The organism is Candidatus Accumulibacter sp. ACC003, assembly GCF_907163085.1.
Lineage (GTDB): Bacteria > Pseudomonadota > Gammaproteobacteria > Burkholderiales > Rhodocyclaceae > Accumulibacter.
In genome coordinates this window covers 226,289-391,598 of record NZ_CAJQTX010000011.1, presented here as the reverse complement: position 1 = coordinate 391,598, position 165,310 = coordinate 226,289, and the positions used below count along the sequence as shown (strand labels likewise).

The window sequence follows — 165,310 nt, the reverse complement described above, 5'->3', positions numbered from 1 at the left end:
AGCAGCCTGGCGTGGCTCCTATTTGATGCCGACGACGCCACTCGACTTTTCTCGCTCGCCACGCGTGCCGGCGCAGCCGGCGCCGCTGCTCGGCGAGCACACCGACCAGATACTGCTCGACGTTCTCGGCATGAGTGAAGCCGAAGTCGGCCGTCTGCACGACGCCGGCGTGGTCGCCGGACCAGCCTGAACCCTTCGTCAACGACGGCTTTGCCGCCTTTCGCTATCAGACACTTCTTTCACCAGGAAAAATGCCATGAAGCTACCCGTTCATTTCTACAAGCCGCTCGCCATTGGCGCACCACAACCGCTGCGCGAACTGCCGGTGCGACCCGAGAGAATGATCCATTTCTTTCCTCCGCACATCGAGAAGATCCGCAGCAAGGCACCCGAAACGGCGACCAAATGCGACGTCATGTGCGGCAACCTCGAGGACGCCATTCCCATCGACGCCAAGGACGCCGCGCGCGCCGGCTTCATCGAGCTGCTGAGCGGACACGACTTCGGCGACACCGGCATGTGGGTGCGGATCAACGCTCTGAACAGCCCGTGGGTACTCGACGACATCACCGAGATCATCAAGCACGTCGGCAACAAAGTTGACGTGATCATGATTCCCAAAGTCGAGGGCCGTGGGACATCCACTTCGTCGATCAATACGTCGCGCTGCTCGAAGCCAGGTATGGCGTCCGCAAGCCGATCCTCCTGCACGCTCTGCTCGAGACCGCGCAGGGGGGTGACCAACGTCGAGGCGATCTGCGGCGCCAGTCCGCGGATGCACGGTCTGAGCCTCGGCCCGGCCGATCTGGCGGCCTCACGTGGCATGAAGACGACACGGGTAGGCGGCGGGCAATCCCGGCTACGGCGTCCTTGCCGACCCCGAAGAAGGACGCGAGCAGCGCGCTTTCTTTCAGCAGGACCTCTGGCATTACACCGTCGCGCGAATGGTCGACGCAGCCGTCGCGCACGGCCTGCGCTCGTTCTACGGACCGTTCGGCGATCTCAAGGACGAAGCCGCTTGCGAAGCGCAGTTCCGCAACGCCTTCCTGATGGGCTGCTCGGGTGCCTGGTCGCTGGCGCCCAACCAGATCGCCATCGCCAAACGCGTCTTCAGCCCCGACGTCAAGGAAGTACTGTTTGCCAAGCGCATTCTGGAAGCGATGCCGGATGGCAGCGGCGTGGCGACAATCGACGGCAAAATGCAGGACGATGCGACCTGGAAGCAGGCCCGGGTGATCGTCGATCTGGCGCAACTGGTTGCCCGGCGCGATCCGGACCTGGCGGCGGCGTATGGACTGTAGAGCGGCCACGCGAAGTGGCGAGGACAATCGACAATGAGTGAAAAAACCAGATGGGGCAATTTCTTTGAGGATTTCCACGTCGGTCAGACGATCGTGCATGCGACGCCGCGGACGATTACCGAAGGTGACGTGGCGCTGTACACCGCGCTGACCGGCTCGCGTTTTGCCCTGACGTCGGCCGACACCTTCGCCCACAGCTTGTCCTTCCCGCGTTCACCGGTGGACAGTTTCTTGGCCTTCAACGTGGTATTTGGCAAGACCGTTCCCGATATCTCGCTCAACGCTATTGCCAACCTCGGCTACTCGACCGGGCGCTTCGGCCACCGCGTCTATCCCGGAGACACACTCACCGCGGATTCGACGGTGATCGGGCTCAAGGAAAATCGCGACGGCAAAACCGGCATCGTCTACGTGCGCTCGTGTGGCGTCAATCAGCGTGGCCAGATCGCGCTCGATTACTGCCGCTGGGTGATGGTTCGTAAGCGCGATCCGGCGTCGCCGGCGCCCGAAACGGTGATTCCCGAGCTTCACGACGCCGTTGCGGCGAGCGACCTGGTGATTCCCGCCGGCATCCGGGTGGACGGCTACGACACCACCCTCTCGGGTAGCACCGACCTATGGGACGACTATCGCGTCGGCGAAAGAATCGATCACGTCGACGGCATGACCATCGAAGAAAGCGAGCACATGATGGCCACCCGCCTGTACCAGAACACGGCGCGGGTGCACTTCAACCAGCACGCGGAAAAGAGCGGGCGTTTCGGACGCCGGATCGTCTACGGTGGTTACATCATCAGCCTGGCGCGCTCGCTGTCGTTCAACGGCCTGGCCAATGCCTTCAGCGTCGCGGCGATCAACGCCGGCCGGCATGTCGCGCCGGCTTTCGCCGGCGACACGGTGTACGCCTGGTCAGAAATCGTCGAACAGATGTCCTTGCCTGGCCGCCATGACCTTGGCGCGCTGCGCGTGCGGACGGTGGCGACCAAGGACCGCAGCTGTGCCGACTTCCCGTACAAGCAGGCAGACGGCAGCTACGATCCAAGCGTGCTCCTTGACTTCGACTATACGGTCCTGATGCCGAAGAGACCGGGGGCGTAGGCGATTGCCGGCGAGGACTGCGGCGTCAGCACGCAGGCAAGCGAGTGGCAGCGCGCGGCGCATCGGCAACACCTGGGACGCCTTCGGCCGCAGGCCGCCGTTCCCTGGACGACGCGCAGAACTGACGCCGTCTGCCGGCGGCAGAGGTTACCGCGCTTGCCAACGGTCGTCGTGTGTCGAGCCCCTCATAATGGCCGTCATGACCTTCTCCTGCCACTTGCCGTGCGCATTCCGGCTTGTACGCCGGGATCGTTCGGCGGGCGACAAGAAGGAAGATTGATGAGTCGCGGACGCAACTTTCATTGTCACCAAACGCGAGTCTGCTGATAACGCACCGTATCGTTGTTTTCAATGAACTCGAACTGAGCTATGCTGGCGACCAAAAAAACGACAGCGATGTACAACCGCAGTTCAACACTGGAGGAAACATGTTCCAAGTCCGAATACACGGTCGCGGTGGCCAAGGCGTGGTCACCGCTGCCGAGATGTTGTCGATTGCCGCATTCGAGGAAGGTCGCCATGCGCAGGCCTTCCCGAGTTTTGGATCGGAGCGCACCGGCGCTCCGGTAGTCGCTTTCTGTCGGATCGCCGACCAGGAGATCAGGCTGCGTGAGCCCATCATGGAGCCCGACGCGCTGATCATTCAGGATCCGACGCTGCTGTTCCAGGTCGATGTCTTCTCCGGCCTCAAAAAAGGCGGTTTCATCCTGATCAACACCAGCCGCAGCTTCACCGAGCTCGGCCTCGGCGACTTCGTCCGTGATTGGCCGAAAGAGCGGCTCTGTACGGTCCCCGCGACCGATATCAGTCGCAAGCACGTCGGCCGGCCAATGCCCAACGTCCCCTTGCTGGCGGGCTTTGCCGCCGCGTCGGGAATCATCCGCCTGGAGTCCGTGATCAAGGCGATCAACGCCAAGTTCTCGGAGAAGATAGCCAGCAACAATATCGCTGCCGCCAAAGAGGCTTATCAGTTCGTCACCGACGAGATCGCCGGGGCAAGTCAGCAGGAGGCCGCACATGCTTAAACAGACTGAAGGTTCACACGCCGTTGCCGAGGCCGTCGGCCTTTGCCGGCCCGAGGTCATTTGCGCCTACCCGATTTCGCCGCAAACGCACATCGTCGAAGGCCTGGGCGAGATGGTCAAGTCAGGAGAGGTCGCCGACTGCGAGTTCATCAACGTCGAGTCCGAGTTTGCCGCGATGAGCGTCGCCATCGGCTCGTCGGCAACCGGTGCCCGCACCTATACCGCAACGGCTTCGCAGGGCATTCTGTTCATGTGCGAGGCGGTCTACAACGCTTCCGGCCTCGGCCTGCCGATCGTCATGACCGTCGCCAACCGTGCCATCGGCGCGCCGATCAACATCTGGAACGACCACACCGACGCGCTCTCGCAGCGCGACAGCGGCTGGATCCAGCTCTTCGCCGAGACCAACCAGGAAGCGCTCGATCTGCACATTCTGGCCTTCAAGCTGGCCGAAGAAGTGAGCCTGCCGGTGATGGTCTGCATGGACGGCTTCATTCTTACGCACGCTTACGAGCGCGTCGATGTACCCACCCAGGAACAGGTCGACGAGTTCCTGCCACCTTACGAACCACGCCAGGTACTCGACCCCAGGGATCCGGTATCGATCGGCGCGATGGTTGGCCCGGAAGCTTTCTCCGAAGTCCGCTACCTCGCGCACGCCAAGCAGATGCAGGCTCTCGAACTGATCCCGAAGTTGGCCGCCGAGTTCAAGGCGATATTTGGTCGCGATTCGGGCGGTCTGACGCACTCCTATCTGACCGACGACGCGGAAACCATCGTCGTCGCGATGGGTTCGATTCTCGGAACGATCAAGGACGTCGTCGACGAAATGCGCCAGGCGGGCGTGAAAATCGGCGTTCTGGGAATCGGTTCATACCGTCCTTTCCCACTCGAGAACGTCCGCGCGGCACTGCAGAACGCCAAGCGCGTGGTGGTCCTCGAGAAGAGTCTGGCGGTCGGCATCGGCGGCGTCGTGTCGACCGACGTGCGCATGGCGATGTCCGGGCTGCAGCTCGAAGGCTATACCGTGGTTGCTGGACTCGGCGGGCGAGCGATCACCATGAAGTCACTGCACGCGCTGTTTGGCAAAGCCGTCCGCGACGAACTCGAACGCCTGACCTTTCTCGATCTCGACTGGGACGTGGTCAACAAGCAACTCGAACGCGAGCGCACGACGCGCCGTTCGGGTCCGGCAGCTGAAAGCATGCTGCGCGACGTCGGCGTCATCGCCGCCCGGATGGGCTGAGGAGAACCACCATGAGCTTCCAACCCGTTCACTTCTATCAGACCGGCACCTTCACCGTCGGCAATCGCCTGCTCGAACCGGCAGAACGCAGCGTCCAGGCCAATATCGAGCGCACCAACTCACTGAACTCCGGACACCGCGCGTGTCAGGGCTGCGGTGAAGCACTCGGCGCACGCTACGCCATCGATGCGGCGATGAAAGCCGCCAGTGGTCGCCTGATTGCCGCCAACGCCACCGGCTGCCTCGAGGTCTTCTCGACGCCCTACCCGGAAACGTCTTGGCAGATCCCGTGGATTCACTCGCTGTTCGGCAACACCGCCGCGGTGGCCACCGGCATCGCCGCAGCGATCAAGGTGAAAAGACACAAAGGCCAGATGGACGACGTCCGCGTCGTCGCCCAGGGCGGCGACGGCGGCACCACCGACATCGGTTTCGGCTGCCTCTCGGGGATGTTCGAGCGCAATGACGACGTCCTCTACATCTGTTACGACAACGGTGGCTACATGAACACCGGTGTGCAACGCAGTTCTGCGACGCCACCCGCCGCGCGCACGGCAACGACCATGCCGGTCGGTCCCGAACCCGGAAACGCCTTCGGCCAGGGCAAGTTCGTCCCGGCAATCGCCATGGCGCACGAGATTCCCTACGTTGCCACGGCCACCGTTGCCGACCTTCGCGATCTCGAATACAAGGTCACCAAGGCCATGGGCATGCGTGGTGCACGCTACATCCACATTCTGGTGCCCTGCCCTCTGGGCTGGGGAGCGGCTTCCGAAAACACCATCCTACTGGCACGCCTGGCCAAGGAAACCGGTATCTTCCCGGTCTTCGAGGCAGAGAACGGCGAGGTCACCGACGTACTGAAGATTCGCCGTAAGCAACCCGTCGAGGAATATCTGCGGCTGCAGAAGCGCTACGCGCACCTCTTCGGAAAGAACCCGGCGGTAGCAACGATCGCCCGCCTGCAAGCGGCGGCAGACAAGAATATTCGGAAATACGGACTGCTCGACCAGGAGGCGAACTGATGGAAAAACCCTTTGCCATTACCCTAGACCCCGGCTCTTCGCTGGCCAACCACACCGGTTCGTGGCGGACTTCGCGGCCGGTCTATGTCGACCGCTTGCCGCCCTGCAACAAGCAGTGCCCGGCGGGTGAAGACATTCAAGGCTGGCTGTTTCACGCCGAATCGGGCGACTACGAAAGTGCCTGGCGGCACTTGACCCGCGACAACCCCTTCCCGGCGATCATGGGCCGCGTCTGTTACCACAGCTGCGAGGGTGCCTGCAACCGCGGCCAGATCGACGCGCCAGTCGGCATCAATTCGGTCGAGCACTTCCTCGGCGACGAGGCACTCAAGCGCGGCTGGAAGCTGACGCCACCGAGCAGCGAATCCGGCAAGCATGTCCTGGTTGTCGGCGCCGGACCTTCCGGCATGTCGGCCGCCTACCACCTGCGCCGGCAGGGTCACCAGGTCACGGTGTACGAGGCCGGACCGCTGCTCGGCGGCATGATGCGCTTCGGCATCCCCAAGTACCGCCTGCCACGCGACGTGCTCGAGGCAGAAATGCAGCGCGTCGTCGAACTGGGCGTCACGGTCAAGCTGAACAGCAAGGTCGACAACATCCTGACCACCATGCAGGAAGGCAAGTTCGACGCGGCTTTCCTGGCCGTCGGCGCGCACATCGGCAAACGGGCGCGCATCCCGGCTGGTGACGCCGCGAAGATCGTCGACGCCATCTCGATGCTGCGCAGCATGGAGGGCGAAGAAAAGCCGATGCTCGGTCGCCGCGTCGTCGTCTATGGCGGCGGCAATACGGCCATCGACGTCGCCCGTACCGCCAAACGGATGGGTGCCGAACCGCTGATCGTCTATCGCCGTACCCGCGACAAGATGCCGGCGCACGACTTCGAGATGGAAGAAGCGATCCAGGAAGGGATCATGGTCAAGTGGCTGTCGACCATCACCCAGGCGGATGAATCGTCATTGACCATTGAAAAAATGGCCCTTGATGAAAAGGGCTTCCCACAGCCCACCGGCGAATTCGAGACCATCGAAGCCGACTCGCTGGTGCTGGCTCTCGGCCAGGACGTCGATCTCGGACTACTCCAGGGAGTTCCCGGCCTGGAATTGAGCGACGGCGTGGTCCAGGTCGGGCCGAACATGATGACCGGTCATCCGGGCATTTTCGCCGGTGGCGACATGGTTCCCGCCGAGCGCAACGTCACCGTCGGCATCGGTCATGGCAAGCAAGCGGCACGGCACATCGACGCCTGGTTGCGTGGCGAGAAGCACGTCCCCGCACCGCAGCATGAAGTCGCGGTGTTCGAGAAGCTCAATACCTGGTATTACGCCGACGCACCGAAAACGATGCGGCCGATGCTCGACATCATTCGTCGTCAATCGACCTTCGACGAGGTCCAGGGTGGGCTCGACGAAAGCACCGCACTGTTCGAAGCGCGCCGCTGCCTGTCTTGCGGCAACTGCTTCGAATGCGACAACTGCTACGGCGTCTGCCCGGACAATGCGGTGATCAAGCTCGGCCCCGGCAAGCGTTTTGCCTTCAACTATGACTACTGCAAGGGCTGCGGCATGTGCGTCGCCGAATGTCCCTGCGGTGCGATCAAGATGGAGGCAGAAGAGATCTGATCGCTGCGGCGCCAGCGCCGCAAGCTCCTCGCTCCTGACCCGATTAGCGGTCGGGAGCGCGTAAACTCCGTGACCCGGTGCAGCTGCCCGGGTCACCCACTCCAGGGATCCTTCGAGCGTGCCGCTCGCAGGGCTTTTTCCTTTTCCTGTTCAATCTCCCACGAGGTATTTATGTCAACACAAACCAAGAACGTCTACGTATTTGGTGCCAGCCGAACCGACGGCGACGCCACCATGAAGAATTTGCTGGGAGGCAAGGGTGCCAACCTGGCCGAGATGTGCCGCCTGGGAATCGCCGTACCACCCGGTCTGACGATCGGCACCGAAGTCTGCACCGTCTACACCAAGGAAGGCCAGGACGCCGTGCTCAAGCTGATCGAGGCCGAAGTCCGCGACAGCGTTGCCTTCATTGAACAGGAGATGGGCAAGAAATTCGGCGACTCCGACGATCCGCTGCTGCTCTCCGTGCGCTCGGGTTCGCGGGCGTCAATGCCGGGGATGATGGACACCATCCTGAACCTCGGTCTCAACGACGCAGCTGTCGCCGGCCTGGCTCGCAAGACCGGCAACGAACGCTTTGCCTGGGACTCGTACCGTCGTTTCGTGCAGATGTACGGCGACGTGGTGATGGGCCTCAAGCCGTCATCCAAGCTGGAGCATGACCCCTTCGAAGTGGTCATCGACATGCTCAAGGAGAAGAAGGGCGTCGAGCTCGATACCCAGCTCGACACCGAAGACCTGAAAGAACTGGTGCAGCGCTTCAAGGGGCTGATTCGTGCCCGCGTTGGCCGCGAGTTCCCGACCGATCCGTGGGAGCAACTCTGGGGTTCGGTGATGGCCGTCTTCCAGAGCTGGAACAACGACCGTGCGCAGGTGTACCGCGAATTGAACGACATCCCCGACGAATGGGGAACAGCGGTCAACGTCCAGGCCATGGTCTTCGGCAACCTCGGTGACAACAGCGCCACCGGTGTCGCCTTCACGCGCGACGCCGGTACCGGTGAAGACCTCTTCAACGGCGAATTCCTGGTCAATGCCCAGGGCGAAGACGTCGTCGCCGGCACCCGTACGCCGCAACAGATCACCGTCGAAGGTTCGCGCCGCTGGGCGCAACTGGCGCTGGTCAGTGAAGACGACCGGCGCACGCGCTTCCCGTCGCTCGAAGAGCTGATGCCCGACATCTACGCGCAGCTGCTGCACGCCGAGACCAAACTCGAGGATCACTACAAGGACATGCAGGACGTCGAGTTCACGATCCAGGAAGGCCGCCTGTGGATGCTCCAGACGCGCAGCGGCAAACGTACCGGCGCAGCGATGGTGCGCATCTCGATGGAAATGCTGCGCCAGGGCATGATCGATGAAAAAGAAGCCCTGCGGCGTGTCGGTCCGGATCGCCTCAACGAACTGCTGCACCCGGTGTTCGACCCGGCAGCGATCAAGAAGGCGCGTTCGATCGCCCACGGCCTGCCGGCTTCGCCAGGCGCCGCAACCGGCCAGATCGTCTTCTTTGCCGACGAAGCTGAAGAATGGGTCAGAAAAGGCAAGGCCGTGATCCTCGTCCGCCAGGAAACCTCACCCGAGGACCTACGCGGGATGAGTGTCGCCACTGGTATCCTGACCGCCCGTGGCGGTATGACCTCGCACGCTGCCGTCGTCGCGCGCGGCATGGGCAAGTGCTGCATTTCCGGCGCTGGCGCAGTCCGTGTCGACTACCACGCGCGCACCATGACGGTCGGCGACAAGGTTTACCAGGAAGGCGAGTGGATTTCGCTCGACGGCTCGACCGGCGAGGTCTACGAAGGCCAGGTGCCGACCAAGGAAGCCGAACTCACCGGCGACTTCGGCGCACTGATGGATCTCACCGACAAATACAAGCGCCTGGGAATCCGCGCCAACGCCGACACTCCCGACGACGCCAAGGTCGCGCGCAACTTCGGCGCCAAAGGCATCGGACTGTGCCGTACCGAGCACATGTTCTTCGAAGGCGACCGCATCAAGGCCGTTCGCGAAATGATCCTGGCCGAAGACGAAGCCGGCCGCCGCAAGGCACTGGCCAAGCTGTTGCCGATGCAACGTGGCGACTTCGAAGGCCTGTTCCGCGAGATGAGCGGCTTGTCGGTGACGATTCGCCTGCTTGACCCGCCGCTGCACGAATTCGTCCCGCACGACGAAGCCAACCAGAAGATCATGGCACACGAAATGGGCGTGCCGCTGGGGGTCATCAAGATGCGTGTCGACGACCTGCACGAGTTCAACCCGATGATGGGCCATCGCGGCTGCCGCCTGGGTATCACCTACCCGGAAATCACCGAGATGCAAACCCGCGCAATCATCGAGGCCGGCCTCAACATGAAGGCCAAGGGGATCGACGTCAAAGCCGAAATCATGGTCCCGCTGGTCGGCACGGTTCGTGAATTCAACGCGCAGGCGCGCGTCATCCGCAAGACCGCTGACGCCGTTTTCGCCGAACGCGGTGAAAAACTGGACTACCTGCTCGGCACGATGATCGAAACGCCGCGCGCCGCCTTAATCGCCGACAGCATCGGCCAGCAGGCCGAGTTCTTCTCGTTCGGTACCAACGACCTGACGCAGATGGCGATGGGCTTCTCGCGCGACGACGCCGGCAAGTTCCTGCCCAGCTATCTGAAAGACGGCATGTACGACAATGATCCGTTCCAGTCGATCGACCAGAAGGGCGTTGGCCTGCTGGTCCAGATGGCCGTCGAGAAAGGCCGTTCAGCACGTCCCGGAATCAAGCTGGGCGTCTGCGGTGAGCATGGTGGCGACCCCGCTTCGATCGAATTCTTCCATCGTACCGGCCTCAACTACGTCAGCTGCTCGCCGTTCCGGGTGCCGATTGCCCGTCTCGCGGCAGCACAAGCGGCTCTCGATAGCTGATTCATCGAGCAAGCAAACGCCAAAGCCTCGGCCTGGCGTTTGCCGATCGACCAAGACCCACACCGCCGGGCTTCCCGGCGGTGTTTTTCTGCCTACCAGGCAGGCGCGACGGCCAGCAAACCAGAGCAGCGGCGCACACCGCTTGTTCAGGCGCTGCCTGAAGCACCCCGAGCGGCGCACTTGTCGCCGTCTGGCGGTCGATGGCGACCGCTACCGCCCACTTTTCCCCCTGATGTCAATCGACCCATGAACTTTGAACTTCTCGCCAGCGACGGCGCCGCCCGTCGCGGCCGCATCGAGCTCGCCCATGGTGTCGTCGAGACACCCAGCTTCATGCCCGTCGGCACCTACGGAACGGTCAAGGCGATGAGCCCGCGCGACCTCACCGAAAGCGGTGCGCAAATCTGTCTCGGTAACACCTTCCACCTGTGGCTGCGACCGGGTCTCGAGGTCATCGCCGCGCATCGTGGACTGCACCGCTTCATGGGCTGGAACGGCCCGATCCTCACCGACTCGGGTGGCTTCCAGGTGTTTTCTCTGGGCGCCTTGCGCAAGATCAGCGAAGCCGGCGTCGCCTTCCGCTCGCCGATCAACGGCGACCGCCTGTTCCTGACACCCGAGGAGTCGATACGCATCCAGCAGGTACTCGACTCGGACATCGTCATGATCTTTGACGAATGCACACCCTACCCTGCCAGCCATACCGACGCCGCAATATCGATGCGCATGTCGCTACGCTGGGCACAGCGCTCGCGCACGACCCACGACCAACTCGGCAACGGCAACGCCCTGTTCGGCATCGTCCAGGGCGGCATGTACGAGGATTTGCGCGATGAGTCGCTGGCCGCGCTGGTCGACATCGGTTTCGATGGCTTCGCGATCGGCGGCTTGTCGGTCGGCGAACCCAAGGAAGATATGGCGAGAATCCTCGCCCACACCGCGCCGCGACTGCCGCCCGACAAGCCGCGCTATCTGATGGGCGTCGGTACACCCGAAGACCTGGTGAACGCGGTCGGCGCCGGCATCGACATGTTCGACTGCGTGCTGCCGACACGCAACGCCCGCAACGGTCACTACTTCACGCGGCACGGCGACGTCCGGATCAGGAACGCGAAACACAAGACCGACCCGCAGCCACTCGACGAGAGCTGCGCCTGCTATACCTGCCGCCACTTCTCGCGCGCCTATCTGCACCACCTGAACCGCGTTGGCGAGATTCTCGGCGCCCAACTCGGCACGCTGCATAACCTGCACTACTACCAGCAGCTGATGGGCGAACTGCGCGCCGCGATCGCCGCCGGCACGCTGTCGGCTACCGTGAGAGCCTTCCACAAGGCACGGCAAGCGTCGTCAGCGGCCAGGATAGTGCTATAATCCCCTGTTTAATTTAACCCTTTCGAATGAGGAGACTGATGTGTTGATCAGCACTGCCCACGCCCAAACGGCTGCCACCACCGACCCAACTGGTGGTTTGATGCAGCTACTGCCGATCATTCTGATGTTCGTCGTCCTCTATTTCCTGATGATTCGGCCGCAGATGAAGCGCACCAAGGAACACAAGGCGCTGATCGAAGCGCTGGCCAAGGGTGATGAAATCGTCACCGGCGGCGGCATCGCCGGCCGCATTACCAAGGTCAGCGAGAACTTCATTGGCCTCGAGATCGCCAACGCGGTCGAAATCCAGGTTCAAAAGCAGGCCGTTACGCTACTCTTGCCAAAAGGCACGCTGAAGGCACTCTAATCACCTGCCGGCCGCCGACCTTCAACCGGCGGCCGCGTCCTCTGGCTGCAAGCATCCATGAATCGCTATCCGCTCTGGAAATACGTCCTCGTCGCCGTCGCCCTGCTGTTCGGCCTGGTCTACACGCTGCCGAATTTCTTCGGTGAATCGCCTGCGGTGCAGGTTTCCAGCGCCAAGGCGACGCTGAAGGTCGATGCTCAGACGCGCGAACGCGTCGCCAGCACCCTGCAAGCCGCAGCGATCGACAACAGCGGCATCTTTCTCGACACGAACGGCGTCAAGGTGCGCTTGCTGAACACCGATAGTCAGCTGCACGCCAAGGAAGTCCTCGAGAAACAGTTCAACCCCGACGCCAGCAACCCGCAGTACGTGATCGCACTGAACCTGCTGTCGAGCTCGCCGCAGTGGCTGACCAATCTGCATGCCCTGCCGATGTACCTCGGACTCGACCTGCGCGGTGGCGTGCACTTCCTGCTGCAGGTGGACATGCCTGGCGCTCTGACCAAGCGCCTGGACTCGATCGGCGCCGACCTCCGAAGCCTGCTACGCGACAAAAACGTTCGCCACTCCGGCATCAGCCGCGAGGGCGAGCGCGTGCTGATTCGCTTCCGCGATAACGAGGCACGCCTCAAGGGACGACAAGTCCTTGAGGACAACGTCCCCGACCTGCTCCTGGCCGATCAGGGCGAAGGCGACGACCTCAAACTGGTGGCGACGCTGCAACCGGCAGCGATCAAGCGAATCCAGGAATTCGCCATCAAGCAGAACATCACGACGCTCAATAATCGGATCAACGAACTCGGCGTCGCCGAACCCGTCATCGCCCAGCAGGGTGCCGATCGCATCGTCGTGCAGTTGCCGGGCGTGCAGGACACGGCCAAAGCCAAGGACATCCTCGGCCGTACCGCAACGCTGGAAATCCGGATGGTCGACGAGACTCCCGGCGCCGTCGAAGCGGCACTGGCCGGCCAGGTACCCTTCTCGAGCGAGCTCTACGTCGAACGCGGCGGCAGACCGCTGCTGGTCAAGAAGCAAGTGGTCCTGACTGGCGACCGCCTGACCGACGCGCAGCCGGGCTTCGACAACCAGACCAACGAAGCCGCCGTGCATCTGACTCTCGACTCAGCCGGCGCGCGCATCTTCAAGGACATCACGCGCGACAACGTCGGCAAGCGGATGGCCATCGTGCTGATCGAAAAAGGCAAGGGCGAGGTCGTCACCGCACCGGTGATCCGTGCCGAGATCGGCGGCGGCCGGGTACAGATCACCGGCAGCATGAGCACCATGGAAGCCAACGACACGGCGCTGCTGTTGCGCGCCGGCTCGCTCGCGGCCCCGATGGAAATCATCGAGGAGCGGACCATTGGCCCGAGCCTTGGCGCCGAAAACATCACCAAGGGTTTTCAGTCGACAATGTGGGGTTTCGCCGCCATTGCCGTGTTCATGATCGCCTACTACGTGCTCTTTGGTCTGGTGTCGGTGATCGCCCTGGCGTCCAACCTGCTGTTTCTGGTTGCCCTGCTGTCCTTGTTGCAGGCGACGCTGACCCTGCCCGGGATCGCCGCCATCGCCCTGACGCTGGGCATGGCGATCGACGCCAACGTCCTGATCAACGAACGCATCCGTGAGGAGCTACGCAATGGCTCGACGCCGCAGGCGGCAATCCACACCGGTTACGAGCGCGCCTTCGGAACGATTCTCGACTCCAACATCACCACCCTGATTGCCGGTGTCTCGCTGCTGATCTTCGGCTCCGGCCCGATACGCGGCTTTGCCGTCGTCCATTGCCTGGGGATCATGACTTCATTGTTCTCGGCGGTGGTCGTCTCACGGGCACTGATCAACCTGATCTACGGCCGTCGCCGCAAGGTCGAATCGCTGGCCATCGGGCAGGTCTGGAAGCCGACTGCCAGTACCCGTACAGCAGCAGTCAAATAGGGAAGCGTCACGATGGAATTCTTCCGCATCAGAAAAGATATCCCGTTCATGCGCCATGCCCTGGTGTTCAACGTGATTTCCTTGCTTACCTTCCTGCTGGCGGTGCTGTTCCTGTTCAGCCGCGGACTGCATCTGTCGGTCGAATTTACCGGCGGGACGCTGATCGAACTGCACTACGAGCAAGCCACCGACATCGAGAAAGTCCGCACCGGCCTCGACCAGGCGGGCTTCACCGACGTCTCGGTACAGCGTTTCGGATCGAGCCAGGACGTACTCATCCGCCTGCCGCTCAAGGCCGATCAGAACACCGCCAGCATCGGCGAATCGGTGCTCAAAGCGCTGACCGTAGAAGCTCCCGGAGCGACCCTGCGCCGGGTCGAGTTCGTCGGCCCGCAGGTCGGCAAGGAACTGGCAGAAAACGGTGCCCTGGCACTGTTGGTGGTGATCATCGGTATCGTCGTCTACCTGGCCTTCCGTTTCGAGTGGCGCTTTTCGGTGTCGGCGATCATCGCCAACCTGCACGACGTGGTCATCATTCTCGGCTTCTTCGCATTTTTCCAGTGGGAGTTCTCGCTGTCGGTGCTGGCGGCAGTACTCGCCGTGCTTGGCTACTCGGTCAATGAGTCGGTGGTCGTTTTCGACCGCGTGCGCGAAACCTTCAAGAAGACGCGCGGCCTGAGCACTTCCGAAGTCCTCGACCACGCAATCACCAGCACCATCTCGCGGACCATCATCACGCACGGGTCGACGCAGATCATGGTCCTGTCGATGCTGGTCTTCGGCGGCGAGACGCTGTACTACTTCGCCCTGGCGCTGACCATCGGCATCTGCTTCGGCATCTACTCGTCGGTGCTGGTCGCCAGTCCGCTGGTGATGTGGCTCGGCGTCTCACGCGAGCAGTTCGTCAGGCCGAAAAAGCAGATCCCGGGCGCCAACGAGGACGGCGCTGTCGTCTAGTTTTTACGTCGCACGCGCCCGCACGTGTCGCAGCAGACCGCCAAACCGAGCAGCCGAGAAAAGCCCACCCGGGCGCCGCCCCCCGTTCAGACGGCGAAAACGTGCTTGGTGCGCAGCGTCTGGCGCTCTTCAATCAGCCGCAGCAAGCGATCGATATTGGCGTGTTTGCCGGGATTGGCACGCGCGTCGTCGGTGTGCTCGGCAAACATCTCCAGGCCTTTCCTCGCCGCCTCGGGGGTGATCGCGCCGTAGGTCTGCGCCAGATGGTTGTAGACCGCCAGCGATCCCTGGCTCCCGGCCTTGTTTTCTATCGTCGCCAGCACATCGCCGGCGGCGTCGAGCAAGTTGATCGCCGCGACGTGCGATACCCCTGGCAATTTCTTCAGATTCTCGGCAAAACGTGCCATTTTCAGCCCTTTCGACTCGAGATCACGCCGAGCACCGCGCCGGTCGTCAGGCAAGCCGCGACGATCGTCAGCACTGAACTCCAGGTGGTCTGCTCGACGCCGACCAGCGAAGACCAGACGGCGCTGATCAAACCGCCGGCCAACAGGCCAAACAAACCGCCGAGAAAAATACCTCGTCCGGTCGCGCCACGGCGGCCGTCTTCGCCGCAGCACGATGGGCAGTAGAGCGAGCCAGCCGGCAGCGCCCGTTCGCAGCTTCTGCAGACGAGCATCTTGGCCAGCTCTTCGGAGTCGGTCGGCTGCGTCGGCAGCGCCGCTGGAGCGTTCTCCCGGGCCATCAGATCCGCCGTGCCAGTTCGGCCGCCATACCGGTATAGGTCCATGGCGTCAGTTCGAGCAGTTCGGCGCGAGCGGCCGCCGGAATTTCGAGTGACTCGACGAAGTCGCGCATCGCCTGCCGGGAAATCCGCTTGCCACGAGTCAGCTCCTTGAGCTTTTCATAAGGATTGGCGACGCCATGGCGGCGCATCACCGTCTGCACGGGCTCGGCAAGCAGTTCCCAGTTGGCGTCGAGGTCGGCGTGCAGGCGCTCCGCGTCGGCTTCAAGCTTGCCCAGGCCGCGCAGCAGCGAATCGTAAGCGAGCAGCGTGTAACCAAGCGCCACGCCCATGTTGCGCAGCACCGTCGAATCGGTCAGGTCGCGCTGCCAGCGCGAGATCGGCAGCTTCTCGGCAAGATGGCGCAACAGCGCGTTGGCCAGCCCGAGGTTGCCCTCCGAGTTCTCGAAATCGATCGGATTGACTTTGTGCGGCATCGTCGAAGAACCGATCTCGCCGTCCTTGAGCTTCTGCCTGAAAAAGCCCAGCGAAATATAGCCCCAGACGTCGCGGTTCAGGTCGACCAGGATCAGGTTGGCACGCGCGAAGGCATCGAAGAGTTCGCTCATCGCGTCGTGCGGCTCGATCTGGATGGTATATGGATTGAACTGCAGGCCAAGCGACTCGACAAAACGACGCGCGAAACCCTCCCAGTCAAAACCCGGGTAGGCGGCCAGATGCGCGTTGTAGTTGCCGACGGCGCCATTGATCTTGCCGAGCAACTCAACGCGGGCGATCGCCGAGTGAGCGCGCTGCAGGCGATACGCGACGTTGGCCATTTCCTTGCCGAGCGTCGTCGGCGTCGCCGGCTGACCATGTGTACGCGACATCATCGGCAGCTCGGCAAACTCGTGCGCCAACGCCTTCAGGCGATCAACAATGCGCTCCAGCGTCGGCAACATCGTCTCGTCGCGGGCGGTCTGCAGCATCAGCGCGTGTGCCAGATTATTGATGTCCTCCGAGGTGCACGCGAAGTGAATGAACTCGGCGACGCGCATCACTTCAGCATTGCTCGCCAGGCGCTTCTTGATCCAGTACTCGAGCGCCTTGACGTCGTGATTGGTCACCGCCTCGATCTCCTTCACCTCGGCCGCGTCTTGCGGGTCGAAATCGGCGACCAGAGCGTCGAGAGCAAGCCGCGTCGACGGCGAAAACGGCGGGATTTCGGCGAAATGCGGCTCGGCGGCAAGCGCCTTCAGCCACTCGATCTCAACCTGCAGGCGACGCCTGATCAGTCCATATTCGGAAAACTGCGGTCGCAGCGCGTCGAGTTTGCCGGCGTAGCGACCATCCAGCGGTGAGAGCGCAAGCAGCGCCGAATTTTGCGAAGGAAGCGACGAAAAAGCAGGCGAAGAAGCTGACGACGAAGCAGATGACGAAGCAGAAGAAGATGCGGGCATGACGATGATCCTTGCGGCTGGTACAGGGTAGCCCGCTATTTTACCCGTCTGCGCGACGCGCCCGTAAGCGAGATGCGTCGCAATGATATAATTGTGCGCAAATATTTAAGGTAGAAGTCGCTTGCGCGACCGACGAATTTCCCTTCTCGCCACGGCGTCAGAAGGGCCGGCGATGAAAGAAACGGTCATGACTTTCATCATCGGGGCTATCTCAAGTTGTCATGACCCTTTGTCTCGGAAAAGCAATGAAGCTCATCGGATCACTGACCAGTCCCTACGTCCGCAAGGTGCGCGTCGTTCTGGCCGAAAAGAAAATCGACTACGAGTTTGCAGTCGACTCGCCATGGACACCGGAAACGCAGGTTGGCAACGTCAATCCGCTGGGCAAGATCCCGGTGCTGGTGCTTGACGACAACACCGTCCTGTTCGACTCGCGAGTGATCGTCGAATACCTCGACAACGTCGCCCCGAACAACAAGCTGATGCCCGGCGCCAATCGCGAGCGCACTGAAGTCAAGCGCTGGGAGGCGCTGGCCGACGGCGTTTGCGACGCCGCGGCGCTGACCTTCCTCGAAAGAAAACGCCCGGTCGCGCAACAGAGTGCCGACTGGATCCTGCGCCAGGAAGAGAAGATCGCCCGCAGCCTGGAGTTCATGTCCGAGGAACTCGGTCAAACCGCCTGGTGCATGGGAATGCATTTTTCGCTCGCCGATGTCACTGTCGGCTGCGCGCTTGGCTATCTCGTTTTGCGATTTCCCGAGATCATCTGGCAGGAAAAGCACCCCAACCTGGCACGCCTGTACGACAAGCTGATGGCCCGCGCGGCTTTCGCCGACAGCATCCCGCAGGGCTGAGCGACTACAGCCGACGCGCGATGCCGGTGGCGAGCTAAGGCTTGCCGCCGGCCTTGCCCGTAGGCGGCGCCGTGATCGAATTCGCGTCGAGTCCCTCGGAACCGACTTCGACCGTGCCGGCCTTGCTGTCTTCCAGCAGCAAGGACTCCTCGGCTCGCTTGTTGAGAACGACGATGCTGATCCGCCGATTGATCGAGCTCAGCGGATCGTTCTTGTCGAACAACACCGTAGACGCCAGCCCGACGACGCGCAACACCTTGTACTCGTCCATACCGCCGGCGACCAGCTCGCGCCGCGAAGCGTTCGCCCGGTTGGCCGACAACTCCCAGTTCGAGAAGCCCCTGTCGCCACCGCTGAACTGCGCCGCGTCGGTATGGCCAGACAGGCTGACCTTGTTCGGGACGGCGTTCAAGGCCTTGCCGATCTCGTGCAGAATGACGCGCGTATACGCCTTAAGATCGGCGCTGCTGGTGTCGAACATCGGACGGTTCTGCTCGTCGACGATCTGGATCCGCAAACCCTCGCTGGTAATGTCGATCAACAGCTGACTCTTGAATTGTTTGAGCGCCGGATTGCTTTCAATCAGCTTTTCGATGCTCTGCTTGAGCTCGCCGAGCACCAGCTTCTCGCGTTCTTCAAAGACCTTGCGCGCCGCCTCGGCGTTGGTCTCCTTGAGGTTCACGGTCTTGCTCTTGGCGTCGATGTCACCGCCCTTGACCTGCCCGGCGGCGCGTGTCAGGTCCTTGCCGCCGCCCTTCAGCACACTCGAACTGTCGCCCGTCCCCGAGCCGCCTTGCGAGGCGATCTTCAACGGGTTCTGGAAATAATCGGCGATTCCCTGCAGATCACCGCTGGCCGTCGAACCGAGCAGCCACATCAGCAGGAAGAAGGCCATCATCGCCGTGACGAAGTCGGCGTAGGCGATCTTCCACGCCCCGCCGTGATGACCGCCGGCGACCTTCTTGATGCGCTTGATGACTATCGGGCGTACGTCGTCGCTCATTCAGCCACTCCCGTCGACGGCATGGCCTACTTGCCCTTGCGATTCTTGAGCTCTTCCTCAAGCTCGGTAAAACTCGGACGAACTCCCGCGACCAGCGTCTTGCGACCAAACTCGACCGCCACCTGCGGCGCATAACCCGACATCGACGCCAGCAAGACGACCTTGATCACCTGGTAGATTTTCGACCCGTCGTGCGCCTTCTGTTCAAGCAGGTTAGCGACCGGAGAGACGAAGCCATAAGCAATCAGAATACCGAGGAAGGTCCCGACCAGCGCGCCGCCGATCATCTTGCCGAGCACCGCCGGCGGCTCGCCGACCGAGCCCATGACATTGACCACGCCCATCACGGCGACGATGATACCGAATGCCGGGACCGCGTCGGCGACCTTGGAAACCACGTGGCCCGGGCTTTCTACCTCGTGATGATGGGTCTCGATTTCGATATCCATCAGGTTCTCGATCTCGATCGCATTGAGGTTGCCGCCGACCATCATGCGCAGGTAATCGGTAATAAATTCCATGACGTGGTGATCACTCGCGAGCGCTGGATACTTGCCGAAGATCGGGCTGTCGTGTGGATTTTCGACGTCGTTCTCGATCGACATCAGGCCTTCCTTGCGGACCTTCGCCAGCACCTCGAAAAGCATCGCCAGCAGATCGACATAGAGCACCTTGGTGAACTTCGAGCCCTTGAAGATCCCCGGCAAGGCGGCGATGGTCGCCTTGATCGTCTTCACGTCGTTGCTGGCGACAAAGCCACCGATCGTCAAGCCGATGATGGCGATGTATTCCAATGGCACCCACAGCGCCGCCAGGCTACCGTGGACCGCGTAGGTCCCGAGCGCCGACACCAAAATGACTACATACCCAACAATCAGAAACATCCGGCTCCCCTGTTTATTGCGCGCTCCGCGAACGTCGCTGGCTGAACATCGTGATTGTCGCGCATTGTAGCGGGTGTAGGCAGATTGCGCGCGTCCTGCACGGCCGCCGGGCAAGACCGGGAAGGCCGCGTCGAGGCGCTGCGCGATCACTTCTTCGGCGTCGGCAACGATGCCATTCCGGTGCTGTCGATGGCCCCTCGAAGCGACGGCAATCTCGTCGCCAAGCAGGCAGGCCGCTTCTGCCAGCCGCCTTCGGGCGATCGCTCAGGCTGCGTCGGCGTTTCGCTCTACACCGTACCTTCTCCCGCAGCCACGGACAAGAGAGATTCGCGAGTCGCCAACGACGGCGTCGACGCCCGCCAGCGCCGCTTGCGTGGACGCCTGGTGAACCCGGCGACGCCGGCCCGATCAAATTCTCACAAACCGGTTTCTACCTGAATTTTTTGCCTGATACAGAGCGTCATCAGCCCTTTTCAGCAGCGTATCGGGGGAGTCATCAGCAAGCAGGGCTGAAATTCCCAGGCTGATGGTGACCTTGATGATCTTGTCGTCGAAGCGGTTCTCCATCTCCGCAATATGTACTCTGAGACTTTCGGCCACGCTTTCGGCGGCCTCGGCGCCCGTTTCCGGCAGCAGGCAGCAGAATTCCTCGCCGCCGTAGCGGGCGAAAAAGTCGGTCTTCCGGATTACAGATGCCGCTCTTGCGGCAACGGCTTGCAGAATAAAATCCCCACCCTGGTGGCCATAGCTGTCGTTAACTTTCTTGAAGAAATCGATGTCGATCATGATCAGGCTCAAGGGACGCTGATACCTCTGCTGCCTGGCGCACTCATCCTTCAGGCGCGACTCCAGAAATCGTCGATTGTATATCCCGGTTAGCGCATCCTTGGTATTCATCTCGACCAATTTATGCTCGTAATTGGCAAGCTCGGTGACGTCCTGAACAATCAGGAAGATGCCGGATATGGAATTGTCTTCGGAGCGGAGCGGCCCCATGCTGCAGCTCTGCTGCATCATGTCGAAGCGCGAACCGAACGAACTATCCGGCTTGAATGGAAAAAGAAAACCGTGCAGTTTTTGGGAAAAGAATGCGAAATTGCCAAAGGCCAGAACCGATTTGCAGTTTTTCTTGAAACTGGCTGTATTCAATTGCGGAAAAAAATCGAAAGCGGCTTCGCCGACAATCTGTGTTGCGGATATTCCACTATGCATCGCCATCCAGCGGTTCCAGTGCTGAACGGTCAGATCCCTGTCGAAAACGACCAAACCGAAGTTGATCGTATCGAAGATCTGGGCAAACTTACTGAGGGTCACTCGTATTGCTTCATGAAGGTCGCGAGCGATTTCTTCAGCCACATAAGCGACTCATTGCTGGTGACCAGAAACATGAAACCGTCGACGTTGGGCGTTGGCGCAGTATAATGGCATGCGCCCCAGAGTCGGGGCTCAGCGGCGATAGAGGAGAGCTCGGATGGCAGCGAGGGTCAGGCCAGACACTGGCGAGGCGACGTCGAAGCAGCGGTATCGGGTGACGAACTGGTCGGAGTACGACCGTTCGCTGGTCAACCGGGGCAACCTGACGATCTGGCTGGACGTCGCCAGTATCAAAGACAACTGGACACCGCCACCGCCGGTCGGTCGGGGCAAGCCCGGGCTGTACTCGGAGACGGCCATCCAGACCTGTCTGACGATCAAGGCGCTGTTCCAGTTGCCGTACCGCGCCACGGAAGGACTGGTGAAGTCGCTGATGCGCTTGAGTCAACTGGACCTTCCCGTACCGGACCACACCCACATGTCCCGGCGCGCGGGTGAGATCTCGGTGAAAATTCCGCGTCGGCCGCGCAAAGGGCCAACGCATGTGGTGGTGGACTCGACCGGCCTGAAGATCTTCGGCGAAGGCGAATGGAAAGTCCGTCAGCACGGAGTCGGTAAGCGCCGCACCTGGCGGAAGATCCACTTGGCCGTCGACGAGACCACCAAGGACATCATCGGCATTGAAGTGACGACGGCCGATTGGGGCGACAGCGAAGTGTTCTCCGGGTTGCTTGACCAGGTCGAAGGCGAAGTCTCTCAAGTGTCCGCCGATGGCGCCTACGACACCAAAGGCTGCCATGCCGCCATTGCCGACCGCGACGCCCGTGCCACCATTCCCCCGCGGGACGGCGCGGTTCCCTGGGGCGACGATCATCCCCGTGACGGCATTCTCGAAGAGATCGCCGCCAAGGGCAGCGCCGGCTGGAAGAACGATAGCGACTATCACCGGCGCAGCATTGCCGAAAACATGATGTACCGGCTGAAGCAGTTGGGCGACAGCCTGTACTCTCGAACCTTCGAGCGGCAAGTGACCGAAGCGCACGTCCGCGCCGCCATCATCAACACCTTCACCTATCTGGGCATGCCGCAATCCGTCGGGGTTGGGCAAATTGCGCCTGCCGCATGAAGTAGCACGGGGATAGGGGGAGTTCGCGCCCAAAATGGCTGGATTAGTCATATCGTATATTAGTAGTTGCTAATAGTGCACCAACGCCTCGACGTTGCGCTCGTTGAAACAGAAGGTCGTTTTCAGCACGATCGCCGAGGAGTGGCTTTCAAAAATACGGCTCGGGATAGCGCCATCGGCCTTGTTTTCAGTGACCACACGGGGGGGGCGAATAGGTTACCGAGTCACCGAGAAGCTCGGACAGTTTGCCGACGCAGGCGCCGATGAGAATATTACCGACCTCCATCAGGGTTTCCTTTTCCAATCCGTCAATTGACTCCGATCCGAGGCTTTCTGAATCATCGCCGAAAAGCGAGATCAACTCCCTGCCGGCATTGGCTTGAAAAGCAAGAAAAGCACTGCCTTTGAAGTCTCCCCAGAAATTCTGTTCAATAATAGTGAGGTGATCGTGCGCGCCGACCTGTTTCTGAAGATAGTTGGGAAGGTCCTGCGCCTTGAGTATCTGGATGTCGGGTATGCTCAGGACGACGAAAATATTGATCACCTCGGCAAGGTCTGCAGCGGCTTTACCGAAGGCGATGTTCATTATTTCCTGAAGAATATCCTTTTCTTCATTCGATATAACATCGAGAGAGTGCTCACTCACAGGCCTGCCCTATCTTCTCTTCGGCTTTTGCCAGCGCGTCTTCAATAGAGGCCTTTGACGAGGGTTTTCTTACAACCAACAAAGCCCCCAAGGCCAGCATCCTGGAAATCGACTTGACCTGGATGTCTGCGGTACAGGCAATGACGATGGCTCGCGGCGCCACCTCGATGATCTTTGCGGTGGCTTCATTGCCATCCATGACCGGCATGGTCAGGTCCATGAAGGTTACATCGGGCCGGATCTCTTTATAGGCCTCGAACCCGGCCAAGCCATCGCCGGCTTCGAACAATTCGTAGCCACGGTCTTTCGGAATGCAGCTTTTCAACATTTTTCTGGAGATCGGCGAATCATCAACGAGAAGTATTTTTTTTATCATGACAGGTTGTCAATATTTCCAATAAGGAGTACATATAATCGACAAGTGGGTCACCAATTCAATCGCTTCGCACTCGCACGGTATGATTCGGAGATGCCAACGCACCCGGAGTAGCGAGACCAAGAAGATCAGTTTTTCCAAAGCAGAAGTCGAGCGCAACAAGCGAACGACGCGGCTGCAGTTCCGGCAACTGCTGGAGAAACATGGGTTGACGAAGAAGGTGTTGGCGGCAATCAACGGCCAAGTTTCGCCCCGATCAACGAAAAGTGCTCGGAAACAGGCGGAAAACGGCGCTTATCCATGTTGGATTGACCCAATTCATGCCCCATTCACAGCCAGGAATGTCGGGCTCCGCCGAACGCTGGATGCCGGGCATTGGGTGGGCTGCAAAAGTGCGCAAATCAGCGCTTCCATAGGGGGAACCGAATCGTCGGGAGTATATGCACCGCCATCAAGCACTGTCAATCTTGGAGCTGACCCAGGCCGGCCAGGAACGGTGACCGGACCCCGGCGTCGCAGGCGAACGGGACGAACTGCGCCAGACCGGGAAGGCGGCGACCGCCGTCGCGCGGGCCAAGCTCTCTGGCGTCAGACTTCCTCCGAGGTCGGATTTCAGGCCGCGCCGCCAACGGCCGCCAACAGCGCGCCAACGACGGCGCTGCCGAGCACCACCAGCCACGGCGGCAGCTTCCAGAACATCAGAGCGATCAAGGCAAACAGCGCCAGGCCAAAATCGGCCGGCCGGTGGATGGCGCTGGTCCATACCGGCTGATAGAGCGCGGCCAGCAAGAGGCCGACGACGGCGGCGTTGACGCCGGCCAGCGCCGCTTGCGTGTGGTGGCTGCGGCGCAGTTGTTCCCAGAACGGCAAGGCGCCGAAGACCAACAGGAACGACGGGACGAAGACCGCGACCAGGCAGATCAAACCACCCAGCCAGCCGCTTGGTGCGTCGTTCATCGACGCGCCGAGGAAAGCGGCAAAGGTGAACAGCGGCCCGGGGACCGCCTGCGCGGCGCCGTAGCCGGCCAGGAAGGACTCGTTGCTCACCCAGCCACTCGGCACCACCGCCGCTTGCAGCAGCGGCAGGACGACGTGACCGCCGCCGAAGACCAGCGAGCCGGCGCGGTAGAAGGCGTCGATCAGCGCCAGCGTACCGTCGGGCTGCGCTTGCGCGACGATCGGCAGGACGCCCAGCAGGAGCAGAAAAAGAAGCAGCCAGAGAGCGCCGGCACGGCGACTGATGACCATTGGCAGCGGCTCGTGCGTCGCCTCGGGAGCAAGCTTGAAGAGCAGCAGTCCAAGCGCGGCGGCGGCGACGATCACTCCGACCTGGCCGCCGGCACTCGGCCAGGCGAGGACGATACACGTCGCCGCGGCCATGATCGTGACCCGCGCCGTTCCGCCACACAGACTGCGCGCCATCCCCCAGACGGCTTGCGCGACAACCGCCACGGCGACCACCTTGAGGCTCTCGACGACGCCAGCCGGCAGCGCGTCGCCGGCGCTCGAAATACCGAGGGCAAAGACGATCAGGGCGAGCGCCGACGGCAGGGTAAAGCCCGTCCACGCCGCCAGCGCACCGCCGTAACCGGCGCGCGACAAACCAATGGCGATTCCCACCTGACTGCTCGCCGGACCGGGCAGGAACTGGCACAGCGCGACCAGGTCGGCGTAGGCGCGATCGCTGAGCCAACGACGACGTTTGACGAACTCTTCCCGGAAATAGCCCAGGTGGGCGACGGGGCCACCGAAGGACGTCAATCCCAAACGCAGGAAGATCAGGAACACCGTCCATGGCCTGCTGGCTTCGACAGCGCTGCTGTCGCTTGCGGGTGCTGTCATCTGCGGCTTACCTCGTGCTCGTTCTCGGCGCATGGTAAGCGACAAACGCCAGCGACGTCGACGAAGCAGCGGCGGCTTGCCCAGCGATCGCGCCAGTGGTCGTACCATCGGCAGCCGGCTTTGCCCGCGCCACGCAATGCGCTAACATGATTCCCCGCTTGCTGGAGTACGGTGTACCCTGTCAAACGTGCAACCACCTGTGGATCTTCCCGGTAGCCGGTCACCAAGTGATGGAGTGAGAAAGATGGACAAGCTTGCCGAGCAAGTTGGCACCGAGACCGAGGAGACGGTACGCGCCGCCTCGCAGGACGAGTACATGTCTCCCGGACAACTGGCGTTCTTTCGTCGGCGCTTGCTCGACGAGGAAAAAGCGCTGCTTTCGGCCGTCAAGGAGACCGCCGGCCACCTGCAGGAGAGCGAAGTCAGTTCCGACTGGAACGACCGCGCCAGCGCCGAAGAAGAGCACACCCTGGAGCTGCGGGTTCGCGACCGCGAACGCAAGCTGCTGCAGAAGATCCGTGAAGCGCTGCGCCGCATCGACGACGGCGAGTACGGCTGGTGCGAAGAATCCGGCGAGCCGATCGGCATCGCGCGCTTGCTGGCGCGGCCGACGGCAGCGCTGTGCCTGGAAGCGCAGGAGCGTCGCGAGCAGGCCAAACGCCGCTTCGGCGGCTGAACCGCGGTAGATTCGCCGGCCCGCGTCGGCCCGACGCGGTGTCAGGCCGGCGCCGCCTTGAGGATTTGCCGCGTCACGGCCTCGGCCACACGAATCCCGTCGACGCCGGCCGAGAGAATTCCGCCAGCGTAGCCAGCGCCCTCGCCGGCCGGATACAAACCCCTGACATTGACACTCTGAAAATCGGCCGTGCGCGTCATCCGCAGCGGTGACGAGGTGCGCGTCTCGACGCCGGTGAGCACCGCGTCGGCCATCGCGAAACCCCTGAGCTGGCGGTCGAAAGCGGGCAATGCTTCGCGAATCGCGGCGATCGCGTAGTCCGGCAAGGCGCTGGCCAGGTTGGTCAGACGGACGCCCGGCTGATACGAGGGAAGCACCGCGCCGAGAACCGTAGACGGTCGATTGGCGAGGAAGTCGCCGAGCAGCTGCGCCGGCGCCTCGTAAGTGCCGCCGCCGAGCTCAAAGGCGTGACTTTCCAACTGCCGCTGCAGTTCGATGCCGGCCAGCGGCCCGCCCGGATAGTCGCTCGGCGTGATGCCGACGACGATGCCGGCGTTGGCGTTGCGTTCATTGCGCGAATACTGGCTCATGCCGTTGGTCACCACCCGCCCCTCTTCCGACGTCGCCGCGACGACCGTGCCACCTGGGCACATACAAAAACTGTACACCGAACGCCGGTTGCGGCAGTGATGCACCAGCTTGTAGTCGGCGGCGCCGAGCAGCGGATTGCCGGCGTGCTTGCCGAAGCGCGCCTGGTCGATCAGCGCTTGCGGATGTTCGATGCGAAAACCGATCGAAAACGGCTTGGCTTCCATGAACACGCCCGCCTGCGCGAGCATCGCGAAGGTATCGCGGGCGCTGTGGCCGAGCGCCAGGATGACGTGCTCGGCGCCCAGCTCCTCGCCGGAAGCCAGCGTCACGCCGCGCAGCTGGCCGTCCTCGATCTGCAGGCCGCTAAGCCGCTGCTGGAAACGGACCTCGCCGCCGAGGCGCTCGATCTCGCGCCGCATCTGCTCGACCATGCCGACCAGCCGGAAAGTGCCGATGTGCGGTTTGCCGACGTAGAGAATTTCCTCGGGCGCACCGGCCTTGACGAATTCCTCGAGCACCTTGCGGCCGTGCTGCTGCGGATCCTTGATCTGGCTGTACAGCTTGCCGTCGGAAAAGGTCCCGGCACCGCCTTCGCCGAACTGCACGTTCGACTCGGGGTCGAGTACCTTCTTGCGCCACAGCCCCCAGGTATCCTGCGTGCGCTCGCGAACGGCCTTGCCGCGCTCGAGGACGATCGGCCGAAAACCGCTCTGCGCCAGGATCAGCGCGGCGAAAATACCGGCCGGGCCGAAGCCGACGACGATCGGCCGCGAAGCCAGCCGCGCCGGTGCGTGCCCGACGAAGTGGTAGTGCTGATCGGGCGCCTGCTGCACGCGCTGGTCGCCGGCAAACTTGCCGAGCAGCAGCGCTTCGTCGGCAACCGCGACGTCGACGCTATAGCTGAAGATCAGCACGCTCGCCCGGCGCGCGTCGCAACTGCGCCGAAAGACGCTGATCTCGCCGACCTCGCTCAGCGCGACTCCCAGCCGCGCGGCAACCGCCGCCGGCAACTCTTCGGGCCGATGATCGATCGGCAGACGAATTTCGCTGAGACGCAACATGATCGCTTGCCCTACTCCTGAAAATGCGGCGCCGGCACGCCCACCTGCTGCCCGTAGCCAGCGAACTTGTCGAGCACGCGGCGCATCTCGGTGGCGTCGAGCAAAACTGGCTCGCCGAGCTGGCAAGCGCGCCAGTACTGTTCGCAGAGCGCTTCGAGTTCGACGGCAAGATCCAGCGCTTGCCGGAGATCGTCGCCGCACACCAGCATGCCGTGGTTGGCCAGCAGGCAAGCCCGCCGGTCGACCATTGCCGCGACAACCGCGTCGGACAACGCCTGCGTGCCGAAGGTCGCGTATGCCGCACAGCGCAGGCTGTCGCCGCCAAAGCGCGCGATCATGTAGTGGAACGGCGGCACGTCGCGGCGCAGGCACGCCAGACTGGTGGCGAACGGCGAGTGCGCGTGCACGATCGCGCCGGCGTCGGCGCGATGGCGGTAGAGATCGCGGTGGAAGCGCCATTCCGACGAGGGCTGGCGCCGCCCTTCGGAGGTCCCGTCGAGACGCATGAAAACGACGTCGTCGACGTGCAGTGATTCGCAGGCCATGCCGGTCGGCGTGATCAGGAAGCCATCGCTGCCGCCGAGCTGCGCGCGCACGCTGACGTTGCCGGCGCTACCGCGGTTGAGGCCGGCGCCAGCCATGCCCATCGCGCTGTCGATCAGCTGCTGGCGAAGCTCAAGCATGCGCTTCTTCGGGGTACAGCGCGAGCAGCCCGGCGCGGCTCGCCGGCGACGATCCGCGCTCGCTGATCAGCGCGCTGATCAACGCCGCCGGCGTCACGTCGAAAGCCGGGTTGGCGACCGCCGCGTCGGCCGGTAACTGCCGCAAATGCGTCGCCAGGCCGTGCGCGTCGCGACCATGCACCAGCCGCAACTCGTCGGCGGCGCGTTCCTCGATCGGAATCGCCGCGCCGTCGGGGCAGGCAAAGTCGATCGTCGAACGCGGCGCGGCGACGAAAAAAGGGACGCCGCTGGCAGCGGCCGCCAGCGCCTTGAGGTAGGTGCCGATCTTGTTGGCGACGTCGCCATTGCCGGCGATGCGGTCGGCGCCGACGATCACCGCGTCGATGCGACCGGCCGCCAGCAGCGCGCCGGCCGCGTTGTCGGCGATCAGCGTATGCGGCACGCCATGCTGCGCAAGCTCCCAGGCCGTTAGCAAGCCCTGGTTGCGCGGCCTGGTCTCGGAAACCCAGACATGCACCGCCAGCCCCTCGTCGAAAGCGGCGTAGACCGGCGCCAGCGCGGTACCAAAATCGACGGCCGCCAGCCAGCCGGCGTTGCAGTGCGTCATCACCTCGAGCCGGCCGCGCTCGCCGGCGCAGGCACGCAACAGCGGCAGCCCGTGCTCGCCGATCCGACGACACTGTTCGACGTCCTCTTCGGCGATCGTCGCGGCCTCGCGCCACGCCGCTGCGGCGCGCGCCGCGGCGGCCAGCGGCCGCAGACACGTTGCGACGCGCGTCAGCGCCCAACGCAGATTGACCGCCGTCGGCCGTGTCGCCGCCAGCCTTGCGACGGCGGCGTCCAGGCTGGCGTCGTCGGCGCTGCCGTGCGCCATCGCCAGAGCGACGCCGTAGGCGGCGGTGACGCCGATCAGCGGCGCGCCACGCACCTGCATGCTGCGGATCGCGTGCGCCGCGTCGGCGAGACTGGCCAGCCGCAAGCAACGATAGTCGTGCGGCAGCGCCGTCTGGTCGATGATCTCGACGGACTGGCCGTCGGCCAGCGGCCGGATCGTTCGGGTGGGGGTGCCATTGACTCGCATGGCCGCCATTCTACCAGCGGCCAGCGCCGCCGCCGGACTGGCGACGAGGCAAACCGAGCGCCGTGCACGACTGCGACGGCGGCCGGCAGCTGCAGCAGCCGCCGCCACGCGTTTCCGATCGCGTGGCATTCGGGTTTAATATCGCGCGCCTGCCTGTAGCTCGCACTCCCTCCTCATCAACCTGGAAGCCCACATGAAAGAAACGACCGCCCGGCCCGCCACCCTTGGCAAGCCTTCGCTGCTGCTTCTCGTCGCACTACTGGCGAGCAGCTTCGCCGCGCCTCTGAGCGCCACCGAGCTACCGAAACGCAAACCCGGCTTGTGGGAACTCAAGACGAAAATGGAAGGGATGCCGTCGATCGGCGCGATTCAGCAATGCATAGACCGCAACAGCGACGACCTGCTGATGCAGCAGGCCGAAAAGGAAAACCACAAGTGCAGCGTCCTCGACGTGAAAATCAACGGCAACAAGGCGAGCGTGCACGCGGTGTGCCAGGTCGACGGCAGCACGGCGACGACCGACGCGAGCTTCGTCGGCAGCTTTGACACGGCCTACAAGGGAACGGTGTTGACCCGCTTCAGTCCGCCGATGGAAGGCATCAGCGAATCCAGAATGACACTCGACGCACGCTGGACCGGTCCCTGCAAGCCCGGCCAGAAAGCCGGCGACGTCGTCCTGCCGGGAATGGGCGGCATGAACGTCAACGAGATGATGAAAGACCCGCGCGTTAAGGAAATGCTCAACGACCCGCGGCTGCAGGAGATGATGAAGCAGAAGCAGTAGGCCGCGCTCGCGCAGGACAGCGGCGCGACGATCGAGGCCGCGTCGCGGACAGTTACTTGACCTTCGGCGGCGCGACCTTCGCGCCGGGCGTCGCGCCACCAAAACGCCCCGGTGTTCCCGCGCCGATCTCGCTCAGCGGTTCTCCAGGCGGTTGTAGTCGAGCAAACCGGCGCTGATCGGCGCCAGCTGCAGGTGCGCGTCCTGCAACTCGTCGCTGGCCTGCCAGAATGCTGGATTGCTGCGGCGAATGACAAAGCGGTCGGCGAGCGCGCGGTAATCGGCCTCCGCCGACAAGCCGCCAATGGCCTTGGCGAGGGCCGGCAGTTCCGAGCGTTGCACGCGGTAGATGGCACTCGGGTAGGCGCCGATGAAGCCCGGCACGACGGTCATCGTGTTCTCTGCCGGAATCAGCTCGCGTCCTGCACGCAGCAGGCTGGAGACGCTGAGGTGGCCGGTGTTGCGCAACAGCGTGAAGTAGCGCGGTGGCCGCGGCGGGTCTTCGAGGCGCACGAAGACCATCTCGGGAAACCACGACAGCGGCGCCCCACGCAAGGCGCCCAGCGCCGCCAGATCCTTGCGCAGCGCCGGATCGCTGACCTGCGCGAGATCGTAACGATGATCGACAACGCGCGCCAGGCGGCGCTCGAGCAGGCCGTAGAACTCGCCTTGCGGGTCCTTGCTGCGAAAGCGGATGCCGGACGCGACGTCGAAGCTGGCGAGCGTCCCATAGACATGGTTCTTGACCTCCTGGCTGGCGCCGCGATACCAGTAGTTGCGCACCTTCCGGCGATCGTCGAGCGGCAGGAAGGCGATGAAGTTGAACTCGCCTTCCATGCGCAGGAAATCCATGTACAGCCGCGACAGCAGCTGGTGGCCGACGTTGCCATAGACGTCGTAACCGGCGACCAGCAGATAATGAATGCGTTCGAGCAGGCCGTAGCCGATCACCCAGGCGGTTTTTGGCGGCCCGCCGACCAAGCCCTTGACCACCGACGCATTGTCGAAATGGCGGAAGATCGTCAGACCGGCGTTGGCGTTGTTGCCGTCACCGTCCCAGATCATGTCGAGCTTGAGCCCGCCGGCGCTTTCGGCGTAGCGCGTGACGAACTTCGACTTGGCGCGCAGATACTCGGCCTGCCGCTTCGCGTACTGGCGCCACGGGCCGATGATATCGGCGTCGCTGCCCTGCGCCGCCGGCAAGGCGAGCAGGCTCGACTCGCGGTCGAGAAACTCGCCGCCCTGCTGCTGCAGGTCGGCATCGTTGGCATTGTCGAGAAAGAAGACCCAGAAGCGATCCTCGATGACGCTCAGCGCCACCTGGCCGCGACAGACGGGCCCCTTGATGAAGCCCATGATCGTGAACTCGGCCTCGTCGCGCATGAAGCGATAGCGCGCCGTCGTCGGTAGCGCCCGGAAGGTCACGAAGGGATTGGAAGCCGCTTCCAGCGCGTACGACGGTAGTTCGTCGACCGTGTAGTCGGGCTCGATGAAGAGCTGCCGCCAGCGCGCCATGCGCTTCGGCCCGAGCGCGTACGGCATGTGCGTCTTGTCGACGATGCTTTCTTCCTCGCGCTGCAGGCGGTAATAAACGCGCTCGACGCCCGGGTCGTCGTAAGGCCGACGGCTGGCGATCAAGTCGATCGGCTGCCCCGGCGGCGTCCGCGAGCGGACCATCCGGAAGTAATGATGTTCGGCGTCGCTGTCGAAATACAGGTGGCCCAGGAAGAGATGTTCGTAGATGTAGCGGCTGACCAGCTGTTGCTTCAGCGAGTCGCCATTCAGGAAAACTTCCCAGTCGCTGACCTGCGCGAGCAGCGGCGCCGGCAGCGGTGGCCGCCCCTCAAACGGCGCACCGAGTTCGAGCCAGCGGCGCATTGTGGCCATTTCGGCGTCGTTCAGGCCCGGCAGGCCGAAGGGCATCCCCCACAAGGGATTTTTGCGCTCCAGGGCGTCGTACTCGTCGAGGCGCGGACACTGCTCGGCGCGGTCCAGCGAAAAGTCAAAGGTCTTCGGCAGGATCGGGCCAGCCGGCAAGGGATGGTCCTGCTTGAGCTTGAGCGCGCGATAGAGAACGCTCGCCGCGAGATTGGCCGTCGGCGTCTGCTGGCGCTCGTTGAGGACCGCCGCGAAGCCCTTGGCGCGCCACTGCGAAGCGCTCTGCGCGTCGGTGAACAAACGCGTCAACGGCGCTTCGAGCAAGCGCCCGCTGTCGTAGACCTGCTCCTTGCTGGTACCGCGGGCAACGCCCTCCCAGGCGGTGAATTTGAGCTGGCACGGCGCGTCGTAACACGCATGGCAGACGACGCAGCGCCGCTCGACGATCGGCTGCACGTCGTCGCGGTACGAGAATCCTGCCGGTGGCGCGAGCGGCGTATCGAAGCGCGCCGGGTCGGCCGCACCGTACTCCTCGTTCAGCGTGTGCCGGGTCAGCGCCGCACAGCCGCTGAGCACGACGATAAACAGGAGTAGTGACTTCCAGTTGCTGCGCATGACCAAATCTCCTCCGCAAATGCGCCGAACGCCACAGCCGACACACGGCACGCACCCACACCGTCACCGTCACCGTCACCGTCACCGTCATTGCGAGGAGGCAAAGCCGACGCGGCAATCCAGCGCCACCGTCTGATATCTACACGGCCGACGCATCGCCGGCGTCAAGAGAACAATCTCTGGATTGCCACGTCGGCTGCGCCTCCTCGCAATGACGGGCGCGGGCGGTCCACGCCAGCAAAAGTCGCAGGATACCGATTCTCGGCGTCGCTGTCGCGTCGTCGCGCCCGACACGCCGGCGCTCGACTTGCGCTACCATCTTCGTCAGCTGACGCCGCTGGCCGACCGCCCTGCCGCAGGCGCCCAGCCCCCCAGCCCCCCAGCCCCCCAGCCCCCCAGCCCCCCACTCCATACTCGAAACACTGCCGCCGATGCCCAACATCTCGTCCGATCTACCGCTGCCCAACGCCGCCAGCGAACAATTCTGCCAACTGCTGGCGCGGCCCGGCCTGCGCATCGAACGTATCGTGTCGACCGGCCAGTGCAGCCCGCCGGATTTCTGGTACGAACAGGAGTTGGGCGAATGGGTCTTGCTGCTGCAGGGCGAAGCGCGCCTGCGCTTCGCCGACGAGGCGCAGGCGCGGCACCTCAAGCCCGGCGATTACCTCGACATCGCCGCGCTGCGGCGGCACCGCGTCGACTGGACGCCGGCGCAAGAGATCACCATCTGGCTGGCCGTGCACTACGGCCTGGCAGCGGACCCGGGCTGAGGCAGCACCCGCCGGCCAGACGACGAGGCGAAACCGACGACTGGCGCAACGCCGCCGGAGTCAGCGCGGGCGACCCCGCGTCGCTGCCGGCGCAGCACGCGCCGGGCCACGCAACGGCGGACGCGCGGCTGCGGCTTTCGCTGCGACTTTCGGTGCACCTCCCGGCGCGACTTTCGCTGCCGCTCTCGCGTCGCGCGCACCGCCAACCCGCAGCGTACCCGTCCCCGGCGGCTGGAAACTCGGGATCAACTGCTGCAGGCCGTTGCCGATCAGGTCGGCGCGCCCCATCTGCTTCAGCGCTTCGCGCAGCAGCGGCCAGTTGTTGGCGTCGTGATAGCGCAGGAAAGCCTTGTGCAGGCGCCGCTGCCGGCTGGCGCGAACGGTGTCGACCAGCGCGCCGTCGCGGCTGACCTTCTGCAGCGGACTGCGCTGGCTGTGGTACATCGCCGTGGCGATGGCCATCGGCGTCGGCAGGAAAGTCTGCACCTGATCGAGCCGGAACTTGTTGCGCTTGAGCCACAGCGCCAGGTTGAGCATGTCGCGGTCGGTCGTTCCCGGATGCGCGGCGATGAAGTACGGGATCAGGTACTGCTCCTTGCCCGCCTCTTTCGAGAACTTCTCGAACATCGCCTTGAACTGCTCGTAGGAACTCATGCCGGGCTTCATCATGTGCGCCAGCGGCCCTTCCTCGGTGTGCTCGGGGGCGATCTTGAGATAGCCGCCGACGTGATGGCTGACCAGTTCCTTGACGTAGGCCGGATCGCGCACCGCGAGGTCGTAGCGCAGACCCGAACTGATCAGCACCTTCTTGACGCCCGGCACCGCGCGCGCCTTGCGGTAGAGATTGATCAGCGGCGTGTGGTCGGTGCCCAGGTTCTCGCAGATGCCGGGAAAGACGCAGGACAGGCGCCGGCATGACGACTCGATCTTCGGGTCCTTGCACGCCAGCCGATACATATTGGCCGTCGGACCGCCGAGATCGGAGATGACGCCGGTAAAGCCCGGCGTCTTGTCGCGAATCTCCTCGATCTCGTGCACGATCGACTCCTCGGAACGGCTCTGAATGATCCGTCCCTCGTGCTCGGTGATCGAGCAAAAAGTACAGCCGCCGAAGCAGCCACGCATGATGTTGATCGAGAAACGGATCATCTCGAAGGCCGGAATCCTGGCGTCGCCGTACGAGGGATGCGGCCGGCGCTGGAAAGGCGACGCGAAGACGCCGTCCATTTCCGGCGTGCTCAACGGCAGCGGCGGCGGGTTGAGCCAGACGTCGCGTTCGCCGTGCGCCTGGATCAGCGCGCGCGCGTTGCCCGGGTTCGACTCGATATGGAAGGTGCGCGACGCGTGCGCGTAGAGCACCGGGTCGGCGACCACCTGCTCGTACGACGGCAGGCGCACCGCGGTCCGCGCCCGGTCGAGCTTCGGCATCCGCTGGTGCAGCTGGAATTGCACCTTGATCACCTGCGCCCGCGGCTGCCCGGCGGCGTTCGCGGCCTTGCCGCCATTGCCGCTATTGCCACCAGTGCCACCAGTGCCACCACTCGACGCGCACGCCGGCTCGTCGCCGTCGGCATCACTCACCCCGGTCATCGCATAGGGGTCGGGATGGCGAACCAGCGTCCCCGGCGTATCGACCTCGCTGGAATCGATCTCGGCCCAGTCGCTGCCCGGCAACTGGCCGCGCGGCACCATGAACGCCGTGCCGCGCAGATCGCGGATGGTGGCGATCGCTTCGCCGGCCGCCAGCCGGTGCGCGAGTTCGACGATCGCCCGCTCGGCGCTGCCGAAGATCAGCAGGTCGGCCTTCGAATCGGGCAGCACCGAGCGCCGCACCTTGTCCGACCAGTAGTCATAGTGCGCGATGCGCCGCAGACTGGCCTCGATCGAGCCGATCACGACGTTGGCGCCGGCAAAAGCCTCGCGGCAGCGTTGCGCATAAACGACCACCGCGTGATCGGGGCGCCGGTGCGGCTCGGCGTTCGGCGTGTAGGCGTCGTCGGAACGTGGCTTGCGATCGGCGGTATAGCGATTGACCATCGAATCCATATTGCCGGCGGTGACGCCGAAGAACAGATTCGGCTTGCCGAGCTCGCGGAAAGCGTTCGCCGACAGCCAGTCGGGCTGGCTGATGATGCCGACGCGAAAACCCTGCGCCTCGAGCAGCCGGCCGATCAGCGCCATCCCGAAGCTCGGGTGGTCGATGTAGGCGTCGCCGGTAACCAGGATGATGTCGCACGAATCCCAGCCGAGCTCGTCCATCTCGGCGCGAGACATCGGCAGGAAAGGCGCCGTGCCGAAACGGCTGGCCCAGAATTTGCGGTAAGAAAAAAGAGGACGGGCAGCGCCGCTCGGCGCCTCGATGCGGGCAGTAGTCATGGGTCGAGGATTCTACAGGAAGAGGCCGGAGCTCGTCGGTGCCTGCGCCCACCGCCGCCGTCCTTGGTAGTCGCCGAGACGCGGCGCGGCGTCCGGGGCTGTCGATTTTCGCGCCTGAGCCGCCGCTACCCGGCGCCAGGCATCGCCGCACCACCTGCTCAGCGACGCCGGCAGCCACGGTCCCGATCAGGATCTATTCCAGATCGAAGCGATCGGCGTTCATCACCTTGGTCCATGCCGCGACGAAGTCATGGACAAACTTCTCCTGGTTATCATCCTGCGCATAGACTTCGGCGTAGGCGCGAAGGATAGCGTTGGAGCCAAACACCAGATCGACGCGCGTCGCCGTCCACTTGACCTGGCCTGTCTGACGCTCGCGGATTTCGTACAGCTTGTTGCCTAGCGGCTTCCAGACCTTGGACATGTCGGTCAGGTTGACGAAGAAGTCGTTGCTCAAAACGCCTTCGCGGTCGGTGAGCACGCCATGCTTGCTGCCACCGAAGTTCGTGCCGAGAACGCGCATGCCGCCCAGCAGCACCGTCATCTCGGGCGCGGTCAGGCCCATCAGTTGGCTGCGATCGAGCATCAACTCTTCAGCACTGACCACGTAGTCTTTCTTCAGCCAGTTGCGGAAAGCGTCGGCGACGGGTTCGAGCACGTCAAAGGACGCCGCGTCGGTCATCGCATCGCTGGCATCGCCGCGGCCCGGCGCAAAGGGAACGGTGATCGCGAAGCCGGCGGCCCTGGCCGCCAGCTCAATGCCCACATTCCCCGCCAGAACCAAAATATCGGCGACGCTGGCGCCCGCTTTGGCCGCGATTCCTTCCAGAACGAACAACACTCTGGCCAGACGCGCCGGCTCGTTTCCTGGCCAGTCTTTCTGCGGTGCCAGACGGATGCGCGCGCCATTGGCGCCACCCCGCTTGTCGGAGCCACGGAAAGTGCGCGCGCTGTCCCAGGCCGTCGCCACCATGTCGCTGATCGTCAGACCGCTGGCGGCGATCATCGCCTTGACGGTCGCGATCTCATAGTCCTTGCGGCCGATCGGTACGGCGTCCTGCCAGATCAGGTCTTCGTTCGGAACATCCGGGCCGATGTAGCGTGCCTTTGGCCCCATGTCGCGGTGCGTCAGCTTGAACCAGGCGCGCGCAAACACCGCCGAGAAATAGTCGGGATCCTTGTAGAAACGCTCGGCGATCTGTCGATAAGCCGGGTCCATCTTCATCGCCATGTCGGCATCGGTCATGATCGGGTTGTGGCGGATCGAGGCATCCTCGACATCAACGGGCCGGTCGGCTTCCCGGATGTCGATCGGCTCCCACTGCCAGGCGCCGGCGGGACTCTTCTTCAGTTCCCACTCATAGCCAAGAAGCAGATGGAAGTAACCGTTGTCCCACCGCGTCGGGTGCGTCGTCCAGGCGCCTTCAAGGCCGCTCGAGACGGTGTGGCGACCGATGCCGCGCTCGCTTTGGTTGATCCAGCCCAGGCCCTGCTCTTCGACATCCGCGCCCTCGGGGCTCGCGCCAAGGTCCGAGGCACTGCCATTGCCGTGGCACTTGCCGACGGTGTGGCCGCCCGCCGTCAGCGCCACCGTCTCTTCGTCGTTCATCGCCATGCGCGCGAAAGTCACCCTGACGTCCTTGGCCGTCCTGAGCGGGTCAGGCTGGCCGTTCACGCCTTCGGGGTTGACGTAGATCAGCCCCATCTGCACCGCCGCCAAGGGGTTTTCCAGCGTCTCGCGGCCCTCGCCGTCATAGCGACCGGCGGCCAGCCATTCCTTCTCGGATCCCCAGTAGACGTCCTTTTCGGGATGCCAGATATCCTCGCGGCCGAAGCCGAAGCCGAAGGTCTTCAAACCCATCGACTCGTAGGCCATGGTGCCGGCCAGGAGGATCAGGTCGGCCCAACTGATCTGGCTACCGTACTTCTTCTTGATCGGCCAAAGCAGGCGACGCGCCTTGTCCAGGTTTACATTGTCCGGCCACGAGTTGACCGGCGCGAAGCGCTGGTTCCCCGTTCCACCACCGCCGCGACCGTCGGCGGTGCGGTAAGTGCCGGCCGAGTGCCACGCCATGCGGATCATCAGACCGCCGTAGTGACCCCAGTCGGCAGGCCACCAATCCTGGCTATCGGTCATGAACGCTTTGAGCTCGCCTTTCAGCGCCTCGACGTCGAGCTTTTTGACCGCTTCCCGATAGTTGAAATCGTTTCCCAGTGGGTTGGTCTTGCTGTCGTGCTGGTGCAGGATGTCGAGGTTCAAGGCCTTTGGCCACCATTCCGTGTTCGACATACTCGTCGTCGTTGCCCCGCCATGCATCACCGGGCATTTTCCGCTTGATTTCAGATTATTCTCATCCATGGCAATCTCCTCAATGGGCGGTACAGCTGCCCTTGTTGAATACAGTCGATGTATTTGCAGAACGCCCTGGTATCACGAGGGCGTCACGGCTGCCGGAGCACTCAAATCTGGCGGGATACATCGAAGCGCAATTCAGACTAGCACTGGACGTGCTTCAACACCCAATGACTTTTGGCAATGGGCTGGATAGTCGATGGCTATTTGTTCAGTCATAGCGATCGCGCAAAGAGGACGATACTGGAGTTTTTTGCTTGTCGAGCGAAGTTCTCAAAGATGCGGATTTCACCCCGGAGATCGTGGCGCGGCAGGAATGCGCGGCAGAGCGGAACGTCAAAACTGCCCGAGATGATGATGGCGTCGCCGAGGTGCAATCGCCGTATCATGCGATCCAGATGACCGCTTCCAGCCGTGAACACACGCAGCGCCCAGCAAAAATGGCCGAGCGTGAATGGCAGATCACTGATCCGCAACCGGACGCCTAGATACCGGTCGTGGCACACCTTTAGAATATCTTCCTGGATGGAGAACGTAGACTTGAATACCAAGACTCATCGTATCGTGCTCATCGCGCTTGCATGTGTTTGTGCGTCTTCTTTTGCTACTGCAGCGTCCGCACTCGACACCGCAAAGCTGACCGAAGCGGTGCAGGCTGAAGAGAAACTCTTGCAAGCCAGAGTAGGCATGGCCGTGTTCGACGCCAATACCGGCGAGACCTGGCAATACCGGGGCAACGAGCGCTTTCCGCTGAATAGCACCCACAAGGCATTCAGTTGCGCCGCATTTCTGGCGAAGGTGGATCGAGAGTCTATCGCACTCGATCAAACCGTATCGATTCGCAAGCAGATGCTGGTCACGTATTCGCCAATCACCGAGAAATCGCTGGCCCCCAAAACCATGACATTGCGCGAGCTTTGCCATGCTGCGGTAAGTTATAGCGACAACACCGCAGCCAACGTCGTCCTGGATGCCATTGGTGGGACGAGCGGATTCACCGCCTACATGCGATCGATCGGCGATAAAAAAACCCGGATTGATCACCACGAGCCCGACTTGAACGAAGCAAGGCCGGGCGACGAACACGACACCACCACGCCCGACGCTATCGTCGAAAGCTTACGAAAAATTCTTCTTGGCGACGCCTTGTCGGCTCGCTCCAGAGCTGAACTGAAACAATGGATGCTCGACGACCAAGTCGCCGACGCCTTGTTGCGCGCCGCACTGCCAGCCGACTGGAAAATTGCCGACAAAACAGGCGCTGGTGGCTACGGCTCTCGCTCGATAGTCGCCGTGATCTGGCCGCCATCAAAGCAAGCGCTGGTTGTTGGCATCTACGTCACGCAAACCAGCGCGTCCATGCAAGCGAGCAATCAGGCCATCGCGAGAATTGGTGCCGCGTTGAGAGATGCGGTGCGCCCGTGATATGGTGACAAGAAGCGGTGACAAAACGCGCTTTCGGTACTAATATTCGCAACGTAGTCTGCCACCTGTATGTTCACTCCATCACGCCAGAAATGCGCACCAGCGTCGTCTTTCTTCGCCCACCACAGCGGAAAATAACTCAGCGCTACAAAGCGTGTTTTTCAAGAGCGGCAATTATCCGAACACTGTCCAATCCGAGAATGACAATGATCTCATTACATCGCCTACTTACCGCACCATTAATGCTCTACAGCTTCTCCACTTACGCTGCTACCCTCTACGAATGCCGCGCCTACGACGGGAGCAATTTCCTCTCCAACAACTACTGTTCTCAGAGCAAGGGGGTCAGTGTCCGGAATTGGACCGTGCCGGATAGAATGACTTTCGACCAGCAGGTCGAGAACGTCGAAGCGGAAAAATCTCAAGAACGCGCTCGACTACACGCAGAAATCGCCAGCAAAAACCAGAGCCAAGCACACGCGAGAATGGCGAGTCAAACCAAGGCGAATCAATGCGAATGGATTGACGCCACGATCGCCACCAAGGACTCGGAGTTACGACAGCCTCATTCAGCCCAGCTGGGCGACTATCTAACCGAGGAACGAAGGAAGCTAATGGATCAGCGGTTTGCGCTGGGGTGCTGATTGCGGCGGCTTTCTTGCTTTGCCGAAATTTCCTCCGAAGACTTTTCCGGGGGAAAGATGGACAGACAACGGTTTCGGTACAAATATTCTGAAACGTGGTCTGCCTATTATGCTCATACTTATTGTTCTTAGCTGCCGTTGATGCCCATTGACGTCAGCGGCCGGCATGAGTCCATAACCGAATATCGAGCTAAAATTCGCGGCGAAGGGCCGATTTGGCAATCGCCTTACTGTAAGATCCGTCCCATATGAACCATCCGCATTTCACGTTATGCAAGCCACCTATCTGATGTGGCGCCACCCATTGCACGTAGGGTGAGTACTTCTAGCGATAGCATTCATTCAACATTTTAAATAGCCACCCACGAAACATGGAGGTAAAGGCCCTGCTCAAGGGTAAGTGAGCTCGGGTGTGGAATCATGCTCTGTTTCATCCGGCTGCCCAGCCATTCTCCGTTCATAGTGCCGTATTGTCCTACTAATCTCTGGGTCGCCAATCTCGGCCTCTGACGCCTTCAGAAGCTTCATGGCGTCGTCGTAGATGCTGTATTTACTAGTAAGTCGGTGCATCTCGATCCCTATCTCACAATAGGCGGCAAGTAGGTGCCTGTGGTTCTGGTTCTGGATTCGCGATATACTCTGAAGGGCGGCATCCTTGGCTTGGTTGAGTATGGCGACACGATCCTCAAGCAGGATACCAGGTGTGTAGATCGCTCGGCACATTAGGAGCTTTATCCTGTAGCGCGCAATCGTGTGGTCGCGGCGGAAGTCCTTTTCGTAGATGCGGATTTCCGCGTCCGATTTCTCAAACTCACCCATTTCGATCATATTGCGGATCAGGCGATGACGAGGAACGCGCTCGCCGGGTGCAATTGAGATCATCTTGCGTAGCAGCCGATTCTGCATTCCCTTGTCCTGAATTCGCGATAGACCGGTCTCGAGGTTACACATTTCCCGAATAGTTCGCACTTCTATGTCGTAGGTTGGCGATATCGAGTCGATAACCTTATCAAAAAGCTCGATGATCTGACCAGTGTCGTGGAACTTGTAGCGCGTCAGGATCCCGACGATGACGTTGTGGCGGCCGCGCCAACCATAAATTCCCTCTCGCGGGTCGATAGGATACTCACTGACAATATCGGTAAGGTTATCGAGTATCGCGGCAATACTCATCACAGGTATGCCAAGCAGGCGGATCACGAGTTGGCGGTGTACACGGATGCCAGAACTCTCCATGGCGGCCACGAAGCGATATATCTCTTGAAGCTCGGGACGGAGTGCAGCATACTCGCGCAATATGATGTCATCAAATTTTTCGGTTGAAAATATATTTTTCATGCATACGAAAGTCTCGGACTCGCAGCGCACTGTTAGTCGCCTGCGTTTCTCGAAGCGCGAGAAGCCACTGAAATCGTCGCCGACTAGCGCCCGCACACACGGGTTAGACTCAACGAGGTTGAGCAACCCATCGATCTCCGCCGGTCGCAGGCGTCCCATGCCGAATTCGCGACCGGCTCTATGAACAACAACTGACTTGACACGTGGGTTCCAATGGTTACGGCTAGTGGCAAGAACGAGCCTCAGCGTGCCGAGCCGCTCGGCGTAAAGAGCGTCGAGTAACTGACTGATCTCATGGAGGTGAGAATGCGCATCGTCGATGAATAACACGCCCTTGGCATCCTGGGAGCGCATCGCTTGGGCAACTGAGATCCAGTCATTTACCTGCAGCTGGAAATCGTTCTTGTGCTCCCAGCCGAAATGACCCCGCTCTCTCAAGCTCAGTAGTGCCTGGCGAGCAGCAGTAGTCTTCCCCATACCACCTGCGCCGAGGATAACGACGCATAGCTGTCCACCATCAAGAAATTTTACGATTTCTGGAACGACGTTCCGGCTGAACGTTAGCCCCGCGTGAATGTCGGCGTAAGTCGCTGGCCAGCCATTAAACATCCTTGCCGAATTGCTCTCACAACAGACGGCGTGGGCCACATCGATGGTTACTGGCCACAATCCCGGGCGATGATCGAACAGATGCCCTGTTGCGCTATACACAGGAAACGTTGCCGGCAGCTTGCTTGCGATGGCTGCGAAGAACTCGTCGAGGCCGCCGAAGCAAACACGAATACCCCGCTTTTCCCAGAGCGTTGCGCGATTGGCATCGTGCGTATACATGAGGAGTGTAATTCGGCTGATACCACCTGCCTTGCCGGCAATTTCTGCTGCACGATTGGCGATTTCGCGAATATGCTCATCCGCTAGAGAATGCCCGATGACTACTAGGTTAGCGCTGCTTACGTCGGCACGTAAACGGTCATAAAGAGTTTCTCGAAACGTTTGAGTATGATCATAGTCGTTATCTGTAAGAACAATGCGAGCAGCATTCCCGTCGCAAACGTCCTTATTGATTGAGCCGTGCAACTTGAAAAGCTTGACGGCATCAGGATGTCCGTGGACAGTAAAGTCAAAATTCGACTCATAAACCTCCAACGGGGCCTCGGACTTTTTGTAGCATTGCTCAATCAGCGTTTCGTAGTTCGTCGTGTAAATCGCCTTCCACTTGTATAAAGGAAGGTTAAGTAGGCTCCCTGTGGGCCGGAGGGACCCAAATGGTTTGCGCAAGGCTTCAATGAGTTGCCTCCGCGAGTATTTGTCTTCTAGAATTCCAGTAAATTCACGAAGCGTGTAGCCATCACATTGCTCGCCTAGTAAGGCCTCAAGCACGCTGATAAGTTTTTCGACGGACGGCGCGCCAGACGGAATGCTCGCACCTGCACCGAAGAACAGGACGGTTTGAGCTGGGTCGATCTCGGAAGCGAGACGGGATAACTCGATAGGCATAGCGGACTTTCATAGATGATGTTCGATTGTACCGTTTCTCGCAATCCGGTGTGCGCAAGCGGGAACGCCACGCAACCAGGAGAAAACCAGGGTTGTCGGCGCTGTTATTATGGTCTGAGCCCTATTCTTTTCGCGTCGTGTTTAACCAACCATATCGATGCGGATCTTCGGCCAGCAAAAAGCGCTTCATGGCCTCGCGGCCATCCGCATCCAGCCGGTGATAGATGCTTCGCAGTTCTGAATCGATGCTCTTTTCGGTTGCGCCGCGCTCTCGCGCTTTTTCATACCATGCGTGACCACGTTCAAAGTCGCCTTGCTCCATGTGCACGGCGCCAAGCAAAGTGCACGGGCGATAATCGCGAGGCATCAGGGAGTGCGCCGTCTCACCCATCTGAATCGCTTCGGGCCGTCGATTGAGGTCGCGCATCACCCCACCGTGAGTGGTGAGCACGGCGGAGCGAAGCTTTGGCTGCTTTAGGCGATCAAGTGCAAGGCTCTCAAGCAGTTCGAGCGCGGTCTCTGGGCGCTTGCACTTCCGGTAGTGCCCGCTGGCGTTGACGACCTGCCAGGGATCGCCGCTACGGCGATACTGGTCGGCATGGAATTCTGCTTCGAGAAGATGGTAAGCGTCCCGAATTGGCTTCGTGAAGAGATCTTTGGCTTCGGTGCCGAGCCAGACAAGCTCGTCTTGGGGCAGGCGCTTACCGCCATCGATCTGTTGGAGCAGCTTGGTCATTCGTGGCATCAATGACTTATCGGTCAGCGCTACCCCATATTTTCTGTACAAGCTTTGCTCCTGCATCATCGCGATGTACTCGGGGTCGCTTTCGCGAGCGATGCGGGCGGCCTCGGCGGCCTCCTCTTTGTGCTTGCGCGCGGCCAACTCGGCCGCGGCGGTTTTTGCTGGCCCGATGTATGCGTCGAAGCTCAGTTGACCAAACGCGAGCCGGTAAAGCTCGTCGGGTGCCTTGTTCTTGAGCTCGCTGAGTTGATCATCGCTTAGCGGTCGGCCCTCGAAGAGAGCGTCCAGAATGTCGCTCATGGGTGGACAAAGCACACCGGAAATGTGGCTCAGCTGGAAGTGACGAGCGATCTCGTCGGCAGTCGGCGCGGCGTAATCGGCAGTCATCGCACGCGCCTGGTAAGCGGCGGCGGCCAGTCTGGAATTGCATTCACGCTGTGCTTTCCATTCGGCCTGGCGAGCCCTTTGCGCCTTAAGAACGGCTTCACTGGCCTCCCGCTCGCGCTGGCGCCGGAGCGGGCGCGAAGCTTCCCACTCCGCTTCTGAGGCCACCTTGGCGGCCAGATACTTGCTCCTGCGAGCCAGGTAGTCGGTCCTGCGGGGAAGGTAGTGGGCTTCACGTGCCTGCGCCTCGGCTTCCCTGGCTTGATGCGCCGCCTTCGCGGCCTGGTTTTCTTTCAAACAGTCGGCGTCGAGCTCAGCGAGGTAAGCCTCGTGGGTGATCTCGCCGCAGGCCAGTCGCAAAAGGCCGGGAAGACCCTGCTCCCGCAGGAAGTCCAGCGCGAATTTCGTTAGTGGGTGCCCCTGATGCATGCGCGCGAGGATAGTGCTCAGGCGCGAGCCGGGAATCGTTGCCGCGGAAATATGGCTGACGCAGTAGTGATCTGCGACGAGAGAAGTCGAAGTGCCCATACCAGTCCGATAGTAGTTTGGTGATTCCTGGCAATCGATTATAGCGAAATCAGCCAGCCGGCTCGCTGCCCGGTGAATGATTCCGGCGTGCAAGCCGAAAGGCGCGGCACCAGTGAAGGGGACGGTGACGACTTGCAAGATTCGCGATCTCTCGACACGTAATGACGGCTAGACGGCTGCACGAGGCTCGCCGACTCAAGTTCGAAGCTCTGAGCCTTGACTTCGAAGCTCAGAGCTTTGACTTCGAAGCTCAGAGCCTTGACTTCGAAGCTCAGAGCCTTGACTTCGAAGCTCAGAGCCTTGACTTCGAAGCTCAGAGCCTTGACTTCGAAGCTCAGAGCTTTGACTTCGAAGCTCAGAGCTTTGACTTCGAAGCTCAGAGCCTTGACTTCGAAGCTCTGAGCCTTGACTTCGAAGCTCAGAGCCTTGACTTCGAAGCTCTGAGCTTTGAATTCGAAGCTCAGAGCCTTGACTTCGAAGCTCAGAGCCTTGACTTCGAAGCTCTGAGCCTTGACTTCGAAGCTCTGAACCTCAAGCTCATAGCTCTGCACCTCAACCGTGCCTTGCAAAGAGTCAGGTTCGTGACTCCGATAGTCAGCGGCTAGTCTCAAAGACCGAGTTTCATTCCTCCGGCAATCAGCTGTCAGTGATCTTGACTTAAAGTCATCGCTTCGCGAGTCAAGGCGGCGTGTCGGACGGTCACCGTAAGGGCTTCGACGCTCGCGCGCCGGCTTGCTGCGGCCGGCGCGCGCGTTTACAGAGCCACACGCCGTTCAGATGGCGGCTGGCTTGCTGGCCTTGCGGCGGTGGCCATAGCGCGCGCTCATTGATTCGCGCATCACGTCGAGCGCCGCGCCCTTGCCGGCTGCCTTGGCTATGGCATAGCCCTCGAGCGCCGAGCTCAGGATATCGCTGCCCAATGCCATCTCGGTGTCGGCGACCCGCTCAGCCAGCTGCTTGATGCGCACGGCAAGCGGTCGCAGTTGATCGAACGCGGCGAGATCGCGTTCGGCTTCGGCGAAATCAAAACTCGGCGGCAGAATCTGCCGATTCTGGGCGAGAACGATCAGCGTCTGGCGGCACGCCGCTTCGGTCTTGTCGCCCATCTTGTTGAGGCCGCGCCGCTCATCGACCGAGAGTTCAATAAGCCCGGCCAATTTCTCTTCCAGCGTCCCGACCGCCGCGTGAATGGTGGCGAGATCATCGGCGCTAAACGATATCGAGATCATATTCTGAGTCATGAGAGCTTCTCCTTCGCAGTTGGGGACCAGGGAAAACGCGTCGCGAGTATCTACCCGCACCGTTGTGAATGTCAATTAACTCCGAGCGCCACTACAAAAAGCGGCCCCGGCTGTGGCAACGTGGGCGAACTCACGGCAGAGTCGGCCGACCTGGCGAATGGCCTTGCGCACGCGCTTTTTCTTGGCTGCCGACTCGCTGCTGTTCCGATAATCGCTGCTGCAGCAAGGCCGACGGTCTGGCAAGCCAAATTCTCATATCGCCCTCGATAGCCAGCAGGCATGTGACGGCGCCGATCGCCTCGACGGCCGGCAGCGCTTGCGGCAATGCCAGCAGATTGTAATCACTCGTCGACCAACAGAGAGGCCCGCCGTCGCCGCGCGCGATGCGCGCTTCGTTTTCCTCGATAAGCCGCCGCACTTTGTCGAGAACGAACCGGGGATTGTGCCGACGAGAGCGTCCAGGCGAAAGCCGGCTTCGCTAGCTTGTCGGTGCATCGCGCCGTTCCTGGGCGAGAGCAAGCCAAGGGGCTTTGCTCGCCACCAGTCCAGCAAACTTCAATGCGGAAGGCGGCGCCTGTCAGCAGCGGAGTCGACATAGCTTGAAGGTCGCAACGCGGCATTCGAGCTAACGCGCTTAGGGCACTCAGACGGCCGACAATGGGCATCAGATGACGCGTCGAAAAACAGCAAAAACAGACTGGCACTTTCCCCCTGGTGATCCTAGAATGTCTGCAGGGGACAAGGGACAATAGGCGACGCGCTTATCGGCAGCTCGCCAACAACACTCAATCAATGTGATCGCTTTTTCGACGCCAGCCCATGGAGAGCAACTCCTACGCCCCTGGCGGCGGGTCAGCGCGAGTATCAATGACAAGACGGTAAGCTCTAAGCTTGCTGCGCAATTCACGCGATCGCCGAATCATGCGGTGAACAGCCTAATGACCTTGATCTGCGTTTCGTTTAGGGCTTGTTGAATGAGTGCGTACCTACAGTTTGACAGCGCCAGAAATCGGCTAAGGCGCTGAGTCTGGATACTTTTCGTGTATCTCCATGAGCGGACTCCGAGACGAAAAATGCTGTAACGAGGTTCGTGCAGTGGTAAATGCTTTCCGATATTCTGTCGACCTCAGTTGGAGATAGAAATGAACTGCTTCACAAACGATTGCATCAAGAAATTGCTCCTGGAAGACGACGCCCCCCTGTTGTTGACGCGAGAGTACAAGCTGGAAAGACAATTGCATGCGCTAAAGGCACTTGCCCAAAGGTGCATCGCGCTGGAAACCAATGCCTCGGCGCACTTCCACCTCCCGACACACGCGCTCCAAGTTGAGGCAACGAGAGAAGAGCTTATCGACGAAGTCCAAGATATCTCTGCGACTTTCAAGGATGTCTTTCACGATGGCTCTATGGGAAAAGACATTGAGGACGAGATCCCGTATTTGCGCTCAGCCTTGGCACTTGAGAGCAAAGGCAATGTTGCCAAGCCTCTGTCGCCAGAGGCAGCTAAAGCATTCTTTTTTCACCACTTGGCGAATGTACTAAAAATACTAACACTTGCCGAGAATCACACATATGAAAAGCTCGCGCGAGAAAGGGCCAAACTACCTCCACAGCACCGATTTTGCTGCCGGATAAGCGTCTTGGGTCTTGTTGCCTTTGCCATTTTTACCGCTGCGTTTATTATTTACCTTTTGTTCTCTATAAGCGACGTAACTAAAAGCAAAATCAATGCGGATGCGCCTACATCAGCCAGTGCCGCGGATGCCCCCGCCAATAGCAATGGTTCAAGCGACGCACACAACATGCCAAAGGCCGAGTTCTCGGCGCCGATAGTCGTCGTCATCCCGCAAAACCTTGAAATAGGTGGGACAGAGTCCAAACCAAAAAATCAGTTAGCTACCGACAAAGAGCAAAAAAGCCCCCTTCAGACACCTCTGGAGCCGGCCAAGGCAATAACTCAACCGACAAGCACAAGTTGCCAAGCTTGACCGCTCCGGCTCTGATAGTCGTTGGCATTTGTGCCTTACTGGCGATTATATGGGCGATACAATCGTATTGGCGCCTCGTAATTATCGATGAACGTGACAAGCGTTGGCACCCACCTGAGACCGACAGTGACTGGTCGGGTCCCTACGCTTTCCACTCACTCGCGCAATCACACAAAGAATGGGCTCAACTTTGGTTCAGCTGGTGCGTCGCGATATTCCTCAGTGGCGTGACCTATGCGATTTACAACAGCGCGCATGGCGTCGAGGACGGCACTAAGGACTTCTCAGTCATGTTAGTGACGATGCTCAACAACTATCTCCACCATGGTCTGGTCTACGCTTTGTTTGCTTTTGCCTGGTATTGGGCCTCAAAGCACTACCGCTCACACTGGCATAATTACGTAGCCAATGCGTATCGGCACCGATCGCTGTACCGCTTCGAAATGCTACGCCGCGAGATACCCAGGAGGATGATCGGCGAAGCTGAGTCCTACAAGGAAGAAGCGAACAAGACGATCCTCGAACTCTTCAGACTTTCCGGGATCCTGCTGCTTATTCCCGGCGAGTCTTCCTATCTCGACAAGCCCGCCGGCGAGGATGTCTCCAAGGCGATACTGCGGATGGAAGAGGTGGCGAACGCGTTTGGGCACAGAGCTGAGGGCAGCGGCAAACACTGAAACCGCTGCAACGCCGGCGAACAAGCCGTCGCCCGGTCTTGCCGCTGGGCGGGCAACGCCAGCATTCACGATGCCGCCAAGGACCGCGGCATCGACCGGCGACGGCTCGCCGTGGCTATGCTAGCGGTCTGGCGTGTTCGCCGACCCGGAGCTGCCGGCTCTCGGCGCCGGACAATCGGGCCAGGTGCCGTTGCCGGTGGCTTCGCCGTCACCGACCGCATCCCGCGCTCCGCCGTGAATGCCGGCGCTGGCGCCATCACGCCACTCACGCTGGCGCTTGCCCATTCGCCGTGCGCGAAGGCGAGGCACGACCGGCGCCAGTGACGGGGCGCGAAGACGATGAGCGCCGCTTCGGGCAGTTTGTCACAGCCACATCATCCCTGACAGGCCAGAATAGAACGAGATGAGGCGCGCCGAGGTCTACCAGAGCGCATCGCAGCTCAGCCATCTGGCAGGATGTAGTTGAGCGCGATCGTCGGGTCCGATTTCGGGTCGGCGGCGCCACTGAGCGAACAAGACCGGGAGCACCTCTTGCACATTCCGTTTACGGCTGCACCGCGTCGCCTGTTTGGCCGCCTCTGCGTTCGCCTGCTGAGCCTGACGCTGGCGCTGCTGCCCGCGACGGCCTGCTTTGCCGGTGAGCAGGCCGAGCGCGCCATTGCGGCTGTCAAGCAATTGCTCGCATCGGGCGAGGTCAAGCCCGGCACGGTCATCCGGCTCAATCTCAAGCAGGGGAACATCGCCGCCTTTCTTGGCCGCGACAATGAACTCAAGAACGATTGGGAAAAAGCAACGGGAATCCTGCTCGACGCCGTCGTGATGCCGCAACTTGCTTCGCGCGAAGCGATCCGCAAGACCCCGGGTATTGATATCACGATAGCCCGCAACCACGAGTATCCCGACCTGCTCAATGAAGATCTGATCGAGGATTTGACGCCGTTCCTCAAGCGCTTCGGGTTCACGCTGGCGGAGGATACCCACAGCGGCTACATGCTGCTCCGTGAGCAGGCGTATCTGGGAGATCGCGTCGTCGCCATCCCGGCTGACCTCGATGTGCAACTGATCTATCTACGCAAGGATTTGCTCGAAGACCCCGAAGAAAGAAGGCGTTTCCGCAAGACGCACGGTCGAGATCCGGCCGTTCCGAAGACGTGGCAGGAGTACACGGAACTTGTGCGCTTCTTCAACCGCCCGCAGGAAGGCTTTTATGGCGCCCTCGAGCCACGTGAGAAACTGACCGCCTGGATGTACTGGCTGCCACGCTATGCCGCGTTCGCCGCACCAGGACAATACCTTTTCGATTCCCGGATGAAGCCCTTGATCGACTCAGCCGCCGGCATCGCGGCGACCGAAAGCTGGCTGGCGACGATTCCGTTCTCGCCACCGGAAATAAACAGTGACGGCAAGGACTACAGCTACACCCTGCCCTATTTTCTGCGCGGCAAGGGCTTCTCGACGCTGATCACGCCGGCCGGTGCCAAGCTCGCCAACCTCGACAAGTCGGCGATCAAAGGCAAGTTCATCGCCGCGCCGCTGCCCGGCCGCCTCGACGGCGATCGCCTGCTGCGCCGGTCGACGATCATGTACGGCAATAACCTCGTCCTGCCGCGATCGGGCAAGAACAAGGAACTCGCCTTCCTTTACGCCATGTGGCAGACCGACCCTGACAACTCGATCCGCTCGGTGATGGTCAGCGGTGGATTTGCCGACCCCTACCGATACAACCATCTGGCCAACGAAGAGATCCGCAAGGTCTACTCGCCGCAAGCGCTCGAGGCCTTGCGCGCCGCACTGCCGGACACCCTGCCGGCCGGCACCGGACTGCCGGGCGACGCCGACTATCTGGCGGCTCTCGGCCAGCAGCTTTCTCTAGCCGCGACGGGCAAGCAGAATGCCGCCGAGGCCATGGCAAAAACCGCCCGTGCATGGGAGGCGATCACCGAAGGTCTGGGGCGTGCGCAACAGATAGCGTACTGGCAGCACTTCCGGAAGAGCTTCCCGCGCGCTGTCAGTGCTCAGCGTCTCGCTGATTGAACGCCGAGATGACCCGAAGCCCACGGCTGACCATCGCGCGCCAGCTGACGCTTGGCTTCGGCGCTGTCGGCCTGCTGGTCCTGACTTTGCTAGGGGTGGGCGAACTGGTCGTTCGCGACGCCGCAAAACGTCTGGAAACGACGCTGACTCAACAGGTCAGACCGCTCGCCAAGCTCAATCGATTGCAGACCCGGATCAACCGCATTCGGGTCATTGAAATTGAGATATCGAAACTGACAGACTACTTCGCCGTATCGTCTCACGTCGCCCAGTTGCAAGCCGAAATGGCCGAGTTTTCTGCCGAGCTCGATGCCCGCAGCGCCCATCTCGTGGCCGAGGACGAGCTCGTCGCCAGACAACTGCACGAATCCTGGACACGCTATCGCGCCGACCTGATCCAGGTCATCGACCGTGCCGAGGCGATGCAAATGATCGACGCCGAGCGGATTTCCATTTTCGAGTCGGCGACTCGCTTTCGTTGGCTCTCCGACACGCTGCGGCAACTCGCCGAAGACACCGAAACCCACGCCGGCATAGGCTTCGAACGTGCGCTCAGCGAACACCAGAGCCAGCGCCGCATTTTCCTGGCCATTTCCAGCGTCGGCTTGCTGATCATCGCGCTGCTCGGTGTTCTGCAAGCCCGCTCACTCTCCAGCCGGATTTCGCGACTCGGCCTGGCAGCCCGGGAAATGGCTGAAAACCGCACCGACCAGCCACTGTTTTCGACCGGCAGCGACGAACTCACCGACCTCGCAGACGCCTTCAACGCCATGCAGGAGAAGGTCCATGCCCGCGAAAGCAGCCTGCGCGAAGCCAACTCCCGAATGGAGGATCGTATCGACGAGCGAACGCGCGAGCTGCACGAATCGAACCTTCTGCTGCGCCGCGAAATCGACGAACGCCACGTCGCCGAAAGCCGACTGCGACTGGTATCGGAGGCCATCCAGCACAGCCCGGCAGGGGTGATGATCATTGCCGTCGACGGCGACATCGAATACGCCAATGCCACCCTGCACGAGATGGCCGGGCTCGACGGCAACGCCTTCCCGCAAAATCTCGCCGAGATCGTCTGTGGTCAGTCATGTGGCCCCCGCGAGCTCGAGGAAGCATTGGCTGCGGTTCGCCAGTCCGGCGAGTGGCAAGCGACTGTCGAGGGACGGCGAAACGACCGCGCCTACTGCCAGCACGTTCGCATCTCGCCGGTGGTCGGCGATCATGAAAGCATCACGCACTTCCTGGTGGTGTACGAAGACATCACCCTGCGTCGTCAGCACGAGCAACAGATCATCCATCAGGCGCAGTACGATGGCCTGACGCACTTGCCCAATCGCCTGCTGGCGATGGACCGGCTGGGCCAGGCGATCGCCGTGGCCACCCGCGATGGCGGCCAGGTGATCGTCATGTTCATCGATCTCGACGATTTCAAGAAGGTGAACGACTCACTCGGACACGACGTCGGAGATTCCCTGCTCGTCGAAGCCGCCAGCCGGCTCGGCGCGAGTATCCGCGCCGAAGATACCGTAGCTCGCCAGGGCGGTGACGAGTTCCTGGTGATTCTCGGCAATCTGCACGCGACCAGCGATGCTCAGATGCTGGCGATGAAGATCATCAGCGCCTTTGCGCCACCCTTCCTGATCGATCAGCACGAACTGTTCGTCTCGCCGAGCATTGGCATCGCGGTCTACCCGAACGACGGCGATTCACCGAGCACGCTGTTGCGCAACGCCGACCTCGCGATGTACGACGCCAAGGACTCCGGCCGCAACACTTATCGCTTCTTCAATCAGGACGTACACGATCATTCGGTCCGGCGTCTGGCCATCGAGCACCGGCTTCGTAGCGCGCTGAGCAACAAGGAGCTGCGCCTGGTCTACCAACCACTGGTCGACGTGCTCACGCATCGCGTGATCGGAGCCGAGGCGCTACTGCGCTGGGCCAGCCCGGATTTCGGATTGCTGACACCCGATTCGTTCATTCACATCGCCGAGCAAACCGGAATGATTGTCGACATCGGCGACTGGGTCGTGGAGACCGCCTGCGGCGAACTGCGTACGTGGCTCACGATGCACGACAAGCCCTTACAAATGGCGGTGAACGTTTCGCCACGGCAGTTTCGCGACAGTCGAATAACGGAAACGATACGCGCTTGCCTGCAACGGCACCGGCTGCCGCAGGGCAGTCTGCAGATCGAGGTAACCGAAGGTCTGCTGATTCGCAATCGCAGCGAGGTGCTGAAAATCCTGCAGGAAATCGAGACCTTGGGGGTGCGCATTGCCATGGACGATTTCGGCACCGGCTATTCCTCGCTCAGCTACCTCAAGCGTTTCCCCTTCCACACTTTGAAGATCGACCGCGAGTTCATCCGCGACCTCGCCGACAACAGCGACGACCGCGCGCTGGTCGCTGCCGCCATACGCATGGGCAAGAGCCTCGGCTTGCGCGTGGTCGCCGAAGGCGTCGAAAGCGAGGAACAGTTGCGCATCCTCGCTGAGCTTGGATGCGATTCCATTCAGGGTTACCTGATCAGCAAGCCCGTCCCCGCCGAAGACTTCCGGGCTTTGCTCGATCGTTCCGATTGGCTGTCAGAGGCCAGCGACGCACGCCGCGAGCCGGTGGCCTAGTCGGCCTGCCAATCCCGCGCTCGCTGCCGGCGCTCGCCAGGAGACCATCGACTTGCGCGCTTGCTTCCTGGATGGCTGGCAGTGGATTGCCGCGTCGGCTACGCCTCCTGGCAATGACGGCGAGTGCCGGCGGGGTCGCTGGCGCAGGGGTTTGGCGCGGCTTTCAGGCGTGCTCTGTTGAAGGTCGGGGCAAGAATGCCGCAGCGCCACACCCGCCCACGCGTCATTGCGAGGAGGTGCAGCCGACGCGGCAATCCAGAGCCTGGGCCGTGGTCGACGCGGTGGAATGCGAGTGTTCCCGAAGCCCGCCCAGCCTGCGACAACTACGCGTGCTTGCTACCATTTGTCGAAGAAAAGGACTACTTCTTCCTCAAGACCGTCATCCCGAGTCGCCAGGCGACCCGAGACTATCCAAGTCAAGGTGAAGCAGATGCCGAAAGTTGATGACTACGAGCTCGAAGTCCTGACCGCCTTTGAGGAAGGGCAGTTGAAGTCTGTCGCCACCAAGGCCGAACTTGCCAGGTTCAAGGCGGCAGCGCACGCGACCGCCACCAAGGACCGTCGAGTGAACATTCGCCTGTCCGCCGGCGATCTGAGCGACATTCAGGTCAAGGCCTTGGAGGAAGGGGTGCCGTACCAAACGCTCATGGCGAGCATCCTTCATAAGTACGTTACCGGTCGCCTCGCCGAGCAGCCAGCTCCAGCCGCCAGGTCAGCTCGGAAGCCAGCAGCGAAACGTCGCGCTACTTCGAGCAGCTAATCGTTCCCCCTGGTGCCGAGGTCCGGGCCGGCGCGTACCATTTCGGAATCACGCCGAGAGTCAGCACCGTCGACGACACCATGCCGCCGACCAGCGCGAAAGGCACCGAGAGCATGACGATCAGCGACGCCGGCATGTAGAACAGCGAGCCTTCGTTGAGCGTCGGTATGAATTCCGAAGTGATGCGGTTGGCCGGCACGATGGTGGCTGCCATGACGGCGCCGGCCGGTGCCAGCGTGATGCGACGAATGCCTTGGCCAATCAGGCCAAGGTCCGAGTCTCGCGGTCAAGCGCCAGCCCTTCCCTCTGCCAGCGGCGTCTCTTTCGAACGATTCTGGCGGCCCTTGCTCCGGGTAGGCCACTGAACTACACTGCGCTGATGAACCTTGAATGGGATGAGAGCAAGAGCGACGCCTGTTTTCGTGAGCGGGGGTTCGATTTTGCTTACGCTGCGCGAGCGTTCTTCGATCCAGGCCGCTTGGTACGGGCCGACACTCGCTATAGCTATGGTGAGGAGCGCTTCGAGTTGCTGGGGAAGATCGAATCGCGCCTCTTCGTCGTCATCTACACCTTTCGCGACGAGGCGATTCGCATCATTTCCGCCCGCAAGGCGAACCAACGTGAGAACCAACCTTATGAAGACAGTACGACTGACGATTGACCCCGCGGTGCCCAACTCGCTAAAGGTGGGGCGTATCGACGCCGCTCGTGTGGACGACACGACGGAGGACGAAATTGCTGCGCAACGCGTGGCCGACAAAGCCCTTGCCCTTCAGGATGCCGGCAAATTCGCCCGTCGTGTGCGCAAACGTCTCGGGCTCAGCCAAGCCGAGTTCTCCGAGAAGATCGATGTTTCTCTCGAAACGATCCGCAACTGGGAACAGGGGAAGCGCTGCCCAACAGGCGCCGCGAAAGCCTTGCTGACGGTGCTGGACCGGGCGCCCGAGGCGGCGCTCGCTGCACTCAGCTGAGCAAAAGACGAGGTGATTGCCTGTCGATTCATCGCACCGTCGGGCGTACGCGATCGCATGCTCCCCAAACACGATGACGCTGATGTGTGTTTACTGCTGCCTTACTACTGTTCTGCCGTTGTCCGGGCCGGACCAATTCAGGCTGCTGCCGTTTGACACCGTAGCCGATAAGGAACTCGCCGGGAATGGCGTAGGCATCGCTGATCCTGCAGGCTTCAACAGATTGCTGACACGCCGCGCGCACGGCAGCTCGCGTTAATGTGAAAGTCGCGTACGCGACTCACGAAACTCCCGTCTCCCCTTGCGGGAGAAGGGCCGGGGTGAGGCGGGGAATTCAGGGAGCCTGCTCCCTGCCCGGCGAACGATTCCGGCGTGCAAGCCGGTATGCGCACTGCAAGTGAGAGGGGAACGGTCATGACTTTCATAATTTGAGGTGATATCACGTGTCATGACCGTTAGGGAAGCCTTAGCGTACTCCATTTTCCGTTTCGTGAGTTGCCTCCTACTGACGCACCAGCCTTAGACCATTAGCCACCACCAGCAGACTCGCTCCCATATCAGCGAATACCGCCATCCACATGGTGCCCATGCCGAGCAGCGTGAGTACCAGAAAAACGGCCTTGATGCCCAATGCCAAAGTGATGTTCTGTACCAGGACCGTTCGGGTGGTGCGCGACAGGCGGACGAAACGCGCGATCTTGTTCAGGTCGTCATCCATCAGTGCCACGTCAGCAGTCTCGATAGCCGTATCGGTACCCGCCGCACCCATGGCAAAGCCGATGTCAGCTCGCGCCAGCGCTGGTGCATCGTTGATGCCGTCGCCGACCATGCCAACCTTGCCGCGTTGTGCGTAGCGTTCGATAGCGCGCAACTTGTCTTCTGGCAGTTGATCGCCCAAAGCTTCATCAATTTGAACCTGGGCGGCGATGGCTCGCGCAGTGTGTTCGTTGTCGCCGGTGAGCATGACTGTCTTGATGCCCAACTCGTGCAGTGCCCGGATCGCGGCGCGGCTACCGTCCTTGACCGTATCGGCCACGGCAAACAGGACCAGCACGCGCTCGCCATCGGTGAGCAGAATGACCGTCTTGCCTTGCTCTTCCAACTCGCCAAGGCGAACCTCCAGGAGCGGCGTACAGACGCCAAGCTCGTGGATCAAGCGATGGTTGCCAAGCTGATAAGGCACGCCGCCAACGGTTCCGAGCACACCTCGCCCAGGAATGGCAGCGAAGTCGGCGACATCAAGCAGGATGGTGCCGTTCCCTTGTCCGCTTGTGGCTATGGCGTGAGAAACCGGGTGATCGGAGCGCGCGGCAAGGCTGGTGGCCACTCGGACGGCATCCACTCCGGCCGGCTGATCGAGCAAGACCGTATCGGTCAATACCGGTTTGCCGTGCGTGATGGTGCCGGTCTTGTCGAATGCCAGCCACGCGAGCTTGTGACCTTCCTCAAGATAAACACCTCCCTTGATCAGAATGCCGTGGCGGGCTGCTGCTGCCAGGCCGCTGACGATGGTGATGGGAGTGGAAATGACCAGGGCGCAGGGACAGGCTATGACCAGCAGAACCAGCGCCTGATACACCCAATCGTGCCAGCCGCCACCAAGTAGCAGCGGCGGCACAAGAGCTACCGCGATGGCGAAGACGAACACCGCCGGCGTGTAGATCCTGGCAAACCGATCGACGAAGCGCTGCGTTGGCGCACGTGCGCCTTGCGCCTCTTCGACCGCGTGAATGATGCGTGCCAAGGTCGAATGCGTGGATTCGGCAGTGACCCGGAATTCGACGGAGCCAGACTGGTTGATGGTTCCAGCGAATACACTGTCGCCAGCCGACTTGTCGACCGGCAAGCTCTCGCCGGTAATAGGCGCCTGGTTGATGCTTGATCGCCCCGCCGTCACCACACCATCGAGGGCGACGCGCTCGCCTGGTTTGACGCGCACGATTTGGCCAATGGTGACATCCTTGGCTGGCAGTTCGGCCCACGCACCGTTCGCTTGCCGTACTGTTGCCATTTCCGGCGTCAACTGCACCAGGCTGCGAATGGCATTGCGTGCCCGATCCAGGGACTTCGCCTCGATCAACTCGGCAACAGTAAACAAGACCATGACCATGGCCGCCTCTGGCCACTGGCGCAGCAATACCGCACCCGTCACGGCAATGCTCATCAGGGCGTTGATATTGAGATTGCCGTGGCGCAGCGCAATCCAGCCCTTCTTGAAAGTGCCGATACCGCTGATTGTGATGGCGACGAGAGCCAGCAATCCGGACAACCATTCCGGCAAGCCAAGCCAATGGACAATTTCCGCGCCCAGAGCGGCAAGCCCGGCCAGCGCCAACGGCCACCAGGGCTTGCCGACTGCCTCGGCGGGCGCGCTGCCCTGGCTGCCTGCCTGCATTGGCTCGGTACTCATGCCCAGGTCGCGAATCGCCGTCTCAACGGCAGCTAGCGCGTTGTTTTGATGGACAACGGTCAGGACTCGCTGCATGAGGTTGAATTCCACCCCGCGCACCGCGGCTATGCCACCCAGCTTATTGCGGATCAAAGCCTCCTCGGTCGGGCAATCCATCTGGGCAACGCGTAGACGAGTGAGTGTGTAGCCGGCCGGAATTTTTGCGGAGACTGGACTGGCGTTGCCTGATGGCGATGTTGCTAACGGATCGGCAGCGCAACACGCCTGGCCATGGTCCAGCGAATGCCCATGATCGTGATGCGCGGGCAAGGCGTCGTGAGCATGCGCATGATCGTCGCCGCATGTGTGGTGAGCATGCGTGATTTTCACGGGGCGAGAGGCCATGGCGTTGTCCAATTGTTGGTATGCTGCGCATTGCACACCCTGAAGTTCCTATAGGGTCAACTGTTTTGGAGACTACCCGTGAAGATCGGTGAACTCGCCCAAGTGGCACAATGCACGGTGGAAACCGTGCGTTACTACGAAAAGGAAGGGCTGCTATCCGCGCCGGCACGGACGATGGCCAACTACCGCAGCTATGACGAGTTCCACGTCGAGCGGCTTCGCTTTATACGGAATTGTCGTGCCCTGGATATGACGCATGCGGAAATCCACACGCTGCTGGGTCTGATGGATCAACCCGCCGGTGATTGCGGTGGCGTCAATCAACTAGTCGACGAACACATTGCCCACGTCGACGTGCGTATGGCCGAGCTCTCCCAGCTCAAGCAACAGCTCAGTGAGCTGCGTCAGCGCTGCCAGAGCGAGCAGGCCATGGACGCCTGTGGAATCTTGCAGGGGCTGGCGTCGATGGCAACCGAAGCTCGGCATGAACGGCACACACACCTCGGCTAAGTGGCCTTGGCGTGCCTTGCTCTTCGTTTTCTGAGGCGACCAAATGTGAAAGTCGCGCAAGCGACTCACGAAGCTCCCTTCTCCCCTCGCGGGAGAAGGGTTGGGAAAGAGGGAATCGGTCATGACTTTCATGATCTGGGGAATCTCAACAGGTCATGATCGTTAGCGGTCAGTCCGCGCTCAGCACCTGCGCCGCCGGCCTTGCCAAACTCCGCCGCAACTGCCACTGCTTGACCAACGCGTACAGCGCCGGAATCACGCATAGCGTCAACACCGTCGACGACACCATGCCGCCGACCATCGCTGCGGCGATGCGGCTCATCACTTTTGAACCGCTGCCGCTCGAGCACACGATCGCCAGCAAAGTGAGGTTTGGGGAGAGAACTGACCCTCCTCGCTGCGCTGCCCAAGACTTGCTCAACGCTCAAAGCGCCGCGTGGCTTGCCCAGAAGTTCGCAGGAGTCACAATTGGGTAACGGTCGGCCAAGGCGAGCAAGTCTTTATCGCCTGTGATGAGATAATCGGCTCCCGATATCTTCAGCGCCGCAAGCAGGGTAGCAAGCACCGGTTGATCATCGGCATCGCGTAATGCCGGTTCAACACTGGCGAGCGGTTCAATGATTTCGGCCTGTATGGAAAGGGCATCGACCAGATCGTCGACTTCCGCCAAGGTCAATCCGTGGCGGTTAACCAGGCGGGGCAATACGCGCCGCAACTCCTCCACGATGTACGAAGAGAGGAGTACGTCGACCGAACCGTGACGCCAGGCCGCCAATATTTTTCCAGGCACGCTGGCTGGATAAGCAATCCCCGAGAGCAGCACATTTGTATCAAGCACCACTCGCAGAGTGGCCACGGCAAATCAGCGGGTTTTCGCCGGCATGGGCGCCGCTGCCCTATCAGCCGCGATGGCGGCATTTATTTCAGCCAGCCCCTCTGGCTCAGGCACTTCAGAAAATCCGGCCTCCAGGCGTTGGCACAGAGCGTCAAAACGGCTCTGCATGCGGCGGATGCGCTCAAATAATCTGGCGTCAACAAGCACTGCAACCGGCTTCCCGTCCTTGTTGATTACCACGCTATCGTGCCGGTACTGCACTTGCTCGAGCATCTCGCCCAGGTTCTTCTGCAAGCTGACCGCGCTGGTTTCGGTGATCATGATGCCTCCATCGATATGACCAGACGGGTCAATATGATCGAACGACATTGGCTGGTCAAGCTGTTTTCAAGGAGTGATTATCAAAGCGGGAGTAGCCGGCCAAGCAGCCACTTCTCGTGTCGCCCGCGCGCGCAAAGGGCGTGGCCTGCCGAGAGCACGCTCTCGCCAGTCAAGCCTCGCTCAACGGCAGCACCGGCGCTTTCGCCAGCTCGCGCCGCAACTGCCACTGCTTGACCAACGCATACAGCGCCGGAATCACGCACAGCGTCAACACCGTCGACGACACCATGCCGCCGACCATCGGTGCGGCGATGCGGCTCATCACTTCCGAGCCCGTGCCGCTCGACCACATGATCGGCAGCAGGCCGGCCATGATCGCCACCACGGTCATCATCTTCGGGCGCACGCGTTCGACGGCGCCTTCCATGATCGCCAAGTAGAGGTCGGCGGCGCTCGGATCGACGCCTTCGGCGCGGCGCTTGGCGGTGACCTCCTGCCACGACTGGTCGAGGTAAATCAGCATCACGACGCCGGTCTCGGCGGCGACGCCGGCCAGCGCGATGAAGCCGACGGCCACCGCCACGCTCATGTTGTAACCCAGCCACCACATCAGCCAGATACCGCCGACGAGCGCGAACGGGACTGACAACATGACGATCAGCGTCTCGGTGAGGCGGCGGAAGTTGAGGTAGAGCAGCACGAAGATGATCGCCAGCGTCAGCGGCACGACCACCGCCAGCTTGGCCTTGGCGCGCTCCATGTACTCGAACTGGCCCGACCAGGTGGCGTAGTAGCCGGGCGGGAAAGTGACCTTGTCGGCGACGGCTTTCTGCGCGTCCCTGACGTAGGAACCGACGTCGCGATCGCGGATGTCGACGAAGACGTAGGCGGCGAGCAGCGCATTCTCGGTCTTGATTGCCGACGGGCCGTTGCGCAATTCGATGCTCGCCAGTTGGCCAAGCGGGATCATCCCCGACTGGCTCGGAACGAAGACCTCGTTGGCGATGCGCTGCGGATCGTCACGCAGCGCGCGCGGATAGCGCACGGTGACGCCGTAGCGCTCGAGACCTTCGACGGCGGTGGTCACCAGCGCGCCGCCGAGGGCGCTGCTGATCACCTGCTGGAAGTCGCCGACGGTGATCCCGTAGCGCGCCAGCTGCTCGCGTTTCGGCGTGATGTCCAGGTAATAACCGCCGGTGACGCGTTCGGCGTAGGCGCTCGAGGTGCCGGGAACGTCCTTCACCGCCTGTTCGATCTCGCGCGCGACCTTCTCGATCACCGCCAGCTCCTTGCCGAAGACCTTGACGCCGACCGGCGTGCGAATGCCGGTGGACAGCATGTCGATGCGCGCCTTGATCGGCATCGTCCAGGAATTGGCCAGGCCGGGGAACTTGAGCGCGGCGTCCATCTCGGCGATCAGCTTGTCGACGTTCATTCCCGCCCGCCATTCCTTCTCGGGCTTGAGGTTGATCACCGTCTCGAACATCTCGATCGGCGCCGGGTCGGTGGCGCTGGCGGCACGACCGGCCTTGCCGTACACCGACTCGACTTCGGGGAAGGTCTTGATCACCCGGTTGGTCGTTTGCAGCAGGCGCGCGGCTTCGGTCACCGACATGCCGGGCAGCGACGCCGGCATATAGAACAGCGAGCCTTCGTTGAGCGTCGGCATGAACTCCGAACCGATGCGGCTGGCCGGCACGACGGTGATCGCCATGACGACGCCAGCCAGTAGCAGCGTGACGATCTTGTTGCGCATCACCGACTTGATGATCGGCCGATAGACCCAGATCAGGAAGCGGTTCACCGGGTTCTTCTGCTCGGGCATGATCCGGCCGCGAATGAAGAACATCATCAGCACCGGCACCAGCGTCACCGACAGCACCGCCGCGCCGGCCATGGCAAAGGTCTTGGTGAAGGCCAGTGGGCTGAACAAGCGCCCTTCCTGGCCCTCGAGCGTGAACACCGGCAGGAAGGAGACGGTGATGATCAGCAGCGAATAGAAGAGCGCCGGCCCGACCTCCTTGCAGGCGCGAATCATCGTCGCCGCGCGGTCGTGTCTGGTCGCATTCGGCGGCAGGTGTTCGAGCCGCTTGTGGGCGTTCTCGATCATCACGATGGCGGCGTCGACCATCGCGCCGATGGCAATCGCGATCCCGCCGAGGCTCATGATGTTCGAACCCATGTTCATGCTGCGCATGGCGATGAAGGCGATCAGGATGCCGATCGGCAGCGTCAGGATGGCGACCAGCGCGCTCCGGACGTGCATCAGGAAGATCACGCAGACGGCGCCGACGATCAGGCTTTCTTCGAACAGCGTCCATTTGAGATTGTCGATGGCGCGCTCGATCAGCTGCGAACGGTCGTAGACGGGAACGATCTCTGTCCCTGCCGGCAGACCCGGCAGCAGCTCTTCAATCTTGGTCTTGACGTTGGCGATGACGTCGAGCGCGTTCTGGCCGAAGCGCGCCATGACGATCCCGGACACCACCTCGCCCTCGCCGTTGAGTTCGGTAATGCCGCGGCGGCCGGCCGGGACGATTTCGACGCGCGCGACGTCGCGCACCAGCACCGGCGTGCCGCCGTCGCTCTTCAGGACCAGCGTCTCGATATCGGCGACGCCCTTGAGGTAGCCGAGGCCGCGGACCATGTACTCCTTCTCGGCGAGCTCGACGACGCGGCCGCCGACGTCGCGGTTCGATTCACGGATCACCTGCGACAGGCGCGCCAGCGGGATGCCGTAGCTGGCCAGCCGGTGCGGGTCGACGGTGACCTGGTACTCCTTGACGAAGCCACCGACGCTGGCGACTTCGGCGACGCCGCCGGCCTTGCTCAGCTGGTAACGGACGTACCAGTCCTGGACGCTGCGCAGGTCGGCCAGCGTCTGATCCTTGCCGGTCAGCGCGTACTGGAAGACCCAGCCAACGCCGGTCGCGTCGGGTCCCATCTGCGGCGAGACGCCTTGTGGCAGGCTGCCCTGCACCGAGCTGAGGTACTCGAGAACGCGCGAACGCGCCCAGTAGATGTCGGTGCCGTCCTCGAAAATCACATAGACGTAGGACGCGCCGAACATCGAGAAACCGCGCACCACCTTGGCTTTCGGCACCGCCAGCATGGCGGTCGTCAGCGGATACGTCACCTGATCCTCGACGACCCGTGGCGCCTGCCCAGCGTAGGGCGTGAACACGATCACCTGCACGTCGGAAAGATCCGGCAAGGCGTCGAGCGGTGTTTTCTTGACCGCGTAGATGCCGCCGGCGACGACCGCCAGCGTCGCCAGCAGCACCAGGAAGACGTTGCGCGCCGACCATTCAATCAGCCGATCGAGCATCTCAGTGAGCCTCGTGCTGGGCTTTAGGCGCCTGGTGGATGCGGGTGATGACGAATTCGCCGTCGCCGCGATCCTCGAAGTCGAAACGAATCGGCGCGCCGGGGGCAATTCCCTTCGCCACTTCGGGGCTTGCCAGCCCGAACTCCATGGTCATCGCCGGCCACTTCAAGGCCGGGATCGGTTCGTGCGTCACCGAGACGGTGTTGGCCGCGACGTCCAGCGAATCAAGCGAACCCGTGGTCTGATACGCCTTGGCGGCCTTGGCGCCCTTCACCGCGGCCGCCTTGGCCTCGGGCGCGGTAAAGGTCGCCAGCGCCGCTTTCAGGTTGCTTTCGGCGTCGATCAGGAAATTTGCCGCGACGACGACTTGGTCGTCGACCTGCACGCCGTCGAGGATCTCGACGGCGTCGCGGCCGCGCAAGCCGAGCTGCACGGCCTGCGGTTTGTACTTGCCCTCGCCGAGCACCAGCAGGACCACCTGCCGGTCACCGCTATCGATCACGGCCGATTTGGGAACGGTCAGGCGGGCGGCCTTGCCGGCGGTGGCAATCTCGACGTGCGCGAACATCCCCGGCCGCAGCAGGCCGTCGTGGTTCTTCAGCTCGAGACGAACCGGCGTCGTTCGCGTCGCGGCGTTGAGCGTCGGATAGAGATAGGTGACCCTGGCGTCGAAGTGCTGCCCGGGGAAGGCGTCGATCACCACCCGCGCGGCTTCGCCGAGCTTGACGCGCGCCAGATCCTTCTCGTACACGTCGGCGATCACCCAGACGCTGGCCAGGTCGGCGATGCGGTAAATGACCGCGCCGGCCATGAAGCGCATTCCCTCGACGGCCTTCTTTTCGAGCACCACGCCGCTGGCCGGCGACGCGAAGACGACGGTGTCGCCCTGCTTGCCGGCGGCGGCGCCGACCTTCCAGTTGCGCAAGCGCTCGCGCGCCGCTTCGGCGAGGCGCCGGGCACCCGCACGTGCCGCCGGATCGGCGTCGCCGGCGCCGCGCTCGAGCTCCTCGGCGATGCGCAGTTCCTTCTGCGCCGAAACGAGTTCCGGGCTGTACACCGAGAACAGCGGCTGCCCCTGCCGCACCGGGTCGCCGGTGGCGTTGACGTACAGGCGCTCGATCCAGCCCTCAAAGCGTGGCGCGACGTCGTGCGTCCGGCGCTCGTCGACCTCGACGCGGCCGACCGCGCGCAGCGCCGCGTCGAGCATCGTCATTTCGGCACGCGCGGTCTTGACGCCGAGCGTTTGCAGGCGCGCCGGACTGACCTTGACGACGCCGCTGTCGTCAGGCCCGTCACCGCCCTCGTCCGCGTAAACGGCGATGTAGTCCATCCCCATCGAGTCTTTTTTGGGCTCGGGCGAGGTGTCGGGCAGGCCCATCGGGTTGCGGTAGTAGAGCAGCTTGCGCGGGGCTTTGCCGTCAGTCGTTCCTGGCGCAGCGCCGGACTCGTCCAGGCGCGCGCCGGCCGTGCCGTCGGCGACGGCGGGCGGTGCAGCGTGGCGACTGCCAAACCAGTAGCCCGCGCCCGATCCGGCGGCGATGGCGATGGCGACGATCGCCAGCGAGAGATGGCGGTTCACAGCGGTGCTCCAGCAAGAAATTCGAGTTCGGCCAGGCGAACCGCGCTCTCGACGTCGGCGTCGAGCAGCGCCAGGCGGGCACGCAGAACCTGCCGCTCGGCGTCAAGCAGCGTATTGAAGTTGACGCGGCCGCTTTCATAGCCCGACTGCGCCGCCTTGAAGGTGGCCGTGGCCTGCGGCAGCAGCGTGCCCTTGAGCAGGCGCGCCTTGTCGCGGCTGGCCTCGAAGGCGGCGAGCGTCTCGCCGAGGCGGCCGGCGAGGCGCGTCTCGGCGGCGAGCACGCGGGTTTGCGCCGCGTCCAGCTTGCGTTCCGCTTCGCGCTCCTGAGCGCGCCGCGACGATTGTTGCAGCGGAATCGTCACGCCGACCATCAACTCCCAATTGTCGGCCGCGTTGTACGGGCGGTTGTTGGTCAGGCCGACGGCGAAATCGGGATAACGGTTCAACCAGGTGAGATCGCGATTCTTTTCTGCGGCGACGACGCCGAAACGCTCGCGCGATACTTCTGGCGAACGCGTGCGAATCTGTTCGAGCAGGCTTTGGTAGGACACTTCGCTGGGAGCGCTTGGCAAGTAGCCGGGATCGGAGAGCGGCGCATTGCCGTCGCGCGCCAGCAGGGCGTTGAGTTTGGCGGCGTTGTCGCGCTGCCGACGCTGCGCTTCGACGAGGTCGATCTTCACCGAGGTCAGTTCGCTCTGCGCGCGCAAGGCGTCCTGCTGCGGCACCAGGCCGACACCGTAGCGGGTGAGCACCAGTTGCTCGATGGCGTCGAACAAGGACAGCGTCTCGCGGAGAATGGCAATTTGACCCGACGCCTGGAACTGCCTGGCGTAGGCGGTCTTGATGCGGTTTTCGACCTCGAGCGCGGTGCCTTGCTGCAGCGTTTCGACCTGCTCGGCCTGCGCCTCGGCGACCTCACCACGCAGTCCGCGTTTGCCCCAGAACGGCAAGGGCTGGACGACCCGGTAGCGCGTATTGCCGACCTGCCCTGGCAGCAGCGAAGGCGAACGCCCGGAATTCACGGTATTGGTGAAGTCCATCAGTTCGAGTTCGAAACGCGGGTCGGGCAGCGCCGCGGCCGGCTCGACGCGTTCGCGTGCCGCCTCGGTCTCGTATTTGCGGACGCCGAGTTCGGGGTTGTGCTCGCGGGCATAGCTCAGCAAGCCGCTGAGCGTCGCGCCCAGCGGGGCGGCCGGCGGGCCTTGCGCGGACAGCGGCGCGACGTGCAGGGCGAACGCGAAAAACACCAGGGCAGACACACCGGCAGGCACGCAGGAACTCGCCAGGCGCCCGCTGCTGGCCTTGCTAATCGGGGGCATCATCGATCTCGAAATCCGGTAGCAGAAGAGACCGGGTCCGGCAGTAGCGGACGCGGCGAGGCGGTGCGGGAAACTACCTGGCCGCTTCGATCGTGGTGATGGTCAGCGCGTCGCCGACCTTGTCGGCGGTGAAGCTCACCTTCTCGCCGGCCTTGACCTGCTCGAGCATCGCCGGGTCACCGACAACGAAGGCCATGGTCATCGGCGGCATCCCGAGATTGGCCAGCGGGCCATGCTTGATGGTGATCTTGCCGGCGGCTTTATCGATTTTCTTGACGGTGCCTTCGGAAGAAGGCGCCGCCTTGACGCTACTGGCGCTGCTGCCCGCCTGATGATGGGAGTCGTGCTCGGTGGCGGCAATCGCCGGGCCGGCAAGGACCAGGGCAAGCACGGAAACAGCGGGGAACAAGGATTTCATGACGGCTCCTGTTGATCAATGAGGGGGGTCGTTTGGCGCTGACTTGCTGTCGCACGACGACGGTTTCTGCTTACACCCGCCGCTGCCACAAGCTCGGACTCAAGGTCGCCAAAGCCGCGAATGATGCCTACCTCAGCAAGTCAGCAAGCTGACTTCGTGATTACATTTCTGTAATGCCGCGCCAACAAATGCCGAAGGAGCAGTCCCTGCGCCGGCGCGCTCGTCACTCGCCACGATGCAGCGCGCGCTGGTAGAGGTCGACGACCAGCGCCGCCAGCTGCGCCGGCGAAGCGTGGGCGCCCTGGGCACTCAACACGGCTTTCAGGATGCCTTCGAGGACCGCGCCATCGACCGCCGGCGGCTCGCCAGTGGCCGCACCTGGCGCGCTCGCCGTGTAGCTGGCCCGGACCTGTGCGGCGGTGCGCGCGCCCTGCCCGGTCGCCAGCCAGTCGACGCTGACGCCGGCGGCGGCGGCGATGGCGAAAGCCTTGTCGAGCGGCGGCATGCGGCCGTCCCTGAGATAGGTCCGCAGAACCGATTCGGCCATCGCGCACTTGCGGGCGAAAGACGCGATCGACTCATTGCCGATAAGTGCTTTCAGGCGCGCCGCCAGCGCGCCGGCTTCGACGTCGAGGACGCGCTGCTGCTCGTAACTCAGCCGGCCCGCTGCGGGACCGTCGTTGGGCGTTTCACTCATCGATAGTCTGTCGAATGGAGGCTGGAAAAGAGACGCAAGAAGTTGTTGACACGCCGCAAGTTCTTGCTGACAATTAAGTCTCACAGGATAGCAGGAAAGATCAGATACAGCGCTCACCGCTTGTCTTTGCCGCACCCGACGACACCAGAACACGCGGACCCCGGCTTGCGTTGGCCAAACGAAAAGCTGACTTAAAGGCTCCGGCAAGTCAGTGCAAAATTTACTAAGCTGTAGGCTCCCGACTGCAGCGGCAGCAAGCGAGGAGGCAGAACCCACCAAGCCGCGTCGTCACCCCCCGTCTCTGTCGTACCGCTCGTATCCGCCGTATCGAGACGCCGTAGCCAAGCGCCGTAGCCAAACGCCGTGGCCAAGCGCCGTAGCCAAACACCGTGGCCAACGCCTTGCTCAGACACTCGCAGCAAATCCTGCGGCCCCCGCTGGCCGCGCAGCAACCCTGGTTTTGTCCGTTGGCATTGAGCATCACGATGCAAGGGAGAATGGCCATGCGCAAGTCTGCCGCTCATCAGGATCATCCCGATCACAGCCGCAAGCCACCGCGGCAAGCAAGCCCGCAAGCGCCTTTGCAACCGCTTTTGCTGGCCTTGCGCTCGGCGTTCAGCCGCCCCGCCGAGAGCTTGAGCCAGCGCCAGGCAGCGCGCACCCGACGTGCCGTGCCGCAGGCGCGGCTACATTTCGAAGCACTCGAGCCACGAGTCCTGCTCGACGGCGATGCCGGCGCCGCGATTCTGAACATCGCCGGCCGCCTTGACGTAGCCGGTGAACAGAAGGACTACCAGTTCACCGTCGACCAACCCAGCCGCGTCGTCTTCGACAGTCTGAGCAATCGCAGCGACCTCAACTGGCGACTCGACGGTCCCGCGGGTCTCGAGCTCACGCGCGCCTTCAACGCCACCGACTACTCTGACAGCGCTTCGCCAGTCCGCGAACTCGCGCCGGGTAGCTACCGGCTTCGCGTCGACGGCAAGAACGACGCGCTCGGCGACTACGCGCTGCGCGTCATCGATACCGCGACAGCCGCCGCAATCGTCCCGGGCGACACGGTCGGCGGCGTCCTCGAGCACGGCAACGACAGCGTGCTGTACCGCTTCCGGGCGAGCGCCGGCGACGCCTTCTGGTTCAACGCCGAAAGCGCCACGGCGGCGCTCCGCTGGCGCCTGATCGACTCTTTCGGCCGCCAGGAAGGCAGCACTTCCGACGCCGCAAGCGATCGCGCACGCTTCAGCGTCCAGCGCAGCGGCGAGTACCTGCTGCTGCTCGAAGGCGCGGTCGGCAACGCCGCGCCGCTCGGCTACCAGTTCACCCTGCAGCCGATCACCGACAGCAGCTCGCCCTTGCTGCTCGGCGAAGCCGCGAGCGCGCTTATCGAGCAGCCTGGCCAGGTCGCGAATTTCACTTTCGACGTCGCCGCGGCGACGCCGGTGTTTTTCGACGGCTTGAGCGGCGCGCCCTTCTACTGGTCGCTGCGTGGTCCGGGCGGGCAACACGTCTACCGCCGTCTGGCGAGCAGCAGCGAGCTCTTCAATGGCTCCGACCGCTTGCTTTTGCCGCCCGGCCACTACACGCTCGCGGTCGATAGCGATGCCGCAAGCACCGGTAGCTTCCCTTTCCGCCTGCTCACCGCCGACTCGGCGACGGCGCTGACCATCAATACCGTCAACAGCGGCCAACTCGATTCGGCGCGCGGGTCCAGGCTGTACACGGTCGCTCTCGCCGCCGGCGACAAGCTGTTCTTCGACGCGCCGCCGATCGCTGGCGGATCGCTCAGCTGGCGACTGTTCGACCCCTACGGCGTCCGCGTCGCCCTTGGCACCCTCGATGTCGGCGGCAAATCGCCGCCGGCGCCGATGACGGTGACGACGACTGGCGAGTACTGGCTGTTGCTCGACGGCGCCGACAGCAATGCCGCCGACGCCGCGATCGCCTATCAGTTTTCACTCAACGCCGTTGCCGATCTGGAGCGCACCCTAAGCGTCGGCGAGGTGGTCGCCGAGCGCGTCGCGATGGCCGGGCAAACGACGATCTACAGCTTCACGCTGGCCAGCGACGCGCAACTGGCTTTTGACTCGCAAAGCAGTCGTGCCGACCTCGTCTGGTCGCTGGCCGGGCCACGCGGCGCCGAAGTCAAGCAGCGGCGCTTCGACCAAAGCGACGGCGCCGCTGGCTTCAGCGCTTTGACGCTGCCGGCTGGCGACTATCAACTGAGCGTGCAGGGAAGCGCAGGCGCCACCGGCGACTACGCCTTCCGCGTCCTCGACCTGGCCGCAGCACCGGAACTGTCGCTGGCCACCGCGCGCAGCGGCCGCCTCGCCCCGGGCAACAGCACGCACGCCTACCGCTTCAGCGCCGCTTCCGGCGACAAGGTCGCCCTGCAGAACAAGGGCCTCGCCAGCAGCGACGTCACCTGGCGACTGCTCGATCGATTCGGCCGCGAGCTTGCCGGCGGCGGCGCCACGGCCCTGCCGGCGCCGGGCGATACGTCGCAGGTCAAGCAGCTGGACAGCAGTGGTCCCTACACGCTGCTGCTCGAAGGACGCGCCGACGCGGCGGCGCCGATCGACTACGACGTGCAAGTCGACGCCGTTGGCCACGTGACACCCGCCGACCTGCCCGCCGGCGAAGCACTCGCCATCGGCTCGCTGGTCGCCGGCCTGCTGGCCAGCGCCGACGCCAGCCGGACGTATCGCTTTACCTTGCCTGCCGATAGCCAGCTGGTATTCGACACACAGGGCGGCGCCAGCAGCACGGTGTGGTCGCTGCGCGGAGCACGCGGCAGCGAAGTCGTGCAGCGAACGCTGTACAAAAGCGACGCCGCCGCCGAGAACCCGCTGCTCAGCCTGCCAGCCGGCGACTACGCCCTGACGGTCAGCGGCGCACCACCGACGAGCAAGATCTCCGGCAACGGCGCCTACGCTTTCCGCCTGCTCGACGCCACAAGCTTCCCGGAAATCACGCTCGGGCAGCGGCTCACGACGACACGTTCGCCGGCCGCTTCGAGCATCGGCTATCGCCTGACCGCCAGCGCTGGCAGCACGCTCAACCTGCAGGCCAGCGATTCGTCGGGCGGCGTCTGGCGCCTGCTCGATCGCTTTGGACAGCAGCTTGGCGTGGCTTCGGTGGCTGCCGGGCAGGTCCTGACGAAGCGCTTCGAGATCCCGAGCAGCGGTCGCTACACCTTGCTCAACGACGGTCTCTACGGCGCCAACGGCAGTTCGAACGTCAGCTTCCTGCTCAGTGAGCCGGCGCGGATCAGCAGCGCCCTCGCCTTCAACCGGCCGCTCACCGCCCGCGCGGCCGGCCCGGGCAGCGTTGCCGAGTATCGCTTCACGCTCGACCAGAGCAGCACCATCGTTTTCGATGCTTTGAGCGGCCCCGAGTCGCACTGGAAACTCAGCGGTCCACCGGCAATCAGCGTCGAGGGCAGCTTCCTGCGTGACAACGGCAAGATCTTCAGCTTGCCGGCGGGACAGTACCTGCTGACGCTGGAAACCGCGAGTGTGCAAGGCGCCGAGTACCGCTTCCGCGTCGTCAACGCCCAGGCCCCGGATGCAACGGCCACGTTTATCGACCTGCTGCCCGGCACGACCGTCCAGGAAACGATCCCGACCGGCGAAACGCGTCTCTACCGCTTCCACGCCAACGCTGGCGAGATTGCCACGATCGCCAAACGCAACCTCACCGACGGCGACAACCAGCGCGTCTCGTGGCAGTTGTGGGACGCCGCCGGCCACTGGCTTTCGTCGCCTGATGGCGGCCTGACAACGATCACGCTGCCGGCCAGCGGCGAGTACCTGCTGGCGGTCTTCCCCGATTTCAGCGTCTACCCGCCCGACAGCGATCCTCGCCCGATCGCCTTCACTTTCGCGCTGTCGAGCGCGCGAACGCTGCCACTGACGCTGGGCGACGATGTCGTCGGCGAGGTCGAAAAAGCCGGCGAGAGCGTCCACTACGGCTTCACGCTGACGGCGCCGACGTCCTTGCTGATCGACAGCGGCGCCATCGGTGGCAGCGCCAGTGCATTTGCGTGGACCCTCGACGGCCCCGGCGGTCGGCAGGCGTCGGCGAGCTTCGCCGACAAGCTGTCGCGGGTGCTGGCGCTGCCGGTAGGCAACTACGACTTCAGCGTCGCCAGCGAGACGCTGGCCAGCGGCGCCTTCGCTTTTCGCGTGCTCGACGTCGCGACGCTGCCGGCGCTCGCCTTCGAGACCTTCGTCGCGCTGACGCTCAGCCCGGCAAGCCGGGCGCAAGCGCTGGCGCTGACCCTCGACGAAGACAGTGAATTGCTGTTCGTTCCCACCGCCGTGCCGACACGCGATGGCGACTGGCGAATTCTCGATTCCTTCGGCAGAACGCTGGCCAGCGGCGCCATGTCGCAAGGCAGCGAGGCGTTTGCGCTGCAAGCCGGCCGCTATACCTTCGTCGTCGACGGCCGCACGCTCGATACGACAAGCGACGACTACGAATTCGTCGTGCGGCGCCTGCTGCTTCGCCCGCAGACGCTGACGCTGGCCAGCGACACGCTGACCAGCGCCGACGTCGGCGGCCGCATCGATCGTCCCGGCGAAGTTCGCGAGTACCGCTTCGCGATCGACACGCCAACGACCGTCGTCTTCGACGCGCTGTCCGAAAACGACGACTTGAGCTGGCAGCTGTTCGGGCCGACCGGGTTGCTCGGCGCGCAGCACGGCCTCGGCGGCCTGGCAATCGTCGAACCGATCCGACTCGACGCCGCCGGCAACTATCGCTTGCGCGTCACGCCCGACTTCGCAGCGACCGGCGACTTCCGTTTCCGCCTGCTCGACGCCAGCCACGCCGAAGCCTTGCCGCTGGATTCGGCGCAGTCGCTAGTCCTCGACCCCGGCAACAGCATCCACGTCTTCGACATCGACGGCAAAGCCGGCGACCGTCTGGTCTTCACCGCGGGCCATCTCGACGGCAGCGCGGCATGGCTGCAGATAATTGCCGCCGACGATCTTCGCCTCGTTAGCAGCGCGCTCCTCGCCGCCGACTCGCCGGTCGCGATGACACTGCAAAGCGACGGCCGCCAACTGCTGATGGTCGTCGGCAGCGGCGACGGCGACGCCACGTTGACGCTCGACTACTCGGCGACGCTGGTGACGCCGCTGGTCTCGAGCTTGACGCTTGGCAGCGAAGCGCACGGCAGCACCCGTTTCAGCGGCGTACCCGATCAATGGCAGTTCGCGCTGCACGGCCCCACTCGCCTGCTCTTCGACGCGCTCACCGCGGCCACTGCGCGCTGGACGCTGCGCGCCGCCGACGGCCGCTGGGTCGCCGACGGCTGTGCTGACGCCAACGCGCTCCTGAACCTTGACGCCGGCGCCTATACGCTGGCCGTGCAGGCCGACAGCGACGAAAGCCTCGGCGCCTACGCCTTCCGTCTGCTCGACTTCGCGAGCGCCGAAGCGCTGCCGCTGCAACAGGGAATCCAGGGCGCGCTGCAGCAGCGCAGCGCGGCGCGCGTCTTCCGGGTGTTGGCAGACGGCAACGGCAGACCTCTGAACATCAGCGCCGTCGCCAACAACGGTGAGCAAGGCGAGCTTGCCGTCTACGATTCGAACGGCAGCTTTCTCGGCCGTTATCAGCTGCCGACGAGTGAGTCGAACGCGCCCCTGGCCGTTTTCGCCGGCAGCTCGGGCAGCGCTGGCAGCGAGTTTCTGCTGGTCATCGACGGCCAGACCACAGCCAAGGAGCCGCTACACTATTCGCTGGCCGCCTGGCCGGCCGCAGCCCTGCGGGCACTGCCGGGGCAAACGCTGAGCGGCACGCTGGCGCACGGCGGCGAGCGTCGCAGCTACCAGATCACCGTGCCTTTCAGCCAGTCGCTGCCGGCGCGCGCCTGGGTGCACGACGCCGGCTCGAGCGCGGTTCGCTGGCGTCTGCTGCCGGCCGGCGCCAACGTCGAAGCCGTCGCTGCCGCGCGCTGGTGGGCAGACGCGCAGCCGTCCGAAGACGCGGAGGCCGACGATTGGCTGGTCGCCGCCGGCGACTACGAGCTGACGATCGAAGCGACCGACGACAACGCCGCTTTCACGCTGCAATTGCTCGCTGGCGATTCGGCGACCACGACTCCTTCGAGCGTCCAGCATCGCGAGCTGGCGAACGGTCGCGACGCGCTGCTCTACAGTTATACGGTCGACCACGCTGGCGGCTATCGACTAGAGCTGGCGACCGCACCCGAGTCGCCCGTGCACTGGGCGCTGTTCGACGCTTCCGGCCGACAGCTGGCGAACACGGCGGGCAACAATGGCGGCGCTGTGAACGGCATCTTCGAGTTGAGCGAACTGGCTGTCGGTCGCTACCTTCTGATGCTTGCCGGTCAAGCCGAGCCGAGCGACAACATGGCCTTCGACTTCGCCTGGTCGCCGACGAGCATACGCCCCGGCGATCTCGTGTCGGGTCGCTTGAGCGAGGCCGATCCGATCCGCCGCTACGCGCTGGAGCTTCCCTTTGCCGGCTATCTCCAGGTCCATGACCAAGGCTCGGACGCTGGCGTCAAGTGGCGAATCCGCCCGCTCGGCGACGCCGCCAACGGCGACGACTGGGTCAGCCTTGACGACGCGCTCGATGACGACAGCGACAGCGACCGCGAAGCCGCATATCCCTACATCGACTTTTTCGACAGCGGCAGCTATATCTTCGAGGTCGCGTCTGACAGCGACGCCACTTTCGGTTTTGCGCTACTCGACCTTGATCATGCACCCGAGCTCGCTGCCGGCGAGAACGTGCTTACTTTTGCGCCTGGCGAACAAGTCAAGGTCTTCCGCCTCGACGCGCTGCTCGCCGACACCGTGATGCGCCTCGCTATCGACAACGACGGCAGCGAAGAAATCAGCTGGCTGTTGTTTGACGCCGAGCAATGGCTGGTCCAGGAGGGAAACAGCGCCAAAGCGTCAAGCTCGCTCAGTCTCGGCGATGGTCCCTACACGCTCGAACTCAAGCGCCCACTCGCGCCTGACGCGGAGCGAGCGCTGGGCTTGCGCGTCACACTAGCCGGCACAGAAAAGCAAACGGCGCCAACGCTGTACCTGGACGAAACGATCGCCGTCAGCCTAAGCGCGTCCGCAGGCTACGAAAGCCACTTCACCTTGGCCATCCGCGAACACAGCCAGCTGGCGTTCGAGGCGCTCTCGGAGCTTTGGGGCGTTGATTACGACCTGCTCGACAGCAGCGGCCAGCGGCTGGCGAATTCTTACCTGGGAAACAGATCGGTCGCCCTGGTCGAGCTGGCGCCGGGCAATTATGACCTGCGGCTTTACTCTTCAGCCGCTCCAGACGACGTCGATTCGTCGGTCGACTTCAGTTTCCGCATGCTCAACGCCGCCACGGCCGACCACCCGTCCCTGACGCCCGGCGCGCCGCTCGATGGCCGCTTGCTGCCCGGCGGCCGCATGACGCACGTCTATCGCTTGCCGGCGCGTGCCGGCGACAGCCTCTCCATCGAGGTCGGGCCGGCAGGCGGCGGCCAGGCGTCCGCGCTGTACTACGCGGGCTTGTACCTGTTCGACCCTTTCGGTAGCGCTGTCGGCGGCGGCTTGGTCGGCCACGGCCCCCTGCATCAGACACTGAGCGAGTCAGGCACCTACACCGTGCTCGTCTTCGGCGATCTGTCGCGTAACGAAGCGCTGGACTATTCGATTGCGGCGACGCTGCTGGCGGGAAACAGCGCGCCGCCAATCCCCAGCACACCACTGCCCCTTGCCGTCGACGTCAACGACACGCTGTTCGCGATCAGCAAGGCCTATCGGCTGACGATCACCGAGGCCAGTCTGGTGCTAATCAGCGGTCGCACCATCACCGACGCCGAACCTTGGTGGGCGCATTGGCAGCTGCGCGACAGCGCCGGCTTGCTGACCGGCGCCCACGGCTACTGGAACGACTACACCAACACGGTAGATACGCGCTTGCTGGCAGCCGGCGAGTACACGCTCGAAGTCTCCGTACACTATGGGCTGGGCGGCGATCTGGTTGTTCGGGTAGACGACAGCAGCACCGCCACGCCGGTCACTGCCGGCGCCAGCTTTGGCGACTCTGGCGCGGCGGTGTACCAGGTCGACCTGGACGTCGGCGACAACTATCTGCTGCAAGCCACCAACGACAGCCGGTGGTCGATTTATCGTCCCGACTTTTCGTTTGCGCGGGAGCTTGGCGGCGAGCAGGCCGCGCACTTTGCCCCGTCGCAAAGTGGTCGCTGGTACTTCGTGCGTAGCGATGACTACTTTGGCGATTCGACGGTGTCCGTCGAGCCGACGCTCAAGCCGATCGCCGTCGGCGCCCGCATCGACGGCGTACTGGCGGCGAACAGCTCCGGCGACAGCTACCAGCTGAGCCTGACCGAACGAAAGCGCCTCTACCTGGACCTGCTACAACTCGATTGGCCGGCAGAGATTTTCTTCTTCCAGGGGCACCAACTGATCAACTCGATAGTCGCGCAACCGGCACAATCGATTAGCAGCCACCCCTTCGAACTCGCCGCCGGCGAGTACCGTGTAGAGGTCCGCCCGGACGGCGCGCCCGACAGCGACACGCCGTACGCGCTGCGCTTGCTGGACTTCGCCGCCGCGCCAAGGCTGCTGTTGAACGCCGAAGTGACGGCAAGCCTGCGACCGGGCGAAGCCGTCGTCTACCGCCTGGACGTCACCGCCGGCAGCCGCCTCGACTACCAGGCATTGGATCTCGGCGAAATCGAGGGTGATTGGCAACTCTTCGATCGCGACTACAGCCCGGTCGACTCCGGAGCGCTGAGCACTCGCAGCGGTGTGTCGGCACCGACGACGACCGGCAGCCATTTTCTGGTGCTCGACAGCGTGCCAACAGAGGACGACGTCGAGCCATCGACGATCACTTTCACCATGCAGACGCCCCAGGCGATCAGCGTCGGTGAACACGTCGACGGCTCGGCCTTTGCCGGCAGCAGGCACGCGTCGTACCTCTTCAACCTGGCGGCGGCGACGCGCGTCCTGATCGACCCCGGCAGTCTTGCCAACAGCGGCAAGCTCGCCTGGGCGATCACGCGTGCCGAGCAGTCGATTGAGCACGGCACGCTAGCGCACCCCGAGACGCCTGACGACCATCTGGCGATCGTCGAACTGCCAGCCGGCAGCTATCTGCTCGAGCTCGAGGCGGCCTATCGCGTCGAGCAAGCCGACGACTTCGCTTTCCGGCTGCTCGATCTGGCGCAAGCGCAGCCACTGCCGATGGCAAGCGCGACGACGGGGGAGCGTAGCGGCGGTCAGGCCGCGATCTTCGCTTTCACCGCCGACGCCGGCGACGAATTGACGCTCGAACAACTCGCCGACGACGGCGATCTCTGGTGGCTACTCGACGAATTCGGCCGCGAAGTCGCGCGCGGCGACGCACCAACAAACACGTCGACGAACATTGCCGCGCTGCCGCGCAGCGGCGTCTACACCCTGCTCCGCGACGACCCGGCCGACGCTGTCGGCGGCACGGCAATGACGAGCTACAACTTCCGCGTGTCGACCGGGCTGACTGCGGCGCCGACCTTGCCCCTGGACGGCGTCGTCGACGGCACGCTCGATGCGCATGGCCGCCTCGAGTACCACCTGGCGACAGCGACGCCACGGACGCTGTGGCTGACGCCGCTGAGCGCGTACTTTGATGCCGACGTCGAAGTACGCGACGCCGGCGGCTGGCGCGTGCACGCCACCGACCACCTCGGTGACGGTCGCCAGCTGATCCACTTGCCGGCTTCGGGCAGCTACACGCTAGAACTGCACGACACCTGGGGCAATCAGAGTCCGCGGTCGCTGCGCTTTGCGCTGACCGATCTGAGCGCGCCGACGAATCTGACACCAGCCAGCGCCGTCAACGGCATTCTCGACAGTGGCAGCAGCGTCAAGGCGTATCGCTTCAGCGCGAGCGACGGCGCGACCTTCACTTTCGACGGCAACCCGACGGCGGCGAGTGGTCTGCGCTGGACGCTGCTCTCGCCTTACGGCGTCGCGCTGGCCGACGGTCAGGTGCGTAGCGACAGCGCGCCGCTGGCGCTCGCCGCCGGCGACCAGCTGCTACTGATCGACGGCGGTGCCGCGCAGAATAGCGGCGCTTACAGCTTCGTGGTGAACGTCGCAGCCAACGGTAGCACGCCGCAGTTGCCGCGCAACACCGAGGTCAGCGAGACCTTGGCGGCAGGTCGCCAGGCCAGCTACGCGCTGCACCTCGCTCACGCCGATCTGCTGGCTTTCGATAGCCTGGCGAGCAGTGCCAATCTGCGCTGGACGCTGCTGGCAGCGGGCGGCGTCAAGGTCTTTTCGCAGGCGATGCGGCAAACCGCGGTCAGCGGCGATTTCGCAGGTCGCCTGCAAGCCGGCGACTACACGCTGCTGATCGACAACGTCGGCAACCAGACCGAGACCAGCGCGTTCAACGTTCGCGACCTGGCAGCAGCGGCGCCTCTGAGCGCCGGAAGTAGCGTCAGTACCCGCCTGACGCCGGCCAACAGCATGCAGCTTTTCCGCTTCGAGGCGCTCGCCGACGAGCGCTATTTCATCAACACGCTGAGCAGCAGCGAGACGTCGACCGCCGCGCTGGCCCGCGCCGTGCCGCAATGGCGGCTGCTCGACCCGCTCGGACGCAGCGTGTTCGAGCCAATCGCGATTGGTTCGGCGAGCGTCGCCTTCGACCACTATCTTGCGCAGACCAGCCAGGCGGTCTACCGGCACAATTTCCAGGGCAGCGATCAGGAGACGCCGCCGCTGCTGCTCAGCGGCACTTATACGCTGGTCCTCGACGGTCTCGGCGCCGCCAACGCCGATCCGGCGGCGCTTTCCTTCGAGTTAATCAAAGTGCCACCAACGCCGCCGGTCGTTTTCGACGCTTTCCCGAGCAAGTCGGCAGCCGACCTCGTCGTCAGCGCGCTGACGGTGACGCCCGACGGTGTCGTGCACACCGGCCAAACGCTGCGCATCGACTGGCAGCTCGACAATCATGGCCAGCAGCCAACGGCCGGCAACTGGCACGACCGGATCATCGTCCGCAATCTCGATAGCGGCCGCGTCGTCGCCGACGTCGCCGTCGCGTACGACGCCAGCGACCCGGCCAATGGCGACATCGCCGCCGGCGAGTCGCGCAGCCGCAGTCATTTCCTCGCCCTGCCAGCCGACGCCGGTGCCGCCGGCCGCTGGCGTGTCATCGTCATCACCGACGCCGACAACACCATCCGCGAGAGCGACGTCGACGGCGCCAACGAGCGTAACAACGCGCGCTCGATCGCTATCGAGACGCTGCCTGCGCCATCCAGCGAGCTGCAAATCGAGGCTCTCGGCTTCGACCCGACGAGCACTTTCGAGGCCGGCGCCGACGTCAGAATTACCTGGGAAACCGTCAATCGCGGCAAGCTCGACGCCGCTCCCGGCTGGACCGAGCGGCTGGAACTGCGCAACTTGTCGACGCGGACGCTGGTCGCCAGCGTCGCCTTTCACGACCTGCCCGGCGATGGTCCGCTGGCGGCAGATGGCCAACGCACGCGCAGCGCGCTCGTCAGCTGGCCGAGCGGAGTCGAAGCGAGCGGGCGCTTCTCGCTGCGCGTCACGGCCGACCAACAACCAGGCGGCAGCGATGAAGGACTGGCGGGGCGCCACTCCGCCGAACTGATTCGCCTCGTCGGCCCTGACCTGCAGGTCAGGAATCTCGCCCTCGACAGCGGCGACGTCGCCGCCGGTGCGCTACTGAGCATCCGCTGGGATGACTGGAATAGTGGTGATAGCGCAACGCCAGGCGCTTTCGACGACCGAATTGTCGTCAGGAATCTCGACCTCGCACTGACGCTACTCGACACCAGCGTCCGCTATGATCCACTGGCCAGCGTCGATGCCGAGCTCGACGGCCAGTTTGATACCCAGCTCAATGGCGCAATTCAGCCCGGCGAGCAAGGCCAGCGCCGCTTCAGCTTTCGCCTGCCCGACGGCGTTCGCGGCACTGGCCGTATCGCGATCAGCGTCAGCACCGACCAGGACGGCAGCGGTTTTGGAACGTTCTTCGAGAGCAACGCCGACGGCGACGCCGAGAGCAACAACAGCGCCAGCATCGAAGCCTGGTCGGCGAGCGCCGCCTACGCCGACCTGCGCGTCGCCTCAGGCGCCGTCCCGGCAGCCGCCTTCGCCGGCGACGAGCTGACCGTCGACTGGCTGGTCGCCAACGACGGACAGGCCGACAGCGACGCCGATTGGGACGACCAGATCGTCATCAGCAGCGACGCCGTCATCGGTAACGCCGACGACCAGATCGTTGGCCGCTTCCGCCACAGCGGCGGCCTCGCCGTCGGCGACAGCTACACGCATAGCGCCACCGTAACGCTGCCGCTGCTGGCAGCCGGCCGCTATTACCTTGGTGTGCGTGCCGACGCCGACCAGGCGGTTCGCGAACCCGATAGCCGTGGCGACAATGACGCGACGACGGCCTTCGACTTGCGCCGAGCCGCTGCCGACCTGCGCGTCACCGAGCTGACGAGTCCAGCCAGCGCGCTCGGCGGCGCGACCATCGCCGTCAGCTGGCGGGTCGGCAACGACGGCGAAGCCGCCACCGACCTGGCGCTGTGGACCGATCGCCTCGTTCTCTCGGCCGATGAGATCCTCGATTCCCAGGACATCGTCGTCGCCAGCGCCGTCGCGCATGCCGGTGTCCTGGCTCTCGGCGCGAGCTATCTGGCGACCAGCCAAGTGACGTTGCCGGCGCTGCTCAGCGGCGACTACTTCGTGATCGTCAAGGCCGACGCCGATGGCCGGCTGGCCGAGAACGGTCGCAGCGCCAACAACAGCGCGGCCAGCGCGACGCGCCTGCACATCGACCAGGCGCCGATCGCCGATCTGGCCGTCGGCGACGTCGTCGGGCCAACGGCGCTGCAACCCGGCGAAGCCGGCGTCGTCAGCTACAGCACGCGCAATGTCGGGACGCTGAACGTCGTCACGCCCTGGCGTGAGCGGATCTACCTCGACCGGGGCGCTGGCGGATTGCTCGAAGTCGCGAGCGTAGTCGCTTCAGAGCCGCTGGCGGTCGCCTCGACGGTAGCGCGGCACGTCGCATTTACCCTGCCCGTCGGCGTCGCCGAAGGGCAGTTCAGCTGGTTGGTGATCGTCGACGCCGACGACGCCATTGCCGAGTCGACAGCCGCCAACAACCATGCTGCATCCGCGGCGCCAGTCGTTGTTGGCCGCAGCGACCTCGGCGTCAGCAGCCTCGACTTTGCCAACAGCGTCGAATCGGGCTCGACGCTGCACGTCGAATGGAGCGTGCGCAATGGCGGCGTCGTGGAAGCGCACAGCTGGCTGGACCGCGTCTTTGTGATCCGCGATGGCGTCGAGCGGCAGTTGGCCGAGGTCTCGCGCAGCGGTCCGCTGGCCGCTGGCGCAAGCTATGGTGCGAGCGCCGACGTGCTGATTCCGCTCGACTTCGTCGGCGCCTACGAACTGCTCGTCGTCACCGACGCCGACGCCGTCCTCGCCGACCGCAGCCGCGGCAACAATAGCCTGGCCGCGCCATTGAGCGTTTCGCTGGCGCCCTACGTCGACCTGCAGATCGACGCGCTGACGCTGACTCCCGACGGTCCCTTGCAGCCCGGCCAGCGCGTTACCGCCAGCTGGCTAACGCGCAACGCCGGTACCCGGCCGCTCGAAGACGCGTGGCGCGAACGCCTCGAACTGCAGCAACTCGACACCGGCAAGCTCGTCGCCAGCGTCGAGCTCAGCCGCAGCGCACCGCTCGCTGCTGGCGCCAGCCGTGCCGGCAGTGCAGAGTTTTTCTGGCCGCGGGGACTTGACGCCGCCGGCCGCTTCGCACTGCGGCTCGTCGTCGACGCCGACGCGCAGGTCGCCGAAGCCAACCCGGCGGGCACCGCCGAAAACAACAACAGCGCCGAAGTCTTGCGCGTCACCGGTCCCGACCTGCGCGTGCGAAACCTGCACGCCGAAGCGTCTGATTTGGCGGACTTGCACGCTGGCGGCGCGTTGAACATTTTCTGGGAGACCCTGAACGACGGCGGCAGTGCCACCGACGCGCTGTTCATCGAGCGGATCCGCGTCCGCAACGTCGATACCGACCAGATCCTGCTCGATAGCGACCTGGCGTTCGACCCGCTGCTGGCCATTGGCGACGTCCCGGGCGGCGCCTTGCAGCCCGGCGAGCAACGCCAGCGCCGCTTCAGCCTGACGCTGCCCGAGGGCAACAAGGGTAGCGGCCGGATCGAGATTCGCGTCAGCACCGACCAGAACCGCGCTGGCGTCGGCACCGTTTTCGAGACCAACGCCGACAACGACGCCGAGAGCAACAACAGCGCCAGCGTCGAAGTCGACTCGGCGAGCAAGGCGTATCCCGACCTGCGCGTCGAGGCCGCGAACACGTCGCCGACCGCCGTCGGCGGCGAGTGGACGACGATCAGCTGGCGCGTCGCCAACCGCGGCGCGGTAGACGCCAGCGGCGCCTGGAGCGATCAGCTGCTGTTCAGCAAGGACGCGGTTCTCGGCAATTCCGACGACGTCGTGATCGGTAGCTTCCGCCACCTCGGCGGCCTGGCCGTCAACGAAAGCTACACGCAAGAGCTGTCGGTCAAGATGCCGCTGCGTGGCGCCGGGCCTTACACGCTCGGCGTGCGCACCGACAGCGGCGCCGAAGCCGAGCCCGACCCCGGCAGCGACAATTTCAGCAGCGCCTTGCCGGTCGAGCTATTGGCGCCGATCGTCGATCTGGCGGTGACCGCCGTCAACGCACCCGCCAGCGCGCGCAGCGGCGACGAGGTATCGATCAGCTGGGAGGTGCGCGACGTCGGCAACGCGACGACCATGCAGGCGCAGTGGAACGACCGTGTCGTGCTCTCGTCGGACGCCACCGTGAGCGCCGACGATCTGCTCCTCGCCGGCTCGCTGGCGCACGCCGGCGCGCTGGCGCCCGGCCAGGCGTACGACCGCGAAGCGACGCTGACGCTGCCGCGCGACATCGCCGGCGACTACTACGTCCTCGTCGAGACCAACAGCAATCGCCGCGTCAACGAGGGCGCGCTGACGACCAACAACAGCGGCGCCAGCGCGGCGCCGCTGCACATCGAATTGACGCCAACTCCCGACCTGCGCGTCAGCGACGTTCTCGGAGCCAGCGCGCTGCGCCCGGGCGATGCGACCAGCGTCAGCTACACGCTGCACAATAGCGGTGCGGCGCCGACCGCCGGCGCCTGGTACGACCGCATCTATCTCGAGGACGACGCAGGCGTGCGCCGCGAAGTCGCCAGCGTCTTCAACACCGCGCCGCTCGCCGCCGGCAGCAGCGTCAGCCGTAGCGCCAGCTTCAATCTGCCGGCGTCGCTGCCCGAGGGCCAATGGCGCTGGCTGGTCAAGGCCGATGCCGACGACAAGCTCTACGAGCGCAAGGGCGAAGACAACAACCAGGCGTACGCTGCCGACGCGCTGAGCGTCGCGCGCATCGACCTGACGCTGGCGACGCTCAATGCGGCGGCGAGCAGCTTGTCGGGAACGACGCTGCAGATCGAATGGCAGGTGCGCAACGACGGCGGCGTCGCGCTCGGCAGCTGGACCGACCAGGTATTCCTGGCGCGTGCCGGCGTCTCGCAAAAGTTCGCCGAGGTCGCGCACATGGGTCCGCTGCCGACCGGCGCCAGCTACGCCGCCAGCGCCGAGGTGGCGATCCCGCTCGACTACGCCGGCGACTACCAACTGATCGTCGTCAGCGACGGCGGCAACGCGCTCGATGACCGCCAGCGCAGCAACAATCGCGCGCTCGCGCCGCTGGCGATAGCCCTCGCGCCCTACGCCGACCTGGCGGTCAGCGAGCTCAGCGCGCCGTCGCTGCTGATCGCCGACCCGGCGACGCTGGCCGTCGCCTGGACCGTCAGCAACCAGGGCAACGGCGCTGGCCAGTTCTCCAGCTGGGTCGATCGCGTCGTGCTCTCGCGCGACGACGTCATCGGCAACGCCGACGACCGCATCGTCGGCGAGTACCGGCACGACGGCGCGCTGGCGGCCGGCGAGTCGTACAGCCGCGCCGAGCAGATCGTTCTCGCCGCGCGCAGCAGCGAGCGCTGGCAGCTGTTCGTCGTCAGCGACGCGCGCGGCGAAGTTTTCGAGAACCACTCGGAGCTCAACAACGTCGCGCGCCTGCCGCACAGCGTCGACGTCATGCCCGTCGCCTACGCCGACCTGCAGGTCGCGGCGCTGACCGTCGACGGCGAGCCGGCGAGTGGTCGGCCCTTGACGCTGAGCTGGGAAGTCGTCAATCAGGGGATCGGCAGCACCAACACCAGCGAGTGGTCGGACGAAGTCTGGCTGAGCCGCAACGCCGACGGCAGCGGCGTCGTCGCGCAGTTCGCCGCGGCGCGTCACCTCGGCCAGCTGGCCGTCGGCGACCGCTACGCTCGCCGCATCGAGGTGACACTGCCGGCGGGAATCAGCGGCACGCACTATCTCAACGTGCGCACCGGTGGCCCCTTCGAGTTCGTCTATACCACCAACAACAGTGGCCACTCGCTGGCGCTGCCGGTAGCGCTCTCGCGCTCGCCCGACCTGCTGGTCGAGGCCATAGCCGCGCCGGCCAGCGCCCAAGAAGGCGCGCTGATCGACGTCTCGTGGACTGTCGTCAACCAGGGCGACGCCGACGCCGTCGGCGTGTGGGTCGACAGCGTCTGGCTGCAAGCCGCCAGCGGCAACGCCAGCGCCATCGCCCTCGGTAGCTTCAGCAACGATCGCAGCCTGGCCGCCGGCACGCGCTACACGCGCACCGAGCAGTTGCGTCTGCCGCCGAAAATCGAAGGCCTCTACCGGCTCAAGGTGATCAGCAACGCCATGCTCGGCAACGGCGGCGAGCAGATCTACGAGCACGGCGCGGCGCGGACCAACAACACGCTGCTCGCCGCGACGACGACCGCCATCGCCCTCAACGATCGCCCCGACCTGCGCGTCACCAGCGCCACCGTCGCCGAGCACGTCGGCGCCGGCACCGCCACCGCCATCCGCTACACCATCAGCAACCTCGGCGCGGCCATCGCCAGCGGCCGCTGGACCGACCAGGTCTACCTGTCGCTGGACGCCACGCTCAGCGCCGACGACCGCCTGCTCGGCGAGATCGCCAACGCCAGCGCGCTGGCGCCCGGCGAAAGCTACGCCGGCGAGAGCGCGCCCTTCGACATCCCGCTGCGCATGCGCGGCGACGCCTACCTGATCGTCGTCGCCGACGGCCAGCAGCGCGTCGACGAGTATCCGAACGAAGCGAACAACGCGCGCGCGACGCGTTTCACCGTAGACCCGCTGCCCTTTGCCGACCTCGTCGTCAGCGACGTCGTCGCCCCCGACCAGGGCGTGCACGGCGCCCGCATCGACGTCCGCTATCGCGTCGCCAACAACGGCAGCCAGACGACGCGCGGCGAGTCGGCAGCGCTCAACAGCTGGACCGATACCATCTGGCTGGCGCGCGACCGGCGGCGACCCGGCGCCTACAAGGGCGATATCGTTCTCGGCTCCTTCACCCACGTCGGCCACCTCGCCGTCGGCGACAGCTACCTCGGCGACGCCCGCGTCGTCCTCCCCGACACGCTGCGTTCGGGCGAGTACTTCGTCACCGTCTGGAGCGACACCTACGACCTCATCCTCGAAGACACGCTGGCGACGCAGGTCAATCCTGACGACCCGAACCAGGTCGACAACAACAACTACCGGGCGCGGCCGATCAGCGTCCTCGGCGTCACGCCGCCCGACCTGCTGGTCAGCGAGCTCGTCCCGCAGGCGAGCGCCGATGCTGGCGACGGCGGCGGCTACAGCTTCAGCTACAGCGTTGAGAACCGCGGCGACGCCTTCACCGGCAGCTGGACCGATTCGGTCTATCTCGCCGACAGCGCCGACTGGAACAGCGCCCACACGCTCTGGCACATCGCCGACTTCGGCCAGACCCGAACGCTCGGTTTCGGCGAGCGCTACTCGGTCAGCCAGACGCTGCAACTCGCGCCGTCGGTCAGCGGCAATTACCTGATCGTCCGCAGCGACGCGCAGGCACGCGTCAGCGAAAGCAACGAAAGCAACAACGCGCGCAGCAGCGCGTCGCTGGTGAGCGCGTCCGCCGCCGACCTGCAGGTCACCGCAATCAGCACCGAGGCCAATAATTTCTCGGGCGAGGAAACGACTCTCAGCTGGACCGTCAAAAATTTCGGCGCCGCCGTCTGGGCCGGTACGCGCAGTTGGGTCGACAGCATCTACCTCAGCCGCGACGCGGCCTTCATCGCCGAACGCGCGATCGCGCTCGGCAGCGTCACGCACGCCAACGTCGGCGGTCTCGCCGCCAACGCCAGCTACACGACTTCGACCAGGCTGCGCTTACCGGTTGGCGCCGACGGTCCGTATTACGTCTACGTGATCACCGACGCCGAACGCGACAGCGGCGACCCGCAAATGCGCCGCGCTCGCCAGGAACTGTGGCCGGGCGGCGACCAGAACGGTGCCACCGCCTGGTACGCCGGCAGCAACGGCCAGCCGGGAAGCGTCTTCGAAGGCGCCCGCAACGACAACAACATCAGCCGCGCAGCGCTCAGCGTCAGCTACCGTGAGCCCGATCTGCAGATCGACGAAGTCGTCATTTCCGAAGCCGCGGCGTGGTCCGGACAGTCGCTGACGGTCAGCTGGCGCGTCAGCAATCGTGGCAGCCGGGAAACGCGCAACAGCCAGTGGACCGACGGCATCTACCTCTCGCGCGACGCGTCGCTCGACTACGGCGATTACCTGCTGAAGACGCATGCCATCCAGATTCAGCAAGACGGCCAGCGGCAATCGCTCAAGCCAGGCGAGTCGTATAGCGCGTCGGCGACCATCACGCTGCCCGAATCGATCAGCGGCGACTTCCATATTCTGGTCAAGACCGACACCGTCGTCTTCGCCAATCCGGCGACCAATGAACGCAGCGGCATCCGTGACGGCCTGCCGACGCTGGCGCGCTATGGCGACCTCGCCGGCTCGGTTCTCGAATTCGCCGACGAAGGCAACAATCTCGCCGCGGCGCCGCTGGCGATCAGCCTGGCGACGCCGCCCGACCTGCAGGTCGCCGAGGTGATCGCCCCCGACTCGGCGCTTGCCGGGCAGCCGTTCACCGTCAGCTACCGCGTGGTCAACGCCGGCGGCGACACGCCCGGTGATCAGGGTCGCTGGCAAGACCTGCTCTACCTGTCGCGCGACCGCTTCCTGGACCTCAAGCAGGACATCTATCTGGGCTACGTCGAACATCGTGGCGGCCTGCTCGCCGGCGGCAGCTACGACGCCAGCCTCAGCGTCAGCGCGCCAGCACAGCTCGCCGGCGCGTACTACGTCTTCGTCGTCAGCGACCCGGCGTACGCCTGGGGCAGCGGCGAATACGGCCAGGTGCGTGAATTCGGCCGCGAGCAGAACAACGCCAGCGCCGCGCCGCAACCGCTGCTGATCGAGATTCCGCCGCCCGCCGACCTGGTCGTCAGCCAGGTCTTGCTGCCCGCCAGCGCCAGCGTCGGCGACGCCATCCGCATCGACTACACGATCAGCAATGTCTCGAGCAACCCGGCGCAGGGCCGCTGGACCGACGCGCTCTATCTCTCCGCTGACAACCAGTGGGACCTCGGCGACGTCCTGCTCGGCAAGGTCGATCACCTCGCTGGCGTCGGCGGCCTCGGCGCCAACGCCAGCTACGACGGCCACTTGAACGCTTCGCTGCCGCCGCTGCACGAGGGCAGCTGGCGGGTCATCGTCCGGCCCGACCTGTACAACGAAGTCTTCGAAGGCACCATCACCTACACCAGCAACGGCCTCATCGTCGCCCCTGGCGAGGCCAACAACCGCAGCGCCTCGGGCGCGACGCTGCAGGTCAGCGTCCCGACCATGGCCATCGGTGCGCCGCTGCACACTACCCTCAGCCCGGGGCAAGAGCGGCTCTACAAGATCGCCGTCGCCGCTGGCGAGACGCTGCGCGTCAGCCTGACGCACGACGGCGCTGGCGATGATGGCAGCAACGGCAGTAACGCCGCCAATGAACTCTATCTGCGCTACGGCGACGTCGCCAGCGGCTACGCTTTCGACGCCGCCTACGACCGGCCGCTGTCGGCCGACCAGGAAGTGTGGTTGCCGAACACGCAGGCCGGCGACTACTACCTTCTCGTTCGCTCGCGCCAAGGCGCGACCCATTCGCCGGTGACGCTGCGCGCCGACCTGCTGCCCCTGTCGATCACGCGTATCAGCCCCGACCAGGGCGGTCGCGGTGACGATCAACACCGTTGGCTGAGCATCGACATCGACGGCGCACACTTCAAGCCCGGCGCGCTGGTCAAGCTGAGCAAGCCCGGCGTCGCCGAAGCCGAACCCGAACGCTGGCAAGTGCTCGACGCGACGCGCATCCGCGCGGTCTTCGACCTGCGCAACTTGCCACTCGGTCTCTACGACCTGAGCGTGATCAATCCCGACGGCCAGCGCGTCACCGAAGCGCAGCGTTTTCTCGTCGAGCGCGGCGTCGAGGCCGACGTGACGATCGGCATCGGCGGCCCGCGCAGCCTGATCCCTGGCGAGAATGGCCTGTACAGCGTCTCGCTGCAGAGTCTGAGCAACGTCGACACGCCCTACGTGCGTTTCGACCTCGGCGTCCCCGAACTCGGTTACAGCGCTGAGCTGCTCAACGGACTCGCGCTACCGTATCTGGTCGTCGGCGGCAACGTCGCCGGCCAGCCCGACGGCGCGACGCTCGACAGCGCCGGCAACACGCAGACCTACGGCCCAACGCCGACCAGCGGCACGGCCCGCGCCGACGTCCCCTGGGCGAGCCTCGACGCGGCACTGAACACCGCCGGCGTGACGCTGTTGCCGGGCTACGCGCTCGACCTGGCGGCTGGCGGCTACGTCGGCATGAGCTTCACGGTCCAGACCTACCCGGGACTGGCCGAATGGCAGGCCTGGGATTTCGACGGCTTGCGCGGCAAGCTCTACGCGCTGCACCCCGAATGGCAGGAACTGGGGCTGCTCGACGGCGGCCCCGAGGATCTCGACCGGATCGCCAACGGACTGGCGAAGAAGTTCATGTCGCGCGTGCCGCAAGAACATCTGCTCGACATCGAAGCTCTGGCGATGCCTTTCCGCTTCAACCTGGCCGGCGCGGCGACGCCGCTGACGCGCGACGAATTCATCGCCGAACAGATCGCGCACGCCGCCCGGTTGCGCACCGCCATCCTCGCCGACACGACGGCGCCGGCGAGCCTGGCGGCGCTCGCCGCCGACCTCGGGCAGTGGCTCGCCGGCTGGCTGGCGGCGCTCGAATCGGCCGGCTATCTGCGGCCGCTCGACGAAGCGCCACCGATCCGCGCCAACGCCAAAATGATCAGCCTGAGCAGCACGCTGGCCAGCGGCATCCTGCTCGCGCATGGCGGCGAGACTTATCGCAGCCAGGGCGACCTGCTCGGTTTCTTCGCCACCGTCCAGAAGTGGTACGGCGATAGCGCTGCGCGCGCCGGCGACCCACTGGCGACGACCGCGCCGATCGACTATCTCGAAATCAGGCAGGCGCTCGCCGGCTACGTCGAAATCCCGGTGCCGGTGCTCGCCAACCCGGCCGATTACGACCAGCACGCGACGCAGGCGACGCACTTCATCAACTTCAACGTCTTTGCTGGCGGCATCAGCGAACTCGAATACCTGCGCCACATCGGCGTCCTCGACGCCGACTTCAAACCTCTTCCCGGCCAGGCGCTGGACCTGACGCGCTATCTGCAGCAGGCGGCCAGCGAGTCAACAACGGCGGCGACCGGCAGCGCCGCGCTGCTCAGCGTCCAGGGCCCGCAAGCGGCGCTCGGCGAAGACGGCCAGGCGACCGTTCCAGCGGCGACGCCACTGCCCTACACGATCAACTTCAGCAACCCCGGCGAGACGCCGGTGGGACAGCTGCGGCTGCTCGGCCAGCTCGACGCCGGCCTCGACGCGCGCTCGTTCCGCCTCGGCGACCTGCAGATCGGCGACATCAAAGTCCATCTGCCGGCGGCTCGCGGCAGCTTCCAGGGCGATTTCGATTTCACCGCCAGCAAGGGCTTCGTCCTGCGCGTCAGCGCCGGCGTCGACGTGTCGACGCGGATCGCCACCTGGCTGCTGCAAGCGATCGACCCACAGACCGGCGAGCTGCTGCGCGACGCGACGCGCGGCCTGCTCACCGGCAGCGCCGGCCAGGCCAGCGCCGAGTTGCGGCGTGGCTTCGTCAGCTACACCGTCATCGCCGCCGACGACGCGCTCTCGGGCGTCGACATTGCGGCCAGCGCGCGCTTGATCCTTGACCAGGCGCCGCCGATCGACAGCGACAGCACGCTCGTCAGGCTCGACGCCAGCGCACCGCGAACGACGCTGGCGGTCACCGCGCTCGGCGACAACACCGACGGCGCGCCGACTTTCGACCTGCGCTGGCAAGCCGACGATCGCGACAGCCTTGGCGGCGTCGGCAGCGGCGTCAAATCGGTGACGCTCTACGTCGCCGAAGACGGCGGCGACTTCCGCATCTGGCAGCGCCAGGTCGACCCGACGGTGGCGCAGGCGATTTTCGTCGGCGATGCTGGCAGCAACAAGCACTACGAGTTCCTCGCCGTCGCCATCGATCGCGCCGGCAATCGCGAGGCCGCTTCGCTGGCCAGGGCCGTGCTGCCCGACGACGGCGCACGCCAGGAAATTCTCGACACCCTCGGCGTCAATCAGTCCCTGCTGCCGACTACGGAAACGCCGCAGGCACCCGCCGACCGCGTTTATCCGGCCAACGCACTGTTCGCCGACGCGTCGCGACAGCTGCCGGGGCTGGTCGCCAGCGTGCAGGCCAGCGATTTCCGCTCGGTACTTGCGCCCTTCTCGCTGCGCGGTTTCGCCGCCGGCTACGCCGCCAGCGACGCCGACATCGGCGCGCAAGCGCTGCTCGAGATGCCTGACCACAGCTTCATGTTCAGCGCCGGCAGCGAGCGCAAGCAGGTCTTTCACGTTGGCCACGATGGTGGCCAAGTCGGCGGCCAAGGCGGTAGCGGCGTCGGTAACGGATTCGCCAGCGCCACACCGCTGTTCACCCTTGCTGCGCCGATCACCGACATGGCGCTTGATCGTCTGGGGCAGCTGTGGGTTCTCAGCGGCGCCGAACTGCTGCAGGTGGACGCCGCCAGCGGCACAATCATCGCAGCTCATCAGGGCCCCGGCGGCGAGCCGCTGACGCACGCACTGGCGATCGACCCGGGTAACGGCGAAATCTACGTTTCGTCGGGCCAGGGAATCGACGTCTTCGACCCGACGGCCGAGCTTGCCAGCCGCGCCTGGCGACACTTCAGTAATCAGCGCGTCGGTGACCTGGCGTTCGCCCCCGACGGCCGCCTGTGGGGCGTCAAGTGGACCGGCAGCGAAATCGTCGGCGCACAACTGCACGCCAGCAGCGAGATCATCAGCTTCGCGCTCGAAGGCCGTTACGCCGGCCGCGCCGAGCTCGAATTCAAGCTCGCCGGCGAAATCGACAGCATTGCCTTTGGTGCCAACGCGACGCCGCTCGCCGGCCTGCTGTTCGCCTCGAGCACGCTCCGCCAGCGCGCGCGCACCAGCGACATAGAAGCGACGCCGCAGCAGTCACCGCTGTGGATGATCGAACTCGCCAGCCGCCAAACGCTGCAGCTGGCCGAAGGCGGCACGCGTGGCGAGAGCGTCGTCGCCACCGCCGACGGCCGCATCCTGGTCGCCCAGACAACGCGCATCGACGAGATCGCGCGCTACCGTGCGCCGCAGGTCAAAGCCGTCACCATCGCCGATGGCGCGCTGCTGGCGCTGCCGATCAACCAGATTGGCGTCGTTTTCGACCAGCCGATGTGGCTTGGCGCACAGGCCAGCGCCGCCGCTGGCGAGCGGCACGACGCGCTCGACGCGCACAGTGTTCTCAACCCGGTCAACTTCACACTGACCGCGCTCGGCGACAACGCCGGCGCACAGCTCGCCCCGCAGGCCATCCGCTGGGATGCGGCGACCTACACCGCCTGGCTGGCCGTCGACGGTCTCGCCGCCGGCGAGTACCAGCTGACGATTGCCAACACTCTGCAGAGCAGCAGCGAAATACCTCTGCCGGCGAGCTACTCGAGCCGCTTTACGGCGCTGCTCGACATGAGCAGCGAGCTGCAGCTCGAGTTCACCAACACGCGTGCCAACCGCGCCACCGGTGAGATCACCTACGACGTCAGCGTCACCAACGTCGGCAGCGACGAAATCCGCGGCCCGTTGCTCCTGCTGCTCGACCCCGGCCAGTACTTCGCCGATCTGATCGCCGACGCGCAACGCGGCGACGCCGCGCAAGCCGAGCTGTGGACCATCGACCTCAGCGCCGCACTGCAGGCGCTCGGCGGCAAGCTGGCCGGTGGCGCGACGATCGCCGGCCAGACCGTGCGGCTGACGCCTGGCAGCGAACTGGCACGGCGCGCCGGCCTCGCCGAGCTGGTGAAAGGCAACGTCGGCCACGGCGTCTACGCCTTGCCGCAGGAAAACGCGCCGCCGATCCTGCGCATTGCCGAGGTGTTTGGCGACGCGTTTGTCGATGCGTTCGACAAACCCTTCGACGATGCCGAGCTGCCGCTGGCGACCGTCGGCGAGGTATGGACCGCCACCGTCGAAGCCGTCGACAGCGACGGTGAACGCTTCTGGTGGCAACTCGTCGAAGCCCCCGTCGGAGTGACGCTGACGCCAGCGGCGACGATCGAATCGGCCGAAGACGGCCAGCACGCGCAGGCGACGCTGGCCTGGACGCCGACCGCCAGCGCCGACGCCGACAGCCGCGTCGTCGTGCGCGTTCAGGACAGCCGCGGCGGCGCCGCGCTGCGCCGCTTCCGCTTGCTGGTGATCGGCGGCCAGCACGCGCCGGTCATCGACCCGATTGCCGACCACACGCTCGCCGAAGGTGAAACGCTATCGCTACCCTTGCTCGCCGCCGACGCCGACGGCGACGCGCTGACGCTGAGCATCCGCAAGCTGCCGCCCGGCGCCAGCTTCGACGCCGCCAGCGGCGTCCTGAGCTGGACGCCAGGCTTCGATCAGGCCGGCATCTGGGACGGCATCACGGTCATCGCCAGCGACGGCACGCACACTGCCAGCGAGTCGTTCACGATCACCGTCGACCAGGGCTACGCGCCGCCGACACTCGCCGCGCTGGCTGTGCAGCAGCTGCGCGAAGGCGATTCCTGGTCGCTGCAACTCGTCGCCGGCGTAGCGGGGAGCGCCGCCGGTAGCATGCAGCCCGACGGCACGACGCTCAGCATCGAATACGGTGCGCGCTGGCTGCCCGGCGGCGCGACGCTCGATGCGGAGACCGGCTGGTTCGCCTGGACACCCGCTTTTGACCAGCACGGCAGCTACCGTGTGCCGGTCATCGTCGTTGCCAAGTGGACGACGCTCGGCGGTGAAACGAAGCGCACATCGCTCAGCCGCGACATCGTCCTCGAGGTGGCCAACGCCAACGGCGCGCCGTTCTTCCACACCGCCGAGACCTGGCATGTACTCGAAGGCCAGCCGCTGCGCATCAACGTCTTCGCCTTCGACCCCGACCACCCCGAGTTCGCCGCAAGCATCCGGCCGCGCGCCGATGCCGAGGCGATCGGCGCCGAAGGCCGTGCGCCGACTCTCGACTACCAGCTCGACGGCCTGCCGGCGGGCGCCAGCTTCGACGCCGAAACGCTGGAAATCCTGTGGACGCCGGGCTACACGCAGGCCGGTAGCTATCGCCTCGAGCTTACCGCCAGCGACGACGGCGACGGCAGCGCAACGCCGGCGACCAGCCAGCTGCCGCTGAGCATCGTCGTCAGCAACGCCAACCGCGCGCCGCAGATTGCCTCCCTCGGCAAGGCTTTGGTCGATGCCGGCGAGATCGTCGAAATTCCCTTCAGCGTCAGCGACGACGATGGCAATCCGCTGGCGGTCACGATCAGCGGCCTGCCGCGTTTCGCGACCTGGACGCAGACCACTGACTCAGACTCGCTGGCCGGCCGGGTCGACGGCCGCATCCACTTCGCGCCGGGCGCCGGCGATCGCGGCGACTACACGATCACCGTCAGCGCCAGCGACGACGGCGACGGCGACGCCACGCAGGTGCTCGGCACCGCCCGATCGTTCATCGTCGGCGTGCGCAGCGTCAGTGAAGCGCCGCAGATCACCGCGCCGCGCCAGGTCGTCGCGCTGGTCGGCGAACCGCTGTCGGTCGCACTCGTCGCCAGGGACCTCGATCAGGATCCCTTGACCTGGAGAGCCGGTGCGCTGGGCGGAGTTGCTGCCCCGGCCGTACGGGCACGCGATGTAGGGCCGGCGGGCGTCGGCCGCGCGCACCGCATGTCACATACCAGACACCCTAGCCAACCCCCCAGCGTACAATTAGAAAGAAACAGAACACAAACGCCCGACCCACACCACCAGGGCTTAACGACTGGCTCGCCCTTACTCCCGCGCAGCCGCCCTGGCAATCCGTCACGCAGCCCTGCCGTGGCCTCATCTCGTCCGCCCCGCAGCACCTCCGCTTGCTTGGCATCTGTAAGGATCCCGGTCGCTTGTGGCAACGGTCAGCCGCTAGCGGATACCCGCGGACGCCGACACCACCGGGTCACGCCTGCCTCGAAGAAGAGAATTTAGATCTAGGTAATACGCTACCCCCTGACAACAGACCCCACACCGCACTCCTCACCGGAGCACACGTCTGCCCTCCTCAATTTTCTAATCGTATCACGCGCTTTGATCGACAATAGCCGTCGAGACAGTTATCTTCCGACGAGAACCCACCTCTCAAGCCCCAGACCCCGCACCATCCTCACTTTGGGGTTTGTATCTTGATTTTTTTGGTGAGTGCCCGACGGTATAAAATCCGCCACCCGCCGCAGGCATGACTGTTTCGCCCGGCCGACGGACGAAATCGCGCCAGACTGTATGTATAGTGCCTTCTTAACGTGCCGAGTTGAGTGTCCGATCTGATGAAGGAGTATGATATCGCGCAAGGACGGCAACGACCCGTACCGAAGCCGGGCTATGGCGCTTGACGCTGACAGCCAGCGACGGCGCCGCGGTCCGGTTCAGTCGTGCTTCTCGGAGTTCGCCGTCCGCCACGTCCAAGGGCGCGGCGCATCGCCCCCCTGCCTCTGCCCGTCGTCGCAGGCGCCCCCGCTGGCTTCCCCGTGTCGCCCCGACCCCGCGGCGCCGCCTCAGTTGCGCCTGGTGCTCTCGGCCCCCCTCCCGGGGCGTTTTTTACCCAGACAGCCACCTCCGGCCTTCGCCTTGGCTCCGACATTCCCGTCTCGCACGCGGCTGTTTTTATCACCCCACGGAACCCCCCCCAGCTCGCCTCCGACTCGCCCTGCCGGTGCAAAACCCTACCCTTTCCCCATTTCCCTGTTGTTTTTACCCCCGTAGGAACCTCCCAGCCCCCGTTCCGTCTTGCACCGCCCCCCAGGCACACGCACCCCTATGACAGTGAGCCTCTCGCATAATCCCATATCAGTATGCCCTATGACGCCCGTTGAACACCCCGCTGTCCAGAGAGAAGACCCAACACCCCACCCCACACACCATAAGTAATAGGCACCGCGTGCGCCCGTATAGATGGGTCTCCCGCGGTGTTTTTGCCTCTTCGCTCTCAACAAGCGCAAAACACTCGCATCTCGGCCTCCCACAAGATAGCAGAGAACGGCACTCCAAGGCATCACCGTTGTCGACGCCGACGGCGCCAGCCAGAGCGAAGCGCTCGCCGTCAGCTTCAGCGGCCTGCCGGCGGGCGCCCGTTACGACGCCGACAGCCGGCGCCTGACCTGGACCCCCGGCCCGGGGCAGATCGGCGACTTCACGCTGACCGCTTGGGTCAGCGACGGCCGCGCCGAAAATGGCACGGCGTCGGCGACCTTCACCTTGCGCGTCGTCGCCGACGCCGCCGCCAACGCCCCGAAAATCGTCGTGTCGACGACGCCGAGCACGCCGCTGCTGCCCGGCCAGAGCGTCCTGGCGAGCGTTCGCGCCGACGCCTGGAGCGGCATCGCGCGCATCGCCGTCGAGCTGCGCGATGGCCAGGACGGCGACTGGCAAAGCCTGGCGCTCGACGCCGCCGGCCGTGTCAAGCTGCTGGCGACGCGTCCCGGCCTGCTCGAGTTGCGCGTCACCGCCACCGACCGCGACGGCTTCGTCGCCACCCGCCTCCATACGCTGCGCGTCAAGGACTCAACAGACAACAGCGCGCCACAACTGGCGTGGAGCGGCGCGCTCGCCGGCAGCAACGCCGCCAGCCAGCCGCGAACGCTACGCGCCAGCACGGCCATCGCCGCGCAGCTGTACGAAGCGCAATTACTGGGCTGGCAGCTGCAGATCAGCGCCGCCGGCAGCGACGCCTGGCAGACGCTGGCCGAGGCCGACGTGCCGGCCAGCGCGGTCGCGCAAACGCTGGCGCTGGCCGACGTCGATCCGCGTCGCTTCGACAACGGCACCTACCAGTTGCGTCTGAGCGCCTGGGACCTCGCCGGACGCCGCAGCGAAATTGCCAGTACGATCATCATCGACAGCGCCGACAAGACCTTTGCCAGCGCGCTGCAGATCGACGCCACGCTGACGCTCGCCGGCCACACGCTGGCGCTGGCCCGCCAGTGGCACGACACGGGTAGTGGTCAGCAAAACGGCAGCACCGTCGCCGACTTTGGCAACTGGACGCTGCCGCTGCTCGCCAGCCACCTCGCCAGCGACCAGCCGGCGACGCTGGACAATGGCGCGACGGCGCCGTGGTCCGACGGCGCCCGCGTCTGGTTGAGCGTCGCCGCCGACATCGGCGACGCCAGCGCCGGTCTGAAGTACCTGTCGTTCACGCTGCACGCCGCCAGCGAACGACTTGGCCAGGAAGCGGCCGCACCGCTGCTCTGGCATCCGCAGTTCGCTGCCGACCAGGGCTGGACGCTGCAGGCCTACGCCGACGCCGATCGCGCCAGCCTGAGCAACGACCCTGCACCAGCGGCGGCCGACAATCTCCAGCGCCAGGGCGATCGCCTTTACGAACAGCTCAGCGGCCTGCCGTGGGTGCCAACGGCTTACACCTTGACCTCTCCCGACGGCAGCCGCTACACGCTCGACGCACAGGGAACGATAAACAGCGTGCGTTTCGCCGACGGCCGGATGTGCGTGGTGTCGGACGCCGGCATTGCCGCAGTCGGCGGCGACGTCAGCGAACGCATCGACTTCCAGCGCGACAGCGCCGGCCGCATCCTGCGGATCACTTTCCCAATTGGGCCCGGCGGCAACGACGCCAGCACGCTGTCGTACCGCTACGACAGCGCCGGCCGGCTGATCGTGGTCCGCCGACTCGACGACGCCGATCTCGGAACACCGATCGCCTACGACGCCGCCGGCCAGCCGCTAAGCGACGCGCTGACCGCCAATCTCGGCGCGATCGCGAGCTGGAACGAGGGTAGCGACGGTGGCGGTGGTGGCGGCGCGACATGGAGCGGCACGCTGAGCGCCGACGCGTCGGTCAATATCGCCTTTACTGTCCGCGCCAGCGAGCTGGCGTCTACCGCCCACACGCCGGGATCGCCAGGCGCCGTAATCATCGCTCTCGAAACGACGCTGCCGCTCGACGGCGAGCTCGAAGTCGTCGGCGCGCAGCTGATCGGCACGGCGAGTGTCCATGGCCGCGTGACGCGCCTGCTGCGCGTCGGCGAAGCGGGCGTCAAACTCATTCGCCTGCGCGGCGTCGGCGATGCCGAACTGCGCCTCAGCGTCGCCGGCGACGTCAATCACGACGGCGTCGTCGACGGCATCGACAGCCAGGCGTGGCAGGAAGCCGAGGCCGCGCACGATGCGAACAACACTCTCGCCGACCTTGACGGTGACGGTGCGATCGACAGCCACGACCGCCAACTGCTCTACGCCAATAGCGGCTTCCGCGCCAACCAGGCGCCCGTCGCGACCGACAGCCGCGCGCCGATCACGACGCACGCCGGACTCGCCAGCCGCCGCGCGCTGAGCGGCATCGCCGAAGACCGCGAAGGCGACCCGATTTTTTGGCGCATCCTCGGCAGCACGCACGGCGACGCCCGCCTGGCCGCCGACGGCCAGACGCTGCTCTTCAGGCCGGCTGACGGCTACAGCGGCGAAGCGAACGTTACGCTGCAGGCCGACGACGGCTTCACCGCCGGCGCCGCGATCGAACTGACGATACGCGTCAGCGCTGCCAGCTTGCTGCAACTGCAGCTCGCGCTACTGCCAACGCTGGCCAGTGGCCAATTCACGAAGCTGCACGCCACCGCCGACTTCGCCGACGAGCTGGGCGTCGTCATCACCGACGACGCGTATCTGACGCTCAGCGCCGCCGACCTCGGCACGCTCGGCGCGACGGCGCCAATGCCGCTGCGCATCGACGATTCGCGCGACCTCGTCCACGCCACCGGCAGCGGTCCGGCGCTACTCATCGTCCAGCGCGTGCACGCCGACGGTCGCCTGATCCAGGCCGTCGCGGCAACGAACGTCCGCGCCGCGCCCCTGCCATTCGACGTCGCCGCCGATGACGAAAGCGACTACTCAAACTATGCCGACGAAGAAGCCGCGACCATCGAGCCCGACGTCTACCCCGGGACGCTAACGCTGACTCCCGGCGACTCGCGACAGTTAAAGGTGCACGTCCTCGACGCCTACAGCGATCAGCCGATCGACATCCACAACGCGCGCCAGACGGTCTTCGCCGGCACTCCGGAGGCGCTCGAAACCTACACCGACCCGGACACCGGCGAGGACTTCGAAGTGCTGATCCCGGCCGCGCCGGCGGTCTACAGCGGCACGCGTTATTTCGTCTCCGACGCCAGCGTCGCGACGGTCAGCGCCGACGGCCTGATCAGCGCCCTGCGCGCCGGCGAGGTGACACTGTCGATCGTCCATCTGGCGAGCGTCGTCGACGACTACGGCGAGCTCAGCCAACAAGCGATCGGCCAGACCAACATCCGGCTCAGCGTCCAGGCCGCGCAGTTCACCGACGACGACCCGTTGACCGCGACGCCCGCCGGGATCCAGATCGCCGCCGACCAGGGTGGCGTCGTCCAGGCGGCTTCCGGCGAAACGGTGATGATTGGTGCCGGCGCCTTGCCTGCGGACGCGCTAGTCAGCATCCGGCGGATCGAGCTGGCGAACATCGAAGCGGCGACCGGCCTCGCCGCACCAGCTCCGGCAATCGTGCAAGCTCTCGCCGCCTTCCACCTCGAGATCGGCGAAGAGAACAGCACCCTGCCCGTCCAGCTGGCGATCACGCTGCAGGACGACGCCGGCGTTCAGGTCGGCGACGAAGTCCTTTTCCTGCGGCGCGGTACGGCGCCCGACGTCAACGGCCAGCTGCACGACATCTGGTGGCTGGTCGACAACGGCTTCGTCGGCACCAACGCCGACGGCCAACTCGTCGCCCGCACCGCCAGCCCGCCGTATAGCGGCATCAGCGCCTCCGGCGATCTGCTGTGCGTCAAGAGCGCCATCAACAGCCAGACCGGCGCCGTCACTGTGCGCGGCTCGGCGATCAATGTTTTTGCGCTGATGATGGATTCGCTGGCCATATCGATGTCCGGCGGCCTGGCGGGCAACGGGCTGTCGGGAGCCAGCGCGGCCAGCGGGCTCATAGGCAGCCTCGCCGGGCTGTCCGATGTATTCGCCATTTGCGTAGACTCTGGCGGCGTGTACCAGGTCGTTCCGGTGCAGAAGACTATCGCCGACGGCGACCTGACGCTGACCATCGAATCAGCCAATGGCGCCTCGCCGAACGCCGACGATGCGTCGTCACCCCGGATCAGCGCGGTCCAGGTGCTCAGCTCGGGCAAGCTGCGGCTAACGCTCGAGCAGTTGCAGCCCAACACGGCCGCAGGAATGCCGGCGCAGCCGGTGGCACTCAGGGTGTGGATCTCACCAGATCGGCTGACCGTCGACCCGCTCGGCAAAGCCAGCTCTGAGAGCTGGAAAGACGAACAGGGCGCGCGGCACGACGGCCTGCGCGTGTGGCAGAAGCTGCTCGATCTCGAAGCAGTTGCCGCCGGCGCGAGCAGCGCAACGCTCGACCTCGACCTTCCCAAGAACATCGCGCTGGGCGTGCATACGCTGACCGTCCAGCGCCTGCTGCAAACGCTGGATCCGGCCGTTCCCGGAGCGATGCGTTGGCTGGCCGACGGCGACGCCGCCCGCGTCACGATCGAAGGCCAAAGCGTCTTCAGCGTCGTCACGCAAGACCACGTCATCCGGATCTTCAGAGGCGGCGCGGTCGTCAAGGAAATCGAATACCCGAGTCGCGACGGCCGTGCCGGGGTCGTCAACGGCAGCAAGACCGACCAGATTGCCTTCAGCCTCGATAACCGCTTAATGTACGTCGCCGGAATGGGCGGCGACATTCACGTCATCGATACCGCGACGATGCAGCTCGCGGCGACCTTCAGCGTCGGCACCGCCAACGTCAGCAGCCTCGCCGTCTCCGGGCAATCGCTGTACGTCGCCGAAGGCGGCTATTACGACGCGCGTGGCGCTTATCGCCTGTTGCGCGTGAACATTGACGAAACCGCCAGCAACTTCCTGGCCATCGAGCAAATCGACCTGCCGGCGGCGGTCAGTGGGCAAAACGCGCCCTACGGCTATATCGACCTGGCGGTCAGCCACGGCGTCCACTCCTACCTGGCGGTCACCGCCAGCCAGAGGGATCTCGGCGTTTCGGCGGAACGTGCTCAACCCGACGGCGGCAAGGTCTTCATCGTCGACCTCGACCGACTCCTTGAAAAGCACGGACGTCTCGCTGTCAGCGGCGCCGATGCTTTCGTGTTGGTAGACATCCCGACGCCGCAGGGTCAGGGGCCGCAGTTCATTTCTTCTGCCGGCATCAAGGGCAACGCGCTGCGCCTGCTGCTGAGCAACGCCCTCGACCGTAACGCGGGACTGGCGACGGTGAGCGTCGGGCTGAGCGATAGCGGCGCGCTCGATGGAACGACAACGTTCCGACAGCTCGTGCTGTCGGCTATGCTGCCCGGCCTGAGCCACCTCGACGCCAGCTACCAGTTGAACATCCAGCGCGCGCAATCGCCGGCGTTGGTCGTTTCCCGAAACGGCATCGACTACGCGCTGGTCGCCGACTACTTTTTCGACTTCGTCGATCCACTCTACGCCCTCGACGACCCGCAGAACGGCGTCCGACAAATGGGCGGCAAGATCGGCGTCGTCAAGGACCCCTTCGGCGCCAGTCCCGAATACCTCGGTGCGACGTCGCCAATCATCGACGCCAACATCTCTCGTCTGCAGGTCAGCGACGCCGGCCAGACGCTGTGGGCCGACATCCGCTACTGGCCGACGATTGGCGAACCACCGTCGGCGAGCGGCCTACTGGTCTGGGATCTGGAACAGCTGCTTGCCGCCGCCGAAAGAAATTCGCTCGCCAGGCACGCGTCGCCACGGCCGCTGCCGATCGATCGCGAACGCATCGACGGCGTCACGACGCAAGTCGTCACGCCGAGTAAATTCGACCTCGCCAGTAGCCAGAAACTGACTTCCGGCTGGATATTCGGGATCGCCGCCAGCGCATTGCTGAAACCCGATGCCGTCGAGTTCACGGCGCCGGTCGACGGCGGCCTCTTCCTCAAGACCGGCATCGAGCCCGACGCAGACCACAAAGTCCCCGAATTGAACTACGGCGACATCGCCCGCGTGGACCTCTTCAAGCTCATCCGCGACCAATACGCCAGCACCCTCGCCAACGTCAAGGACGCCGACCTCGGCGTCACCTGGGACAACATCGAGGTCAGCGGCGCGGCGCAAGTCGTCAAGGACGCCACTGGATTCCTGCTGACCGCCGAACGCCAGGACGGCTTCGCTTCGGTCGCCGCGGCGACCGAGAAAACGTACAAGGGCCTGCAGGCGGTCAACACCGACCAGGGCAAGAAGACGCTGCGCAACAGCGGCGTCATCTTTCTGGCGCCGATCGTCGATGTTGATCAGCTGCGCATGGGCAAGAACCTGCCCTCGGGCGATATCACGATTACGCTCAAGGGCTTCGACCAGGACGACCCGGAAAAGCGCCTGCTGCTGAAACTGCGCGTCGTCGACTACCAGAAAGCGCCCGAGACGGTCTTGTTTGGCGATCGGCCGCTGAACAACCCGGGGTATCACGCGTTCGAGCCCGCTGGCCCCGTCAATGCAGCGAAAGACGGCCAGAACAGCCTGCTCGACGTGTGGCGGACAGAGCAAAGGTTGAAGTACCTTGGCTTCGGCCTATCCCCGATCAACCAGAAGGGCGAAATCACGGTCAACGGCAGCATCGACGACGCGGAACGCATCGCCTTGCGACAATTTGCCCAGATCGTCGAAGGCGAGACCGACTACAAGGACACCGTGACCAAAGAGGTCAAGGTCAAAGGTAAAATGAAGCCCGTCACCGAGCGACTTCCGCCTGTCATCCTGTCACCCGACGACCTGGCCTGGCTGAGCGCCTACAACGCGCCGCATTGGCTGAACTTCTTCCCATCAGGGAGGCAGCAACTCGTCGGCTGGGTGGACAAAACCGATCAGAAAAAGCCAACCGAGGCCATGGGTACCAGTTGGGTGTTTGACCTGATGCTCGCCGCTCAAGCCACCGCGACCGCGCAAGCCAGGCCGCATTCGCTGTGGTTCAACGGAACTGGCTCCCTCGGAGCCATGCTAAACCTGGGAATCAACGAGGAGTACGTATCCAAGCCCAACCGAACTCGTGTTGACGACCGAGACATCGTCACCGGCCTTACGACAAACATCCCTCCGTCCGTAATCGCAAGCGCTGGGAAAAGCGCTTATCAAAACAAGATTTGGGATTATAACAACGCCTTAGCCTTGTCCAACCTACTGCGAAATCCAAACTTGAATAATTACAACGCTGTCACAAAGACTGCTGGAACAGTCTTAGCGAACGCTCGCGGCGATAACCGCCAAGACCAGGCCCTCCGTGACTTTTTTGCCGTTTATTCATCAACACTGGCAGATGATGTCGCAGCAAACGGCTCTTGGGAAGAGATTGGAACGAGCGTACAATCAGGAACAAGCGCCGCCGAGAAGAAGCGCATTCAATACGCCCTATTCGGAAATGGCACACAAGACAAAGGTCTTATAGCCGCTGCCGATGTGAGACTAGGTGGTCTGGGCCTGAATATTGGCGCAAAACTCGACCAAGCCGCGTTGGGCAAAGGCACTATTAGTGGCATAGCCCCAGCGTTGATAGAGTACGCCTGGAACGAATTCAGTATCAACACGCCGCAGCGCATTGCAGCCTTCCTGGCACAGTCAAAACAGGAAACCAGCTTTACCACTTTGCGCGAGGACCTAAGGCATAGAAATGCTACAAGGGTGAGCCGATTATTTACTGCGTCATTCACATACAGCGCAGCCGAGGGTGCCGTTAATGATAAGTATCGCGAAAAAGGGCGGAACGCTGACGAAAATGCCAAGGCCTACATCGACGACAACCTCCCCGCGGCAGGAAGCAGCCAGGATGCGTGGATCAACTACGAGAAGGCCTTTGCCAATCGCGTCTACTCTACGGACTACGGAAATGGTGCTTCAGGGTATACTAGGGATAGTAAAAAAATATGGGACTACATCGGGCGAGGACTCATCCAACTGACCGGATCTGATGTCTATGATGGCTTCATCGAGTTTTTGGAAAACAAACCCAAGATTGATTTACCGTCAAGCACGTCCGTGGCCAAAAACCATGAATTGATTGCTAGCAACATTGGCGTTGCAGCTTATTCAGCCGGGTGGTATTGGAATAAAAGAAATATAAATAACAAAGCAGATTCAGTAGGATTGTTCGGCGCCTATAGCGAAGCAAAATATCTCGAAGTCACCAAAGCCGTTAACGGAGCAGGCCAAGCGGGTGCGAAGGACAGATGGAAATACTTCAACGAGTTTAGCAACAAGGCATATGCGGAAGGTAATCCTTATGAAAGCATGCGTTCGGCGCTCGACAGATTAGGACTCGTAGCCAGCAATGCACGTGGCTACGAGGACTACATCGGCATTATTCTGAACAAACGCACGCTGACGCAAATTGAAAATGGAAGCGCCCGACGCCTTGTGGCACCTGACGATTTGAAATCGAACTTGCCGTCCGAGCCCATCATCAATAGAACAAGGTTTTTCGAGCAATCGACGACCACACTCTCGGATCACGAAGGGGGGAGCAAAATGATCTACCTGCCGCCTGTCGACCTAGCATTTAGTATCTACGCTGACGCGCAGGCCGTACAACAAAGGCATGCTGGCTCCACGAATTTTCAAGGGGACGACGAGGCCGATATTCGTGCCACTTATGGTCTATGTAGATTTATGCCATCAACCCGAGCTGCATGGGATCACGCGCGACACGGCAGCGTATTCTACGAACTCGATATTAGCACAGCAGCAAGTGACATTGGTCTTTTCGACCACCCGAGCCGACCCGACCTGAATATCTATAAAAATGCATTTGCCGTTGTTAAGTCACCCAAGCACGGCAAGCTGGTTGAGTATAAGGCCCACAAGACCATCAACGACTTGCGATACGAACCTGACAGAAACTATGTCGGCGTAGACGAGGTTACTGTTGTTGTTACGGGGGTTGACCAGCGAACCAAGGACTCAGTTGAATTAGAACTACGGTATCACCTGAAGGTCACGAGAGAGAGCTACGAGGACTACCTTACTCTGGGCGAAAAAATCGGCCGTAAGTACTGCCCCAAGCTGTACTGGCCAATTTCTGTTGTCGAATCCTCGGCTGCATCGCAAAGGAATAGCGCTGAGACCATCGTCCGCTTTACGGACCTCCCTTCTGCGGCAGTGGGCTACACCGCCGTTGAGTCCCAAAACGCCACCATCACCCTCTCCCCCACCGCCGCGGGTTACGGTTGGTTCATCGACCTCACGCCGACCGACAACGCCGAATTCCTCCCCACCAGCGACCCGCTGGAGTGGATCGCCAGGCCCGGGTCGGAAGCCGACGGCCGGATGGACATGCTTACCGTCCTGTTGCACGAATACGGCCATGTCGTTGGTCTGGAGCACAGCGCCAACAGTCACGACCTGATGGCGTCGACGCTGCTTCCCGGCGTCCGTCGTCTGCCGTCTGCCGGCGAAGCCGCTGCTCTGGGTGGCCTGCTCCTCGGCACCGGATCGGTGCCGCTCCCTTACGACCCGTCGACGCCGCCCGGCGCGCCGCTGCCGCTGAGCCGTTCTCTGGCTAGCGTGCGCAGCAGCCGCCTCCGCCAATCGGATCCGACGCCCTGGAGGAGCGACGACGAGCGTTCGGGCGTCGCTCAATTCGACATCGCCGCCAATCTCACACTGGAGAACGCAAGCTTCAGCGACGGCAGCGGCTGGTCGACCACCGGCGACGTGCGCTTTGCCCAGGGCAGCGCGACGCTCAAGGAAAGTGCAGCGACGCAGACCCGCCTCAACCAGGCTTTCGTCGTCGGCGCCCACGACCGCTTGCTGTCCTTCACCTTGAGCGGCATCGCCCTCGACGACACCAACGCCGCCCCCGACGACGCTTTCGAGGTCGCGCTGATCGATGCCAATAGCGGCCTGTCGCTATTCGCCTCGACCGGCCTGGCCGGCAGCGACGCGATCCTCAATATGCAGGCCGATGGCCGCGCCTACCTCGCCGACGACGTGACGATGACCAGCCACCCGGATGGCAGCCGCTCGATCGTCGTCGACCTCGCCGGGATCGCCGCCGGCACGGTCGTCAACCTCGTTTTCGACCTGATCGGCTTTGGCCGCGGCGCCGCGGCGAGCAGCAGCCAGGTCACGATCACTCAGCTGCAGCTCGCCAGCACCGTGCTCGAAGCGCACGACGACAACGCCAGCACCGCTGAAGATACGGCGCTGACGCTCGATGTCGTGAGCAACGACGTCGGCGCCGATCGGCCCGGCGTTTGGCCCGTGGTGGTCGATGGCCCGGCGCACGGCGAGCTGACGGTCGACGCCGACGGCCGCTTCAGCTACCGTCCGCACGCCAACTGGTATGGCGACGATCGCTTCACGTATCGCTTGCGCGGCGACGGCGTCGAGTCCGCCGTCGCCACCGTCAGCGTGACCGTCACGCCGGTCAACGACGCGCCGACCATCGTCGCGCGCAGTGTCGCGCTCGACGAAGACAGCGAGGTCGTGCTCGACCTTCTCGCCGACGCCAGCGACGTCGACGGCGACGCCTTGCAGTTTGTCACCGAGAGCCCCCAGCACGGCACACTGAGCGGCTGGGCCGACGGCACGATCAGCTACCGCCCGGCGCCAGACTTCAATGGCCAGGACAGCTTTGTCTGGCGTGTCAGTGACGGCGAGCTGAGCACCGAGAGCGTGCTGCGGATCACGGTCAAGGCGGTGAACGATGCCCCGGTCGCTGCCGACGATGACGCGACGCTGGCCGAAGACGACCGCATCGTCCTTGATCTGCTCGCCAACGATGACGACGTCGACGGCGACGCGCTGAGCGTTCTCGTCGTCAGCCCGGCGGCGCACGGCACACTGACGCGAGACGACGAGCAGCGCTTGATCTACACGCCGGACGCCAACTGGAGCGGCGAAGACACCTTCACTTACCTCGCCGACGATGGCCAGGCACGCTCGGCGGTGGCCACCGTACGGCTCGTCGTCACGCCGCTGGCCGACGCGCCGAAGCTGTCGGTCGCCGAGGCCGCGGCACGCGAGGTCTTTCGCACCGGCTGGGAGAGCATCGGCAACGCCTGGCCGGGTGCGACATTCGTCAAGGCGGGCGAACTCGAGGGCTGGCGGCTGCTCGGCGAGCCGAGTGCCAGTGCCGCCAGCGGCATCAAGGCCTGGCACACCGGCAACCTTATTGCCGATGCCACTGGCCGGCCGCGAGCGATCGCCGCGGCGCCTGGCAATGGTTTCTACTGGTTGCAACTGACCTACGCCGGCGGTAGCCGCTACCCGACGCAGGCCATCGAGCGCAAGCTCGAAACCGTCGCTGGCGCGCGCTACACGCTGTCTTTCGACCTGGCTGGCGTGCCCGGCTACGGCGCCGAGCAGGCGCGCGTCGGGATCATGGTCGATGGGCAGCCGATCGCTTCCGTCGCCAGCCCCAGCCCGATCGAGGGGCTTGCCTGGCAGACCTATAGCGTTCAGTTCATCGCTAGCGGCGGCACGCAGACGCTGCGCATCGCCGCCGAGGCGACGCCCAGGCCGATCAGGGACAGCGGCCTGATGATCGACGACATCGCGCTCAGCGAAACGCTGCCGACCGCCAGCGGCGACGAAGACACCGCTATCCGCCTGCCGGCGATCGACGCCGCGCTGCTCGATACCGACGGCTCGGAGACGCTGGCGATTGTCATCAGCGGTCTGCCGGCGGGTGCCACGCTGAGCGATGGAAGCAAGCGCTTCACCGCCACCGGCGACGCCGCCGATGAGCACCATGGGGAGGGCAGCGGCCGCGTCGATATCAGCGGCTGGAATCTCGAGCAACTGTACTTCACGCCGCCCCCCGACGCGCACGGCCGCTTCGTGCTGACGGTGCTCGCCACGACGACCGAGCAGGCCAATCAGGCGCACGCCAGCCGCCGCGCCGAGCAAACGGTCACCGTCTGGCCGGTCAACGACGCGCCACTGGCGCGCGATGCGCACTTGACGCTGCCGCAGGGGAGCCGCGTTGACATCGATCTGGCGGCACTGGTCGGCGACGTCGACGGCGACACGCTAAGCTGGCGGCTCGGCGCGGCCGCGCACGGAAGCGTCGCGCGCAACTCCGAAGGGACCTGGACCTACGTCCCGCAGGCGCGCTTCAGCGGCAGCGACCGCTTCACTTTCACGGTCTCCGACGGCACGCTGACGGCGACGGCAAGCGTCTATCTGACGATCACGCCGGCCAAGCACCCGCCGCAGTGGCAGACGACGCCGCCGACTTCGTTCGATGTGCACGACGGCCTGCCAGCGAGCGTTTTCACGGTCGCCGGCACGGCCGGTACGGCCACCACGCTTTCCTTCAGCTGGACGATTCGCCGCGCCGCGTACGCCAACGAAATCGGCGTGTACCGGGTCGACGACGCCGACGGCCGCATCGGCAATCGGCTTCCGGGCGATGCCGGCTATGCCGCCGCGGCGCTCGCCGATAGCCGCGCCACGCTCGTCTTCGCCAGCGACGCCAGGCCGGGCGAGCAGGCCGCGCTGGTTCTTCCCAGCGGGCAGTACGTCGCTTTCTACCTCGTCCAGGACGCCAGCCGGACGCAATGGCAAAACCACAATGCGGCCAACGCGATCGGCCGGGGTCCGCTGGCCTTCTTCTCGATCCAGGCTGCTAATCCCGATCGCTCCGACCACCTGCGCGTCAGGCTGCAGCCAGACGGCAGCCTGACTCTGGCCTGGGAAGACCTGCTCTTTGGCGGTGCAGGCGATTTCGACGACGCGCTGATCAAGGGCCGGGGCTTGACGCTGGCGTCACGGCCCTTCGTCTACCGGGCGCGCGCCGGCGATGAAGACGGTGATGCGCTGACTTACCGCCTGCTCGACGCTCCAGCCGGCGCGCGCGTCGATGCGGCCAGCGGCGTGCTCGCCTGGGCTGCGCCCCAGGCCGGCAGCCATACCTTCCGACTCGAGGCCGACGACGGCCACGGTGGCCGCGTCGAGCAGCGTTTTACGGTGCGCTTCGCGCCCGCCAGCGGCATCTGCCAGGTCGCCAGCGGCGCAGGTGCCGCCGCTGCACTCGCCGCTCGCCAGGCGAGCGACTTACGCCACATCGAGAACAAGCACGGCGGGCAGAGCGCACCGCCGGCGAAGATCGACTGGAGCGGTGCCAAACCGGCATGTTTCAGCGGCCCTGTCGTCTCGCCAAGCAAGTGGCTGGCCGAGTTCCTCGGCGGCCACAGCAAGAACAGGAAGCCCGCCGAACTGCCCAGCTGGCAGATCAGGATCGACCGCTGATGCAATGCGCGAGGCGAGTGCTCGCGGCATGCTCCAGCGCTCGTGACCTTGATGACCGTCGCTGGCGCTGTGTATCGGCACGTCATGAGCGTTCCCTAGCGCTGGCGTTACGTCATCCATGCCAACCGCCGGCGCCTGGCCAGTCGTAGCACAAGCGTACCCGAGCAGCTGTGCGTCGAACTCCTGCGCCTGGCCGCGCGCAGCAACCGGTCGGAGAGCATGCTTCACGGCCGAAAGCGGATCGCGCCGTTTGACGATGCTTGCTCGACCAGCTATGGTCGACGGCTTCAAGTTCTGTCACGGTGGCGATCTGTCAAGCTGCGCTGACTCGGTTACTACCTGCACGTGCGAGCAGCACGTCCTGCAGGCCGCCGCCCTGGGGCGCCGGCTCAAACTCATCGGCCCGACGCGCGTGGTCGAAATGCGGCCTGCTACAGGCGAAAATCGATTGCTTGCGGGACGTACCGGCGGCGGCGAGCGGGGTGTCGGCAAACGTCGCCGCCAGACGACCGCCCGCTGCCGTAAGCAGCCGTATCGCTTGCTGTGGCAGCTTCTCGTTGGCCTCGCCGACGAGCACCGCGACGCCGCTGCAACCAGCGTAACAATCTGTGCGGCGGCAGGAAACCGCCAATGCCACCGCGACCGCCGCTGGCCAAACGCCGAGCGCAGGTGCCGCAGATTGGTCAAGCGCAGCGACGAACAGCTGACTGCACGCGGCTGCCGACAGCTCACCACAATCCCCCTACCCAGGTCGACCAAGCAGCGTGCGTATTCGACCGCAGCAAGGAATCCCGTAAATGAACGAAGCCTTTATCTGTGATGCCATCAGAACGCCGATCGGTCGCTATGGCGGCGTGCTGTCCGGTGTGCGGGCCGATGACCTCGCAGCGCTGCCGATTCGCGCCCTGATCGAACGTAATCCTGGCGTCGACTGGTCGCTGGTCGACGACGTGATCTACGGCTGCGCCAATCAGGCCGGCGAAGACAACCGCAACGTCGCCCGCATGGCTGGCCTGCTGGCCGGGCTACCGACCGAGGTTCCCGGAACGACGGTCAACCGCCTGTGCGCTTCGGGAATGGACGCCATCGGTCTGGCGGCGCGCTCGATCAAGGCTGGCGAAGCCGATTTGATGATCGCTGGCGGCGTCGAGAGCATGTCGCGTTCACCCTTCGTCATTCCCAAGGCCGACGGCGCTTTTTCGCGCGCGACGGCGATCCACGACACGACGCTGGGCTGGCGCTTCGTCAACCCCTTGCTAAAGAAGCTGCACGACACGCACTCGATGGCGCAAACAGCCGACAACGTCGCCGCCAAGTTCAACATTTCACGTGCCGACCAGGACGCTTTCGCCTTGCGATCGCAACAACGCTGGGGCGTGGCACACGCCGCCGAGCGCTTTGCCGACGAGATCATGCCGGTCCGAATTGCCCCGAAGAAGGGTAGCGCGGTGCTCATCGATACCGACGAACACCCGCGCCCCGAGATGAGCATGGGCCGACTGGCCAAGCGCGAAGGAATCAACGGCTCGGCACTGAGCGTCACCGCCGGTAACTCGGCGGGTATCAACGACGGCTCTTGCGCACTGCTCATCGCCAGCGAGCAAGCCGCGGCAAAGCACGGCCTGACGCCGCGCGCCCGTATCGTGGCGATGGCCGCCGCCGGCGTCGCACCGCGCATCATGGGCTTCGGCCCGGTGCCTGCCACGCGCAAGCTGCTGGCCAGGACAGGGCTCAGCCTGGACCAGATGGACGTCATCGAAATCAACGAAGCGTTTGCCGCACAGTGCCTGGCGGTGATGCGCGAATTATCGCTTCCCGACAAGGCCGAGCACGTCAATCCGAACGGCGGCGCGATCGCTGTCGGCCACCCTCTTGGCATGACCGGAGCGCGGCTGGCGACGACGGCGACCTGGGAACTACGTCGCCGTGGTGGCCGCTATGCGCTATGTACCTTGTGCGTCGGCGTCGGCCAAGGCGTGGCGATGATCATTGAACGCGTCTAACGAGCGGCCCCCCGTTCACGGGACGAAACGGACGAGCCAGGCGCTGGTTTGGGCGACAGCGCCGGCCCACTGCTCGGGGCGCATGCAATGCGCTGCGCCCGGGATGACGCGGTAAGCAAGACGCTCCGGCTGCGACGCGTACGCGTGCAGCAGCTGCTGGTGCAGCGCCTGCGCCGCCGCCGGCGGTACGACCTGGTCATCGTCGGCGGTAATCGACAGCAAGGCGGTTGGGAAAAAGCGCGCAGGCGCTTGCTCGGCGCCGTCCGAGCAGCTGCATGCCGGCGACCCGAGCAGGGCGACTGCCGCACGGACGCGCCGATCGGCGGCGATTGCGCCATAGACGATGCAGCCACCCATCGACACGCCGGCGACGCCGATGTGCTGCGGATCGCTCAGACCACGATCGACCAGCGCGTCGATCAGCACCGGCAACTCGCTGATCGTTTGCCCGACCAGCGTCTTGAACAACGCGCCACTGGCGTCAGCCACCCCTGAAAACAAGCGCTGAAAGTCGGGCAGCGGCCGCTGACCATGGCCGGCGGCATCGACACCGATCGCCAACAGACCGGCGTCGGCAAAAAGCTGCAGCTCGGGCAGGTGCACTTCCTTGTCGGCGCCCAGACCATGGAACCACAGAACGGTTGGCAAAGCACGCCGCTTACTCGGCGCGCCAGCATCGGCGCCGCGAGGGCGAACGATCAGCGCCGGCAGTTCGCCCAGGAGGCAACGTTCGACCGGCGCCGGCATCGTCAAAAGCGCTGCGGCCAGCGCCCGTGCTGCGGCCGAGAGCCGATTCTCACGTGACCATCAGTGCCGTTTCAGCGGCCATTTTTTCGTAGTACAACCGGACGCCGATCTGATAGCGCTGGCCGCTGCGCAAAGACATCTCGATCCTGGCATTTCTGTCGCTGCCGCTGTCGTCGTCAGCGGCGATCCGAACGTTGCCGTTGGACCGCGCTTCGAAGAGCACCAGCAAGGTGTCAGCGCTGCCGGCGGTGGCGATACTATAGCTTCGCGTTTGTGGCGGCGTGAAATCGAAGACCCGCGTCTCGCCGGCCTTGATCGCCAGCTTCAGCGACCGCCCGACTTCAAGCGCCGGAATCGCCGCCAGCGGACTGCCTGGCGGATACGACGCGACGATCCATGCCTTGTCCGCCGGCGAAAGGCCGCCCTTGGGTTGCAGGCCGCCCCGGTAGGCGGCGGGCTCGACGATCAGACCCGCGCCGAAGGCGTATTCCATGATCGAGTCGGGGTCCCAGTTCGACCCCTTGACTTCAGCCGGGCTGATCTTGCGCAGAATGTTCCAGTCGATCTTCTGCGCGTCCCAGTTGTTGGGCGGCCCCTGGAAGTAACGGCGGACGGCGTCGTTATCCCAGGCAATTCCCGCGAAGGGGTTCTGATGTTCGTGCTCCAGGCCCAGGGCGTGACCGATTTCGTGCATCGCGGTGTCGCGCCCATACGGCGTATCGAGCGGCCAGCCAAAATTCATCGTGCGCTGCAAGGGGTCGCGGACATTGAGATTGTCACGCCCGACGTAGGACCACGACCCGCCGGCCGGGTCGAAGGCGATCCGTATCGTCGCCTCGTCGGGACGCGACACTTGCCTGAAGCTGATACCGATGCCCAGCTGGAACCACGACTCGAAGGCCTTGCGTACCTCGTCAATAGCCACTGCCCCGCCCTTCCAGGCATCGGCAACGGCGTCGCCGCCCTGATAACAGCAATAGCGCAGCTGCGTGCCATTGACCCACTTCTTGCCGCCGGCCAGTATGGCGCGCGTGCGTGCGGCATCGACTGCCGGGTCGAACTGCCGCGCAGGCTGAACCGGCTGACAGCAATAGCGCAATACCGGTGCTTCGCTGGCAGCGGTAGAAAAACTTGTCGCTTCGGGTGACGTGGGCATCTGCTTCTCCTGTCTTGATCGATTGAGGAAGCCGCTACTGGCAGCGACCCTGCCGCGCAGAACTCGCTGCTGCGCTGCCAGCATGCCCGCTGCTTGAGCCATGGTCAAGCCAGCAGTGCCGCGGGGCCGGGAATCATGCGCTAACGGCCATGACATGTTGAGATAGCCCAGATCATGAAAGTCATGACCGTTTCCCTCTCACTTGCAGTGCGCATTCCGGCTTGCACGCCGGAATCGTTCGCCGGGCAGGGAGCATGCTCCCTGAATTCCCCGCCTCACCCCGGCCCTTCTCCCGCAGTGGGGAGAAGGGAAATTCGTGAGTCGCGTACGCGACTTTCACATTAAGCGCATGGCCGACGAAGACCGACGCGCAACGCGCGGCCGCCGGCCGACCTTTGCACCGCTCTGCTATACTGCGCGCTCTTCGCAGCCCCTCGCCAGGCGAACCTTGCCCATGAAATATCAGATCATCCCGGTGACACCCTTCGCGCAGAACTGCAGCCTCCTGTGGTGCGAAAAAAGCATGCACGGCGCGATCGTCGATCCGGGCGGCGACGTCGCTCGTATCCTGCGCGCGGTCGACACCAGGGGCGTCGTCGTCGAGAAGATCCTCGTCACCCATGGGCATATCGATCATGCCGGCGCAGTCGCCGAGCTGGCGGCGCGCCTGTCCTTGCCGATCGAGGGGCCGCAACGCGACGACCAGTTCTGGATCGACGACATGCCGGGTCAGAGCCGGATGTTCGGACTCGCCAACGCGCTCGCCTTCACGCCCGACCGCTGGCTCGAACACGGTGATTCGGTGCGCTTCGGCGAGGTCGAGTTGGACGTCCTGCATTGCCCGGGGCATACGCCAGGACACGTCGTTTTCTTCAGCAAGGCGGACCGTCTGGCGATCGTCGGCGACGTCCTCTTCGAGGGTTCGATCGGGCGGACGGATTTTCCAAAAGGCAATTTCGAGACGCTGATCGCTTCGATCCGCGAGCGGCTCTGGCCGCTCGGCGACGATGTCGCTTTCCTGCCGGGACACGGACCGATGTCGACCTTTGGTGCCGAGCGGCGCAGCAACCCCTTCTGCGGCGACTAGTAGCGGCGATCGCCGGCGCTGATCGTTCTTGCGGCGAAGCGCCAAGCCCGATCCGGGCTTTGCCAGACGCAGCGCCAAACGCCATCGGCGAGCGCCACGACGGGCATCGGGAGGAAAAAGCCAAGGGCAAGGAAAGTGCTCGTCGCCCTCGGCTACACCACTCGCCTAGAAGTGCAGCGGCCTCTTGTCGCAGGCCAGCGCAGCTTCATGAACCACTTCCGACAGCGTCGGGTGCGCATGGCAGATACGCGCCAGGTCCTCGGAAGCGGCGCCGAACTCCATCGCCACAACGCCCTCGGAGATCAACTCGGAGGCGTTCGCGCCAATGATGTGTACGCCGAGGATGCGATCGCTCTCGGCACAAGTCAGCATCTTGACGAAACCGCTGGCGTCACCCATCCCCAAGGCACGGCCGTTCGCCGCAAACGGGATCTTGCCGACCTTGAAGGCCACGCCATCGGCCTTCAGCTGCTGCTCGGTCTTGCCGACCCAGGCAATTTCCGGGCTGGTGTAGATTACCCAGGGAATCGTCTCGAAATTGCAGTGCCCAGCCTGGCCGGCGATGATTTCGGCGACCATCACGCCCTCTTCCATCGCCTTGTGCGCGAGCATCGGGCCGGCCACCACGTCGCCGACCGACCAAACTCCCGGGAGATTGGTACGACAATGCGAATCGACTTCGATCTGGCCGCGCTCGTTGAGTTTCAGGCCGACTTTTTCGGCGTCCAGACCATCGGTATTGGCGATCCGGCCAATCGAGACGATCAGCCGGTCGGCGTCGAGCTTCTGCTCCTGACCATCCTTGTCGGTATAGTCGATCGAAACGCCCTTCTGGGAAACCTTGACGTCGCCGATCTCGATACCGGTGACGATCTGCAAACCTTGCTTGGCAAACAGCTTGGCGGCTTCCCGGGCGACGTCGATGTCGGCCAGCGAGAGAAACTCGGGCAGCGCTTCGAGCAGCGTCACCTCGGCACCGAGACGACGCCAGACGCTGCCCATTTCGAGGCCGATCACGCCAGCGCCGATAACCGCCAGCTTCTTCGGGACGGCGTTGATGTCAAGCGCGCCGACGTTGTCGCAAACGATCTCGTTATCGACCGGAACACCGGGCAGGTGACGCGCCTTCGAGCCGGTAGCAACGATCACCTGTTTCGCCTCGACGACGCTTTCGCCGACCTTGATCGTCCACAGTTCGCTCCCTTCCGAACCGCTACGGCCGACGAAGGCACCGTGGCCGTTGAGCAGGGTGACCTTGTTTTTCTTGAACAAGGCCTTGATACCGCTGGTGAGCTGCTTGACGATGCCGTCCTTGCGACCAACCATCTTGGTTACGTCAATCGTCGGCGTACCGACGCCGATACCCTGAGCGGCAAAGCCGTGCGCGGCTTCCTCGAAAAGATGCGAGGTATGGAGCAGCGCCTTGGACGGAATACAACCGACGTTCAGGCAAGTACCGCCAAGACGCGGTTCGCCTTTCGGGTCGGCATAGGCGTTGGATTCACAGCAGGCGACACTGAAACCGAGCTGAGCGGCGCGAATAGCGGCAATGTAACCACCGGGACCACCGCCGATCACGAGAACGTCGAATTGCTTGGACATGATAGATTCCCTTTCCAGCCGCAAAGACAACAGGGCACGGAGTTAACACAGAGCAAAGCTCTGCGTCTCCGTGCCCTGGTTTAGTGGTTAAACACCCAGGAGCAGGCGGGCCGGGTCTTCCAGCGCCTCCTTCATGGTCACCAGACCGAGTACCGCTTCGCGACCGTCGATGATGCGGTGGTCGTAGGACATCGCCAGATAGTTGATCGGACGAATGACGACCTGACCGTTTTCGACGACTGGACGATCCTTGGTGGCATGAATCCCGAGGATCGCCGACTGCGGCGGGTTGATGATCGGCGTCGACAGCATCGACCCGAAAATACCACCGTTCGAGATCGAGAAGGTGCCGCCGGTGAGGTCTTCCATGGTCAACTTGCCGTCCCTGGCCTTGCCGCCGAACTCGCCAATCTTCTTCTCGATGTCGGCGATCGACATCTGGTCGGCGTCGCGCAGGATCGGCACGACCAGGCCGCGCGGACTACCGACGGCGATCCCGATATCAATGTAGCCGTGATAGACGATGTCGCTGCCATCGACCGAGGAATTGATGATCGGGAACTTCTGCAGCGCGGCGACGGCGGCCTTGACGAAGAAACCCATGAAGCCCAGGCGGACGCCGTGCGCTTTTTCGAAGCGCTCACCATACTGCTTGCGCAGCGCCATCACCGGAGCCATGTTGACTTCGTTGAAGGTAGTCAGGATGGCATTGCTGGCCTGCGACTGCAGCAAGCGCTCGGCGACGCGCGCGCGCAGGCGCGACATCGGCACGCGCTGTTCCGGGCGATCACCGAGCGCCACGCTCACCGTCGGCGCGGCGGCTAGTGCCGGCGCTGCACTCTTGCTGGCGGCAGCGGCGACCGCCGGCGCGGCCGTGACGAAGGGGCTGGGCGGCGGCGTCGGCTGTGCGGCCAGCGCATCGGCCTTGGTCACGCGACCACCACGGCCGCTACCGGCCACGTCGCCAGCGGCGACGCCCTTCTCCTCCAGGATCTTGCGCGCGGCGGGCATGGCCACGCCTGCCGCAGGTGCTGCCGCCGGAGTGGTCGCTACCGGTGCGGCCGCTTTCGCCGCTGCGGCGGTTTTCGCCGCGGGTGCAGCCACCGCCCCTGCCTGGGCGGCGGTATCGATGCGCGCGATGATCTCGCCGGCAACAACGGTTTCGCCGTCACCCTTGACAATTTCAACGAGCACGCCGCCATCGGGAGCCGGCAGCTCGAGAACCACCTTATCGGTCTCGATGTCGATCAGGTTCTCATCCCGGGCGACGGCCTCGCCGGCCTTTTTATGCCACGAAACCAGTGTCGCTTCAGCGACCGATTCCGAAAGCTGTGGAACTTTGACGTCGATGATCATGTTCTCTCCGTTCTAGGCCAATTTGTAGTATTCGATCTCACCGAGCGCGGAGTCGATCAGAGCCTTTTGTTGGGCATTGTGCTTGCTGGCGTAGCCAACTGCCGGGGAAGCTGCCGCTGGGCGCGAGACCAGCAGCAGGTGCTGCTTGTCGTTGAGCTGGCGCGACAGGTGCTGGCGCGACGCGATCCAGTACCAGGGCCCCTGGTTGCGCGGCTCGTCCTGACACCAGACGATCTCGGTGGCCTTGGGATACTTCGCCATCTCTTCGTTGAACGAGTCTTGCGGAAAAGGATAGAGCTGCTCGAGACGGGCGATGGCGATGTGGGCGACCTTTTTCTCGTGCCGTGCGGCGACCAGATCGTAGTAGATCTTGCCGGAACAGAAGATCACCCGGGTAACCTTCTTGGCGTTGATCGGCTCCACTTCACCAATCACCCGCTGGAACTCGCCGTCGCTCAGTTGTTCCAGGCTCGACGTGGCGTCCTTGTGGCGCAGCAAGGACTTTGGCGAAAAGACGATCAGCGGCTTGCGCTGGTTACGCACCGCTTGCCGACGTAGGAGGTGGAAAATCTGCGCCGGCGTCGTCGGCTGACAGACCTCCATGTTCATCTCGGCACAGAGTTGCATGTAGCGCTCGATGCGCGCCGATGAATGCTCAGGCCCCTGCCCTTCGTAGCCGTGCGGCAGCAGCAGCACCAGACCACTGGCGCGACCCCACTTGGCCTCTCCGGCGGCGAGGAACTGGTCTATTACCACCTGCGCGCCGTTGGCAAAGTCGCCGAATTGCGCCTCCCAGACGACCAACTCAAAGGGATTGGCCGTCGAGTAACCGTATTCGAAGGCGAGGACCGCTTCCTCGGAGAGCACCGAGTCAAAGCACTGGAAGCTGGCCTGCCGCTCCTGCAGGAAAGCCAGCGGGTAATACGTGCCCCGCTCCCAGCTCTCGCGGTTCTGGTCGTGCAGGGCCGCGTGCCGATGGAAGAAGGTGCTGCGGCCAACGTCTTCGCCGGAAATCCGAACCCCGTAGCTGGAAACCAGCAAGGACGCGTAGGCAAGATTCTCAGCCATCCCCCAGTCGACCCGGACCTTGCCCTCGCCCATCAGGCGGCGATCGTCGATGATTTTCTTGACGCGGCTGTGCAGGGTGAAATTTTCCGGCAGTGTCGTCAGCCGCTCGGCCAGGCGCCGCAGTTCGGCGATCGGCACCCGGGTATCGCAGGTCTCGATGTAGCTCGGCGCGATGAAAGGCGACCAGTCGATGGTCATCGGATGCTTGTAGCCGGCGAGCACCGGATTGTACAACAACTCGCCGCGGTCGAGATGAGCGCGGTAGTCGGCGATGAACTCGTCCGGAGCCTCCGGGCCAATGACGCCTTCGGCAACCAGCTTGTCGGCGTACAGCTTGCGCGTGCCGGGATGCTGGTGGATCGTCTTGTACATCAGCGGCTGCGTGACCATCGGCTCATCCTGCTCGTTGTGACCGAGCTTGCGATAGCAGACGATGTCGACGACGACGTCCTTCTTGAACGTCCGGCGGTAGTCCATGGCGATACCGGTAACCAGGGCCACCGCTTCGGGATCGTCGCCATTGACGTGGAAAATCGGCGCTTCGGCCATCTTGAAGATGTCCGTGCAGTACAGCGACGAACGGTAGTCGCGGGGGTCCGAGGTGGTAAAACCAATCTGGTTGTTGACCACGATATGCATCGTGCCGCCAACGCCGTAGCCGCGCGTTTGCGCAAAGTTGACCATTTCCTGGTTGACGCCCTGCCCGGCAACGGCCGCATCGCCATGAATGAGCACCGCCAGGACCTTGTCCTTGCCGTCCGCGCCACGTCGGCGCTGCCGCGAGTACACCGAACCGACGACCACCGGATTGACGATTTCAAGATGCGAGGGGTTGAATGACAAGGTCAGATGGCACGGTCCGCCCGGCGTAGACACGTCGGACGAGTAGCCCATGTGATACTTGACGTCACCGGCGGTCAAGTCCTGCGCTTTCCGGCCCTCGAACTCGTCGAAGAGCATCGCCGGTACCTTGCCGAGGGTATTGACCAGAACGTTGAGGCGGCCACGGTGCGCCATGCCGACAACGATCTCGTCAACGCCGCCGGTGCCGGCGACGCGGATCAGCTCGTCGAGCGAGACGATCAGCGACTCGCCACCTTCGAGCGAGAAACGCTTCTGGCCGACGTAGCGGGTATGCAGGTAGCGCTCGAGCGTCTCGGCGGCGGTCAGGCGCTCGAGCTTGCGCGTCTTCTCCTCGACCGTGTAGTTCGGCTTGGAATGAATACGTTCGAGGCGATCCTGGACCCAGCGCTTCTCGGCCAGGTTGCTGAGGTACATGTACTCGACGCCAATCGACCCGCAATAGGTCGCTTTCAAGGCATCGAGAATCTGCCCGAAGGTCGCACGCTCGGGAACGCCCCTGAACGAACCAACGGCAAAAACGGTGTTCAGGTCAGCGTCGGAAAGGCCGTAGTACGCCGGGTCGAGCTGTGGCAAATCAGGGCGCGGCGTGCGCTTGAGTGGGTCCAGATTGGCCCAGCGATCGCCGGCAAAACGATAGGCGGTGATCATCTGCAGAATGGCCACCTGCTTCTTGTCGTCCACCGGCGCCACCGCAGCAGCGCGATAGCCGCCCTTCTTCGCCTGTTCGGCGAAAGCGTTGATTACCGGCAGATGCGGCACGTCGCGCGCGACGGCACCTGGCAACTGCGCCAGCTTGTCGAAGTAGTCGCGCCACTGCTCGGAGACGGAACCGGGATTGTCGAGATAGTTTTCGTACAACTCCTCGACGAAGGGCGCGTTGCCGCCAAAGAGGAGGGAGTTACCAAAAAGCTCATTCATCATGGCAGTTACCTGTCGTCACGGTCTTGGTTCAGATTGCGAAACCCTGTGGTCTACGGCCACAGCATGAAAAAAGGGCGGCTACCGTCTGCCGCCCTTCGGAGTCCGCTGGTCTAGCGCTGGTCCGCCGGAACCACCTTACGCCGTGCCGCCCCCATGTACAGCTGCCGCGGGCGCCCGATCTTGTACTCCGGATCATTGATCATCTCTTCCCATTGCGTCATCCAGCCAACGGTGCGGGCCAGTGCAAAGATGCAGGTGAACATGGTGGTCGGAATACCGAGCGCCTTCTGAACGATCCCTGAGTAGAAATCAACGTTCGGATAAAGTTTCTTCTCGATGAAGTAATCGTCCTCAAGGGCGATTCTTTCGAGCTCCATCGCCAGCTTGAACAAGCGATCGTTTTCCAGACCGAGTTCCTGAAGGACGTCGTTGCAGACCGTCCTCATCAGCTTGGCGCGCGGGTCGAAGTTCTTGTACACGCGGTGACCGAAGCCCATCAGCTTGAAGCTGTCGTTCTTGTCTTTGGCCCGCGCGATGTATTCGCCAACGCGCGAAACGTCGTGAATCTCTTCGAGCATCTGCAGGCAGGCCTCGTTGGCACCACCGTGCGCAGGCCCCCAGAGACAGGCGATGCCCGCCGAGATGCAGGCGTACGGATTGGCCCCCGATGAACCCGAAAGGCGAACCGTCGAGGTTGACGCGTTCTGCTCGTGATCGGCGTGCAGGGTGAAGATCATGTCGAGCGCGTGCACCAGGACCGGGTTCGGCTTGTACTCCTCGCACGGCGTGCCGAACATCATGTGCATGAAGTTCGCGGTGTAATCAAGGTCGTTGCGCGGATACATGAACGGCTCGCCGACGTGGTACTTGTAGGCCATGGCGACGATCGTCGGCAGCTTGGCGATGATGCGGTTGAAGCTGATGTTCTGGTGCTCGAGATCCGAAAAATCCTCCGCCTCGTGGTAGAACGCCGACAGCGCGCCGACGACACCGACCAGAATCGCCATCGGGTGCGCGTCACGACGGAAGCCCTGGTAGAACTTCACCAGTTGCTCGTGCACCATCGTGTGCTGCTTGATGTTCTTCTCGAAGGCCACTTTCTGCACCGGCGTCGGCAACTCGCCGTTCCACAACAGGTAGGCCACCTCCAGGAAGTTGCAGCTCTCGGCCAGTTGCTCGATCGGATAGCCGCGATAGAGCAGTTCGCCCTTGTCGCCGTCGATGAAGGTGATCTTCGAGCGGCAGCTGGCCGTCGACAGGTACCCGGAGTCGTAGGTGAATAACCCGGTCTTGGCGCCCAGGGTGCGGATGTCGATGCAATCATTGCCGTGCGTAGGCGTCATGATCGGGAACTCGACAGGATCCCGCCCCTCGATAGTGAGAATTGCTTTACGTTCGGTCGTCATTGGTTAATCCCCGTTCAGGTGTTGATGGCACAGCGGCAAATTTGAAACTGCCAGATTAGGGCAGATCCCTTACTTGACTCTTACGTTGCGCAACAGCGCAAGAACTTCTCCCTGCACGGCATCGGTGCACTCCTGGCTGCCATTGATCAGCGGCCACAGTTCCAGATCTTCCATGTCGGCGAGAACCACAAACGCATCGGCCTGTTGCTCGGTCAGGGTCGGGAACTGCTGCTCGAGAAATTCTCCGAGCAACAGGTCCATCTCGAGCATGGCGCGGCGCGTACAACGCCAGCGCAGGCGGTTGATCCTTTCTCGTTGGTCCATCAAATTGCGCGACGGACCATCAGTTCCTTGATCTTGCCGATTGCCTGCGTCGGGTTCAGATTCTTCGGGCAGACGTCGACGCAGTTCATGATCGAGTGACAACGGAACAGACGATAGGGATCCTCGAGGTCATCGAGGCGCTCGTTGGTTGCCTGGTCGCGGGTGTCGGCGATGAAGCGGTAGGCGTTCAACAGCCCGGCCGGACCGACGAACTTGTCCGGATTCCACCAGAACGACGGGCACGACGTCGAACAGCAGGCGCAGAGAATACACTCATAGAGGCCGTTGAGTTCATCGCGCTCTTCGGGCGACTGCAGACGCTCGCGTTCGGGGCGTGGTCCTTCATTGATCAGGTAGGGCTTGATCGAATGGTACTGCTTGAAGAACTGGGTCATATCGACGATCAGGTCGCGAATCACCGGCAGGCCCGGCAAGGGTCGCAGAACGACCGGCTGCTTGAGCTCGCTGATGTCGGTAAGACACGCCAGACCGTTCTTGCCATTGATGTTCATGGCATCGGATCCACAAATACCCTCGCGGCACGAGCGACGATAGGACAGCGTATCGTCGATGGCCTTCAGGCGGGTGAGGATGTCGAGCAACTTGCGGTCGAGGGCGAAATCAACTTCGACCGACATATCCTGCATGTAGGGCGCTTCGTCCTTGTCGGGATCGTAGCGGTAGATCTTGAACAGCATGGTACTGGTGGCCATAATCATTGACTCCTTGGCGTACGCGATCAGTAGGAGCGCGTCTTCAGCGCGATGGTTTCGACAGACAGTGGCGTCATGGTCACCGGCTTGTAACTCAGGCGACTCCCCTCGCGATGCCACAGGGTGTGTTTGTGCCAGAGGACGTCGTCACGCCCGTTTGGATTTTCCGGCGTATCGGGCGCATCGTCACGGACGTGCGCACCACGCGACTCTTTACGTGCCTCGGCCGAAACCAGCGTCGCTTTGGCCACTTCAATCAGGTTGTCGAGTTCCAGCGCTTCAACGCGCGCCGTATTCCAGACTTGCGACTTGTCCTTGATTTCCGTCTTCGCCACCGCCTTCTCGATCTCGGTAATCTTGGCGACGCCTTCGAGCAGCATGTCCTTGAAGCGGAAGACGCCGCAGTGCTTCTGCATCGTGCGTTGCAGATCGAGTCGGGTCTCGTTGACATTGCTGCCGCCGGTCTGCGTGTTGAGGCGGTCCAGACGCGCCATCGTGCGCTCGGCGTAGCCCGCCGGCAAATCCTTGAGCGCGATCGCGCCCGACTTGACGTCGTCGATCACCGAATCGCCTGACGACTTGCCGAAGACCAGCAGGTCGAGCAGCGAGTTGGTGCCCAGCCGGTTGGCACCATGCACCGAAGCACAGGCGACCTCACCGGCGGCGTAGAAGCCCTTGACCGGCGTGCCGTCCGGACTGACGACCTGACCTTTGTAATTGGTAGGAATACCGCCCATCTGATAGTGACACGTCGGCACCACCGGAATCGGCGCCTTGATCGGGTCGATGCCGGCAAACTGGATCGAAATCTCGCGAATTCCCGGCAGCCGTTTCATGATCGTCGCCGGATCGAGGTGGGTAATGTCGAGCAGGACGAAGTCCTTGTTCGGCCCGCAGCCACGACCCTCGTTGATTTCGGTGACCATGGCGCGCGAAACGACGTCGCGTGAAGCCAGATCCTTGGCGTTCGGCGCGTAACGCTCCATGAAACGTTCGTTGTCCGAGTTGCGCAGGATGCCACCTTCACCGCGCACCCCCTCGGTGATCAACACACCAGCGCCGGCGACGCCGGTCGGGTGGAACTGCCAGAACTCCATGTCCTCGAGCGGAATACCGGCGCGCGCTGCCATCCCCAGACCGTCGCCGGTATTGATGAAAGCATTGGTCGACGAGTAGTAGATGCGGCCGGCACCGCCGGTTGCGAAGACAGTGGCCTTGGCGTGAAAAGCAACGACTTCGCCGGTTTCCATTTCCAGGGCGAGGACGCCGAGCACCTGGCCCGCTTCGTCACGGATCAGATCGAGCGCCATCCATTCGACAAAGAACTGCGTATTGGCGCGCACGTTCCGCTGGTACAGCGCGTGCAGCATCGCGTGCCCGGTGCGGTCGGCGGCAGCACAGGCCCGACGAACCGGCTTCTCACCGAAGTTCGACATGTGGCCGCCAAAAGGCCGCTGGTAGATCTTGCCTTCGTCGGTGCGGTCAAACGGCATGCCGAAGTGCTCGAGCTCGACGACCACCTCGGGCGCCATGCGACACATGTACTCGATTGCGTCCTGGTCGCCGAGCCAGTCGGAACCCTTGACCGTATCGTACATGTGCCAATGCCAGTGATCCTCCTCCGAGTTACCCAGGGAAGCTGAGACCCCGCCCTGCGCGGCGACGGTGTGCGAACGCGTCGGAAAGACCTTCGACAGCACCGCCGTCTTCAGGCCACCTTCGGAAAGCTGAATCGCCGCCCGCAGCCCGGAACCGCCTGCGCCAACGATTACTGCATCGAATTTACGTACCGGTATGCTTTGCTTGCTCACTTACATTCTCCACAGAATCTGAACCGCCCAGCCGGCGTAACCGACCAGCACCGCAGCTGTCGCCATCATCATCAGCAAACGCAGACCATCTGGCTTGACGTAGTCCATCCAGATATCGCGAACGCCTATCCAGGCGTGATAGAAAAGGCTGACAAAGAACAGGAAGGTGGCGAACTTCATGAAACCGTTGGCGAAGACGCCGCGCCAGGTTTCGAAGGAATTCGGTCCGACAGCACCGATGACGACCAGGAAGATGACGGTGTAGACAGCCATCACGATGGCTGTACCGCGCTGGATGACCCAGTCCTTGAGGCCGTAGTGCGCCCCGACGAGTATGCGATTTACCATAGCACTCTAACTCCCACGATCAGGGTCAGAACGATGCTGACGCCAAATACGATCTTGCTCGAAAGACGCGCCGACTCGAGGTCTATGCCCTTGTGCATGTCGAGCAGCAGGTAGCGAATACCGGCGCAGAAGTGATGCATGTAGAAGTAGATCAGTCCCAGCAGGACAATCTTGACCAGCGGATGACCGACCACCGCGCTGAAGCTGGCAAAGCTTTCCGGAGAGCTCAGGCTGCTCTGAAACAGCCATAACAGGAAGGGCAGCAGCAAAAAGAGCGCTGCGCCGCTGACCCGGTGAAGAATTGAAAGGACACCTGGAAGCGGTAGCCTGATGGTGGGCAAGTCCAGATTCTTTGGACGCTTTTTCTTGATTGCCAGTTCTGCCATGAACGTCATCCCTCATGTGTAATACAGCCGCATCTGCGGCGTTTGACCCCCGAATACCACGCCGGATTATAAACTATCCAGGCGTACCTGACCTACCCGAAACGCTTGCCATAGGCGTTCATCCCAGTTCGTTGCGATAATGATGATTGCGTGTCGAATAGAATCCGCGACGCCATTCGACCGGCTTGTTGCCGTAGGTGAAGGTGACGCGCTCGACCAGCAGCAGCGGACTTCCCTCGGCAAGTTGCAGCAACTCGGAACTGACCCGGTCGGCGGCTACCGCACGCAGCCGTTCGTCGGCACGGACCATGCAAATGCCATAGCGGCTTTCAAACAGGCCATACAGCGATTCGCCCAGGCCGAGCACTTCAAGCGACAGGTCCGGGAACAGCTCGCTGGGCAGATAGATCTCGTCGAAGACCACCGGTTGGTCGTCCAGCTTCAACAGGCGCCTGACGATGGTAATCGGCGCACCGGACTCGATGGCCAGCGTACGAGCGACATCGGGGCCAGCTTTGGCCCGCCAGCATTCGAGCGGTACGCTTCGGGAAACCTGCAGCGCCCCATCATTGGGGAGCAGGCGCAAAAAACGAAAAGCCGACCCCGGATCCTTGTGCGTCGCGACGAAGGTCCCCTTGCCCTGTTGCCGCAGCAACAGGTTCTCGGCTGCCATTTCGTCGATCGCCTTGCGGACGGTTCCCTGACTGACGCCGAAGCGCCCAGCGAGTTCCGACTCACTTGGGATGGGGTCACCGGGACCCCACTCGCCCGATTCCAGATTGCGCAGGATCAATTCCTTGATCTGCCGGTAGAGCGGGCTGAACGTCGGCGAATGCAATGACGGAGGGCGATTCATGGAGCGTCATTTCAGCATAATTTGCGCCGCCCGTCCATCCTGTTCCCTTGAAAAACATCATATATAAGACATAATATAGATTTGACACTTCGCGCTTTTGGGTTTTATCATTCCCCCGGTTTGGCGCACCCCGCAGAGAACGGGCTGTGGGGGAAAACGATCATCTTCTGCTTTCTTCTGCGCACGGTCCCCGTTCGCTTTTCTCGTCCCTCTGCCTTTTTCTCGTTCTCGACCTCTTTCCACTCACTCCCACACAACAGGAGCCGCATCATGTCCAAAGCCCCCATGCGCGTCGCGGTCACCGGCGCTGCCGGTCAAATCGGTTACAGCCTGCTTTTCCGGATCGCCTCCGGCGAAATGCTCGGCAAAGATCAACCGGTCATTCTCCAGCTGCTCGACCTGCCACAAGCCCAGAAAGCTTGCCAGGGCGTGATCATGGAGCTTGAGGATTGCGCCTTCCCGATGCTCGCCGGCATGTTCGCCAGCGACGACCCCAACGTCGCCTTCAAGGACGCCGACGTCTGCCTGCTGGTCGGCGCACGGCCGCGCGGCCCGGGGATGGAACGTGCCGACCTACTGACCGCCAACGGCGCCATCTTCACCGTGCAGGGCAAAGCGATTGCCGAAAACGCCAAGGAAGACGTACGCGTTCTGGTCGTCGGCAACCCCTGCAACACCAACGCCCTGATCGCTGGCTCGGCGGCAAAGAAAGTCGGCCGCACCAATCCCGCCAACTACCATGGCATGCTGCGCCTCGACCACAACCGCGCCCTCTCGCAACTGGCCGCCAAGGCCGATCGGCCGGTAGCCAGCTTCAAGCAACTCGTCGTCTGGGGCAACCATTCGCCGACGATGTATGCCGATTACCGCAATTGCACGTCGAACGGCGACAAGGTGCAGGCGCTGATCAACGATCCGGTGTGGAACAACGACGTCTTCCTGCCAACGGTCGGCAAGCGCGGCGCCGCGATCATCGACGCCCGCGGCCTCTCTTCGGCGGCTTCGGCGGCCAATGCGGCGATCGACCACATGCGTGACTGGGTACTCGGTTCCGATGAGTGGGTGACCATGGGCGTTCCCTCCGACGGCTCGTATGACATCCCCGCCGGCATCGTTTTCGGCTTCCCGTGTGAGTGCAAGGGCGGTTCGTTCAAGATCATCCAGGGTCTCGAGATCGACGGCTACTCGCGCGAGAAGATCAACAAGACGCTCAAGGAGTTGACCGACGAAGCTGAAGCCGTCAAGGCGATGCTGTAAGTCAGACACGCTTCCGAAAGCCGCGGCCGGTCCGCGGCTTTTTTTCGCCTGCCGCGCGGTAGAATAGTGCCTTCCCGAGAACCAGACGCGTCGAAAACACCATGCGCCATCCCAGCCAAGTCCTCTTCGCCGGCGAAAAGCCGTTCCCCATGATCCCCGCCGTCGACCACTATGCGGGCTCCGAGAAGTTGATCAACAAGGCTTTGCAGCTGCAGAACGAGCTCGGCCCGATCTTCGACATCACCTGTGACTGTGAGGACGGCGCGCCGGCCGGCGCCGACCGCGAGCACGCCGAGATGGTCGCCGAGCTGATCATGAGTTCAGGCAATCGACACCACCGCCTTGGCGTCCGCGTGCACGATATCGCGCACCATGGCTGGCAACAGGATATCGAGATCATCGTCGCTGGCGCAGGCCAACGCCTGGCCTTCGTGACGCTGCCAAAGGTCAATGGCGGCGAAGACGTGCGCCATCAGCTGCGCGTCCTGACCGACGCCGCAGCGGCCGCCGGCGTCGACCGCCAGATCCCCGTACATGTGTTGATCGAGACCTACGGCGCCTTGCGCGACGTGTGGGAGATCGCCGCGCTACCGCAAGTCGAATCGCTCGATTTCGGGCTGATGGACTTTGTCAGCGGCCACCACGGCGCCATCCCGGCGTCGGCGATGCGTAGCCCGGGACAATTCGAGCACCCGCTGATCGTCCGTGCCAAGTGCGAAATCGCCGCTGCTGCGCTGGCCAACGGCGCCGTACCGTCGCACAACGTCACCACCGAACTCCGTGACCTCGAAGTCATTCGCGACGATGCGCGGCGCGCACGCAATGAATTCGGCTACCTGCGGATGTGGAGCATTCACCCCAATCAGATCGTGCCAATCGTCGAAGCGATGCGTCCCGACTTCTCGGAAGTCGAAGACGCCGTCGCCATCCTGATCGCCGCGCAGGACGGCGACTGGGGACCGATCCGGCATCACGGACGACTGCACGACCGCGCTTCGTACCGCTACTACTGGGAGTTGCTGGCCCGCGCTCACGCAACCGGCATGCCACTCCCCGACGACGCGCAGCAGCGTTTTTTCGCTTGAAACGATGAACCTGCCGGCGCTGACCGCCAAGGTTCTCGAGTTTCGCGACCAGCGCAACTGGGCGCAGTTCCACAGCTTGCGCAATCTGATCGTTTCGCTCAATCTCGAAGCCAGCGAACTCCTCGAACTGACGCAGTGGAAGAGCGATGCCGAGATGGCGGCGCTAAGCGCAGACGGCGAAGCGCAGGAAGCGCTGCGCGACGAATGTGCCGACGTGCTGATCTACCTGCTGCTGATCGCCGAGAACGCCGGCATCGACCTCGAGGACGCGGCCAGCGCCAAGCTGCTCAAGAATGCCCGCAAGTACCCTGTCGAAGTCAGCTACGGATCGAGCCGGAAGTACTCGCACAGCCGGCCCGACGACCAAGGCTGATCAGCCCCGCCGCAGGCAGCAGCACGCCGCGGCGCAACTTCTGCAGTGACCGACTCAGGATTCCTGGCTGTCGAGCGTGAACCCCGCGCCGCTGTCGATTGCCAGCACCTCGACCAGCCACGGCATGACTTCCCGCAGCGTCGCCTGCAGCGTCCATGGCGGATTGATCACGAAAAGACCGCTGCCGTGCATCCCGAAACCGTCGGCAGCCGGCGTTCTGACGCGCAGCGTGACGTGCAGCCAGTCGCGCGCCGGCAAACGCTTGAGCCGCTGCGGCAAATCATGCGCTTCAAGGCGTGTCAGTTGCGGGTACCACAACAGGTAGCTGCCACCGGGAAAGCGTTGCAGGCAATCCTTCAACGCATGCACGACGCGCTCGTAGTCTTGCTTCTCTTCGTAGGCCGGGTCGATCAGGACCAGCGCGCGCCGTGTCGGTGGCGGTAACAAGGCCTTCAAGCCCGCAAAACCGTCGCTGTGATCGACCAGCACGCGCGTGCCAAAGCGCTCGAAATGCTCGCGCAGGCGCAGCACGTCGCGACTGTGCAGCTCGAACAGGCGCAAGCGATCTTGCTCGCGCATCGTCGCCAGCGCGAAATCGGGCGACCCCGGGTAAGCCTCCAGGCCGCCGCGCGGGTTGATTGCGCGCACCAACTCGAAATAGTCGGCGACCGCTGGCGGCAGATCCTTGCGCCCCCACAGCCGGCCGATGCCCTGCCGGTGCTCGGCGAGCTTCGTCGCCTGCACCGAATCGAGCGCATACGAGCCCGCTCCGGCGTGCGTATCGACGTACCAGAAGGCTTTGTCCTTGCGACCCAGATAACGTGTCAGCTGCACCAACACCAGATGTTTGAGGACATCGGCGTGGTTGCCGGCATGAAAGGCGTGACGATAGCTGAGCATCGGCTAATGCCCTTTCGCTCTGACAACAAGCAGCAAGCGCGACGGCGCGCAATGTCCGGAAAGCCCGGACTGTTGGCGGCCTACTCGGCGGCCAGGATGCGGCCGTCGGTGCTGAATTGGTAATCGCGGAAAATGTGCTCGGCGCTCAGCAGCTGATAGCTGCCGTCGGGCAAGCGGCGAGACGTATCCTTGAGGCGATACGTGTAATGACCACAGGTCCAGCAATCAAAATTGCGCATCTGTGTGCACAGGCAGGTCTTGTCCTTGACCGAGATGCGTTTGACACCCGGATTGGCCTCGACCTCGCGGTTGTAAGCGTTGATGTACGAGCAATTGCCGCTACTGTCGAGCAGATAACCGTAGGCTTCACAGTTCGGTCGAATCCCATCGCCGATCGCCGGGCTGTTACTCAGCATGCGCATCGGGTAGCCGGTCGGCGAGATCTGGTTGACCTCGATCTGATCCTCGGTCGCTGCAAAATACTCCTGCTTGACGTCCTCGGGCAGACCGCACTCGCGCGACACGGTGAACCGCGTCGCCACCTGCACCGCCGCCGCACCCTGTTCGAGAAAAGCCACCGCGTCGCTGCCGGTAAAAATGCCACCGGCCGGAATCACCGGAATATCGAGTTGCTCGGCCTGCAGGTGACGATGAATCTCGGCGAAGATCGTCGCCAGATCGTATTGCGCCCAATCCATGCCAAATCCGAGGTGGCCGCCAGCCAGCGGCCCTTCGACCACCACGTAGTCAGGCAAGCGCTGGCAGCGCGCCGTCTTGCGCAGAAATAGCTGTAGGGCGCGCAGCGACGAGACGATGATCCCCAGCTTGGCATCACGAAAACGCGGATGGTCTTCGATCAGGGCGAACGAGCCGAGGTGCAATCCAGCAGCCAGCGTAATGCCATCGGCGCCAGCGTCGAGTGCCCCCTGCATGCGCACGCGCAGCGTCTCGCGGGGCGAGTTCATGGTCAGCTTTTCCATGCAGTTCACGAAGATCAGGCCTTCGCCGCGCTTCGCCTCCATGGTCCTGCCGACGTGCATCCGGGTCGCCTCGGCGAGCTGCCCGAGGTCGAAGCGAACGACCGACTTGTCGGAATTGGCGACGTTGAATTTGTACTGTTTGAGCTTGTCCTTGACAAACTTGGCGTTGAATCGCCGATCGGCGACGGTATTGACCATCGCATCGGAAATGTGTCCAACGCCACCCAGTCGTGCCGCTTCGAGCGCCAGTTCGGCCGTCGAAATATCGACGCCCATGCCGCCAATCATGATCGGCACCAGTTCCTTGTCGCCGAACTGCAAGCGGAAATCATCAACGCTCTTCATCCATATCCTTCCCAACCCGGGCCAGCGTCCTCAGCGTGCTGGCCAGGGGATCACCGCAATCCCCACGAGCTCGCCATTATCGCTCATCCCGGGCCGCTATGGCTCTCTGCAAGCAATGAAATCACCATCGTCAGTGGCTTTCTGCGCACTTTACCGACGCTGCGACAGCAAGCGGCGCGCCAGCACGGGTGATTGGCCGAGGCGTGTATCATGCGCTGTAGACTTCAACCGGAAGACCGCCATGTCCGACTGTAGCAGCCACGACCAGCCACCCGGCGACGCCCGCGAGATCGGTATCGCGCGCCAGACAGCGTTTGACGCCGCGGCCTTCGAGCGCGCGATCGATGACCTGCTCAAGGCCTGCGGCGTCGCCGCCGATGGCGCACACATGGGGCGCACCGCGCAACGCGTACGCCAACTCTGGCAAGAGCGCTTGCTCGGCGGCTACGACCTCGACCCCGCCGCAGCGCTCGGTGAAGGCTTTGCCGATCACCGCGGCGATCTGGTAGTGATCCGTGGCATCGCCGTGCACGGCGTCTGCCCGCACCACCTGGTCCCCTTTCGCGGCCTGGCGCACGTCGCCTATCTGCCGGGCGGCCGCCTGCACGGCTTTGGCCGCATCGCGCGGCTGGTCGACGCCATCGGCCATCGCTTCACGTACCAGGAATGGATGACGCGCGATATCGCCGAAGCGCTGATGCAGCACGGCAAGGCACGCGGCGCCGCCTGCGTCGTCGAAGCCGAGCAGTTGTGCCTGCTCCTTGGCGAGGACCGGCGCGGCGACGAACGCGTCATCACCCAGTCATTCGTCGGCGAATTCGAGAACTCGCCGCAGGCACGCAACGAGTTCCTGCGCGCCATCGCCGGTGGCCGCCGGAGCGACTGAGTGAACGAGCGCGCCGGATCAGCCGCCAGTCATCAGCCGGTCAAGGTCATCAGCAGCGGCGTGCTCAGTGCCGCCAGCGCGGTCGACAACACCAGGCTGCTGGCGACCGGCCCCTCAAGGGTCTTGAACTGCCGCGACATCAAATAGACATTGGCGCCGACGGCCAGCGACGCCAGCAGGACGACGACGCGGGTTTCCATCGCCGGCAGGCCGATCAGCACGGCCAGCAGCCAGACCACCAGCGGCTGCACGATGAGCTTCAGGAAACAGATGGCGACGCTGATCCGCCAGCCGCTGCGCACGCCGTATTCGGCCAGCCCCATGCCCAGAGCGATCAGCGCCAGGGGCGCGGCCGCCTGCGCCAGCAAGCCCAGCGGCTGCGCGATCAACGACGGCAAAGGCCAGCCGCTCAGCCCGAAAAGCGCGCCCGAGAGGATGCCAACAACGATCGGATTGGTCAGCACGCCACGCGCCGTCGCGGCAAAACCCTGCACCGAGAAGCTGCCGTGGCGCGCCCACTCGATCGACACGCTGACCAGCGTCCACAGGATCAGCGCGTTGAACACCAGCACCAGGGCGACCGACGCGACGGCCGCTTCACCGAGGGCGAGCTTGGCCAGCGGCAAACCGAGCAGGACGTTGTTCGAGAACACGCCGCCCATCGCAAACACCGACTGGCCGGTGCCGTCGAGCTGAAACAGCCGCAAGGCGAGCAGCCGACCCATCGCGAAGACGATCAGACAGCCGCCGAAGAAGGCGATCAGCAAGCGCGCGTCTACCGCCGGCAACTTCGAGAAGTCGCTCATCAGCCGGAACAGCATCGCCGGCAGCGCCACCGAGAAAACGAAGCGCGTCAGGTTTTCCGACATCGACGGCGGCCAGCCACAACCGCGCATCAAGACGTAGCCAACGAGCACCAGAACGAATAGCGGCGCCGCCAGCGCGACGTGGTGAACAAAGGTATCCATGGCCGATCAGCCAGCGCCGCTCAGTCGCCGAAGCGTGGCGGCCGCTTTTCGTGCAGCGCTGCCATCGCCTCGTCGAGATCGGCCGAAATCAGCATCGCCGCGTTCCAGGTAGCAACGTGGTTGAGGCCGTCGGCCACCGAGTGGTCGCGCCCGTAGTTGAGCATTTCCTTGGTCCCGCGAATCGCCAGCGGCGACTTGGCGGCGATCGTTCGAGCAATCGCCCGAACGCCTTCGAGCAGAATCTCGGGCGTCTCGAAGAGCTGGTTGACCAGCCCGATCAGCTTGGCCTCGAAGGCGTCGACGTTGCGGCCGGTATAAGCCATCTCGCGCGCGATGCCGTCGGCTACGAGCCGCGGCAGTCGCTGCAGCGTGCCGACGTCGGCGGTCATCCCGACGTCGATTTCACGCACCGAAAACTGCACGTCGGCGGCCGCGTAACGCATGTCGCAACAACTCACCAGATCGATCGCGCCGCCGATGCACGCGCCCTGAATCGCCGCCAACACCGGCTTACGGCAACGCTCGATGCTCGCCAGGCAATCCTGCAGGTCGAGAATCACCCGTCGCAGCGCCTCGTGGCTGCGCGCCGGGTCGGCGTGCGCGACCGCCCTGCCGACGCTGGCGAGCATCGACAGATCGATCCCGGCGCAGAAATTGCCACCAGCGCCAGCGAGCACGACGACGCGCACCTCGGGCGCCGCATCGGCCCAGCTGAAAGCGTTGCGCAAGTCCTGCCACATCGCTTCGTTGATCGCGTTCGAGCGCTCCGGCCGATTGAGCCGCACTTCGGCCAGCCCGTCTTGCAGCTCGATGGCGATGGTCGTCAAGCGGGGAATGACGGTGGCGGTAATCAAGTCGTTCTCCTGAAGAATCGGGTCGTTGGACGGCAAGACCTTAGCACCCGGGCTGCCGCTCGCGCGACCTCGCAGGCAGCGCTGAAGCATGACTGCGCCAGCCCAGTACTGGCAAGGCGTTGCGGTGGGCAGGCAAAAAAGGTTTCGCACAAGGGAGCTAGACAGCCGGGGGGACTTCTGGCAGGATAGGTGGAGGGTCATTGGTCCACGTTTCAGCCGGAGGTATCGTGGTGGTTGCAACGAGCGAAGGGGAGTGGGTGCACTGCGGTCGCGTATTCAGCGCCGCGGAGATCGCCGAGGTGTGCGGGACGGTGGCGTGGCTGCCGGGATTGGCGCGCAAGGAGTTGGCGGCGACGGTCTGCGAGCACCTGGGGTGGACCACTCTGACAGGGACGGCGAAGATCAGCGCCTGCCTGGAGTTTCTGGAGCGTTTGCAGGCGGCCGGGCTGCTGACACTGCCGGCGATAAGGCCGTCGTCAGCACGCCGTTGCGCGCCGCCCGCGGCACCCGTAGATACGGTCACCGGGGAGCTTCCCGTGCACTGCGCCCTGTCGGCACTCGCACCGGTCTGCCTGGAAGTCGTTCGCGACGCGGCGTTGGTGGCGCAGTGGGATGCGCTGGTGGCGCGCTGGCACCCACTGGGTTTCCAGGGGGCCTTCGGCTACCGCCTGCGCTACTTCATCACGGCGGGCGACCGGCGGCTCGGCAGCGTCCTGCTGGCCGGCGCTGCCCGCGCGGTCGCCGTGCGCGACCGCTGGATCGGCTGGACGGCCCAGGCCCGCCGCGAGAACCTGGCGCGGGTGGTGAACAACAGCCGCTTCCTGATCTTTCCCCACGTCCGGGTGCCGCATCTGGCCAGTCATGTGCTCGGACAACTCGCGCGCCGCGCACGCGCGGACTGGCTCGATCACTGGGGCTTCGAGCCCCTGTTGCTGGAGACTTTCGTCGATCCTCGTCACTATACCGGCACCTGTTACCGCGCGGCCGGTTGGCAGTTGCTCGGGGCAACCAGCGGGCGCGGGCTGGCCCGCCCCGGCCAGTCGTATCGCAGCACGCCCCGCCAGGTGTGGCTCAAACCGCTGAGCGCCGATTGTCGCGACCGGCTGTGTGCCGCCCCTGGGAGCTCCCGGCCATGAGCAAACCCTGCCGTCGCCCGACACGCGCTGCCCTCAAGGAGCTGCGCTCAGAGAAGAAACGGCAGGAAAAGGCACTGAACGCGAAACGGCGCGCGAGTGGACAAGTCCTCCACTCCCCCACTTCTCTGCCCAACCGATGCTCAGCCTTCGCGACCGTCGGCGAGGAAAGGGAGGCCCGCGAGGACGCCGTGAGCAAAAAGACGCGTCTCCTGCGCAAAGAGCTACCCGCCTTGCTCGAGCAACTGGAACAAATTCCCGACCCGAGAGACCCCAGGAAGCGCCGCCACAAGCTGACCGCGCTGCTGCTTTACGGTCTGCTGATGTTCGTCTTTCAGTTCTCCTCTCGGCGCGAGACCAACCGCGAAATATCCCGTCCCCAGTTCATGGCCAACCTCCACCTGCTGTTCCCGGAGATCGAGACCCTACCACACGCCGACACCCTGTTTCGGCTGCTGCGCGACATCGACCTTGACCACCTTGAGCAGGCCCACGTCGATCTGGTGAAGCGGCTGATCCGCGGCAAGAGCTTCCGCCGCTATCTGATCAACCACTGCTACCCCATCGCCATCGACGGCTCGCAGAAGGTCGCCGGCGACACCCTCTGGGCGGAGGAACTCCTCCAGCGCACCGTCGGCAAAGAGGAAACCCGCCACACCCAGTACTTCGTCTACGTCCTCGAGGCCAGCCTGGCTTTCCACAACGGCCTGGTCGTCCCACTGCTCAGCGAGTTCCTCGAACACGCGCTGGGCGATACCGAAGCACAAAAGCAGGACTGCGAGCTGCGCGGCTTTGTGCGCTTGAGCGACCGGCTCAAGACGCTGTTCCCCCGCCTGCCGATCCTGCTCCTGCTCGACGGCCTTTACGCCAACGGGCCGGTGATGCAGCGCTGCTTGCGCGCCCACTGGCAGTTCATGATCGTGCTTAAGGACAAGGATTTGTCCACGGTCTGGCAGGAGTTCCGCGCACTCCACGCCCTGAAGCCACAAGCCGTGCAGCGCGCTTGGGGAAGGCGCCGACAACACTTCAGCTGGGTCAACGACATCGACTACGCCTTCGCGGCCAACGGGCGTCAGCGTCTCAAGCTGAACCTGGTGGTCTGTGAGGAAAGCTGGGAAAAGATCGATGAACAGGCCAGGACCGTCACCGAAACATCGCGCCACGCCTGGCTCTCCAGCCAACCGCTCAGACAAGACAATGTCCATGAGCGCTGCAACCTCGGTGCCCGCCACCGTTGGGGCATCGAAGCGGGCTTCCTCGTCGAAAAACATCAGGGCTACCACTACGAGCATGCCTTTGCCCTCGACTGGAATGCCATGAAAGGCTATCACCTCCTCATGCGCCTGGCGCATGTGTTCAATACCCTGGCACGTTTCACCCGGCAGTTACGCAACCTCTATCAAGAACTCGGTGTGCGCGGCGCCATCGCCTTCATCCGTAATTCCTGTGCTGCGCCCTGGCTTGACCCAGCACGCCTGCGTCTGCTTCTCGCCGAACCGTTCCTGCTGCAACTCGAATAACCTTGCCCAGGCCTGCCCAACACATCTTCCCAAGCGCGGCGCACCCCGCGCCGGGAAAGGCTCGCCTGGCGATCGTAACGGAGCTCCCTCGACCTCTCCTGTCCCACTGACAACACCAAACCCCCGCGCCGCAAGCGCTCCCTTGCCGCTAGCCAACCCCCATCTGGCCGCCTCGGCGGCGAAAGTGGGCGTAACCGGCAAGTGCTGTCGATTCGGGGAGGTCATGCGTCAGGGCTGCCTCGCAGGGATTCTAATTGACTTGCCGCTGCGAGTTCAGTATTTTGCCTAAAGCAATCTGCTGTCCGATAATCGGCCAGCGCACCCCAAGCAAACGGCGACCACTCGCCGCCCAAGGCGACATCCATAACCATTCAGCACCCCCGGGATCATGAACGACTTCATTCTCGAGACGGACAATCTGGTCAAGGAATTCAAGGGGTTTGTCGCCGTTGATCGCGTCAATCTGCGAGTCAGGCGCGGTCACATCCACGCCATGATCGGTCCCAACGGCGCTGGCAAGACCACCTGTTTCAACCTGCTCACAAAGTTTCTCCAGCCAACCCGCGGCGCCATCCGTTTCAACGATATCGACATAACTGGCGACCAGCCGGCCACTATCGCCCGGCGCGGGATAGTCCGTTCATTCCAGATTTCGGCGGTATTCCCACACCTGACAGTCCTGGAGAACGTCCGCATCGCTCTGCAGCGAAAGCTTGGCGCGTCGTTTCAATTCTGGCGTTCGGATAAGACCTTGACGCGCCTGGACGGACGTGCCACCGAACTGCTGGCCGCAGTCGGCCTTGATTCTTACCTCCGGATGATGGCGGTCGAGCTGCCCTATGGTCACAAGCGCGCGCTGGAGATTGCCACGACGCTAGCTCTTGAACCCGAACTAATACTGCTTGACGAACCGACCCAGGGCATGGGTCACGAAGACGTTGAACGGGTGATGCAACTGATCAAGAAAGTATCGGCCGATCGCACGGTCCTCATGGTCGAACATAACATGAAGGTCGTTGCCGGCATCTCCGATACGATAACGGTGCTGGCCCGCGGTGCCGTGCTGGCTGAAGGGTCATACGCCGAGGTGGCAAGCGATCCGCAGGTCATCGAGGCCTACATGGGCACCGCCGAACGCGAACCTTCGGGGAGCAGCGCGTGAACGCGTCCGTCGAATACCTGCGAATTCGCGACCTGCACGCCTTCTATGGCGAATCGCATATCCTGCACGGCGTCGATCTACGGGTGAACCGCGGTGAATGTGTGTCGTTGCTGGGTCGGAACGGCGCCGGTCGCACCAGCACGCTACGGGCCATCCTTGGCCTCACCGGCAAGAGGACGGGGTCGATCATGCTCAATGGCCGCGAGACCATCGACATGGCGACGCATCGCATAGCGCAGCTCGGCGTAGGCTATTGTCCGGAGGAGCGTGGCATCTATGCCAGTCTGAGTTGCGAGGAAAACCTCCTGCTACCGCCGCAGGTCGGCAGCCGGGGTATGCGCCTGGAAGAAATCTATGAGATGTTTCCGAACCTTGCCGAGCGCCGCCATAGTCAGGGCACCCGCCTGTCCGGGGGCGAACAGCAGATGCTGGCCATGGCACGCATCCTCTGGAGCGGTGCACACCTGTTGCTGCTCGACGAGATATCGGAAGGACTCGCTCCGGTGATTGTGCAGCAACTCGGTCAGGTCATCGGCGATCTCAAGAGCAAGGGTTTCACGATCATTCTGGTCGAACAGAATTTCCATTTTGCGGCCCCCCTGGCGGATCGCATGTACATTGTCGAACATGGCCAGATCGCTGCCGAGATTGCACAAAACGAAATCGATGCGAAGCAGGAATTGTTGCAGGACTATCTTGGAGTCTGAAGAGTTTCAACTGTCGGATTCACTATCCGGCGCGGTATCACTACATAACTACAACTACAGGAGACAATGTCATGAGATCAAAACTGCTTAAGGTCGCGCTCGCCGCACTGCTGATCCCGGCCACCAACCTCGTATCGGCGGAGACCAAGCCCGCCGCCATGAAACTGTCGAACAACGTGGTCAAGATCGGCGTGCTGACCGACATGTCCGGCGTCTACTCCGACCTTGGGGGTCAGGGCGCGGTCACTGCGGTGCAGATGGCGATCGATGACTTCAAGGCGGAATACAAACCGAAGTTCAATATCGAGATGGTTTATGCCGACCACCAGAACAAGGCCGATGTCGGTTCCAACAAGGTGCGCGAATGGTACGACACTGAGGGCGTGGACATGGTCACCGACTTGCTCAACTCCGGCGTCTCACTGGCCGTCGGCAAGGTGACGCAAGAAAAGAAGCGCATCGCGATATTCGTCGGCTCGGGTTCGACGCGTCTGACCGACCAGGACTGTACGCCGAATACGATACATTACGCCTATGACACCTATGCACTAGCCAACGTCGCCGGCAAGGCCATCGTCAAGAACGGCGGCGACTCCTGGTTCTTCCTCACCGCCGATTATGCCTTCGGCCACTCGCTGGAAAAGGACACCGCGGACGTCGTCAAGGCCAATGGCGGCAAGGTTCTGGGCTCGGTACGGCACCCGCTCAATGCCTCGGACTTCTCGTCCTACCTGCTGCAAGCACAGGCATCGAAGTCCAAGATCATCGGCCTGGCCAACGCCGGCGGCGATACCATCAACGCGATCAAGGCAGCCAGCGAATTCGGTATCACCAAGAATCAGCAACTCGCCGGACTCCTGATGTTCATCACCGACATTCATGCCCTTGGCCTGCAAACCACCCAGGGAATGCTTCTGACATCGGGTTTCTACTGGGACAAGGATGACGAAACGCGCAAGTTCAGCAAGCGCTTCTTCGACAAGACCAAGCGCAATCCGACAATGGTGCAGGCGGGAGATTACTCGGCGGTCACCACCTATCTGAAGGCGGTCATGGCCGCCGGAACGGATGAAGCGGCAGCGGTCATGGCAAAAATGAAGTCGACCCCGATCAATGACTTCTTCGCCAGGAACGGCAAGATCCGTGAGAATGGCCGCATGATCCACGACATGTATCTGATGCAGGTGAAGAAGCCATCCGAATCGAAGTACCCCTGGGATTATTACGAAATCAAGTCTGTAGTTTCTGGCGAAGATGCGTTCCAGCCACTGTCGGCGTCACAATGCCCGCTGGTCAAAAAATAGCAGGCCTGGCGGCACGGTGTATGCCACCGTGGTGACACGTCATGACTTCATTCTTCGACATTCCGATCCAGGCCTTGATGGGCCAGCTGATGCTGGGCCTGGTCAACGGCTCGTTCTACGCCATCCTCAGCCTCGGTTTGGCGGTGATCTTCGGCATGCTCAACATCATCAACTTTGCCCACGGCGCCCTCTACATGATGGGCGCATTCCTGGCCTGGATGGCTCTCGACTACCTGGGGATCGGTTATTGGCCTGCCCTGATACTGGTCCCTCTGGCCATTGGCGTGTTCGGCGTCCTCATCGAACGCACTATGCTGCGCTGGCTCTACAAGCTCGATCACCTCTACGGACTGCTGCTGACCTTTGGCCTGGCGCTGGTCATCGAGGGCCTGTTCATCAATGCCTATGGCGTCTCGGGACAACCGTACCAGATCCCCGCTGAACTCGCGGGCGGCTTCAATCTGGGTTTCATGTTTCTGCCCTACTATCGCGGCTGGGTGATTTTCGCCTCGCTGTTGGTTTGCTTCGCCACCTGGTACGGCATCGAGAAGACGCGCCTCGGCGCCTACCTGCGCGCCGCAACCGAAAATCCCAAGCTGACCCAGGCCTTCGGCATTAACGTTCCGATAATGGTGATGCTGACCTACGGTTTCGGCGCGGCTCTGGCCGGCTTTGCCGGTGTCCTGGCTGCACCAGTGATCCAGGTCAGCCCCTTGATGGGCTCGCATCTGATCATCACGGTCTTCGCCGTGGTGGTCATCGGCGGCATGGGCTCGATCATGGGCTCCATCGTCACCGGTCTGGGCCTCGGCGTGGTCGAAGGCATCACCAATCTGGTCTACCCGGCGGCGTCCAACACGGTGGTCTTCGTCATCATGGCGATCGTGCTGATGATGCGCCCGGCCGGACTATTCGGCAAAGAGCAATGAACAGAACGGCAATCGCTTACCTCGCTTTGCTGGCCGTGGGCGTGGTCCTGCCATTCTTTGTCTACCCGATCCTGGTCATGAAGGTGCTTTGTTTTGCCCTGTTTGCCTGCGCCTTCAACCTGCTGCTCGGCTATACCGGACTGCTTTCGTTCGGTCATGCTGCCTTCTTCGGAACGGCTGCCTACGTCGCCGGTTACGCGATCAAGGGTTGGGGCTTCCCACCCGAACTGGGCATTCTCGCTGGCACTGTCGCTTCGGCACTGCTGGGCTGGGTGGTCGGCAGCCTGGCGATCCGCCGCACCGGCATCTATTTCGCCATGGTCACGCTGGCGCTGGCGCAGATGGTGTATTTCATTTTCCTGCAAGCACCCTTTACCGGCGGCGAGGACGGCCTCCAGGGCGTTCCCCGAGGCAAGCTCCTCGGGCTGATCAATCTGTCCAATGACCTGAATCTTTACTATTTTGTGCTGGCGATATTCGTCTTCGGCTTCTGCCTGATCTACCGCACCATTCATTCTCCTTTCGGCCAGATTCTGAAGGCGATACGGGAGAACGAACCACGCGCGATTTCTCTCGGCTACGACGTGGCCAAGTACAAACTGCTCGCCTTCGTCCTCTCCGCGGGACTATCGGGCCTGGCGGGCGCCACCAAGATGCTGGTGTTCAAATTTGCGACGCTCACCGATGCCCACTGGCACAGCTCCGGCGAGGTGGTTCTGATGACCATACTCGGTGGCATGGGTACCGTGCTGGGCCCGGTGGTCGGCTCGAGTACGATCGTCACCCTGCAAAACGAACTGGCCGACAAGGTCGGCTCGCTGGTCACCGTCATCATGGGGCTGATCTTCGTCGTCTGTGTACTCGCGTTCCGAAGGGGTATCGTTGGCGAGATTTCGGCGCTCTACAAGCGAATGTTTGGCGGATAAAGAGTAAGGGCAGGAAGCTTCATTTCTTCATGCGGGTGGATCTGTCCCCGCAGCTTTTCTCGGCAACGGGGTTGCTCGGCTTGCAGAGTCGTGCAGATCTGGAGCGCCCCCGCCGCGTTCGAGAAACGCCAACCAGTGGGTGCACTCTTGCGGCAATTCACGGAGAGAAACGATCTCCGTGGTCAGCGTCGCCAACAGCGCAGTAAACGGTGCCACGGGCCGGCCACTTGTCGCCGATTCTCCGCTGATGAGGTTCGCTCCCGTACTCATGCACCGCATCGTGCCGGATTTTGGCGGCGCTGTTCAGTTCTTCGGTTCACCCGCGAGTCGCTGACTGAAGCATGCCGACGAAACGGGGCTACGGGTTCACCGAATATTTACGAGAATTCGCTGACCATTCGCTGAAACACAATTGATCAGATACGGATTTCTATTTTTCTGTTGGCCCGAAAAAAGCATTGGGTGCGACAGTGCCGTAACGCGAAAAGGCGCGACAATTGTCGGAACTGCCCTCCTGCCCTCGCCCACCCGGTTCAACCCATAGCCTTATACACAACTTACCCAGGATCTGCCTGACGCATGAACTGGAGCCCGATAGCGCAGTCCATGACACGCTGCAATCCGATCCAGATAGTCTTGACGCCGGGCTCCCCGTCGCCTTTGCGAGCGAGAAAACCGCCGAGCATGGCCACCAGGCGCAGGACCTGGTTGAGGGTCGGCAGGTCAGCCGGCGGTTTCTTCTTGTTGAGAAGATAGGCGGCACGCCATTCATCTTCGTGGAAGAACAAGTCGGCGGGCAATTCGGGGCAGGTTCGGCCGAATCGCATCAGCACAGCAATCCGCCAGGAGACCATGAGGTACAGCGCGATGGCACGTTGCAGACCTTCGATCGTTCCCAGTTGCAGGGCCTCGATGCGGCAGGCGTTCTTGAGGATGTGGAAGAGGATCTCGATCTCCCAGCGGGCGCGATACCAATCGATCAGTTCCGCGACTTCTTCGAGCGTCTCGGCGGTACGATTGGTCAGCAGGCGCCACTCGACCGGGCGACTGCCTGTCGGTGGGTTGATTTCCTTGGCCACTACGCAGGTGGCCCGGATCGTTTGCTTCTTGCCATGCGGAAGATCGACGACACGCACCCAAAGCTGCTGGCGTACCACGCGCGATTTTTGACCATGCCTCGCGGGCAGGGTGAAGGTGATTTCCCCAAGAGCTTCACCCGACGTCACCGTCGGCCACAGCTTCTGGCCGTCAGGCAGTGCTCGATCGTGCTGAGCACGCAACAGCCAGTCCGCTGGCTGGCCCAGTTCGCGGGCCCGGTCCATCAACTCGATCATGTCAGACTCGCGGTCGGCCACGTAGACCAGCCGGGTCTCCGGCAACTCCGTCGCCAGTTCGGCCACCCGTTCATAGCCCTCGATCCAGCGGGTGCTCTCTTCAGGGCCTCCGCACTCGGATAGCATAGTGCTTGTTGTCATACTCGATCAGCGGAAAATCGTTAACATTCATGGGCTTATGACAACCACTTGTAAACCCTGTTGAAATCAGGTCTACTCTCGTCTTTTGGACGAACGAAATGACTGTGACGACGGGAGTGAGCCTGATGTGCTGCTTGAGGGAAGTGGACGACCCGCGCAGACCCAGCAACGGGACGCTGCATGACTTCCAGGAGATTTTGGTGATTGCCATGGCAGGGGTACTCTCGGATTGTGACACCATCGAAGACATCGCCTACTGGGGGCGCCGGAAAGAAAAATGGCTGCGTGAATTCCTGGTGCTCAAGAACGGGGTTCCCTCCACGGAGACGTTTCTGCGGGTGTTCCGAGCGCTTGACCCGAAGCAATTTGAGGTCGCGTTTCGCCGCTGGGTGGCCGGGGTGGTCGGCGCCTTGCGAGGCAGCGTCGCGTTCGATGGCAAGACGGTGCGAGGTTCCGGCAGTGGTGGCGAAACCGCGATTCACATGGTCAGCGCCTTCGCTACGGAATTGGGTATTGTCCTCGGCCAGGAAAAGGTCGCCAGCAAGAGTAATGAGATCACCGCCATCCCGGAACTCCTCAAGGCACTGTATATCAATGGGTTGCTGGTCACCATCGACGCCATGGGCTGCCAGAAAACTATTGCTCGGCAGATCACGGATCAAGGCGGTGACTACCTGCTGGCGGTCAAAGGCAACCAGCCGACGTTGCTGGAAGCCATCGAGACCGAGTTCATCGACCAGTATCAATCCGAGGCCGTTGATCGCCACCGTCAGGCCCGCAAGTCCCATGGTCGAATCGTCGGACAGATCGCCTCGGTCTTGCCTGCGCAAGGACTCGTTGATCTGGCCGATTGGCCGAAGTGCCAGACGATCGGCCTGGTCGACTCCCTGCGCAAGGTTGGCGACAAGGAATCGAACTTCGAGCGACGCTACTACATCAGTTCTCGTGCCTTGACCGCCGAAGAGCTGGCGGCCGCGGTGCGAGGCCATTGGGGCGTAGAAAACCGCCTTCACTGGGTGCTCGACGTCAGCTTTCGTGAAGATGCCAGCACTGTACGCAAGGACAACGCCCCACAGAACCTCTCCCTCTTGAAGAAAATCGTTCTCAACCTGATTCGTCTGGATACGACCGACAAGACTAAAGCCAGCTTACGCTTGAAGCGCAAAGGAGCTGCTTGGGATGACGATGTCCGGATGACGATGCTGGGCCTCACACCGCTATGACAGCCGAGTGCGGAGGCCCTGGTGCTCTCTTTGATCCCCGGGCGCCGGCCGTTGGCGTCCTTCGGCTCGCGCGCCCACATCCAAGCGTCCAGAACGCCCAAGGGCTCGCGATCGACGCTGACCGCATACGTCGGATGCACGTAAAGGCCTCGCTGCGCTTCGTAGCTCAGCGGCCCCAAGCCAGAGATGCTCTGCCCGTTGAAGTCCAGTTCGGTGGTGTCTTGCAGCATCAGCACGACTTTGTGCTGCGCGATTCGCGTCCGGCAGCAAGACCAATGGGGCCGGAGGATAGCCTCCCACGTAATGTCATCGTTGCCGAAGAAGCGGTAAGCCGCCATCGTCTCCGACCAGTCCGAACACGCCCCCGGGATACTCGCCGTCGGTCTCGCAGAAAGCGTATCCAGCAACCTGATTGCTCGTTTGTCCCGACGGCCGTCACCCAGGTTGATTCCCTTCAACTCCTCCTCAGCCCACCTCGCCATGATGCCTTCTCAAGGAAAAACGATAGCTTATAGAGGAAACCTAAAGTTGTGTATAAGGCTATGGGTTCAACCCGCCATGCCGCACATCATCCCGAGCGCGACCGCCACCAACTTCGCCAAGCCGCAGGATGCGGCCATCGAGATCGTCCATGTCGATACCGCCGTACTGGTGGCCAGCAAACCGGCCGGCCTGCTCTCGGTCCCGGGTCGCGGCGAAGACAAGCAGGACTGCCTCAGCCGCCGCGTGCAGGCCGAATTCGCCGACGCGCTGACGGTGCATCGCCTCGACATGCACACCTCCGGCCTGCTGCTCATGGCCCGCGGTCCGGAGATGCAGCGGCGCTTGAGCAGACAGTTCGCCGAGCGGCAGGTCGACAAGCGCTATCTGGCGGTCGTCGCCGGACGATTGACGCTGGCGAGTGGCGAAATCGACCTGCCGCTGCTCGCCGACTGGCCCAACAGACCGCGCCAGAAAGTCGACCTGGTCGCTGGCAAACGCGCGCTGACCCGCTACCAGGTGCTCGGCTACGATTCGACGACCGACACCTCACGGCTGGCTCTGATCCCCGAGACGGGTCGCACGCACCAGTTGCGCGTACACTTGCTGGCGCTGGGCCACCCGATCGTCGGCGACGCGCTCTACGGCGGCGCCGCCAGCACGGCGCACGCCAGGCGCTTGCTGCTGCACGCCGAAGAGCTGGCATTCGCGCACCCCGCGAGCGACGAACGACTATTCTTTCGGTCGCCGGCGCCGTTCTAGATCAAAGCCAGAGACGCCGCCGTGCGCGACAATCCAATCGCTGGTCAATGCTGGACGCAGCGACAAGTGGACACAGCGGCCTCACCAAACATCACCGCTGCTCGACCGACAAACTCACTCAGGCCCGTGAACATGCCATTCTCGACGCACCCCCTTTGGCTGGTCGGTTTCAGACCGTTCTTTGCCCTCGCCTGCCTATCGGGACTGAGCCTGCCAGTCATCTGGGCGCTGTATTTCTCGGGCACGCTGACGCCGCCGCCGGCGCCGTTCTCGCCGACGCAGTGGCATGCGCACGAAATGTTCTTCGGCTTTGGCTGGGCGGTGATGGGCGGCTTCCTGCTGACCTCGACCAAGAACTGGGTGAAGATTCGTGGTTACCACGGCGTCTCGCTGATCATGCTGGTCGGCGCCTGGCTGCTCGAACGCGCCGGCATGGTCTTCGCCGGCGCGCTGCCGCCGCTGCTTTTTCGCATCTCGAACAATCTCTTCCTGGCGTCGCTGGTCGGCATGCTGCTGTGGTCGCTGGTCCGCCACCGGCAGAACGATTCCTTCCGCGACAACTACTTCTTCCTGATCATTCTGCCGCTGTTCCTGGTGGCCAAGAACCTGCTGCTCAGCGACGACCATTTCCACGCCGGCGCGACGATGACCATGGCGCTTTTCCGGGTCGCCTTTCTGGTGATGATCGAACGGACGCTGACGCAGTTCATGAAGAACGCCATGCAGGCCAACATCCTGCGCAACGCGCTGCTCGACACCAGCATTAAGTTGCTGGCACTGCTGCTGGTTTTTGCCAGTCTGCTGCCGGCGCCGGTATCGGCATGGATCGGCCTGTTGCTGGCGCTGCTGCTGATCGGCCGCTTCGTCTACTGGCAACCGCAACTGGCGATGCGCCGGCTGGACATCGGCATCATGTACCTCGGCTACCTGGCGATCGTCGCGCAGCTACTGCTGCAATTTGTCGATTATCGGGTTCAACCCGCGTGGATCGGCACGGTCGCGATGCACGTGTTCACCTTCGGCGCCATGGGGCTGATCATCCCGGCGATGTTGATCCGCATCGTGAACGGCCACACCGGCCGAAAAGTCGTCTTCGATCGCCTCGACAAGGCCGTGCTGTGGATAATGATTGCCGGTTTCGTCATCCGCATCGTCGTCCCGCAGCTCGACCCGGCCGGCTACCTGCGCTGGATCGAGCTCGCTGCGGCGTGCTGGTTCGCTTGTTTTGCGATCCTCGCCTGGCGCTATATCCCCTACCTCGTGCAGCCACGGGTTGATGGCAAGGAGCACTGAGCGAGGCCGACCCGCTGCTTCTCCACGCTACGCGGAGCGCGGCCGCCGCAGCAACAGCGCGACCACGCACCACAAGCCCACCGGCAACCAGTCGACCAGGACGACACCGGCAGCAGCCGTAGCACCCGAGGCGACGAGGCCGAAGCGCGAAAACGTCGCCACCGCCAGCACCGCCAGCAAGGCGCCGGTATTGCGGCCGCTCTGCAGCGGATAGCCGCGCTCGGCCGCCAGGCCGATCGACGCGCAGAGAATAAGCGCCCAGAAAACACCAGCGACCAACTGGCTGGCGACCAGCGCCGCCAACGAGACGGAAAGCGCTGCACCGGCCAGCGCCAAAGCGCCAAGCGCGCTGGCCATTTTCAACACCGGCAAGGTGCCGCGCTCCCTGACCAGGCGACCAACGGCCAGCAGGCCGAAACTGAAACCGACCCAGAAGATCGGCATCAGCCAGGGCAGCGACGCTGCATCCGCCAGGCGCTTGAACTGCGGCGCTGAATTGATCGCGGTATGGATCTGTTGCCCGAAGGCGAGCAGCAAGGCCAGCAGCATCAAGAAAGCCCACGACGCCGGCAGCGCCCCGGCGGGCGGCTTCGCCGGCACGCGAGCGCTCGGCAGCGGCGGTTCGGCAGCCGGCAAGCCACGTTCGACATGGACCAGCGCCAGCGCCGAAACGCCAACCGCCAGCGCACTGAGTGCAAAGGGCAGCGCCGGATCGACGCCCTTGAGGACCGTCGCCAGATACGGCGCCAATGCCGAGGCCACCGCCAGGCCGAGCAACTGGATTCCCGCCAGGCGCGGTAGCGCCGCGCGACCGGCGTAGCGCGACAGCAACACGTAGGGCGGCGCGCGCAGGGCCGCCGAGGTCGCCACCCAGACGGCGATCGCCAGCAGGAACAGCAACGGCGTCGCTGCCAGCCAGGGCAGCAGCAGCATGGCGACAGCGGAGACCGCCGAGAGCAGTACCAGTATCGGCCCGATCCGGCGCAGCGCCGCGCGTGCCCGGTCGACCGCGACGCCGACCGACCAGTCGGCGAGCGCAAAGATCAGCTGGTCGGCGGCCAGAAGCCACGGCAGATAGCGCTTGTCGATACCGCCGCGCGCCAGCAGCTCGGGCAGGAAAATGACGTACACCACCCAGCTCAGCGAAAAGAAGAACTCCACGCCGGCCAGCAGCCAGGCCGAGTGGGTGGCACGAAGAGAGGGTGCTGTCGTCATCGGCGTAATCGTGGCATGAAAAACCCGACCGAGGAAAGAGCGATGCGGCGTCGCGCGATCGGCATGGACTTGCGGTGCCGTTTTCGCTGACGTTCGGAAGCACTATAGTTCGCCCTCGAGGCGCGGACGAGCCGCCGCGCGCTGGCCGCAGCAGCCGCCAGCAAACCGAGAGCACAGCCGATGTCAGCGATCACCAGCGATCTCGCCCATATCCTGCCAACGATCCGCCGCTCCGGCGATTTCCATACTACGGGTCGCAGCGACATTTTTTTGCGCGGCAGCTCGAAGTGACGGGAGTCGGCCAGACCTGAGCGCCATTCCTTTCGACGACGACGAACTCTGCCCACCCGGGGCGATGGCAGACGAGGAGCCCGATGAACAGCTCTTTGTCGAAGCGACGGGTAACGAAGGCGCCAGCTTCGAGCGCCGCTATCGCCGTGCCGCTCTGGTCATCTGGCCGCAAACGCGCAAACTGAATGTCATCGCCGGCGCCGGCCGCAATGTCGCGCTGCCCTACCTGCAGGTGCTGGCCCAGCGCTGGGTCGACCGCGGCGAGGACGGCGGCTCGCCGCTGTGGAACGACGCGCACCGGCTCGCCGGCCTGCTCATCGACCGAGCTGACGACTGGCCCACAGCGCTCTGGTTGCAGAGCACTGCACCGACGCGGGCGGCGACCATGCTCGGCTGCTTGTGCGAGTTGCACGACAGCGAAAACATCGCCTCTTTTCTCGCCCGGATTTCCGCCAAGGGCCACTACAGCAGCGCCGACAACGAGGCACTGGGCGACGCCACCAGCGTGCTGCCGCTAGAGCAAGCGGCCGACCTGCTCGAACGCATCGTCACCCGCAACACCGGCCAACAAGCTGGCGCCTGCGCCGAACTACTCGATCGCTTCTCTGCCCGCTGCGTCACCGACCAGACGGCTTCGTCTGCCAGCGCGTCCAGCGCGCTGTTGCGGCCGCTTGCGGCAGCGCTACTCGGCGACCCGGCGCAGGCAGCCCAGCAGGAAAGCTGGCGAGGTCAACAAGCGGTGACGCCGGCGCTGCTCGTCGATCTCCTGACGGCGCTGTACTGACTCGGCGATCCGGCGCTCGGCGAGCGCGCCGTGGACCATCTGCTGGTGTGGTCCGAGACCTTCGCCGCCGACGCCATCGTCGTTCCCGCCGCCTTGCAGCTGAGCGAAGGCGCCGACGAGCTTCGCCGCTGGGGCCCGGCCCGCCGTCTCTGTGCCGTCGCATTCGACCATCTCGAGCAGCGCATCGCCGAAGCGCTCACGCCACCATCGGATTTCGCTCGTGCCAGCGCGCTAGCCTGCAGCTGCCCGCATTGCCGCGACCTCGCCGCCTTCCTCGCCGACCCGGTGCGCAAGGTCTGGACCTTCAAAGCCGCGGAAGCACACTGCAGCCACGTCGAGAGCCTTGCCATCCCCTGGATTGCTTCGCTGCGCTCGCAATGACGGCTTACGCGGCTTACCGCCCCACGCCGCCAGCCCCACGCTACCTGCCCCACACCGCGCCTGCCCCACGCCGTCACTGCGAGGAGCGCAGCGACGCGGCAGTCCAGCACGGCCTGGCCAAAAACTCTCGCTTCAAGGCCCGCCAGGAGCCGCTGAAAATCAGCCGTTCGCCAACTGCAACACGAAGGTCTTGATACCGCGCAGCATCATCTCGATCGACATGGCGACCAGCACCAGGCCCATCAGGCGTTCGAGGGCGACGACGAAGCGGTCGCCGGCGACGCGCTGAATGCGCTCGGCAAGGACCAGCACGACGGCGCTGACGGCCATCGTGATGCACAGCGCAGCGACCCACTCCATGCGCCGGTCGGGCGCCTGCGAGACCAGCAGCAGCACGGTCGCCAGTGCCGAAGGCCCGGCGATCGCCGGAATCGCCAACGGTACGATCAGCGGTTCGCCAACGGTTTCGGGAGTGTCGACTCCGGGCTGCGGGAAAATCATCCGCAGCGCAATCAGGAAGAGGATCACACCACCGCCGATCTGCAGCGACAACTCGCTCAAATTCATCAGCCGCAGAAAGCCGTCGCCGATGAACATAAAGAGCAGGAGCAGGAAAAAGGCGATCAGCACCTCGCGCAGGATCACCCACGATCGCCGTTCGGGGGCGACGTGGCGCAGCGCATTGGCGAAGATCGGGATATTGCCGATCGGGTCGGTAATCAGAATCAGCAGGATCGTCGCCGAAGCAAAGGTGTAGTTCATCACTCAGATCTCCGCATGCTCGGCGCCGGGGCCGCGCCACGCTCCGCCCCGCTCACAGCGCCGGCCTGCCGCGAGACCGCCAAGCGGGCAAGGGAATGAGTTGGGCTGTGCATCTGCGCAGGATAACAGGCCTGACCGTCGTCAGCCGGCAGCGACATGCCCGCAGGCAAGCGCCGACGCCGTGAAGCGCTCCGCATGCGCCAGCGTGCTTCCCGCTTGAGCTCGTAAGGGGCCTGACTCCGGCCCTGTTGAGCGACATGGCCCGAGCTGCGGAGCACGGTGAGCGGTCGTCTTAACGGGCCTTGCTTCGGCCCTATCTACCGACATATTCGGCATTATGAAGCAGCTCCCCCGCGCTTCTGCCGCCAAGCTCGACCCGCTTCGTGCCGACCACGTCGCCTACTGGCGGCGGCTCGACGCCGGCGTTCTCGCGTGCCGTCGCAATTGGCCGATCGACATCACCGAGCACTGTCTGGCGCTGCCGCCACTCAGCGGCCGCGCCGAGCTTTGCCAGCCCTGCGCGCCGGAGCAACACCACGCCGTCATGGCGAACGGAGTGAAGCAATCCAGGGGTTCACAGCGGCGGCGCCAGCGCGGTGATCGGAGGGCGCTACTGGACGGCCGCGTCGCTACGCTCCTCGCAGTGACGGTGCTCAAGGGTGGGTGCGGGGGCGTTGGCCAGGCAGGCATGGCGAAAGTGCTCAAGCACTCGACGGCGCCCGGTCGTCGTGGCCAACGGAGTAGAGCAATCCAGGCCGGAGCAGCAGCACGCCGTCAATGCGAACGAAGTGAAGCAAGCCAGGGGTTTACAGCGGCGGCGCCGGCGCGGTGATCGGAGGCCATACTGGACTGCCGCGTCGCTACGCTCCTCGCAGTGACGGTGCTCACAGCTGTGTGCGGGGGCGTTGGCCAGGCGGGTATTGGGAAGGCTCAACCTTGGCGGTGGAAACTTCCATCCGGGGCATGGAAGCTTCCATCGCCGAGATCGATCGTTCCATCTTTTTCATGGAACGATCGATCGTCGGCACGGAGGCTCGTATCTCCGGCATCGATCGATCCGTCCACCGTCAGTCGATCTGCGCGATTTCTGCCCGACCGAAGTCGAAACCCTGCTCGGCGACACGCGCTAGCCGAGGTCGCTGGCTAAAGTTGTGCGAGAGCTACACGCCCCCGGAGGGGCGCGACTAGCGCTCGCTGCTGCCGACCAATCTTTACGGGCCGAACGACAACTTTCAAGCCGACAACAGCCAGGTCATTCTGGCGATGATGCGCCGCTTGCATGCGGCCGTGCAATGAAACGCCGCAGAAGTGATGATCTGGGGCCGCGAACACGTCTTCGTGACGGATCTGGCCGCTGCCGTCTGTCGTTCGAAGATGCAAGTGGATGGAGGTGTCGCGGCTCAAGCGGCTCGGATGGCAGGCGCGCAGCGCGACGCCTGTCGCGGCTTCCTTGACCATCAGTGGCTGGTTCGCGGCTGAAGCATAGCGGCGACTGCGCGGCGTGATGCGTTTTCGAGCAAGATCCCGCCGCCAAAGCCGACCGTGACCAGACCCCAGCGCTCTAGGCTACACCTGTCGACAGCGGTGACGGCGACGCTCCCAAACGACGCCGCACGGTCTCGAAGAGGCAGATCGCGGCGGCGGCGGCGACGTTCAGTGATTCGCTGTCGCCGGGCATCGGGATGCGCACTTGCCGCTGCGTCGCGGCGCTTACCAGCGGCCTGACGCCCAGTCCTTCGCTGCCAAAAACCCAGGCCAGCGGTTGCCCAAGATCGGCGGCGTAGAGGCCGGTCGACGCGGCTGGAACGGCCGCCACCGACTGGCCGCGATAGGCGGCGAGAAAGGCCGCCAGGTCGCAGCGTTCATGGACGGCCAGCTGGAAATGCGCGCCCATCGCCGCGCGCAACGTTTTCGGCGACCAGGCCTGCGCACAATCGACCGACAACAGAACCTGGCTGAAGCCGGCGGCAGCGGCGCTGCGCAGGATCGAACCGACGTTGCCGGGATCCTGAACGCCGTCGAGCAGCACCGTATCGACGTCGTCAGCGACGCCACGTGCCGCTGCTGGCTGGCCAACGAGGGCCATGATGCCGCTTGGCGCATCGACCACCGCCAGATCGCCAAACAGGGCGTCGGCAAGGCAGGTCACCGAGCTCACCGCCGTCGTCGCCCTGCCCTGCAGATAGCTGGCGATCTCCGGCCGAGCGGCGCCGCTTTCGCTGACCAGTATTTCGTCCGGGTTGCCGTAATGCGCGCCGTAGGCCTCGATCAGATGCATGCCGTCGAGCAGCACGCGGCCGCTCTTGCGACGCTCGCGGCCACTGTGGCAGAGCTTGTGCAGCGCCTTGTAATACGGGTTTTCGCGCGAGCTGATACGTCTCATGCGCCGCGTGTCTGGCTGAGTCGGGCGACCGGCGCAAAGCTGCGGCGATGCAAGGGACACGCGCCGTGCTCGCGCAAGGCCTGTAGATGAAACGCTGTCGGATAGCCCATGTGTCGATCAAAACCGTACTGCGGATAACTGGCGTGCGCGACGAGCATGCCGGCGTCGCGCACCGTCTTGGCGAGAATCGACGCGGCAGCGATCCCCGCAACCTTGCCATCGCCGCCGACGATCGCTTCGCCGGAGCACGGCAGCAGTAGCGGACAACGATTGCCATCGATCAGGGCATGGCTGGGAAGCACCGGCCCCTGCGCACCGCGCAGTGCGGCGACGGCACGCTGCATGGCGAGCAAGCTGGCTTGCAGGATGTTGATGCGGTCGATCTCCTCGACGCTCGCTTCGGCGACCGCCCAGGCCAGCGCCGTGGCGCGTATTTCGGCGGCGAGCAGGAGCCGTTTCCTGGCCGACAGCTTCTTCGAATCGTTGAGTCCGGCGATCGTTCTGGCCGGGTCGAGAATCACCGCGGCAGCCACCACCGGCCCGGCGAGCGGACCGCGACCGGCCTCGTCGACACCACAGACCAGACCTTCAGGCGGCCGCAGGAAGGGCAACATGATCACGCCTGGCCGGCGGCAGGTAGCTAATGATTGCCGCCGCGGCCTGCTCGGCGGCGTTCTGCCGCAGGCCTAGGTGCATCTCCCGGAACAGCGCCTTGATCCGCTGCCGCAGCGCGTCATCGGCGTAGAGGTTGAGGACCGCCTGCGCGAGGTTTTCGGGGCTTGCTTCGTCCTGGATGAACTCGGGGACGACGAAGCGACCGGCAAGAACATTCGGCAGGCCGACGTACGGCAGATACGCCATCCGCCGCATCATTCGGTACGACAGCGGCGCCATTTTGTAGGCGATGGCCATCGGTCGCTTGAGCAGTGCGGCCTCGAGAGTCGCCGTGCCGCTGGCGACCAGGACAACGTCGGCGGCGGCCATCGCCTGGTGGGCATGGCCGAACAGCAGGCGAATCGGCAGCTGCGTTGCGTGACAACGGTGCAGCGCGGCCTGGAACAAGACGCGCGTTTCGCGCGTCGCCAGCGGCGCGAGAAAGAGCGCCTCGGGAAGCTGTTGCTGGATGCAGCGCGCGGTCTCGATGAAGGTGTCGGCCATGTACTGCAGTTCGGACTGGCGACTACCCGGCATGAGCGCAAAGACCGGCGCCTGCGACGACAGGCCGAGCAGCGTCCGCGCCGCGTTGCGACCGTCCTCGAGCGGCAGCATGTCGGCCAGCGGATGGCCGACGTAGCTGACCGGGATTCCCTGTTTCTCGTAAATCGCCTGCTCGAACGGAAACAGCGCCAGCACCCGCGAAACGGCCGCGCCAATCTTGTGGATGCGCTTGCCACGCCACGCCCAGATCGACGGGCTGACGTAATGAATGCTCGGGATGCCGCGCCGCTTGAGCGCCTTTTCGAGTGCCAGATTGAAATCCGGCGCATCGATGGCGATGAAAACGTCAGGTGGGTCGGCGAGCAGGCGGCGTTTGACATCACGGCGAATACCGGCAATTTCGCGATAGTGGCGAAGCACCTCGACATAGCCGCGGACCGCCAGCTTTTCCAGCGGATGCCAGGCCTCGAACCCGAGAGCGATCATCCGCGGACCGCCGATACCGAAGAACACCGCACCGGGAAGCCGGGCCTGCAGCGCTTCGATCAATTGCCCGGCGAGCAGGTCGCCGGAAGCTTCTCCGGCAACCATGGCGATCCGCAGCGGCGCCGCCAGGTTCATCGAATGATGCCGCGCTTCGATACCGTCAGGAAGTCGATCAGCGGCTGAATTTCGGGATGATCGACGACTTCCTCGTCGAGTTTGGCGCGGGCCTCTTCCAGCATCAGGCCCGATTTGTAGAGCGTCCGGTAGGCGCGTTTCAGCGCCAGCAGCGCCTCCGGCGAGAAGCCCCGGCGCTTCAGTCCTTCGGCGTTGATGCCAAAGGGGCTGGCGGTGTTGCCGGCGGCCATCACAAAAGGTGGAATATCCTGCAGGACCACCGTCCCGACGGCGGTCATGGTGTGCGCGCCGACGCGACAGAATTGATGCACACCGGTGTAACCACCCAGAATCGCCCAGTCGTCGATGTGTACGTGCCCGGCCAACTGCGCATTATTGGCAAACACGGTGTGGTTGCCGACCTGGCAGTCGTGCGCGATGTGCACATAGGCCATGATCCAGTTGTCGTCGCCGACGCGGGTAATGCCGACGTCCTGGGCTGTGCCGATGTTGAGAGTGCAGAACTCGCGAATGGTGTTGCGGTCGCCGATTTCCAGGCACGTCGGCTCGCCGTCGTACTTCTTGTCCTGCGGAGCTTCACCCAGAGAACAGAACTGGAAGATGCGATTGTCACGGCCGATGCGAGTCCGCCCGGAAATCACCACGTGCGGACCGATCACCGTGTTGTCGGCGATCTGCACGTGTTCGCCAATGATCGAATAGGCACCGATTGCAACCTTGCTGCCAAGCTGCGCGCCAGGATCGATGATTGCGCTGGGATGGATCATGGGTCCTGTCACCCGGTCGCTCCAACGACGTCGCGCTTGGCGCACATCAACTCGGCTTCGGCAACGACTTCGCCGTCAACCCGCGCTTCAGCCTTGTATTTCCAGATGCCGCGCATCTGCCGCAGGATGTGCACGTGCAGGTGCAACTGGTCGCCGGCGGTCACCGGCTTCTTGAAGCGCGCGTCGTCGATACCGACAAAGTAGAAAACCGAATTCGCATCGGGCTTGGCGCCCATCGTCTTGAACGACAGGATGCCGGCGGCCTGCGCCAGCGCTTCCATGATCAATACGCCCGGCATCACCGGGTGATGGGGGAAGTGGCCAACGAAGAACGGCTCGTTGACGGTCACGTTCTTGTAGGCATGGATGGACTTGCCCAGTTCGTAGTCGACGACGCGGTCGACCAGGAGAAAGGGGTAGCGATGCGGCAGGTGCTCCAGAATCTCGTGAATATCCATTGCATTCAAGACGTTTTCTCCATTGTTTCTAGTTTCTTCTCAAGTTCGGCGACGCGCTCGGCGAGTCTTGCCAGACGCTTGATCTGAGCCGCCGTGTGCAACCATTGCGCGTGCGCGGCGAGCGGGAAAATGCTCGTATACTGGCCCGCGGTGGGCAGGTTCCTGGTGACCATGCTGCCCGCCGAAATGTGCACGTCGTCGCTCAATTGCAGGTGGCCGATGATCATTCCGGCGCCGCCGACGGTGCACCGCCGACCAATTCTGGTGCTGCCAGCGACGCCAACGCAGCCGGCCATCGCCGTGTCGTCGCCGATGATGACGTTGTGCCCAATCTGGATCTGGTTATCGAGTTTGACGCCGTTGCCGATCACCGTGTCGTCGAGCGCGCCGCGATCGATCGAGGTATTGGCGCCGATCTCGACGTCATCGCCAATCAGGACGCGACCGATCTGCGGGATCTTGACCCAGCGCTCGCCGTCCTTGGCAAAGCCGAAGCCGTCGCCACCGATCACCGCACCGGCGTGGATGATCGCCCGCTTGCCGATCACGCAGTCACCATAAACCACGACGTTCGGGTAGAGCAGCGAATCGTCGCCAATCGCCACGCGATCGCCAATCACACATCCGGGATGGACGATGACGTTCTCGCCGATGCGTACGCCTTCGCCGATAACGACGTTTTCACCAATACTCGCCGACGCCGGCAACTCCGACTTGACCACCGCTCCGGCACGCACTCCTGGACAAGCCTGCAGCGGCGGGTTGAGGAGCGCCGCGACGCGTGCGTAATAAGCGTAAGCATTGGGGTGAACGATGCGCGGCAGCGACGTCTCGGAGGCAAACTGTGGCGGCACGATCACCGCCGCAGCCTGCGTCTTTTGTAGTTGCTGCCGATATTTTGGATTGGCAAGGAAGGCGATGCGGCGCTCCCCTGCCGACAGGAGGCTGCCGACCTGCGCGACAACCACCGAGCCATCGCCCGCCAACACGCCACCGAGACGAGCGACGATCTCGTCTAGCCGCAAACCTCCTGACACCGGCATTCCATTACTTGACCGGGTGGCGCTTACTTCGCTTCCTTGGCGTCTGACAGGGCTTTGATCACCTTGTCGGTGATGTCGAGCTTCGGGCTGACCCAGACCACGTCTTGAACGATCAGGTCATATTTCTCGCTGTCGGCGAGTTGCTTGATCGCCTTGTTGGCCTTTTCGATGATCGCCGCGTTCTCCTCGTTCTGACGCAGGTTCAGATCTTCCCGGAACTCGCGCTGCTTGCGCTGAAACTCTCGCGACAACTCCCCCAGATCCTTCTCTTTGGCGCGGCGATCGGCTTCGGCCATGGTCAGGCCATTTTTCTCGAGGCCCTCCTGAAGTCCCTGAACCTGCTTGGCCAGGCGCTGCAGATCCTGATCGCGCTTGGAGAATTCCTGCTCGATTTTCTTGGCCGCTCTGACGGCTGCAGGTGCGTCACGAAACAGGCGTTGGGTATTGACGTAGCCAACCTTCAAGGAATCTGTTGCCGACGCGTAAGACACCGGCAGCGAGGCGATCAACGCAACCAGCAGTCTGGCAATCGTTTTCTTCAAGCTATTTCTCCTGGGCTAAAAAGTGGTCCCAAACTGAAACTGGAACTTTTGGAGTTTATCATTACTTTCTTCGTTGATCGGTTGACCGAAACTGAATTTCAACGGTCCCAGGGGCGAAAGCCAGGTCGCCGTAAGTCCGACCGACATCCGCAGCCCCTGATCGGCATAGGTGTACTTGTCGGTGAACACGTTGCCGGCGTCGAAGAACGGGCCGAAACGGAATGCCTTGTCGAGACCCGGGAAGGGCATCAGGATTTCCGAGTTGAAGACGGCCTTGCGGGTACCACCGAGACGCGTGTCGGGATACAGCGGATCGACAGGTCCGAGACTCGCCGTGTCGTAGCCGCGGACCGAGCCGACACCGCCGGCATAGAAGTTTTTGTAGAACGGTAGCGTTTGTCCCTGCAAGCCGTTGGCATAGCCAAGCTCGCCACCGAGCATCAGAATCAGTTCCTTGGTGAGCCCGAAGTACTGCTGAATCTGATACGTCGTTCGATAGAAAGTCAGGTCGGCGCCCGGGATGGCGACCTCCAGGCCGGCCTTCTGGATGCCACCAGTGGTCGCCAGAATGGCGCTATCGCGGCTGTCGCGGGTCCACGACACGGTCGCCGGCACGGTGACATTGGAGTCACCGTGCTGCGCCTGAAACTGGATGTACTGGATCGGCGTTGCCACGGTGATTGGCGTGATGTCGATGGTCGTCTGATCGACCGCCAGCCCGAAGTTGAGCATTTGCTTTTCGCCAATCGGATAGCCGAAACGGATGCCGCCACCGTATGACGTGGACTGGAACGCGTAGCCGAGAGACGTCGGGTTGAGTGTGCGGTAGTAGGCGTCAAAACCCTGGCTGATGCCGTCAACGGTGAAGTAGGGATTGGTATAGTTGATACCCAGAGTCCGGTTCAACTTGCCGGTGTTCACCTGCAAGGCCAGGAACTTGCCGCTGCCAAAGATGTTGGACTGCGAGATCGAGCCCGAGAGGACGACTTTTTCCGAACTCGAATAGCCCGCCCCGATCGAGATGTTGCCGGTCGACTTCTCGGTGACGTTGACGTTGACATCGACCTGATCAATCGTCCCGGGAACCGGTGGCGTTTCGACGTTGACCTCGGAAAAGTAGTCGGTCTTGTCGATTCGCGCACGCGACGCGACGACGCGCTCGGCGTCGTACCAGCCCGCTTCCATCTGGCGCATTTCCTGGCGAATGACTTCGTCACGCGTCTTGGTGTTGCCGGTGATGTTGATCCGCCGCACGTAAGCCCGCTTGCCGGGGTCGACGAAGATGGTAAACGCGACCTGGCGCTTCTCCTTGTCGATTTCCGGCGCCGCGTTGACGTTGGCGAACGCGTAGCCCTGCGCGCCGAGCTTGTCGGCGATGTCCTTGGTACTCTCGTTGAGTTTGGCGCGCGAGAAAACGTCGCCCGCTTTGATCTTGACCGCCTTCCGGAACACTTCTTCGGGCAGCGTCAGGTCGCCGGCGAGCTTCACCGATGAAACCTGGTAGCGCTCGCCCTCAATGATGCTGATCGTGATGTAGATGTCCTTCTTGTCGGGGCTGATCGACACCTGCGTGGACTCGACGTTGAATTCCAGGAAACCCCGATCGAGATAGTACGAGCGCAGCGTTTCGAGGTCGGCAGACAGCTTCTGCTTGGAATACTGGTCGCTCTTGGTGTACCAACTGATCCAGTTGGGTGTCCGCAATTCCATGACGCCAAGCAGATCTTTTTCCTTCAGGGCGGCTGCGCCGACGATGTTGATCTGCTTGATCTTGGCGGTATCACCCTCGTCGACATTGAAGTTTACCGCCACTCGGTTGCGATCCAGCGGCGTGATGGTGGTGGTGATGGTCACCGCGTAGCGGCCGCGGGACAGATACTGGCGTTTCAGTTCCTGTTCGGCTTTTTCCAGCGTCGCCCGGTCGAAGGTGCGCGATACCGCAATGCCGACCTCCTTCAGCCCCTTGAGCAACTGCTCCTTGTCGAACTCCTTCAGGCCGACGAAGTCGATCTGGGCGATCGCTGGCCGCTCCTCGACGACGATGATGAGTACGGCACCATCGGTTTCGATCCGGACGTCCTTGAAAAAGCCGGTGGCAAACAAGGTCTTGATGACCTGCGCGGCCTTTTCGTCGTTCATCGTGTCGCCGACCTTGACCGGCAGGTAGCTGAAAACAGTTCCTGCTTCAACACGTTGAATGCCTTCGACCCGCACGTCCTGAACCGTGAACGGTTGCATGGCTGCGGCGCCGGAGGAAAAAAGTACGGCAAGCAGCCCTGCGAGCAGGTTTTTCTTCATGAGTTCAGCCGGAAATCAGTCGATTGATGTCGTTGTAGAAGGCGAAAGCCATCAGCGTGAGCAGGAGCGCCAGACCGATCTGCTGACCGATTTCCATGCTGCGCTCGGAGACTGGCCCACGCTTGATGATTTCGACGAGATAATACATCAAATGCCCACCATCCAAGATCGGGATCGGTAGTAGATTCAAGACGCCGAGACTGATGCTGACCAGCGCCATGAATTTGATGTAATAGTCGAAGCCCAGTCTGGCCGAGCGGCCGGCGTAGTCGGCGATGGTTACCGGCCCGCTGATATTTCGCCACGAGACTTCGCCGGTAATCATCTTGCCCATCATCAGCAGGGTGAAGGCCGACTTGTCCCAGGTCTCGACGACCGCCTTGCTCAGTGCCGACAATGGTCCATAGCTGACGGTGACCATCGACTCGGCGCGCGCCCGGTCGCCATCGCTGACCGTGACGCCGACGCGGCCGATCTCCTCGCCCTGCTCGTCGATGCTTGCCGGTGTCAGTGCGATTTCGATCGGCTGCCCGTCGCGCCGCACGGCGAGCACCAGCCGCAGCCCCGGTGACTGGCGAACGATATGCACGAAATCCGCCCAGCTGGCGATCGCGTGGCCATCGACGGAGAGCACTTCGTCAGCCGGGCGCAGGCCGGCTGCAGCCGCCGCACCGCCACCTTGGACCTCGCCCAGCACAGGCGGCAGGCTGGGACGGTAGAGCGCGAGCCCCAGCCTTTCCAGCGCGTCGCCCTCCCAGCCCGAACGGCGAACAGCCGAGACGTCGAGGTGGCGAATGGCGATCTCCTGGTGTCGATTGATCACTTCGAGGGCAACTCTATCGTGATCGACCGCTCGTTGCAGCACCAGCCAACGCATCTCCTGCCACGTTTGCACGCCCTCGCCGTCGACCTTGCGCACCAGCTCACCGTTTGCCAGTCCGGCCGCTGCGGCAGCGCTGACGGCTGGCGGCGTCGCGAGCAAGGGTTTGAACTCCTCCGTGCCATGCCAGAAAAGTCCCCAGTAGAGGACGATCGCCAACAGGAAGTTGGCCAGCGGGCCGGCGACAACGATCGCCATCCGCGACAGCACCGGCTGGCGGTTGAAGCTCCGGTGCAGTTCCGCCACAGGCACTTCGCCTTCGCGCTCGTCGAGCATCTTGACGTAGCCGCCCAGCGGGAACGCGGCAATCGCCCACTCGGTGTCGTCGCGGCCAAACTTCCTTGACCACAACGGCCGGCCGAAGCCGACCGAAAAACGCAGGACCTTGACGCCGAGCCAGCGAGCGGTCTGATAGTGTCCGAACTCGTGGACCACCACCAGGACGCCCAGAACCACGGCAAAAGCGGCCAGGTAATAGAGGAAAGCACTCATCGGCGCGGCTCCATGGCGATGTAGTTCTCGGCCGCTAGCCGTGCCATCCGGTCGGCGGTCAGAACCTCCGCCAGCGAGCCCAGCGCCGGCCCGGCCGGCAACTGCTGCATGGTGTCGGCAATAACCCTGGCGATCGCTGTAAAGCCGATCCGTCCATCGAGGAAAGCCTGCACCGCCACTTCGTTCGCCGCGTTGAGCGTCGTCGGCGCGCAGCCCCCATCGGCGAGCGCCCGATAGGCCAGCGCCAGGCACGGAAAACGCTCGAAGTCGGGCCGCTCGAAGTGCAGCGACGCGACCTTGAAGAGGTCCAGTGGCTCGACGCCGGCGGCGATCCGCCGCGGATACGCCAGTGCATGTGCGATCGGCGTACGCATGTCGGGATTGCCGAGTTCGGCAATTACCGAGCCATCGGTATATTGCACCAGAGAATGGACGATGCTTTCCGGATGGATCACGACCTCGATTCGTTCGGCCGGGACGTTGAACAACCAATGCGCCTCGATGATTTCCAGGCCCTTGTTCATCATCGTCGCCGAATCGACCGATATCTTTCGTCCCATGACCCAGTTCGGATGCGCGCAGGCTTGCTCGGGACCGACCGACTCGAGGTCGGCCAGAGCCGTCGTTCGAAACGGTCCACCCGACGCGGTGAGGTACAGGCCACTGACGCCGCTGTCGCTGAGGTCACCCGAATAATCACTGGGCAGCGACTGAAAAATGGCGTTGTGTTCGCTATCGATCGGCAGCAGAACGGCACCGCTCTGGCGAACGGCACGCATGAAAACCGCGCCGGCCATGACCAGCGCCTCCTTGTTCGCCAACAGGATCTTCTTGCCCGCTTCGACAGCGGCCAAGGTCGGCGGCAAGCCGGCCGCGCCGACGATGGCCGCCATCACCGCGTCGACTTCCGGCAAGCGCGCCATCCGCAGCAAGGCCTCAGGGCCGTACGCGACATCGGTCGGGCAGCCTGCTTGAGCCAGCCGCGCCGCGAGATCGGCCGCCAGAGCGGCATCGCCGATGACCGCATGACGCGGCCGAAACTCGAGGCATTGCGCGAACAGCAGGTCGACCTGGCGATGCGCGCACAGCGCCAGTAGCCGATAGCTCTGCGGGTGGCGACGCACGACGTCGAGCGTACTAACGCCGATCGAGCCGGTCGATCCCAGAATGGTCAAATTTTGCACAGATCTCTCGCCAGCGCTCAAGGCAGCGTCGCCAGCCAAAGCAGCGCGACCAGCGGCAAGGTCGACGTGAGACTGTCGATACGGTCCAGGACACCACCGTGACCCGGCAGCACCTGGCTGCTGTCCTTCAGGCCGGCCTGACGCTTGAGCAGCGATTCGAACAGATCACCCATGACGCTGATCACCGTGAGCAAGATCAGGACCAGCAGCAGCAACAAATAATTGTCGGCCAGCACGGCCGGCAGCCGCGACGACAGCAGGAATCCATAGGCGACGACCGCAACGCCACCGCCGATCGCCCCCTCCCAGGTCTTGCCCGGGCTAATGTTGGGTGCCAGCTTGTGTTGGCCGAAGCGTCGTCCGGCGAAATACGCGCCGATATCCGCCAGCCAGACGACGGTCATGATCGCCAGCAAGGATAGCGGGCCGGCTTGCCGCAGTTGGACCAGCGCCAGCCACGTCGGCAGAATCAGCAGCAGCCCGATGAGCAAGCCGAGTGGCGCATTTGACAAGGGCCAGCGCCGTCGCAGCCAGAGCGGTACGGCGAACAGCCACCAGGCCGCGGCAGGCAGGTAGAAATACGCCCCCAGACGCCGTGCCGTATTGGCAGGATCCGCATCCAGACCAACGGCCGCCGGCTCGAGAACGCTGATCGCCGCGCACAGCAGCGCCAGGATAAGAGCCAGCAGAATCCGTAGCGAGCCACCGAGGCGCATCAGCGCGCCCCACTCCCAGGCAGCGACGGCAGCCACCGCCGTGGCGAACAACAACCAACCCAGCGGCGGCAGGTAGAAGAGTGCGAAAAAGAAAGCGGCAAACAGAAAGACCGCGGTGATTACCCGCGTCCTAAGCATCTACCCGCGGACCTGTCGGAGATGCCGGTGACGGCGTGTTGCCGAGCAGCTGTTCGCTGGTTCGCCCGAATCGCCGCTCGCGCTGCCGATAAGAGGCCAGCGCCGCGTCGAAAGCTGTCGTGTCGAACTCGGGCCACAGCACGTCGGTGAAATACAACTCGGTATAGGCGAGCTGCCAGAGCAGGAAGTTGCTGATTCGCTGCTCGCCGCCGGTGCGGATAAAGAGATCGGGCTCGGGTGCGTAGCTCATCGCCAGGTGCTGAGTCAGATCGCTCTCGGTCCACTCGCCATTCCTGTCCGGCTCGCAGCGCAGTAGCCGCTTGACCGCCTGGACGACATCCCAACGGCCACCGTAGTTCGCCGCAATGGTCAGCACCAGCTGATCGTTGGCAGCCGTTCGTTGCTCGGAGACCCGGATCAACCTCTGCAGCTCGGGCTCGAATCGTGACAGGTCGCCAATCACGCGCAGGCGGACACCATTGCGATGGAGCTTGCTGACCTCGTCCTTCAAGACGCGAACGAAGAGCTGCATCAACAGCGACACCTCCTCTTCAGGACGACGCCAGTTCTCGGAGCTGAAGGCAAAAAGTGTCAGGTACTCAATGCCCCGATCAAGACACGCCTTGACCGTCGCGCGCACCGTCTCGACACCGCGATGATGGCCAGCGAAACGTGGCAGCAGGCGCTTCTTGGCCCACCTTCCGTTGCCGTCCATGATGATCGCCACATGCCGCGGGACCGCCGACGTTGCCGGGAGATTGCGTGTGGAACTACCGAAGAGAGCCATTGCGATTACTCGACCGACCGCTTCTAGATCGCCATCAACTCGGCTTCCTTGTGGTCAAGCTGCTTGTCGACGTCGGCAACGTGGCGGTCGGTGAGCTTCTGGATTTCGTCCTGCGCACGGTGCTCCTCATCCTCTGAACACTCTTTGTTCTTGAGCATCTCCTTCAGCGTGGCGATGGCGTCACGTCGCAAATTACGCAGGGCCACTTTGGACCCTTCGGCCTCGCCCTTCACAACCTTGATCAATTCCCGGCGCCGATCCTCGGTCAGCGCCGGCATCGGCACGCGAATCAGATCACCTTGCGACGACGGATTGAGACCGAGATCGCAGTCGCGGATGGCCTTCTCGACCTTCGCCGCCATACCCTTTTCCCAGGTCTGTACGCCGAGCGCACGAGCGTCGATCACGGTCACGTTGGCGACCGTGTTGATCGGCACCTGCGAACCGTAATACTCGACCTGCACATGGTCGAGCAAGCCGGTGTGAACGCGGCCGGTGCGCACTTTCGCGAGGTCGGTCTTGAGCGCCTCGAGCGACTTCCTCATCTTTACTTCGGTGGTCTTCTTGACATCTTCTATGGACATTGTTCTGTGTCTCCGTCAGCAATACACCAGGGTGCCTTCGTTCTCGCCCATCGTCACCCGCCGCAAAGCCTCGTGCTTGAAAATCGAGAAGACGTTGATCGGCAACTTCTGGTCTCGGCAAAGGGCAAAAGCGGTGGCATCCATTACCGCCAGATTCTGCGAGATGGCATCGTCGAAACTGATCCGGTCGTAGCGTACGGCCAAGGGGTCCTTCTTGGGGTCTGCCGAGTAGATACCGTCCACCTTGGTCGCCTTGAGGACGATTTCAGCACCGATTTCGGCACCACGCAAGGCGGCCGCCGTGTCGGTCGTGAAAAACGGGTTGCCGGTACCGCCGGCAAAGATCACCGTCCGGCCCTGTTCCAGGTAACGAATGGCCTTGGCACGAATGTAAGGCTCGACCACCTGCTCGATGTTCAGCGCCGACTGGACGCGTGAAACCATTCCGGCCGAGCGCATGGCATCGTGCAGGGCAAGCCCGTTCATGACCGTCGCCAGCATTCCCATATAGTCCGCCTGCGCGCGGTCCATGCCTGAAGCAGCTGGGGCAACACCACGAAAGATGTTGCCACCGCCGATCACCACGCCGACCTGAACGCCCATCTCGACAATCGCCTTTATTTCGGCAACGATTCCCGAAATGGTCTGCCGGTTGATGCCGTAAGCATCGGAGCCCATCAGGGCCTCACCGGAGAGTTTGAGTAGGATACGTTTATATTTCGGCGCGTTCTCGGACATGGCAATCGTGCTCCTTGAGTCAGGCCTGGTCAGCCACGGGAAATCAACTACTCGACTATTTCTGGGCGGCAGCGGCCTGCGCAGCAACTTCGGCCGCGAAGTCGTTGCTCTTCTTGGCAATTCCTTCACCGACCACGAACAGCGTGAAGCCAGCCACCGAAGCACCCTTGGCCTTGAGCAGCTGGGCGATCGTTTGCTTGCCATCTTCGGCCTTGACGAAGACCTGACCGAGCAGCGTCACTTCGTTCAGGAATTTCTGCACCGAGCCTTCGGCGATCTTCTCGAGCATCGCTTCCGGCTTACCGGCTTCCTTTGCTTTCTCGATCGCGATACGACGCTCGCTGTCGATCAGATCGGCGGCGACACCGCTCGCGTCGAGTGCCTTCGGCTTGCCCGCTGCGATCTGCATCGCCAGATCCCTGGCCAACTGGTCGTCGCCCCCCAGGCAATCGAGCAGGACGCCGATCTTGGCGCCGCCATGAACGTAGCAAGCGAGCTTCCCCTTGGCCTGCGTGCGAACGAAGCGGCGAATCGACAGGTTCTCGCCGATCTTGCCGACCAGCGCGGTGCGCGTCGATTCGACGCTGCCGTCACCCATCGGCAAGGCCGACAGGGCGGCGACATCGGCCGGGTCATTGGCGGCAACCAGCGCTGCACAATCGCCGGCCAACTTCAGAAAGTCGTCATTCTTGGCGACAAAGTCGGTTTCGCAGTTGACTTCGACCAGCGCACCCAGCGTCCTGTCGTCCGACAGGTAGATGGCGACGATGCCTTCAGCGGTGATCCGACTTGCTGCCTTGCTGGCCTTCGAGCCCAGCTTGACGCGCAGAATTTCTTCGGCCTTGCTTATGTCGCCAGCGGCCTCGGTCAGCGCTCTCTTGCACTCCATCATCGGCGCGTCGGTTCTTTCGCGCAGCTCTTTCACCATACTTGCGGTAATTTCCGCCATTTCATTCTCCACTTGCAAACACTGCCGGAAAGGCCGGCAGCGCCTCACTGAACATTACTGAACACAGTCATGACAAACAACTGGCCGGCGGCGGGTCCCCCGCACAGCCGGCCAGAGCAGCAGGTACTCAGTCGTCGCTGGCTTCTTCGATGAACTCATCACCCGAAACGGCTTCGATGATTTCCTCGACGAACTGGCTGCGTCCTTCAAGAACGGCGTCGGCGACGCCACGCGCGTACAGCCGGATGGCCCGCGAGGAGTCATCGTTGCCGGGAATGACGTAATCGATACCCTCCGGCGAATGGTTGGTATCGACCACCGCGACGATCGGGATTCCCAGCTTGTTGGCTTCGGTGATCGCAATCTTGTGATAACCGACGTCGATCACGAATAGCGCGTCGGGAAGCGTCACCATATCCTTGATGCCACCGATCGACTTGAGCATCTTCTCGAGTTCGCGCGTGGTCATCAGCGCCTCTTTCTTGCCGAGTCGCTCCAGAGAGCCATCTTCGACCATCGCCTCCATCTCCTTGAGGCGCTTGATCGATTGTTTGATGGTCTTGAAGTTGGTCAGCATGCCGCCCAGCCAGCGCTGGTCGACATACGGAGAAACGCAACGCGACGCTTCCTCGGCGATGATTTCACGAGCCTGCCGCTTGGTTCCAACAAACAGGATGTTGCCCTTGTTGGCCGATAGCTTGCGAACGAAGTTCATCGCTTCGTTGTATTTGGCAAGCGTGCTCTCGAGGTTGACAATGTGGATCTTGTTACGGGCGCCGAAGATGTACGGCGCCATCTTCGGATTCCAGAATCGTGTCTGATGACCGAAGTGAACGCCGGCCTCCAGCATCTGACGCATCGTTGTAGACATATGTTTTTACTCTCAAATCAGGGTTAGACCACCATCCGCCCAGCTACAGCCTGTCGTGTTGTTCTGGCAGGCACCCTTGAACAGGCGAATGTGCGTAATAGGGCTTGCCACATCGGCCAGCCCGGCGCACCACGAAGGCACGCTTTCCGGTTTCGCTGACACAGGCCAGCAAAACCGGCCGATAGTACCACCAAGCGAGGCATAAATTCAAATCGCGCGCGCCCTCCTCAGCCCTGACGCATGACCTCCCCGAATCGACAGCACTTGCCGGTTACGCCCACTTTCGCCGCCGAGGCGGCCAGATGGGGGTTGGCTAGCGGCAAGGGAGCGCTTGCGGCGCGGGGGTTTGGTGTTCAGTCAGTGGGACAGGAGAGGTCGAGGGAGCTCCGTTACGATCGCCAGGCGAGCCTTTCCCGGCGCGGGGTGCGCCGCGCTTGGGAAGATGTGTTGGGCAGGCCTGGGCAAGGTTATTCGAGTTGCAGCAGGAACGGTTCGGCGAGAAGCAGACGCAGGCGTGCTGGG

General features: G+C 63.4%; 114 protein-coding genes and 4 pseudogenes (1 of these 118 only partly in view). 50 read left to right on the top strand and 68 right to left on the bottom strand.

All coding sequences use genetic code 11. The features are described from left to right. From QZ656_RS23500 to secF, 13 genes and pseudogenes are all read left to right on the top strand, one after another. Positions 1 to 190: pseudogene (locus QZ656_RS23500) on the top strand (2-methylfumaryl-CoA isomerase); the annotation flags it as partial. A gap of 66 nt (positions 191 to 256) precedes the next feature. Next, positions 257 to 778 (top strand): annotated as a pseudogene (locus QZ656_RS24230) (aldolase/citrate lyase family protein); the annotation flags it as partial. 166 nt (positions 779 to 944) lie between these two features. Next, entirely contained in the window at positions 945 to 1,301 is a 357-nt protein-coding gene (locus QZ656_RS24225) for a hypothetical protein (RefSeq protein WP_366522226.1), read from the top strand. 33 nt (positions 1,302 to 1,334) lie between these two features. Further along, complete coding sequence (locus QZ656_RS23490; protein ID WP_291995662.1) at positions 1,335 to 2,399, top strand: MaoC family dehydratase; 1,065 nt, start codon at positions 1,335 to 1,337, stop codon at positions 2,397 to 2,399. A gap of 428 nt (positions 2,400 to 2,827) precedes the next feature. Beyond that, complete coding sequence (locus tag QZ656_RS23485; RefSeq protein ID WP_291995661.1) at positions 2,828 to 3,424, top strand: 2-oxoacid:acceptor oxidoreductase family protein; 597 nt, start codon at positions 2,828 to 2,830, stop codon at positions 3,422 to 3,424. Then, positions 3,417 to 4,670, top strand: coding sequence for a transketolase C-terminal domain-containing protein (locus tag QZ656_RS23480; RefSeq protein WP_291995660.1), 1,254 nt, complete (start codon positions 3,417 to 3,419; stop codon positions 4,668 to 4,670). Before QZ656_RS23485 ends, QZ656_RS23480 begins: the two co-directional genes overlap by 8 nt. Positions 4,671 to 4,681: 11 nt before the next feature. Then, on the top strand, positions 4,682 to 5,695 hold the full coding sequence (locus QZ656_RS23475; RefSeq protein WP_291995659.1) for a thiamine pyrophosphate-dependent enzyme: 1,014 nt from the start codon (positions 4,682 to 4,684) through the stop codon (positions 5,693 to 5,695). Then, the gene (locus tag QZ656_RS23470) at positions 5,695 to 7,317 is read left to right on the top strand and encodes an NAD(P)-binding protein (protein ID WP_291995658.1); all 1,623 of its coding nucleotides are present in this window, start codon (positions 5,695 to 5,697) and stop codon (positions 7,315 to 7,317) included. The genes QZ656_RS23475 and QZ656_RS23470 overlap by 1 nt, the downstream gene beginning before the upstream one ends. A 171-nt stretch (positions 7,318 to 7,488) precedes the next feature. Next, positions 7,489 to 10,215 carry a pyruvate, phosphate dikinase gene (ppdK, locus tag QZ656_RS23465; RefSeq protein ID WP_291995657.1) on the top strand — a complete coding sequence of 909 codons (2,727 nt, stop codon included), beginning with the start codon at positions 7,489 to 7,491 and terminating at the stop codon, positions 10,213 to 10,215. A 246-nt stretch (positions 10,216 to 10,461) separates the two neighbouring features. Further along, positions 10,462 to 11,589 (top strand): tRNA guanosine(34) transglycosylase Tgt, encoded by a 1,128-nt coding sequence (gene tgt / locus QZ656_RS23460; protein WP_291995656.1) that lies wholly within the window; start codon positions 10,462 to 10,464, stop codon positions 11,587 to 11,589. A 40-nt stretch (positions 11,590 to 11,629) separates the two neighbouring features. Then, a complete protein-coding gene (gene yajC / locus QZ656_RS23455; RefSeq protein ID WP_291995655.1) occupies positions 11,630 to 11,956 on the top strand; it encodes a preprotein translocase subunit YajC in 327 nt (108 codons plus the stop codon). 57 nt (positions 11,957 to 12,013) lie between these two features. Continuing rightward, a complete protein-coding gene (gene secD / locus QZ656_RS23450; protein ID WP_291995654.1) occupies positions 12,014 to 13,894 on the top strand; it encodes a protein translocase subunit SecD in 1,881 nt (626 codons plus the stop codon). A gap of 12 nt (positions 13,895 to 13,906) precedes the next feature. Next, the gene (gene secF, locus QZ656_RS23445) at positions 13,907 to 14,851 is read left to right on the top strand and encodes a protein translocase subunit SecF (RefSeq protein ID WP_291995653.1); all 945 of its coding nucleotides are present in this window, start codon (positions 13,907 to 13,909) and stop codon (positions 14,849 to 14,851) included. Positions 14,852 to 14,937: 86 nt separating this feature from the next. Here secF and QZ656_RS23440 read toward each other — a convergent pair whose 3' ends face one another. Genes QZ656_RS23440 through purB form a run of 3 tightly spaced genes read right to left on the bottom strand, consistent with a single transcriptional unit; the run spans position 14,938 to position 17,035 of the window. Next, a complete protein-coding gene (locus tag QZ656_RS23440; protein ID WP_291995652.1) occupies positions 14,938 to 15,258 on the bottom strand; it encodes a DUF2322 family protein in 321 nt (106 codons plus the stop codon). Between the two features lie 2 nt (positions 15,259 to 15,260). Beyond that, positions 15,261 to 15,596 carry a hypothetical protein gene (locus tag QZ656_RS23435; RefSeq protein WP_291995651.1) on the bottom strand — a complete coding sequence of 112 codons (336 nt, stop codon included), beginning with the start codon at positions 15,594 to 15,596 and terminating at the stop codon, positions 15,261 to 15,263. Then, entirely contained in the window at positions 15,596 to 17,035 is a 1,440-nt protein-coding gene (purB, locus tag QZ656_RS23430; RefSeq protein ID WP_291995650.1) for an adenylosuccinate lyase, read from the bottom strand. The genes QZ656_RS23435 and purB overlap by 1 nt, the downstream gene beginning before the upstream one ends. A gap of 245 nt (positions 17,036 to 17,280) precedes the next feature. Between purB and QZ656_RS23425 the strand changes: the two genes are divergently transcribed. Then, on the top strand, positions 17,281 to 17,889 hold the full coding sequence (locus QZ656_RS23425; RefSeq protein ID WP_291995649.1) for a glutathione S-transferase: 609 nt from the start codon (positions 17,281 to 17,283) through the stop codon (positions 17,887 to 17,889). 34 nt (positions 17,890 to 17,923) lie between these two features. Here the strand turns inward: QZ656_RS23425 and motB are convergent, their stop codons facing one another. Together motB and motA are read right to left on the bottom strand one after the other, a co-directional pair. Next, positions 17,924 to 18,892, bottom strand: coding sequence for a flagellar motor protein MotB (motB, locus tag QZ656_RS23420; protein WP_291995648.1), 969 nt, complete (start codon positions 18,890 to 18,892; stop codon positions 17,924 to 17,926). A gap of 26 nt (positions 18,893 to 18,918) precedes the next feature. Next, a complete protein-coding gene (gene motA / locus QZ656_RS23415) occupies positions 18,919 to 19,776 on the bottom strand; it encodes a flagellar motor stator protein MotA (protein WP_291995647.1) in 858 nt (285 codons plus the stop codon). Positions 19,777 to 19,860: 84 nt separating this feature from the next. Here motA and QZ656_RS23410 point away from each other — a divergent pair, with 84 nt between their 5' ends. Continuing rightward, entirely contained in the window at positions 19,861 to 20,214 is a 354-nt protein-coding gene (locus QZ656_RS23410) for a hypothetical protein (protein WP_291995646.1), read from the top strand. Here QZ656_RS23410 and QZ656_RS23405 read toward each other — a convergent pair. Beyond that, the gene (locus QZ656_RS23405; RefSeq protein WP_291995645.1) at positions 20,185 to 21,132 is read right to left on the bottom strand and encodes a sensor domain-containing diguanylate cyclase; all 948 of its coding nucleotides are present in this window, start codon (positions 21,130 to 21,132) and stop codon (positions 20,185 to 20,187) included. The genes QZ656_RS23410 and QZ656_RS23405 overlap by 30 nt on opposite strands. A gap of 115 nt (positions 21,133 to 21,247) precedes the next feature. Between QZ656_RS23405 and QZ656_RS23400 the strand changes: the two genes are divergently transcribed. Further along, a complete protein-coding gene (locus QZ656_RS23400; RefSeq protein ID WP_291995644.1) occupies positions 21,248 to 22,216 on the top strand; it encodes an IS5 family transposase in 969 nt (322 codons plus the stop codon). A 187-nt stretch (positions 22,217 to 22,403) separates the two neighbouring features. On the opposite strand, the gene QZ656_RS23395 is transcribed toward QZ656_RS23400, so the two are convergent. From QZ656_RS23395 to chrA, 3 genes are all read right to left on the bottom strand, one after another. Then, the gene (locus tag QZ656_RS23395; protein WP_291995643.1) at positions 22,404 to 22,802 is read right to left on the bottom strand and encodes a chemotaxis protein CheC; all 399 of its coding nucleotides are present in this window, start codon (positions 22,800 to 22,802) and stop codon (positions 22,404 to 22,406) included. Between the two features lie 52 nt (positions 22,803 to 22,854). Beyond that, positions 22,855 to 23,238, bottom strand: coding sequence for a response regulator (locus QZ656_RS23390; protein ID WP_291995642.1), 384 nt, complete (start codon positions 23,236 to 23,238; stop codon positions 22,855 to 22,857). 612 nt (positions 23,239 to 23,850) lie between these two features. Beyond that, positions 23,851 to 25,080 carry a chromate efflux transporter gene (gene chrA / locus QZ656_RS23385; protein ID WP_291995641.1) on the bottom strand — a complete coding sequence of 410 codons (1,230 nt, stop codon included), beginning with the start codon at positions 25,078 to 25,080 and terminating at the stop codon, positions 23,851 to 23,853. Positions 25,081 to 25,324: 244 nt separating this feature from the next. On the opposite strand from chrA, the gene dksA reads away from it, so the two are divergent. Continuing rightward, positions 25,325 to 25,756 (top strand): RNA polymerase-binding protein DksA, encoded by a 432-nt coding sequence (gene dksA / locus QZ656_RS23380; RefSeq protein WP_291995640.1) that lies wholly within the window; start codon positions 25,325 to 25,327, stop codon positions 25,754 to 25,756. 41 nt (positions 25,757 to 25,797) lie between these two features. Here the strand turns inward: dksA and QZ656_RS23375 are convergent, their stop codons facing one another. From QZ656_RS23375 to mtnA, 3 genes are read right to left on the bottom strand one after another with little or no spacing between them, the layout of a single operon-like run. Continuing rightward, positions 25,798 to 27,408, bottom strand: a complete 1,611-nt coding sequence (locus QZ656_RS23375; protein ID WP_291995639.1) for an NAD(P)/FAD-dependent oxidoreductase — start codon at positions 27,406 to 27,408, stop codon at positions 25,798 to 25,800. Between the two features lie 11 nt (positions 27,409 to 27,419). After that, positions 27,420 to 28,091, bottom strand: coding sequence for a class II aldolase/adducin family protein (locus tag QZ656_RS23370; protein ID WP_291995638.1), 672 nt, complete (start codon positions 28,089 to 28,091; stop codon positions 27,420 to 27,422). Then, on the bottom strand, positions 28,084 to 29,172 hold the full coding sequence (gene mtnA / locus QZ656_RS23365) for an S-methyl-5-thioribose-1-phosphate isomerase (RefSeq protein WP_291995637.1): 1,089 nt from the start codon (positions 29,170 to 29,172) through the stop codon (positions 28,084 to 28,086). Before mtnA ends, QZ656_RS23370 begins: the two co-directional genes overlap by 8 nt. 193 nt (positions 29,173 to 29,365) lie before the next feature. Here mtnA and QZ656_RS23360 point away from each other — a divergent pair, with 193 nt between their 5' ends. Continuing rightward, on the top strand, positions 29,366 to 29,956 hold the full coding sequence (locus tag QZ656_RS23360; RefSeq protein WP_291995636.1) for a DUF3617 family protein: 591 nt from the start codon (positions 29,366 to 29,368) through the stop codon (positions 29,954 to 29,956). Positions 29,957 to 30,088: 132 nt separating this feature from the next. Here QZ656_RS23360 and QZ656_RS23355 read toward each other — a convergent pair whose 3' ends face one another. Next, positions 30,089 to 32,446 carry a fatty acid cis/trans isomerase gene (locus tag QZ656_RS23355; protein WP_291995635.1) on the bottom strand — a complete coding sequence of 786 codons (2,358 nt, stop codon included), beginning with the start codon at positions 32,444 to 32,446 and terminating at the stop codon, positions 30,089 to 30,091. 431 nt (positions 32,447 to 32,877) lie between these two features. Between QZ656_RS23355 and QZ656_RS23350 the strand changes: the two genes are divergently transcribed. Continuing rightward, complete coding sequence (locus tag QZ656_RS23350; protein WP_291995634.1) at positions 32,878 to 33,216, top strand: cupin; 339 nt, start codon at positions 32,878 to 32,880, stop codon at positions 33,214 to 33,216. A gap of 60 nt (positions 33,217 to 33,276) precedes the next feature. Here the strand turns inward: QZ656_RS23350 and QZ656_RS23345 are convergent, their stop codons facing one another. Together QZ656_RS23345 and katG are read right to left on the bottom strand one after the other, a co-directional pair. Continuing rightward, entirely contained in the window at positions 33,277 to 35,592 is a 2,316-nt protein-coding gene (locus QZ656_RS23345) for a YgiQ family radical SAM protein (protein ID WP_291995633.1), read from the bottom strand. 193 nt (positions 35,593 to 35,785) lie between these two features. Beyond that, a complete protein-coding gene (gene katG, locus QZ656_RS23340) occupies positions 35,786 to 37,951 on the bottom strand; it encodes a catalase/peroxidase HPI (RefSeq protein ID WP_291995632.1) in 2,166 nt (721 codons plus the stop codon). A gap of 251 nt (positions 37,952 to 38,202) precedes the next feature. Here katG and QZ656_RS23335 point away from each other — a divergent pair, with 251 nt between their 5' ends. From QZ656_RS23335 to QZ656_RS23325, 3 genes are all read left to right on the top strand, one after another. Next, positions 38,203 to 38,433, top strand: coding sequence for a hypothetical protein (locus QZ656_RS23335; protein ID WP_291995631.1), 231 nt, complete (start codon positions 38,203 to 38,205; stop codon positions 38,431 to 38,433). Between the two features lie 73 nt (positions 38,434 to 38,506). Next, positions 38,507 to 39,370: a class A beta-lactamase gene (gene bla, locus QZ656_RS23330; RefSeq protein WP_291995670.1), complete on the top strand. Its 864-nt coding sequence runs from the start codon at positions 38,507 to 38,509 to the stop codon at positions 39,368 to 39,370. A 17-nt stretch (positions 39,371 to 39,387) separates the two neighbouring features. Then, positions 39,388 to 40,014: a hypothetical protein gene (locus QZ656_RS23325; RefSeq protein ID WP_291995630.1), complete on the top strand. Its 627-nt coding sequence runs from the start codon at positions 39,388 to 39,390 to the stop codon at positions 40,012 to 40,014. A 390-nt stretch (positions 40,015 to 40,404) separates the two neighbouring features. Here the strand turns inward: QZ656_RS23325 and QZ656_RS23320 are convergent, their stop codons facing one another. The 4 genes from QZ656_RS23320 to QZ656_RS23305 form a co-directional block, all read right to left on the bottom strand. After that, positions 40,405 to 42,849, bottom strand: coding sequence for an SIR2 family protein (locus tag QZ656_RS23320; protein WP_291995629.1), 2,445 nt, complete (start codon positions 42,847 to 42,849; stop codon positions 40,405 to 40,407). Between the two features lie 121 nt (positions 42,850 to 42,970). After that, positions 42,971 to 44,503 carry a hypothetical protein gene (locus tag QZ656_RS23315; protein WP_291995628.1) on the bottom strand — a complete coding sequence of 511 codons (1,533 nt, stop codon included), beginning with the start codon at positions 44,501 to 44,503 and terminating at the stop codon, positions 42,971 to 42,973. 38 nt (positions 44,504 to 44,541) lie between these two features. Beyond that, positions 44,542 to 45,054 carry a hypothetical protein gene (locus tag QZ656_RS23310; RefSeq protein WP_291995627.1) on the bottom strand — a complete coding sequence of 171 codons (513 nt, stop codon included), beginning with the start codon at positions 45,052 to 45,054 and terminating at the stop codon, positions 44,542 to 44,544. A gap of 222 nt (positions 45,055 to 45,276) precedes the next feature. After that, the gene (locus QZ656_RS23305; protein ID WP_291995626.1) at positions 45,277 to 45,744 is read right to left on the bottom strand and encodes a hypothetical protein; all 468 of its coding nucleotides are present in this window, start codon (positions 45,742 to 45,744) and stop codon (positions 45,277 to 45,279) included. Between the two features lie 1,142 nt (positions 45,745 to 46,886). Here QZ656_RS23305 and QZ656_RS23300 point away from each other — a divergent pair. The 5 genes from QZ656_RS23300 (at position 46,887) to QZ656_RS23280 (ending at position 53,824) form a co-directional block, all read left to right on the top strand. Then, the gene (locus QZ656_RS23300) at positions 46,887 to 47,732 is read left to right on the top strand and encodes a hypothetical protein (RefSeq protein WP_291995625.1); all 846 of its coding nucleotides are present in this window, start codon (positions 46,887 to 46,889) and stop codon (positions 47,730 to 47,732) included. 227 nt (positions 47,733 to 47,959) lie between these two features. After that, positions 47,960 to 48,409: a hypothetical protein gene (locus QZ656_RS23295; protein WP_291995624.1), complete on the top strand. Its 450-nt coding sequence runs from the start codon at positions 47,960 to 47,962 to the stop codon at positions 48,407 to 48,409. Positions 48,410 to 48,871: 462 nt separating this feature from the next. Next, a complete protein-coding gene (locus QZ656_RS23290) occupies positions 48,872 to 50,443 on the top strand; it encodes an extracellular solute-binding protein (protein WP_291995623.1) in 1,572 nt (523 codons plus the stop codon). A gap of 8 nt (positions 50,444 to 50,451) precedes the next feature. Next, positions 50,452 to 53,064 carry an EAL domain-containing protein gene (locus QZ656_RS23285; protein WP_291995622.1) on the top strand — a complete coding sequence of 871 codons (2,613 nt, stop codon included), beginning with the start codon at positions 50,452 to 50,454 and terminating at the stop codon, positions 53,062 to 53,064. Positions 53,065 to 53,494: 430 nt separating this feature from the next. After that, a complete protein-coding gene (locus tag QZ656_RS23280) occupies positions 53,495 to 53,824 on the top strand; it encodes a hypothetical protein (RefSeq protein ID WP_291995621.1) in 330 nt (109 codons plus the stop codon). On the opposite strand, the gene QZ656_RS23275 is transcribed toward QZ656_RS23280, so the two are convergent. Continuing rightward, positions 53,808 to 54,038: a hypothetical protein gene (locus QZ656_RS23275; RefSeq protein ID WP_291995620.1), complete on the bottom strand. Its 231-nt coding sequence runs from the start codon at positions 54,036 to 54,038 to the stop codon at positions 53,808 to 53,810. The two genes, QZ656_RS23280 and QZ656_RS23275, sit on opposite strands and share 17 nt — an antisense overlap. 39 nt (positions 54,039 to 54,077) lie before the next feature. Here QZ656_RS23275 and QZ656_RS23270 point away from each other — a divergent pair, with 39 nt between their 5' ends. Together QZ656_RS23270 and QZ656_RS23265 are read left to right on the top strand one after the other, a co-directional pair. Continuing rightward, a complete protein-coding gene (locus tag QZ656_RS23270) occupies positions 54,078 to 54,485 on the top strand; it encodes a BrnT family toxin (RefSeq protein WP_366522225.1) in 408 nt (135 codons plus the stop codon). Next, positions 54,460 to 54,795 carry a helix-turn-helix domain-containing protein gene (locus QZ656_RS23265; RefSeq protein ID WP_291995669.1) on the top strand — a complete coding sequence of 112 codons (336 nt, stop codon included), beginning with the start codon at positions 54,460 to 54,462 and terminating at the stop codon, positions 54,793 to 54,795. Before QZ656_RS23270 ends, QZ656_RS23265 begins: the two co-directional genes overlap by 26 nt. 502 nt (positions 54,796 to 55,297) lie before the next feature. Here QZ656_RS23265 and QZ656_RS23260 read toward each other — a convergent pair. Next, on the bottom strand, positions 55,298 to 57,361 hold the full coding sequence (locus QZ656_RS23260; RefSeq protein ID WP_291995618.1) for a heavy metal translocating P-type ATPase: 2,064 nt from the start codon (positions 57,359 to 57,361) through the stop codon (positions 55,298 to 55,300). A gap of 306 nt (positions 57,362 to 57,667) precedes the next feature. Here QZ656_RS23260 and cadR point away from each other — a divergent pair, with 306 nt between their 5' ends. Continuing rightward, positions 57,668 to 58,099, top strand: coding sequence for a Cd(II)/Pb(II)-responsive transcriptional regulator (gene cadR, locus QZ656_RS23255; protein ID WP_291995617.1), 432 nt, complete (start codon positions 57,668 to 57,670; stop codon positions 58,097 to 58,099). Between the two features lie 169 nt (positions 58,100 to 58,268). Here cadR and QZ656_RS23250 read toward each other — a convergent pair whose 3' ends face one another. The 8 genes from QZ656_RS23250 to QZ656_RS23215 all read right to left on the bottom strand — a co-directional run bounded on the left by QZ656_RS23250 (position 58,269) and on the right by QZ656_RS23215 (position 66,596). Next, positions 58,269 to 58,463, bottom strand: coding sequence for an efflux RND transporter permease subunit (locus QZ656_RS23250; RefSeq protein WP_291995616.1), 195 nt, complete (start codon positions 58,461 to 58,463; stop codon positions 58,269 to 58,271). 60 nt (positions 58,464 to 58,523) lie between these two features. Continuing rightward, entirely contained in the window at positions 58,524 to 58,955 is a 432-nt protein-coding gene (locus tag QZ656_RS23245; protein WP_291995615.1) for a putative toxin-antitoxin system toxin component, PIN family, read from the bottom strand. Between the two features lie 6 nt (positions 58,956 to 58,961). Then, positions 58,962 to 59,255: a type II toxin-antitoxin system Phd/YefM family antitoxin gene (locus tag QZ656_RS23240; RefSeq protein WP_291995614.1), complete on the bottom strand. Its 294-nt coding sequence runs from the start codon at positions 59,253 to 59,255 to the stop codon at positions 58,962 to 58,964. Positions 59,256 to 59,424: 169 nt separating this feature from the next. Beyond that, the gene (locus QZ656_RS23235; RefSeq protein ID WP_291995613.1) at positions 59,425 to 62,583 is read right to left on the bottom strand and encodes an efflux RND transporter permease subunit; all 3,159 of its coding nucleotides are present in this window, start codon (positions 62,581 to 62,583) and stop codon (positions 59,425 to 59,427) included. Position 62,584: 1 nt separating this feature from the next. After that, positions 62,585 to 64,162 carry an efflux RND transporter periplasmic adaptor subunit gene (locus tag QZ656_RS23230; RefSeq protein ID WP_291995612.1) on the bottom strand — a complete coding sequence of 526 codons (1,578 nt, stop codon included), beginning with the start codon at positions 64,160 to 64,162 and terminating at the stop codon, positions 62,585 to 62,587. Continuing rightward, complete coding sequence (locus QZ656_RS23225; protein WP_291995611.1) at positions 64,159 to 65,484, bottom strand: TolC family protein; 1,326 nt, start codon at positions 65,482 to 65,484, stop codon at positions 64,159 to 64,161. Before QZ656_RS23225 ends, QZ656_RS23230 begins: the two co-directional genes overlap by 4 nt. A 70-nt stretch (positions 65,485 to 65,554) precedes the next feature. Further along, positions 65,555 to 65,899, bottom strand: a complete 345-nt coding sequence (locus QZ656_RS23220) for a copper-binding protein (RefSeq protein ID WP_291995610.1) — start codon at positions 65,897 to 65,899, stop codon at positions 65,555 to 65,557. Between the two features lie 223 nt (positions 65,900 to 66,122). Continuing rightward, positions 66,123 to 66,596 carry a helix-turn-helix domain-containing protein gene (locus QZ656_RS23215; RefSeq protein ID WP_291995609.1) on the bottom strand — a complete coding sequence of 158 codons (474 nt, stop codon included), beginning with the start codon at positions 66,594 to 66,596 and terminating at the stop codon, positions 66,123 to 66,125. A gap of 503 nt (positions 66,597 to 67,099) precedes the next feature. Between QZ656_RS23215 and QZ656_RS23210 the strand changes: the two genes are divergently transcribed. Together QZ656_RS23210 and QZ656_RS23205 are read left to right on the top strand one after the other, a co-directional pair. Continuing rightward, positions 67,100 to 93,250, top strand: a complete 26,151-nt coding sequence (locus tag QZ656_RS23210; RefSeq protein WP_291995608.1) for a CARDB domain-containing protein — start codon at positions 67,100 to 67,102, stop codon at positions 93,248 to 93,250. A gap of 1,263 nt (positions 93,251 to 94,513) precedes the next feature. Beyond that, entirely contained in the window at positions 94,514 to 107,536 is a 13,023-nt protein-coding gene (locus QZ656_RS23205) for a tandem-95 repeat protein (protein ID WP_291995607.1), read from the top strand. Positions 107,537 to 107,849: 313 nt separating this feature from the next. On the opposite strand, the gene QZ656_RS23200 is transcribed toward QZ656_RS23205, so the two are convergent. Then, positions 107,850 to 108,113 (bottom strand): hypothetical protein, encoded by a 264-nt coding sequence (locus QZ656_RS23200; protein ID WP_291995606.1) that lies wholly within the window; start codon positions 108,111 to 108,113, stop codon positions 107,850 to 107,852. A gap of 220 nt (positions 108,114 to 108,333) precedes the next feature. Here QZ656_RS23200 and pcaF point away from each other — a divergent pair, with 220 nt between their 5' ends. Continuing rightward, on the top strand, positions 108,334 to 109,539 hold the full coding sequence (gene pcaF, locus QZ656_RS23195; RefSeq protein WP_291995605.1) for a 3-oxoadipyl-CoA thiolase: 1,206 nt from the start codon (positions 108,334 to 108,336) through the stop codon (positions 109,537 to 109,539). Between the two features lie 15 nt (positions 109,540 to 109,554). On the opposite strand, the gene QZ656_RS23190 is transcribed toward pcaF, so the two are convergent. Continuing rightward, positions 109,555 to 110,187: a dienelactone hydrolase family protein gene (locus tag QZ656_RS23190; protein ID WP_291995604.1), complete on the bottom strand. Its 633-nt coding sequence runs from the start codon at positions 110,185 to 110,187 to the stop codon at positions 109,555 to 109,557. A 148-nt stretch (positions 110,188 to 110,335) separates the two neighbouring features. Beyond that, complete coding sequence (locus QZ656_RS23185) at positions 110,336 to 111,442, bottom strand: M12 family metallopeptidase (RefSeq protein WP_291995603.1); 1,107 nt, start codon at positions 111,440 to 111,442, stop codon at positions 110,336 to 110,338. A gap of 454 nt (positions 111,443 to 111,896) precedes the next feature. Here QZ656_RS23185 and QZ656_RS23180 point away from each other — a divergent pair, with 454 nt between their 5' ends. Then, complete coding sequence (locus QZ656_RS23180) at positions 111,897 to 112,529, top strand: MBL fold metallo-hydrolase (protein WP_291995602.1); 633 nt, start codon at positions 111,897 to 111,899, stop codon at positions 112,527 to 112,529. Between the two features lie 165 nt (positions 112,530 to 112,694). Here the strand turns inward: QZ656_RS23180 and lpdA are convergent, their stop codons facing one another. The 10 genes from lpdA to QZ656_RS23130 form a co-directional block, all read right to left on the bottom strand. Continuing rightward, positions 112,695 to 114,131: a dihydrolipoyl dehydrogenase gene (gene lpdA / locus QZ656_RS23175; RefSeq protein WP_291995601.1), complete on the bottom strand. Its 1,437-nt coding sequence runs from the start codon at positions 114,129 to 114,131 to the stop codon at positions 112,695 to 112,697. Between the two features lie 87 nt (positions 114,132 to 114,218). After that, the gene (gene odhB, locus QZ656_RS23170; RefSeq protein ID WP_291995600.1) at positions 114,219 to 115,487 is read right to left on the bottom strand and encodes a 2-oxoglutarate dehydrogenase complex dihydrolipoyllysine-residue succinyltransferase; all 1,269 of its coding nucleotides are present in this window, start codon (positions 115,485 to 115,487) and stop codon (positions 114,219 to 114,221) included. A 12-nt stretch (positions 115,488 to 115,499) separates the two neighbouring features. Beyond that, the gene (locus QZ656_RS23165; RefSeq protein WP_291995599.1) at positions 115,500 to 118,340 is read right to left on the bottom strand and encodes a 2-oxoglutarate dehydrogenase E1 component; all 2,841 of its coding nucleotides are present in this window, start codon (positions 118,338 to 118,340) and stop codon (positions 115,500 to 115,502) included. A 110-nt stretch (positions 118,341 to 118,450) separates the two neighbouring features. Beyond that, positions 118,451 to 119,746 carry a citrate synthase gene (gene gltA, locus QZ656_RS23160; protein ID WP_291995598.1) on the bottom strand — a complete coding sequence of 432 codons (1,296 nt, stop codon included), beginning with the start codon at positions 119,744 to 119,746 and terminating at the stop codon, positions 118,451 to 118,453. A gap of 69 nt (positions 119,747 to 119,815) precedes the next feature. Next, positions 119,816 to 120,070 carry a succinate dehydrogenase assembly factor 2 gene (locus tag QZ656_RS23155; protein ID WP_291995597.1) on the bottom strand — a complete coding sequence of 85 codons (255 nt, stop codon included), beginning with the start codon at positions 120,068 to 120,070 and terminating at the stop codon, positions 119,816 to 119,818. After that, a complete protein-coding gene (locus tag QZ656_RS23150) occupies positions 120,070 to 120,783 on the bottom strand; it encodes a succinate dehydrogenase iron-sulfur subunit (RefSeq protein ID WP_291995596.1) in 714 nt (237 codons plus the stop codon). Before QZ656_RS23150 ends, QZ656_RS23155 begins: the two co-directional genes overlap by 1 nt. A gap of 26 nt (positions 120,784 to 120,809) precedes the next feature. Next, on the bottom strand, positions 120,810 to 122,594 hold the full coding sequence (sdhA, locus tag QZ656_RS23145) for a succinate dehydrogenase flavoprotein subunit (protein ID WP_291995595.1): 1,785 nt from the start codon (positions 122,592 to 122,594) through the stop codon (positions 120,810 to 120,812). Next, the gene (sdhD, locus tag QZ656_RS23140) at positions 122,595 to 122,942 is read right to left on the bottom strand and encodes a succinate dehydrogenase, hydrophobic membrane anchor protein (protein WP_291995594.1); all 348 of its coding nucleotides are present in this window, start codon (positions 122,940 to 122,942) and stop codon (positions 122,595 to 122,597) included. After that, a complete protein-coding gene (gene sdhC / locus QZ656_RS23135; protein ID WP_291995593.1) occupies positions 122,936 to 123,328 on the bottom strand; it encodes a succinate dehydrogenase, cytochrome b556 subunit in 393 nt (130 codons plus the stop codon). The genes sdhD and sdhC overlap by 7 nt, the downstream gene beginning before the upstream one ends. Before the next feature lie 118 nt (positions 123,329 to 123,446). After that, a complete protein-coding gene (locus QZ656_RS23130; RefSeq protein ID WP_291995592.1) occupies positions 123,447 to 124,184 on the bottom strand; it encodes a GntR family transcriptional regulator in 738 nt (245 codons plus the stop codon). A 270-nt stretch (positions 124,185 to 124,454) separates the two neighbouring features. Between QZ656_RS23130 and QZ656_RS23125 the strand changes: the two genes are divergently transcribed. From QZ656_RS23125 to QZ656_RS23115, 3 genes are all read left to right on the top strand, one after another. Then, positions 124,455 to 125,441 carry a malate dehydrogenase gene (locus QZ656_RS23125; protein ID WP_291995591.1) on the top strand — a complete coding sequence of 329 codons (987 nt, stop codon included), beginning with the start codon at positions 124,455 to 124,457 and terminating at the stop codon, positions 125,439 to 125,441. A gap of 101 nt (positions 125,442 to 125,542) precedes the next feature. Then, positions 125,543 to 126,526: an aldolase/citrate lyase family protein gene (locus tag QZ656_RS23120; protein WP_291995590.1), complete on the top strand. Its 984-nt coding sequence runs from the start codon at positions 125,543 to 125,545 to the stop codon at positions 126,524 to 126,526. 4 nt (positions 126,527 to 126,530) lie between these two features. Further along, positions 126,531 to 126,899: a nucleotide pyrophosphohydrolase gene (locus QZ656_RS23115; protein WP_291995589.1), complete on the top strand. Its 369-nt coding sequence runs from the start codon at positions 126,531 to 126,533 to the stop codon at positions 126,897 to 126,899. Positions 126,900 to 126,953: 54 nt separating this feature from the next. On the opposite strand, the gene rlmJ is transcribed toward QZ656_RS23115, so the two are convergent. Continuing rightward, positions 126,954 to 127,799 (bottom strand): 23S rRNA (adenine(2030)-N(6))-methyltransferase RlmJ, encoded by an 846-nt coding sequence (gene rlmJ, locus QZ656_RS23110; protein WP_291995588.1) that lies wholly within the window; start codon positions 127,797 to 127,799, stop codon positions 126,954 to 126,956. Between the two features lie 80 nt (positions 127,800 to 127,879). Then, positions 127,880 to 129,124, bottom strand: coding sequence for a nitronate monooxygenase (locus QZ656_RS23105; protein ID WP_291995587.1), 1,245 nt, complete (start codon positions 129,122 to 129,124; stop codon positions 127,880 to 127,882). A 241-nt stretch (positions 129,125 to 129,365) separates the two neighbouring features. Here QZ656_RS23105 and folE point away from each other — a divergent pair, with 241 nt between their 5' ends. Further along, entirely contained in the window at positions 129,366 to 130,010 is a 645-nt protein-coding gene (gene folE, locus QZ656_RS23100; RefSeq protein ID WP_291995586.1) for a GTP cyclohydrolase I FolE, read from the top strand. Positions 130,011 to 130,042: 32 nt separating this feature from the next. Here folE and QZ656_RS23095 read toward each other — a convergent pair whose 3' ends face one another. Next, positions 130,043 to 130,978 (bottom strand): AEC family transporter, encoded by a 936-nt coding sequence (locus QZ656_RS23095; protein ID WP_291995585.1) that lies wholly within the window; start codon positions 130,976 to 130,978, stop codon positions 130,043 to 130,045. Between the two features lie 20 nt (positions 130,979 to 130,998). Continuing rightward, positions 130,999 to 131,832: a crotonase/enoyl-CoA hydratase family protein gene (locus tag QZ656_RS23090; RefSeq protein WP_291995584.1), complete on the bottom strand. Its 834-nt coding sequence runs from the start codon at positions 131,830 to 131,832 to the stop codon at positions 130,999 to 131,001. A 227-nt stretch (positions 131,833 to 132,059) separates the two neighbouring features. Here QZ656_RS23090 and QZ656_RS23085 point away from each other — a divergent pair, with 227 nt between their 5' ends. Beyond that, on the top strand, positions 132,060 to 132,968 hold the full coding sequence (locus QZ656_RS23085) for a DUF4338 domain-containing protein (RefSeq protein ID WP_291991618.1): 909 nt from the start codon (positions 132,060 to 132,062) through the stop codon (positions 132,966 to 132,968). Then, positions 132,965 to 134,485 carry a transposase family protein gene (locus tag QZ656_RS23080; protein WP_291991619.1) on the top strand — a complete coding sequence of 507 codons (1,521 nt, stop codon included), beginning with the start codon at positions 132,965 to 132,967 and terminating at the stop codon, positions 134,483 to 134,485. Before QZ656_RS23085 ends, QZ656_RS23080 begins: the two co-directional genes overlap by 4 nt. Positions 134,486 to 134,735: 250 nt before the next feature. Here the strand turns inward: QZ656_RS23080 and QZ656_RS23075 are convergent, their stop codons facing one another. Next, positions 134,736 to 134,975: a hypothetical protein gene (locus tag QZ656_RS23075; protein ID WP_291995671.1), complete on the bottom strand. Its 240-nt coding sequence runs from the start codon at positions 134,973 to 134,975 to the stop codon at positions 134,736 to 134,738. Here QZ656_RS23075 and QZ656_RS23070 point away from each other — a divergent pair. The 5 genes from QZ656_RS23070 (at position 134,874) to QZ656_RS23050 (ending at position 139,513) form a co-directional block, all read left to right on the top strand. Further along, a complete protein-coding gene (locus QZ656_RS23070) occupies positions 134,874 to 135,647 on the top strand; it encodes an ABC transporter ATP-binding protein (RefSeq protein ID WP_291995583.1) in 774 nt (257 codons plus the stop codon). The genes QZ656_RS23075 and QZ656_RS23070 overlap by 102 nt on opposite strands. Beyond that, positions 135,644 to 136,354: an ABC transporter ATP-binding protein gene (locus QZ656_RS23065; RefSeq protein WP_291995582.1), complete on the top strand. Its 711-nt coding sequence runs from the start codon at positions 135,644 to 135,646 to the stop codon at positions 136,352 to 136,354. Before QZ656_RS23070 ends, QZ656_RS23065 begins: the two co-directional genes overlap by 4 nt. Before the next feature lie 71 nt (positions 136,355 to 136,425). Beyond that, positions 136,426 to 137,658 carry an ABC transporter substrate-binding protein gene (locus tag QZ656_RS23060; protein WP_291995581.1) on the top strand — a complete coding sequence of 411 codons (1,233 nt, stop codon included), beginning with the start codon at positions 136,426 to 136,428 and terminating at the stop codon, positions 137,656 to 137,658. Positions 137,659 to 137,699: 41 nt separating this feature from the next. Then, positions 137,700 to 138,587: a branched-chain amino acid ABC transporter permease gene (locus QZ656_RS23055; RefSeq protein ID WP_291995580.1), complete on the top strand. Its 888-nt coding sequence runs from the start codon at positions 137,700 to 137,702 to the stop codon at positions 138,585 to 138,587. After that, the gene (locus QZ656_RS23050; RefSeq protein WP_291995579.1) at positions 138,584 to 139,513 is read left to right on the top strand and encodes a branched-chain amino acid ABC transporter permease; all 930 of its coding nucleotides are present in this window, start codon (positions 138,584 to 138,586) and stop codon (positions 139,511 to 139,513) included. Before QZ656_RS23055 ends, QZ656_RS23050 begins: the two co-directional genes overlap by 4 nt. Before the next feature lie 557 nt (positions 139,514 to 140,070). Here QZ656_RS23050 and QZ656_RS23045 read toward each other — a convergent pair. After that, positions 140,071 to 140,949: pseudogene (locus QZ656_RS23045) on the bottom strand (IS4 family transposase); the annotation flags it as partial. A 164-nt stretch (positions 140,950 to 141,113) separates the two neighbouring features. On the opposite strand from QZ656_RS23045, the gene QZ656_RS23040 reads away from it, so the two are divergent. After that, positions 141,114 to 142,211 carry an ISAs1 family transposase gene (locus QZ656_RS23040; RefSeq protein ID WP_291991628.1) on the top strand — a complete coding sequence of 366 codons (1,098 nt, stop codon included), beginning with the start codon at positions 141,114 to 141,116 and terminating at the stop codon, positions 142,209 to 142,211. Between the two features lie 65 nt (positions 142,212 to 142,276). On the opposite strand, the pseudogene QZ656_RS23035 reads toward QZ656_RS23040, so the two are convergent. Next, positions 142,277 to 142,693, bottom strand: a pseudogene (locus tag QZ656_RS23035) (transposase DNA-binding-containing protein); the annotation flags it as partial. A 76-nt stretch (positions 142,694 to 142,769) separates the two neighbouring features. On the opposite strand from QZ656_RS23035, the gene QZ656_RS23030 reads away from it, so the two are divergent. Then, a complete protein-coding gene (locus QZ656_RS23030) occupies positions 142,770 to 143,453 on the top strand; it encodes a pseudouridine synthase (RefSeq protein WP_291995668.1) in 684 nt (227 codons plus the stop codon). A 132-nt stretch (positions 143,454 to 143,585) separates the two neighbouring features. After that, positions 143,586 to 144,746: an NnrS family protein gene (locus QZ656_RS23025; protein ID WP_291995578.1), complete on the top strand. Its 1,161-nt coding sequence runs from the start codon at positions 143,586 to 143,588 to the stop codon at positions 144,744 to 144,746. Positions 144,747 to 144,773: 27 nt separating this feature from the next. Here QZ656_RS23025 and QZ656_RS23020 read toward each other — a convergent pair whose 3' ends face one another. After that, the gene (locus tag QZ656_RS23020; protein WP_291995577.1) at positions 144,774 to 145,961 is read right to left on the bottom strand and encodes an MFS transporter; all 1,188 of its coding nucleotides are present in this window, start codon (positions 145,959 to 145,961) and stop codon (positions 144,774 to 144,776) included. Between the two features lie 355 nt (positions 145,962 to 146,316). On the opposite strand from QZ656_RS23020, the gene QZ656_RS23015 reads away from it, so the two are divergent. Together QZ656_RS23015 and QZ656_RS23010 are read left to right on the top strand one after the other, a co-directional pair. Further along, positions 146,317 to 147,036, top strand: a complete 720-nt coding sequence (locus QZ656_RS23015) for a hypothetical protein (protein ID WP_291995576.1) — start codon at positions 146,317 to 146,319, stop codon at positions 147,034 to 147,036. 30 nt (positions 147,037 to 147,066) lie between these two features. Then, on the top strand, positions 147,067 to 147,417 hold the full coding sequence (locus tag QZ656_RS23010; RefSeq protein WP_291995575.1) for a hypothetical protein: 351 nt from the start codon (positions 147,067 to 147,069) through the stop codon (positions 147,415 to 147,417). 159 nt (positions 147,418 to 147,576) lie between these two features. On the opposite strand, the gene QZ656_RS23005 is transcribed toward QZ656_RS23010, so the two are convergent. The 18 genes from QZ656_RS23005 to QZ656_RS22920 form a co-directional block, all read right to left on the bottom strand. After that, positions 147,577 to 148,179 carry a MarC family protein gene (locus QZ656_RS23005; protein WP_291995574.1) on the bottom strand — a complete coding sequence of 201 codons (603 nt, stop codon included), beginning with the start codon at positions 148,177 to 148,179 and terminating at the stop codon, positions 147,577 to 147,579. Positions 148,180 to 149,740: 1,561 nt separating this feature from the next. Next, entirely contained in the window at positions 149,741 to 150,562 is an 822-nt protein-coding gene (locus QZ656_RS23000) for an RNA methyltransferase (protein WP_291995573.1), read from the bottom strand. Continuing rightward, positions 150,559 to 151,176, bottom strand: coding sequence for a ribonuclease HII (gene rnhB, locus QZ656_RS22995; protein ID WP_291995572.1), 618 nt, complete (start codon positions 151,174 to 151,176; stop codon positions 150,559 to 150,561). Before rnhB ends, QZ656_RS23000 begins: the two co-directional genes overlap by 4 nt. Then, positions 151,151 to 152,341 (bottom strand): lipid-A-disaccharide synthase, encoded by a 1,191-nt coding sequence (gene lpxB, locus QZ656_RS22990; protein WP_291995571.1) that lies wholly within the window; start codon positions 152,339 to 152,341, stop codon positions 151,151 to 151,153. Before lpxB ends, rnhB begins: the two co-directional genes overlap by 26 nt. Beyond that, the gene (lpxA, locus tag QZ656_RS22985) at positions 152,338 to 153,108 is read right to left on the bottom strand and encodes an acyl-ACP--UDP-N-acetylglucosamine O-acyltransferase (RefSeq protein WP_291995570.1); all 771 of its coding nucleotides are present in this window, start codon (positions 153,106 to 153,108) and stop codon (positions 152,338 to 152,340) included. Before lpxA ends, lpxB begins: the two co-directional genes overlap by 4 nt. A gap of 8 nt (positions 153,109 to 153,116) precedes the next feature. Then, positions 153,117 to 153,566 (bottom strand): 3-hydroxyacyl-ACP dehydratase FabZ, encoded by a 450-nt coding sequence (gene fabZ / locus QZ656_RS22980; RefSeq protein WP_291995667.1) that lies wholly within the window; start codon positions 153,564 to 153,566, stop codon positions 153,117 to 153,119. Between the two features lie 5 nt (positions 153,567 to 153,571). Further along, positions 153,572 to 154,609 (bottom strand): UDP-3-O-(3-hydroxymyristoyl)glucosamine N-acyltransferase, encoded by a 1,038-nt coding sequence (gene lpxD / locus QZ656_RS22975; protein WP_291995569.1) that lies wholly within the window; start codon positions 154,607 to 154,609, stop codon positions 153,572 to 153,574. A 23-nt stretch (positions 154,610 to 154,632) separates the two neighbouring features. Beyond that, positions 154,633 to 155,151 carry an OmpH family outer membrane protein gene (locus QZ656_RS22970; protein ID WP_291995568.1) on the bottom strand — a complete coding sequence of 173 codons (519 nt, stop codon included), beginning with the start codon at positions 155,149 to 155,151 and terminating at the stop codon, positions 154,633 to 154,635. Positions 155,152 to 155,166: 15 nt separating this feature from the next. After that, the gene (gene bamA / locus QZ656_RS22965; RefSeq protein WP_291995567.1) at positions 155,167 to 157,449 is read right to left on the bottom strand and encodes an outer membrane protein assembly factor BamA; all 2,283 of its coding nucleotides are present in this window, start codon (positions 157,447 to 157,449) and stop codon (positions 155,167 to 155,169) included. A gap of 4 nt (positions 157,450 to 157,453) precedes the next feature. Then, positions 157,454 to 158,821, bottom strand: a complete 1,368-nt coding sequence (rseP, locus tag QZ656_RS22960) for an RIP metalloprotease RseP (RefSeq protein ID WP_291995566.1) — start codon at positions 158,819 to 158,821, stop codon at positions 157,454 to 157,456. Next, positions 158,818 to 160,005 (bottom strand): 1-deoxy-D-xylulose-5-phosphate reductoisomerase, encoded by a 1,188-nt coding sequence (gene ispC, locus QZ656_RS22955; protein ID WP_291995565.1) that lies wholly within the window; start codon positions 160,003 to 160,005, stop codon positions 158,818 to 158,820. The genes rseP and ispC overlap by 4 nt, the downstream gene beginning before the upstream one ends. Positions 160,006 to 160,022: 17 nt before the next feature. After that, positions 160,023 to 160,859 carry a phosphatidate cytidylyltransferase gene (locus tag QZ656_RS22950; protein WP_291995564.1) on the bottom strand — a complete coding sequence of 279 codons (837 nt, stop codon included), beginning with the start codon at positions 160,857 to 160,859 and terminating at the stop codon, positions 160,023 to 160,025. Next, positions 160,852 to 161,646, bottom strand: a complete 795-nt coding sequence (gene uppS / locus QZ656_RS22945) for a polyprenyl diphosphate synthase (protein ID WP_291995563.1) — start codon at positions 161,644 to 161,646, stop codon at positions 160,852 to 160,854. The genes QZ656_RS22950 and uppS overlap by 8 nt, the downstream gene beginning before the upstream one ends. A gap of 23 nt (positions 161,647 to 161,669) precedes the next feature. Next, on the bottom strand, positions 161,670 to 162,230 hold the full coding sequence (gene frr, locus QZ656_RS22940; protein ID WP_291995562.1) for a ribosome recycling factor: 561 nt from the start codon (positions 162,228 to 162,230) through the stop codon (positions 161,670 to 161,672). Between the two features lie 15 nt (positions 162,231 to 162,245). Next, positions 162,246 to 162,968 (bottom strand): UMP kinase, encoded by a 723-nt coding sequence (gene pyrH, locus QZ656_RS22935; protein WP_291995561.1) that lies wholly within the window; start codon positions 162,966 to 162,968, stop codon positions 162,246 to 162,248. Between the two features lie 55 nt (positions 162,969 to 163,023). Then, positions 163,024 to 163,917 (bottom strand): translation elongation factor Ts, encoded by an 894-nt coding sequence (gene tsf / locus QZ656_RS22930; protein ID WP_291995560.1) that lies wholly within the window; start codon positions 163,915 to 163,917, stop codon positions 163,024 to 163,026. A gap of 127 nt (positions 163,918 to 164,044) precedes the next feature. After that, complete coding sequence (rpsB, locus tag QZ656_RS22925) at positions 164,045 to 164,788, bottom strand: 30S ribosomal protein S2 (RefSeq protein ID WP_291995559.1); 744 nt, start codon at positions 164,786 to 164,788, stop codon at positions 164,045 to 164,047. Between the two features lie 467 nt (positions 164,789 to 165,255). Next, positions 165,256 to 165,310: the final stretch of a transposase family protein gene (locus QZ656_RS22920; RefSeq protein WP_291992703.1), read on the bottom strand. 1,466 nt of this gene lie beyond the right edge of the window; only the last 55 of its 1,521 coding nucleotides appear in the window; its start codon lies beyond the right edge, outside the window; its stop codon occupies positions 165,256 to 165,258.

Excerpts from the sequence above, each read along its gene's own strand:
- QZ656_RS24225 (WP_366522226.1), top strand. The coding sequence starts at position 945 with ATGGTCGACGCAGCCGTCGCGCACGGCCTGCGCTCGTTCTACGGACCG.
- QZ656_RS23490 (WP_291995662.1), top strand. The coding sequence starts at position 1,335 with ATGAGTGAAAAAACCAGATGGGGCAATTTCTTTGAGGATTTCCACGTC.
- QZ656_RS23485 (WP_291995661.1), top strand. The coding sequence starts at position 2,828 with ATGTTCCAAGTCCGAATACACGGTCGCGGTGGCCAAGGCGTGGTCACC.
- QZ656_RS23480 (WP_291995660.1), top strand. The coding sequence starts at position 3,417 with ATGCTTAAACAGACTGAAGGTTCACACGCCGTTGCCGAGGCCGTCGGC.
- QZ656_RS23475 (WP_291995659.1), top strand. The coding sequence starts at position 4,682 with ATGAGCTTCCAACCCGTTCACTTCTATCAGACCGGCACCTTCACCGTC.
- QZ656_RS23470 (WP_291995658.1), top strand. The coding sequence starts at position 5,695 with ATGGAAAAACCCTTTGCCATTACCCTAGACCCCGGCTCTTCGCTGGCC.
- ppdK (WP_291995657.1), top strand. The coding sequence starts at position 7,489 with ATGTCAACACAAACCAAGAACGTCTACGTATTTGGTGCCAGCCGAACC.
- tgt (WP_291995656.1), top strand. The coding sequence starts at position 10,462 with ATGAACTTTGAACTTCTCGCCAGCGACGGCGCCGCCCGTCGCGGCCGC.
- secD (WP_291995654.1), top strand. The coding sequence starts at position 12,014 with ATGAATCGCTATCCGCTCTGGAAATACGTCCTCGTCGCCGTCGCCCTG.
- secF (WP_291995653.1), top strand. The coding sequence starts at position 13,907 with ATGGAATTCTTCCGCATCAGAAAAGATATCCCGTTCATGCGCCATGCC.
- QZ656_RS23440 (WP_291995652.1), bottom strand. The coding sequence starts at position 15,258 with ATGGCACGTTTTGCCGAGAATCTGAAGAAATTGCCAGGGGTATCGCAC.
- QZ656_RS23435 (WP_291995651.1), bottom strand. The coding sequence starts at position 15,596 with ATGGCCCGGGAGAACGCTCCAGCGGCGCTGCCGACGCAGCCGACCGAC.
- purB (WP_291995650.1), bottom strand. The coding sequence starts at position 17,035 with ATGCCCGCATCTTCTTCTGCTTCGTCATCTGCTTCGTCGTCAGCTTCT.
- QZ656_RS23425 (WP_291995649.1), top strand. The coding sequence starts at position 17,281 with ATGAAGCTCATCGGATCACTGACCAGTCCCTACGTCCGCAAGGTGCGC.
- motB (WP_291995648.1), bottom strand. The coding sequence starts at position 18,892 with ATGAGCGACGACGTACGCCCGATAGTCATCAAGCGCATCAAGAAGGTC.
- motA (WP_291995647.1), bottom strand. The coding sequence starts at position 19,776 with ATGTTTCTGATTGTTGGGTATGTAGTCATTTTGGTGTCGGCGCTCGGG.
- QZ656_RS23400 (WP_291995644.1), top strand. The coding sequence starts at position 21,248 with ATGGCAGCGAGGGTCAGGCCAGACACTGGCGAGGCGACGTCGAAGCAG.
- QZ656_RS23395 (WP_291995643.1), bottom strand. The coding sequence starts at position 22,802 with ATGAACATCGCCTTCGGTAAAGCCGCTGCAGACCTTGCCGAGGTGATC.
- QZ656_RS23390 (WP_291995642.1), bottom strand. The coding sequence starts at position 23,238 with ATGATAAAAAAAATACTTCTCGTTGATGATTCGCCGATCTCCAGAAAA.
- chrA (WP_291995641.1), bottom strand. The coding sequence starts at position 25,080 with ATGACAGCACCCGCAAGCGACAGCAGCGCTGTCGAAGCCAGCAGGCCA.
- dksA (WP_291995640.1), top strand. The coding sequence starts at position 25,325 with ATGGACAAGCTTGCCGAGCAAGTTGGCACCGAGACCGAGGAGACGGTA.
- QZ656_RS23375 (WP_291995639.1), bottom strand. The coding sequence starts at position 27,408 with ATGTTGCGTCTCAGCGAAATTCGTCTGCCGATCGATCATCGGCCCGAA.
- QZ656_RS23370 (WP_291995638.1), bottom strand. The coding sequence starts at position 28,091 with ATGCTTGAGCTTCGCCAGCAGCTGATCGACAGCGCGATGGGCATGGCT.
- mtnA (WP_291995637.1), bottom strand. The coding sequence starts at position 29,172 with ATGCGAGTCAATGGCACCCCCACCCGAACGATCCGGCCGCTGGCCGAC.
- QZ656_RS23360 (WP_291995636.1), top strand. The coding sequence starts at position 29,366 with ATGAAAGAAACGACCGCCCGGCCCGCCACCCTTGGCAAGCCTTCGCTG.
- QZ656_RS23355 (WP_291995635.1), bottom strand. The coding sequence starts at position 32,446 with ATGCGCAGCAACTGGAAGTCACTACTCCTGTTTATCGTCGTGCTCAGC.
- QZ656_RS23350 (WP_291995634.1), top strand. The coding sequence starts at position 32,878 with ATGCCCAACATCTCGTCCGATCTACCGCTGCCCAACGCCGCCAGCGAA.
- QZ656_RS23345 (WP_291995633.1), bottom strand. The coding sequence starts at position 35,592 with ATGACTACTGCCCGCATCGAGGCGCCGAGCGGCGCTGCCCGTCCTCTT.
- katG (WP_291995632.1), bottom strand. The coding sequence starts at position 37,951 with ATGGATGAGAATAATCTGAAATCAAGCGGAAAATGCCCGGTGATGCAT.
- QZ656_RS23320 (WP_291995629.1), bottom strand. The coding sequence starts at position 42,849 with ATGCCTATCGAGTTATCCCGTCTCGCTTCCGAGATCGACCCAGCTCAA.
- QZ656_RS23315 (WP_291995628.1), bottom strand. The coding sequence starts at position 44,503 with ATGGGCACTTCGACTTCTCTCGTCGCAGATCACTACTGCGTCAGCCAT.
- QZ656_RS23305 (WP_291995626.1), bottom strand. The coding sequence starts at position 45,744 with ATGACTCAGAATATGATCTCGATATCGTTTAGCGCCGATGATCTCGCC.
- QZ656_RS23300 (WP_291995625.1), top strand. The coding sequence starts at position 46,887 with ATGAACTGCTTCACAAACGATTGCATCAAGAAATTGCTCCTGGAAGAC.
- QZ656_RS23285 (WP_291995622.1), top strand. The coding sequence starts at position 50,452 with ATGACCCGAAGCCCACGGCTGACCATCGCGCGCCAGCTGACGCTTGGC.
- QZ656_RS23280 (WP_291995621.1), top strand. The coding sequence starts at position 53,495 with ATGCCGAAAGTTGATGACTACGAGCTCGAAGTCCTGACCGCCTTTGAG.
- QZ656_RS23275 (WP_291995620.1), bottom strand. The coding sequence starts at position 54,038 with ATGGCAGCCACCATCGTGCCGGCCAACCGCATCACTTCGGAATTCATA.
- QZ656_RS23265 (WP_291995669.1), top strand. The coding sequence starts at position 54,460 with ATGAAGACAGTACGACTGACGATTGACCCCGCGGTGCCCAACTCGCTA.
- QZ656_RS23260 (WP_291995618.1), bottom strand. The coding sequence starts at position 57,361 with ATGGATTGCCCGACCGAGGAGGCTTTGATCCGCAATAAGCTGGGTGGC.
- QZ656_RS23240 (WP_291995614.1), bottom strand. The coding sequence starts at position 59,255 with ATGATCACCGAAACCAGCGCGGTCAGCTTGCAGAAGAACCTGGGCGAG.
- QZ656_RS23235 (WP_291995613.1), bottom strand. The coding sequence starts at position 62,583 with ATGCTCGATCGGCTGATTGAATGGTCGGCGCGCAACGTCTTCCTGGTG.
- QZ656_RS23225 (WP_291995611.1), bottom strand. The coding sequence starts at position 65,484 with ATGATGCCCCCGATTAGCAAGGCCAGCAGCGGGCGCCTGGCGAGTTCC.
- QZ656_RS23220 (WP_291995610.1), bottom strand. The coding sequence starts at position 65,899 with ATGAAATCCTTGTTCCCCGCTGTTTCCGTGCTTGCCCTGGTCCTTGCC.
- QZ656_RS23215 (WP_291995609.1), bottom strand. The coding sequence starts at position 66,596 with ATGAGTGAAACGCCCAACGACGGTCCCGCAGCGGGCCGGCTGAGTTAC.
- QZ656_RS23210 (WP_291995608.1), top strand. The coding sequence starts at position 67,100 with ATGCGCAAGTCTGCCGCTCATCAGGATCATCCCGATCACAGCCGCAAG.
- pcaF (WP_291995605.1), top strand. The coding sequence starts at position 108,334 with ATGAACGAAGCCTTTATCTGTGATGCCATCAGAACGCCGATCGGTCGC.
- QZ656_RS23185 (WP_291995603.1), bottom strand. The coding sequence starts at position 111,442 with ATGCCCACGTCACCCGAAGCGACAAGTTTTTCTACCGCTGCCAGCGAA.
- QZ656_RS23180 (WP_291995602.1), top strand. The coding sequence starts at position 111,897 with ATGAAATATCAGATCATCCCGGTGACACCCTTCGCGCAGAACTGCAGC.
- lpdA (WP_291995601.1), bottom strand. The coding sequence starts at position 114,131 with ATGTCCAAGCAATTCGACGTTCTCGTGATCGGCGGTGGTCCCGGTGGT.
- odhB (WP_291995600.1), bottom strand. The coding sequence starts at position 115,487 with ATGATCATCGACGTCAAAGTTCCACAGCTTTCGGAATCGGTCGCTGAA.
- QZ656_RS23165 (WP_291995599.1), bottom strand. The coding sequence starts at position 118,340 with ATGATGAATGAGCTTTTTGGTAACTCCCTCCTCTTTGGCGGCAACGCG.
- gltA (WP_291995598.1), bottom strand. The coding sequence starts at position 119,746 with ATGACGACCGAACGTAAAGCAATTCTCACTATCGAGGGGCGGGATCCT.
- QZ656_RS23155 (WP_291995597.1), bottom strand. The coding sequence starts at position 120,070 with ATGGACCAACGAGAAAGGATCAACCGCCTGCGCTGGCGTTGTACGCGC.
- QZ656_RS23150 (WP_291995596.1), bottom strand. The coding sequence starts at position 120,783 with ATGGCCACCAGTACCATGCTGTTCAAGATCTACCGCTACGATCCCGAC.
- sdhD (WP_291995594.1), bottom strand. The coding sequence starts at position 122,942 with ATGGTAAATCGCATACTCGTCGGGGCGCACTACGGCCTCAAGGACTGG.
- sdhC (WP_291995593.1), bottom strand. The coding sequence starts at position 123,328 with ATGGCAGAACTGGCAATCAAGAAAAAGCGTCCAAAGAATCTGGACTTG.
- QZ656_RS23130 (WP_291995592.1), bottom strand. The coding sequence starts at position 124,184 with ATGAATCGCCCTCCGTCATTGCATTCGCCGACGTTCAGCCCGCTCTAC.
- QZ656_RS23125 (WP_291995591.1), top strand. The coding sequence starts at position 124,455 with ATGTCCAAAGCCCCCATGCGCGTCGCGGTCACCGGCGCTGCCGGTCAA.
- QZ656_RS23120 (WP_291995590.1), top strand. The coding sequence starts at position 125,543 with ATGCGCCATCCCAGCCAAGTCCTCTTCGCCGGCGAAAAGCCGTTCCCC.
- QZ656_RS23115 (WP_291995589.1), top strand. The coding sequence starts at position 126,531 with ATGAACCTGCCGGCGCTGACCGCCAAGGTTCTCGAGTTTCGCGACCAG.
- rlmJ (WP_291995588.1), bottom strand. The coding sequence starts at position 127,799 with ATGCTCAGCTATCGTCACGCCTTTCATGCCGGCAACCACGCCGATGTC.
- QZ656_RS23105 (WP_291995587.1), bottom strand. The coding sequence starts at position 129,124 with ATGAAGAGCGTTGATGATTTCCGCTTGCAGTTCGGCGACAAGGAACTG.
- folE (WP_291995586.1), top strand. The coding sequence starts at position 129,366 with ATGTCCGACTGTAGCAGCCACGACCAGCCACCCGGCGACGCCCGCGAG.
- QZ656_RS23095 (WP_291995585.1), bottom strand. The coding sequence starts at position 130,978 with ATGGATACCTTTGTTCACCACGTCGCGCTGGCGGCGCCGCTATTCGTT.
- QZ656_RS23080 (WP_291991619.1), top strand. The coding sequence starts at position 132,965 with ATGAGCAAACCCTGCCGTCGCCCGACACGCGCTGCCCTCAAGGAGCTG.
- QZ656_RS23070 (WP_291995583.1), top strand. The coding sequence starts at position 134,874 with ATGAACGACTTCATTCTCGAGACGGACAATCTGGTCAAGGAATTCAAG.
- QZ656_RS23060 (WP_291995581.1), top strand. The coding sequence starts at position 136,426 with ATGAGATCAAAACTGCTTAAGGTCGCGCTCGCCGCACTGCTGATCCCG.
- QZ656_RS23055 (WP_291995580.1), top strand. The coding sequence starts at position 137,700 with ATGACTTCATTCTTCGACATTCCGATCCAGGCCTTGATGGGCCAGCTG.
- QZ656_RS23050 (WP_291995579.1), top strand. The coding sequence starts at position 138,584 with ATGAACAGAACGGCAATCGCTTACCTCGCTTTGCTGGCCGTGGGCGTG.
- QZ656_RS23040 (WP_291991628.1), top strand. The coding sequence starts at position 141,114 with ATGTGCTGCTTGAGGGAAGTGGACGACCCGCGCAGACCCAGCAACGGG.
- QZ656_RS23030 (WP_291995668.1), top strand. The coding sequence starts at position 142,770 with ATGCCGCACATCATCCCGAGCGCGACCGCCACCAACTTCGCCAAGCCG.
- QZ656_RS23025 (WP_291995578.1), top strand. The coding sequence starts at position 143,586 with ATGCCATTCTCGACGCACCCCCTTTGGCTGGTCGGTTTCAGACCGTTC.
- QZ656_RS23020 (WP_291995577.1), bottom strand. The coding sequence starts at position 145,961 with ATGACGACAGCACCCTCTCTTCGTGCCACCCACTCGGCCTGGCTGCTG.
- QZ656_RS23015 (WP_291995576.1), top strand. The coding sequence starts at position 146,317 with ATGGCAGACGAGGAGCCCGATGAACAGCTCTTTGTCGAAGCGACGGGT.
- QZ656_RS23005 (WP_291995574.1), bottom strand. The coding sequence starts at position 148,179 with ATGAACTACACCTTTGCTTCGGCGACGATCCTGCTGATTCTGATTACC.
- QZ656_RS23000 (WP_291995573.1), bottom strand. The coding sequence starts at position 150,562 with ATGAGACGTATCAGCTCGCGCGAAAACCCGTATTACAAGGCGCTGCAC.
- rnhB (WP_291995572.1), bottom strand. The coding sequence starts at position 151,176 with ATGTTGCCCTTCCTGCGGCCGCCTGAAGGTCTGGTCTGTGGTGTCGAC.
- lpxB (WP_291995571.1), bottom strand. The coding sequence starts at position 152,341 with ATGAACCTGGCGGCGCCGCTGCGGATCGCCATGGTTGCCGGAGAAGCT.
- lpxA (WP_291995570.1), bottom strand. The coding sequence starts at position 153,108 with ATGATCCATCCCAGCGCAATCATCGATCCTGGCGCGCAGCTTGGCAGC.
- fabZ (WP_291995667.1), bottom strand. The coding sequence starts at position 153,566 with ATGGATATTCACGAGATTCTGGAGCACCTGCCGCATCGCTACCCCTTT.
- lpxD (WP_291995569.1), bottom strand. The coding sequence starts at position 154,609 with ATGCCGGTGTCAGGAGGTTTGCGGCTAGACGAGATCGTCGCTCGTCTC.
- bamA (WP_291995567.1), bottom strand. The coding sequence starts at position 157,449 with ATGAAGAAAAACCTGCTCGCAGGGCTGCTTGCCGTACTTTTTTCCTCC.
- rseP (WP_291995566.1), bottom strand. The coding sequence starts at position 158,821 with ATGAGTGCTTTCCTCTATTACCTGGCCGCTTTTGCCGTGGTTCTGGGC.
- QZ656_RS22950 (WP_291995564.1), bottom strand. The coding sequence starts at position 160,859 with ATGCTTAGGACGCGGGTAATCACCGCGGTCTTTCTGTTTGCCGCTTTC.
- uppS (WP_291995563.1), bottom strand. The coding sequence starts at position 161,646 with ATGGCTCTCTTCGGTAGTTCCACACGCAATCTCCCGGCAACGTCGGCG.
- frr (WP_291995562.1), bottom strand. The coding sequence starts at position 162,230 with ATGTCCATAGAAGATGTCAAGAAGACCACCGAAGTAAAGATGAGGAAG.
- pyrH (WP_291995561.1), bottom strand. The coding sequence starts at position 162,968 with ATGTCCGAGAACGCGCCGAAATATAAACGTATCCTACTCAAACTCTCC.
- tsf (WP_291995560.1), bottom strand. The coding sequence starts at position 163,917 with ATGGCGGAAATTACCGCAAGTATGGTGAAAGAGCTGCGCGAAAGAACC.
- rpsB (WP_291995559.1), bottom strand. The coding sequence starts at position 164,788 with ATGTCTACAACGATGCGTCAGATGCTGGAGGCCGGCGTTCACTTCGGT.